General features: G+C 65.6%; 221 protein-coding genes, 6 tRNA genes, 1 other RNA gene, 2 pseudogenes and 1 riboswitch (2 of these 231 only partly in view). Of the genes and pseudogenes, 107 read left to right on the plus strand and 123 right to left on the minus strand.

Going from position 1 to position 228997, the window contains the following annotated elements:
* Positions 1-26: the end of a hypothetical protein gene (locus tag FB460_RS02930; RefSeq protein ID WP_142092602.1), read on the plus strand. 298 nt of this gene lie to the left of the window's left edge; 26 of the gene's 324 nt are visible here — the last part of the coding sequence; the start codon falls outside the window, past its left edge; its stop codon occupies positions 24-26.
* A 158-nt stretch (positions 27-184) separates the two neighbouring features.
* Here FB460_RS02930 and FB460_RS02935 read toward each other — a convergent pair whose 3' ends face one another.
* The 6 genes from FB460_RS02935 to ribD all read right to left on the minus strand — a co-directional run bounded on the left by FB460_RS02935 (position 185) and on the right by ribD (position 5352).
* Entirely contained in the window at positions 185-973 is a 789-nt protein-coding gene (locus FB460_RS02935; protein WP_142092603.1) for a DUF4131 domain-containing protein, read from the minus strand.
* 4 nt (positions 974-977) lie between these two features.
* Positions 978-1892 (minus strand): helix-hairpin-helix domain-containing protein, encoded by a 915-nt coding sequence (locus FB460_RS02940; RefSeq protein ID WP_142092604.1) that lies wholly within the window; start codon positions 1890-1892, stop codon positions 978-980.
* A 111-nt stretch (positions 1893-2003) separates the two neighbouring features.
* Positions 2004-2465, minus strand: coding sequence for a 6,7-dimethyl-8-ribityllumazine synthase (gene ribH / locus FB460_RS02945; RefSeq protein WP_142092605.1), 462 nt, complete (start codon positions 2463-2465; stop codon positions 2004-2006).
* Positions 2462-3700: a 3,4-dihydroxy-2-butanone-4-phosphate synthase gene (ribB, locus tag FB460_RS02950; RefSeq protein WP_142092606.1), complete on the minus strand. Its 1239-nt coding sequence runs from the start codon at positions 3698-3700 to the stop codon at positions 2462-2464. Before ribB ends, ribH begins: the two co-directional genes overlap by 4 nt.
* Entirely contained in the window at positions 3697-4353 is a 657-nt protein-coding gene (locus FB460_RS02955) for a riboflavin synthase (protein ID WP_142092607.1), read from the minus strand. The genes ribB and FB460_RS02955 overlap by 4 nt, the downstream gene beginning before the upstream one ends.
* Positions 4354-5352, minus strand: coding sequence for a bifunctional diaminohydroxyphosphoribosylaminopyrimidine deaminase/5-amino-6-(5-phosphoribosylamino)uracil reductase RibD (ribD, locus tag FB460_RS02960; protein WP_425466971.1), 999 nt, complete (start codon positions 5350-5352; stop codon positions 4354-4356).
* 134 nt (positions 5353-5486) lie between these two features.
* Positions 5487-5626: riboswitch (FMN riboswitch) on the minus strand.
* Between the two features lie 61 nt (positions 5627-5687).
* Between ribD and FB460_RS02965 the strand changes: the two genes are divergently transcribed.
* Together FB460_RS02965 and FB460_RS02970 are read left to right on the plus strand one after the other, a co-directional pair.
* The gene (locus FB460_RS02965; RefSeq protein ID WP_142092609.1) at positions 5688-6635 is read left to right on the plus strand and encodes an FAD-dependent oxidoreductase; all 948 of its coding nucleotides are present in this window, start codon (positions 5688-5690) and stop codon (positions 6633-6635) included.
* Positions 6636-6704: 69 nt separating this feature from the next.
* Positions 6705-8903 (plus strand): HelD family protein, encoded by a 2199-nt coding sequence (locus FB460_RS02970; RefSeq protein WP_246044213.1) that lies wholly within the window; start codon positions 6705-6707, stop codon positions 8901-8903.
* Here the strand turns inward: FB460_RS02970 and FB460_RS02975 are convergent.
* The gene (locus FB460_RS02975) at positions 8845-9741 is read right to left on the minus strand and encodes a methylenetetrahydrofolate reductase (RefSeq protein ID WP_142092611.1); all 897 of its coding nucleotides are present in this window, start codon (positions 9739-9741) and stop codon (positions 8845-8847) included. The genes FB460_RS02970 and FB460_RS02975 overlap by 59 nt on opposite strands.
* 51 nt (positions 9742-9792) lie before the next feature.
* Here FB460_RS02975 and FB460_RS02980 point away from each other — a divergent pair, with 51 nt between their 5' ends.
* Entirely contained in the window at positions 9793-10929 is a 1137-nt protein-coding gene (locus FB460_RS02980; protein WP_142092612.1) for a polyprenyl synthetase family protein, read from the plus strand.
* Positions 10930-11025: 96 nt separating this feature from the next.
* Here FB460_RS02980 and FB460_RS02985 read toward each other — a convergent pair whose 3' ends face one another.
* Together FB460_RS02985 and thiE are read right to left on the minus strand one after the other, a co-directional pair.
* Positions 11026-11511 carry a guanyl-specific ribonuclease gene (locus tag FB460_RS02985; protein ID WP_246044214.1) on the minus strand — a complete coding sequence of 162 codons (486 nt, stop codon included), beginning with the start codon at positions 11509-11511 and terminating at the stop codon, positions 11026-11028.
* Positions 11511-12245, minus strand: a complete 735-nt coding sequence (gene thiE, locus FB460_RS02990; RefSeq protein WP_246044215.1) for a thiamine phosphate synthase — start codon at positions 12243-12245, stop codon at positions 11511-11513. Before thiE ends, FB460_RS02985 begins: the two co-directional genes overlap by 1 nt.
* 659 nt (positions 12246-12904) lie before the next feature.
* Between thiE and thiO the strand changes: the two genes are divergently transcribed.
* The 4 genes from thiO (at position 12905) to pknB (ending at position 17200) form a co-directional block, all read left to right on the plus strand.
* Complete coding sequence (thiO, locus tag FB460_RS02995) at positions 12905-14059, plus strand: glycine oxidase ThiO (RefSeq protein WP_142092614.1); 1155 nt, start codon at positions 12905-12907, stop codon at positions 14057-14059.
* Positions 14056-14265: a sulfur carrier protein ThiS gene (thiS, locus tag FB460_RS03000; protein WP_246044216.1), complete on the plus strand. Its 210-nt coding sequence runs from the start codon at positions 14056-14058 to the stop codon at positions 14263-14265. The genes thiO and thiS overlap by 4 nt, the downstream gene beginning before the upstream one ends.
* A gap of 1 nt (position 14266) precedes the next feature.
* Positions 14267-15070 carry a thiazole synthase gene (locus FB460_RS03005; RefSeq protein WP_142092615.1) on the plus strand — a complete coding sequence of 268 codons (804 nt, stop codon included), beginning with the start codon at positions 14267-14269 and terminating at the stop codon, positions 15068-15070.
* A 159-nt stretch (positions 15071-15229) separates the two neighbouring features.
* Positions 15230-17200, plus strand: coding sequence for a Stk1 family PASTA domain-containing Ser/Thr kinase (gene pknB, locus FB460_RS03010; protein ID WP_211345803.1), 1971 nt, complete (start codon positions 15230-15232; stop codon positions 17198-17200).
* Here pknB and FB460_RS03015 read toward each other — a convergent pair.
* The 4 genes from FB460_RS03015 to FB460_RS03030 are packed head-to-tail and all read right to left on the minus strand — an operon-like array spanning position 17181 to position 19806.
* Positions 17181-18278 carry an LLM class flavin-dependent oxidoreductase gene (locus FB460_RS03015; protein ID WP_246044217.1) on the minus strand — a complete coding sequence of 366 codons (1098 nt, stop codon included), beginning with the start codon at positions 18276-18278 and terminating at the stop codon, positions 17181-17183. The genes pknB and FB460_RS03015 overlap by 20 nt on opposite strands.
* A gap of 55 nt (positions 18279-18333) precedes the next feature.
* Positions 18334-18729 carry a hypothetical protein gene (locus tag FB460_RS03020; protein ID WP_142092617.1) on the minus strand — a complete coding sequence of 132 codons (396 nt, stop codon included), beginning with the start codon at positions 18727-18729 and terminating at the stop codon, positions 18334-18336.
* A complete protein-coding gene (locus FB460_RS03025; RefSeq protein ID WP_142092618.1) occupies positions 18710-19249 on the minus strand; it encodes an Asp23/Gls24 family envelope stress response protein in 540 nt (179 codons plus the stop codon). The genes FB460_RS03020 and FB460_RS03025 overlap by 20 nt, the downstream gene beginning before the upstream one ends.
* Positions 19240-19806, minus strand: coding sequence for an RNA polymerase sigma factor (locus FB460_RS03030; RefSeq protein ID WP_142092619.1), 567 nt, complete (start codon positions 19804-19806; stop codon positions 19240-19242). Before FB460_RS03030 ends, FB460_RS03025 begins: the two co-directional genes overlap by 10 nt.
* Before the next feature lie 254 nt (positions 19807-20060).
* Between FB460_RS03030 and FB460_RS03035 the strand changes: the two genes are divergently transcribed.
* Genes FB460_RS03035 through FB460_RS03055 form a run of 5 tightly spaced genes read left to right on the plus strand, consistent with a single transcriptional unit; the run spans position 20061 to position 22423 of the window.
* Positions 20061-20588, plus strand: coding sequence for an Asp23/Gls24 family envelope stress response protein (locus tag FB460_RS03035; RefSeq protein WP_142092620.1), 528 nt, complete (start codon positions 20061-20063; stop codon positions 20586-20588).
* Positions 20589-20617: 29 nt separating this feature from the next.
* Positions 20618-20797, plus strand: a complete 180-nt coding sequence (locus FB460_RS03040; protein ID WP_142092621.1) for a DUF2273 domain-containing protein — start codon at positions 20618-20620, stop codon at positions 20795-20797.
* Complete coding sequence (locus FB460_RS03045; protein ID WP_142092622.1) at positions 20794-21177, plus strand: Asp23/Gls24 family envelope stress response protein; 384 nt, start codon at positions 20794-20796, stop codon at positions 21175-21177. Before FB460_RS03040 ends, FB460_RS03045 begins: the two co-directional genes overlap by 4 nt.
* Positions 21178-21222: 45 nt before the next feature.
* Positions 21223-21795, plus strand: a complete 573-nt coding sequence (locus FB460_RS03050) for a DUF6286 domain-containing protein (protein WP_142092623.1) — start codon at positions 21223-21225, stop codon at positions 21793-21795.
* A 13-nt stretch (positions 21796-21808) separates the two neighbouring features.
* Positions 21809-22423 carry a hypothetical protein gene (locus FB460_RS03055; protein WP_142092624.1) on the plus strand — a complete coding sequence of 205 codons (615 nt, stop codon included), beginning with the start codon at positions 21809-21811 and terminating at the stop codon, positions 22421-22423.
* A 31-nt stretch (positions 22424-22454) separates the two neighbouring features.
* Here the strand turns inward: FB460_RS03055 and FB460_RS03060 are convergent, their stop codons facing one another.
* A complete protein-coding gene (locus FB460_RS03060) occupies positions 22455-23867 on the minus strand; it encodes a class II 3-deoxy-7-phosphoheptulonate synthase (RefSeq protein ID WP_142092625.1) in 1413 nt (470 codons plus the stop codon).
* An 80-nt stretch (positions 23868-23947) separates the two neighbouring features.
* Positions 23948-24820, minus strand: coding sequence for a lysophospholipid acyltransferase family protein (locus FB460_RS03065; RefSeq protein WP_211345804.1), 873 nt, complete (start codon positions 24818-24820; stop codon positions 23948-23950).
* 130 nt (positions 24821-24950) lie between these two features.
* Between FB460_RS03065 and FB460_RS03070 the strand changes: the two genes are divergently transcribed.
* Together FB460_RS03070 and FB460_RS03075 are read left to right on the plus strand one after the other, a co-directional pair.
* A complete protein-coding gene (locus FB460_RS03070; RefSeq protein WP_142092627.1) occupies positions 24951-26036 on the plus strand; it encodes an S-(hydroxymethyl)mycothiol dehydrogenase in 1086 nt (361 codons plus the stop codon).
* Positions 26037-26047: 11 nt separating this feature from the next.
* Positions 26048-26659, plus strand: a complete 612-nt coding sequence (locus tag FB460_RS03075; protein WP_142092628.1) for an MBL fold metallo-hydrolase — start codon at positions 26048-26050, stop codon at positions 26657-26659.
* A 5-nt stretch (positions 26660-26664) separates the two neighbouring features.
* On the opposite strand, the gene FB460_RS03080 is transcribed toward FB460_RS03075, so the two are convergent.
* The 3 genes from FB460_RS03080 to FB460_RS03090 are packed head-to-tail and all read right to left on the minus strand — an operon-like array spanning position 26665 to position 29296.
* Entirely contained in the window at positions 26665-27009 is a 345-nt protein-coding gene (locus FB460_RS03080; RefSeq protein WP_142092629.1) for a hypothetical protein, read from the minus strand.
* 54 nt (positions 27010-27063) lie between these two features.
* Positions 27064-28176 carry a glycosyltransferase family 4 protein gene (locus FB460_RS03085; RefSeq protein WP_142092630.1) on the minus strand — a complete coding sequence of 371 codons (1113 nt, stop codon included), beginning with the start codon at positions 28174-28176 and terminating at the stop codon, positions 27064-27066.
* Positions 28151-29296 carry a C40 family peptidase gene (locus FB460_RS03090; protein ID WP_142092631.1) on the minus strand — a complete coding sequence of 382 codons (1146 nt, stop codon included), beginning with the start codon at positions 29294-29296 and terminating at the stop codon, positions 28151-28153. Before FB460_RS03090 ends, FB460_RS03085 begins: the two co-directional genes overlap by 26 nt.
* Positions 29297-29507: 211 nt before the next feature.
* On the opposite strand from FB460_RS03090, the gene FB460_RS03095 reads away from it, so the two are divergent.
* The gene (locus FB460_RS03095; RefSeq protein WP_142092632.1) at positions 29508-31220 is read left to right on the plus strand and encodes a DEDD exonuclease domain-containing protein; all 1713 of its coding nucleotides are present in this window, start codon (positions 29508-29510) and stop codon (positions 31218-31220) included.
* A 5-nt stretch (positions 31221-31225) separates the two neighbouring features.
* Positions 31226-31462: a hypothetical protein gene (locus FB460_RS03100; RefSeq protein WP_142092633.1), complete on the plus strand. Its 237-nt coding sequence runs from the start codon at positions 31226-31228 to the stop codon at positions 31460-31462.
* A gap of 6 nt (positions 31463-31468) precedes the next feature.
* Here FB460_RS03100 and FB460_RS03105 read toward each other — a convergent pair whose 3' ends face one another.
* Together FB460_RS03105 and FB460_RS03110 are read right to left on the minus strand one after the other, a co-directional pair.
* Positions 31469-32368 carry a rhomboid family intramembrane serine protease gene (locus FB460_RS03105; protein ID WP_142092634.1) on the minus strand — a complete coding sequence of 300 codons (900 nt, stop codon included), beginning with the start codon at positions 32366-32368 and terminating at the stop codon, positions 31469-31471.
* A gap of 2 nt (positions 32369-32370) precedes the next feature.
* Positions 32371-32883 carry a peptidylprolyl isomerase gene (locus FB460_RS03110; RefSeq protein ID WP_142092635.1) on the minus strand — a complete coding sequence of 171 codons (513 nt, stop codon included), beginning with the start codon at positions 32881-32883 and terminating at the stop codon, positions 32371-32373.
* 783 nt (positions 32884-33666) lie between these two features.
* On the opposite strand from FB460_RS03110, the pseudogene FB460_RS13480 reads away from it, so the two are divergent.
* The 3 genes and pseudogenes from FB460_RS13480 to FB460_RS03120 form a co-directional block, all read left to right on the plus strand.
* A pseudogene (locus FB460_RS13480) lies at positions 33667-33840 on the plus strand (sunset domain-containing protein); the annotation flags it as partial.
* 138 nt (positions 33841-33978) lie between these two features.
* Complete coding sequence (locus tag FB460_RS13000) at positions 33979-34278, plus strand: hypothetical protein (RefSeq protein ID WP_170209926.1); 300 nt, start codon at positions 33979-33981, stop codon at positions 34276-34278.
* Positions 34275-34889 (plus strand): prepilin peptidase, encoded by a 615-nt coding sequence (locus tag FB460_RS03120; protein ID WP_170209927.1) that lies wholly within the window; start codon positions 34275-34277, stop codon positions 34887-34889. Before FB460_RS13000 ends, FB460_RS03120 begins: the two co-directional genes overlap by 4 nt.
* A 10-nt stretch (positions 34890-34899) precedes the next feature.
* On the opposite strand, the gene trpD is transcribed toward FB460_RS03120, so the two are convergent.
* Both trpD and FB460_RS03130 read right to left on the minus strand, forming a co-directional pair.
* Positions 34900-36015 carry an anthranilate phosphoribosyltransferase gene (gene trpD / locus FB460_RS03125; protein WP_142092638.1) on the minus strand — a complete coding sequence of 372 codons (1116 nt, stop codon included), beginning with the start codon at positions 36013-36015 and terminating at the stop codon, positions 34900-34902.
* Positions 36012-36446 (minus strand): hypothetical protein, encoded by a 435-nt coding sequence (locus FB460_RS03130; RefSeq protein WP_142092639.1) that lies wholly within the window; start codon positions 36444-36446, stop codon positions 36012-36014. The genes trpD and FB460_RS03130 overlap by 4 nt, the downstream gene beginning before the upstream one ends.
* A gap of 121 nt (positions 36447-36567) precedes the next feature.
* Between FB460_RS03130 and ctaE the strand changes: the two genes are divergently transcribed.
* From ctaE to FB460_RS03155, 5 genes are all read left to right on the plus strand, one after another.
* Positions 36568-37260 carry an aa3-type cytochrome oxidase subunit III gene (ctaE, locus tag FB460_RS03135; protein ID WP_170209983.1) on the plus strand — a complete coding sequence of 231 codons (693 nt, stop codon included), beginning with the start codon at positions 36568-36570 and terminating at the stop codon, positions 37258-37260.
* 34 nt (positions 37261-37294) lie between these two features.
* A complete protein-coding gene (qcrC, locus tag FB460_RS03140) occupies positions 37295-38098 on the plus strand; it encodes a cytochrome bc1 complex diheme cytochrome c subunit (protein ID WP_142092640.1) in 804 nt (267 codons plus the stop codon).
* Positions 38099-38112: 14 nt separating this feature from the next.
* Positions 38113-39306: a cytochrome bc1 complex Rieske iron-sulfur subunit gene (gene qcrA, locus FB460_RS03145; protein ID WP_246044218.1), complete on the plus strand. Its 1194-nt coding sequence runs from the start codon at positions 38113-38115 to the stop codon at positions 39304-39306.
* 2 nt (positions 39307-39308) lie between these two features.
* Entirely contained in the window at positions 39309-41069 is a 1761-nt protein-coding gene (qcrB, locus tag FB460_RS03150) for a cytochrome bc1 complex cytochrome b subunit (RefSeq protein WP_142092641.1), read from the plus strand.
* Between the two features lie 94 nt (positions 41070-41163).
* Positions 41164-42624: a GuaB1 family IMP dehydrogenase-related protein gene (locus FB460_RS03155; protein ID WP_246044219.1), complete on the plus strand. Its 1461-nt coding sequence runs from the start codon at positions 41164-41166 to the stop codon at positions 42622-42624.
* Positions 42625-42660: 36 nt separating this feature from the next.
* Here the strand turns inward: FB460_RS03155 and FB460_RS03160 are convergent, their stop codons facing one another.
* The 5 genes from FB460_RS03160 to FB460_RS03180 all read right to left on the minus strand — a co-directional run bounded on the left by FB460_RS03160 (position 42661) and on the right by FB460_RS03180 (position 47338).
* The gene (locus FB460_RS03160) at positions 42661-43083 is read right to left on the minus strand and encodes a cytochrome c oxidase subunit 4 (RefSeq protein WP_246044220.1); all 423 of its coding nucleotides are present in this window, start codon (positions 43081-43083) and stop codon (positions 42661-42663) included.
* Positions 43080-44798: an aa3-type cytochrome oxidase subunit I gene (ctaD, locus tag FB460_RS03165; RefSeq protein WP_142092642.1), complete on the minus strand. Its 1719-nt coding sequence runs from the start codon at positions 44796-44798 to the stop codon at positions 43080-43082. The genes FB460_RS03160 and ctaD overlap by 4 nt, the downstream gene beginning before the upstream one ends.
* Positions 44798-45628 carry an aa3-type cytochrome oxidase subunit II gene (ctaC, locus tag FB460_RS03170; RefSeq protein ID WP_246044221.1) on the minus strand — a complete coding sequence of 277 codons (831 nt, stop codon included), beginning with the start codon at positions 45626-45628 and terminating at the stop codon, positions 44798-44800. The genes ctaD and ctaC overlap by 1 nt, the downstream gene beginning before the upstream one ends.
* Positions 45629-45785: 157 nt before the next feature.
* Positions 45786-46133 carry a HesB/IscA family protein gene (locus FB460_RS03175; protein ID WP_142092643.1) on the minus strand — a complete coding sequence of 116 codons (348 nt, stop codon included), beginning with the start codon at positions 46131-46133 and terminating at the stop codon, positions 45786-45788.
* A 125-nt stretch (positions 46134-46258) separates the two neighbouring features.
* Positions 46259-47338, minus strand: coding sequence for a glycerate kinase (locus tag FB460_RS03180; protein ID WP_170209928.1), 1080 nt, complete (start codon positions 47336-47338; stop codon positions 46259-46261).
* A 34-nt stretch (positions 47339-47372) separates the two neighbouring features.
* Between FB460_RS03180 and FB460_RS03185 the strand changes: the two genes are divergently transcribed.
* Complete coding sequence (locus FB460_RS03185; RefSeq protein WP_142092645.1) at positions 47373-47921, plus strand: hypothetical protein; 549 nt, start codon at positions 47373-47375, stop codon at positions 47919-47921.
* On the opposite strand, the gene pspAA is transcribed toward FB460_RS03185, so the two are convergent.
* Both pspAA and FB460_RS03195 read right to left on the minus strand, forming a co-directional pair.
* Positions 47922-48206 carry a PspA-associated protein PspAA gene (pspAA, locus tag FB460_RS03190; protein ID WP_142092646.1) on the minus strand — a complete coding sequence of 95 codons (285 nt, stop codon included), beginning with the start codon at positions 48204-48206 and terminating at the stop codon, positions 47922-47924. It lies immediately after the preceding gene.
* Positions 48203-49009, minus strand: a complete 807-nt coding sequence (locus tag FB460_RS03195) for a PspA/IM30 family protein (protein WP_142092647.1) — start codon at positions 49007-49009, stop codon at positions 48203-48205. The genes pspAA and FB460_RS03195 overlap by 4 nt, the downstream gene beginning before the upstream one ends.
* A gap of 121 nt (positions 49010-49130) precedes the next feature.
* Between FB460_RS03195 and FB460_RS03200 the strand changes: the two genes are divergently transcribed.
* A complete protein-coding gene (locus FB460_RS03200) occupies positions 49131-49703 on the plus strand; it encodes a DUF3043 domain-containing protein (protein ID WP_142092648.1) in 573 nt (190 codons plus the stop codon).
* 18 nt (positions 49704-49721) lie between these two features.
* Here FB460_RS03200 and FB460_RS03205 read toward each other — a convergent pair whose 3' ends face one another.
* Positions 49722-50228: a DUF4870 domain-containing protein gene (locus FB460_RS03205; RefSeq protein ID WP_142092649.1), complete on the minus strand. Its 507-nt coding sequence runs from the start codon at positions 50226-50228 to the stop codon at positions 49722-49724.
* A gap of 92 nt (positions 50229-50320) precedes the next feature.
* Here FB460_RS03205 and FB460_RS03210 point away from each other — a divergent pair, with 92 nt between their 5' ends.
* Together FB460_RS03210 and FB460_RS03215 are read left to right on the plus strand one after the other, a co-directional pair.
* On the plus strand, positions 50321-51328 hold the full coding sequence (locus tag FB460_RS03210; RefSeq protein WP_142092650.1) for an aldo/keto reductase family protein: 1008 nt from the start codon (positions 50321-50323) through the stop codon (positions 51326-51328).
* Positions 51328-51504, plus strand: coding sequence for a hypothetical protein (locus FB460_RS03215; protein WP_211345805.1), 177 nt, complete (start codon positions 51328-51330; stop codon positions 51502-51504). Before FB460_RS03210 ends, FB460_RS03215 begins: the two co-directional genes overlap by 1 nt.
* Here FB460_RS03215 and FB460_RS03220 read toward each other — a convergent pair.
* Both FB460_RS03220 and gcvT read right to left on the minus strand, forming a co-directional pair.
* Positions 51474-52274, minus strand: a complete 801-nt coding sequence (locus FB460_RS03220; protein WP_142092652.1) for a hypothetical protein — start codon at positions 52272-52274, stop codon at positions 51474-51476. The two genes, FB460_RS03215 and FB460_RS03220, sit on opposite strands and share 31 nt — an antisense overlap.
* A gap of 26 nt (positions 52275-52300) precedes the next feature.
* On the minus strand, positions 52301-53401 hold the full coding sequence (gcvT, locus tag FB460_RS03225; protein ID WP_142092653.1) for a glycine cleavage system aminomethyltransferase GcvT: 1101 nt from the start codon (positions 53399-53401) through the stop codon (positions 52301-52303).
* A gap of 123 nt (positions 53402-53524) precedes the next feature.
* Between gcvT and FB460_RS03230 the strand changes: the two genes are divergently transcribed.
* Positions 53525-55015, plus strand: a complete 1491-nt coding sequence (locus tag FB460_RS03230; RefSeq protein WP_246044222.1) for a leucyl aminopeptidase — start codon at positions 53525-53527, stop codon at positions 55013-55015.
* Positions 55016-55027: 12 nt separating this feature from the next.
* Here FB460_RS03230 and FB460_RS03235 read toward each other — a convergent pair whose 3' ends face one another.
* Positions 55028-55366, minus strand: a complete 339-nt coding sequence (locus FB460_RS03235) for a hypothetical protein (RefSeq protein WP_142092654.1) — start codon at positions 55364-55366, stop codon at positions 55028-55030.
* 70 nt (positions 55367-55436) lie between these two features.
* Here FB460_RS03235 and lpdA point away from each other — a divergent pair, with 70 nt between their 5' ends.
* Positions 55437-56831 carry a dihydrolipoyl dehydrogenase gene (lpdA, locus tag FB460_RS03240; protein WP_211345806.1) on the plus strand — a complete coding sequence of 465 codons (1395 nt, stop codon included), beginning with the start codon at positions 55437-55439 and terminating at the stop codon, positions 56829-56831.
* Between the two features lie 51 nt (positions 56832-56882).
* Positions 56883-58649, plus strand: coding sequence for a 2-oxoglutarate dehydrogenase, E2 component, dihydrolipoamide succinyltransferase (sucB, locus tag FB460_RS03245; RefSeq protein ID WP_142092656.1), 1767 nt, complete (start codon positions 56883-56885; stop codon positions 58647-58649).
* A gap of 45 nt (positions 58650-58694) precedes the next feature.
* Here the strand turns inward: sucB and FB460_RS03250 are convergent, their stop codons facing one another.
* Positions 58695-59606, minus strand: coding sequence for a hypothetical protein (locus FB460_RS03250; protein WP_142092657.1), 912 nt, complete (start codon positions 59604-59606; stop codon positions 58695-58697).
* A gap of 375 nt (positions 59607-59981) precedes the next feature.
* Here FB460_RS03250 and lipB point away from each other — a divergent pair, with 375 nt between their 5' ends.
* The 9 genes from lipB (at position 59982) to FB460_RS03295 (ending at position 68532) form a co-directional block, all read left to right on the plus strand.
* Positions 59982-60617, plus strand: a complete 636-nt coding sequence (lipB, locus tag FB460_RS03255; protein ID WP_142092658.1) for a lipoyl(octanoyl) transferase LipB — start codon at positions 59982-59984, stop codon at positions 60615-60617.
* Between the two features lie 83 nt (positions 60618-60700).
* Complete coding sequence (locus FB460_RS03260) at positions 60701-61690, plus strand: ABC transporter ATP-binding protein (RefSeq protein ID WP_142092659.1); 990 nt, start codon at positions 60701-60703, stop codon at positions 61688-61690.
* Complete coding sequence (locus FB460_RS03265; protein WP_142092660.1) at positions 61687-62439, plus strand: hypothetical protein; 753 nt, start codon at positions 61687-61689, stop codon at positions 62437-62439. The genes FB460_RS03260 and FB460_RS03265 overlap by 4 nt, the downstream gene beginning before the upstream one ends.
* A gap of 42 nt (positions 62440-62481) precedes the next feature.
* A complete protein-coding gene (lipA, locus tag FB460_RS03270; protein ID WP_142092661.1) occupies positions 62482-63411 on the plus strand; it encodes a lipoyl synthase in 930 nt (309 codons plus the stop codon).
* Positions 63408-64211, plus strand: coding sequence for a DUF4191 domain-containing protein (locus FB460_RS03275; protein WP_246044223.1), 804 nt, complete (start codon positions 63408-63410; stop codon positions 64209-64211). Before lipA ends, FB460_RS03275 begins: the two co-directional genes overlap by 4 nt.
* 1 nt (position 64212) lies before the next feature.
* Positions 64213-66003 (plus strand): ABC-F family ATP-binding cassette domain-containing protein, encoded by a 1791-nt coding sequence (locus tag FB460_RS03280; protein ID WP_142092662.1) that lies wholly within the window; start codon positions 64213-64215, stop codon positions 66001-66003.
* A 48-nt stretch (positions 66004-66051) separates the two neighbouring features.
* The gene (locus FB460_RS03285) at positions 66052-66597 is read left to right on the plus strand and encodes a CPBP family intramembrane glutamic endopeptidase (RefSeq protein WP_142092663.1); all 546 of its coding nucleotides are present in this window, start codon (positions 66052-66054) and stop codon (positions 66595-66597) included.
* A 41-nt stretch (positions 66598-66638) separates the two neighbouring features.
* The gene (locus FB460_RS03290; protein WP_142092664.1) at positions 66639-67865 is read left to right on the plus strand and encodes an alpha-amylase family protein; all 1227 of its coding nucleotides are present in this window, start codon (positions 66639-66641) and stop codon (positions 67863-67865) included.
* A 130-nt stretch (positions 67866-67995) separates the two neighbouring features.
* Positions 67996-68532, plus strand: coding sequence for a hypothetical protein (locus FB460_RS03295; RefSeq protein WP_142092665.1), 537 nt, complete (start codon positions 67996-67998; stop codon positions 68530-68532).
* Here FB460_RS03295 and FB460_RS03300 read toward each other — a convergent pair.
* A complete protein-coding gene (locus FB460_RS03300; RefSeq protein WP_142092666.1) occupies positions 68529-68969 on the minus strand; it encodes an RDD family protein in 441 nt (146 codons plus the stop codon). The genes FB460_RS03295 and FB460_RS03300 overlap by 4 nt on opposite strands.
* 54 nt (positions 68970-69023) lie before the next feature.
* Between FB460_RS03300 and glnA (FB460_RS03305) the strand changes: the two genes are divergently transcribed.
* Entirely contained in the window at positions 69024-70445 is a 1422-nt protein-coding gene (gene glnA / locus FB460_RS03305; protein WP_142092667.1) for a type I glutamate--ammonia ligase, read from the plus strand.
* Here glnA (FB460_RS03305) and FB460_RS03310 read toward each other — a convergent pair.
* Genes FB460_RS03310 through FB460_RS03330 form a run of 5 tightly spaced genes read right to left on the minus strand, consistent with a single transcriptional unit; the run spans position 70433 to position 81045 of the window.
* Entirely contained in the window at positions 70433-71275 is an 843-nt protein-coding gene (locus FB460_RS03310) for a class C sortase (RefSeq protein WP_211345807.1), read from the minus strand. The two genes, glnA (FB460_RS03305) and FB460_RS03310, sit on opposite strands and share 13 nt — an antisense overlap.
* Positions 71272-77517: a DUF5979 domain-containing protein gene (locus tag FB460_RS03315; protein WP_142092668.1), complete on the minus strand. Its 6246-nt coding sequence runs from the start codon at positions 77515-77517 to the stop codon at positions 71272-71274. The genes FB460_RS03310 and FB460_RS03315 overlap by 4 nt, the downstream gene beginning before the upstream one ends.
* Positions 77514-78635, minus strand: coding sequence for a pilin N-terminal domain-containing protein (locus tag FB460_RS03320; RefSeq protein WP_211345808.1), 1122 nt, complete (start codon positions 78633-78635; stop codon positions 77514-77516). The genes FB460_RS03315 and FB460_RS03320 overlap by 4 nt, the downstream gene beginning before the upstream one ends.
* On the minus strand, positions 78632-79525 hold the full coding sequence (locus tag FB460_RS03325; protein ID WP_142092670.1) for a class C sortase: 894 nt from the start codon (positions 79523-79525) through the stop codon (positions 78632-78634). The genes FB460_RS03320 and FB460_RS03325 overlap by 4 nt, the downstream gene beginning before the upstream one ends.
* The gene (locus FB460_RS03330; RefSeq protein WP_170209929.1) at positions 79525-81045 is read right to left on the minus strand and encodes a SpaH/EbpB family LPXTG-anchored major pilin; all 1521 of its coding nucleotides are present in this window, start codon (positions 81043-81045) and stop codon (positions 79525-79527) included. The genes FB460_RS03325 and FB460_RS03330 overlap by 1 nt, the downstream gene beginning before the upstream one ends.
* Positions 81046-81247: 202 nt before the next feature.
* Between FB460_RS03330 and FB460_RS03335 the strand changes: the two genes are divergently transcribed.
* Genes FB460_RS03335 through FB460_RS03345 form a run of 3 tightly spaced genes read left to right on the plus strand, consistent with a single transcriptional unit; the run spans position 81248 to position 85890 of the window.
* Positions 81248-82123 (plus strand): peptidoglycan-binding protein, encoded by an 876-nt coding sequence (locus tag FB460_RS03335; RefSeq protein ID WP_142092672.1) that lies wholly within the window; start codon positions 81248-81250, stop codon positions 82121-82123.
* A 54-nt stretch (positions 82124-82177) separates the two neighbouring features.
* On the plus strand, positions 82178-83248 hold the full coding sequence (locus tag FB460_RS03340) for a hypothetical protein (RefSeq protein WP_246044224.1): 1071 nt from the start codon (positions 82178-82180) through the stop codon (positions 83246-83248).
* The gene (locus FB460_RS03345) at positions 83245-85890 is read left to right on the plus strand and encodes a multicopper oxidase domain-containing protein (protein WP_142092673.1); all 2646 of its coding nucleotides are present in this window, start codon (positions 83245-83247) and stop codon (positions 85888-85890) included. Before FB460_RS03340 ends, FB460_RS03345 begins: the two co-directional genes overlap by 4 nt.
* On the opposite strand, the gene FB460_RS03350 is transcribed toward FB460_RS03345, so the two are convergent.
* The 5 genes from FB460_RS03350 to FB460_RS03370 form a co-directional block, all read right to left on the minus strand.
* Positions 85880-87064, minus strand: a complete 1185-nt coding sequence (locus FB460_RS03350; protein ID WP_211345809.1) for an MFS transporter — start codon at positions 87062-87064, stop codon at positions 85880-85882. The two genes, FB460_RS03345 and FB460_RS03350, sit on opposite strands and share 11 nt — an antisense overlap.
* Positions 87065-87107: 43 nt before the next feature.
* Positions 87108-87704, minus strand: coding sequence for an energy-coupling factor transporter transmembrane component T family protein (locus FB460_RS03355; protein ID WP_142092674.1), 597 nt, complete (start codon positions 87702-87704; stop codon positions 87108-87110).
* A complete protein-coding gene (locus tag FB460_RS03360; RefSeq protein ID WP_142092675.1) occupies positions 87701-88393 on the minus strand; it encodes an energy-coupling factor ABC transporter ATP-binding protein in 693 nt (230 codons plus the stop codon). The genes FB460_RS03355 and FB460_RS03360 overlap by 4 nt, the downstream gene beginning before the upstream one ends.
* A complete protein-coding gene (locus FB460_RS03365) occupies positions 88390-88953 on the minus strand; it encodes a biotin transporter BioY (RefSeq protein ID WP_142092676.1) in 564 nt (187 codons plus the stop codon). The genes FB460_RS03360 and FB460_RS03365 overlap by 4 nt, the downstream gene beginning before the upstream one ends.
* A gap of 103 nt (positions 88954-89056) precedes the next feature.
* Positions 89057-91981 carry a bifunctional [glutamine synthetase] adenylyltransferase/[glutamine synthetase]-adenylyl-L-tyrosine phosphorylase gene (locus FB460_RS03370; RefSeq protein ID WP_142092677.1) on the minus strand — a complete coding sequence of 975 codons (2925 nt, stop codon included), beginning with the start codon at positions 91979-91981 and terminating at the stop codon, positions 89057-89059.
* Between the two features lie 95 nt (positions 91982-92076).
* Here FB460_RS03370 and FB460_RS03375 point away from each other — a divergent pair, with 95 nt between their 5' ends.
* Positions 92077-92871: a sterol carrier family protein gene (locus tag FB460_RS03375; protein WP_142092678.1), complete on the plus strand. Its 795-nt coding sequence runs from the start codon at positions 92077-92079 to the stop codon at positions 92869-92871.
* A gap of 9 nt (positions 92872-92880) precedes the next feature.
* Here the strand turns inward: FB460_RS03375 and glnA (FB460_RS03380) are convergent, their stop codons facing one another.
* Together glnA (FB460_RS03380) and map are read right to left on the minus strand one after the other, a co-directional pair.
* A complete protein-coding gene (gene glnA, locus FB460_RS03380; protein WP_142092679.1) occupies positions 92881-94224 on the minus strand; it encodes a type I glutamate--ammonia ligase in 1344 nt (447 codons plus the stop codon).
* 123 nt (positions 94225-94347) lie between these two features.
* Positions 94348-95199: a type I methionyl aminopeptidase gene (gene map / locus FB460_RS03385; RefSeq protein ID WP_142092680.1), complete on the minus strand. Its 852-nt coding sequence runs from the start codon at positions 95197-95199 to the stop codon at positions 94348-94350.
* A 22-nt stretch (positions 95200-95221) separates the two neighbouring features.
* Between map and FB460_RS03390 the strand changes: the two genes are divergently transcribed.
* The 5 genes from FB460_RS03390 to rnpB all read left to right on the plus strand — a co-directional run bounded on the left by FB460_RS03390 (position 95222) and on the right by rnpB (position 99803).
* A complete protein-coding gene (locus FB460_RS03390) occupies positions 95222-95452 on the plus strand; it encodes a hypothetical protein (RefSeq protein ID WP_142092681.1) in 231 nt (76 codons plus the stop codon).
* A gap of 72 nt (positions 95453-95524) precedes the next feature.
* Complete coding sequence (locus FB460_RS03395; RefSeq protein ID WP_142092682.1) at positions 95525-96214, plus strand: zinc ribbon domain-containing protein; 690 nt, start codon at positions 95525-95527, stop codon at positions 96212-96214.
* Complete coding sequence (locus tag FB460_RS03400; protein WP_142092683.1) at positions 96214-97644, plus strand: RNB domain-containing ribonuclease; 1431 nt, start codon at positions 96214-96216, stop codon at positions 97642-97644. The genes FB460_RS03395 and FB460_RS03400 overlap by 1 nt, the downstream gene beginning before the upstream one ends.
* 231 nt (positions 97645-97875) lie before the next feature.
* The gene (locus FB460_RS03405; RefSeq protein ID WP_142092684.1) at positions 97876-99423 is read left to right on the plus strand and encodes a DUF222 domain-containing protein; all 1548 of its coding nucleotides are present in this window, start codon (positions 97876-97878) and stop codon (positions 99421-99423) included.
* 18 nt (positions 99424-99441) lie between these two features.
* Positions 99442-99803, plus strand: an RNA gene (gene rnpB, locus FB460_RS03410) — RNase P RNA component class A.
* On the opposite strand, the gene FB460_RS03415 is transcribed toward rnpB, so the two are convergent.
* Entirely contained in the window at positions 99800-101227 is a 1428-nt protein-coding gene (locus FB460_RS03415) for a DHA2 family efflux MFS transporter permease subunit (RefSeq protein ID WP_211345810.1), read from the minus strand. The two genes, rnpB and FB460_RS03415, sit on opposite strands and share 4 nt — an antisense overlap.
* Positions 101228-101309: 82 nt before the next feature.
* On the opposite strand from FB460_RS03415, the gene FB460_RS03420 reads away from it, so the two are divergent.
* The 3 genes from FB460_RS03420 to FB460_RS03430 are packed head-to-tail and all read left to right on the plus strand — an operon-like array spanning position 101310 to position 104033.
* A complete protein-coding gene (locus FB460_RS03420) occupies positions 101310-102758 on the plus strand; it encodes an aminopeptidase P family protein (protein WP_142092685.1) in 1449 nt (482 codons plus the stop codon).
* Positions 102737-103774, plus strand: coding sequence for a magnesium/cobalt transporter CorA (gene corA, locus FB460_RS03425; RefSeq protein ID WP_142092686.1), 1038 nt, complete (start codon positions 102737-102739; stop codon positions 103772-103774). Before FB460_RS03420 ends, corA begins: the two co-directional genes overlap by 22 nt.
* A 16-nt stretch (positions 103775-103790) precedes the next feature.
* Positions 103791-104033 carry a hypothetical protein gene (locus FB460_RS03430; protein ID WP_142092687.1) on the plus strand — a complete coding sequence of 81 codons (243 nt, stop codon included), beginning with the start codon at positions 103791-103793 and terminating at the stop codon, positions 104031-104033.
* A 3-nt stretch (positions 104034-104036) separates the two neighbouring features.
* Here the strand turns inward: FB460_RS03430 and FB460_RS03435 are convergent, their stop codons facing one another.
* Together FB460_RS03435 and FB460_RS03440 are read right to left on the minus strand one after the other, a co-directional pair.
* A complete protein-coding gene (locus FB460_RS03435; RefSeq protein WP_425466955.1) occupies positions 104037-104564 on the minus strand; it encodes a general stress protein in 528 nt (175 codons plus the stop codon).
* Positions 104564-105493: an HpcH/HpaI aldolase/citrate lyase family protein gene (locus tag FB460_RS03440; RefSeq protein ID WP_170209930.1), complete on the minus strand. Its 930-nt coding sequence runs from the start codon at positions 105491-105493 to the stop codon at positions 104564-104566. Before FB460_RS03440 ends, FB460_RS03435 begins: the two co-directional genes overlap by 1 nt.
* Positions 105494-105531: 38 nt before the next feature.
* On the opposite strand from FB460_RS03440, the gene FB460_RS03445 reads away from it, so the two are divergent.
* Positions 105532-106782: a magnesium transporter MgtE N-terminal domain-containing protein gene (locus tag FB460_RS03445; RefSeq protein ID WP_142092688.1), complete on the plus strand. Its 1251-nt coding sequence runs from the start codon at positions 105532-105534 to the stop codon at positions 106780-106782.
* Between the two features lie 3 nt (positions 106783-106785).
* Positions 106786-107364 carry a DUF1003 domain-containing protein gene (locus FB460_RS03450; RefSeq protein WP_142092689.1) on the plus strand — a complete coding sequence of 193 codons (579 nt, stop codon included), beginning with the start codon at positions 106786-106788 and terminating at the stop codon, positions 107362-107364.
* A 2-nt stretch (positions 107365-107366) separates the two neighbouring features.
* Here FB460_RS03450 and FB460_RS03455 read toward each other — a convergent pair whose 3' ends face one another.
* A complete protein-coding gene (locus FB460_RS03455; RefSeq protein WP_142092690.1) occupies positions 107367-108629 on the minus strand; it encodes a globin domain-containing protein in 1263 nt (420 codons plus the stop codon).
* A 160-nt stretch (positions 108630-108789) separates the two neighbouring features.
* On the opposite strand from FB460_RS03455, the gene FB460_RS03460 reads away from it, so the two are divergent.
* Positions 108790-109962 carry an Mrp/NBP35 family ATP-binding protein gene (locus FB460_RS03460; RefSeq protein WP_142092691.1) on the plus strand — a complete coding sequence of 391 codons (1173 nt, stop codon included), beginning with the start codon at positions 108790-108792 and terminating at the stop codon, positions 109960-109962.
* 24 nt (positions 109963-109986) lie between these two features.
* Here FB460_RS03460 and FB460_RS03465 read toward each other — a convergent pair whose 3' ends face one another.
* Genes FB460_RS03465 through FB460_RS03485 form a run of 5 tightly spaced genes read right to left on the minus strand, consistent with a single transcriptional unit; the run spans position 109987 to position 113907 of the window.
* The gene (locus tag FB460_RS03465) at positions 109987-110385 is read right to left on the minus strand and encodes a sec-independent translocase (RefSeq protein WP_142092692.1); all 399 of its coding nucleotides are present in this window, start codon (positions 110383-110385) and stop codon (positions 109987-109989) included.
* Positions 110386-110408: 23 nt separating this feature from the next.
* Positions 110409-111665, minus strand: coding sequence for a S1C family serine protease (locus FB460_RS03470; RefSeq protein ID WP_142092693.1), 1257 nt, complete (start codon positions 111663-111665; stop codon positions 110409-110411).
* Positions 111662-112369: a hypothetical protein gene (locus tag FB460_RS03475; protein ID WP_142092694.1), complete on the minus strand. Its 708-nt coding sequence runs from the start codon at positions 112367-112369 to the stop codon at positions 111662-111664. Before FB460_RS03475 ends, FB460_RS03470 begins: the two co-directional genes overlap by 4 nt.
* A 10-nt stretch (positions 112370-112379) precedes the next feature.
* Positions 112380-113264 (minus strand): 4-hydroxy-tetrahydrodipicolinate synthase, encoded by an 885-nt coding sequence (gene dapA / locus FB460_RS03480; protein WP_142092695.1) that lies wholly within the window; start codon positions 113262-113264, stop codon positions 112380-112382.
* 19 nt (positions 113265-113283) lie between these two features.
* Positions 113284-113907, minus strand: coding sequence for an O-methyltransferase (locus tag FB460_RS03485; protein ID WP_246044225.1), 624 nt, complete (start codon positions 113905-113907; stop codon positions 113284-113286).
* 33 nt (positions 113908-113940) lie between these two features.
* Here FB460_RS03485 and FB460_RS03490 point away from each other — a divergent pair, with 33 nt between their 5' ends.
* Complete coding sequence (locus tag FB460_RS03490) at positions 113941-114183, plus strand: biotin/lipoyl-binding carrier protein (protein ID WP_142092697.1); 243 nt, start codon at positions 113941-113943, stop codon at positions 114181-114183.
* Between the two features lie 5 nt (positions 114184-114188).
* On the opposite strand, the gene glgC is transcribed toward FB460_RS03490, so the two are convergent.
* Complete coding sequence (gene glgC, locus FB460_RS03495) at positions 114189-115412, minus strand: glucose-1-phosphate adenylyltransferase (RefSeq protein ID WP_142092698.1); 1224 nt, start codon at positions 115410-115412, stop codon at positions 114189-114191.
* A gap of 134 nt (positions 115413-115546) precedes the next feature.
* Here glgC and glgA point away from each other — a divergent pair, with 134 nt between their 5' ends.
* From glgA to FB460_RS03510, 4 genes are all read left to right on the plus strand, one after another.
* Positions 115547-116737: a glycogen synthase gene (gene glgA / locus FB460_RS03500; RefSeq protein ID WP_142092699.1), complete on the plus strand. Its 1191-nt coding sequence runs from the start codon at positions 115547-115549 to the stop codon at positions 116735-116737.
* Between the two features lie 307 nt (positions 116738-117044).
* Positions 117045-117782: a hypothetical protein gene (locus tag FB460_RS13280; protein WP_246044226.1), complete on the plus strand. Its 738-nt coding sequence runs from the start codon at positions 117045-117047 to the stop codon at positions 117780-117782.
* Positions 117779-118087 carry a NucA/NucB deoxyribonuclease domain-containing protein gene (locus FB460_RS13485; RefSeq protein ID WP_425466972.1) on the plus strand — a complete coding sequence of 103 codons (309 nt, stop codon included), beginning with the start codon at positions 117779-117781 and terminating at the stop codon, positions 118085-118087. The genes FB460_RS13280 and FB460_RS13485 overlap by 4 nt, the downstream gene beginning before the upstream one ends.
* On the plus strand, positions 118074-118520 hold the full coding sequence (locus FB460_RS03510; protein ID WP_142092701.1) for a hypothetical protein: 447 nt from the start codon (positions 118074-118076) through the stop codon (positions 118518-118520). Before FB460_RS13485 ends, FB460_RS03510 begins: the two co-directional genes overlap by 14 nt.
* Positions 118521-118594: 74 nt before the next feature.
* On the opposite strand, the gene FB460_RS03515 is transcribed toward FB460_RS03510, so the two are convergent.
* Genes FB460_RS03515 through dapE form a run of 4 tightly spaced genes read right to left on the minus strand, consistent with a single transcriptional unit; the run spans position 118595 to position 120981 of the window.
* The gene (locus FB460_RS03515; RefSeq protein ID WP_142092702.1) at positions 118595-118765 is read right to left on the minus strand and encodes a DUF3117 domain-containing protein; all 171 of its coding nucleotides are present in this window, start codon (positions 118763-118765) and stop codon (positions 118595-118597) included.
* A 53-nt stretch (positions 118766-118818) separates the two neighbouring features.
* Positions 118819-119076 (minus strand): DivIVA domain-containing protein, encoded by a 258-nt coding sequence (locus FB460_RS03520; RefSeq protein WP_142092703.1) that lies wholly within the window; start codon positions 119074-119076, stop codon positions 118819-118821.
* Between the two features lie 28 nt (positions 119077-119104).
* Complete coding sequence (locus tag FB460_RS03525) at positions 119105-119839, minus strand: LOG family protein (RefSeq protein ID WP_142092704.1); 735 nt, start codon at positions 119837-119839, stop codon at positions 119105-119107.
* Positions 119836-120981 (minus strand): succinyl-diaminopimelate desuccinylase, encoded by a 1146-nt coding sequence (gene dapE / locus FB460_RS03530; protein ID WP_246044227.1) that lies wholly within the window; start codon positions 120979-120981, stop codon positions 119836-119838. Before dapE ends, FB460_RS03525 begins: the two co-directional genes overlap by 4 nt.
* A 61-nt stretch (positions 120982-121042) precedes the next feature.
* Here dapE and dapD point away from each other — a divergent pair, with 61 nt between their 5' ends.
* The gene (dapD, locus tag FB460_RS03535) at positions 121043-121957 is read left to right on the plus strand and encodes a 2,3,4,5-tetrahydropyridine-2,6-dicarboxylate N-succinyltransferase (protein WP_142092706.1); all 915 of its coding nucleotides are present in this window, start codon (positions 121043-121045) and stop codon (positions 121955-121957) included.
* 43 nt (positions 121958-122000) lie between these two features.
* Complete coding sequence (locus FB460_RS03540; protein WP_142092707.1) at positions 122001-122813, plus strand: hypothetical protein; 813 nt, start codon at positions 122001-122003, stop codon at positions 122811-122813.
* Here the strand turns inward: FB460_RS03540 and dapC are convergent.
* Together dapC and fdxA are read right to left on the minus strand one after the other, a co-directional pair.
* Positions 122800-123909, minus strand: a complete 1110-nt coding sequence (gene dapC, locus FB460_RS03545; protein ID WP_142092708.1) for a succinyldiaminopimelate transaminase — start codon at positions 123907-123909, stop codon at positions 122800-122802. The genes FB460_RS03540 and dapC overlap by 14 nt on opposite strands.
* A 9-nt stretch (positions 123910-123918) precedes the next feature.
* Positions 123919-124245, minus strand: coding sequence for a ferredoxin (fdxA, locus tag FB460_RS03550; protein WP_142092709.1), 327 nt, complete (start codon positions 124243-124245; stop codon positions 123919-123921).
* A gap of 21 nt (positions 124246-124266) precedes the next feature.
* Here fdxA and FB460_RS03555 point away from each other — a divergent pair, with 21 nt between their 5' ends.
* Positions 124267-124767, plus strand: a complete 501-nt coding sequence (locus FB460_RS03555) for a hypothetical protein (protein ID WP_211345812.1) — start codon at positions 124267-124269, stop codon at positions 124765-124767.
* A 12-nt stretch (positions 124768-124779) separates the two neighbouring features.
* Here FB460_RS03555 and FB460_RS03560 read toward each other — a convergent pair whose 3' ends face one another.
* From FB460_RS03560 to dprE2, 7 genes and pseudogenes are all read right to left on the minus strand, one after another.
* On the minus strand, positions 124780-126525 hold the full coding sequence (locus FB460_RS03560) for a VanW family protein (RefSeq protein WP_142092711.1): 1746 nt from the start codon (positions 126523-126525) through the stop codon (positions 124780-124782).
* 111 nt (positions 126526-126636) lie between these two features.
* A complete protein-coding gene (mshB, locus tag FB460_RS03565; protein WP_142092712.1) occupies positions 126637-127533 on the minus strand; it encodes an N-acetyl-1-D-myo-inositol-2-amino-2-deoxy-alpha-D-glucopyranoside deacetylase in 897 nt (298 codons plus the stop codon).
* 43 nt (positions 127534-127576) lie between these two features.
* Entirely contained in the window at positions 127577-129238 is a 1662-nt protein-coding gene (locus tag FB460_RS03570) for a peptide ABC transporter substrate-binding protein (RefSeq protein WP_142092713.1), read from the minus strand.
* Positions 129235-129462: pseudogene (locus FB460_RS03575) on the minus strand (oligopeptide/dipeptide ABC transporter ATP-binding protein); the annotation flags it as partial. The pseudogene FB460_RS03575 and the gene FB460_RS03570, both read right to left, overlap by 4 nt.
* 159 nt (positions 129463-129621) lie before the next feature.
* Entirely contained in the window at positions 129622-132096 is a 2475-nt protein-coding gene (pepN, locus tag FB460_RS03580; protein ID WP_142092715.1) for an aminopeptidase N, read from the minus strand.
* Complete coding sequence (locus FB460_RS03585; RefSeq protein ID WP_142092716.1) at positions 132096-133004, minus strand: alpha/beta fold hydrolase; 909 nt, start codon at positions 133002-133004, stop codon at positions 132096-132098. Before FB460_RS03585 ends, pepN (FB460_RS03580) begins: the two co-directional genes overlap by 1 nt.
* 30 nt (positions 133005-133034) lie before the next feature.
* Positions 133035-133811: a decaprenylphospho-beta-D-erythro-pentofuranosid-2-ulose 2-reductase gene (gene dprE2, locus FB460_RS03590; protein ID WP_246044228.1), complete on the minus strand. Its 777-nt coding sequence runs from the start codon at positions 133809-133811 to the stop codon at positions 133035-133037.
* 60 nt (positions 133812-133871) lie between these two features.
* Between dprE2 and mobA the strand changes: the two genes are divergently transcribed.
* A complete protein-coding gene (mobA, locus tag FB460_RS03595) occupies positions 133872-134441 on the plus strand; it encodes a molybdenum cofactor guanylyltransferase (protein ID WP_142092717.1) in 570 nt (189 codons plus the stop codon).
* Positions 134442-134492: 51 nt separating this feature from the next.
* Here mobA and FB460_RS03600 read toward each other — a convergent pair whose 3' ends face one another.
* The 7 genes from FB460_RS03600 to FB460_RS03630 form a co-directional block, all read right to left on the minus strand.
* Positions 134493-135776 carry an MFS transporter gene (locus tag FB460_RS03600; RefSeq protein WP_425466973.1) on the minus strand — a complete coding sequence of 428 codons (1284 nt, stop codon included), beginning with the start codon at positions 135774-135776 and terminating at the stop codon, positions 134493-134495.
* Positions 135777-135892: 116 nt separating this feature from the next.
* Positions 135893-137272 (minus strand): MFS transporter, encoded by a 1380-nt coding sequence (locus FB460_RS03605; protein WP_142092718.1) that lies wholly within the window; start codon positions 137270-137272, stop codon positions 135893-135895.
* A 3-nt stretch (positions 137273-137275) separates the two neighbouring features.
* Positions 137276-138061, minus strand: a complete 786-nt coding sequence (gene narI / locus FB460_RS03610; protein WP_142092719.1) for a respiratory nitrate reductase subunit gamma — start codon at positions 138059-138061, stop codon at positions 137276-137278.
* A 10-nt stretch (positions 138062-138071) separates the two neighbouring features.
* Complete coding sequence (gene narJ, locus FB460_RS03615; RefSeq protein ID WP_211345813.1) at positions 138072-138767, minus strand: nitrate reductase molybdenum cofactor assembly chaperone; 696 nt, start codon at positions 138765-138767, stop codon at positions 138072-138074.
* Positions 138764-140422, minus strand: coding sequence for a nitrate reductase subunit beta (gene narH, locus FB460_RS03620; protein WP_142092720.1), 1659 nt, complete (start codon positions 140420-140422; stop codon positions 138764-138766). The genes narJ and narH overlap by 4 nt, the downstream gene beginning before the upstream one ends.
* Complete coding sequence (locus FB460_RS03625; protein WP_425466974.1) at positions 140422-144132, minus strand: nitrate reductase subunit alpha; 3711 nt, start codon at positions 144130-144132, stop codon at positions 140422-140424. The genes narH and FB460_RS03625 overlap by 1 nt, the downstream gene beginning before the upstream one ends.
* A gap of 150 nt (positions 144133-144282) precedes the next feature.
* Positions 144283-144558 (minus strand): DUF6457 domain-containing protein, encoded by a 276-nt coding sequence (locus tag FB460_RS03630; RefSeq protein WP_211345814.1) that lies wholly within the window; start codon positions 144556-144558, stop codon positions 144283-144285.
* Between the two features lie 119 nt (positions 144559-144677).
* Between FB460_RS03630 and FB460_RS03635 the strand changes: the two genes are divergently transcribed.
* Positions 144678-146528, plus strand: a complete 1851-nt coding sequence (locus FB460_RS03635) for an AMP-dependent synthetase/ligase (RefSeq protein WP_246044229.1) — start codon at positions 144678-144680, stop codon at positions 146526-146528.
* A 38-nt stretch (positions 146529-146566) separates the two neighbouring features.
* On the opposite strand, the gene FB460_RS03640 is transcribed toward FB460_RS03635, so the two are convergent.
* Positions 146567-147568: a hypothetical protein gene (locus FB460_RS03640; protein WP_142092722.1), complete on the minus strand. Its 1002-nt coding sequence runs from the start codon at positions 147566-147568 to the stop codon at positions 146567-146569.
* Positions 147569-147615: 47 nt separating this feature from the next.
* Here FB460_RS03640 and FB460_RS03645 point away from each other — a divergent pair, with 47 nt between their 5' ends.
* A complete protein-coding gene (locus FB460_RS03645) occupies positions 147616-149973 on the plus strand; it encodes an ATP-binding cassette domain-containing protein (protein ID WP_142092723.1) in 2358 nt (785 codons plus the stop codon).
* A gap of 26 nt (positions 149974-149999) precedes the next feature.
* Here the strand turns inward: FB460_RS03645 and betT are convergent, their stop codons facing one another.
* The 9 genes from betT to FB460_RS03690 all read right to left on the minus strand — a co-directional run bounded on the left by betT (position 150000) and on the right by FB460_RS03690 (position 159890).
* On the minus strand, positions 150000-152039 hold the full coding sequence (gene betT, locus FB460_RS03650; RefSeq protein WP_142092724.1) for a choline BCCT transporter BetT: 2040 nt from the start codon (positions 152037-152039) through the stop codon (positions 150000-150002).
* Positions 152036-153769 (minus strand): choline dehydrogenase, encoded by a 1734-nt coding sequence (gene betA, locus FB460_RS03655; protein WP_211345815.1) that lies wholly within the window; start codon positions 153767-153769, stop codon positions 152036-152038. Before betA ends, betT begins: the two co-directional genes overlap by 4 nt.
* A gap of 52 nt (positions 153770-153821) precedes the next feature.
* Positions 153822-155315 (minus strand): aldehyde dehydrogenase family protein, encoded by a 1494-nt coding sequence (locus tag FB460_RS03660; RefSeq protein WP_246044230.1) that lies wholly within the window; start codon positions 155313-155315, stop codon positions 153822-153824.
* Positions 155316-155451: 136 nt separating this feature from the next.
* A complete protein-coding gene (locus FB460_RS03665) occupies positions 155452-156111 on the minus strand; it encodes a DUF1707 SHOCT-like domain-containing protein (RefSeq protein ID WP_142092727.1) in 660 nt (219 codons plus the stop codon).
* Between the two features lie 29 nt (positions 156112-156140).
* The gene (locus FB460_RS03670) at positions 156141-156932 is read right to left on the minus strand and encodes an ABC transporter ATP-binding protein (protein WP_142092728.1); all 792 of its coding nucleotides are present in this window, start codon (positions 156930-156932) and stop codon (positions 156141-156143) included.
* Between the two features lies 1 nt (position 156933).
* Positions 156934-157872: an ABC transporter permease gene (locus FB460_RS03675; RefSeq protein ID WP_142092729.1), complete on the minus strand. Its 939-nt coding sequence runs from the start codon at positions 157870-157872 to the stop codon at positions 156934-156936.
* A gap of 10 nt (positions 157873-157882) precedes the next feature.
* Positions 157883-158890, minus strand: a complete 1008-nt coding sequence (locus tag FB460_RS03680) for an ABC transporter substrate-binding protein (RefSeq protein ID WP_142092730.1) — start codon at positions 158888-158890, stop codon at positions 157883-157885.
* Between the two features lie 108 nt (positions 158891-158998).
* Positions 158999-159074 (minus strand) — tRNA-Pro (locus FB460_RS03685).
* 63 nt (positions 159075-159137) lie between these two features.
* Complete coding sequence (locus tag FB460_RS03690; protein ID WP_142092731.1) at positions 159138-159890, minus strand: class F sortase; 753 nt, start codon at positions 159888-159890, stop codon at positions 159138-159140.
* Between the two features lie 201 nt (positions 159891-160091).
* Here FB460_RS03690 and FB460_RS03695 point away from each other — a divergent pair.
* The 3 genes from FB460_RS03695 to FB460_RS03705 all read left to right on the plus strand — a co-directional run bounded on the left by FB460_RS03695 (position 160092) and on the right by FB460_RS03705 (position 161967).
* Positions 160092-160165: transfer RNA gene (locus FB460_RS03695), tRNA-Gly, on the plus strand.
* Between the two features lie 91 nt (positions 160166-160256).
* Positions 160257-161171: an aldo/keto reductase gene (locus tag FB460_RS03700; protein ID WP_246044231.1), complete on the plus strand. Its 915-nt coding sequence runs from the start codon at positions 160257-160259 to the stop codon at positions 161169-161171.
* Positions 161164-161967: a hypothetical protein gene (locus tag FB460_RS03705; protein ID WP_142092732.1), complete on the plus strand. Its 804-nt coding sequence runs from the start codon at positions 161164-161166 to the stop codon at positions 161965-161967. Before FB460_RS03700 ends, FB460_RS03705 begins: the two co-directional genes overlap by 8 nt.
* Here the strand turns inward: FB460_RS03705 and FB460_RS03710 are convergent.
* Positions 161960-163273, minus strand: a complete 1314-nt coding sequence (locus FB460_RS03710) for a hypothetical protein (RefSeq protein ID WP_142092733.1) — start codon at positions 163271-163273, stop codon at positions 161960-161962. The two genes, FB460_RS03705 and FB460_RS03710, sit on opposite strands and share 8 nt — an antisense overlap.
* A gap of 38 nt (positions 163274-163311) precedes the next feature.
* Between FB460_RS03710 and FB460_RS03715 the strand changes: the two genes are divergently transcribed.
* The 5 genes from FB460_RS03715 (at position 163312) to FB460_RS03735 (ending at position 169718) form a co-directional block, all read left to right on the plus strand.
* Positions 163312-164079: a hypothetical protein gene (locus FB460_RS03715; RefSeq protein WP_142092734.1), complete on the plus strand. Its 768-nt coding sequence runs from the start codon at positions 163312-163314 to the stop codon at positions 164077-164079.
* Between the two features lie 30 nt (positions 164080-164109).
* Positions 164110-165114: a glycosyltransferase family 4 protein gene (locus FB460_RS03720; protein ID WP_142092735.1), complete on the plus strand. Its 1005-nt coding sequence runs from the start codon at positions 164110-164112 to the stop codon at positions 165112-165114.
* 5 nt (positions 165115-165119) lie between these two features.
* Positions 165120-165764, plus strand: coding sequence for a mycothiol-dependent nitroreductase Rv2466c family protein (locus tag FB460_RS03725; protein ID WP_142092736.1), 645 nt, complete (start codon positions 165120-165122; stop codon positions 165762-165764).
* Between the two features lie 186 nt (positions 165765-165950).
* Positions 165951-168581: an aminopeptidase N gene (pepN, locus tag FB460_RS03730; RefSeq protein ID WP_142092737.1), complete on the plus strand. Its 2631-nt coding sequence runs from the start codon at positions 165951-165953 to the stop codon at positions 168579-168581.
* 3 nt (positions 168582-168584) lie between these two features.
* On the plus strand, positions 168585-169718 hold the full coding sequence (locus FB460_RS03735; protein ID WP_142092738.1) for a Nif3-like dinuclear metal center hexameric protein: 1134 nt from the start codon (positions 168585-168587) through the stop codon (positions 169716-169718).
* A 16-nt stretch (positions 169719-169734) separates the two neighbouring features.
* Here FB460_RS03735 and FB460_RS03740 read toward each other — a convergent pair whose 3' ends face one another.
* Together FB460_RS03740 and FB460_RS03745 are read right to left on the minus strand one after the other, a co-directional pair.
* Positions 169735-170124 carry a DUF5130 family protein gene (locus FB460_RS03740; protein WP_170209931.1) on the minus strand — a complete coding sequence of 130 codons (390 nt, stop codon included), beginning with the start codon at positions 170122-170124 and terminating at the stop codon, positions 169735-169737.
* Entirely contained in the window at positions 170111-170440 is a 330-nt protein-coding gene (locus FB460_RS03745) for a hypothetical protein (protein WP_142092740.1), read from the minus strand. The genes FB460_RS03740 and FB460_RS03745 overlap by 14 nt, the downstream gene beginning before the upstream one ends.
* Positions 170441-170621: 181 nt before the next feature.
* On the opposite strand from FB460_RS03745, the gene pyrR reads away from it, so the two are divergent.
* From pyrR to FB460_RS03775, 6 genes are all read left to right on the plus strand, one after another.
* Entirely contained in the window at positions 170622-171170 is a 549-nt protein-coding gene (gene pyrR, locus FB460_RS03750; protein ID WP_142092741.1) for a bifunctional pyr operon transcriptional regulator/uracil phosphoribosyltransferase PyrR, read from the plus strand.
* The gene (locus FB460_RS03755; protein WP_142092742.1) at positions 171167-172111 is read left to right on the plus strand and encodes an aspartate carbamoyltransferase catalytic subunit; all 945 of its coding nucleotides are present in this window, start codon (positions 171167-171169) and stop codon (positions 172109-172111) included. Before pyrR ends, FB460_RS03755 begins: the two co-directional genes overlap by 4 nt.
* Positions 172108-173382 (plus strand): dihydroorotase, encoded by a 1275-nt coding sequence (locus FB460_RS03760; protein ID WP_142092743.1) that lies wholly within the window; start codon positions 172108-172110, stop codon positions 173380-173382. Before FB460_RS03755 ends, FB460_RS03760 begins: the two co-directional genes overlap by 4 nt.
* Positions 173382-173798, plus strand: a complete 417-nt coding sequence (locus tag FB460_RS03765) for a globin (RefSeq protein WP_142092744.1) — start codon at positions 173382-173384, stop codon at positions 173796-173798. Before FB460_RS03760 ends, FB460_RS03765 begins: the two co-directional genes overlap by 1 nt.
* On the plus strand, positions 173795-175501 hold the full coding sequence (locus FB460_RS03770; RefSeq protein ID WP_142092745.1) for a glycoside hydrolase family 13 protein: 1707 nt from the start codon (positions 173795-173797) through the stop codon (positions 175499-175501). Before FB460_RS03765 ends, FB460_RS03770 begins: the two co-directional genes overlap by 4 nt.
* 86 nt (positions 175502-175587) lie before the next feature.
* On the plus strand, positions 175588-176763 hold the full coding sequence (locus FB460_RS03775; RefSeq protein ID WP_142092746.1) for a neutral zinc metallopeptidase: 1176 nt from the start codon (positions 175588-175590) through the stop codon (positions 176761-176763).
* Positions 176764-176777: 14 nt separating this feature from the next.
* Here the strand turns inward: FB460_RS03775 and FB460_RS03780 are convergent, their stop codons facing one another.
* Both FB460_RS03780 and FB460_RS03785 read right to left on the minus strand, forming a co-directional pair.
* Positions 176778-177650 (minus strand): acyl-CoA thioesterase, encoded by an 873-nt coding sequence (locus tag FB460_RS03780; protein WP_142092747.1) that lies wholly within the window; start codon positions 177648-177650, stop codon positions 176778-176780.
* Positions 177650-179509, minus strand: coding sequence for an AMP-dependent synthetase/ligase (locus FB460_RS03785; RefSeq protein ID WP_142092748.1), 1860 nt, complete (start codon positions 179507-179509; stop codon positions 177650-177652). The genes FB460_RS03780 and FB460_RS03785 overlap by 1 nt, the downstream gene beginning before the upstream one ends.
* A gap of 190 nt (positions 179510-179699) precedes the next feature.
* Between FB460_RS03785 and FB460_RS03790 the strand changes: the two genes are divergently transcribed.
* A complete protein-coding gene (locus tag FB460_RS03790; RefSeq protein WP_142092749.1) occupies positions 179700-180158 on the plus strand; it encodes a MarR family winged helix-turn-helix transcriptional regulator in 459 nt (152 codons plus the stop codon).
* Positions 180155-182950: an FAD-binding and (Fe-S)-binding domain-containing protein gene (locus tag FB460_RS03795; RefSeq protein WP_142092750.1), complete on the plus strand. Its 2796-nt coding sequence runs from the start codon at positions 180155-180157 to the stop codon at positions 182948-182950. Before FB460_RS03790 ends, FB460_RS03795 begins: the two co-directional genes overlap by 4 nt.
* Before the next feature lie 44 nt (positions 182951-182994).
* Here FB460_RS03795 and ettA read toward each other — a convergent pair whose 3' ends face one another.
* The gene (gene ettA, locus FB460_RS03800; protein WP_142092751.1) at positions 182995-184677 is read right to left on the minus strand and encodes an energy-dependent translational throttle protein EttA; all 1683 of its coding nucleotides are present in this window, start codon (positions 184675-184677) and stop codon (positions 182995-182997) included.
* 199 nt (positions 184678-184876) lie between these two features.
* On the opposite strand from ettA, the gene ectA reads away from it, so the two are divergent.
* The 6 genes from ectA (at position 184877) to FB460_RS03830 (ending at position 189914) form a co-directional block, all read left to right on the plus strand.
* Entirely contained in the window at positions 184877-185371 is a 495-nt protein-coding gene (gene ectA, locus FB460_RS03805) for a diaminobutyrate acetyltransferase (protein WP_142092752.1), read from the plus strand.
* An 86-nt stretch (positions 185372-185457) separates the two neighbouring features.
* A complete protein-coding gene (gene ectB, locus FB460_RS03810) occupies positions 185458-186726 on the plus strand; it encodes a diaminobutyrate--2-oxoglutarate transaminase (RefSeq protein WP_142092753.1) in 1269 nt (422 codons plus the stop codon).
* A gap of 36 nt (positions 186727-186762) precedes the next feature.
* The gene (locus FB460_RS03815; RefSeq protein ID WP_142092754.1) at positions 186763-187155 is read left to right on the plus strand and encodes an ectoine synthase; all 393 of its coding nucleotides are present in this window, start codon (positions 186763-186765) and stop codon (positions 187153-187155) included.
* A gap of 155 nt (positions 187156-187310) precedes the next feature.
* Positions 187311-188261 (plus strand): ectoine hydroxylase, encoded by a 951-nt coding sequence (thpD, locus tag FB460_RS03820; RefSeq protein ID WP_142092755.1) that lies wholly within the window; start codon positions 187311-187313, stop codon positions 188259-188261.
* A 33-nt stretch (positions 188262-188294) separates the two neighbouring features.
* Positions 188295-189638, plus strand: coding sequence for an NRAMP family divalent metal transporter (locus FB460_RS03825; protein WP_211345816.1), 1344 nt, complete (start codon positions 188295-188297; stop codon positions 189636-189638).
* A 90-nt stretch (positions 189639-189728) separates the two neighbouring features.
* On the plus strand, positions 189729-189914 hold the full coding sequence (locus FB460_RS03830; protein ID WP_142092756.1) for a tautomerase family protein: 186 nt from the start codon (positions 189729-189731) through the stop codon (positions 189912-189914).
* On the opposite strand, the gene FB460_RS03835 is transcribed toward FB460_RS03830, so the two are convergent.
* The 5 genes from FB460_RS03835 to orn form a co-directional block, all read right to left on the minus strand.
* Positions 189898-190410, minus strand: coding sequence for a single-stranded DNA-binding protein (locus FB460_RS03835; protein ID WP_170209932.1), 513 nt, complete (start codon positions 190408-190410; stop codon positions 189898-189900). The two genes, FB460_RS03830 and FB460_RS03835, sit on opposite strands and share 17 nt — an antisense overlap.
* Before the next feature lie 177 nt (positions 190411-190587).
* The gene (uriT, locus tag FB460_RS03840; RefSeq protein WP_142092758.1) at positions 190588-191925 is read right to left on the minus strand and encodes a uridine transporter UriT; all 1338 of its coding nucleotides are present in this window, start codon (positions 191923-191925) and stop codon (positions 190588-190590) included.
* A gap of 8 nt (positions 191926-191933) precedes the next feature.
* Positions 191934-192263 carry a PfkB family carbohydrate kinase gene (locus FB460_RS13005; protein WP_170209933.1) on the minus strand — a complete coding sequence of 110 codons (330 nt, stop codon included), beginning with the start codon at positions 192261-192263 and terminating at the stop codon, positions 191934-191936.
* A gap of 31 nt (positions 192264-192294) precedes the next feature.
* Positions 192295-193695: a PrsW family intramembrane metalloprotease gene (locus tag FB460_RS03850; RefSeq protein WP_142092760.1), complete on the minus strand. Its 1401-nt coding sequence runs from the start codon at positions 193693-193695 to the stop codon at positions 192295-192297.
* 12 nt (positions 193696-193707) lie between these two features.
* Positions 193708-194325: an oligoribonuclease gene (gene orn, locus FB460_RS03855; RefSeq protein ID WP_142092761.1), complete on the minus strand. Its 618-nt coding sequence runs from the start codon at positions 194323-194325 to the stop codon at positions 193708-193710.
* A 37-nt stretch (positions 194326-194362) separates the two neighbouring features.
* Between orn and FB460_RS03860 the strand changes: the two genes are divergently transcribed.
* Positions 194363-194439: transfer RNA gene (locus tag FB460_RS03860), tRNA-Arg, on the plus strand.
* Between the two features lie 21 nt (positions 194440-194460).
* Here FB460_RS03860 and FB460_RS03865 read toward each other — a convergent pair.
* A complete protein-coding gene (locus FB460_RS03865; protein ID WP_142092762.1) occupies positions 194461-196260 on the minus strand; it encodes a BCCT family transporter in 1800 nt (599 codons plus the stop codon).
* Positions 196261-196437: 177 nt separating this feature from the next.
* Here FB460_RS03865 and FB460_RS03870 point away from each other — a divergent pair.
* The 5 genes from FB460_RS03870 to FB460_RS03890 all read left to right on the plus strand — a co-directional run bounded on the left by FB460_RS03870 (position 196438) and on the right by FB460_RS03890 (position 199030).
* A tRNA-His gene (locus FB460_RS03870) sits at positions 196438-196513 on the plus strand.
* A gap of 145 nt (positions 196514-196658) precedes the next feature.
* Positions 196659-197117: a MarR family winged helix-turn-helix transcriptional regulator gene (locus FB460_RS03875; RefSeq protein WP_142092763.1), complete on the plus strand. Its 459-nt coding sequence runs from the start codon at positions 196659-196661 to the stop codon at positions 197115-197117.
* 281 nt (positions 197118-197398) lie between these two features.
* Positions 197399-197581 (plus strand): hypothetical protein, encoded by a 183-nt coding sequence (locus FB460_RS03880; protein ID WP_142092764.1) that lies wholly within the window; start codon positions 197399-197401, stop codon positions 197579-197581.
* A 31-nt stretch (positions 197582-197612) separates the two neighbouring features.
* The gene (locus FB460_RS03885; RefSeq protein WP_142092765.1) at positions 197613-198128 is read left to right on the plus strand and encodes a macro domain-containing protein; all 516 of its coding nucleotides are present in this window, start codon (positions 197613-197615) and stop codon (positions 198126-198128) included.
* Positions 198129-198190: 62 nt separating this feature from the next.
* Positions 198191-199030, plus strand: coding sequence for an HpcH/HpaI aldolase family protein (locus FB460_RS03890; protein WP_142092766.1), 840 nt, complete (start codon positions 198191-198193; stop codon positions 199028-199030).
* A gap of 24 nt (positions 199031-199054) precedes the next feature.
* Here the strand turns inward: FB460_RS03890 and FB460_RS03895 are convergent, their stop codons facing one another.
* The 5 genes from FB460_RS03895 to FB460_RS03915 all read right to left on the minus strand — a co-directional run bounded on the left by FB460_RS03895 (position 199055) and on the right by FB460_RS03915 (position 206276).
* Complete coding sequence (locus tag FB460_RS03895) at positions 199055-199804, minus strand: succinate dehydrogenase/fumarate reductase iron-sulfur subunit (RefSeq protein ID WP_142093347.1); 750 nt, start codon at positions 199802-199804, stop codon at positions 199055-199057.
* Positions 199805-199809: 5 nt separating this feature from the next.
* Entirely contained in the window at positions 199810-201756 is a 1947-nt protein-coding gene (locus tag FB460_RS03900) for a fumarate reductase/succinate dehydrogenase flavoprotein subunit (RefSeq protein ID WP_142093348.1), read from the minus strand.
* A gap of 98 nt (positions 201757-201854) precedes the next feature.
* On the minus strand, positions 201855-202604 hold the full coding sequence (locus FB460_RS03905; RefSeq protein WP_142092767.1) for a succinate dehydrogenase cytochrome b subunit: 750 nt from the start codon (positions 202602-202604) through the stop codon (positions 201855-201857).
* Positions 202605-202807: 203 nt separating this feature from the next.
* Positions 202808-204298, minus strand: a complete 1491-nt coding sequence (locus FB460_RS03910) for a metallophosphoesterase (protein WP_211345817.1) — start codon at positions 204296-204298, stop codon at positions 202808-202810.
* Positions 204299-204386: 88 nt separating this feature from the next.
* Complete coding sequence (locus tag FB460_RS03915; RefSeq protein WP_142092768.1) at positions 204387-206276, minus strand: propionyl-CoA synthetase; 1890 nt, start codon at positions 206274-206276, stop codon at positions 204387-204389.
* A 268-nt stretch (positions 206277-206544) separates the two neighbouring features.
* Between FB460_RS03915 and FB460_RS03920 the strand changes: the two genes are divergently transcribed.
* The gene (locus FB460_RS03920; protein ID WP_246044289.1) at positions 206545-207702 is read left to right on the plus strand and encodes a Mur ligase family protein; all 1158 of its coding nucleotides are present in this window, start codon (positions 206545-206547) and stop codon (positions 207700-207702) included.
* Entirely contained in the window at positions 207699-208412 is a 714-nt protein-coding gene (locus FB460_RS03925) for a type 1 glutamine amidotransferase (protein WP_142092770.1), read from the plus strand. Before FB460_RS03920 ends, FB460_RS03925 begins: the two co-directional genes overlap by 4 nt.
* A 4-nt stretch (positions 208413-208416) precedes the next feature.
* Here FB460_RS03925 and FB460_RS03930 read toward each other — a convergent pair whose 3' ends face one another.
* Positions 208417-208644, minus strand: a complete 228-nt coding sequence (locus FB460_RS03930; protein WP_142092771.1) for a hypothetical protein — start codon at positions 208642-208644, stop codon at positions 208417-208419.
* 141 nt (positions 208645-208785) lie between these two features.
* On the minus strand, positions 208786-209496 hold the full coding sequence (locus tag FB460_RS03935) for a maleylpyruvate isomerase family mycothiol-dependent enzyme (RefSeq protein WP_142092772.1): 711 nt from the start codon (positions 209494-209496) through the stop codon (positions 208786-208788).
* A gap of 131 nt (positions 209497-209627) precedes the next feature.
* Between FB460_RS03935 and FB460_RS03940 the strand changes: the two genes are divergently transcribed.
* Together FB460_RS03940 and FB460_RS03945 are read left to right on the plus strand one after the other, a co-directional pair.
* Positions 209628-210320 carry a hypothetical protein gene (locus tag FB460_RS03940; protein WP_142092773.1) on the plus strand — a complete coding sequence of 231 codons (693 nt, stop codon included), beginning with the start codon at positions 209628-209630 and terminating at the stop codon, positions 210318-210320.
* 140 nt (positions 210321-210460) lie between these two features.
* Positions 210461-210532: transfer RNA gene (locus FB460_RS03945), tRNA-Lys, on the plus strand.
* 68 nt (positions 210533-210600) lie between these two features.
* On the opposite strand, the gene FB460_RS03950 is transcribed toward FB460_RS03945, so the two are convergent.
* Positions 210601-211293 carry an MFS transporter gene (locus tag FB460_RS03950; RefSeq protein WP_170209934.1) on the minus strand — a complete coding sequence of 231 codons (693 nt, stop codon included), beginning with the start codon at positions 211291-211293 and terminating at the stop codon, positions 210601-210603.
* A 95-nt stretch (positions 211294-211388) separates the two neighbouring features.
* Here FB460_RS03950 and FB460_RS03955 point away from each other — a divergent pair, with 95 nt between their 5' ends.
* Entirely contained in the window at positions 211389-212015 is a 627-nt protein-coding gene (locus tag FB460_RS03955) for a TetR/AcrR family transcriptional regulator (protein WP_142092775.1), read from the plus strand.
* A 66-nt stretch (positions 212016-212081) separates the two neighbouring features.
* Here FB460_RS03955 and FB460_RS03960 read toward each other — a convergent pair whose 3' ends face one another.
* Together FB460_RS03960 and FB460_RS03965 are read right to left on the minus strand one after the other, a co-directional pair.
* Entirely contained in the window at positions 212082-212600 is a 519-nt protein-coding gene (locus FB460_RS03960) for a class I SAM-dependent methyltransferase (protein WP_142092776.1), read from the minus strand.
* Positions 212601-212679: 79 nt separating this feature from the next.
* Positions 212680-213048 carry a winged helix-turn-helix transcriptional regulator gene (locus FB460_RS03965; RefSeq protein ID WP_142092777.1) on the minus strand — a complete coding sequence of 123 codons (369 nt, stop codon included), beginning with the start codon at positions 213046-213048 and terminating at the stop codon, positions 212680-212682.
* A 56-nt stretch (positions 213049-213104) separates the two neighbouring features.
* On the opposite strand from FB460_RS03965, the gene FB460_RS03970 reads away from it, so the two are divergent.
* A complete protein-coding gene (locus tag FB460_RS03970; RefSeq protein ID WP_142092778.1) occupies positions 213105-213965 on the plus strand; it encodes an NmrA family NAD(P)-binding protein in 861 nt (286 codons plus the stop codon).
* Positions 213966-214242: 277 nt separating this feature from the next.
* On the opposite strand, the gene FB460_RS03975 is transcribed toward FB460_RS03970, so the two are convergent.
* The 3 genes from FB460_RS03975 to FB460_RS13145 all read right to left on the minus strand — a co-directional run bounded on the left by FB460_RS03975 (position 214243) and on the right by FB460_RS13145 (position 216460).
* Positions 214243-214950 carry a CPBP family glutamic-type intramembrane protease gene (locus FB460_RS03975; RefSeq protein WP_142092779.1) on the minus strand — a complete coding sequence of 236 codons (708 nt, stop codon included), beginning with the start codon at positions 214948-214950 and terminating at the stop codon, positions 214243-214245.
* 850 nt (positions 214951-215800) lie between these two features.
* Positions 215801-216133 carry a GroES family chaperonin gene (locus tag FB460_RS13140; RefSeq protein ID WP_211345818.1) on the minus strand — a complete coding sequence of 111 codons (333 nt, stop codon included), beginning with the start codon at positions 216131-216133 and terminating at the stop codon, positions 215801-215803.
* Positions 216134-216460 (minus strand): DUF3618 domain-containing protein, encoded by a 327-nt coding sequence (locus FB460_RS13145; RefSeq protein ID WP_211345819.1) that lies wholly within the window; start codon positions 216458-216460, stop codon positions 216134-216136.
* A 157-nt stretch (positions 216461-216617) separates the two neighbouring features.
* Between FB460_RS13145 and bcp the strand changes: the two genes are divergently transcribed.
* From bcp to FB460_RS03995, 3 genes are all read left to right on the plus strand, one after another.
* Complete coding sequence (gene bcp / locus FB460_RS03985) at positions 216618-217115, plus strand: thioredoxin-dependent thiol peroxidase (RefSeq protein ID WP_142092780.1); 498 nt, start codon at positions 216618-216620, stop codon at positions 217113-217115.
* A gap of 90 nt (positions 217116-217205) precedes the next feature.
* Positions 217206-217288, plus strand: a tRNA-Leu gene (locus FB460_RS03990).
* 24 nt (positions 217289-217312) lie between these two features.
* A complete protein-coding gene (locus FB460_RS03995) occupies positions 217313-217798 on the plus strand; it encodes a GNAT family N-acetyltransferase (RefSeq protein WP_246044290.1) in 486 nt (161 codons plus the stop codon).
* On the opposite strand, the gene FB460_RS04000 is transcribed toward FB460_RS03995, so the two are convergent.
* From FB460_RS04000 to FB460_RS04020, 5 genes are all read right to left on the minus strand, one after another.
* Complete coding sequence (locus FB460_RS04000; RefSeq protein ID WP_142092782.1) at positions 217785-218279, minus strand: dihydrofolate reductase; 495 nt, start codon at positions 218277-218279, stop codon at positions 217785-217787. The two genes, FB460_RS03995 and FB460_RS04000, sit on opposite strands and share 14 nt — an antisense overlap.
* Positions 218276-219070: a thymidylate synthase gene (locus tag FB460_RS04005; protein WP_142092783.1), complete on the minus strand. Its 795-nt coding sequence runs from the start codon at positions 219068-219070 to the stop codon at positions 218276-218278. The genes FB460_RS04000 and FB460_RS04005 overlap by 4 nt, the downstream gene beginning before the upstream one ends.
* Entirely contained in the window at positions 219067-219714 is a 648-nt protein-coding gene (gene rdgB / locus FB460_RS04010) for an RdgB/HAM1 family non-canonical purine NTP pyrophosphatase (RefSeq protein WP_142092784.1), read from the minus strand. Before rdgB ends, FB460_RS04005 begins: the two co-directional genes overlap by 4 nt.
* Positions 219660-220391 carry a ribonuclease PH gene (gene rph, locus FB460_RS04015; protein WP_142092785.1) on the minus strand — a complete coding sequence of 244 codons (732 nt, stop codon included), beginning with the start codon at positions 220389-220391 and terminating at the stop codon, positions 219660-219662. Before rph ends, rdgB begins: the two co-directional genes overlap by 55 nt.
* A gap of 61 nt (positions 220392-220452) precedes the next feature.
* Positions 220453-221052, minus strand: coding sequence for a short chain dehydrogenase (locus FB460_RS04020; RefSeq protein WP_142092786.1), 600 nt, complete (start codon positions 221050-221052; stop codon positions 220453-220455).
* A gap of 62 nt (positions 221053-221114) precedes the next feature.
* On the opposite strand from FB460_RS04020, the gene FB460_RS04025 reads away from it, so the two are divergent.
* Complete coding sequence (locus tag FB460_RS04025; RefSeq protein WP_142092787.1) at positions 221115-222008, plus strand: LysR family transcriptional regulator; 894 nt, start codon at positions 221115-221117, stop codon at positions 222006-222008.
* Here the strand turns inward: FB460_RS04025 and FB460_RS04030 are convergent.
* From FB460_RS04030 to clpS, 4 genes are read right to left on the minus strand one after another with little or no spacing between them, the layout of a single operon-like run.
* Entirely contained in the window at positions 221996-222829 is an 834-nt protein-coding gene (locus FB460_RS04030) for an MBL fold metallo-hydrolase (protein ID WP_246044232.1), read from the minus strand. The genes FB460_RS04025 and FB460_RS04030 overlap by 13 nt on opposite strands.
* Complete coding sequence (murI, locus tag FB460_RS04035) at positions 222826-223653, minus strand: glutamate racemase (protein WP_142092788.1); 828 nt, start codon at positions 223651-223653, stop codon at positions 222826-222828. The genes FB460_RS04030 and murI overlap by 4 nt, the downstream gene beginning before the upstream one ends.
* 34 nt (positions 223654-223687) lie before the next feature.
* On the minus strand, positions 223688-224284 hold the full coding sequence (locus FB460_RS04040) for a DUF2017 family protein (RefSeq protein WP_142092789.1): 597 nt from the start codon (positions 224282-224284) through the stop codon (positions 223688-223690).
* A 20-nt stretch (positions 224285-224304) separates the two neighbouring features.
* Complete coding sequence (gene clpS / locus FB460_RS04045; protein ID WP_142092790.1) at positions 224305-224658, minus strand: ATP-dependent Clp protease adapter ClpS; 354 nt, start codon at positions 224656-224658, stop codon at positions 224305-224307.
* Between the two features lie 81 nt (positions 224659-224739).
* Here clpS and FB460_RS04050 point away from each other — a divergent pair, with 81 nt between their 5' ends.
* Positions 224740-226065: a nicotinate phosphoribosyltransferase gene (locus FB460_RS04050; RefSeq protein ID WP_142092791.1), complete on the plus strand. Its 1326-nt coding sequence runs from the start codon at positions 224740-224742 to the stop codon at positions 226063-226065.
* Positions 226066-226075: 10 nt separating this feature from the next.
* On the opposite strand, the gene FB460_RS04055 is transcribed toward FB460_RS04050, so the two are convergent.
* Positions 226076-227065 carry a DUF368 domain-containing protein gene (locus tag FB460_RS04055; protein WP_211345820.1) on the minus strand — a complete coding sequence of 330 codons (990 nt, stop codon included), beginning with the start codon at positions 227063-227065 and terminating at the stop codon, positions 226076-226078.
* Between the two features lie 49 nt (positions 227066-227114).
* Positions 227115-228997, minus strand: the 3' portion of a protein-coding gene (gene malQ, locus FB460_RS04060; protein WP_211345821.1) for a 4-alpha-glucanotransferase. 265 nt of this gene lie beyond the right edge of the window; the window shows 1883 of its 2148 coding nt (coding positions 266-2148); the start codon falls outside the window, past its right edge; the stop codon is at positions 227115-227117.

The following is a 228997-nucleotide window of genomic DNA, read 5'->3' on the forward strand; positions in this document are numbered from 1 at the left end:
CGGGTGAGCGCGTGCGGTACCTGTGATCGGGTGTCGGCCAGCACGGGAAGCCGAAGGGTTGCGCATGACTGTGCTACCCCGGCACCCCGGGCTCTGGGGAGTTGTCGGGCGGCCCATGGGCGGAGGGCCACACCACCAGAGATGACAACGTCCCTTGTCAGCTGCCCTTCAGGTGCCCATCTGTCTAGTTGTTGTTCGCCCCCGACACCGCGGTGAGGTGGGTCAGACCAGTGACGATGAAATCCTCGCGCAGTTCCTCGGTCATGTGGCGCAGATCGCCCACGACCAACGACGGAACCAGGGCACGGCGTTCCGTCGGCAGGTCGGCCACGGCGTCCCGCAACCCACCGCGCACATGCTCCACGGCGCGTCCGGGCCAGCCCGGCGGAGCCACCACGTCCATGGAGCGCAGGGTGATGACCGCGAGATGGGGCTCGCCCGGATCCGGCGCTCGCAGCGTCGCCCGGGCCCGCACCCGTGAGCCCACCGGAGTCTCCAACAACTCTGCGGCGTCGTCCCCGCTGACGCGCACCACCACGGTTCCGGTGACCCTGCCGAACCCACCGTCACGGGTCTCCACCCGGTGCAGCGCGGCCGTGGCCGTGGTGAGTCCGGGTCTGGTGGCGGACGCCGCGTAATGCCGTGGGTCGGTGCGCAGAGTGAACTCCACCGTTGCGCGGGCGTCCTGGTGGGCCAGCGCCCGCACGGGGTGATGCATCAGCGTCGCGGTGCGTGCTCCCCCGACGGCGAGTGAGGCGAGCACCACCACCGCCATGACCCCCACCATCGCCCATCGTCGCCACACCGCGATCAGCGCGGTCAGGAGCGCGAGGCTCAGGGCGACCGCCACCGGGGCCCACCGTTCGCCGGTCGCGGCCCAGGTGCCGCACCAGATCGCAATGGCGATGGCGGGCATACGCACGTCGAACCGCCTGAGTGCGTCGAGTGTGAGTGCGTCGAGTGGCCGGGGCATGGCGTCACACCGTCACCAGCGGTGCCAGTTCGGCGAACGTCTTCTCGCCGATCCCACGGATCTCCATGAGGTCCTCGACGCTCCGGAATCCGCCGTTCTCCTCCCGCCAGGTGATGATCTTCTGAGCCGTCGCCGGGCCGACGCCGGGCAGTTCCTCCAACTCGGCCTGCGAGGCGCTGTTGAGGTTCACCAGCCCTTGCCCATCTCCCGACGAGGCCCCTTCCGACCCAGACTGACCGGGCGGCCCAGACTGACCGGGCTGACCCGGTTGTTGGGATGCTTCGGCCGGGGAACGCACCTCGCCACCGGGTTCGGCATGTGTGCCGATCCAGACCTGCTGCCCATCGGCCACGGGTTGGGCGAAGTTGAGCTGGCCGGGCGCGGCGTCCCTGGTGAGTCCGCCGGCGCTGTCCACCGCATCGATCACCCGCGCACCGGGACCCAACTCGTGCACACCGGGGTGATGCACCGCCCCCACCACGTGCACCCGAAACACCTCGGGAGCGGTGGGCGATGCGGCGCCGGACGGAGCGCCCTCCACCGGCGCGTCCGGAACAACCGGCGTCGCCTCCGGCACCGGTTCGGCGACCGGCACGGGATCTGCCGGCTGCGCCCGGAGCATCGAATACGCCGCGAGCAGTGCCGCCAGCAACAGCGCGACGGCCATCACCATCACGTGCTTGCGGGTGAACCGCGAGACTGCCCCTGCGGTATCCGGCGGCTCCGGGTCCGATGCTGGAAGGGGCTCGGTCCACTGCGGGGCTCCGGTCCACCACGCTTCCGCGCCCTGCCCGCCACCAGCACGATCAGCACGGGGCCGAGTCGCGTCCGGGTCCGTGGTGCGAGCGGGCGTGCTGGCGAGTCGCGTCAGCCCGTTGGCACGGGGCGCGGCGCGTCGCGGAACATCGATCTGGGGCACGCCCTCAGCTATGGACGCCCTGCCTCCGGATCGAACCGCTTTCCCCGAATCTGTGGATGGAGCATCGACGCGCCACTCACCTGTGGACAACCATCACGAATCCCGAGTCGTCTAATCCTTCAGCGTGACTGCGGTGACCAGTGCCGCAGTGGCGGCTTCGAAGCCCTTGTCCTCGCGGGAGCCCTCCAGCCCCGCGCGATCCAGCGCCTGCTGCTCGTCATCACAGGTGAGGACGCCGAACCCGACCGGCGTGCCGGTCTCCACCGACACCTTCGTCAGCCCGATCGTGGCGGCCTCACAGACGTACTCGAAGTGCGGCGTCCCACCACGGATCACCACGCCCAGCGCGATCACCACGTCATACCGCGACGCCAGGCGTGACGCCGCCACCGGAAGCTCGAACGTCCCCGGAACCCGCACCACCGGCACGTCCTGGAGCCCACAGGCCCGGACTCCTCGCTGGGCGCCGTCGATCAGGCCGTCCATGACGGTGTCGTGCCACGAGGCGGCGACGATCACCGCCGTCAGTCCCGTCGCATCGGCGATGGTCGTGGGTGCTCCTGCTCCGCTCATGCGGGCCTCCTGTCCAGGTTCGTGATCGTCGGGCTTGTGATCGTCGGGCTTGGGGCGCTGTGCCCCATGCGGCTGCGTTTGGTCGCCAGGTATGCGGCGTTGTCGGGCGTCTCCCCCACGTGCAGCGGGATCTGCTGGGTGACGGTGATGCCGTGCTGCTGCAGTTCGGCGGGTTTTTCGGGGTTGTTGGTCAGCAGCTGTACCTCGGTGATCCCGAGATGCAGCAGGATCGCCGCGGCCGCGGCATATTCACGGTCGTCCACGGGGAGCCCCAGGTTGGTCTGTGCATCGACGGTGTCGGCGCCGGCGTCCTGTTCGGCGTAGGCGCGGAGCTTGTCGAGCAGTCCGACGCCCCGGCCCTCGTGTCCACGCAGGTACACCACGACGCCGCCGTTGCGGCCCACATCGTCCAGTGCGGCATCCAGTTGGGGCCCGCAGTCGCATCGTGTCGAACCGAACGCATCGCCGGTCAGACACTCCGAATGCACCCGCACGCGTGCGCCACCGGGCCTTACGAGGGCCACATGTTCAGCACCGGTGCGTCGATCACGGAAGCCGTGCACGGTGAAGCGTCCATGCCGCGTCGGCAACTGCGAGGTGGCCACCGGCTCCACGCGGTCATGACGCTCCCGCCAGGCCACCAGGGCCTCGATCGTGATGACCGGCAGGTCGTGCTCGGCGCCCAACGCCAGCACATCGGTGGTCCGCATCATCTCGCCGGTGTCGTGGACGAGTTCACCGATCGCGCCCACCGGCTCCAGCCCGGCCAGCCGACACAGGTCGACCGTCGCCTCGGTGTGCCCGCGCCTGGTGAAGACACCACCCTCACGGGCTCGCAGCGGCACCACGTGGCCGGGACGGATGAGGTCATCGGCGGTGGCGTCGGGGTCGGCGAGGACGCCGATGGTGCGGGTGCGGTCAGCGGCCGAGATACCGGTGGTGACGCCGGCGGCCGCGTCGACGGTCACGGTGTAGGCGGTGCGCAGGGAATCCTGGTTGCGCGGCACCATGAGCGGCAGGTCGAGCCGGTCGGCGATGGCGTCGGTCATCGGCGCACAGATGTAGCCGGACGAATGCCGGATGGTCCACGCCATCCACTCCGCTGTGGTGGTCTGGGCGGCCAGGACCACATCTCCTTCGTTCTCACGGTCCTCGTCATCGAGGACGAGCACCGGACGCCCCGCACGCAGGGCCTCCAATGCGGCGTCGATGGACGCGAACGCGGGGGAAGTCATCGGTTCTCCTCGGTGGTCTGGTGAGCAGTGCTCTGAGTGGTGGCTTCGAGATGACGGGCGACGTATTTGGCAAGCACATCGGTCTCGAGATTGACGCGGGCTCCGGGCCGGAGACACCCCAGCGTCGTGGCTTCGAGCGTCGTGGGGATCAACGAGACCTCGAAGCCGTCATCGGTGAGCGCACTGATCGTCAGCGACACCCCGTCGATCGCGATGGACCCCTTGTGGACGCAGAACGTTCGGGCATCGGCGGGCGCGGTGAAACGCAGCACCTCCCAGCGCTCATCGGGGCGACGCTCGACCAGTTCCCCCACCGCATCCACGTGCCCCTGGACGATGTGTCCATCGAGGCGTCCGTCGGCACGCATGGCCCGTTCGAGGTTGACCGCGGACCCGACCTCGAGATCCCCCAGCGCGGTGACGGCGAGTGATTCGCCCATCACATCGGCGGTGAACCATGATGCGGTGTGCTCCACCACGGTCAGACACACGCCGTTGACGGCGATCGAGCACCCCGGCTCGGCGTCATCGAGGACGCCATGTGTGGCGTCATCGAGGACGCCATGTGTGGCGATGCGGAACGTCACGATGCCGCCCCCACCGTCGTCGACCGCCTCCACGGTGCCGATCTCGCTGATGATTCCGGTGAACATTCAGGCCTCCTCGCCCGGTCGGTGGACGCGGAGGTGCCAGCGCACATCCGGGCCCATGGTGCGGACGTCCATGGTCCGCAGGTCGATGGCATCGACGATGGTGCCGACGCCCAGATCGGTGACCGCCACGAGGCCATCACCCAACAACTTGGGGCCGAGCCAGGCGATCACGTCATCGATACAGTCGGCCCGCCAGAACGCGGCGGCCAGCGTCGGCCCGCCCTCGAGCCAGACCGAACGGATACCCCGTTCCTGCAACGTGGACAACGCCTCACGGGCGTCCCTGGTGCGCAACGAGATGGTCTCGGCGGCATCGTCGAACACCCGCGCCTCCGGCGCCGTCTCACGCAGACCCATGACCACCCGCAGTGGCTGCCGATCCAGCAGGGTGCCGTCGGCATCACGCGCGGTGAGATGGGGATCGTCGGCGAGGACTGTTCCCGTGCCGACGAGCACCGCGCCATGCCGAGCCCGCTCACGTCCCACATCGGCTCGTGCCTGCGGACCGGTGATCCACTGGCTCGTCCCATCGGCGGCCGCCACGCGCCCGTCAAGCGTCGCGGCGTATTTCCACGTGACGCGTGGGCGACCGTGGCGGAGCGAGAACGCCCAGTCCGGGTTGAGGAGGTCAGCGTCCTCGGCGAGCACTCCGCCGACAACCTCGACACCGGCGGCCCGCAGGGTCTCGGCGCCCCCACCGGATGTGACGCCCGGATCAGCGGATGCGAACACGACGCGGCGGATCCCGGCCTCGATGATCGCCTCGGCGCAGGGGCCGGTGCGGCCGGTGTGGTTGCAGGGTTCGAGGGTGATGTGGATGGTGGCGCCGCGGGCCGCGTCGGCGGCTTCGCGCAGCGCGACGACCTCGGCATGTGGTGTGCCCGCGCCCGCATGCCACCCGGTGCCCACAACCACACCGTCGGCCACCACCACAGCACCGACCCGTGGATTGGGATCGACGGCAGGCCCCTTGACGGCAAGCGCCAGCGCCTGCCGCATGAAGCGTTCATCCTCGGATGCGTGGTGCACATCCCCTCCTGCTCGTCGACGGTCGTCGTCACGAACTCCGGGGATCACCAGAACGCGCGCAGCGTGAATGGGTACGTCAAAACCCATGCACGGTGCACACACCGATACGTGCTGCCTCCCATCCGGACTTTCACCGTCGGTTGGGGAGTTCCACCCCATCAACCAGAAGCGGATCTGCCGATCCACCGCTGGGTCGCGGACTGTCACCGCCGGCTCGGATTTTCACCGACCCCGGAGCACGTTGCCGCCACTATAGTCCTTCCGACACCTGAGGGAAGGCCTGCGGCCCAGCGGAAGGGGGAACCATGGCGCGCATCACCGTGATCGGCGGCACCCTTGCGGGCATGGCCACCGCCGCCCGGCTCGCCAAACAGCGTCATGAGGTGACCCTCGTCGCCCCGGCCGAGACCTTGGTCGAGGATGCGTCCGCGAAGATCAGCGACCATCCGGTGGCCGACGCCACTTCCTTCGCCTTCCCCGCCCCGTGGCGTGATCTGTTCCGCAAGAGCGGACGCACGCTCGACGCCGAACTCGCCCGTCACTCCCTGACGCTCGCGCCCGCCCCCGGCCGGACGGTCGGCGTCGACCGATGGCATCTGCCACCGGAGCGGGGTGCCCAGTTCACCGTGCTGAGCGAACGTTTCGGAGAACCCGTCGCCGAACGGTGGCGCGACCTCCTCGACGGTCTCGACACCGTGTGGCAGCACCGTCGCCGCCTCGGCATGGAGTTCACCTTCAGCCCCAAAGCGCACCGCGCCGCTCGAGGTGAACTGTGGTCCGACCGCACCGTCGCCGACTTGGCCGAAGGTCTGCCGGGCGAACTCGCCGACCTCGTACATTCCACCGCCACGGGGGATCCGGGCCGTTCCCCAGCCGTCGACGCGGTGTGGCTCGCTGTCGAGCGCACCTTCGGCCGTTGGCGGCTCCTCGACGCGAACGGCCGAACCATGCCGACCACCACCATGATCGAGGTCCTCGCAGGCCGCCTGCGTCAGCGTCGCGTGGACGTCATCCCCGAGCCCCCGGCACACGCCGACGCGGTCATCGACGCCCACATCCACACCCCGAGGGGCGCATGGTTTCGTCGGCCCGGACCACGTCGGCGTCTGCGCCGGAACCACTACGTGTGCGGCGAGCACACCAAGGCCGGTTCCGGCCCGGTGGGACAACTGCTCTCGGCCGCACTGGCGACCTATGCTGCGCATCTGGATCTCACGGGAACGGACATTCACCCCTCGGTGAAAGACACGTAGAATCGTGGGTCTGATTGAAGCTGAGGTCTGATCCAAACAGGGATCCGATCCAGGAAAGTGGAGGCAGGTTTGACGTCACAGCCCGATTCCCTCGCTCGTGAGCTTGCTGCCGAGCAGGCCCACGTCGACGCCGTGTATGCCCGCCTCGATGCCGCGACACGCTCGGCCGAACAGGTGGCGCAGCAGGGCAGGGACCTCTTCCGTACCGAGCGCACCAATTTCGTGCGGGAGGAGGATGGGACAGGCATGTTCGAACGCGACGTGTTCGCGTTCCAGGCCGCCAAGCGTCTGGCGACCCTCGAATCCGAACACGAGGGGTTGGTCTTCGGTCGGCTCGACCGCACCGATGGCGAGGCATTGCACATCGGCCGCATCGGCGTGCGTGACGACGAGTACGAGCCCTTGGTGATCGATTGGCGTGCCCGCGCCGCCGAACCCTTCTACCGCGCCACCCCCAATGAGCCGATGCAGGTGGTGCGTCGACGCGTCCTGCGTTGCCGTGGGCAGAAGGTCATCGGGATCGAGGACGATCTGCTCGACGGAGATTCCAACGCCGACCTCGTCGTCATCGGCGAGGGTGCGCTGATGGCCGCCCTCAAACGTGCTCGCGGGCCCCAGATGCGAGACATCGTCGCCACCATCCAGAGCGAGCAGGACGAGGCGATCCGCGCTCCCCACCAGGGTTTCACGATCATCTCGGGTGGTCCGGGCACGGGGAAGACCGTCGTCGCACTGCATCGTGCCGCATTCCTGCTGTACACCCATCGCCGACGCTTCGAGAACGGCGGCGTTCTGGTGGTGGGGCCATCCCGTGTGTTCCTCACCTACATCGAACGCGTCCTGCCGTCCCTCGGTGAGGACTCGGTGACGCTGCACGACCTCGGTTCGGTGGCCTCCGACGTTCTCGGGCGCAGCGCCGAACGTGTCGATGACTCCCGCACCCACGGCATCAAGGGATCGTCCCGCATGGTCGGCATCCTGCGTCGTCTCGTGGATCTCCCGCTCGACCCCACCGCTCCCACCGGCGTTCTCGGCGAGACCGGGCCCGGCGTTCTGCGCGTCTCGGTGAAGGGTGAGGTGCTCACCGCCGGGCTCGAGACCACCCACCGGATCCGCAGCCGCGTCCTGAAACAGACCAAGCTCAACCTTGGACGCCAGCCCGCGGCGTCAGCCATGCTCGATCATCTGTGGTCGATCTTCTCCAACGACGCCGGTATCACTCGGGACGAGTTCGAGGATTTCGTGACGAGTTCGGCGTCCTGGCGCATGTTCCTCCAGGCTTGGTGGCCGACGCTCAGCCCCGAGCAGGTGCTCCGTCGACTGGCCGATCCCGATGTGGTGGCCCAGGTGGCCACCGGCATGCACCCCGACGACCGTGACGCGCTGGCCGCGTCATACCGCGACCACACCGATTTCACCGTCGATGACATGGCACTGCTCGATGAGCTGGCACAGATCATCGGCCCCGTCCCCGAAGATCCCGAAGAGGACCCGTCGTTGTTCCTCGAGGAGGGTGCCGGCGTGGACGAATTGGTGACGATCACCGACCGGCTCCGCGATGAACGGGCCGAGGACCCTGCCGAGGATCGACACCGCCGATTCGCGCATGTGCTGGTGGATGAGGCCCAGGACCTCTCACCCATGCAGTGGCGCATGTTGCGTCGGCGCGGCGGGCAGGCGTCGTGGACGATCGTGGGTGACCCCGCCCAGAGTTCATGGCCCGACGCCACAGAGACCCAGCGTGTGCTCGACGACCTGATGGGCACCGCGCCACGGCGTCAGCACCGCATGAGCACGAACTACCGGTCGCCGGCCGAGGTGTTCGAACTCGCCGCACAGGTGGTCACCAAGGTGGCACCCGATGCCGACCTTCCCGATGCAGTGCGACGCACCGGGCACGCACCGCGCCTGACCACCACGACACCCAAGGATCTGGCCCGCCATGTGGAGGGGCTCATCGCCGACATGCTCGCCGCGGTGGAGGGCACGATCGGCGTCATCACACCGACGGCCCACCTCGATTTGCGAGACCGCGTCACCATGACCGATCCACGCGTGATCTGGGTGACGCCGTTGCAGTCCAAGGGCTTGGAGTACGACGCGGTCGTGGTGGTGGACCCCGACGCGATCGTCGAGGAGTCACCCGGGCGCGAGCGCGTCCTCTACGTGGCTCTCACCCGACCCACGCAGTTGCTCGCGACCGTGGATCTCACGACCAATCCAGCCTGGCGTGAATCTCTCGAGTGGCGCGCGACCGATTCTGCGTGAAGAAGTGCAGCCCAGGTGCTCCTCCGTCGAGGAGCGCTTGGGAGACCTCGGTGCCGATCTCGACGCCTACAGCACGCACGGCTTCGGGATCATCGGCGACAGCGTGGATGCGTGAGACGACCGGCTCGGGGAGCTCGGCTCCGGAGAGTTCGGCGAACACCTCGATCTGACGCACGTTCGTCACCGGCATGATCCCCGGGATGATCGGGAGGTCACAGCCATGGGCACGCACCCGATCCACGAGTTCGAAGTAGCGCTCAGGGGTGAAGAACAACTGCGTGATGGCGAAGCTCGCCCCCGCCTCTGCCTTCTCCACCAGCAGCTGTGCGTCGAGATCGGGATCACCGCCGGGGTGGATGTCGGGGAACGCTGCCACTCCGATGCAGAAGTCACCCAACGAGGCGACGAGGCGCACCAGTTCGGTGGCGTTCGGCAGACCTTCGGGATGAGGTTCCCACGGCGCAGACGGGCCGCCCGGCGGATCTCCACGAACAGCGAGGATGTGCCGCACTCCCACATCGGCATACGAGCCGACGACGTGACGCAGCTGCGCGACGCTCTGCTCGACGCACGTGAGATGCCCCATCGTCTCGAGCGTGGTGTTCGCCGCGATGTGGCGCGTTGCGTCGATGGTCCGTTCCCGGGTGGAGCCGGATGCTCCGTACGTGACCGAGCAGAAATCGGGCTGAAGCGACTCCAGCTCCCGGACAGCCCGCCACAGTTGCTGCTGACCCGCTTCACTCTTGGGCGGGAAGAATTCGAAGGACGCCAAGGGGCCGCCGCCTGCGTGCAGTCGGTCGGCGATGGTGGGGCCACGGTCTGGTGCTAGTGAAGACATCGCGATGCACCCTAGGCGCATGACACCGGCATGGGCGCATAGGCTCGGATCGTGGTCACATTGCAGCCTGATACTCCCCTCGCCCCCGCGCTACGTGAACGGATCGGCGGTGCCATCGACGCGTTCATCGACGCCCAGCTCCCCATGCTCGCCCCCATGGGCCAGAACGTGGAGCCTCTGGTGCATCTGGCACGCGAGTTCTGCGCCGGAGGCAAGCGCCTGCGTCCGGCCTTCTGTCTGTGGGGTGCCGTGGCGGCAGGTGCCCAGGTGGACGAGGTGGAGGTGACAACCCCGCTCGTGCGTCTGGCGGCGAGCCTCGATCTGCTGCACGTCAGCGCGCTCATGCATGACGACGTGATGGATGGATCCGACACCCGACGCGGCCGGCCCGCCGCGCATGTGCAGTACACCGCCGCACACCGGGAGCGTGATTGGCTCGGTGACGCCGAGGGTTTTGGAGTCGCGGGGTCGATCCTCCTGGGTGACCTGCTGCTGGTCTGGTCGACACAGCTCGCCGACGAGTCCGGGCTCGAGCGGGCCGCACTCGACGCCGCGCTCCCCCTGCTGCACGCCATGCGGGCCGAGGTCGCGTGCGGACAATTCTTGGACGTGACAGCGCAGGTCCAGCCCTTCGGCGACCCGGCGAACATGGTGTCCGACACCGAACGCGTCGTCGAGTACAAGTCCGCGCGTTACTCGGTGCAGCGTCCGGTCATGGTCGGGGCCGCTGCGGGAGCCTCCCTCGCCGGACGAGACGCCGACTCGACCACGAAACTGCTGGAAGCGCTAGGGACGTTCGGCTCCTTGGTGGGACGCGCTTTCCAATACCGCGACGACGTGCTCGGGATCTTCGGCGACACTGATGTGACCGGCAAACCTGCCGGCGACGATTTGCGCGAGGGCAAGCGCACCGTCCTGATCGCCGAGACGCTTCGCCGCGTCGACGACGCCACCGCCACGCGCTTCCAGGGTCTGCTCGCGCGGGAGCTGAGCGTCGAGGAGGTCGAGACCGCTCGCAGCATCATCCGGGAGGCCGGTGCCCTGGACCGCGTCGAGGATCACATCTCCACCGCCGTCGCCGACGCCACCTCCGCCCTCGAGGCGGCCCACACCGCCGGACTCGTGACCGATGCCGGGCGCCAAGGATTGCTCGGTCTCATGCACGCTGCAGTGGACAGGGAGCACTGAGGCCCGATGCCGTCGCCCACCTCCACGTCCTGTCTCCGCGTCCTGCCTCTACGTCCTGCCGGGCAGACACGGCACAACGTAGGGGTGGGGCGGCACTCAACGCCTGATGCGTTCGAAGCTTTCGTAGTGGTCGGAGGTCCAGTAATAGGCGACGCCCTGCCCGGTGTCCTCACCCCCGGTGACGATCCGCAATGGGCCGCGATGGTCCAGCCCCGGGGATTCGACGGTGTACTCCCGGTAGTGACCCCGCGGCTCCTCGGGCAGGTATCCCTCGAAGTTCCCGAACGTCGAGCCGTCCTTGTCGTACGGGAACGGGCCACCGTGGTCGATGAGCTCGAGGGTCTCGTGGGCCTCTTGTGGTAGCTCCTCCACCTCGATCCATGGAAGACCGGATTCGGGGTCGACACCACCGCTCTCAGCATCACCGCTCTCAGCAGGGGCGGTGGCGGCAGGGGCGGTGGCAGCAGGGTCCTGACCGGATCCGCTACCTCCCGGGCCCTCTGTCAGGACGAGCGAGCAGCCGCTCACCATCAGTGCCAGCGCGGCCAGCAGCCCCAGCAGCGAGCCGACCACCCTCCGCATCAGTCGCGTCCTTCCGTGCCGGGGGTCCATGCGTCGCGCATCTGTTCGGCCTCGGTGCGCCCTTCGGCCCACGCCTCGTCCAGGCGGGTGCGGAGCTCTCGGGCTGCTGTTTCGGGGTCGGACGCCTGGGTGAGTGCTCGCACCACGACGATTCGTCGCGCTCCGGCGTCGAGGATAGGCTCGAGGGTACCGGCATTGATGCCGCCGATCGCGAACCATGGCTTCGCGTCCCGAGCAAATGGCGGAGCGATGCGGGCCGCATGACGGACCAGATCCAACCCGACGGGAACATACGTCGGCTTGGTGGGTGTGGCGTGAACCGGTCCGACGCAGAAGTAGTCGACGTCCCCATCGGCGTTGGCCGCATCGGCCTGCTCCACCGAGTGCGTGGAGCGCCCGATCAGCGCGTGGTCATGCAGGTACCCACGTGCCTCGCCCGGCGGCATATCGTCCTGCCCGATGTGCAGCACATCGGCCTGACACCCGCCAGCAATCTGCGGGGAGTCGTTCACCACCACCAGGCTGCGCATGGGCGCCATGCGACGCACCTCGGAGATCGCCTCCGCGACTGCCTCGGGGGCAGCTTTCTTGTCCCGCACCTGCAGCAGGTCGACGCCGCCCGCGAACACAGCACGCACGAAGTCGAAGAAATCGCCCTTCTCCGTACGCAGGTCGGTGCACAGATACAGGCGCGAGAGATTGAGGCGCTGACGAATACCCATAGTCGTGGTCACGGGCCCAGCCTACGGCGTATCGCCATTGCTCTCCCCGAGCACGAAAAGTCGCAAAGTACGGAGGGACCGGCCGAGGCACCCACCCTGAGCAGGCGCACCCACGCAACCACAGGCCCCCACACAAGGACCGGCCGAGGCACCCACCCTGAGCAGGCGCACCCACGCAACCACAGGCCCCCACACACATCGAAAATCGTTTAGGCCACATGCTGTCCGCAATTCATCCGAATCGCGTTCCGACCACCCCATTCGCGGACAGGATCTGTCCTTGATTCTTTTCGATGTGTATGGGGGGGGGCATCGTTGGTTGAGTCCAGCGCGACCTTTCGGCGCTGTTTCTTTTCGAGGTGCAAGGGGCGCATCTGAAGTGTTTGGGGTGAAGGCACCAAGTGATGAGCCTCAGAAAGTAACGGGCCTCAGAAGGTAACGGGGCATCGAAGGTGACAGACCACAGAAGCCAAGGCATCGGAGCAGACACATCAGGGAGTAAACACATCAGGGACTCAGGGACTCAGGGACGCAGGGACTCAGGGACGAACTGGAAGCCCGGTATGCACGGCGTGGCACCACACGGATGGCTGAGCGCACAAAGGACAAGCATCCGTTCAACGCAAGAGCCCGCTGTGTTGGCCCTCGTGTGACCGTGATACACCGAACCCATGGAGAACGTGGTGGTGATCGGCGGTGGCCTCATGGGAGCGGCGATCGCGTGGCGTCTGGCTCAGCGGGGCCGTGAGGTGACTGTCGTGACGGGCCCGGGGCCGATCGAGGCGCCGGGTGCGACGGCGGCGTGGGCGTCGGCTGGGATGTTGGCGCCGGTCACGGAGACGAACTTCACCGAGACCGGTCTCCTCGATCTCAATCTCGACTCCCTTCGACGCTGGCCCCGGTTCGTCGACGAACTGGCCGACACCGGTGCCGATCCCGGGTATCGCACCGACTCCACACTCTCGGTGGCACAGTCCCCCGACGATGCGGCGCGGCTGAGCGATTTCGCCGACTTCTGCGATGACCACGATCTGACGACGAAGCGGCTCACCAGCCGCGAGGCTCGACGGTTGGAGCCCCTCCTGTCACCTCGTGTCCGCTCGGCGCTGCTCGTCGAGGCCGACGTCAGCTGCGACAACCGCATGCTCTGGAGCGCTCTGATCCACGCAGCCACCACTGCCGGCGTCCGATTCACCCCCGGCGAGGTCGAGGCCGTCACAACCGATGATGACCGGGCCACCGGCGTCCGGCTGCGCACCGCCGAACAGGTCACGGCCGATCACATCGTGCTCGCGGCAGGCGCCTGGTCCGGTTCCATAGACCTTCCGGTGGAGGTTCCGGTCCGCCCGGTCAAGGGCCAGATCCTTCGTCTGCACGCCGGGACACTCCCCCGGCTCACCCATACGGTCCGCGCGTTCAGTCACGGTCAGGAGGTCTATCTGGTGCCTCGTCATCACGGCGAGGTCGTGGTGGGCGCGAGCGTCGAGGAGATGGGCTTCGACACCCGCGTGACCGGCGAAGGTGCTTGGTCACTCCTTCGTGATGCACGTCAGGTGATGCCACTGACCGCCGAGTACACACTCAACGAGTTCAGCGTCGGTTTCCGCCCGGGTACCCCCGACAACTCACCGTTCCTGGGCCCCAGCGGTGTCCCGGGGCTGACGCTGGCGTGTGGTCATCACCGCAACGGCGTGTTACTCGTGCCGCTCACCGCAGACGCCGTCGTCGAGCACATCACCGACGGTAGACTCCCTGATTGCGCCGCGCCCTTCACCTTGGCCCGGCCCATGACCGCGAGGAAGCCCAGGCGCGAGGAGGAACCGTGACCAACCCACCGGTGACCATCCGGTTCAACGGCGAGGCCCGCGAGGTCTTTGCCGGTGCGATGCTGTCCGACCTACTGGGCGAACGTCCTCGCCGCGGCGTCGCCGTCGCGGTCAACAAGCGAGTCATCCCCCGCAGCGAACACAACACCACTCCGGTCAACGACGGCGACGCCATCGATGTCGTGACCGCCATGCAGGGAGGCTGACATGATCACCCCCGACGCCCCGCCGCCCGAGATCCCCGCAGCCACGCCGTTCACCATCGCCGGGCGCACATTCGATTCGCGTCTGATCATGGGAACCGGCGGAGCACCGAGCATGGATGTGCTCGAGGAAGCCCTCATCGCATCCGGCACCGAACTGACCACCGTGGCCATGCGCCGCGTCGATGCGAAGGCCAAGGGCTCGGTCATCGAACTGTTGGACCGGCTCGGGATCGATGTACTGCCCAACACCGCAGGCTGTTTCACCAGCACCGAGACCGTCATGTACGCAGAACTCGCCCGCGAGGCCCTCGAGACCGACTGGATCAAGCTCGAGGCCATCGGCGACGAGGCGACGCTGCTGCCCGACCCGATCGAGACGCTCGAGGCCGCCGAGCAGCTCGTGGCCAAGGGCTTCACCGTGCTTGTCTACACCAATGACGATCCGGTGCTCGCGCGTCATCTCGCCGACACCGGTTGCGCGGCCATCATGCCCTTGGGCGCCCCCATCGGTTCGGGCCTGGGTATCCGCAACCCGCACAACATCGAGCTGATCGTCGAAAACGCGACCGTCCCGATCATCCTCGACGCCGGTATCGGCACCGCATCCGATGCCGCTCTGGCCATGGAGCTCGGTTGTGACGGCGTCCTGCTCGCATCGGCGGTGACCCGGTGCCACGCCCCCGGTCTCATGGCCCGCGCCATGCGTGACGCCGTTCACGCCGGCCACGCCGCCCGCCACGCCGGACGCATCCCACAACGTCGTTACGCCGAAGCCTCCTCGGCCATGGAAGGGCGCATCGACTGACGTCGCCCCCTCCACCCGACCCCCTCCAGCAGGTGTGGCCCATTCCACATCGGGCGCGTCGTGGAAGGTGTTTGGGAGCGGTGCCCTAGACTCGGGACCGTTCCGGTCAGCCGGAGCATGACACGGCCGTATCTTCCCCTACCCGTGTTTGGAGCTGCAGTGACCACCACGAGCGTGAGCGACCCCCTGCTCGAAACCGTGCTCGGCGGTCGCTATGCCATCACGCGACGCATCGCTCGCGGGGGCATGGCCACCGTCTACGAGGCGACCGATCGCCGCCTCAGCCGCACCGTCGCGGTCAAGGTGATGCACGAAGGGCTCGGCGATGACGATGACTTCGCCGGTCGCTTCGACCGTGAGGCACGTTCGGCAGCCCGGCTGAATCACCCCAACATCGTCTCGGTGTTCGACCGCGGCAACGATGACGGTCGTCCCTACATCGTCATGGAATACGTCCCCGGGATCACGATGCGTCGGGTGATCTCACGTCAGGCCCCGATCGTGCCGATCCGTGCCCTGTCGATGATCGAGGACGTCCTGCTCGCCCTGATCGCCGCACACGACAGCAATCTGGTGCATCGCGACATCAAGCCCGAGAACGTCCTGATCGACGAACGTGGCGAGGTCAAGGTCGCCGATTTCGGTCTGGCCCGTGCCATCACGACCCAGAGCGCCACAGCCACACAGGGCCTGCTGATCGGCACGGTCTCCTACCTGCCTCCCGAACTCGTCACCGAGGGCCGCGCCACCACGCGCTCGGACGTCTACTCCACCGGCGTGGTGCTCTACGAGCTGCTCACCGGCGTCAAGCCCCACACTGGAGATTCACCGATCCAGGTGGCCTACGCCCATGTCCACAACGACATTCCAGCGCCGTCGGAGAAGTCCTCCCTGTCATGGCGCGTGTCGCGCGATGCGATCCCTCCATACGTGGATGCACTGGTCCGCGCCGCAACGCGTCGTGATCCTCAAGAACGTCCCGCCGACGCCCGCGAGTTGCTGCGGATGGTACGGCGAGCCAAGCGGTCCCTTGCCGCCGGGGTGATGAACGACCCGGGTCTCACCGCAGATTTCCAGCGCCGCTTCTCCACGACGCCGCCCCTGCCGGCCACTCCGGTCAGCCCGCTCTCCCCCGAGGAGCGCACGCAGTTCCTCGACGACGAGGCCACCCACGACGGCAGCACCCGGATCGAACCCCCGGTCACACCCGACGTCGTCGAACCCGCTGACCTCGCCGAACCGGAACGGCCGAAACGGTGGCGTGGCGTGCTGGCGACGCTGCTGATGTTGGCTCTGCTGGCCGGCTTGGGAGCCGGCTGGTGGGTCACCGAGGGGCGGTGGCACGACGTGCCCGACATGGTTTCGCTGACCCAGCCCGACGCCACCGAGGCGGCCGAGGACGCGGGGCTCACCATCACCTTCTCCGAGGCACACCACGAAGATGTCCCCGCCGGTACGATCATCTCCACCGAACCGACCGCGGGCGAGCGTCTGTTGGCCGACCAGGAGGTCCATGCGGTCGTCTCGATCGGCCCGGAGATGTTTGGGGTACCCGAGGTCGTGGGGGGCAACGTCGATGACGCCCGAACCGCCATCGAGGACGCCAACCTGCGCGTCGGCAATATCACCGAGCAGTGGGACGAGACCTCCCCGATGGGCACGGTGCTGGAGAGTTCGATATCCCCGGGGCAGGAGGTCCGTCGCAACACCGCGATCGATCTCACCGTGTCGAAGGGACCCGAGCCGATCCAGGTTCCCACGACCGTCGGTGGTGTCGGCACCGATGCGCAGACGCAGCTGGAGAATCTCGGTTTCCATGTCGCGGTCTCCCAGGAACACTCCACCGACGTGCCCGAGGGTCAGGTGATCCGTCAGTCCCCGACCGACACGACTCTGCACCGCGGCGACACCGTCGAGATCGTCACTTCGCTCGGCCCCGAGATGGTCACGATGCCGAATGTCACCGCCAAGAAGGTCGAGGAAGCCGAGAAGACCCTGACTGAGGCCGGCTTCACCATCAAGAAGGAGAAGTCGGAGTCCTACCTGGATCTCGGTTTCGTGGCCCGCACCGATCCGGTCGCCGGCACCAAGGTTCCGAAGGGCTCCGAGATCACGATCTGGTTGGTGTGAGGCTCTCGGCCAGCAACTCGAGTGTCCGCAGCCGTCCCGGCGCGGTCCCAGGGGCGTCGTCGGGACGCTGACCCGCCACCGGGTGGATCATCACCTCGTCCACCCCGAACGTCCCGGCCAGTTCACGCATCCGTGCAGCGGCCGATTCGGCATCACCGATCACCCATTTCTGCGCGATGTTCTCCGCGACGTGCCGGTGGCCATCGGTCATCATGCCGCGCACCTCATCGCCCACGAGCGGCACCGGACGCAGGGGCTGCCCCGAGCGCAGGTTCGCCATGGTGAACAGGTACGGCTCGGCCAGTTCCTGTGCTTCCTCAGCGGTGTCCGCCACCACGGCGTTGACGCTGAGGAATGTACGCGGCTCCGACCCGAACCGGGTGGGCTGGAAATTGTCCCGGTAAAGCTTCAGCGCCTCCGCGGTCCCGTGCCCGGCGAAGTGGTGCGCGAACACGTAGGGCAGCCCCAGCGCCGCCGAGAGCTGCGCGGAGTAGCCGCTGGAGCCCAGCAGCCACACCTGCGGCGAGGTCTCGATCCTGGGTGTGGCGTGCAGGACCTTCTTCTCACCGCCGAACAGAGGCACCGTGACCCCGTCCGGACCGAGGAGGTCCATGACATCCACCACATGCTGGGGAAAATCCTCCACCGGGTCGACGCGTTTGCCGTCGCGATCCACCACGAAGCCTTCACCGACGTGACCCCGCATGGCGTGCGAGGTCACCGGGTCGGTGCCCGGTGCACGGCCGATCCCCAGATCGATGCGGTCACCGTAGATGGCCGAGAGCAGCGCGAACTGCTCGGCGATGGCCAACGGAGCATGATTGGGCAACATGACGCCGCCCGACCCCAGACGGATCTGCTCGGTGTCCTGCCCCAGATACATCAGTTCGACACTGGGTGTGGTCGACGCCACGCTCGGCATGTTGTGATGCTCGGCCACCCAGTACCGGGTGTAGCCCAAACGGTCGGCGAGCGTGACGAGTTCCCGCGACGCCCGCAGGGCGTCTCCGGTGGTGGCACCACCGGAGACCGGGATCAGATCGAGCACCGACAGACGCAAGGAATCCGCAGAAGTCATACCGTGTCAACACTGCCCAGGGCACGTAGATTCCCACGCCGCATCGACGGGATGCTCACCCGTCCAGGCCGAGAACCGCGACGTCCACCTTGACCACATCAAAGCCCGCTTCACGCAGCAGGTTCCAGACGCCGGCACGCGCCTCATCGCCCACCCGGATGATCGACTCATCCGGCCGGATCACGAGGTCGATCTTGATGTGCGCGGTCGTCCCGTCAAGGGTCACATGGACACCACCATCGCTGTCGGGGCGTTGACGTCCGGTCAACAGTCCTGACGCGCGCCCGGCGATCTTCGACAGTGACTGCTGCAGCGACGGTTCCAGTCTCGCCACTCCCGGGGTGGACCGCACCCGTTCGGCCACGAGTCGACGCACCTGATCGCGGTCGGGCAGGTCATCACCGAGCACGGTTCCCTGCAGGTACATGCCGTCACCACTCACGGATGTCACCGACCCTCACATCGACTCGTTCGACAGCCTGACGAAGTTGACGTCGAAGTTCATGTTCGGCCACGGCCCGGACCTCATCGGCGACCTTTGGCACCCGCTGCCCGAAGGAGATGATGATCAAGATGGTCAGCGCAAGGCCACCGCTCGATGTCTGGCTGATTCGCACACGCTGCACACGAATCTCCTCGATGGGGTCGAGCGCCCGGCGCACCGTCTGAACCACGGCCCATTCACTCGTGGTGAGTTCACCGGCGTCATCGCGCACGACAGAGAAGGTGCGGTCACGACGCACCTGAACGCGGGCGAGGCTCTTGATCGACGAGGCCAGGTTCACCGGTGGCGCCAGCTCCGGGGCATCGTTGCGCTCTCTCATCGTCAAGGTGGCGTCGCGCACCTTGATCATCGACTCACGTGCGGCACGGCATGTCGGGCACTCGCGCTCGTGTTCGTCGGGGCCGCGGTCGAGCCCCTCCCACACATCATCGGGGTCTCGGCCGCAGGCAAGTCTCTCTACTGCCATTCAGCCATTCCTTTCGCGAGCTGAGCTCGCGCTCGTGCGATACGTCCCCGCACGGTCGACCTCGTGGTTCCCACGATCTCAGCAATCTCCTGATACGTCATCTCCTCGAGTTCCGCAAGCACCCAACACGCTCTCAGGTCGTCGCTGAGCCCTTGGATCAGCTGCTCCAGCTCGGCGAGAGCCTCACCGGTCTCCACCTGCGACTGTGGATTGGGGCGGTGGTCGCTGGCCTCGGGCATCTCGGTGGGATCCCACGGGTCAGTGGCACGACGTGCTGCGACCCGCTGGATCTCCGAGCAGCGATTCCGCGTGATGCGGTAGATCCAGGCCGAGAAGGCGTCAGGGTCCTCCAGATCGGGAAGCTTGCGCCAAGCCTGCAGGGCCGCGTCCTGCACGGCGTCCTCCGCATCGGCCCGGTTGAAGAGCAGACGCATGGCGAAACGGAACAGCTTGGGGCTGTAATGATCCACCAGCGCGCCGAAGGCTTCGAGGTCACCGTCTTGAGCACGCGTGACCAGAGTCCACTCGTCCTGCCCAGAGGATCCGACGCCATTCACCCTTCAAACATAGCCGGAATCCTCACCACTCCGAGAACTCCCGACACGCCCACCCTCTCGAGCCGCCGGATCACAACGGCATACTGGGAACCGCCGCTGCGGTTCCTGCGGCCACTCCAGCATCGTCGAAATCCTCGACGTGACACAGCACCGAGTCGCGGCGTCACAACCCATGAGCCCGTACAACCCATGAGCCCGTACACCCCATGACCCGTGAGCTTCGACCCGCGAGCTCCAGATCCCTAGGAGGCACCATGAGCACGAACTCCGAAACCACCCACGAGAACGTCAAGACCGACTCAGCCGTCGCCCAGACCGAGACGACGCATGATGAGCTGGTCAAGGATTCTCCCCTGCACACCGATCACGGCATCACCACGATCGCCGAGCAGGTTGTACAGAAGGTCGCCGGCATGGCCTGCCGGGAGGTCATGGGTGTTCACGCCATGGGGTCGGCCGGGCGGCGGATGCTGAGTTCGCTCACCGAACGCATCCCGGGATCGTCGACGAATGTCTCCGGTGGCGTCAGCGTGGAGAAGGGCGAGCGTCAGACCGCGATCGATGTCAGCATCATCGTCGAGTACGGCTTCTCGGTGGTCGAAGTCGCCAACGAGATCCGCAAGAACATCATCGAAGCCGTCGAGTACGCCACCGGACTCGAGGTCGTCGAAGTCAACGTCGCGATCAGCGATGTGCATCTTCCCGGCGACGCCCACGACGACGAAGATGTCGAAGCCGAGGCTCCGTCGGTGAAGCCTCGCAGGGAGACGACGCTCGCCTGATCTACCCCCCCCGATTCGCAGGAGCTTTCATGTCCCCATCCCAGATCGGACTGCTCACCGGCGCCATCCTCGGCCTGGTCATCGTGTTCGGTGGCCCGTTGCAGGCTCTGCTGGTGGTCGTTTTGGCCCTTGCCGGCCTCATCATCGGCCGGATCATCGAGGGAAACCTCGATGTCCGTGACATCTTCGGCGGCAAGGATCGTTCGTGACGATCCTGCTGCAGACGCTGTCCCACCCGAAGGTGGGCGGCGGTATCCACGTCTCGGCACGTGTCGTGGAACGCACCGCCGCTCAACTCGCCATGTCGGTCCCCGGCGTCGGCGCACCCGGGACCCAGGTGATGGGGGTGGGACGTGAGGCCGACTTCGACAAGAGGCCACGGCTGCAGACCCACATCGACGGAGGCCGGGCCTTCCTCACCATCGACTGTGCCGTCGAATACCCACGTCCCATCGGCGTGACAGCCGAGAAGGTGCGTCAGGTGCTCACCGATCGCCTCACCGAACTGACCGGCGTTCCAGTGGCACGCGTTGACGTGCGGGTACGCCGTGTGGTGGCCCACCTCGATGGCACACGCTCGGTCGTCTGAGCCTCTTCCCACAAGCCCCCAGAAGCCTCACAGGACAGGAGAAGCATGAGCGCCCCGAGACACGCCGCCCCCGGTCTGCTGCAACGCCCCAATCGGGCCGTTGCCGTGGCACTGGTGGGGTTGTCGGCCGTTCTGGTCGGCGGGTTCGCGGTGTACATGGCGATCGAGCGCATCCGAGTGGGCGAATACCCGCTGGGCACAGGCCCGGATGGCTGGCTCGGTGGGCTCACCTGGAACACCGCGGCCGGATGGGGCCTTGCAGCCGGGCTGATCTGTTTGGGGGTCGCTTTGTTGGTTGCGGCGTGGAAGCCCGGGCGGCGCAACGCACTGGTGGTGAATCACGAACGTGTCCCCGCAGCCGGGCGCACCGCAGCAGGCTCCCGTGAGCTGGTCATCGGCAACGAGGACCTCGAGCGGTGGCTGCGGCGTGTCGCCGAGAATCTCGACGGTGTCTCCCGCGCGACGGTGCGTGCTTCGGCACGACGTATCAACGTGGTCATCACCACCTCCGTCTCCGACCCCGAGGTCGTGCGTGGTGCCATAGAATCCCATCTGCGTCAGCGCGTGGACGGCCTCGAGCTCAAGCCCAACCCGTCGCTGCGCATCCGGATCGGCTGAACGGGGGTCCACCTTGCACCACGTCACCGGCGGTCTCAACCGCTTCATCCTGACCGTTCTCGGCCTGCTTCTGTTCGTGGGCGGGCTCGGGTGGTTGGCGGTCCTCACCGAATCGCGACTGGGGCTGCTCTCCCTCCTCGGGTTGGTGGCCCCGGAGGGGCGCATCATCGTCCCCCCGCTCACCGGAACAGCCGGAGCCTGCCTGCTGGGCGGGATCGGCTTGCTCATCATGCTGCTGGGCACGTGGTTCGGGCTGCGGCAGATGCCACGCCGTGGCAGCGTCTCAGGCTACTCGTGGCAGCCCCCGGTCGACGCGGACACGTCGGGCACCACGGTTGTGGATGCCTCGGCTCTCGGCCACGCCATCGCCCAGGACGCCACCGGGCTCACCGGTGTCGCCCACGCCAAGGTGCTCCTGTTCGGTGCCGCAGCCGCACCCGAACTCCTCATCCAGGTCTCGGTGGATGACCGCGCCGACATCACCGCGGTTCTGACCTCTCTGGAGGACGTCGTCCTGCCCAATGCCGAGGATGCGATCGGCACTCCCCTGCATCATGTGGGCGTCCGTGTCCGCACCGGCGGACGTTCGGACTCCGTCAACACGGTGTCAATCACCGCCCCCGAGTGAGGCCTCAGCGCCAACGAGGCTGCATCCGAGATCAGAGCTCGCGCGCGAAGAACTGCTGCACGGGATTGTTCCGGCCCTGCAGCCCGGTGCGTAGCCGTTCGGCCACCATGAAGGCCAACTCCAGCGACTGATTGCGGTTGAGCCGCGGGTCGCAGGCAGTCTCGTAACGGTGTGCCAGATCAGCCTCGGCCAGATCATGAGTCCCGCCGACGCACTCGGTCACATCCTCACCTGTCAGCTCCACGTGGATACCACCGGGCCAGGTGCCCAGCCGGTCGTGCACATCGAACCATCCATTGACCTCGTCGACGACATCGGCGAAGGAGCGCGTCTTGTAGCCGGTGCTGCTGGTGTAGGTGTTGCCGTGCATCGGATCGGTCACCCAGACCACCTCGCGCCCGGTTGCTCGGACTCCCTCGACCACATCGGGCAGGACGTCCCGAATGCGACCGGCCCCCATGCGGGTGATGAACGTGATGCGGCCGGGGGTGCCGTCTGGGTCGAGCCGATCGGCGAGACCGATGGCGTCCTCAGCCGTGGCGGTGGGACCAAGCTTGATACCCAGCGGGTTCTGCACATGGCGCAACAGCTCCACGTGGGCACCATCGAGTTCACGGGTCCGCTCACCGATCCACAGGAAGTGACCCGAGGTGCCGTACGGCAGCTGCGAGCGGGAGTCGATCCGAGTGAGAGCGTGCTCGTAGTCCAGCAGCAGCGCCTCATGGGACGAGTAGAAGTCGACGGTGTGCATCTGCTCGTCATCGATCCCGCAGGCCACCATGAAGGCGAGCGCCGCCTCGATCTCCTCCACGAGCGCCTGGTAGCGCTCCCCTGCGCCATTGGCATTGCGCACGAAGTCTGAGTTCCACGTGTTGACGGTGCGCAGGTCGGCGAAACCGCCGCTGACGAACGCACGCGTCAGGTTGAGTGTGGCCGAGGAGGCGTTGTAGACGTCGAGCAGGCGCTGCGGATCGTTGCGGCGTGCCTCGGCGGTGAACTCGAAACCGTTCACCGCGTCGCCACGGAACGACGGCAGGGTGACCTCCTGACCATCGATCACTCGGGTCTCGGTGTCCTTCGAACGGGGCTTGGCGTACTGCCCGGCGATGCGCCCCACCTTCAGCACAGGAACCTGCGCGGCATAGGTGAGCACGAGCGACATGGCGAGCAACACCCGAAGTTTGTTCTTGAGGTTCGCAGCGGTGACGCCGGCGAAGGTCTCGGCGCAATCACCGCCCTGCAGGAGGAATCCCTCACCACGCGCGACTCGGGCCAACCCGTCACGAAGATCGTCGACCTCCCCGGCGAACACCAGGGGAGGACGACTGCTCAGAGCCGCGAGAGCACGTTCCAATTCGGCGGCATCCTCATAGCGAGGCTGCTGCTTGGGCTGGCGGGCACGCAGGTCGGCAAGGCTGGGGATGTCATACACGGGCGCAAGCATAGATGCCCCGGCGCAACCCGGCACATCACTCCGAGTGTTGGTACAAGCGACCACTCAGTGCCCTTGACACAAGCGACCACTCAGTGATCGACGCCGGATTCCTTGGCCGCTGTCTGCACGGCGAGGCGTTCTGCGTCGGTGAGTGGACGCTCACGGTTCCACCCGGGCGCGGGAGCGATGCGGGCCTCCACCTCCTCGGGTGTGAGGATGCCGCTCTTCACCGAACTGGCGTAGGCATCCACGTAACGCTGCCCGGAGAGCTTCTGGATCTCGGCCATCGTGGTGTCGGTCACCCAACGCAGCACTTCACGGTCACCGGCGTTGTCGGCCCAGGGCGTGAAATCCAGCATCCTGCCGTAGCGGATACGCGGGCTGCGGACATGCGGAATGCCCAGCGGGCCGCGCACGATCTCGGTTCCCACCGAGGCGACGGGAACCACCGGGACACGATTCTGCAGCACCAGTCGGGCCATTCCGGTGCGCCCCTTGTACATACGGCCATCGGGCGAACGAGTGCCCTCGGGGAAGATGCCCAGGACGCCACCGGTGGTGAGCACATGGTTGGCCTCATCCATCGACGCTGCGCTGGCCCGCCCGCCGGAACGGTCCATGGGCACCTGGCCGATGGCTCGCAGGAACCATCCGAGGAGGCGTCCCCCCACACCGGGCATGTTGAACGCCTCCGCCTTGGCCGGGAAGGTCACTCGACGACGCAGGTTCGCGGGGATCAACACGGTCTCGGCGTAGGAGATGTGATTGCCGGCCAAAACGACGGGCCCCTTGTCGGGAACGTTCTCGGCGCCGGAGACCTTCGTCGGGGCAAGGATCTGGATGGGGATCCACAACAACGCCTTGAAGAACCAGTACCAGCCGTTCAATGTCATCTCCTCGCTCGGTGCCCACACAATCTGCCCACCTCGGACCGACCCTGCCGACTCGGGCAATGATGCCACGTGGGCGCCGACACACGGCAAACGTGGCCCGCCATCACCCCACCTGCCGGTTCACCACCTTCCAATGAGCTGGCTAGAGTCGCAGGTGAAGCCGCCCGACCATTCACACCGGTCGATACGAGGAGGAGTAATGTCCCAGACCGTCAAGGGCGTCATCGCCCGTTCCAAGCAACAGCCCGTCGAGGTGACCGACATCGTCATCCCCGACCCCGGGCCCGGCGAGGCCGTGGTGAAGATCCAGGCATGTGGCGTCTGCCACACCGACCTCCACTACCGCGAGGGCGGGATCAACGACGAGTTCCCGTTCCTGCTCGGCCACGAAGCGGCAGGCGTGGTGGAGTCCGTGGGTGAAGGCGTCACCGATGTCGCCCCCGGCGACTACGTGGTACTGAACTGGCGTGCCGTCTGCGGCCAGTGCCGTGCCTGCAAGAAGGGCCGCCCCTGGTACTGCTTCGACACCCACAATGCGACGCAGCCGATGACGCTCACCGATGGCACTCCCCTGTCCCCGGCCCTGGGCATCGGCGCCTTCTGTGAGAAGACGCTGGTCGCTGCCGGGCAGTGCACGCGAGTCGACGAACGGGCCGAGCCCGCCGTCGCCGGGCTGCTCGGCTGCGGCGTCATGGCGGGCATCGGTTCGGCCATCAACACCGGCGATGTCCAGCGTGGTGATTCAGTGGCAGTCATCGGACTGGGTGGCGTCGGCATGGCCGCCCTCATGGGTGCCCAACTCGCGGGTGCCACGACGCTCATCGGCGTCGACATCGACGACCGCAAACTCGCCCGCGCGAAGAGTTTCGGCGCCACGCACACCGTCGACAGCAGCGTGGCCGATCCGGTCGAGGCCATTCGGGAACTCACCGATGGGAACGGCGCCGACGTCGTCATCGACGCCGTCGGCCGCCCCGAGACATTCCTCCAAGCCTTCAAGGCCCGTGATCTCGCGGGCACCGCGGTGCTCGTCGGCGTCCCGACACCGGAGATGACCGTGGAGCTGCCCCTGTTGGATGTCTTCGGCCACGGAGGCGCCACCAAGTCCTCGTGGTACGGCGACTGCCTGCCCGAACGGGACTTCCCCATGCTCATCGACCTCCACCTGCAGGGTCGTCTTGATCTCGGCGCCTTCGTCACCGAACGGATCACTCTCGACCAGGTGGAGGACGCCTTCGCCACGATGAACGGCGGCGACGTTCTCCGCTCGGTCGTCACTTTCTGAAGGGAATCATCATGACCGCACGCATCGACCACACCATCACCTCCGGCACGTTCTCCTTGGACGGCGAGACTTTCGATGTCGACAACAACGTCTGGATCCTCGGCGACGACCAGGAGTGCATCATCATCGACGCCCCGCACGACATCGCCCCCATCGCTGAGCTCGTCGGTGACCGACGTGTCCTGGCGATCGTGTGCACCCACGCCCACGACGACCACGTCCGCATCGCGCCAGAACTGGCCGAACGCTACGAGGCCCCGATCCTGCTGCACCGCGACGATGCCCCGCTGTGGGAACTCACCCACCCCGGCGTCGAATGGGATGATGATCTGGCCGATGGCGAGACGCTCCACGTCGCCGGCACACAGGTGCAGGTGCTCCACACCCCCGGTCACGCACCGGGCGCGGTGTGCCTGTACGTGCCCGAGCTGGGAGCCGTGTTCAGCGGCGACACCCTGTTCCAGGGCGGTCCTGGCGCCACGGGACGCAGTTTCAGCGACGCCGACGTGATCGTGAAATCGATCCGGGCCAAGCTGTTCACCCTTCCCGAGGAGACCGTCGTACACACCGGCCACGGCGACAGCACCACGATCGGCGCGGAGATCACCACGATCGGACGCTGAAAGCCTCAAAGGATCCCGGTCTGATCCTCGCCGTCATCCTCGACGAAACTCCCGACCATCGCCAGATCCTCATCACCGGCACGGCTCTCGTCATCGGTCTCGCCGCGTGCCATCACCACGAGGCCGACGATGACTCCGATCACGCCAATCGTGGCAAGGATGCCTCCCAGAGCGGCAACCATGACTCCCATGGCCAGGTTGCGGTCCACCAGCACCAGCAGGCCGAGGGCCACGAGTATCAGCCCGACCACACCCGATCCCCCGGAGAACAGGGCCATGGCGGACCCGCGTCCGAGGCTGCGGGATTCAGGCAGGGGGCCGGCGGCGCGGCGGGGAGTGCTCGAGCTCATGGTTCTGTTCTTCTCCTGGACCAGACGGGATGCGCCCAGCATGTGGACCTTGGGTCAGCCTGCCTTGTCCGAGGCCGCATCGGCAACCGTGGGGCCGGCATGCTGGACCATCTCGACCACCTTTCGGGCGAATCCCTGGTGTGAAAAGCGGGCGGCATGTCGTCGCGCGAACGTGCCCATGGCGCGTCGCCCATCGGCGTCCTCGACGAGTTCGGCGAGTCGTTCGGCCCACTGTTGTACGTCGGTGGAGTCGAGGACATACCCGGTCCGGCCGTTCTGAACCACATCGCGCACTCCTCCGGAGTCGCCGGCCAGTACCGGAACCCCCGAGGCCTGTGCCTCGGCGAACACCAGTCCGAACCCCTCGGCGTACCAACCGCCGAGCCGGGAACGCACCGGAAGGGCGAACACGTCAGCGTCCCGCATGATCTCGGGCATCAGCCGATGCGGACGCTCACCCCAGAACTCCACCCCGGAAGGGGCCATGCGTTCCAGGCGACGCCGTTGTGGCCCGTCCCCGACGATGCGCAGGATCGGTCGTCCCGCTCCGGTGCCGTGATCGAGCAGCGACCATGCCCGCAGGAGCACGTCGATGCCCTTCTGCGCGACGAGTCGCGCGGCTGCGAGCACGACGGGGGGCCCGGTCCGCGGAATGGGGGCGGGGTGGAACCGGTCGAGGTCGACAGGGGGGCTCAACCGTGTCATCCGTCGTCGTGCCACAGGTGACAGCGCGGGAGCGATCATGCCGTCGGTGTGACTGGAGATCGTGGTCCACACATCGACGTCATCACCGATGCGACGCAGCAGGCGACGTGCGCCGGGGGCACTGGCCCACCAACATTCGTGGCCGTGGGACAACGCGATGATGCGGTCCACATGCGGACGCAGGTCACGAGCCAACAGGCCCAAGGGCGCAGCAGCCCCGAACACCACCGTGCGGGCTCGGGTGCTGCGGGCCAGCCAGGAAGCGATTTCAGCGGTCCGCCCCGTCGGCAGCAGTGTCGCTCCGGGAGCCGAGGTCAGTACGGTCACTCGATGCCCGGCCGCGGTGAGGGCGTCACACACCGCCTGGACCATCACCTCGATCCCCCCGACCCCCGGAGGGAAATCGTTGGTGATGATCAGGACATCACCGCAGGTGTCAGCCGACGCGGCGCGCTCCGGCATACGGCATCGAGTCGAGCGGGGCGTAGCCGATCGGCTTGCCAGGACGCGACGCGTGAACGATCTGGCCACCGCCGGCGTAGATGCCCACGTGCGAGATGCCGCCGTAATAGAAGACGAGATCACCGGGCTGCAGGTCGCCCTTGCTCACCGAGCTACCGGCGCCGAACTGCGCCTGCGAGGTACGCGGGATGCTGACGCCGACCGACGACCACGCCGCACCGGTCAGACCCGAGCAGTCATATCCGCTGGGGCCGGTGCCGCCGAAGATGTAGGGCTTGCCGATCTGAGCCTTGGCGAACGCCAGAGCGGCCTGACCCTTGCTGGACCCGGGCGGCACATCGACGCCGGACCCGCCATCGGAACTGCTGGAACCAGAGCCGCCATTGCCAGAGCTTCCCGCGTCGGAACCACGATCCGAGCCGGTACCGCCATCAGGGGACTCATCGGCGGAGTCCTCCTCCTGCTCGGCGGCCTCCTGGGCAGCACGCTCGGCCTCTTCGCGCTCCTTCCGCTCGATCTCCTCGAGGCGCTGACGTTCCTCCTCGGTCAGACGGTCAAGCTCCTTCTGCGCCTCATCGAGCTTCTCCTGCGAGGCGTCGCGAGCTTCCTTGACCTTCTGCGTCTGCTCGTCGATGGTCTTGACATCGGTCTCGGCGCTGCGCCGCATGTCATTGAGATTCGCCTGCTCGATCTGGTAGGTCTGCAGCACGTCGTTCTGGTTGCTGTTGACCTGCTGGACGGTGGCGTATCGGCTCAGGAACTCATCGTCCTGGCTGTCGAGGAAGACCTGCGTCGTCGGATCGATGTGACGGCCTTGATACTGCGTGACGGCGACCTTGCCGACCTGCCGTTTCATCTCCTTGACCTTCTCGGCCTGTTCGGCGACATCTTCCTTCTGGGTGCTCAGCCGTTCCTTGGCCTCATCGAGTTTCTCCTGGGCACCGACAGCCTCCTGATCGAGGGCGGCGGCCTCCATTTCAAGTTCCTCGACGCGTTCCTTGGCCTCCTGGACCGCATCGGGATCGGCGCTGGCGTCCAGCGGAAAACCTGTCACGAACACTGCGGCCGCACAGGCACCGACGGCCCCGTACCGGATGGCCGACCTGAGATCTCGAGCCACGCTCAGTCCTTCCCCAGCCGCACAGCGGCGCAACAAAGCAAGATGGTGTTGTCAGATACGGCCCCGTTCGACCGTTACGGCGGCCGGCAGACGCTTCCCGACGCCCGCGTGACAGCGTTGATAACAGTAGGTCACGGTCTGGTCACGCGCAAACCGATTCGCCCCGGCGTGCCGCTCGATTTTGTCGGACCCCGTGTCTACGGTCAGCGGCATGAACCCGGCCCAGGAGCATCTCCCGATAGGTGTCGGCGATGCCCATGGCAGTGCAGATTCCCGTGGCGCTCTCCTCCAGGACGCGACCTTCTGTGTTGTCGATCTGGAGACGACCGGGCGCGGTGCCGCCGCCATCACCGAGATCGGTGCGGTGAAGGTTCGTGGCGGTTCCGTGCTCGGCGAGTTCCAGACGCTGGTCGACCCCGGCGTCCGCATCGACCCGGCCGTGGTGCGGCTCACCGGCATCACCAACGAGATGGTCTCGTCGGCTCCACCGCTCGCCGCAGTGTTCGGTTCGTTCCTGGAGTTCAGCAGTGGCTGCGTGATGGTGGCGCACAATGCAGCCTTCGACATGGGTTTCCTGCGCCGCGCCTGCATCGACCTGCAGTACCGATGGCCTCAGCCCCCGGTGCTCGACACCCTCAAGCTGGCACGACAGGTCCTCGCCCCGGGCGAGGTGCGCAATCATCGGCTCGGGACGCTCGCCGCCCTCGTCGGTTCACCCACCCGCCCCACACACCGCGCGCTCGACGATGCCCGCGCCACGGTGGACGTCCTGCACCACCTGATCGAGCGGCTCGGAAATCGTGGGGTGTATTCGGTGACCGAACTGGCCGAGCATCAGCGTCGAGTCCCCGAGCAGCGTCGACGCAAGGCCGGTTTGGCCAAAGACGTGCCATCGGCTCCGGGGGTCTACCGGTTCGAACGTGGCGCGGGCGACGATCGTGAAGTCCTGTACGTGGGAAGATCGGTCGATCTGCGTCGGAGGGTCTCGTCGTACTTCACCGCGTCGGAGAATCGTCGCCGTATCGACGAGATGATCCGGGCGGCCGAACGCGTCGAGACCACCGTGTGCTCCACCCCGCTGGAGGCCGAGGTGACCGAACTACGGCTCATCGACGCCCATCAGCCCCGCTACAACCGACGGTCCAAACAGCCACGCCGCGGACATTGGGTCAAACTGACCGATGAACCGTTCCCCCGGCTGTCGATCGTCCGACAGGTCCGCGACGACGCGACCTACCTCGGGCCCTTCTCCCGCGCCATGGCCGATACCGTTGCCGAGGCACTCCACGACGCATTCCCGGTACGCCAGTGCACGCAGCGGCTCTCCCCGAGGACCCCATCCAGCCCTTGTGCGCTCAAAGAGCTGGGACGCTGCGTCGCGCCCTGCGACGGCACCGTGGATGCCGCCTCCTACTCCGGGGTCGTGGAGCGTGTGCGCACGGCGATGAACGGCGATGGCCGCGCACTCGAAGCGGCTCTTCACTCCCACATGGTCGAGCACAGCGAAGCCGAACGGTTCGAGGCGGCCGCAACCGACCGCGACCGGATCCAGCAGTGGCGTGAGGCGCTCATCCGGCATCACCGTGTGGCGACGGTGGCGGCCTGCCCCGAGATCCGGGCGTGCGCGCCGGTCAGCCATGGATGGGCACCCGACGGATGGGAGGTGCATGTGATCCGACACGGCCGACTCGTGGGGGCAACGGTCGCGCGCCGCGGCGAGTACCCGCCGGAGGTCGCCGAGCACACCGCTGCCCTGTCCACCGATGTCGCTCCCCCGGTCGGCCCCCTGCCCGCGGGCACCGTGGAAGAGGCCCGACAGGTGGCCGGTTGGTTGGAGCGACCGGGTGTCCGGCTGCTGTATGTGGAGGGCGATCTGCAATGGCCGCTCCATCTGCAGGGAGCGGACCTGCACAGGGCACAATGAACCGCATGGACCGTGCCCGCAGGGAACAAGCCCTCACGGAACAAGATCGCCAGGACGCGCCGCCCACGACGGGCGCCTCGGCCTACATGCCTCGGGCGCACCGCTCGCTGCGTCGCTGGTGGATCGCTCTCGCGCTCCTGATCGCGGTGTGCGTGGGCGGGCTCGCGTTGGAGTTCTGGCTCCTGCGCCCACCGAATCTCGAGCCGCTCCCCCTGCCCACTGTCACCGAAGTACCGGGCTGACCCACCTCAGAGGAGCACGGCGGCGGCGACGCCACCGGCGAAGGTCGCGGCGGCGGCGACGCCGAGCCAGGTCCATTGGGCACGGGACTCGCGGACATATCCGACGATGTAACCGCCAAGGGCACCAAGGGCGATGGCGCCGATGTGTGCAGCCGCACCGCCGCCCCGGAATCCGATCACGACGTTGAGCGCCACCATGAGGCCCAACAGAATGAGATCACCGCGGATGTCCTGGCCGACGCGGTGCTTGAGCACCGCCATGGCGGCGAGAAGTCCCAGGACTGCGGAGAACGATGCGTACCACATCGGTACGGGCTGCATGACGGACAGGGCGAGCGATGACCCGAGCGTCGACAGTCCGAAGAGCGCGAGGAACCGGCCGGCGCCCATCTGGGCCTCCGCGGTCCGTCCGACCCAGAAGATGAACAGCGTGGTGATGATGGTGTTGAAGAGGCCGGCGGTCACGAGCCCGCTGGTGAGCAGGCGCCACACCTGCCCGGAGGCGATCGGATCCGCGGCCCACCCCAGCAGGGCGAAGGGGAGCCCCTGAAGGATCAGGTCCAGCAGCCCCACGATGCCGATGGTGAGAGCGAGGTAGGGCGTCGCCCCCTGCCAGATGCCGGTTCCGGCGAAGGGAACCGTCACAGGTGGGCCGCTCCGCGAGGTGCCGTGGTGGGAACGCTTGGCGTCCCCACCACGGCACTCGGGGCAGTGAAAGCCGACCGATGCCGGAACCATGCAGGCGCCACAGATGTGACGGCCACAGCGCTGGCAGGTGATTCCCGTGCTCGCATCCGGGTGGCGATAACAGGGCTGGAAGCGATTCTCCTCACGCGGAGCCTCGCTTTCGGCGGCCCGGTTGAATTCCTCCCAGGTGAAGTCGGGTCGATCGGCGGGGTCGGACACGGTCAGTTGACCTCGACCGAATTGATGACGACATCCTCGACCGGGCGGTCCATGGGGCCGGTCTGGACCTTGCCGATGGCGTCGACGACGGCCTTGCTCTCGTCATCGGCGACTTCACCGAAGATCGTGTGCCGATTGTTCAGGTGCGGCGTCGGGGCCACGGTGATGAAGAACTGCGAGCCGTTGGTGCCCGGGCCGGCGTTGGCCATGGCGAGCAGGTAGGGGCGGTCGAACTGCAGTTCGGGGTGGAACTCGTCACCGAACTGGTAGCCCGGGCCGCCGGTGCCGCGTCCGAGCGGGCAGCCGCCCTGGATCATGAAGCCGTCGATGATGCGGTGGAAGATGAGGCCGTCGTAGAACTTGCCCGTCGTCGCATCGCCCGTCGTGGGGTCGGCGTATTCCTTGGTGCCGGTCGCAAGGCCGGCGAAGTTCTCGACGGTCTTGGGGGCATGGTTCTCGAACAGGTTGATGGTGATGTCCCCATGATTGGTATGCAGGACCGCGGTCTTTGCCACGTTGTACTCCTTACGAGCGAGTGCAGTGAGGTTCCATCCTTGCATGCCCGACAAGACACCGCTCCGGTCGGCCCGGTAGCGTTGCAGTCATTCCTGCCGCACTCACCGAGTGCATGACCGGCGGGAACACTCAATTGTCTGGAGGACAACGTGAAGAAAGCCGCCGCAGAGAACACTCATCCGGCCGCTCTGCTCGCCGAGGCCAACGCAGCGCTTGGCCCCCTGTTCGATCAGGGCGCCAAGAAGATCGCTCCGTTCGCCGACGCCGCCCGGGAACAGGGCCAGAAGGCCGCCGATCAGGCTCGCGAAGCTCTGACCCCCGTGATGGACGCTGCCCGCGCCCGATACACCGACATGCTCCCCCGACTCGGGGATGCCCTCGCTGAAGCGAGCGACAACCCCAAGACCAAGGAGACCCAGTTCCGTCTCCTCGCTGCCAAGGCTGCTCTTTCCGGCGAGCTCGAGCTCCCCAAGAAGTCGCGCAAGAAGATCGAGAAGCTCCAGAAGCAGCAGATCAAGAAGCTCCAGCAGGCCAACAAGCCCGTCAAGAAGGGCCTGCCGAAGGCGCTGATCCCGGTTCTCGTCCTCTCGGTGGTCGGCATCGTCGGCTACGTGGTGTGGAAGAAGTTCCTGGGTTCGAACGACGCCGAGTGGCAGACCTACGAGCCGGCCCACGCCACTGCAGACAAGTCGTCCTCACAGACCTTCGGCGAACCGGTGACCGTGCCGTCGGCCGCCGAGACCGCCGACACCACCGCATCGGACGAGACCTCCAAGTACGGTGCCGGTTCCTACGTGGGCGCTGAGCCCCCGGCCGGTTACACCATCAAGGGCAACGACCGGTCGAAGAAGTACCACACCCCGGAGACCGGTGGCTACGAGCGCACCATCGCCGATGTGTGGTTCGTCGACGAGGCCTCGGCCGAGGCCGCTGGCTTCTCCAAGGCCCAGCGCTGACCCACGCACAGCGCCCAGCACAGGAGCGGGACGTGACCACAGAGGCCACGTCCCGTTTCCGTGTCCGGATCGTTACCGAATGCGGTCACAGTCGGGGTTCTGAACCGGCCTGTACGGGGTGACGAAGGGAGAACGTCCATGAATCGCACCTCAGCGGCCCACATCATCCACGAGAACTGGGATCCCGGCCCAGATCCGCTCGACACCTCCGCGGTCGCATGGGTCGACGCCGTCCCCGTCCGCGACCATCTGTTCCATCTCAGCACCCACAGCGGTGTGCCGTGGTGGGTCATCCTCGACCACGCCGGTTGGCCCCGTCGTCTCGCTCGACGCATGGGGATCGGGCCCGTGCCGCGGCGCGTCCCACAGGCTCTGGCCGATGCCCTGTCCGCCATCGATGTCATCGATCTCGGCCGCCCGACCCCGGTTGCAGCATGATCTGGGCTTTGACGCTGGTGAGCGCGGCACTCGCCACCGGCTGTGCTTCGGGGACGATCCTGCGTCATCTTCCACGCAGCAGCGGCGCACCCGACTACGGTGCGCTCGCGACGCCGGGGTTCGCCACACTCACCGCACTGATCGGAGCCGTGGCCGGCGTACTGGTCGGTTGGCAGGCCGCCCACCCCGCCCTGTGGCTTGCGCTCGTGGTGCCCGGCGCACTCCAGGTCTGCATAGATGCGCGCACCACATGGCTGCCGCTTCGGTTGAGTCAGCCGATGTGGCTGGCTTCGGCCGTCATGATCCCCATGGTGTGGGCAGTGGACGCCGGAGCCGGCCTCCGGGCATTGGTCGGGGCAGTGCTCACCAGCGTCGGGTTCTGGCTCGTGTGGCGACTCGGCGGCATCGGATTCGGCGATGTCCGGCTGATGGGGCCGGTCGGGGCAGCGGCTGCCAGTGAGTCCTGGCAGTTCCTCACCGCGGCACTCATGGTCGGAACCGCTCTGGGTGCATGCCACGGGATCATGTATCGCCTCGCAGGGAATCGGGGCGTGTTCCCCTACGGGCCGAGCCTGTGGGCGGGCCCGTTCGTGGCGCTTCTGTGGCCCTGAACCGGCCGGGTCAGGCCTCTGCGTCCAGGCGTCGGGTCAGGGCGACCCAGTCATCGAGCCGACGCAGCGCCGAACCATCGTCGATCACGGCGGCGGCACGCGCCAGGAGCGGTTCAAGCTGTTCGGTCACGTCACGATCCACATCCGGCCCTTCGAAGGACAGCAGCGCTGCGGCTGCGTTGAGCAGCACGATGTCACGCACCGGGCCGGTCTTGCCTCCGAGCGTCTCGCGCAAGACCCGCGCATTCACTTCGGGTTCGCCACCGACGAGATCTTCGAGGTCGCAGCGTGGGATGCCCAGATCCAGTGGGTCCAGAAGGTACTCCCGTTCCCGCCCATGGTTGATGAGGAAGACCCTTGATGTGTCGGCGGTGGTGAGTTCATCCAGACCGCCATGCCCGTAGAAGACCATGCCGCGGGTGCCACGCTCCGCCATCACCTCGGCGATCAGACGCGCGATCGGCTCGTGCGCCACTCCCATGGCCTGGGCCTGGGGCTTTGCCGGGTTGGACAAGGGCCCCAGGAGGTTGAAGACCGTGGGGATCCCGAGTTCCTTGCGCGGACCTGCCGCGAAGCGCATCGACGCGTGGTACATCGGCGCGAACAGGAAGGCCAATCCGACTGTGTCGAGCACTTCCTGTTGCTTCGCCGGATCCAGCTCCAGCACCACCCCGAGGGCTTCGAGCACATCGGCGGTGCCGCATTTCGAGGACGCCGCACGGTTTCCGTGCTTGATGACTCGGGCTCCACTCGCGGCAGCGACGATGCCCGACATCGTCGAGATGTTGACGGTGTTCTTCCGATCGCCGCCGGTCCCCACCACGTCGACGGCATCATTGCTCAACTGGATCGGGGTCGCCTGCTCCATCATGACGTCGACGAAGGCCGCGATGTCACGGACATCCTCGCCCTTGGCGCGCAGGGCAACCATCAGCGCGGCTGACTGAGCCGGAGTCGCCGAACCACTGAGGATCTCGGTCATGGCCCAGCGCAGGCCCTCGTCGGACAGTCCCCACCCCTCCACGAGGGAGGTCAGGATGTCGGGCCAGTTCAGCCCGCCGGGCTTCGGGGCTTGGTACGGGCGTACGCGGTTGGTCGCCTCGCTCTCGGGGCCGTGCACGCTCATGCAGTCGCAGGGGTTCCTGCGAGTCGGCCACGCAGCAACCTGGCCACTTCCTGCGGCATCCGTACCGGATCCACCGGGTGGCTCACGATGCCCTCGGCACGCGACCACGAGGCGAGCCAGGCGTCATCCCGGCGAGCGACCATCAGGAGCACGGGGGCGCAGTCGACGACCTCGTCCTTCAGCGTGCGGCAGAGCCCCATCCCGCCGTGGGGGGTCGATTCACCGTCGAGGATGAACAGGTCGATCTCGCCGGTGTCGGCGTTCGCGACCACGGCATTGGCCGTCGCGCACTCGATGATCTCGATCTCGGGGAGGTCCGACGCCACTCGCCGCCCCATGGCCGAACGCGCCTGAGCGCGCACATTGCGGTCATCGGAGTAGACGAGCACCTTCACAGCCTCACCTTGTTCAGCACTACCGGCGCCACTCATCGCATTTCCTCACCTGACGACTTCCCTGGACCGGTTCACCATAGCGCGAACGAGACGGTGACGACGCCGGTGACCGGCAGCCTGCGTGGACAACGTGACCGAATCGCTCTTGTTGTACATAATGGCCCCTGTGGCTAACTCAGAGACTTCAGCGCTTCCCTCGGGCGCGCTGCACAAGATCGCTCCCGCACGGCTGCACGGTGTCAAGGGCCGTCCCGACATGCTCGCCGTGGGCGTCGTCGTGTGGTTGGCGTCCGAGCTCATGTTCTTCGCGGCACTGTTCGCCGCATACTTCACGGTGCGGCAGGTGATCAACGCGTCCACCGGCGGTGAGCTCTGGGCGAGTGGTCACGCGCTGCTCAACGTGCCTTTCGCCGTCGCGAACACCACCATCCTTGTGCTGTCGTCGGTGACATGCCAGATGGGCGTGTTCGCGGCCGAACGCGGCCAGGCCGGACGCACCGGCGGACTGCTCAACCTCAGCAAGTGGGGCCTGCGCGAGTGGTACATCCTGACCTTCGTGATGGGCTCGGTCTTCATCTGTGGCCAGACCTTCGAGTACGCGGAGCTGTACTCGCACGGCCTGACCATGTCGTCGGATGTGTACGGATCGCTGTTCTACCTCGCCACGGGGTTCCACGGCATCCACGTGCTCGGTGGACTCATCGCCTTCCTGTTCATCCTCGGCCGCACCTATCTCGCCAAGAGGTTCACGCACGAACAGGCCGTCTCGGCCGTCGTGACCTCGTACTACTGGCACTTCGTGGATGTTGTGTGGATCGTGCTGTTCGCAGTGATCTACTTCCTGAAATGATGCGTCCGCGCACCGCTCTGACGAAGGGACAATCGTGAACTTCCTGACTTCCCGCCGGCGACATCCGCTGGCGCGCCCCCTGATGCTGGTCCTTGCTCTGTTCTTGGTGGGCGTCGGCTACATGGCTGTGGCCCCCGCCGGAAAGTCCTCGGCCGAGACCGAGGTCGCTCGCCAGGTGACCCATGGCGAGGAGCTGTTCACGGTGAACTGTGCCTCCTGCCACGGGCTCAATGCCGAGGGAACCAGCCAGGGACCGTCGTTGGTCGGTGTCGGTTCGGCATCGGTCGATTTCCAGGTCTCCACCGGCCGCATGCCCATGGCCAAGCCGGCCCAGCAGGCGCCGCGCAAGCCGACGAAGTTCAGCGATGAGGAGATCGCCGCGCTGGCCGCCTATGTCGGGAGCCTCGGCCCCGGCGTCGCGGTTCCCGAGCCGGAGCAGTACGACACCGCGGGTCTCACCGAGGAGGAGGTCGCCGAAGGTGGCGAGATCTTCCGCACGAACTGCTCGGCCTGCCACAACTACGCAGGTCTTGGTGGCGCACTGCCCGATGGGCGTTACGCTCCTCCGCTGACCGATGTGGAGCCGCGTCACATCTATGAGGCTCTCCGCGTCGGCCCGCAGCAGATGCCGGTGTTCTCGCAGGAGAACCTCAGCGATAAAGAAGTCCGCATGATCATCGCCTACCTCAAGGACATCGACGCCCAGCCCAACCGTGGCGGCATGGACCTGGGTGGCAACGGCCCCGTGGGTGAGGGCCTCTGGGCCTGGATCCTCGGTGTGGGTGGCCTCATGGTCATCGCCGGATGGATCGCCTCGAAGGGAGCCCGAGCCAAGTGAGCCAGAACAACGACATGAGCGGTGACAAGATGACCGGCGGCGAGAACCGCTCGACCCCCGTCGACGCCAACGACCGCACCGCCGCCGAGCTGGTGGCCGAGCGGGAGTCCAATGGGACCCTGTACGAGCATCCTGTCCCCGATCCGGGGCTCGAGGAGCACATCGAGCGTTATTCCGACGCCGAACCGAAGGTCGGCGATGACATCGCCAAGCAGATCACGGGCATGTTCATTGCCGCCCCGGTGCTGGCCATCGCCTTCATCGTCATCTACTTCGCCGTCCCCGACGTCACCGAAGGCGGCCCGATGGTCGACTTCGGGCCAATCCAGACGCCCGCCGCACATCTGGGCATGGGCTTGACGCTCGGCGCGGCCGTCCTCCTCATCGGTCTCGGCGCCGTCCAGTGGGCACGCATGCTCATGAACGACGAAGAGCTCATCGAGGAGCGTCACCCGGCTCGTTCCTCCGAGGAAGACCGCAAGGCCACCATGGCCGAGGTCGACAAGGGCATCGCGGACAGCGGTATCTCGCGTCGTGGTCTCATGGGTCGCGCCCTGGGTGGAGCCATCGGCGTCGTCGCGGTCGCTCCCCTCGTCACCCTGGCCGACCTCGGCCCTTGGCCGACGCCCTCGCGCCGCGCCGAGACCATCGAACGGACGCTGTTCCACCTGGCCACTCCCGAGAAGCCGGTGCGTCTGGTCAATGACGTGACCTACACGCCCATCAAGGCCTCGGACATGGAGATCGGCCAGCTGATCAATGCCCAGCCCGAGAATCTTGCCGAACTGAAGGGCACCGAGCCGGCAGAGCGCCCCGAGGAGCTCAAGAAGTTCAGCTACATGAACGAGAAGTCCAAGTCGGCGATCATCATCGTGCGCATGGACCCCAACTCCATCCGCGTACCCGAGCGTCGTTCCTCGTGGCACGTGGGCGGCATCATGTGTTACTCGAAGATCTGCACGCACGTCGGTTGCCCGATCTCGCTGTGGGAGCAGCAGACCCATCACCTGCTGTGCCCCTGCCATCAGTCGACGTTCGACCTCGGCGACAGCGGCAAGGTCGTCTTCGGCCCCGCCGCCCGCGCGCTGCCCCAGCTCCCCATCACCGTCGACGACGAGGGCTACCTCATCGCGACATCCGATTTCGAGATCCCGGTGGGCCCGAGCTACCCCGAACGTAAACAGCACATCCACGACAAGGGTGAGTGAGCATGGCGAAACCGACAACCCGTGATGCGTCGACGCGAGGCGTCGACACCGCGCCCGAGCAGGAGGCGTCGACCGCGGCCAAGGGGCCTCGCCCCTTCGCCAAGCTCGAATCCCCCGTGACGGCTCTGGACGACCGTGTGGGCCTGGCTGCCCTCGGTCGCAAGAACCTGCGCAAGGTCTTCCCCGACCACTGGTCCTTCCTGCTGGGCGAGGTCGCGCTCTACTCGTTCATCATCTGCCTGATCACCGGCGTCTTCCTGACCATCTGGTTCCGCCCGTCGATGGCCGAGATCACCTACGACGGCTCCTACCAGCTGTTGAAGGGGCTCCACATGTCCGAGGCCTTCGCCTCGACCCTGGAGATCTCGTTCGACATCAAGGGCGGTCTGCTGATCCGTCAGCTCCACCACTGGGGTGCCCTGCTGTTCGTCGCCGCGATGTTCGCGCACATGATGCGTGTGTTCTTCACCGGCGCGTTCCGCAAGCCGCGTGAGCTGAACTGGCTCCTCGGCGTCGGCCTCATCTCGATGGGTGCCGTCGAGGGCTTCGCCGGCTACTCCCTGCCGGATGACCTTCTCTCGGGCACCGGTCTGCGCTTCGCGGACGGCATGATCCGTTCGTTCCCGCTGATCGGCACGTGGGCCGAGTTCTTCGTCTTCGGTGGCGAGTACCCCGGCGAGTTGATCATCTCGCGCCTGTACATGGTGCACATCCTCCTGCTCCCCGGGCTGCTTCTCGGCCTGGTGGCCGCGCACATGGCGCTGGTTGTGTACCACAAGCACACGCAGTTCCCCGGGCCCGGGCGCACCGAGAAGAACGTCGTGGGCTACCCGATGTTCCCGGTGTACATGGCCAAGGCCGGTGGCTTCTTCTTCATCGTCTCCGGCGTGCTGGTTCTGATGGCCACCTTCATGCAGATCAACCCGCTGTGGCAGTACGGTCCCTACAACCCGGCACAGGTCACCGCCGGTTCGCAACCGGACTTCTACATGGGTGCGGCCGAGGGCGGTGTGCGAATCATGCCTCCGTGGGAGACCTATTGGTTCGGCCTGACCTGGTCGTGGAACATCTTCATCCCCGGTGTCGGCATCCTCGGTGCCCTGTTCACCGGCATGGCCCTCTACCCGTTCATCGAACGGTGGGTCACCGGAGACAAGGAGGAACACCACCTCCTGCAGCTTCCGCACCAGGCGCCGACGCGCACCGCGATCGGTGTGGCTGCGATCGCCGCGTACTTCTGCGCACAGCTCGGTGGTGCCAACGACCTCATGGCCACCCACTTCGAACTGTCGCTCAACGCGATCACGTGGTTCCTGCGCATCATGATCTTCGTGAGCCCGATCGTGGCCTTCCTGGTCACCAAGCGCATCTGCGTCTCACTGCAGCGTCGTGACAACGAGCTGCTGACGCATGGTTCGCCCAGTGGTGACATGGAGCGTCTGCCCGACGGTGGCTACTTCGAGCACCACGTCAACCTCAGCGACGACGAGGCCTTCACACTCAGCCAGCATCGGGAGCACGTCCCGGTCGAGGCCTCCCCCAGCACTGACGCCCATGGCGTCCGCACCAAGGGTGGGGTCTCGAAGAATCGGGCTCGCTGGAGCCGATTCTTCTACGAGACAGACGCGCTCAAGCCATCGGCCGAGGAGATCGCCGAGGGCCGTGCCCACACCGATCACGAGAACGCCGAGCATGGTCACGGTGAACTCACCAACGATGATGGCGGTGAACACGGCGACAACAGGGAACTCAGCAACCGCTGACCCCGATCCTCCCGATCACGCGACCGACGAGACCCCGCGCGCACCGAGTGCACGTGGGGTCTCGTCGTCTCCGAGGTGCGGTTACGCTACGAGCGTGCACTTTCTCAACGATCAGCAGCCCCAGCACGACCTCACCTACAACGACGTCTTCATGGTGCCGCGACGCTCCGGCGTCTCGTCCCGACTCGAGGTGGACCTGTCGAGCACCGACGGGCTCGCCACTCCCCTCCCCCTCGTGGTCGCCAACATGACGGCGGTCTCGGGGCGGCGGATGGCCGAGACCGTCGCGCGTCGTGGCGGTCTCGCGATCATTCCGCAGGACATCCCCACCGAGAAGGTCGCCGAGACCATCGCCCGGGTCAAGCAGGCACACCTGGCCTTCGACACGCCGGTGATGGTCTCGGCGGACACCACGATCGGCGTGGCCATCAGCCTCATGGCCAAGCGTTCTCACGGTATGGCCGTCGTCGTCGACGGGGACCGTCACGGCTCCCCTCGACCGCTCGGCGTGATCGCTCCGGCCGACTGCCAGGAAGTGGATCGTTTTGCTCAAGCGCACAGCGTCATGAACACCGATCTGGTGACCGTCGATCCCTCGGCGTCTCCCAAGGAGATCTTCGACGAACTCTCCGCAACCCACCAGGAGGTCGCCCTCGCCGTGCAGGACACCGCCCTGTTGGGCGTCATGACCCGCAGGGGCGCCCTGCGCAGTGCTCTGTACTCCCCGGCAGTGGACGCCGACGACCGGCTCCGCATCGGCACTGCGGTGGGAATCAATGGTGACGTGGCCGGCCGCGCAGAGCGCCTTCTGGACGCTGGCTCCGATGTCCTGGTGGTCGACACCGCGCATGGTCACCAGGAGAAGATGCTGGAGGCACTCCGTTCGGTCCGACGTGTCGTCGACGCTCACGAGCGTCGGGTTCCGATCGTGGCCGGCAATGTCGTGACAGCCGATGGTGTGCACGATCTGGTGGACGCCGGAGCGGAGATCCTGAAGGTCGGTGTCGGCCCCGGAGCCATGTGCACAACGCGCATGCAGACCGGTGTGGGACGGCCCCAGTTCAGTGCCGTCCTCGAATGCGCCGAGGCGGCTCGCGCGGACTCGGCATCGGTGTGGGCCGACGGCGGTGTCCGCCACCCCCGCGACGTGGCCCTCGCCCTGGCCGCGGGTGCGGGCTCGGTGATGGTGGGCTCGTGGTTCGCCGGAACCTACGAATCGCCCGGAGATCTCATGTCCGACGCCGGGGGACGCCAGTACAAGGAGTCCTTCGGAATGGCCTCCGCACGCGCCGTGCGCAACCGCACCAAGAACCAGTCGGCCTTCGACCGAGCGCGGGCCGCGCTCTTCGAGGAAGGCATCTCCAGTTCACAGATGTATCTGGATCCACAGCGCCCGGGCGTCGAGGACCTCATCGACTTCATCGTGTCGGGAGTGAGATCCTCCTGCACCTACGCCGGCGCGGCTGATCTGGAGACCTTCGCCGAATGCGCAACGATCGGCATACAGTCGGCCTCTGGCTATGAAGAGGGGCGCCCCATCCACACCAGCTGGTGAGATCGGGCGCCCCTCTTCGAGGTCACACGGGATGAATCAGTGGCGGTACACGCCGCGATAGTACTGGTAGCACCAGCCCGAAACGGCCCAGATGCCGACGCCGACGCCGATGAGCGAGATCCACCATCCGAGGATGATCCCGAGAAAGATCAAGCTCGCGGTGACCGCGCACCAGAACGGCCAGATGGAGCTCGGCGGAAAGAACGCCAACTCTCCGGCACCGTCTGCCACCTCAGCGTCCAGATCATCCTCGGGCCGCGGATCGAGCGTCCGCCCATGGACCCAGAACGCACCCCAGAGCATGATCGCCATGAGAAAACTCAGAGTGAGGGCCGTGGTCCCCGCCATCTCGACCCTGCCGTCAACCTTGCCGAAGAAGATGTACAGCACTGTCGCGATACCGAAGAAGATGACGATGGGAAGATAGATCTTCCCCTCGGTCTGCATGCTGCGCTTCACAGGTTCTTCTCCTCTTCGTGCACGGGGGCATCCGCGCCAACCTGGACGAGTTCCTCGGCATGGCCGCCGCCCAACCCCATCTCGGGGTAATGCAGGTCGAAGGCCGGCGAGTACGAGCGGACGCGAGGCAGACGCGTGAAGTTCTTCGGCGGAGGCGGGCACGAGGTGGCCCACTCCATCGAACGTCCCCAGCCCCACGGATCATCGACCGTGATCGCCGGGCTCTTGCGGCTGATCCAGATGTTGATGAAGAACGGGATGAACGACACACCCAGCATGAAGGCACCCACGGTCGAGACCTGGTTCAAGATCGTGAAGCCCTCGTTGGAGAGGTAGTCACCGTAACGACGCGGCATGCCCTCGGTGCCCAGCCAGTGCTGGACGAGGAAGGTGATGTGGAACGCGAAGAACAGGATCCAGAAATGGACCTTCCCCAGCGTCTCGTTCAACTTGTGGCCGAAGGCCTTGGGCCACCAGAAATAGAACCCGGCGAACATCGCGAACACCACGGTGCCGAAGAGCACGTAGTGGAAGTGCGCCACCACGAAGTAGGTGTCGGAGACCTGGAAGTCCAGCGGCGGGCTGGCGAGGATCACACCGGTCAGGCCACCGAAGAGGAAGGTCGTCAGGAAGCCGGCGGACCAGAGCATCGGGGTGTCGAACGAGACCGAACCGCGCCACATGGTGCCGATCCAGTTGAAGAACTTCACACCTGTCGGAATCGCGATGAGGAAGGTCATGAACGAGAAGAACGGCAGGGACACCGCACCGGTCACGAACATGTGGTGTGCCCACACAGCGGCCGACAGCGCAGCGATCGACAGCGTGGCGGCGACAAGGCCGACATACCCGAAGACGGGCTTGCGGGAGAACACCGGAATGATCTCGGTGATGATGCCGAAGAACGGCAACGCCAGCACGTACACCTCGGGGTGTCCGAAGAACCAGAAGAGGTGCTGCCACAGGATCGGGCCGCCGTTGGCGGCGTCGAACACGTGGGTGCCGAAGTTGCGGTCGGAGAACAGCACCAGCAGTCCGGCGGCGAGCACGGGGAACACCAGCAGCACCAGCAGCGAGGTGACCAGCACGTTCCACGTGAAGATCGGCATACGGAACATGGTCATGCCGGGCGCACGCAGCGTCGCGATGGTGGTGATGAAGTTCACCGCGCCGAGAATGGACGACAGACCCAGCAAGTACAGACCCATGAGCCACAGGTCACCACCGACGCCCGGGCTGTGCTCGGCGTTGGCCAGCGGCACGTAAGCGGTCCAGCCGAAGCTCGCGGCACCCTGCGGCGTCAGAAAACCGCCGAGTGCGATGAGCGAACCGAAGATGAACAGCCAGAAGGCGAATGAGTTCAGACGCGGGAACGCCACGTCGGGCGCACCGATCTGCAGCGGCACGAGGTAGTTCGCGAAGCCGGAGAACATCGGGGTGCCGAACATCAGCAGCATCACGGTGCCGTGCATCGTGAAGAGCTGGTTGTAGAACTCGAGGTTCATGAACTGCATACCGGGCAGGGCGAGCTCGGCACGGATGCCGAGGGCCATGACGCCACCCACCAGGAAGAACGCGAAAGCGCTCACGCTGTACATGATCCCGAGCAACTTGTGGTCGGTCGTCGTCAGGATCTCCAAGGCCATGGCACCCAAGCGACGCTTCGGCAGCGTGGTGCTCGTGGCGGTCGTCGATGCCCTGTCAAGGCTGGCCATCAGTGTCCTCCCTCTCGCTGAGCGAGCTCGTTGGCTCCCTCAGTACCCATGACCTGGCCGGTCTGGCCCTTCTCCTCCAGTTCGGCCATCTTCGCGTCGTACTCCGCGCGGGAGACGATCTCCACGTTGAACAGCATCGCCGAGTGGTAGGTGCCGCACAGCTCGGCGCACTTGCCCGCATAGACGCCCTCAGCGTTGGGGGTCACCTGAAATGTGTTCGTGCGTCCGGGGACGGCATCCATCTTCATGTAGAACGACGGAACCCAGAACGAATGGATGACGTCGCTGGCATGCAGATTGAACTGCACACGCTCGTCGACGGGCAGATAGAGGGTGGGGATCGTCTCGACGGTGCCGGCGTCCCACACCTCCTCCTCGCTGTAGTTGAAGGTCCAGGACCACTTCTGTGCCACCACATCGATGGTCACATCAGGCTCCTCGCGCATCTCCAGCGCCGCGTCCTGCGTCTTGACGGTGTAAGCGAACAGCACGCCGACGATCAGGAACGGGACGATGGTGTACATGATCTCCAGCGGGAGGTTGTACGTCGTCTGCTTCGGACGGTCGTTCGCGGAGCGGCGGCGGTACCGGATGAACGCCCAGCCCATGAGGCCCCACACGAGGGTGCCGATCACCGCGATGGCGATCCAGGCGCCCACCCAGAGCTGCCCGATCTGTTCAGCCGACTCGGTGGACGGAGAGGGGTAACCCAGATGCTGCCAGCGACCCGGACCCCCGGTGCCGGAGCACCCACTCAACAGGGCCACGGCCATGGCCGCGCCCGCACCACCGACGATGCGACGCGACTTCGTTGCCTTGGTCAGACTCACATCTCACCTTTCTGAAATCCCGCCCGCTTTCCACGGGCTGCCGAACCACCTCGGGCAGGCCCGAAGCGGTCCCACCCTAACCCATCCGACCCCCCGAACGCTGCCCTTGGAACGGGCAGGTCGACCGGAGGGTCGGATTGGCGCCGAAAGGCCTGGATCAGTGGAAGCTGTCCCCACATGCACAGGATCCCTGCGCATTCGGGTTGTCGATGGTGAAGCCCTGCTTCTCGATCGAGTCGACGAAATCGATGGTGGCGCCGTTCAGGTACGGGGCGCTCATGCGGTCGGTGACGACCTTCAGCCCGTCGTAGTCCTTGACTACGTCACCGTCCATCTCGCGCTCGTCGAAGTACAGCTCATAGCGCAGCCCAGAGCATCCGCCGGGCTGCACCGCCAACCGGAGCGAGAGGTCGTCGCGACCTTCGCGGTCCAGCAGGGCCTTGGCCTTGGCGGCGGCTTCGTCGGTCAAGGTGATGCCGTCGGCAACGGCCGTGGTCTCAGTCATGTGATGCCTCCTGTGAGTGGACGGGCCCAGTGTAGGTAAGTCTCGCGAGGAGTTGAAGGGTCGAGCCCTTGAAGTCCCGGATGTGGAGCGGAACACCGCGTCGTGACGCCGCATTCCCCGATGGGTCAACGATCCCAGGTCCGGGCGATCCGGGCACCCAGCTCCACCAGATCGTCAGCCCCGACCATGGGTTGACGCTCCCCCGCGAGCTCGTCGACGGCATAGGCCGATTCGATCCCCATCGAACGCATCTCCCTGGCGCCGATGACCACGGCGCCGGCCGCGGCGATGCAGGGGCGCAGTGCGACCTCCGACAGGTGTGCCATGTGCTGGACGACGCCCCCGCCACGCGAGGCGAAGTCGAACAGATCGGTGCCGGTGAGAACGACATCGGCGTGGGCCAGCGTCCGCTCGATCCCCGCGCGATCCCCACACCAACGCGGGCCACCGCCCACATCGGCACCGAGGGCCAGGAGCGCGAAGGCCACACCACAGGCGCCGGCTCCCGGGCGCCCGGCGGCCTCTGGATCCACGGCGGCGGCGAAGGCCTCCAGGGCGGCATCGGCGTCGAGCATGTCCTGGTTCTCCAGAACGCTTCCCGGCTCCTGACGTGCGGCCGAGCCACGCAGGGAGGTGGTGCCGCGCAGCCCCAGCAGAGGAATCTCGGCCTCGGCATCGGGAACGATCACGGTGATGTCATCCACCTCTGCAAGGAGGTGATGCACCGGCGACAGGTCCACGTCGGTGATCCCGCGCAGGCCGGTGACCCCTTCATCGAGTGGGGCGTCAGCACGTGCACCGAGTCCGTGCAGGAAACCGGCACCACCATCTTGGGCCGCCACACCTCCCACATCGATCACGAGGTGCCGGGGTCGATGTTCCCGAATCTGTTCGGCCACCATGCGGCCGAGTTCCACCGACGACCCGAGCGGCACCCACGCCCGGTGATCCACCTGCTGTTCGACCGAGATCACCAGCGTCGCCCGATCGGCGGCCACCACCGCGCCCCCCTCGGCCGCCAGCAGCATCGCCTCGACACCGAGGAGAGCAGCCGCAGCACCACCGAAGCCCCGGGCCGACTCGCCCATCGGCACCACAGCCAGCTCAGCCCAAGGAGCCGTGCGTTGCCATCCGGCGGCCAACGCCGAGCCCACTCCGGCTGAATCCAGGTCACCGATCCGATCGGTTGCCACCACCACTCGCATGACGCACATTGTCCCACCCTGCACACTGGACTCTGTGCAAGCCCGAAGAGTTCTCGTCCGTCACGTCGTCCCGGCCCTGTTCGCCGCTGCGGGCGCATGGGGTTTCTACCTGCTGCTCTTCCAGTGGTTCCTGGGACTCGTCGCCCCGGGCATGATCGGCGGTGATGTCCCCTTCGCCGTGGCCGCCGCCTTCGCACTGTTGGCCTGCGTCGGCCTCGCGGTGTTCCTGCCCCTGCTGCGCCGGTGGCAGACGTCGGCACCGGTCGCGATCGGTCTCGCCGCCATCCTGGGCCTCAGTGGGTGGGTGGCTTCGGCCGGGACTGCCATCGCCGGCAGCGTCGTGGTCTGCCCCGACCTGTGTTCACCGGGCAAGACATGGTCGATGCTCCCGACCATGCTGGTGGCCGCGCTGTTGGCGGCCATCGGGCCGATGTTCTACGCGGTTGCCAGAACACCCCGAGATCTCGGCGGTTTTCCCGACACCCGCGGACAGGTGTTCTGGGGTCTCGCCGTGATCTTCGGGGTGCTCGGCTTCGCCTTCGCAATGGGCTGGTGGGTCGAGATGTGGCTCTACCCGGGCTGATCAGCCGGGAATGAGTCCTTCCTCGGAGTCTCCGAGCATCTCGTGCATGTCGGCCAGGGTCGCATCCGGCCCCGGCAGGATGAGCTCGGATTCGGCCAACTCATCGTCGGCCACGGGGCGCCCATGTTCACGAACCTGCATCATCAGAGCCGTCAATGCGGTGGTGAGCGCCGCCTGGTCATTCGCTTCGACGGCCTGCTCAAGCTGGTCGTCGATCTCGTTGAGGGCATCGACCTTGGCGTCGTCCAGGTCGAACTGCCCCTGCCCCAGTACTCGCACGATCATTGCTGACCCCCGTTCTGCCACTGCTGGTTCTGATCGAAACGTGCCGGGCCGAGATCTCCGGTTCCCTGGTCTCCCTGATCGAGCATCGGCCGTTGCGCCCCACCGCCGATCTGGGCTTTGAGCTGTGCGAGTTCGTTCTCGACGTCACTGCCGGACGACAGTTCCTCCAACTCGCGGGTCAGGGAGTCCTTGCTGGAGCCGGTCATGTCGTCGAGAGCGCCGGAGGCCATCAGCTCGTCGGTCGCCGATGCCCGCGCCTGCAGCTCCATCGTCTTGTCCTCGGCACGCTGGATGGCCATGCCGACATCGCCCATCTCCTCGCCGATGCCGGTGAAGGCCTCGTTCACCTGCGTCTGCGCCTGCGCAGCCGAGTAGGTGGCCTTCAGCGTCTCCTTCTTGGTGCGGAAGGCCTCCACCTTCGCCTGAAGGCGACGCTGCGCCGAGATGAGCTTCTCCTCCTCGGCCTGGAGCTGATTGTGCTGGACCTGCAGGTCACTCAGCTCGGTCTGGAGACCCGACTTGCGGGTCAGCGCCTCCCGAGCCAGATCCTCACGCCCCACCTGGAGAGCCTGTTGTGCCTGACCAGTGAGCTTGTCGATCTGTTGCTGAAGCTGCTGGGCCTGCAGCTCCAGACGCTTACGGCTCGTCGCGACGTCGGCGACGCCGCGGCGAACCTTCTGCAGCAACTCCTGCTGCTGCTTGTACGAGTAGTCGAGGGTCTCTCGCGGATCCTCCATCTTGTCGAGGGCCTTGTCGGCCTTCGCCTGGAAAACGGAGGACATACGCTTGAACAGTCCGGCCATGGGGCGGGCGTCCTTCCAGCTAGCGGCTTGGTGGGGTCCAGCCTAGAATGTCCTCACCGCTCCCGCACCTCGGGTGTGACCGGGCTCCCTCGACCAACGACCCTGACCTTCGGAGGCACACGTGAAGCTGTTCGGACGATCTGACGAGAAGTCAGCGCAGCAGACGTCCGAAGCGGGGCCGACCGAGACGACCAGGAGGGAACGCCGCCCCGGAGAGGCGAAGGGTCGCCCGACCCCCACCCGCAGGCAGGCCGAGGCCGAGCGCCGTCGTCGGCTGCAGCTCTCTCCGAAGGAACGCAAGAAGCAGGCCCGTGAGGCCGAGCGCCGTGCACGCATGGAAGCCTACGAGGCACGTGACCGGACACCGGAGAAGGAGCTGCTGCGCGATGTGGTGGACTCCCGTTGGAGCTTGGCGGAGTTCGTCCTCCCGATCCTCCTGCTCAACCTGGCCGCCAGCATCATGTGGCCGAACCACACCAATCCGATCGCATATGTGATGTACGGCTACATCCTGCTGTCGATCATCGATGGCGTGCTGTGCTGGCGCCGGTACCGCACGCTGCTGCGCGAGCGCATGCCGCGGTTGACCGACATCTCCGGCCTGGGGCTGCGCTTCTACCTGTTCAACCGCGTGATCTCGCTGCGCCCGATGCGCAACCCCAAGCCGCGCGTCCGGCGTGGCGAGAAGATCTGACGGTCCGCTCTCCGCCGGTCAGTTCAGAACGCGGAACGGCAGCCAGTAGGTGGGCATCTCCCCACGTTCGGCCGCTCCGGACGCTTTGATGCGCATGTAGATGTCGAAGCCGAACTGTATGAGGCCCGTCAGAAAACCGATGAGCATGAACGTGAGCATGTAGTTGATCGCATAGCCGATCAACATGATGATCGAGAAGTTCAACGACTCCTTGGCATGGATCTCTTGGTACCGGCCTCCCTGCGCAGGCTTGGCGAGCAGACCGATGAGGCCCGCGAGCCAGCTGAGGAAGATCGCACCCCAGTGCGAGAACGACGCCATGCTCTTCTCTGCTTGGTGTTCCTGCGGCGAGACCGGGATCATCGATCCAGGTGGGATCTGCCCAGCGTTGAGCGGTTGCTGAAAGCCGTACTGCGGGGCCTGCGGATGAGGAGCCGGGTTGAACCCGGGGTCGTGGGCGTTCCCGTGGGGCTCGGGGCCGCCGGCTCGCCACTGCCCCTCAGGCTGCCAGTTCGCATCACTCATCGTGTCTTCTCCTTGCTCCTCGATTCACCGACCGGTCGGGTACAAGATAACCACGCCACCTGGTCAAGGCACCTTCGTGCCAGACTGACCACATGGAGTTCCGACATCTGGGCAACAGTGGCCTCAAGGTCTCCGAGATCGCGTACGGCAATTGGCTGACGCACGGTTCGCAGATCGAGGCTGAACAGGCAACGGCCTGTGTCCACGCAGCATTGGATGCAGGCATCACGACGTTCGACACCGCCGATGTGTATGCCAACACCGTCGCCGAGGAGGTTCTCGGGCAGGCTCTGGCCGGGCAGCGGCGGGAGAGTCTGGAGATCTTCACGAAGGTCTATTTCCCCACCGGCCCGAAGGGCCCGAACGACACCGGGCTGTCGCGCAAGCACATCATGGAATCGATCCATGGCTCATTGCGGCGTCTGGGAACCGACTACGTGGATCTCTATCAGGCACACCGTTTCGACCACGCCACGCCGCTGGAGGAGACGATGTCGGCGTTCGCCGACATCGTGCATCAGGGCAAGGCACATTACATCGGCGTCAGCGAGTGGACCGTGGAGCAGATCCGCAGGGCGCACGGATTGGCCCGTGAGCTGCACATCCCGCTCGTATCGAACCAACCGCAGTACAACATGTTGTGGCGCATCATCGAAGACGAGGTCATGCCCGCCTGCGCCGATCTCGGAATGGGGCAGGTCGTGTTCTCCCCCATCGCCCAGGGCGTCCTCACCGGCAAGTACCTCCCGGGTCAGGCCCCGCCCCAGGGTTCACGCGCCACCAGCGAAGGAGGTTCACAGTTCATCGAGAACCTCCTCACCGATGATCTGCTCACCCGCGTGCAACGGCTGGCTCCGCTGGCCGAGGAACATGGACTGACGTTGGCTCAGTTCGCGCTCGCATGGGTGCTCAGCCACGAGCAGGTGTCCTGTGCCATCACCGGCGCGTCGCGCCCCGAACAGGTACATGGCAATGCCGAGGCCGCAGGCCACCGGCTGGAGGCCGACGTCATGGCCCAGGTCGATGAGATCCTCGGCGATCATGTGACGCGTGACCCCTCGATCGTCGGCAACGCCTCACCACAGGAGCGTCTGACCTGATGTTCACCTGGCGACCCGACATCGGGACCATCGAAGAGACATTCTCCGACCAGGCCGACGCCGAGGAGTGGCTCACGCTGAACTTCACCGAGCTCAGCGCCGAAGGTGTGTCCGAGGTGACGCTGTTGGAGGACGGCGAGGTGGTCTACGGTCCGATGGGACTTGACCCGCTCTGATCACCCACCATCTCGATCCGGCCCCCGATGATCCGCGACGCCGGACGCAGCTCCGGGCCGATCGGGCCGCTGCCGGTCATGAGGAAGGTGCCTGCGCAGAGCGCACCGCCTGTCTCCTCGGCGTGGCGCCCCACTCGAGCACTCACCGCCCAGGCCGCCTCCCGCCAATCCGTGGCCGGCGGCACGGCGAGCGTCCATATCTCGGTGTGCGCAGGTACCGCCAGCACAACGGGCCCGTGGGTGAGTCCGAGCGCCTCCACCATCGCTGGGAGATCGAGCAGTCTCGAGGCGGTGTAGACATCACCCCGCAGGGCCTGGCCGTCGAACCGTTCGATGCGCAGGGGCCGCCGTTGGGCGGGCTCGGCGAGCGTTGTCCTCAGCGTCCGCGCGAACAACTCGTCGAGCCCACCCAGGTCGTCGATCTGGGCCCCTGTCAGACGTTCGGTGCGATCGAGTTCGTCGCGCACCGGATATGCGGCCAGCCCGGCGGGAGCAGGAACCGCCCACGGCACCGGGAAACGTCGCGGATCGGTCAGCTTCCACCGGACGCTCGCGGCCGGCACCGCATCACGGCGATGCCGATGTGCCGCCAGGAGCCCATCGACGAGCCATTCGATCGAGGCATCACCGTCCCACCCGCGTGACAGGAGACGGGCGTGGGTGCGCTCGAGATCCTCGATGCGCTCCCCCACGCCGTCGACCACCACGGCGCCGTCTCGGACCTTGGCACGGAGACCTCGACGCCGCACCGAGGCCAGGACGGCGTCCACCAGTGCACTCGCCTCTGCGGTCTTCTTCAGGAGGAGACCCCCGGTTCCACGAACGGCGGCTTCACCACCTCGAAAGGTTCGGTACGACGCCGCACCTGCACCTGCACCGTGTCGCCCAGCTGGACACCGGGCGAGACGAGCGCCAGGGCGATTCCCTGCTTGAGCGTCGGGCTGAACGTACCGGAGGTCACCACCCCGATCTCGTTCCCGTCGGCGTCCAGCACCGCCATCCCCGGACGCGGGATCGCGCGCCCCACCGCGCGCAGCGCACGGGAGATGCGTTCGGGCCCCTTCTCCTTGAGTGCGCGCAGCGCCTCGTGTCCCCGAAACTCGGGCTTCCTCCAGCCGAGGGCGAAGCCCAGTCGTGCCTCCACCGGGGTGATGTCGGTGGAGATCTCGTTGCCGTGCAGCGAGTACCCCATCTCGGTGCGGAGGGTGTCCCGGGCGCCCAGCCCGGCGGGAACGGCCTCGGGGTCGGCTGCGAACACCGCGTCCCACAGTTTCCTGGCGTGTTCGGCGGGAGCAACGAGCTCATAGCCCTTCTCACCGGTGTAGCCGGTTCGGCAGACCGTCAGCGGAACGCCGTCGAGTTCGGCCCGGGCGAAGCTCATGTACTCGTGGTCGGTCGGGAGCCCCATCTTCTCCAGCAGGGCCGGGCTGTTGGGGCCCTGAACCGCGATGATCGTGTGTTTCCCATGCTCGTTGACGACCTCGACGCCCTCCGGGGCCTCGTCCGCGAGCAGACGCACGACCTCGGCGTTGTTGGCGGCATTGGGGATGACGAAAAGCTCCTCATCGCCGAATCGGTAGATGAGCATGTCGTCCACGACGCCGCCCTCGGGCGTGCACAACATCGTGTACTGGGCCTTGCCGTCGACGATCTTGGCGAGGTCATTGGAAAGGACCCGATTCGCGTGCTCCAGCGCGCCGGCGCCCACGATTCGCGCTGCACCCAGATGGGAGACGTCGAACACTCCCACATGGTCACGCACGGCGTGGTGTTCGGCCACCACACCTCCGCCGTCATACTCCAGCGGCATCTCCCATCCTCCGAACGGGGCGAACTTCGCGCCGGATTCCACGTGTGCGTCGTGGAGCGGGGACCTACGCAATGCGGCGTCACTCATTGGCTTCCTCCTGATACAGGGGTCGGTTCGGTCAAGTTACCGCACTCGTTAGAGTGGCGATGAGGCGCACGTCTCGGCTCGACGCCACCTTGACGTCGAGCGACACACGTCGGAAGGACACCCGTGACCACTCCCGCAATGCCCGCGCTTTCGGCTGCCAAGTCCCTGCCGCGCAACGCCGATGTCGTCGTTGTCGGTCTCCAGGGTGATGAGATTGTCGGCGTTCCCTCGTCATGGACCAAGCAGTACGCGAAGTCGATGGGTGTGGACGCCACCGAGATGGCCCGACAGCTCGGCGCCAAGAGCAAACTCAACTCCACCACCGTGCTGCCCGCCCCGAACCACCGCGTCGTGGTCGTGGGCCTCGGCGATGTGGAGCCCACTCCCGAACAGCTCCGCGAGGCGGCCGGCTCGGCCGCCCGAGCTGCGGGGAGCCTGGCCAACGGCGATGAGGGCCCGGCGCTGAACATCGCGGTCCTGCTGCCCACCGAGGAACCCGAACAGTTCCGCGCGGTCGCCGAAGGTGCCCTGCTCGGCCAGTACGAGTACGCGGGTGTGCGCAGCGAAGCGGTGCGCCCCAAGGTCGCTCGCATCACCGTCGTCGCCGAGGCTGACAAGGCCCAGGTCGCCGAGGCCGAGGCCATCGCTTCGGCGGTCATCACCGCACGCGAGTGGGTCAACACCCCCGCCAACCTGCTGTACCCCGAGACCTTCGCCGATTCGGCCAAGTCTCTCGCAGCGGCGTCCCGTAACAAGATCAACGTGGAGGTGCTCGACCACGAGGCTCTTCGCCGCGGCGGCTACGGCGGCATCGTGACCGTCGGTGGCGGTTCCAGCCGCGAACCACGCCTCGCCCGCCTGTCGTACGCCCCGCGTGGCGCGTCGGCCCACCTGGTGTTGGTCGGCAAGGGCATCACATTCGACTCCGGTGGTCTCAACCTCAAGCCCAGCACCTCGATGTACACGATGCGCTCCGACATGGGCGGAGCCGCTGCGGTGCTTGCCGCCACTCGCGCCATCGCCGATCTCGGGCTGAAGGTGAAGGTCACCACGTACGCGCCGATGGCCGAGAACATGCCGTCACACACCGCCTACCGCCCCTCGGACGTTCTCACCATGTACGGCGGAACCACCGTGGAGAACGCCAACACCGACGCCGAGGGACGCTTGGTGCTGGCCGACGCTCTGGCCCGCGCCAATGCCGATGACCCCGACCTGGTGGTCGACGTCGCCACCCTCACCGGTGCGTGCATGGTGGCCCTGGGTCAGCGCACGTTCGGCATCTTCTCCGATGACGCCGGTGTCGGCGAGCTGCTGCTCGACGCCGCCGAGGTCGCCGGCGAGGACGTGTGGCCGATGCCGGTGCCGGAATGGGCCCGTGAAGCACTCGAGTCGAAGGTCGCCGACATCAAGTCCTCCGGTGACCGTGCCGGCGGCGCCCAGCAGGCCGCCGCGTTCCTCCGCCACTTCGTCGACACCGACACCAACTGGGCGCACCTGGACATCGCCGGGCCCGGCTTCAACGACAAGGGCCCCCGCGGTTACACGCCGTCCGGCGGCACCGGTGTCGCCGTGCGCACCCTCGTGGAGGTCGCTCGCTCCCTCGAGGGCTGACCGAATCCCCCGTCACTGACGCCGGCGTCGAGCCTTCTCCCGCGCGATGTGATCCCGCATCCGTTGGGGGTAGGGCACGACGCCGGCGCGGTGTGCGGGGATACCCCGTGCATCCGCCCACCGGTAGGCCCAGGTCTCGCTGGGCACCTGCCTACGGGTGAATTCTCCGTCGAAGGCGACGAGCAGAATCGATGGGCGCGCGAACTTCTGCGCCTCCTCCACCCACGCCTCCACTCCCCACCGCGTGTCGACGAAATTCTGCAGGTGGTCGGCGAATGCCTCATTCGTCAGGGGACGGGCGGCGTCGGTGCGTTCACGACGGCCCTTCCGCAATCGGTCCCAGATTCCCACCCCGACATCTTAAACGCCTCATCCTGCCGATGGGCTGCGAAAGTGCACGTGCCGTGCCAAGATGGCGGCCATGGCTGATGACTACGACGTTGTGGTTCTTGGTGCCGGCAGTGGCGGCTATGCCGCCGCCCTTCGCTCGGCACAGTTGGGAAGGCGCGTTGCGCTGGTCGAGCAGAGCAAGGTGGGCGGCACCTGTCTGCATCGCGGCTGCATCCCCACGAAGGCATGGCTGCACGCAGCCGAGGTGGCTGACACCGTGCGGGACGCCTCAGCCGTCGGAGTGACCGCTTCTCTGGATTCGGTCGACGCCTCCGCCGTGGGGGCGTATGCCGAGCGCATCATCGACCGTCTGTACAAGGGACTCACCGGCATGGTGTCGGGGCGCGGCATAGAGACGGTGGAAGGTGCCGGACGCCTCGTCGAGGACCGGGGTCGCCCCGCCGTTGCCGTGGGTGACCGCATCCTGCATGCTCCCGACATCGTCCTGGCGACCGGTTCGTATTCGCGCACGCTGGGGCTGCCCATCGACAACGAGCGCATCCTCACCAGCGAGCATGCATTGCAGCTTGCGTCCCTGCCGGAATCGGCGATCGTGCTCGGCGGTGGCGTCATCGGCGTCGAGTTCGCGTCGGCGTGGGCATCACTGGGTGTGGATGTGCAGATCGTCGAGGCTGCAGACCGTCTCGTCCCCAACGAAGAGCCCGAGATCTCCAAGACGCTGGCCCGCGCCTTCCGTAAACGTGGCATCACCGCGCACACCGGTTCGCCGATGTCATCGGTGGATTCAGGTGAGCACAACGTCGAACTGACCCTGAAGGACGGTAAGACGCTCACCGCCGATGTCCTGCTCGTCGCCGTGGGGCGCGGCCCCTCCACGCAGGGGCTCGGGTTCGCCGAGGTCGGCGTCGAGATGGCTGAAGACTTCGTGGTGGTCGATGAGCGTCTGCGCACCTCGGCTCCCGGCGTCTGGGCTGTCGGTGACATCGTGCCGGGCCTGCAGCTGGCCCATCGGGGGTTCGCCCACGGCATCTTCGTTGCCGAGGAGATCGCACATCGCGAAGGACTGATCGAGCGCGCTCCCGCGCCGGTCCTGGATCGCGAGATCCCGAAGGTCACCTACTGCGACCCGGAGATCGCTTCGGTGGGGTTGACGCAGGCCCAGGCCGAGCAGGAATACGGCGAGGCCAGCACCTACTCCTACAACCTCGGCGGCAATGGGCGCTCGCAGATCCTGCAGACCGCCGGGCTGGTCAAGCTCGTGTCGAATCCGGCCGGAGAGATCGTCGGTGTGCACATGGTCGGTGGACGTATGGGCGAGCAGGTCGGCGAGGCGCAACTCATCACGGCGTGGGGCGCCCATGCCGATGAGGTGGCCCAGTTGGTGCATGCGCACCCCACCCAAAACGAAGCGCTGGGCGAAGCGGCCATGGCTCTGGCGGGCAAGCCCCTCCACGCCCCTGACTGATTACGGCTAGGGTGGGCAACGCACAGAAATCTCACGTTGAGGAGCTCGTACATGTCGACTTCCGTAACTCTTCCGGCGCTCGGCGAGAGCGTCACCGAGGGCACCGTCTCACAGTGGCTCAAGAGCGTCGGCGACCGCGTCGAAGTCGACGAGGCGCTCGTGGAGATCTCGACCGACAAGGTCGACACCGAAGTCCCATCCCCCGTCGCCGGAACCCTGCTGGAGATCCGGGCCAACGAGGACGACACCATCGAGGTCGGCGAGGTCCTCGCCATCATCGGTGATGAGGGCGAGGCCCCGGCTGAAGAGGCTCCCGCCGCAGAAGCTCCGCAGGCAGAACCCGAGCAGCCGAAGGATGAGCCCGCGCAGGAGAAGCCGGCCGAGGACCAGCCGTCCTCCGGTGGCGGCACCGCTTCCGGCACCGAGGTGACGCTCCCCGCTCTCGGTGAGTCCGTGACCGAGGGCACCGTCTCGCAGTGGCTCAAGAGCGTCGGCGACAGCGTCGAGGTGGACGAGGCGCTCGTGGAGATCTCGACCGACAAGGTCGACACCGAAGTCCCCTCCCCCGTCGCAGGAACCCTGCTGGAGATCCGGGCCAACGAGGACGACACCATCGAGGTCGGCGAGGTCCTCGCCATCGTCGGCGATGGTTCTGCGGCTCCTGCCAAGCAGGAAGCACCCAAGCAGGAGGCTCCCAAGGAAGAGGCCCCCAAGGAAGAGCCCAAGCAGGAGGCTCCTGCTCAGGAGGAGCAGGACGAGCAGGGCGTCGACGAGCCCGGTTCGAAGGCCCAGGCCGCTGCCGGCGATGAAGGTGGGCAGGCCCCGATCCCGACCCCTGAGCCGGTGGCGAAGAACGTCGTGGCTCCGCGTGCGAGCAACAGCGATGAGGGGCAGTATGTGACGCCGCTCGTCCGCAAGCTCGCCGAGCAGAAGGGTGTCGATCTCTCCTCGATCAAGGGCACCGGCGTTGGTGGCCGCATCCGCAAGCAGGATGTTCTCGACGCTGCCGCTGCTCCGGCTGCTTCACAGGCTCCCGCCGCGAAGGAGACTCCCACCGGGGCCTCGGCTCCCAAGCCGAGCCCGGAGGCCGCTGCGAAGCGTGGCACCACGGAGAAGTTGAGCCGTCTGCGCAAGACCATCGCCAAGCGTATGACCGAGTCGCTGCAGGTTTCGGCCCAGCTGACCGCCACGGTTGAGGTGGATCTGACCCTGATCTCGCGGATCCGCAAGGTCGCGAAGGAGGACTTCAAGAAGCGCAACGGCGTATCGCTGTCCTACCTGCCGTTCATCACGAAGGCAGCCGTCGAGGCCCTGCAGCAGTTCCCGAAGGTCAACGCGACCATCGACACCGACGCCGGTACCGCCACCTACAGCGATGCCGAGCACATCGGCATCGCCGTGGACACCGAGCGTGGCCTGCTGGTCCCTGTGATCAAGAACGCCGGCGATCTCAACGTCGGTGGTCTGGCTCGCCAGATCGGTGATGTGGCTGCACGTACCCGCAAGGGTGACCTCTCACCGGACGACCTGACCGGCGGCACGTTCACCATCACCAACTACGGTTCGGGTGGCACGCTGTTCGACACACCGATCATCAACCAGCCCCAGGTGGCGATCCTGGGGACCGGCGCGCTGGTGAAGCGTCCGATGGTGATGACCGATACCAACCTCGGCGAAACCATCGCGGTGCGCGACATGATGTACCTGTCGCTCACCTACGACCACCGTTTGGTCGATGGCGCCGACGCTGCTCGATTCCTCAGCGCCGTCAAGGAGCGCCTGGAGGAGGGAGACTTCGGAGCCGAGTTCGGTCTCTGAGTCCCCGGCTGCGCTGAACCCCGGCTGACAGTCAACGGCCGCACATCACCTCTGGTGGTGTGCGGCCGTTGTCGTCTTCTGCGGTCTCACTGGAAGTCTGTGCACCGACAACGGTGCGTGCGTTTCCACTGTGTTCAATCTGGCGGGGCACACACCACAGTGACGCATCGAGCCGGCCCATCCCCGTTGCTGGAGCATGGCGGCGACGATGGACGCCGTGCCGCAGGGGTCGCCCACCACGTCCATCCAGCTGAAGTGCAGGGTCTCGACGCCCATCGCCGCCCGCAGGTTGTCTATGCGTGTGTCGAGGTGGACACGGTCCCGGTGATACCCCCAGCCATCGAACTCGATCGCAAGAGCCTGATCGCTGTACCAACCATCCGCCGCACGCGGCCCGACGATCACCTGCCGTTGAGGAGTGGGCAATCGATGCGGCCGCTCCACCCGACTCACGTACCGGTGTTCGAGCGCCGAATGGACTCCCTGCGCCGCGTCCGAGACGAGCGCCCGTAGAAGTTTCCGGCGCCCGTGACGAGCACGCCCCTCCAACAGTGCGAGAAGCCGCGCTGGGTCAATCTGCCGCTCTTGGAGCAGCCGCGTCATCAGGCCGATGACATCCAACTCGGGCAGGCCGTCACACACATCGAGAGCCGCATCGTGTCGGTCGACCAACCGTCGAACCTGCGTACTGCGCGTAAGCCGATTCGCGCAGTCGCGCCGGAACCACCATCGCATCGTCGGATCGTTCGGAGGAGCGCTGCGACGTACATGCGCCGGGGTCCACACGGTGATCACTCTGTCGGCACCGCTGGGCATCGATGGCACGATGCTGTCGATGCCATGCAGGATCAGCGCGTGCCAGCCCCCGACCGCTGAGCCTGATCCGCCGATGACTGCACCGGCCCGGGCCCATGTCCCAAGCGTCGGTGCGTGAACGGCGTAGAGCCCTCTCCCCACGTGCCGCAGGGTGCCATCGGCAACCATCCGTGAACGCACGCGTCTGGTGAGACCTTCCGCATCAAGTTCATCGTGGGTCACCAGACCGTGGCGGGCCATCGCTCGGTGTCTCAAGGCTGGTGAAAGCATCCGTCGCATCTGCATGCCCCGCATGATGGATGGGTCCTGCACTTTTCGAACCGCTGCATGAGGCCCCTGTGGACGCAGCTCGAGGACGGCTCCAAGCTGTGGACGTTCTTCCCGAAGCCGCCCCCACCACACAGTGGAAGCGCAGGCACCAACATCGGTGCTCAGGTTTCCACAGCAAAGCTGTCGTCCACGTCAAGGCGAACAGCCCTCCATCGCCATCTGAGCGGCAGGAGTACAGTGCGCTCCATGGCCCTGGAGTGCATGCGACGCGAGAACGAACAGATCGATTATGTGGAGGCATGGGAGCTGCAACGTTCGATCCATGCCGACGTGGTCGCTCAGAGGCGTCCGGCCACCGCGATCTTCCTGCAGCATCCGGCCACCTACACCGCTGGCAAGCGCACCGAGCCCCACGAACGCCCCACTGACGGAACCCCGGTGGTGGATGTCGACCGTGGCGGAAAGATCACCTGGCACGGTCCCGGGCAGCTCGTTGTGTACCCCATCGTGACGCTGCCCAACAAGGTCGGCGTCGTCGATTACGTCCGTCACATGGAGCAGGCGATGATCGACACCCTCGCCGAGTACGGCGTCGAGGCCGACCGCGTCGAGGGACGATCCGGCGCATGGCTCCCGGCCGACGGCGCCAAACCAGAGCGCAAGATCGGCGCGATCGGCATCCGCGTTTCGCACAACACGACCCTGCATGGAATCTCGCTCAACCTGGACAGCGATCTCACTGGTTTTGGCGGCATCGTCCCCTGTGGCATCGCCGACGCCGGTGTCGGGCGGTTGTGTGACGAGATCGACCAATGCCCCTCGATGACCGAGTTCGCCGACGTGTTCGAACGCCACCTGCGCAGCCAGCTCTCCTACGCCTGAGCACCGAATCACCGACTCACGGCCGACCCCCGATGGCCTGCGGGCCGATGGGTCGATGACCCCTGTGGTGTCATGCTCGATGCATGCTTCCGGAGATGGCCGTCGAGGTGGACCAACTCAACAAGTCCTTCACCACCTGGTGGGGGCGCACCACCCCCTCCCTCATCAGCATCGACCTCCACGTGCGACGCGGCACCGTTCATGGCTTCCTCGGCCCGAACGGGGCCGGCAAGTCCACGACGATCCGGGCTCTCATGGGCCTGACTCGGTGCAACGGGCGCATGCGTGTGTTCGGCCACGAGGTGCCAGAACATCTCCCGCGTGTCATCCATCGTGTGGGGGCCATCGTCGAACGCCCTCGGTTCCCGACCGAGTTCTCCGGGTACCGCAACCTCCGCCATCTGGCCGGTTCGCTGGGGCTGCCTAACCGTGAGATCGGCCGTGTACTGGACATCTGTGACCTCAACAGCGCCGCCCACATCCGCTACGGGGCGTATTCGTTGGGTATGAAGCAGCGTCTCGCCATCGCTGCGGCCCTGCTCACCGAGCCGGATCTGATCATCCTCGACGAACCGACCAACGGCCTGGACCCCCAGGGCATCCGCCACATGCGCCAGCTCACCCGTCGTTTGGCCGATGAGGGTCGCACGGTGTTGATCTCGACGCACCTGCTGGCAGAGGTGGAGCAGATCGCCGACGACATCACCATCGTCAATGGTGGACGCACGGTCGCCGCCGGAAGCCTCGACGCATTCGCCGGTGGCCGTCAACGGTGGCGGCTGACGCTCGCCGCCCACGAGGCGTCAGCATCGGTGGCGCAGCAGACCCTCCAGCAACGCGGATGGCAGGTGGTCCCTGAAGGCGGCGCGCTCATCGTGTTGGGCGACGAACCCGGGTACGCCATCACCCAGACCCTCACCGCCGCCGGGCTGTGGGTCGAGTCGCTCACCCCTGTCAGCACCGGCCTGGAGGAGACGTTCCTGCAACTCACCGCACCGGGTGTCCGCCCCGGTGAACTTCCTCCGACACCGATCACCAGCAGCACCAACCCACATCACGGGAGCCTTCGATGACCACCGCGTCGCCCCATCCGTCGTTCCTTCGCCTGTTTCGCGCCGAGCTCGACAGACACGCACGTCGCCGCAGTACATGGGTCGGCGCCCTCATCATGTTGGCGCTCTGCATGGTCGCTCGCTTCGACGGCTACACCGATGCGTTCGACCACCTGCTGATCTGCACCACCTTCGGCGCGATGTGGGGGTACCTGACCGCCGTCGCCAACGTCGGGGGCGACATCCGCTCCGGTGCCCTGGGGACGTGGCTGACCTTCCACCCACGGCGTCAGCGTGTGTGGTGGGCCCGCCTGCTGGCCATCATCGTCACCACGGCCATCGGTGTCCTGGCGACCATCCTCCTGATCACGTCCACCCATCTCCCCGCTGTCGTGACATCGACGGGGCACGGCCTGGGGTGGCTGTTCCTGGTGGCGCTGCTGACTCCGGTGTGCGCGGCCGTCATGGGCGCCGCCACGGCCGCGCTGTGTGGTTCGACGCTCTCCGCGCTCGGTGTCGCAGCCGGCTACCTGACGCTGCTGTTCGTCTCCAACATCCTGATTCCGGGCCTGTCGAGCACGTGGGGGCCCATCGCGCCGATCGGGGACCTGTTCGACGGGATCAACAACTACAACAGCTACTCGAGGGGACACCCAGACAGCGGCACCAGCTATGACCTGCCGTTCTGGGCCATGATCCGGCTGCTGATCTGGACCCTCGCCATCGGCACGGTCGGCACTCTGCGCTGGTCCCGTCGCGACGTCGACTGACCCGCTCGAAAACCCCAGCTCCGCGCGCTAGAATCGCGCGATATGACGTTGACTCCCGAAGGCCGCAAGCTCCTGCGCGTCGAGGCACGCAATCAGGAGACCCCGATCGAGAAGAAGCCCTCGTGGATCCGTACGAAGGCGAAGATGGGCCCGGAGTACCGCGAGCTCTCGAATCTTGTGAAGGACGAGGGCCTGCACACGGTGTGTCAGGAGGCCGGCTGCCCCAATATCTTCGAATGTTGGGAGGATCGGGAGGCCACCTTCCTCATCGGCGGCGAGTTCTGCACCCGGCGTTGTGATTTCTGCCAGATCGAGTCGATGAAGCCCACCGAGTACGACACCGGTGAGCCCCAGCGTGTTGCCGAGTCGGTCCAGACGATGGGGTTGAAGTACGCCACGATCACCGGCGTCTGCCGCGACGATCAGCCCGACCTCGGCGCGTGGCTGTATGCCGAGACCATCCGCAAGGTCCATGAGGTCAACCCCGGCGTCGGCGTCGAGATGCTCGCCCCCGACTTCAACGGTCGCCCCGAGCTGCTCGGTCAGCTGTTCGAGGCGCGCCCGGAGGTGTTCGCCCATAACGTCGAGACCGTGCCGCGCATCTTCAAGCGCATCCGTCCCGGTTTCCGTTACGAGCGTTCGCTCGATGTTCTGACGCAGTCCCGCGACGCCGGCCTGGTCACCAAGAGCAACCTGATCCTCGGCATGGGTGAGACCCGCGAGGAGATCTCCCAGGCGTTGCAGGACCTGTATGACGCCGGGTGCGAGATCATCACGATCACGCAGTACCTTCGTCCGACCAAGCTGCACCACCCCATCGAACGATGGGTGAAGCCCGACGAGTTCGTCGAGTTGGGCAAGGAGGCAGAGGAGATCGGTTACGTGGGTGTCATGAGCGGGCCGCTGGTCCGTTCCTCGTACCGCGCCGGGCGATTGTACCGCCAGGCCATGGAGGCCAGGGAGTCGAAGTGACCGAACAACTCTCCGAGAAGGAGAAGGCGGCCCGCCGCCGCGCCGACGGCAAGGCCCGCGTCAAGCGTCTCCAGGAGGAAGCCAAGGCGAAGCGCAGGGCGGAGAAGGAACGCAAGCGCAATTCCACCGACCCCAAGGACATGGGTCGGCTGAAGCAGATCCGCGAGGTCTACCGCCTCACCAAGGAACACGACCCGAATCTGCCGTGGCTGCTGCTCGTGGCCTTCCTCGTTCCAATCGTCGTACTCGTGACCATCGGCTTCCTCGTCGGACGCCCCATCATGGTGGGGCTGCTGGGGCTTCCTGTCGGCCTGCTGCTGACAACCATCGTCCTCACGCGACGCGCCAAGAAGGCCACCTTCCTGCGCTATCAGGGCCAGGCCGGATCGGCCGAAGTGGCTTTGAACATGCTTCCGAAGGGCTGGACCTCGACGCCCGCCCTGACGTTCAACAAGCACAAGGACATGGTCCATCGTGCGGTCGGCCGTAGCGGGGTCGTGCTGATCGGCGAGGGTGACTCCAACCGTGTCCGCGCCATGCTCAACAGTGAGCAGCGCAAGCACGAGAAGTTCACCGACGCACCCGTCACCACCATCATCATGGGAGAGCGGAAGAACGAGGTTCCCCTCGGGCAGCTGACCTCCCACATCCAGAAGATGCCGAAGGTGCTGCAGAAGTACGAGCTCACCGAGGTGATCAGCCGGCTGCGCGCCATCGACGCCACTCGTCCGCGGATGCCGATGCCGAAGGGCCCGATGCCTTCGATGAAGGGCTCGCGGCGGGAGATGCGCGGCCGCTGACGTGGCCATCCTCCTCGGTGCGGAAGGCCTGCATCTCGAATATCCGACGAAGGTCGTCTTCGAGTCGGTGACGCTCGGCCTCCAAGAGGGCCAGCGCGTCGGCATCGTCGGTCGCAATGGTGACGGCAAATCAAGCCTCATGGGCATGCTCACCGGACGGATCGAGCCGGTCGAGGGCCGCGTCACCGTGCGCAACGGTGTGCGCATCGGCGTCCTCTCCCAAAGCGATGACCTCTCCCCCGATGCCACGGTCGGCCACTCCATCGTGGGCGACGCCGCCGAGCATGAGTGGGCCGGTGATCCACGCATCCGCGATGTGATCGGCGGATTGGTCTTTGACCTGGATTGGGACGCAACCATCACCGAACTCAGCGGCGGGCAGCGGCGCAGGGTCGCCCTCGCCGCGCTGCTGGTGGGCGAGTGGGACGTGTTGGCGCTCGATGAGCCCACCAACCACCTCGACATCGAGGGCATCGCATGGCTCGCCGACCATCTGCATCGTCGTTGGGCGCACAACGCCGGCGGATTGTTGGTGATCACCCACGACCGATGGTTCCTCGACGAGGTCTGCACCGACACATGGGAGGTCCACTCGGGCATCGTCGAGCCCTTCGAGGGCGGCTATGCCGCGTATGTGCTGCAACGCGTCGAACGTGACCGCATCGCCGCCGCCACCGAGGCCAAGCGTCAGAATCTGATGCGCAAGGAACTCGCCTGGCTGCGGCGTGGCGCCCCGGCACGCACGTCGAAGCCGAAGTTCCGGGTCGAGGCGGCCAACCAACTCATCGAGGACGAGCCACCGCCGCGTGATTCGATCTCGCTGCAACGCCTCGCCGTGGCCCGTCTTGGCAAGGATGTGGTCGACCTCGAAAACGCGGGCGTGCGTTTCGGCGACACCGATGTGCTGCGCGGCGTCACCTGGCGGATCGGCCCCGGTGAACGCACTGGGATCGTGGGAGCCAACGGGGCGGGCAAGTCGACACTGCTCAGCCTGATCTGCGGGACGCTCTCCCCCACGTCAGGGCGCGTCAAGCACGGTAAGACCGTGCGGATCGGCCTGTTGGACCAGCAGTTCTCCCAACTCTCCGAGATCGCCGGCGATCGGGTCCGGGAGGTGCTGGCGCGCACTCAGGCGTCCTTCACGATCGGTGGCCGGGAGTACACCCCCGCGCAACTCCTGGAACGCCTCGGTTTCTCCCGCGCCCACCTCTCGGCGCGTGTCGGGGAGCTCTCCGGCGGGCAGAAACGTCGACTGCAACTGCTGATGATCCTGCTCGACGAACCCAATGTGTTCGTCCTGGACGAGCCGACCAATGATGTCGACGCCGACATGCTCGCCGCTCTCGAGGACCTCCTCGACTCGTGGCCGGGCACCCTCATCGTCGTCTCCCATGACCGCTATCTGCTCGAACGCGTCACCGATCAGCAGTACGCGATCCTCGATGGGACGCTGCGGCATCTCCCCGGCGGGGTCGACGAGTATCTGCGCCTGGCGAAGGAGCGCGACGCCACCCCTGCCCCGGAGCCCACTGTCCATGCCTCCGATGACGCCGCCGAGCCCACGTTGAGCGGTGCTGAGCGTCACGCCCTGACCAAGGAGGTCGCCTCGGTCGAACGGCGCATCCAGAAGTTGACCGTGCAGATGGAGAAGATCCACTCCGACATGGCCGAGCACGACCCCACCGATTACCCCGCGCTCCAGCGGTTCACCGAGGATGCTCAGGCCCTTCAAACCGAGATCGACGAGCTCGAGGAGCAGTGGCTGGAGCTGTCTGAACGACTCGACGGCTGACGCACAGGCACCTCACGGCCAAAAATTACCGAGAGGTAACGTGGTGGTGTGGTCGAGTTCATCCTGTTCTGTGTCCCCACCGTCATCTATGTCGCCGTGGGATCACGCAGGAAGGGGCCCGGTTTCCTCCCGATGCTGCGCCGGGCAGGCGTGGCGTGGGGAAAGCCCGCCCATTACGGCTGGGCCCTGCTGATGATGGTGCCACTGCTTGTGGTGGCATGGCTCACCACGCAGCTGATCCCCACCGACGCGATCCAGGCCCAGGGCGTCGTCGTCGGCCAGCTGACGTCCGTGGGTGCCGTGCTCGGCGTCATCGCGCGGGCCACGGGTGAGGAGGTCTTCTTCCGCGGCTTCCTCGGGGGTCTCCTGATGCGTCGGCTCGGGTTCTGGTGGGGCAACCTCGTCCAGTCCCTGGTGTTCCTGGTCCCCCATCTGATGCTTCTCCTGATCGACACCCGGATGTGGCCGATCCTGCCGCTGCAGTTCGCCATCGGCTGGTTGCTGGGTTGGTTGCGTCACCGCGCCGATTCCTTCGTCCCCGGCGCCGTGGTCCATTCCCTCACCAACCTTCTGGCAGGCTTCCTCCTCGCCTGACGCCCCATCATGCGTCCGCGCCCGCGTGGGACAATCCAGACATGTCCTCAGTACCTTCGTCCACCCTGGTGGAGCACAGCATCTGGTGGCACGTGTACCCGCTCGGGGCCTGTGGAGCACCGATTCGTCCCGGTGATGACCAGGCGCCGGGTGACTGGCCGCTGGAACACCGTCTCCCACGCCTCGAGGCGTGGCTGGACCACGTGATCGAACTGGGCTGTTCAGGCCTGTTGCTGGGGCCGGTGTTCGCGTCGGTCGCCCACGGCTATGACACGCTCGATCACTTCAGGATCGATCCGCGTCTCGGCGATGATTCCGATTGGGACCACTTCGTGGAGGCATGTCATTCCCGTGGCCTGACGATCCTGCTCGACGGGGTGTTCAACCACGTCTCGACGCACCATGCGTGGGTGAGCGGCGACGGGCCGATCAAGCGCATCGATGGAGCGCCGGTGCCTTGGGAGGGCCACGGGGAGCTCAGCGAGCTCGATCACCGTGACGAACGCACCGCCGGGTTCGTCGTCGACGTCATGCGGCACTGGCTCGACCGCGGCGCTGCGGGCTGGCGTCTGGACGTGGCCTACGCGGTGCCTGCCGAGTTCTGGCGGACGGTGCTGGAACGGGTCCGCGAGACCCACCCCGATGCGCTCTTCCTGGGCGAAGTCATCCATGGTGACTACCCGCAGATCGCCCACGATGCAACGCTCGACTCGGTGACACAGTACGAACTGTGGAAGGCCATCTGGAGTTCCCTTGCCGACCACAACTTCTTCGAGCTCGCCCATGCCCTCGAACGACATGACGAGTTCTCACAGCGCATGGCGACGCAGACCTTCGTGGGCAACCACGATGTCACGCGTATCGCGACCAAGGTGGGCGACGCCGGTGCCGCCCTCGCTGCGGTGGTCCTGTTCACCGTCCCCGGCATGCCCAGCATCTACTACGGCGACGAACAGGCGTTCCGGGGTGAGAAGACCGACACGATCTCCGGTGACGACGCAGTCCGCCCACCGCTCCCGGCCACTCCAGCGGAGATGCTGCCCACCGGCGACTGGCTCGAGGACATCCACAAGGCTCTCATCGGCCTGCGCCGTCGACACCCATGGCTGACGCGTGGGCGCCTCCAAGTGGACAACATCACCAACACCTCCCTCGATTACCACGTGCACACCGGCGGGCATCGGCTCGACGTCCATCTCGACCTCGAGTCCACTCCCCATGCGATGCTGCGTTTCAACGACGGTGAGACATGGCAGGGGGTGGGGTGACGTCGTGCTGGAGGTTCTCGGCACGACTCCCCTGCCGTGGCCCATCACCGAGATGTGATCGTGTTCAACAAGGATTCTTCCGGCGCGACGCACCTGCATCTGGCGGCCCATCGGTCGGAGAATGTTCTGCATGCAGCGCGCCCTCTCCCTCGTGATCGGTTTGGCGCTCGTGCTCGGCGCGAGCGCCGCCGGAGTTGTTCTGTGGCGTACCGACGAGGGTCGTTCCTCCGTCGGTGTTGCCCGCCGCACGGACGGCTCGGTGACGCTGGTGACTGCTTGGTGTGCAGGTGAACGCCTGGATGAGCCCCGGATCGATGCCTGGGTGGACGGACGCTCCGGGCACCGGTTGATGGCGGCCTCGGGGTCCTCGACACAGGACGTCACCGCATATGTGGTGGGACGTCCGAATGCAGGCATGGAGGAGACTGTCAATGAGCCACTCCCGGAGTCCGATCCCCTTGTGGCGTACAACGCCGGTCAGCCCGATTCCTGGTGGCCTCGCCAGGGATATCCGTCATCGGCGACGGTGTTCCGGGTCAATCAGCTTCCGGTGAGCGACACCGATATACCGCGCGAAGTGATGGTCGGCGACGGCGAAATCATCCCATCGTCCGAGTTGTTCACCCAGCGATGCACCCCACATGGCGAGCAGCTCGCCGCGAACTAGCGTCGGTTCACCACGACGGTCCCCATGGTGAGGTCGTGCAGCCCCCTTCGGTGGACGCCGATCACCAGAGCCGGCAGCACCAGACAGATCAGGGCGGTGCGCAAAGCCGCGCGCCACAGCCTCACGGGTTCCGGGGTCAGGCGTACCACCATGATGCGGGCGCAGATCTGACCGAACGACCCTCCAGCGAAGGCAGTGCCGAGTGTGGCCTCGATGAAGAACAGCGCCATGGTGATCATGCCGAGGTACGGAACATCACCGAGCACACCGGCGCGGACCAGGCCCCAGGTCACGATCGTGCAGGCCGCCCAATCCACCACGAGGGCAGTGAAGCGTGCCCCCCAGGTGGCGAGTGATCCACGCCCCGTCTCGGGCAGACCCAGCTCCTCGCCGGGCCATGCCTCCTCGTGTCGAAGCTCAGATCCGGTACTCGCCATGCTGATAGTGTATGGGGACAGCCCATTCGCTGATCCCAAGTGGAAGAAGAGTCCATGTTCACAGGCGCCGATGACCTTCTCTCTTATCTGCGGGACGAGAACGTCGAGACAGTAGACGTCCGGTTCTGCGATCTTCCGGGGGTGATGCAGCACTTCACGATCCCCGCCCGCGAGTTCGGTGAGGACGTGTTCGAGGAGGGGCTCTCGTTCGACGGTGCCTCGGTGCGCGGATTCCAGAAGATCCACGAGTCCGACATGTCTCTCCTGCCCGATCCGTCGACCGCATACATCGACCCCTTCCGCAGGTCGAAGACGCTGTGTCTGAACTTCTTCGTGCACGATCCCATCACCAAGGAGGCCTACAGCCGTGATCCGCGCAATATCGCGCGCAAGGCCGAGGCCTACATGGAGTCCACCGGGATCGGTGACACGGTCTTCTTCGCCCCCGAGGCCGAGTTCTATGTCTTCGACTCTGTTCGGTTCGAGACCAAGCCCGAAGCCGGGTACTACATGATCGATTCCGAGGCTGGCGCCTGGAACACCGGTCGTGAAGAAGAGGGCGGCAACCGCGGCTACAAGGTCAAGTACAAGGGCGGTTACTTCCCCGTCGCCCCCACCGATCACTTCGGTGACCTCCGCGATGACATCGTGCGGCACATGGAGAACCTCGACATGAAGGTCGAGCGTGCTCATCATGAGGTCGGCACCGCTGGTCAGGCGGAGATCAACTGGCGGTTCGACGAGCTCCTGCGCAGCGCCGACAGCGTCATGCTGTTCAAGTACTTGGTGAAGAACACCGCGTGGGAGGCGGGCAAGACGGCCACCTTCATGCCCAAGCCGATCTTCGGCGACAATGGATCGGGCATGCACTGCCACCAGTCCATCTGGAACGAGGGCAAGCCCCTGTTCTACGACGAGAACGGGTACGCCGGGCTCTCGGACATGGCGCGGTACTACATCGGCGGTCTCCTCAAGCATGCGCCCTCACTGCTGGCGTTCACCAACCCGACCGCCAACTCGTACCACCGTCTGGTGCCCGGCTTCGAAGCCCCGGTGAACCTGGTCTACTCGCAGCGCAACCGTTCGGCCTGTATCCGTATCCCGCTGACGGGTTCGAACCCCAAGGCCAAGCGGATCGAGTTCCGCTGCCCCGACCCCAGCGCGAATCCGTACTTGGCTTTCTCGGCCATGTTGCTGGCGGGCCTCGATGGCATCCAGAATCGCATCGAGCCGCCCGAGCCCATCGACAAGGACCTCTACGAGCTGCCGCCCGAGGAGCACGCCGACATCGCCACGGTGCCGCCGACCCTCGACGCCGTGCTCGATGAGCTCGAGGACGACCACGAATACCTTCTCGCCGGCGATGTGTTCACCAGTGACCTCATCGAGACGTGGATCGACATGAAGCGTGAGGACATCCAAGCGTTGCGCCTGCGTCCGCACCCCCATGAGTTTGAGATGTACTACGACATGTGATTCATCTGTTTGCGGCGTCTTTGTCTGCGAACGATGAGCAGCAGCGCCACGCCCAGCAGGAGCAGAAGATCCAGGATCATCCACCAGGACAGTGGCAGACGCCACGATGACCCGTCCTCTGCGACTGGTGGATCGACCCGCACCGCTTCCACGAGCAACCGGTCGGTGTTGATGCCATACGGGGTGCAGGTGACGAGGGTGATCTTGTCCTTGTCGGGTTCGTAGTTGATCTTGTCCCAGTCATCGGGTTGGACCACTCGGCGCCCGGTCACGCGGTAGTACATGATCTCATCGAGCACTTCCACCTCGACCAGAGCACCATCTTCGATGGTGGGTAGGTGGTCGAACATCGTGGCATCGACCATTCCGGCGTGTGCAGTGATGACCGCGTTGGTCCCGACCCCGCCCACTGGCAGATCAGAGCCGAACATGTGACCAGCACCCTTGTAGAGGACATGTGGGTTCGAGGTGTGGCTGATGGGCAGGTCGACGCCGATCGAATCAATGCGGATCCGGCCCATGGTCTCCCCTGCACCGGGAACGCGTAGCGTGTCCATGTAGCGGTCGAATCCCGGCGACGCAGGCACCGGCGGCATCGCGTGGTGCCCCTGCTCGTTCAACCACCGGTTGTACTGCCGTGCTTCCTCACGCAGACGCACGATCTCCTCGCGTGGCTCCACCTGCTGCACGCTCTGGCTGTATTGCTCGGCGTGCTGCTCGATCAGATGGTTGTTCCACAGCGTCGCCACCAGGGGGTACAGGAGCACCAGAACCCCCACCATGATCCACAGCCACGAGCGGCCGCCGCGTTTGGTGCGCTTGGAAATCACGACCGCGTTTCGCGCAGATGTTTCCACAGTCCGATCCCGAGGATGATCAGACCGATGAGGAGCACCCACAGCAACGTCTGCACGCCGGTCTCAGGGAGGAGCCATGCCACTGACTCCTTCGGACGCAGCGCCCCGTACTGGTCGCTTTCGGTGAGGGTGCCGGACGGAGTCGTCGCGGTCACCGTGAGCACGCCGTCCGATGCCGCCGGATAGGCGAAGTTCTCGGTTGTGGGCTCGGTTATCAGCACATCGAACTCACAGCCAGATGAGCCACCGACGGCCAAATCGCTCCCGGAGGTTTCGCAAACAGTCTTCGGGATGGCGCCATCGGCTCCGATGGTCACATGACTGCCATCAGCAGCCACCACGGTTCGTCCTGCAAGCCCGGGTTCGGTGAGGGCGATATTCGACATCGCCACCGCTCCGGTGTTCTCGATGGTGTACCGAAAATGCATCCGGTCAGCGGTGTGCGGCAGCAAAGCGGTGTCGGCGACCGCACCAGTCACCGAGCTGATCGGCGTGCCGTCGATGACTTTGTCCACCTTCATCGAGGGATACCGGTTGACTGCTGTGAGGGACCACAAAGACGGATCGGAGGAGTTCGTGCTCGCGTCGGCCACGGGCAACACATCACCGCGGACGTAGTGCTGCCCAGGTTCGTCGGGTGTGCCGAAGACGTTGGTGCTGGCAACATTCTCCCAGCCCTTTCCATGGGACTGAACGTCCAGCAGCGGCTCTGCCTGAGCAGTCTCGTTGAACTGACAGGTACCGGTGACTGGAACGTCGCCCATCGTGAACGTCTCACCCGCATCCACAGTGAACTGTTGGGCCACTGACGTATCCCCTGCGGTGCAGGTGGCGTTGAAGGTGAAGCTTCCTGCCTCCGGCGGCGCGCCTTCGACGTTCTTCGTGAACGTCACCGGGACACGATCGAGCATGTAGGTGGCTTCACCCGCGATCGTGACTGCCTCGCCGGTGCTGGACGGTGCGAGTCCGGTTGGAACCTTGAAGGTGTGCTGGTAGTCCTTCATATCGGCGGTGACGTCGGCGGCCTTCAGATCCTCGCCGGCCACGGTCGGGTTGGTGCTGACGGCCGTGGCTCCGTTCCACTGGCCGAACTGCATGAACGGCCGTCGATCGCCCTGAGTCACCTCGAACGCTGAGTTCGGCGCGAGAGCCGATGACCCGTCACCCTCGACATCGCCATCCACGGTGCAGTTCGCGTCAGCGGGCAGATATATGATCTCTCCACCCGAAGGCGGCATCGCTCCTGTGACACTCGCGTCCGCAGATGCACCGTCCAGAGTGCTCACCACCCGAGCAGTTGTCTGAGCGCCATCGTCGCACGAGACGTTGTACACGAATGTGGCGGCCGGATCGATCGCCGATACCGCATCGCCTCCCTTCACCGCAACGAGCCGCACCGGAACCATCATGCGGCTGAAGGTATTGGTGAAGTCCCATGGCTGCACTGTTCCCTCTTCAACCCGCTGGGTGAGGGCACTGCTTTCCTCTCCATTGAGGCTCGTGCTCATGGTCATCACCGGGGGCACGTCGCGAGCCTCCGATTCGGTCCCCGTGCACAATGACCCGGAAGGTACATGGATCTTGTCGGTCTTGTAGGTCCGGCTCACGGTTCCATCTGGATTGGTGGTCTCGTCGCCGAGCATGTCCCATGTCACAGTGTCGGGGATCGTCTCCCACATGCTCTGCTCACCGGCTGTTGAACCGGCCGAATAACCGACTCCCTCGCAGTGATAGTCGAAGTCGAAGCTCGGACGCGTGGCATCCAAACGGTCCCATTCGGATGCGTGCGCGGTGACTGTCTTGCTGAACGTCAGTGGAGCGGTGACCCAGTCGTAGTTGTTCGTGAGATTGACGATATTTCCTTCACCGTCTGGCGCGTCCTCTTCCACGATGAACCCCATCGACGTGGTCGTTTCATCTGTCAGGGTCGTGTCGTGCTCAGTGGTGCCATCGTTGCGTGCCACTGTCCAATCGACGCTCGTCGGCCGCAGATGCGTCTCGAGCTTCTTGCCGTCATCATCTGTCTCGGTGAGGTCCAGCCGTCCGAACTGATCACCGGTGATCGAGCATTCGGCTCCCACCGGCACGTCTTCGAATGTGTACTGACCAGGCCCCTGAATGGTTCCGGTGAATGTACCCAGCACTGGACGCCCGTCTGCCTGAGAATCCACGCAGGTCATGGTGAAGGTGTGGTTGTGGAACTGGTCCCGGTACGCCGACAGGTCGATGGGAGTGTTCGCGATCTTGTTCAACTCCACCGACGCCAGTCGCCGTGTGTACGCATTGATGAACTCAACCGAGTGATTCCCATTGAATTCAAAACTCGTCCCGTTCGCGTCTCGGGGAGCACCATCGACAGACACGGTCTGGACCAGATCGATTCCCACCGCGCTGGTGCTTGCCTCCTCGGTCGCCGTGCAGATGGAACCGATGGGAATGTCATTGGCTTGCAAGGTCTTCGCATCCACTGTCTGGCTTCCCGCGATGACCGTCGCAGTGAAGGTTCTCTCACCACCGTACGGCGCAGTACAGGTCAGGTTCACCGTGAATTCGCGGCTCCGCTTGACCTCCTTGCGCGCATCTGAGATATAGCTGTTCGGATCGCCGGGAAATTCCACGGTTTTCGACGCGGTGGCGTCACCGTAGGTGTAGTCGTAGTCATTGGTGATCGTAACCACCGATTTGCTTCCCACGACGATGTCCGCCGAGAGCGGATCACCATCGCTGCTCCCGGTGTTGCTGCTCTGAGTACCGTCAGCATCACTCGGGTACGTGACCCGGTACTTCCACGCCACGGGGAAACTGACATCGCCGACGGTACGCGTCTTCATTGCGTCGGTGTAGGGACGCGCGTCCAGATCGCAGGTGGCACCTTCGGGCACGGCCGACGCTGGGAGCCTCAACTCCTCGTTCGCATCCAGGGTGAACCCGTTGGTGATGTCGATCGTGCTGACACTGCCATCTGCCGCGGTCAATTCCGCTGAAGTCAGCGGAAGCCGCTCACCCCCGTTGGTGCAGGTGAGCGTGTAGTTCAGTGGACCACTCATCTGCGGGTTGGCCGCGATCTGACGGCGGATCGTGAGTCCATCGCCGGTCGGCCGGAACAGGTTCACCGCTTCGATGTCTGTGGTCGTGTCGTTGACCTGCCCATCCTCGGCGTTGGTTTCCGACTCACCGATCGTCACATCGGGTAGCTTGGCCGACCACAGGACGCCGGAGGAAGTGATGTCGGGGCGGTCTTCACTGAGAGTGCACACATTTCCGTAGGGAACCTCCATGGTTCCGCCCGGCCCGGTGTTCGCACGGGCATCGTCTGCAACGAGCAGCGTCGCCCCTTTCCAACCGTTGGAGGAATCCGACGTCACGGTGGCGGTTCCCCTCAGGGGCACCGCCTCGAGACCATTCGCCGTTTCAAGGGTGCGGACGCCACAGTCGAACTGGAGCGAGTACTGCGTTGGCAGGGAAACTCCCAGCCCGCCGTGGTCGACCAGCTTGGTCAGATTGACAGTGCTCAGCCGGTTGCCGAAGTGGTTGGTGACGACGACCTTGTTCTGGTTCGCATCGTTCGAATCGATGACGGTGATGACAGGTCGAGTCTTGGCTTCCTCGTTGTCGAGGGTGACTGCCTGGTCGTTCGCGTCGGACCCGGTCACGGTTGTCTTGTCCAGCACCGAGCTCGACCCCGCAGCCTCCCTGTCACGGATCGCAGCGGTGTCTTCGAAGATCGTGCATTGGGCCCCGACGCGAACGTCATCGATGGCTGCCGACGCAGTGTCGCCGGAAGCAACGTCGATCACACCGGCCTTGGAATATGACGGGTCGTTCGGCAACGAACAGGAGTAACGCATCGGATACGAGGCATGCTCCTTCTTGGCCATGGACGCGCCCGGGCCGCTGATCTGCTTGCTGACCTTGACCGAGCGGGTCTTCCACGAGTAGGCCGCCCGGATGTCGATCGCGCTCGTGGTGGGCGTTCCTCCTGCCGGGTAGTCCGGGAGCTTGAAGGGGTAGGCACCGAATCCGTCGGGGGTCGTGGGTTGCCCGTCGAAGGTGACGGTACGGTCGTCGAATTTGACGGTCTGCTGCTCCTCGGGAGACAGACCGGTGAGTGGTGTGACAGTGCAGTCTCGGCCGGTCGGCACTCCGGTGACCGAGGTGGTGCCCGTGAGGCTGTTCGACCCATCCGTTCCGGTCAAGGTCAGAGCAACGGTCTTACGGAAGCCGGAGGTCGGGCAATTCACATCGAATTGGTAGGTTTTGGACGTCCCGAACGTCACGTCCACCGGGTCACCAGTCACCGTCTTGGTCAATGTCAGCGTGCCGGTGTGAGCAGTGTAGGTGTTGGTGGCATCGACACGGTTGAGCGGTGTGTTGTCGTCGGCCGGTTTGAGCGTCAGGGTGACCGGGGCGAATGTGTCGGTGTTGTTCGGATCCTCCGACGCTCCTTGCCACGTGAGGTCGTGATCCATACCGGAATCGGCCCTCGGCGAAGCAGATCTTGCTTCGCTCACGCTGCAGGTCGATCCCGCAGGGAGGCCTTCGACCTTGGCCTGCTCTCCAGACTGCACACGCCTCGTCCCCGTCAGCGGCACAAGGGGGTAAGCCGCTTTGAACTCATCGATGGCCTGTTGGTCGGTCTTCGAATCGTCATGCGGGGGGACGCACGTGTAGGAGAGATCGAAAGTCCTGTCGGTCACCTCGGCGTATCTGCTGGCGGTACCGGACACGACCTTGCTGAGAGCCAGACTGGCTGCGACGAACTTCGGCGTCCACTGCACATTGCACGTTATGGGCTCGTTCTCGCTGTTGTCCACCAAAAGTGTGGACGTCTTGGTGGCGGGATCATCGGTCAATCTGTAGCCCGCAGGCACGCTTCCCTGTCGGATGGTCTGGGTACCACCCCGTGGAGTCGTACACGTCCACACCGGGTCGTAACGATCGAACACGCGATCCGACTGCGTCCCGCTCGCGGTCGATGAGAACATCTGCTTGTCGGTCGAAGTGCTACCGGTTCCCGACCGCATGACCTGCGTGTACAGGTCCGATCCCTGCCACGGGGCGGGCGTCGTCGTTCCGTCAGCGTTGCGCACCCCCATCTTGAAGTCGAAGTCGGTCGTCTGTCCGGTGGCCAACTTCTCCTGATCGGTATCGGCGGTGACGTTGCCGCGCATACGTCCCATGTCCAAGGCCAACGCGAAGCCCTGGAACGACCAAGAACCGAGCCGAATCGACAGGTCCGAGGGATTGTTCAGGCTGACCATGAACGTTCCGGCGTTCACCGTGCCGCGGACCAAACCGGAATACTCGTAGCACATGAAGTCACCGGCCGGAAACATGAAGTTGTTGTAGCGCTTCTCGGTTGTCGTCGGCCCGAAAATGTCGTTGTTGTCCGCTGCCCACCTCGGGTCATCTGCGCAGGCAGCCTTGTAATCGGCTGTCTGGGGCGTCAATCGGGTGTATTGCGCTGTTGTGCTCGTGCGCCCATCCACCTGAAACACCTCGGAGCCAGCACCGAAGGTCGTCTGCTGGGCATCGGCAACCACGAAACGAGGGTCGGCAACGGCCTGCCCGGTGAACTTGTCTGTGACTTTGATGTTGCGAAGCGTGAACTCCGATGTGTTTCGGCTCGGGTCACCGTGGTCCACCTTCACCACCGGTTGGTTCGGGTCACCCGATTCAGGCAGAAAGTAGTTGACCCCATTCACGGTGTTGCCGAACACGGACCGATCATCCAGTCCGAAAGCGTCATTGCCCACCGTCGCCGAGGTCGCATTGCGCGCGTTGGTTCCCACCGCGATACGTTTCCAGTTCGGAACGTACGGGAGCGGACCGGCCTCGAAGTGCGTCGTGTCCACCGCATTGATCGTCCGGTCCCGGAAGACGACATCAAGGGTGTACGTCATCGTGTACCGGCCCAAGTCCTTGGTAACGGTCTTGGGCCCGCTGAGGCTGGTCGCCTCCTTCATGTCGATCCAGCACAGCTCATCGCCGTACTTGGTCACCTCCGGAGCGTTCCCCCCACGGTTACGGATGGAACAGTCACCGAATTGCCAGGTCGAGCCGTTCGTGTTCCAGCCCTTGTCAGCCGGCGGCGTGGCCGGGGTGGCCGCTGCGGCCGGGGTCGGCGGAGCGATGAATCCCGGGATCAGGCTGAAGGTGGCTGCCAGGGCCACCACCATGGTCACGGCCAGAAATTGCTTGATGCAGGTACTCATCCGCACGACTCCTGATCGTTGGGGTTGTGGCGCTGCCTGGCGAGGCCGAGGAGCATCGCGCCCATGATCGACGCCAGCACGGCTCCCCCGATGACCCATGGCGAAGTTTCGGCACCCGTGCTGGCCAGACCTCGACCCTCACCTCGACCCTCATCGGGGGGCGCCGGCAACGGGGTCGTGGGGCAGGCATACGTGGCCGAATCGGACATCGTCGCAGCCGACGATGAGGCGTATTCGGCGCGGTCGCGGGGGACCGCGCGCCCGTCGGTGAACAGGTGGCCGTCGAACCCCATGCGGGTTCCTTCGGGGGTCTCCGGATCGATCCGACCGGTGTATGTCATGTGGACACGTGTCTCGGGGTGTCCGGAGCGGATGCGAGCGAGCGCCGCCAACCCCTTGTCCGTCAGCTCCATGATGATGGAGCCATGCCTCCACCTGTAGTGCACACCCTCCACAAGGTCGACGCGACCGTCGAGTGATTCGACCCAGACATCGGCGGCAGCAGCATCCAACATCGCGGGATCGTGCTCGGTGACGAGGGCATAGTTGTGCAGTCGCCCCTTGCGGTCGGGTGCGGGCACCGAGCCGGCAAGGCTCACCGTGAAGTCATCGTCGGCGCACACCTGCTTGGACCCCACCGCGATCTCGATGGCCTCCGGCTGATTCTTCACCTGAACCTGTACGTCCCGTGCCCCGTCGGCAGCAGGCAGAGCCACCAGAAATGGCGTGGCGACGCTCCATCCGATGTTCCCCTCCCGCGACGGCAGTTCCTGCACCAAGTAGACGCCGTCGGGCAACACGTCGGACGAGGCATGACCTGCAGCGTCGGTGGTGACGATCACATCCGGCCCCTTCGCGTAGTGCGAATCGCTGGTGAGCACCTCCGGATCGGCAGCCACGAGCTCGGCCACCTGCTCCGGCGAAGTGGCGTCGACATCCTCCAGCCGGTTGAGCTGGAACCGGATGCCCTCGAGGGGTTGGCCGGGCGTGTCCCCCTCACCTTCAGATTTGATGAGCGTCAACGTCGACCCAGCCGCATGGGCCGGAGCAGCCAGGCCGAAACCGAGCATGGACCAGAACAGCGCTGACAGCACTGCGATCATCCGCAGCCTTCTCATCGTGTCCTTCCTCCCTCGGGCTCGGTCTCGTTGTCGCGGCGATTGCGCCGCAGCCACCACAGCAGATACAGCAGGGCGGCCAAGGAGATGACGATGGCGGCGAGCATCCACGGTTGCCAGATCGTGTGGAACTCCTGGGTGATCTCCCTCGACGGCAGCTCGGTGCGTTCACCACGCACCAGCAGCCGATGGGTGTTGATGCCGTATGGCGTGCACGTGACCAACGTCAACCGGTCATGGCCGGCTTCAGGACGCACCCCGTCGATCTCGTCGGGCAGTACCACGGTGATCTCGTCGACCCGGTAGGCCAGCTCCTCCCCCATCACCTCGACGATCATGATGTCGCCATGCTTGATGTGGTGGACGCTGTCGAACATCGTCATCGTGGCCAACCCCGTGTGTCCGGTGAGCACCGCATGGCTCCCGTCTCCTCCGACTGGAAGAGCAGTTCCATAAAGGTGCCCGACGCCGGCGGCCAGTGTCTTCTGCGATGTGCCGTGATGGACCGGCATGTCGATCCCCACCGATGGCACCCGAATGCGCGCCATCGTCGAATCCATGTTCAGTTGTGTCAGATAGTCACGGTAGGCCTCTGAGGTCACGTCAGGACCGGTGACCCACGGGTCACGCGCTCCCACCTCGGGCAGGCGGCCGTTGTACTCATGGGCCCGGCGCAGGATCTCCTGCTTCTCCCCCGCGTCGATCTGAGCGACGCTCCGTGAGTACTGCTCGGCGAACTCATACTGCTCTTGGTTCTTCACCTGTGTGAGTACAACCGGGGCGAGGAGCACCAGCACCCCCAGCACGAAGTAGACGACAGGGGCCTTGCGTCGCCGAGCCGCCCGCCTCGTCGCACGGGACGACGAGGCGGGGCGGTCGACGGAGACCATCAGGCAGCCTGTGCCTTGTCGTCACGGCGGCTCACGATCAGACCGCGGATCAGCAAGGCCAGGCCGAGCACGAACACGGCGACGAGGCCCCACGCACCGGTGGCGGGAAGCTGACCGAGGAAGGAATCCTTCTGGTTGTCGACCGTGACGGTGAGCTCATTGGCGGCTGCGTCATAGCTGACCGGCTGCGGCTGCGGATTCTGCACGAACCCAGTGGGAGCCTTGGTCTCGAGGACGCAGTACTTGTTCGGCGCGGCCTGCCCACCGGACACCGACGTGGCCGGCACGCCATAGGCATTGGCCGTGGACTGTGCTCCACCGTCCACACCACCGGCGGTGGTGAGTCCGGTACCGGTGGCCGAGCCGTCAGCAGCGGTCGCCACCGTCAGCGGGTCGCCGAGGAGCTTGTTGTCCACATCGCAGAGGTACAGCGCGAACTCGGCGCCGTTCAGCGAGGCGTTGGTGACGCCCTCACCCGAACCGGTCTTGGTGATGGTCAGCGGGGCGAAGGTCGTCTGTGCACCGTTACTGCCCGGATCGTTGGGATCAGCCGGCGTGGCGTCGGTGCTCACCTGACCACCGGGGATGTCGATGGTGGCGTTGTTGGTGATCTTGCCGTCTGCAGGCAACGAGGTGACCCTGGCCTGGAACGCGACATGTACCTCGAGCGCGGGCTGCGTTTTGCGCGCGTTTTCGAGCTTGTCCAAGCCCGACTGGTTGAACGTCACGGTCAGGGTGTTGTTGTCGGTGTTCACCGTGTAGTCGGCAGCGTCCAACGCCACCGGCTCGGTGCCGTCGGCGTTCGACGCGGTCACCTCAACGGTGTCGCCCTGCAGCGCGAGATCGGCCTGCAACGGGTCGGTCACGACGAACTTCGTGAGGTCACCAGCCGGGACTGGGCCATTGATCTGATACTTGAGGTTCGTCCCCACGGTCGCATTGGTGTCATCGACCTGCTTGTCGGGCGTGATCTCCTGGTTCTTGGGGTACACGTCCTGCTCGTAGGTCCACACGCCGTCCTGCGTATATGGCAGAGTCATGATGAACGGCGGCGCAACGGTATAGCCGCCCTTCTGCACCTCGGTCACGAGGTAGGCGCCAACAGTGAAGTCGGCGTTCGTTCCGGTGCTGATCGTGGCGTCACCATTCGCATCGGTGGTGACGGTCATCGCAGCCCCGAGCGCCCCGGGCGCCTCGGGCGTGCGACCAGCCAGCGCCGACCAGCCCGCGGCGGTGGTGAGATCGATGTCAGTGATCTTCTGAACGTTGAAGGTCACGCCCTCCACGCCGGGCAAGCCGGCATGCGAACCGTCGGTGACGGGGTCGCCCTCTTTCTTGTGGATGTTCAGTGTGACCGAAGCGTTGGGATCGATCTGATCTGTGGGTGCAGGAGCGGCCGGAGCCGGGGTGGGCTCGATACCGGCAGTGGGCTCGGCATGAGCCGGCACCACGGGTGCCTGCACCACGAGTCCAAGAAAAGCCACGGCCACCACAGCCCGGGGCCAGATTCGATTCAGCACGCTGATTCCCTCCCTGAAGCCATGCTCGTAGGAGAGAAATATACGACGCCCATAGCACCCTCCCCTAATCCGCGCTCCACGGCCCGACTGAGCCCTGCCGACAGGGCAGCTCGATACGGAAGATTCCCCAGTCCACAGACCCCGAAGAAAGGATCCACGCCCTAGTGTGAAGGTCACCCATGACCCCACCCCGGAGGCTTTCATGTTCAAGAAGATCGCTGCTGGATTCGCGGCACTCGCGACCAGCGCCACGCTCACCATCGGCGGCATCTCCATGGCGGACGCCAGCACCCATTATTCGCGCGACGATTACGGCCCCAACCCGCACGCCTCGAACACGACGCATTCGAGCTGGGGCTCGGCCGAGTGGCCGAACTGCCCGACCGACATCAGCAACGTGAACTACTCGGATCTGTCGTACGTGACCGTCCGCACCGATCTGGTCCCCCTCGTCCACGCCCTGCTGGAGAAGACCGAGCAGATGGGCTACGACCTCAAGGGCAACGCCTCGTGGGGCTTCAACTGCCGCGCGATCCGCGGCTCGGACTCGATCCCCTCCAACCACTCCCGCGGCCTGGCCGTGGACATCAACTCCGATGAGAACCCGATGGGCTCGGAGTTCGTCTCGACCATCCCGCCCGAGGTCGTCCACATGTGGGAGTCGGCCGGGTTCTACTGGGGCGGTCGCTACACCGGACGCCCCGATGCCATGCACTTCGAGTACATCGGCTCGGTCGATCAGGTTCCCGTCTTCACCGAGCAGGTGACCGGCGGGGATTCCGAGCCCGCTCCCGAGCCGGAGCCGACGAACCCGACCAAGGGCGGCGGCCCCGTCCCGGCCGACACCTCCTGGTGCTATGTCGGGCCAGCCGAGACCATCTGGAAGGGCGCGCAGAACGGCAGCGTCAAGGACGCACAGTGCCTGCTCAACATCGCCGGCTACAACGCCGGAAGCATCGATGGAGTCTTCGGCGCCCAGACCAAACAGGCCGTCGAGCAGTTCCAGGCCGATCAGGGCCTCGAAGTCGATGGCGTGGTGGGCACCAACACCTGGAAGGCGCTCGGCCACCAGGGGTGACACCACACCACACCGATTCGCTTTTAGAACTGAATATGTGTTAAAAATATGGGCATGAGTGCGCCATCCGCAGTACCCGACAGGGCTCCGCTGCGGATGGCGCTCATCATGTCTGCGGCCGCCTCCATGCTCATCGGCCTCAACGCCGGGCTGACTCGCCTGGCTGTCCCCGCACCCGTCGACAGCGTCGAGCTCGGCACCAGGCACGGGCCGATCATGGTGTTCGGCTTCATGGGTTCACTCATCGCTCTCGAGCGCGCGCAGGCCCTGCGCAATCCACTGGCCTACCTCGCCCCCGCTCTGATGTCCTTGGGCGCTCTGGCGCTCGCCATCGGTCCCTCGCCTCGGCTGGGGCACATCCTCCTCATCGATGGCACGCTCGCCTTCACCGTCGTGGTGTTCCTCCTGTGGCGACGCGCCCCGGTCACCCTCGTGGCGGTCCAGGTGCTCGCCGCCGTGCTGGCGGCTCTCGCCGCAGCTTTCCTTTTCAATCACGAGGTCCCGGCCGTCATCGGCCTGCTGACCGCATTTCTTGTCATCACCATCACCGCCGAACGCGCCGAGCTGGCCCAGCTATCGATGGGCCCATCGGCGACGCGTGTTCCCGTGGTGGTCGCGGCGGGTATGAGCCTCGGCGCGGTGGGCTCACTGGCTGATTCCGAGATCGGCGCGCGCATCCTCGGCGCCACATTGCTCCTGACCTGCGGTTGGTTGCTGCGCGATGACATCTCACGTCGTTTCATCCGACTCGACGGCCAACGTCGTTTCCTTGGCGCCGCCCTCCTGATGGGCACCCTGTGGCTGGCGGTGGCGGGCTGCGTCTGGCTGGCACGAGGAACCGGCGATGCCGCCTACGACACCGGAATCCATGCGGTCTTCCTGGGCTTCGGGATGTCGATGATCATGGCCCACGCCCCGATCATCTTCCCCACGGTCCTGAGCCGCCCCCTGCCCTACCGCCCCGTGATGTGGGCGCCGCTGGGCATGCTGCACGTGGGCATGGTCGCCCGCGTGGTCGGCGACCTGCTCCACCTGACCCCTCTCCATCAAACAGGAGGCATCATGACGGTCCTGTCGATGCTGCTCTTCGGAGCCACGGCCGCATACTCGGCGGCGCGAGGATGAACGCCCGGCGGCGTCGCGCACGCGACTTCACCCTCATCGTCTGGTTCGTGGCGGCCATCATCGTCGCCGTAGCTCATCGGTGGGTTCCCGAGGCCACGTGGCTGATGATCCATCTGGTGACGCTGGGTGCCCTCACCCACTCCATCCTCGTGTGGAGTGAGCACTTCTCGCGTTCGCTGTTGAAGACCCGCACCACCCAGGCCTCCGAACGCGCGCAGCGTATCCGTCTGGGCCTGCTCACCGCCGGGTCGGCGATGGTGCTGGGCGGAGTCCCCAGCTCGTTGTGGCTGCTCACTCTCACCGGAGCCACGATCGTGAGCGCTGCGGTGCTCTGGCACGGACTCGCACTGTGGTCGGATCTGCGTCGTGCACTGCCCGGGCGTTTCCACATCACCGTTCGCTACTACGTGACCGCCGCGGCCTGCCTACCGGTCGGCGCCACTTTCGGCGTGTTGCTGGCGCGTGGCCTCCCCGAGCAGTGGCATGCCCGCCTCCTGGTGGCACACACCATGGTGATGCTGCTGGGCTGGGTGGGCCTCACCGTCATCGGCACCCTCGTCACGTTCTGGCCCACGGTGCTGCGCACCCGGATGGACGAGCGTGCGGAACTGACGACGAAACGTCTCTGGCGCCCACTTGTGGCGTCCATCGGCGTGGTGCTGGTCGGTGCCCTGTGGGGTGTGAACGCCGTGGCCGTGATCGGCCTGGTGGTCTATGTGGCGCTCGTGTGCTGGTGGGGACGAACGCTCCTCACGCCACTGCGCAAGAAGCCGCTCGAGGAGTTCGCCCCGGCCTCAATCGGTGCCGCGATGGTGTGGTTCCTGATCTCGATGGGCCTGACCGGATGGACGGTGCTCACCTCCGACGACGGCTCCCTGGCTCGCGCCTTCCCCGGACTCGCCGCCTACTGGGTGGGCGGGTTCATCCTGCAGCTTCTTCTGGGGGCATTGAGTTACCTGCTGCCGTCGATGTTCGGTGGTGGTCCACGCATCGTCCGCGCCGGGGGACGCTGGTTCAACCGCTGGGCTGGCGTCCGGCTGACCGTCGTGAACGCAGGTCTGGTGGTGTGGATGATGCAACCACCGAGCTGGGTGCGCGTCACGGTCTCGTTGGCCGTCCTGCTCGCCTACACAGCATTCCTTCCCCTGCTCATCGGCGGGGTCAGAGCCTGCATCATCGAGCGACGCCGCCGCGAGGCCGGCGAGCCCGCGAAGGAGCCCGAGAACACCCCTGCGCTCAGCGGCTCCGGCGTGGTCGCGGGATTGGCCATCGTTGCGCTGGTGGCATCTCTCGGGTTCGCCATCACCCCCGATGGCCGTGGTGAAGAAGTGGCGGCGGCCTCTGACGTGACTCCCACCGGGCGCACGCTCGAGGTGACCGTCGAGGCCCGTGACATGCGGTTCGAGCCCAGCCGGATCGAGGCCGAAGTCGGCGACCAGGTGGTCATCACCGTGATCAACACCGATGAGGCCATGGTCCACGACCTGTACATCGCGGGTCAGCAGACCCCTCGCCTGGAGTCCGGTGATTCCGCCGTGCTTGATCTGGGCGTGGTCGGTGAATCCGCCGAGGGCTGGTGCACCATCGTCGGACACCGCCAGCAGGGCATGACGCTGGACCTCGTCGTGACCGGCAGCGAAGCTCCCGGTGGCCAGTCGGAGAACGCCCACGAAGGGCATGGCGATCACGGGGCCTCCACCCCCGGGGACCGCATGACGTTCGATCCGGACGCACCGTTGTCGGCCTCCATCGACGCGAATGCGCCAAAGCCCACCGACGAGGTCGACCACCGTTTCACGATCGAATCGGTGAACGAGAACCTCGAGGTGGCACCGGGCGTCTGGCAGACCCGCTGGGTGTTCCGCGGCGGCCCCGAAGGCATCCCGAACCCGGGCGGAAGCGTCGGGCCGACGATCCGAGGCAGGGTCGGGGACACCTTCGAGGTCACCTTCGTCAACAACGGCGACATGGGTCACTCCATCGACTTCCACGCCAGCAACGTGGCCCCCGATCGTCCGATGCGCACCATCGCCCCCGGGGAGAGGCTCGTCTACCGCTTCACCGCCCATCGTGCAGGGGCATGGCTGTATCACTGCGGGACCATGCCGATGACCGCACACATCGCCGGGGCCATGCACGGGGCGGTGATCATCGACCCCGAGGACCTCGCCCCGGCCGACAAGGAATACATCCTTGTGCAATCGGAGATCTACATGGAACCGGGCACCGGTGATTCACCGGAGTCCGCCACCCCTGTCGACGCCGCACGCGCGGCCGCCGACACACCAGATTTCGTGACCTTCAACGGCATCGCCGATCAGTACCTCCAAAAGCCACTGCCGGCGCAAGTGGGCGAACGCGTCCGGTTCTGGGTGGTGGCCGCCGGGCCGAACCGCGGCTCGGCATTCCACATCGTCGGCGCTCAGTTCGACACCACCTACCACGAGGGCGCCTACCAGTTGAAGCAGGGACGCGATGCCTTCGGCTCCCGTGATGGTGGCAGCCAGGTGCTCGACGTGGCCGTGGCATCGGGTGGATTCGTCGAGACGGTCTTCCCCGAACCCGGGCATTACACGATGGTCGATCACGCCATGGCGAATGCCGAACGCGGCGCCCGCGGGATCGTGGAGGTCACGCCCTGACGCCGGGCTCATCCTTGGCCCGTGCGACCAGGAGCGCGACGATGGCGATGACGATACCGGCCAACGAGAGGGCCACCGAGGTCCAGGTCGGTGCGACCCAACCCCAGCCCCACGACAGCACGAGGCCGCCGGCTGCAGCGCCAAGAGCGTTGGCGAAGTTCAGGGCCGCATGGTTCAAGGATGCGCCGAGATTCTGTGCCGAACCGGCCACGTTCATCAAGTGCATCTGCAGACCGATGACGAGCATCGCCGCCGACGCCGCCCCCATGCCCACTAGGAACGTGACCAATGGCAGGGGCCCGGCGGCGTTCAGCGCGAGCAGGCTGAAGAACGTCACCATCGCTCCGAGCCCACCGAACATGGCGCCCCACACCGAGCGTCCGGCCACGAGGCCACCCAGCCAGGTGCCGACGAGCCCACCGAACCCGAAGACCAGCAGCACCAACGGGACGTGCTGCATGCTCGCTCCGGTCACGTGGAGCAGCAGGGGCTTGATGTAGGAGAACATCGAGAACTGTCCGCCGAAGCCGATCGCACCGATCGCCATCGCCAGCCAGAGCTGGGGGCGCATCAGCGCGCCGAGTTCAGACCGGATGCTCTGATCGGTCGGACCGCTGTAGGGAACCATCGCGCGCAGCATGACGAGCGTCAGGGCCGCGATGGCGGCGACCATCCAGAACGCGGCGCGCCAGCCGAAGGCCTGCCCCAGTGCGGTGGCCAGTGGCACTCCGGCGAGGTTGGCCACCGGAATCCCCAGCATGACCCGGCTCACCGCCTGGGGGCCGCGTCCGGCCCGGGCGAGTGACACGGCCACGATTGCGGCCAGCCCGAAGTAGGCACCGTGCGGCAGCCCGGCGAGGAACCGGGCCACCAGCACCAGCCCCAGGTTCGGGGCCAACGCCGTGCCGATGTTGCCCACCAGGAACGCGGCCATCAACGCGATGAGAACCCCTCGACGCGGCCGCCCGGCCGCCACCGCCGAGAGCAGGGGTGCCCCGACGACGACGCCGATCGCATAGGCCGAGATCGCCTGTCCCGCGGTCGGGATGTCGACACCGATGCCATGGGCCAGTTCGGGCAACAGCCCCATGACGACGAACTCGGAGGTACCGATGGCGATGCCACCGGTGACGAGGGCGACCGTGGCGAGAGCGAGGGAGGGTGTGCGTGACACGTCTCGCCACCGTACTCCTGATGCCGATTTCTGTCCGGCACCGTCACTCGAGCATGTCGGACTCCCCCAGCCCTCGGGCCACGAGCGCTTCCCCGGTCACCTGCGCCAGCGCGATGGCATGCACGATGACCGGCGCGAGATTCGCGATGGGGTTCCGGCCCAGTCCCCGGGCGCGGGCCGCATCGCGCACGGTGCCCATGGCGTCGAGGATCTGCGGGATGCTCCGCAGCATCAGCGCCACGGCCAGGGCGACGCGCTCGGGGAGGACGCGGCTCATGGCGTCGAGGAGGTCGGGCCCCGATGTGGTCAGCACCAGCGCTCGCGCCAGATAGAGAGCGGCGAGAACATTTCCCGGCACCACGACCATCAGATCCACACGCCCATGGATCCCCTGATAGATCACCACCACCACGAGAATGAACACCACCGGCCACGCCAGCGGCAACCACCGACGCACCGGCACACGCGAGGTGAACAGCACGATCAGGGCGATCGCCAGGCCGCCGAGCGTCACCCATGGGGAACGGACGACAAGGGGTATCAGCGACAGCAACAGCACCGCCAGGATCTTGACCCCGGGCGGGGTCCGATGCACCAAGGAATCGCCCGGGGTGTGGATTCCGAAGATTTCGGTCCTCACGCCATCCGCTCCCGATACCGCGGCAGGACGGTGGCCGCCATGCCGTCGTCGACGATGCGTCCATCTTCGACCACGAGGACACGCTCACAGGTGGCTGCGAGTTCGAGGTCGTGCGTCGAGATGATCATCTGCTGCGGCAGGGACGCGAAGGTGCGACGCAGGAGATTCCGATTGCGCAGATCGAGAAGGGTCGTGGGCTCGTCGGCGACGATGATCTCCGGATCGACGGCGAGCACCGACGTGAGGCTCACGAGCTGACGTTCGCCACCGGAGAGGTCATGGATCGACTGGTCCAGCACATGCGTCAGGCCGCGCTCGGCCAACAGTGCAGCGGCGCGTTCGCGTCGCTCGGCGCGATTCTTGATCGTTCGACGCAGACTCAGCCCCACATCGTCCACGGGCGTCGACATCACCAACTGCGCCGCAGGATCGGTGAAGATGAACCCCACCGTGCGTCTCACCCGGCGCGGCGCCGACGCCACGTCGATGCCCTGAACCAGGACACTGCCCCGAGTCGGCGTCATCAACCCGTTGATGAGCTTGAGCAGCGTCGATTTTCCCGATCCATTGGGCCCCACGACGGCGATGCGGTGTTCGGTGAGCTCTGCGGTGACGTCTGCCAGAAGAACCCGCGTCGTTCCATCGGGGCGCTGGGCCTCGACGGTGACGCCGTTGAAGGTGATACTCACGACAGACCGTGACGGATCCGCGGGAACGCCTTGAACACCGCCAGCGCGATGACGACGGCCAACACATTCTTGGCAAGGTCACCGGGCCAGAACATCAGGTCGCCCAGGAAGGCGTCCTTGAACGGCGTCTGTTGAGACCACATGAGCCCGATGATGCCGAGTGCATGCGAGAGCGCCAACCCCACCAACCCGGCGAGGAAGACTGCGGCGGCCAAGGCCCGCCGGGCAAAGGCCCGGTGTAGAACCGAGACCAACCCGCCCGCCACCAGCGCGGCGAAGGGGAATGACAGGAGGTACCCCGCGGTCGGACCGGCGAGGGTCGACAGTCCTCCGGTTCCTCCTGCGAACACCGGGGCTCCGATCAGACCGACGACCACCCACAGGGCCACCGACAAGAACCCGCGAACCGGGCCGAGAATGATCCCGGCGAGGATCACCGCCAGCGTCTGCAACGTGATCGGCACCGGACCGACGGGGATGACCACGAACGACATCACTGCGGCGAGCGCGGCGAAGACCGCGATCAGGGCCAGATCACGGGGTGCATCGGTGTCGGTCATGGTGGTCTCCTTGTGCTCACGAATGGGGCGGCTCACGAACAGCCTGAACAGTGTTCAATTATCCCATGGGAGCGTTGCCCGACGCCACCGGCCATGCCGGGATCTACTCCTCGTCCTCCCAGAACAGCAACTCGACCACGCGTCTGGCCTGGAATGCACGGCGATGGTAATGATCGATCAGGTGCGACGCTCCCGTCTCACCGGTGAGCAACATGCTGACCGCGGCCAGATCACGGTGCCCCTGCGGCAGCACGTCGGCGTCCTTGCCGCGCACCATCATCACGCGATCACGGACACGGCTCGCCAGACGCCAGGCCGCTTCGAGCGCCTCGGCGTCGTCGGCCTCCACCAGCCCTGCCTCGAGCGCTGCCGCCAGAGCCGGGAGGGTACGCGTCGTCCGGAGCCCTTCAATGGCGTGCGCGTGACGCAACTGGATCAGCTGCACGGTCCACTCGACGTCAGCCAGTCCGCCCGGCCCCAGCTTGAGGTGACGTTTGCGGTCGATTCCACGCGGCAGACGCTCGGATTCCATACGGGCCTTGAGCCGCCGGATCTGCTGCACGGCCGAATCCGTCAGATCCGCAGGCCAGCGCAATGGCCGGATCTGCTCCAGGAACCGTTCGGACAGCTCTTCGTCACCGGCCCCGTGGGCTGCACGGAGCAATGCCTGCTGCTCCCACGTCTCACCCCACCTCGCGTAGTACGCGCGGTAGGAGCCGAGCGTCCGCACCAACGGGCCATCACGCCCCTCGGGCCGGAGGTCGAGATCGAGCGTCAGGGGCGGCACCCCGGGAACACTCTTGCGGAGCTCCCGGCGCACCGCCTCGATCACCTTGGCCGCCCGATCGCTCGGAGCGTCATCCCCGAGCACGATCAGCGCATCGGCGTCGGAGGCATAGGACATCTCCCCGCCACCCCACCGGCCCAGAGCGATGACGGCCATCTGGATCGGGTCATCACCCATGACGATCTCCAGAGCCACGTCGAGCACCGCCGACGCCACATCGGTGAGCCCGGCACCGACCTGCTCCAGATCGATGTACCCCAGCAGATCGCCCGCACCGATCCGCAACAGTTCCCGTCTTCGCAGGGCACGCACCGCCGAGATCTTGGCGCTCACCTCATCGTGGAGTGCGGCTGCAGCCCGCATCTCCGAACGCAACTGCACCAAGGAAAGGGGACGGAGATTCTCCGGCTTGCTGAGGATCTGCACCGACTGCGGTGCCCGCTGGATGAGATCCACCAAATAGCGTCCCGCGGTGAGCATCCGAGCGAGCCGCTCGGCCATGGCACCCTCATCGCGCAGCCCCCGCAGATACCAGGGCGAGGTGCCGAGCGCCTCGGAGACCTGCCGGAATGCCAGCAACGCATGGTCGGGATTCGCACCCTCGGCGAACCACCCGAGCATCGCCGGCAGAAGCTGCCGTTGAATCTCGGCCTGGCGCGACACTCCACGGGTGAGCGCTTCGATGTGTCCGAGCGCCGAACGCGGATCGTCATAGCCCAACGCCGCGAGCCGTTCGCGGGCGGCCTCGGTGGTGAGCCGCACCTCTGCGCTGGGGATGCGCGCAACCGCTTCGAGCAGCGGTGAATAGTAGATGCGCTTGTGCAGCGACAACACGCGTCGGGAGCAGGACCGCCACACCTCTGTGACCTGCTTGGGCTCCATGCGCAGACCGCGGGCGATCCGGTCGAGGTCTCGCCCGGGTTCGGGCAGCAGATGCGTCCGACGCAGGTGCGTCAACTGCACCCGGTGCTCCAGGAGCCGCTCCCAGCGGTAGGCATCAGCGAATTCAGCCCCGTCCGCACGGTTCACATACCCATGACTGATGAGGTTCTCCAGCGACGTCAGCGTCGCCCGCGAACGGAGCCGTTCGTCGGCACGCCCGTGCACCAGCTGCAGGAGCTGCACGGTGAACTCGACGTCACGGAGTCCACCGGCACCCAGTTTTATCTCTCGGCCAGCATGTTTGGCGGGAATGTTGTCGATCACGCGTCGACGCATCGCCTGGGATTCGGAGACGAAGTTCTCCTTCGATGCCGCCTTCCACACCATCGGCGCGATCATGTCGCAGAACTCTCCCGCAAGATCGAGGTCGCCGGCCATGGGACGTGCCTTGAGCATCGCCTGGAACTCCCAGTTCTTGGCCCACCGGAGGTAGTAGGTCTCATGCGAGGTGACGGTGCGCACCAACGGACCGGCTTTCCCCTCCGGGCGCAGGCCGGCATCGAGCGGCCAGATGGTTCCCGCCCCGGTATGGGCCGAGCAGATGGTGGCCAGGGCCCCGGCGACCTTGGTGCCCACGGCCATGGCCTGATCGGGGTCGACGCCTTCGGCGGGTTCGGCCACGTACAACACATCGACGTCTGAGGCGTAGTTCAGCTCCTGAGCCCCGCACTTTCCGAGGGCGACGACGCCGAGCCGACAGGCTTCCCATTCCTTGACGCTCCCCCGCGCCAGACAGAGCGCAGCGTGCACGGTGGCATCGGCGAGATCGGCGATCTCGGCGGTGATCTCTTCCAGGATCTCGGTCGGCTCGGGATGGGTCAGGTCACGGGCGGCGATCTGCATGAGCCCGGTGTGATAAGCCCGGCGCAGATCGTCCGAGCGTTGGGGGTCGGCGGCCTCCAGGCTCCCCTTCTCGGCTGCCTCAGGGGCGCCGATGGCCTCCACCAGGACACGGCGCCACTCATCGGCCGAGCGTCGCCGCGGCTCTTCGCTGAGTGACTCGATGGCTTCTGGAACCCGGATCAGATGCTGGTGGAAACCTGTTCCCGCCCCCACGACGGCCGCCAGCCGCCCCAGCAGGCCCTCCTGACCGGTGAGGTGTTCCAACAGTCCGTCGTGTTCGTGAAGCAGACGGTCGATGATGGTCAGCGCATCGTCGGGATCGGCACATCTGGCGACAGCGTCGATGACCGGAGCCATGGCCTTTTCGCCCCATGCGTCAACGATCGCCGCAGCGGCCCCGGCGTCGCGGAATCCGCGCTGAACCATGAGCCCCCGGGTCGAACGTTCGCGTGCCATGACGCGATTGTTTCATGTGCCTACTGTTCAATTTGTTCAATCTACGGTTCCCGGGATGCAACCTGCTGTCCATCGTCACGGCGTAAGTTGTAGGAGTGCCATCACTGAAATCTGCCTCCACCCAACGTGGCGTCGCCCGCAGCGCCGCGGGCGTCGCCGCGCAGGCACGCCACGTGGGCGCTTTTCTCTCGACCCTTCCCGCCCCGGCTTTCACACGCCCCACCAGGCTCCCCGGCTGGGACCTGCGTCTGTTGACCGCACACCTGGTGCATCTGCAACAGCAGATGATCGAAGATGTCCGGGAGGGCACCACGGCGCGCCCGGCCAGTACCGGCGAATTCATGCGTGCGGCCCAGGCTTACGGCCGTCGCATCACCGAGCATGCCGAAGCCATCGCCGCCGAGGACGACGGCCCGACACTCGCCCGTCAGCTCCGTCGCAATGTCGGGGAGTTGGCGTCCCTGGTGGACAAGGCGACGCCCGATGTGGTGGCGTCGGTCCCTCCCCTGCGGATGCGCGACCACCTGCGCCTGACAGCCATCGAGTGGGTCATCCACAGCGACGACATCAACGCGGTGTTCGGTGCCCAACCGATACCGATCGATGCTCAAGCACAGGCCGATGCCGTGCGCTGTCTGGCCGAAGTCCTTGCCCATTCGAACCCCGGGCACTCGATCGAAGTACGTGTACCACCACTCAGCGCCGTGCAGTGCGGATTCCCCGGAGACCCCACCCACACCCGCGGCACCCCACCCAACGTGGTGGAAGCCGAACCGATGGTCTTCGCCCGGCTGGCGTCCGGCCGCGTCTCGTTCGCAGACGCCGTCGGCAACGGGCTGACAGCCAGCGGCACACGTGCGGACATCTCCGACATGCTGCCGCTGCTGTAACTCGACAGCTCAGAGAACCGGCAGGTAACGCTCCAGTTCGAATGGGGTCACTTGGGCACGGTATTGCGCGAACTCCGCCTTCTTGTTGCGCAGGAAGAACTCGAAGACATGCTCCCCGAGGGCTTCGAGGGCCAGATCGGAGGTCTCCATGAACCGAATGGCTTCGTCGAGGTTGCGTGGCAGGGGGCGGATTCCCATGGCCGTGCGCTCGCGGTCGGTCAGACGCCACACGTCGTCCTCGGCCTCATCGAGCAGGTCGTACTCGTTCTCGATGCCGGCCAGGCCGGCGTGGAGAATCATCGCGTAGGCGAGGTAGGGGTTCGCCGCAGTGTCGATCGAGCGCAACTCGATACGCGCCGAGGATCCCTTCCCCGGCTTGTAGATGGGGATCCGCACCAGCGCTGACGCATTGGTACGCCCCCAGCAGATGAAGCTGGGTGCCTCGGCACCGGTCACCAGGCGCTTGTAGGAGTTGACCCACTGGTTGGTGACGGCGCTGATCTCCTCGGCATGGTGCATGATGCCGGCGATGAAGCGTCGGGCTGTCTTGGAGAGCTGGTGCTCGGCGGTGGCGTCGTAGAAGGCGTTGTCGTCGCCCGAGAACAGCGACATGTGTGTGTGCATGCCCGAGCCGGGCGCCTCGGAGAGGGGTTTGGGCATGAAGGAGGCCCGGATACCGCGAAGTTCGGCCACTTCCTTGACCACGACTCGGAAGGTCATGATGTTGTCCGCCATCGAGAGTGCATCGGCGTAGCGCAGATCGATCTCCTGCTGCCCCGGCCCGACCTCGTGGTGGGAGAACTCCACCGAGATCCCCATCGCCTCGAGCATCTCGATCGCCGTGCGGCGGAAGTCACTGCCAGTGCTGGAGACGGTGTGGTCGAAGTATCCGGAGTTGTCGATCGGCACCGGCGGCTCCCCCGGAACCACATCCTTGTTGAACAGGAAGAACTCGATCTCGGGGTGGATGTAGAAGTCGAAGCCCATCTCGGCGGCCTTGTCCATGGCCCGCTTCAGCACATAGCGGGGATCGGCGTAGGACGGTGAACCGTCGGGAAGGCGCAGATCACAGAACATGCGCGCGGTGTTGCCGCCCCCGGGCCATTTGCGCCACGGCAGGATCTGGAACGTCGAGGCATCCGGGTGCGCCACCATGTCCGATTCCATGCCGCGCTCGAATCCCTCGATGGATGAGCCGTCGAAACCCAACCCCTCGGTGAATGCGCCCTCCAACTCTGCAGGGGCAATGGCCACCGACTTCAGGAAGCCCAACACATCGGTGAACCACAGGCGGACGAACTGGACGTTCCGTTCCTCGAGGGAGCGCAACACGAAATCGGTCTGCTTGTCCATGGGGTCAGTGTGTCATCCGTCATCGCTCCCCGAACATGCCCTCGCATTTGGTGGCTCTCAGCGAGCTCGAAAGGGAAATCTTCCCTCCTGTGTCGATGAGAGCCCATCAAATGCGAGCACCGGTCAGGGCAGCGTCAGGATCTCCGCACCATCGGGGTTGATGACGACGGTGTGTTCGAACTGGGCGACGCGTGAGCGGTCCTTGGTGACAACGGTCCAGCCGTCGTCCCACTGGTCCCAGTCGATACCGCCGAGGGTGATCATCGGTTCGACGGTGAACGTCATGCCCGGCTGGATCACGTCGTTGAACTGGGGTGCGTCGTAGTGCGGGATCACCAGGCCGGAGTGGAACTCGGTGTGCACCCCGTGGCCGGTGTAGTCACGCACGACGCCGTAGCCGAAGCGCTTGCCGTAGGACTCGATGACCTTGCCGATCACGTTCACCCGGCGCCCGGGCTTGGCTGCCTTGATGCCGCGCATCATGGCCTCATGAGTCCGTTCGGCGAGCAGTTTGTCCTCTTCGCGGGGTTCACCGGCGAAGAAGGTGGCGCAGTTGTCGCCGTGCACTCCATCGATGTAGGCGGTGAGGTCGATCTTGACCACATCGCCCTCCTCGAACGGGCGGGCGTCGGGGATGCCGTGGCAGATCACCTCGTTCACCGAGGTGCACAGACTCTTGGGGAACCCGCGGTAACCGAGCGTCGAGGGATAGGCCTTGTGGTCCATGAGGAACTCGTGGCCGATGCGGTCGATCTCATCCGAGGTGACCCCGGGCGCCACGGCCTTGCCCGCCTCTGCAAGCGCTTGCGCGGCGATGCGCCCGGCGTGGCGCATCTTCTCGATGGTCTCCTCCGACTGCACGTGGCTGCCACGGTACGTCTCCGGAGCGGTACGGCCCACATAGGGCGGGCGCTCGATGCTGGCTGGTACGGAGCGGACGGGGGACACGGCATAGGGTTTGATCGGAGAGTTCACCCGGCCATCCTAGGAGGCGATCATGGAAGACGTCATCCAGTACTGGTTCTGCACCAAACATCATCGCGTCGAGTGGGAGAAGCCCTGTCGGGCCATGCACCGGCTCGGCCCCTACGGCTCACGTGCGGAGGCCGAGCACGCCCTGGACAAATTCGCCGACAGGGCCGAACAGTGGCAGTCCGATCCGCGCTGGAACGACGAGCCCGAGGATGACGAATCCGAGAACGACGAATCCGATGATGCCAAGGCCTGACGCGGCTGGTTAGACTCGTCGGTGCCCTGAGGAGGAATCATCAAAGCCGAACCTGCTGCGCAACGCACCCTGTTGGATCTCGCCCGCATCGACACCGAGGTGGCGCGTCTCGAGCATCGCCGCACGGCCCTGCCCGAGCTTGCACAGATCAAGGAGTTGATGACCAAGCGCGCCGCCCTCATGGAGCGCTACACCGCCGCCGAGACGCAGGTGACGGATCTGACCGCCGACCAGGAGAAGGCCGAGCAGGATCTCGAACCGGTCCGTGCCCGCCGGGCCCGGGATCAGCAGCAGCTCGATGACGGCAGCGTCACCGACGCCAAGGCCCTGCGCGGTCTGCAATCGGAGATCGCCAGTCTGGACAAGCGGATCTCAGATCTGGAGGACGCCGAGCTCGAGGTCATGCAGGCTCTCGAGGAAGCCCGCGAAACCTACGAGTCGGTGAAGTCCGAACGCATCGAGGTCGAGAACACCATCCGCGGTCTCATGAAAGAACGGGACGCCGCCTTCACCGAGATCGACACAGACCTCGAACAGCAGCGACGAGCCCGCACGACGCTGATCGAGGGGCTCCCCGCCGATCTGCGGAGTCTCTACGCGCGGATAGCGGAACGAAACGTATCCGGCGCGGCCGAGATCGCCGAGGGCCGCTGCACGGGATGTCGACTCGACTTGGACCCTGCCGAGATCACCAGCATCGAGCAGGCAGCACCCGACGCCGTCATCCGCTGCGATGAGTGCGGACGAATCCTGGTGCGCTGATGCCCACCCGGCCCATCGTCGTCCGTGAAGTACCACCGGCTCTGGCCGAGGGGTTCGAGCAGCTGCGTCAGCGTGTCGAGGTGCCTGATGCCTTCCCTCCCGAGGTGCTCGCCGAGGCCGAGCAGGCAGTGGCGTCGGCCCCCGAGTCCTTTCCGACGCTGGACCGCACCGACATCGACTTCTGCGCCATCGACCCGCCCGGAGCCCTTGATGTGGATCAGGTGCTCCACATCGAACGACGCGATGCCGGCTTTCGCGTGCACTACGGCATCGCCGATCTGAGCCTGTTCGTGCAGCCCGGTGGCCTCATCGACGCCGAGGCGCACCGCCGCGGCCAGACGTTCTACGCCCCGCACCGCCGCGTCGGCCTCCACCCCCCGTTGATCGCCGAGGATCACGCAAGTCTCCGAGAGGGACAGGTGCGCCCCTGCGTGTTGTGGACGCTGGATCTCGACGCATCCGGGGCACTCACCCAGACGCACGTCGAGCGGGCCATGGTCCGCAGTCGGCGCCAGATGACGTACGCCGAGGCCCAGCGGGAACTGGACCGTGGTGAGGCCTCGGAGACCATCGAGCTGCTCGCCGAGGTGGGTCCGCTTCGGCAACGGATCGAGGCCGAGCGGGGTGGTGTCAGCCTCAACATCCCCGATCAGGAGGTTCGGGCGCACGGCTCGAAGTGGCGGCTGGAGTTCCGCGAGGGCATGCCCATCGAGGGATGGAACGCACAGATCTCGTTGCTGACCGGGATCGCCGCGGCGGAGATGATGCTCGCGGCCCGCATCGGCATCGTGCGGACGCTGCCGCCCGCCGAGGAGTCCGCGCTGAGCAAACTGCGGGCGACGGCGTCGGCCCTGTCGATCCCGTGGCCTCAGGACATGGATTACCCCGAATTCGTGCGCAGCCTCGACATCACCTCCTCCACGCATGTGGCCATGATGTATTCGTGCACGACGCTGTTCCGCGGCGCGGGTTATTCGGGGTTCACGGGCGATCTTCCCGAGAACACGCAACACGCGGCTCTGGCCACTCCCTACGCACACACCACCGCTCCCCTGCGTCGGCTGGTGGACCGCTACGTCAACGAGACCTGCCTCGCCCTGTGCGCGGGCGTCCCTGTCCCGGAGTGGGTCGTCTCCGAGCTGGAGACGCTGCCCGAGGTCATGCGGGCCTCGGATCAGCGCGCCAAGAAGTACGAGCGCGGCATCGTGGACCTCACCGAGTCCCTCATTCTCAGCGGACGTGTGGGGCAGGAGTTCGACGGCACCGTGGTGGGTGTCGACGAGAAGGGCACGCGCGGGACGGTGCTGATCCCCGACCCGGCCGTCGAGGTGAAGGTCAGCGACGCCGAGCTGCCGCTCGGTGAGCAGGTGCGCGTGCGTCTGGAGGGCGTGGACCTCGTCGAGGGCCGGGCCGATTTCGTGCTGGCGTGAAGGCCGGCCCTGTGACCGGGCCCGCCGACGCTCAGTCAACCGGTGAGACCCGGAGCAGGTTTCCGTCCGGGTCGACCATCGCCCATGGTTCGCAGCTGACGGTCATGACCCCCTTGCGCTGTCGAACACTTGTTCTATATACTGGCTTCAGCTTCGGTTCTCTCGACTCACCCCACCCCCTGAGCCCACCCGCCCCTTCCGCTCTTCCGTCTCATATGAGGAGGTGTCCCGATGTCCGTGATCGATCTCCCTTCCCGTGCCGAGGTCATGGCCGCGCTGGGTGAGGCACGCCTGCGCCAGCGGCGCGCGGAGATCGATCAGGTCGCGCTCATCGCGACGGCTGCAGACGCCTACGGATGGGTCGATGTGGACCCCGCGACGGCCGCCGAGGCCCCATCGGTCCTGCACGGCGAACGGCTTCTCCGAATGGGCGCGGAGGGGACGCCGGAGGTCGCCGAGTTCATCTGTCTCGAGGTCGGCCCGGCCCTGCGCATGTCCCCCGATGCGGCACGCTGCCTGATCCGCGATGTCCTCAACCTGCGTCATCGTCTCCCGCTGCTGTGGGCAGCGGTGCTGGACGACGGCATCGAGGTGAAGATCGCCCGGGCAGTGGCCCGCAAGACCGGCGAACTCGGCGTGGAGCCATGCCGCTGGCTCGATTCGATGCTCGCCCCACTCGTGGCTCAGCGCGCCTCGAGCTGGAAGATCATCACCACGGTGGAAGACCTCGTGCTGCGCGCCGACGCCGAACTGGCCGAGCAGAAGCGCCAGGAGAAACTGCGCTCGCGACATGTGCATCTCGCCCCGGTGGACGATGCCGACGGGGTCAGCAGTGGCGTCACCGACCTGTTCGCCCGCCTCGAGACATGTGACGCCGTGCGCCTCGACGGCACGCTCGATGCTCTGGCCGACCGTTTGGATCCGGAGACCGGCCGCGATGAACGCCGCGCCCGGGCACTGGGGCTGCTCGCCGACCCTCACTCCGCCTCACGATTGCTGTCGGACGCTCCCCCGGACGAGCCTGAACAGGTTGCGCCCGCAACGCAGGTCGTCCCGGTGACCACGGTGAATCTCGTGGTGCATCTGCGCCCCACCGACCTCACCGGAACAGGGAATCATCCCTCAGGTGGCGTCTGGGAGAAGCACGGGCCACAGACCCGGGCGGCCCTCACCGAGCTATTGGGAAACCCGGCCACCACGATGGTGCGAGTCCAGCCGGTGATCGACCTGAACGAACCGATCGCCGTGACCACCTACCGGCCCACGGAGCGGCTCGGTCACGCGGTCCGGCTTCGTGACGGTGGCGAGGTCTTCCCCTGGTCCAGTCGGCGGGCCGCCACCGCTGCACCAGATGGCCTCGATCTCGACCATTCGACGCCCTGGCCGCACGGCACAACGAGTCTGGACAATCTGGGACTGTTGTCGCGCCGGAGTCACAGAGCGGTGACGCACGGGGGTTTCAGCGTCGAGCAGGTCCGCTCGGGTGTGTTCCGCTGGCGCACGCCGGCGGGGCAGACATGGTGGACAACCCCACACGGCACCAGTGACCGGCCTCCGCCAGAACCCGGCCAGCTCTATGCAGCCGCACCCGACCAGGGTCGCGTGTCCACTGCGACTTCCCTGCGGGTCGCTGGCCTGTTGGGCGTCGATCCACCCGAAACCGTCGCTCGCATCACCCGAGCAGCGCACGAACACGCCTGGTCAACCACAGCCGAGCCCGGTGGCCGCCTCCGAACGCCACCGGCCCCGCCGACCGATGCCACCCCACCGCCGTTCTGACGTACACTGGTGGGTCGACGAGGCGCCTAGGCGGTCGCGTCCATGCCGCAAGGCGTGGTCGAGGAAAGTCCGGGCTCCACAGAGCAGGGTGGTGGGTAACGCCCACCCGGGGTGACCCGCGGGCCAGTGCCACAGAGAACAGACCGCCCCGATGCGCCGGTTCGCCGACGTGCCGGGGTAAGGGTGAAACGGCGGTGTAAGAGACCACCGGCACCGTGAGCGATCACGGTGGCCAGGTAAACCCCACCCGGAGCAAGACCAGACAGCAGGCGGGTTGCTCGCCCTTGCCTGCGGGTAGGTCGCTGGAGGCCGTCAGCAATGACGGTCCGAGATGGATGACCGTCCCACGACAGAACCCGGCTTATCAGGCGCCTCGTCACACCCCTGCTCGGGCCACGGCACGGCGCTGCAACATGACCGCCACGACGACGCCCAACGACACCACCGCACCGGCCAGATACGCGGCCCGGGCACCTGCCATGAGGGATGTCACCTGATCGGCGGCACCGGACCACCCCGCCCCCAGACTCAGCGCGGTCACGGCCAGAGCCGTGCCGGCTGCACCTGCGAGCTGCTGCAGCGTGTTGAGGATCGCGCTGCCGTGCGAGGTCAGACGCTGCTCGAGCGCACCGAGGGCATCGGAGAACAACGGCGTGAACAGCAGGCCGAGCGAGACCATCAATGCCGTCTGCGTCACCACGATCATCCACAGGGCGGTCTGCGGGGTGTACAGCGTCATGGTCCAGGCGGCCGATGTCAGGCCCAGGGCGCCCGGCAGCACGAGCCACCGCGAGCCGAAGGCGTCGTACAGGCGCCCCACCACCTGCGACATCACAGCCATCGCCAGACCACCGGGAAGCATGACCAGCCCAGCCACGAGCGTCCCGTAGCCGTGCACATTCTGCAGGTAGATTGGCAGAACGATCATGGAACCGAACATGGCGAACATCGCCAACAGCATCGTCAACAGCGAGAAAGTGAAACGCGCCTCCAGGAACGGACGCAGATCAAGCAGCGGGGCACCGGAACGCTGCAGCACCAGCTGACGGCGCGTGAACACTCCGAGCGTGACCACGCCCACGGCCAATGCGACGAGCGCCTGGGCCAACGCATCGGGCTGTCCGGCGGCCTCCCCCAGCGTCGACAACCCCAGGACGGTGCTGCCGAACCCGACCGCGGAGAGCAACACCGAGGGAACGTCGAGCCGATCCCGCACCACTTCTCCGACATTTCTGACCATGACCAGCCCGACCACCAGGGACGCCACGCCCAGCGGCACCATCAGCGAGAACACCCAGCGCCATCCGAGCGTCTGCAGGATGAGTCCGGAGACGGTGGGCCCCAGTGCGGGGGCAGCCGCGATGACGACGCCTATCAGCCCCATCACCGCTCCCCTGCGCTGCACCGGCACCAGTGACATCACCGAGGTCATCAGCAACGGCAGCATCAACCCGGTGCCGCTCGCCTGGACGACGCGCCCGGCCAGAAGCGCCCAGAAGGTCGGCGCCGAAGCGGCCAGGACCGAGCCGCCGAGGAAGAGCGACAAGGAGGTGATGAAGACCTGCCGTGTCGTCAACCGTTGGAGGAGGTAACCGGTGGTGGGGATGACGACGGCGAGGGTCAGCATGAAACCTGTGGTGAGCCATTGTCCCGCGGCCGCAGTGACCTCGAAGCGTTCCATGATGACGGGCAACGCAACGACCAGCGTGGTCTCGTTGAGGATGAAGATGAAGGCGGACGCGATCATGAGGCTGAGGGCGATGACGACATCGCGGGGTATGACCACATCTGGTTGCTCGTTCACCCATTCATGGTGACACCCCGACCCAACTCACGCTGCTCGATCGCATTACTGCGGGCCATGGGGCGGTATTAGGATCCCTTCCATGAGTGAGGAACAGCCGTCCAAGCGTCAGCACACCTTCTCCGATGCCTTCGTGGAATTCATCCCCACTGGATGGGAGGACGCCGACCTCTCGACGCCAGACCCCCTGCCGGCGAGCCATCACACCGCCGCGCGTCGGGAGAAGTTGAGCGCGATGTTCCCCGAGGACCGGCTCGTGATCCCGGCCGGCGGCTTCAAGGTACGCAGCAACGACACCGACTATCGCTTCCGTCCACACTCGGCCTTCGCCCATCTCACCGGGCTCGGCAGTGACCGTGAGCCCGACGCCGTGCTGGTTCTGGAGCCCACCGACAAGGGGCATGACACCACGCTGTATTTCAAGCCCCGCGCTCCACGCACCGACCGAGAGTTCTATGCCGACTCCCGCTATGGCGAGATGTGGGTCGGACAGCGCGAGACCCTCGAGCAGATGGGCGCCATGACGCAGATGTCGGTGGCCCATATCGATGAGCTGGACGACGCACTGTCCAAGAATGCTTCGGCCACCACCTTCCGAGTCCTACGCGATGCCGACGCCGCCCTCACCGCACGCGTCGACGAACTGCGTGGGGAACAGACCACCGAGGCGGACGCCGAGCTCGCCACCGCACTCTCGGAGCTCCGTCTGGTGAAGGACGACTTCGAGGCCGAGGAGCTGCGGGAGGCATGCCGCCGCACCGCCGAGGCGTTCGAAGCCGTCGTGGAGAACCTCCCCGAAGCCGTGCGGCGTGGCCGCGGTGAGCGCTGGGTCGAGGGGATCTTCGGGCTTCACGCCCGCCACGCCGGGAACGCCGTGGGCTACGACACCATCGCCGCGGCCGGCGACCATGCCTGCACCCTGCACTGGATCCGCAATGACGGTGATCTCACCGGCGACGAACTCATCCTCATCGACGCCGGCATCGAGCTGGATTCGCTCTACACCGCCGACATCACCCGCACCCTGCCGGTCAGTGGCGAGTTCACCGCCGAGCAGCGCCAGGTCTACGAGCTGGTGCTGGCCGCACAACAGGCCGGCATCGAGGCGGCCAAGCCCGGTGCGCATTTCCTGGACCCGCACCGTGCAGCGATCCGCGTCATCTGTGAGGGGCTGGCGCTGTGGGGCATCCTACCGGTCTCGGTCGAGGAAGCGCTGTCCGAAGAGGGCGGCCAGTGGCGTCGTTGGATGGTGCACGGCACCTCGCATCACCTCGGTCTGGACGTGCACGACTGCGCCCGTGCGCGCCGCGAGTATCACCGAGATGGCACGTTGGAGCCCGGCATGGTCATCACGGTGGAGCCCGGCGTCTACTTCAAGCAGAACGACCTGCTCGTCCCCGAGCCGCTGCGCGGGATCGGCGTCCGCATCGAGGACGACATCCTCATCACCGCCGACGGCAACGAAAACCTTTCAGCGATGCTGCCCCGTGATCCGGACGAGGTAGAGGCATGGATGGCGAAGCTCCTGTGACGAGCCCCGGAAGCCTCGAATCTCCAGAGAGCGTCGTCGCCTGGAGCCACTACCGCGACGGCGTCGCAACCGACTGCACCGACCTCACCGAAGCGGCCCGACTCGCCGCTGCCGATGACGGGTTCGTGTGGCTCGGCCTGGCCGATCCGACGAACAAGGACATGGTCCGGTTGGGGAAGGAGTTCAATCTCCACCCGCTGGCGATCGAGGACGCCGTCGAGGGCCACACGCGGTCCAAGCTCGAGTCCTTCTCCGGAACGCTGTTCCTCGTGATCTCCACGATCGCCTACATCGACCATGACCGGGATCAGATCGAATCCGAGATCGTCTCGACCGGTCAGGTCATGGTGTTCGTCGGCAAGAACTTCGTGATGACGGTCCGACGCGGACGCCACTCCCAGCTCTCGGCCATGCGAGCACAGTTGGAGGCCAAACCCAAGCGTCTCTCCAAAGGCCCTCACGAGGTGCTGTATGCCGTCCTCGACAAGCTGATCGACGACTACCTGCTTGTGGTGCAGGCGTTCGAGGACGATGTGGAGGAGGTCGAGAGTGCGGTGTTCGGGCGTCCGTCGACGCACGACATCGACCGCGTGTACAACATCAAACGCGAGCTGATCGAGTTCAAGAAGGCCGTCTTCCCGCTGTCGATGCCGCTGCAATCATTGGCGACGCGGGACTACGACGTGGTTCCCACCGAGGCAAAGGCGTACTTTCGCGAACTGTCGGATCACCACACCATCGCCAAGGAATCCATCCAGTCATTCGATGAAGTGCTGACGTCGCTGTTGTCGGCGTCTCTGGCCCGAGCGAGTTTCGCTGACGGCCGTGACATGCGCAAGATCTCCGCGCTGGTCTCCCTCGTCGCAGTCCCGACCATGATCGCCGGTATCTATGGGATGAACTTCGATCACATGCCCGAGCTGCACTTTCGCTACGGCTACCACGCATCACTGGTGCTGATGGGGCTCAGCATGATCGGGCTGGTCATCTATTTCCGACGCAAGGGCTGGCTGTGATGGGAGTGTGGCTGCGATGAAGCGCATCATGATCCCGTTCGTGATGTTTCTCTCGACCGTGCTGGTCGGCACCGTGGCCATCGCGATCGCGCAGGACGCCATCGGGTGGGGCTGGTGGTGGGTCGTGCCGATGTCGGGCGGAATCATCCTCACGATCTTGATGTTCCGACTCTTGGTGCAGCGCGCTCTGGAACGGCAGAACGCCGAGGATCGACGCCTGGACGAGCTGGAACGGCAGAACCGCAAGCCCGGCGCCTGACCTCTACTCGAAGAGCTTGGCCCGCGCCCCGGGCATCTCCATCAGCAGTTCCCTGGCACGTGCGGCGTGCTTGTGTTCGCAAAGGATCTCGAACCTCGTCGGCACGGTCTGGGTGATGGAGTTGAAATCGCGTCGCCCACCGGTGGCAGCGTAGGAGATCGCGCTCATGATGATGTTGAACACCACCGCGAGCCCGATCCCGAGGGCGAACACCGGCCCGAGCATGCCCGGCTCGGCGAAGAACGAGAACAGCAGGCCGATCAGCAGGCCGGTGAAGACACCGTTCAACGCACCTCCTGCAATCACCGACCCCCAGCTACGGCGCCCGGTGACGCGCTCGATCAGCTTCAGGTCGGTGCCACAGATCATGAGGTTCTCGACCGGGAATCCCTTGTCGGAGAGGAAATCCACGGCCTTCTGGGCCTCGGCGTAGTCGTCATGCGTCGCGACCGACTGCGGGAATTCGAGCTCCAATGACAGCGAGCCCATGCCCTGCCCGACGTTCCCACGTCCCATACCCGGCACGGCCATCACTCCCCCATTCCGGCGGCTCGGCCCCGTGCGACCACCACGCGTGAAACCTTGATCGACGCCTCATCCACCATGTCGTCGTCGACGGTGATCGCACCCACCGCCCCTTGCACGCGTTCGGTGGCCGCAGCATAGGCATCCATGATGCGTCGAGCACGTTCGAACTCCTCGACGCTGGGGGTGAACGCCTCGTTGCCCAGGGCGATCTGGTCGGGGTGCAGCACCCATTTGCCGTCATAGCCGAGGGCGGACGCGCGTCCGGCGGAGACTCGAAAGCCCTCGCGGTCGCGGATCGCCACGTAGGGGCCATCGATGGCAGCGATCCCCGCAGCACGCGCGGCCACGATGATGCGCGTGTGCACATGATGAAAGGCGTCGGCGATGTCGTAACCGGCCGGTTGCCCGCCGATCGACAGACTCGGCATCCCCATCGATGCGGCGAAATCCCCCGGTCCATACACAAGCGAAACCATCCGTGGACTCGCCTGGGCGATCTCATCCACGTGCACCAGCCCCTTGGCGTCCTCGATCTGCGCCTCGATACCGATACCGCCGACGGGCAGGTCGTGGTTGCGTTCCACCTGGGTGAGGAGGAGGTCGAGGGCACGCACATGATCGGCGCCGGTCACCTTGGGCAGCACGAGTGCGTCGATGTGGGCCCCGGCCCCGCCGACGACCTCGAGCACATCGGTGTACGTCCAGGCGGTGGACCAGTCGTTGACGCGGACGCTGACCCAGCCGGGCCGCCACTCCCCCGGCAATGCAGAGATGATCTTGATGCGGGCGTCCTGCTTCGCCGATGGGGCGACGGCGTCCTCCAGATCGAGGAACACACCATCGGCATCGGCGTCACGGGCCTTGGCGAGGAAACGGTCACTCGATCCGGGTACGGCGAGGATCGTGCGGCGGGCGATATCAGCGTCGATCACGCTTCCAAGAGTATTAGCTCCACAAGTAAGCTTCCCGAGTGACCTCCAACAGCGCCATCTTCATCTCCCGCCTCCGCGGGCTCCGCGTGGTGGACGCCGATGGTGACACCATCGGCAAGGTCCGGGACGTCGTGATCCAGGTCCGTACCGGCGGACGTCCGCCCCGCGCCAAGGGCCTCGTCGTCGAGCTGTTCGCCCGGCAACGCATCTTCGTGAACATGGCCCGCGTGCATTCGATCGACGGCGTCCAGGTGGCCATCGAAGGCGTCATCAACACACGTCGGTTCCGACGCCATGAGGCCGAGACCCTCATCATCGACGATCTCTTCGACCGTGTCGTGCGCTGGCACCGCGACGGCAAGGACATGGTGGTGTTCGACATCGCCATGACCCAGGTGCATCGCGGCGAGTGGGAACTGCAGGAGGTGGCTCTGCGCGACCGCACCACGCGCCGACTGGGGCGGCGTCCGCACGTGACCATCGTCGACTGGTCCGAGGTCGATGTGCTCAGCCCGAATTCGCCGGAGCGTGAGACCGATCAGAAAGTAGCCGAGATCGAAGACATGCACGCCGCGGACGTGGCTCGCGAGCTGCACGACATGACCCCGCAGCGACGCATCGAGGTTGTCGCCGTGCTCGACGATGAAACCCTCGCCGATGCGATCGGCGAGATGCCCGATGACGACCAGGTGGCGCTCATCGCGGCCCTGGAGGTGGAGCGGGCCGCCGATCTGCTCGAGGAGATGGATCCCGACGATGCCGTCGACCTCATCAACGAGCTCGACGACAGCACCGCAGAACTCCTGCTGGGCCGCATGGAACCCGACGAGGCCCAGGACGTCCGGCGCCTCATGGTCTACGACGACTACACCGCCGGTGGCCTGATGACCCCCGAACCGGTGATCCTGGCTCCCGACGCCACCGTGGCCGATGCCCTGGCGAAGGTCCGTGAGGCCGAGGTCCCCCAAGCGCTGGCCTGCATGGTGCACGTCACCCGTCCCCCACTGGAGACGCCGACGGGCCGCTACCTGGGCAGCGTCCACATCCAGCGGTTACTGCGCGAGCCACCTTCGACGTTGATCTCCCGCCTGGTCGACTCCGAGCTCGAGGCGCTCGAACCCCAGGCCGAACTCCAACAGATCTCCCGTTTCTTCGCCACCTACAACCTTGTGTGCGCACCGGTGGTGGATGAACGTCGCCATCTCGTGGGAGCGGTCACCGTCGATGATGTGCTCGACCACATGCTTCCCGACGACTGGCGCGGCAAGCAGCTCGAGGAAGGTCAGTGATCCATGGCCGATACACGCAACACCAGCAGCGGCAGAAGCAAGAAGACCGGCGTCCGGCTCGACACCCCCGGCCGCAAGACCCGGCTCCTCCCCCCGCTGCGTATCGACGGTGATGAGTTCGGACGCTTCGCCGAGATGTTCGCGCGGTTCATGGGCACCGCACAGTTCCTGTTCTGGATGTCGGTGTTCATCGCGGTGTGGATCGGCTGGAACATCATCGGTCCTGCCGAATTCCAGTTCGACGAATATCCGTTCATCTTCCTGACGCTCATGCTCTCGCTGCAGGCGTCCTATGCCGCTCCCCTGATCCTTCTGGCGCAGAACCGCCAGGAGGCCCGTGACCGCATCGCGATCGAGACCGATCGCAAGGTGGCCGCCCAGTCACGGGCCGACATGGAGTTCCTGGCCCGAGAGCTTGCGTCGGCCCGTATGAACCTGGGCGAGATGGCCACGCGCGAGTTCATCCGTTCCGAGCTGAAGGAACTCGCCGAAGAAATGCGCCAGCAGGCGGAGAGCGAGCTCCGCGAGAAGATCGAGGCGGAGATCCGGGCGGAGCAGGAGCCCCGCCCGGACCGGACCTGAGCTCACGCGCTCGGCAACAGCCAATCGTTCGGAGTGAACAGCTCCACGTGGACGCGGGATTCCCCCACGCCGAGGGCGCTCAACCGTTCGGTGACCGCCTGCAGGAATCCCGCCGGCCCACACAGATAGATCTCGGCATCACCAGCCACGTCCTCGGCGGTGAGTTCGACGCGCCCGGTCGAGACGCTGACACGCTCACCGACGAGCCCCTGCTTGGCGTCCGCGCCCTGCTCGAACCACAAGGACAAGGTGCTCCCACCGGCGATTCGCCCGACGAGCCCTGCCATCTCATCGACCAACGCGGCATCGGCACCGTCGATGTCGGCGTGGATCACCCGGGCCCGACGCTCCGGCTGGCGGTCCGCCAGATGATGCAGCATGCCGAGCATCGGCGTCGCACCGATTCCCGCGGAGACCAGGACGACAGGGGCGTCACTGCCGGTGTCCAACGTCAGATCCCCGTAGGGCAGGGTCACCTCCAGCTGGTCCCCGACCTTCAGGTTCTGATGCAGCCACGTGCTGACCTCGCCCTCGGGGGAGGCGTCGGACGCTTCGACACGCTTCACAGAGAAACGCCAGCGCCCGGTTCCCGGCGCCTCGGTGAGCGAATACTGACGCAGCTGCCGAGCACCATCGGCCATCGGGGCGCCCACGGAGATGTACTGACCGGGGAGGAACCCCGGCAGATCGCCATCGAGCCCTGAGAGAGTGAACGTGGTCACACTGGTGGATTCCTCGACGCGGTCCACGACCCTGGCCGTCCGGAACACATCACCTGGCTCGACGCCCGCCGCCTCGTAGAGCTCGGTCTCGAAATCGATGAGCACCTTGGCCATGTTCCAGTAGACAGCGCTCCAGGCATCGGCAACCGGCGGGGTCACCGCATCCCCCAGCACCTCGCCGATCGCAGCCATGAGGTTCTCGTGGACGATCCCGTACTGATCCTCACAGATCCCGAGGGAAACATGCTTGTGCCCGATTCGCCCCAGCAGGTCCTTCGGCTCCGGGGCGTCGGGCGTCACCAACAGCGTGGCATAGGTGGCCACCGACGCCGCCAACGCCTTCTGCTGCGCGCCCTGAGCCTGGTTTCCGCGGTTGAAGGTGTCGCGCAACAGCTCGGGGTGCTGCGCGAACATCTTCGAGTAGAACAGGGGCGCGATCTGGTCGATGTGCTCCCCCACCACAGGGAGGGTGTCACGGATGATCTGCTCCTGCTCAGGCGTCAACGGGGCGCCGAGGCCGGGGGCGGGTGGCATGGTCGTCATGGTCACTCCTGATACTCGGAAACATAAACCACCACAAAGGCTAATATAAAACTTGGAATCGATCACTTAACAGAGGTGTGACCCGCAAGCTGACACGTGGGATAAGGTGGCCTGCCGGGAATCGCACCCCGCACCGCAACCCGCACCGCAAGTAGGAGCCATGGCCGACATCAAGACGAACCAGCCCGACCATCCCAAGTTCGAGGCCGTCAGCGCCGCCCTCGCCACGGTGCAGGATCCGGAGATCAAGCGGCCGATCACCGAACTCGGCATGGTCGGCAGCGTGGAGTTCACCGGTGACGACGTGCTCGTCAACATCCTGCTGACCACCCAGGGCTGCCCTCTCAAGGGCCCCATCCGCGAGGACGTCACCAAGGCGGTCAGCGCTGTCGAAGGCATCGGCACGGTCTCGGTCGATCTCGGCGTCATGTCCGACGAACAGCGCGCCGAACTCCGCAAGAACCTCAACGGTGGCCGAGCCGCCCGCGACATCCCGTTCTCCCGCCCCGGAAACCTGACGCGGATCATCGCGGTCTCCTCCGGCAAGGGTGGCGTCGGCAAGTCATCGGTCACGGTCAATCTGGCCATGGCCCTCGCCCAGCGCGGACGCAGCGTCGGCATCCTCGACGCCGACATCTACGGCCACTCGGTCCCGGTGATGCTCGGTGTCGCCGATGCCCGCCCCACCTCGATCGGTGACGATGAGGAGTCGATGATCCTCCCGGTGCCGACCCTGGGGTTGAAGGTGATGTCGATCGGCATGCTGAAGCCGCAGCGCGACCAGGTCGTCGCGTGGCGCGGGCCGATCCTCGACCGCGCCATCCAGCAGATGCTCGCCGATGTGCATTGGGGCGATCTGGATTACCTCGTCCTCGACCTTCCGCCGGGTACCGGCGATGTCGCGATCTCCATCGGTCAGAAGCTTCCGAACGCCGAGGTCGTGGTGGTCACCACACCGCAGGCCGCAGCGGCCGAGGTCGCCGAGCGCGCAGGCACCATGGCGTCGATGATGAAGCAGAAGGTCATCGGCGTGGTGGAGAACATGGCATGGCTGGAGACCCCCGATGGCGAGCGGATGGAGATCTTCGGTTCCGGTGGCGGCCAGCACACCGCTGATGCCCTCACCCGGCGCCTCGGCTACGACGTGCCCTTGATGAGCCAGGTGCCCCTGGATCCGAAGGTACGCGAATCCGGCGACGAAGGCGTGCCCATCGTGGCCGCCGATGACGCCGCCGAGAACACCAGCGCCCAGGAGTTCGCCAAGATCGCAGAGACGCTCGACAAGAAGGGCCGGTCGTTGGCCGGCCTGCAGCTGGGCGTCACGCCCACCTGATACAGGTTCGGATCTGACCGACGCTCAGGTCGCTTCCCGGTCGAACGGGGCGGGCCCTTCGCTTTCGGCGGCGGGAACGTCCTTGTTCATGCCCGCGAGGGTCTTCTTCATGTCCTCGACGTCTTCACGCATACCCCGGTCGGCGTCCTTGAAGTCCTGACGCACGTCGTCGATGACGGGCTGGACCTCCTCGAGCAGGTGCTTCTTCACGAAGGTCTTGGGGTTGAGGTCACGGATGTCGAGATCGGCATACTCGGGGCCGAGCTCACGTCGCAGCGTCGACTGTGCATCGTTGGCGATGTGGCGCAGGTAATTGACCACACGGGCGACCTTGCGAGCGATCTCCGGAAGCTTCTCCGGGCCGAAGATGATGATGGCGAGGACGATGAGAACGCCGATCTCGCCCGGCCCGATGTCAAACATGGCGCCAGACTAGTCGATCCACGTCAGCCGACCTTGCCCTCCAATGTGACTTCCACATCACCGTCACCAACCAGGCTCAGTCGGGTCACATCGCCGGGTCGGTGCGTCCGGATCCGCACGATGAAATCGGTGACGCTCATGACACGATGCCCGTCAACGCTCTCAACGGTGTCGCCCGATGAAATACCAGCCCGGTCGGCGGGGCTGCCGGGAGTCACCTCGACGATGCGGACGCCAGCACCATCTGCTGCGACCGTTGCGCCGATCACCGGGTAGGTGGCCGAGCCGGTGTTCAGGATCTCGTCCATGACATCGCGTGCCTGGTTGATCGGGATGGCGAAACCGACGCCGATGCTGCCACTTTGCGAGCCCTGCCCACCCGCACCCATGGTGAGGATCGCCGAGTTGATGCCGATCACCTGGCCAGCCCCGTTGACCAGGGGACCCCCGGAGTTTCCGGGGTTGATCGCCGCGTCAGTCTGGATGCCGTTGATGTATGCCGTCGGCGAGTCCGCATCCGAGCCTCCGCCCACGTCCAGGGGACGCTCGGTGGCCGACACGATGCCGGAGGTGACGGTGCCTCCCAGACCGAGGGGCGAACCGATCGCGACGGTGGGCTCACCAATCTGGACCGCGCCAGAATCCCCCATTTCGACAGGTGGAGCCTCGATGGGGTCATCCGACTTCACCACGGCCACGTCATAGGACGGGCTGCGCCCCACCACCGTGGCGGAGTGAATCGTGCCGTCGGGGAACATGAGATCGACCTGGCCGTCGCTGGCCGCCTCGACCACATGGTTGTTGGTCGCCACGTGACCCTGATCATCCAGCACAAAACCCGAACCCGTACCGCCACGGCCTCCATCGACCACGATGGTCACTGTGCTGGGCAGCACATCGGTGGCGATCTGGGGAATCCCCTCGGCGGAAACAGGCTCTCCCCTTCCACCTGGCCCCGATTCGATCGGCGCCGATGAGGTGGGGGGCTGGATGCTGCGTGACCCGAGCCAGACACCCCCTGCTCCGGCTGCGCCTCCCACGACGAGGGCCGTCACGGCCACCGCTGCCACGATGCCCGCGATACCCCGACGCTTGGGCTCGGTCGGCTGGTGCTGCAGCGGCACGGGGTGCTGATGCTGTGGCGCAGACGGTTGTTGCGGCTGCGCGAACTGCGGTGGCCCCCCGAAGAAGTACTGCGGCGGCTGCGACCCCCATGAATCGGCATCGCTGGCCTCGGTCCAACCGCTGGCCCCACTGCTGGACCAGCCTCCGTGGGTCACGCGATGCTCCGATATCCGGCGCTGACGAGAATGTCACCCGATGGCGTGTAGGACTCCTGCCAGAGCACCTGATGCGTCGACGCGTCGAGCCAGTAACGGTTGGCGACAGGACCGGCCGGGTCCCCGACCCGCGATGCCAGCTGCACCGTCGGGCGGCCGAGGATCTCATCTGATTCAGCGATGGTCCACACCACACGACCGGGCTGACCCAGCTCATCGGTGGACATGGGTGTGGGGACGAAACTGGTGGTGCCGTCGGGAAACCGCACCGAAGTGCCCTCTGGACGGGTGCTCGTTCGAGCAGTGATCGTCCGGAACGGTTCCCCGACAGATTCACGGACGTGAACGGTCTGGCTTCCGTCGAGCAGGCCAAGAGCGGTCGACACCGCCGCTTCGTGCACGGCATCGGCCTCACGGCCCGCCTTCTCGTCCGAACGCTTCACGGGCCTCACCGGGGCAAGCTGACCGGCATCGGCTCCAGCGACCTTCTCAGCCGGGTGTCCCTGCACGAGCATCGCGGTGACAACGGGGTTGGTCAGGGGGGTGACCGCCATGTCCCGCGTGAGCTGCGGATGGAATGCGGCCGGTCGGCCCATCGACGAAGCAGGCGAGGCGACGGCCGCCCCGGCCAGGCCTGTGGTTGCCAGCATGACTCCCGCAGCACATCCTGCTGCCAGCATCACGCCCACACGTCGTGCTCGCATCGATCCTCCTTCAGGCCAACCCGGCTTCCTCGAGTGCTTCGATGAATCCCTTGAGCTGGTCTTCGGTGGCGGCAACCTGCGGCGGACGTAGAACGCCCACCCGGTGCCCCTGCCATGTCAGACCGGCCTTCACCATGGTGCATCCCTGGGCAGCGAAAACACCAGTGTAGACCGGCAACAAAGTGCGGTGGAGTTCCAGAGCACGCTCGACGTCCCCGGCCAGATAGGCCTCGATCATCTGTTTGGTCTGAACCCCGCAGAAGTGGGTCGAGGTTCCCACCACGCCCGAACCACCGATCGCCAGCAGCGGCAGGGTCATGGCGTCGTCACCGGAGTACACGGCAAGGTCTGTTCGTCGAAGAACCTCGGCGGTCCCGGCCATGTCATGCTTCGCGTCCTTCAACGCCACGATGTTCGGGTGCTGACCGAGCGTCACGAGGGTGTCGGTGGTCATGGGCACGCCGGTGCGATGCGGGATGTCGTACATGAAGACGCCCAGATCGGTGGCGTCGGCCACCGTCTCGAAGTGCGCGATGATGCCCGACTGCGGAGGACGTGCATAGTACGGCGCCACCAGCAGAACAGCGTCGGCACCATTGTCGCTGGCCCGCTTGGCGAGCTCGACTGACTGGGACGTGCTCGCGGCCCCCGCTCCGGCGATCAACTTGACGTCATCCCCCACGGCCTCGCGCACGGTGCGCACCAGCTGGGATTTCTCATCCCACGTGGTGGTCGGTGACTCGCCTGTGGTGCCCGAGATCACCAACGCATCGTTGTGCATCTCCTCGACGAGATACACCGCGAGTTCGGCGGCGGCGGGCAGGTCGAGTGCCAGGTCGTCGTCGAACGGAGTGACCATCGCGGTCACCAAGGTGCCAAAGGGGTACGAACGCATGGGGGGAATAGTACGGGGTTCAGCGAACCGCGACGAGCAGTCCGTCTCCGACGGGCAGGAGTGTCGTGGCGAGATCCTCACGCTCCTGCAGTGCATACAGAGCTTCACGGATGACGATCGTCTCGTCCTCCTCGTTGGTGTCGTCGGCGACCTTGCCCTGCCACAAGGCGTCGTTGAGCACCAAGACTCCACCGGGCCGCAGCAGACGCAGAGCCTCCTCGACACATTCACCGTATTCCAGCTTGTCGCCGTCGATGAACACGATGTCGTAGGCCTCATCGGTGAGTTTGGGCAGGACCTCGAGCGCCGCACCGGCGATCAGCCGGAACCGGCGCCCGGGGACGCCGAACTTGGTGAACGCCGTGCGCGCCAAGGCCTGGTGCTCGTGTTCGATATCCACCGAGGTGAGGACGCCCTCTGGGTCCATGCCGGCCAGAAGGGCCAGCCCGGAGACACCGGTTCCGGTACCGACCTCCACGACCGCCTTCGCGCCGACCGCGCGTGCAAGCACCGTCAGCGTCGACGCGGCTGCGGGGGCCAGCGCCGGGATGTCGCCCTGCTCGGCACGCTCACGTGCCTGTCGTGCGGCGTCCGGCTCCACGGCGAAACCGGAGATGAACTGCTCAGTGTTCTGGTTGGTCACGATTTCGGAGTCTACCGCCCTACGATGTGAGGCATGAACAGAGCCGCCAGACATGATCACGTGGTCGCAGCAGAACTCGTCGCCTCGGTGTTGAGCCTCGAGGTGTCAGCGGGCGACCGCGTCGATGCCACCGATGTGGTGTGCGTCCTCGAATCCATGAAGATGGAGATCCCGGTCATGGCGGACACCGGCGGAACCGTCACCGAACTCGTTGTGAAGGTCGGCGACACCGTGCGGGAGGGCGACCCACTCGTGGTGGTGCGGCCCGGCGCCTGAGCGGCTCACATGTCGCGGGTGATGTGCATGCCCTTCTTGACCACGGTGATGCCCCCCTTGGAGACATGGAAACCACGCGCGATGTCGTGCTCGTGGTTGACGCCGATCTCCACGCCATCATCGACCTTCACGTTCTTGTCGAGGATCGCGCGACGCACGACGCTGTTCCGCCCCAGCTGAACGTTCTGCATCAGCACCGACCCCTCGACGTTGGCCCATTTCTCGACCCGCACATCGGGCGAGAGCACCGAATTGTCCACGTCTCCGCCGGAGATGATGCAGCCCGGCGAGACGATGGATTCCTCCGCGTTGCCGCGCAGCACGAACTTCGCCCCCGGGCGCTGGGGTGAATGGGTGTAGATGGGCCATTCGTTGTTGTAGACGCTGAAGTTGGGGACCACCGAGGTGAGGTCCATGTTCGCCTCGTGATACGCGTCGATGGTGCCGACGTCCCGCCAGTAGTTCGCGTCCTTCTCGGTGTTGCCGGGAACGGTGTTGGTCGTGAAATCGTGCACCTGGGCCTGACCCCGCTCCACGAACCACGGGATGATGTCGCCGCCCATGTCGTGACGCGCGTTCTGGTCGGCCGCATCGGCCTCGAGCGCCTCCACGAAGGCCTCGCGAGTGAAGATGTAGTTACCCATCGACGCAAAGGACTCATCCGGGTTGTCCGGCAGGCCGGGCGGATCGCTCGGCTTCTCGAGGAACTCGCGAATCCTGTAGTCGGCGTCGGCATCGATGATCCCGAAGGCGCTCGCCCCTTCGCGCGGGACGCGGATACCGGCGACCGTGCAGGCAAGCCCCGAATCGATGTGCTGTTGCAGCATCTGGGAGACGTCCATGCGGTAGATGTTGTCGGCACCGAAGACCACCACGTAGTCAGGGTTCTCATCGTTGATGAGATTCATCGACTGATGGATGGCATCGGCCGAGCCCTGATACCAGCGCGGCCCGAGCCGCTGCTGGGCCGGGACCGGGGTCACATAGAAACCGAGCAGGGTGGACATGCGCCACGTCATCGAGATGTGTCGGTCCAACGAGTGCGACTTGTACTGCGTCAGCACCGCGATCTTCATCAGCTCGGAGTTGACGAGGTTCGACAACACGAAATCGATGAGACGGTAGGTGCCGGCGAAGGGCACGGCGGGCTTGGCACGCGCCTCGGTGAGCGGCATGAGCCTCTTCCCCTCACCACCGGCCAGAACGATGGACAGAACATTCGGCGACATATTTCAGGCCCCTCTTCCCCGTCACTGGAGCTCCCCCGGATTTCCAGCAGCAACACTAGCCTGCTCCCGATGATGGACCGCAGGTGGTTGGCACCCGGTCAACCACCACCGAGTTGGCCTGACAGAATCATCTCATGGCTCCACATGTGTCGCTGTTGACCCGGGAATACCCACCGCATATCTATGGAGGCGCCGGTGTGCATGTCGCACAGCTGGTGCGTCAACTCACTGATCTGTGCACCGTCGATGTCCACTGCATGGGCGAACCCCGGCCCGGAGCCACGGCTCACGCCGAGGATCATCCCGCCGACGCCAATGCCGCGCTGCGAGTGTTCGGCGCCGACCTGTCGATGGTCTCCGCACTCGACCCCGCGACGCAGGTGCTGCATTCCCACACCTGGTACGCGAACCTCGCCGGGCATCTCGGCGGGCTGTTCCTCGACGTGCCCCACGTGGTGACCTCACATTCACTCGAACCGCACCGCCCATGGAAGGCAGAGCAACTCGGTGGTGGCTACCGTCTCTCCTCATGGGCCGAGCGCACCGCCTACGCGGCCGCGGACGCTGTCATCGCCGTCTCCAGCAAGATGCGCGAGGGCATCCTCGAGGCCTACCCCGAGATCGACCCCGACAGGGTGCATGTGGTCCGCAACGGCGTCGACCCCGAAGAGTTCCACCCGGTTCCCGAGACCGAACTCGTGAGCGACCTGGGCGTCGACCTCGACAAGCCGTACGTGGCGTTCGTCGGACGCATCACGCGGCAGAAGGGCTTGGTGCATCTGGTGCGCGCCGCGGCCGAGTTCACCCCCGAGACCCAGGTCGTGCTGCTCGCCGGCGCCCCCGACACCCCCGAGATCGCCGCAGAGTTCAACCAGGCCTTCGCCGATCTCCGTGCCCAGCGTGAGGCCCCGGTGATCTGGGTGGAGGACATGCTGCCGCGCGCCAGCGTCCGTCAGGTGTTGACGCATGCCACCGTCTTCGCCTGCCCCTCGATCTATGAACCACTCGGCATCGTCAACCTGGAGGCCATGGCCTGCGAGACCGCTGTGGTGGCCTCCGCCGTCGGTGGCATCCCCGAGGTCGTCGCCGACGGCGAGACCGGCCTGCTCGTCCCCTACGACCCGGCCCGCGCCGACGATCCAGAAGCCATCAAGGCCTTCGAGAGCGAATTCGCCGCCCGCGTCAACGAACTGGTCGCCGACCGCGACCGAGCCGACGCCATGGGCCGCGCCGGACGCACACGCAGCCTCGAACAGTTCTCGTGGGAAGCCATCGCCAAACAGACCGTCGAGGTGTACGAAACGGCCATCGCGCGGCACGGCTGATCTTTTGGCAAACTCCTAGTGAACTCTGCGTCACTCGGCCAACGGGGATTCTGATCCTAGGTAAATCTGTCGGCATGAAGAACACCCTTCGCTTCATCATCGCCCTGCTGATCAGCGCGATTCCCCCCCCCTGACCGTTTCAACGCTTGCCATACCCGCGCATGCTGACACTCCGCCCACTCCAGCACCATCGTCTGCTCCCACGACGAGCCCACGCGAGGCACCGTCTGCAACCGGATCATCCTTCGAGTCATGCACAACGATCTCCAAAACCGACCAACTGTGCTTCTCCTTCGACGACCCGAAAGTGGACCCGCGTCAGGCTCCGGAAAGCACTGAACCGTCCGTCGGCACTCGGGACGCGCCAGAAACCGGTGATGAATGGTTCGGCCACCTGCCCAGCGACTGGAATCCACCGACATGTGACAACCCGCAGAACTTCCTCGCCGACCACTGGAACACTTATGTCAGCAGGTTCAATGTCTGCAGCGGAATGGACTACTTCCTAATCCTCCGAAAAAAGGGGATCCCGGTCGGAATCACCAGATATGTGTCGGTTTTTTCCGTGGACACACGACAGACGCCCGGCTCCCCGGTCCGATTCACCCACAAGATCATGAAGGTAAAGTCGGCCGGGAGCATAGGAACTGCAACTTTCCGCTCCAGCATCGGCGTCGAAAAGAAAGCCTTCGGTGTCCCAGACGAGTGGGAGCGGGAGACCAAGTACCCAGAGAAGTCAGGCTTGAAATCCACCTTCAACCACACGCCGAAGATGCTCGACAAGACAGCGTGGCTCTATGGGCCAACCGGCTACGTGCGAGCCACAACGACGCTCGCCAAGGGAAAATGGACAAAACCATTTCCTTTGCCCATCGGGCCGATGTATCGATGCGACACGATCATCACCTCCAAACCGGGATGCGTCGCCGGAGCGACCCGTCCTACAGGCCATCGCCGAAGAATCGCGGTTACCACGCACACATCAAACAGGCCATCGCGTCCGGACTCCCCAATGAGCTGCGACGAACCACGGATCCCACACTGAAAAAGAAAAACCGTGAGGCGGCTTGCCCCAAGCGAATCACCTCGAAACGCCCTAAAGGGTATTCGTGTGATGAGTACCCATTCGCATCCACTGACAATGGCGCTGCCGGGCTTGGTGCGGGACGAGCTCGCTCATCGTATCCTAGCCTCAACTGTCGAATGCCGGACCCATACCGACGGGGGCCCAGCGGATTCAGCCGCTGTTTCATCCCAGAGGACGAAAACTCAGCCGGCGGCGGAGAGATCCGCACATTCTACAATCAGCACCGAGTTCTGAACGGAGACACCTTCTATGTCAAACCATGATCGCCGCCACATTGCCCATCTGGATTTGGAGAACAGCGCATTCCTCATCTGGGGAGAAAATGACGACATCATTCCGGAGATCGACCTCGGGGCCGGCCGGATTCACTGCAAGACAGACTTTGCCTACTTCCTGCCGAATGTTGCCATCGGCGAGGTGCTCTTCCATGTTTCGGTGGGAACCGAGCCGGCAGACTGGGCGCATATGGAATGGCTCCGAGAGGCCACCTTCACCACGCGTATGTGGGGGCTGCTCAGGCTGAGGACAGCCTCCACGACCGGCACGCTCGATGAGACCGACGAGGATCTCTGGACCATCGACGATGGCATCTACACCCTGACGATGCGGCATTACTTCAATCCCGATGACGGCGACTGCGTCGCGCGCGAACGCCCAGAACGCATGTGGACGCATCTGACCCCGGCGGAAGGCTGAACCTCCGGCACCGAAACGGCGATGCCCTCCCCGCGTGGGGAGGGCATCGCCGTTTCACTTCTTCTGGTGGAGGGTCACTCCCCCACGACGCCGGTCAGGGCCTCGCGCAACGCGGTGGCTTCCTCGGCGTTCATCTCGACAACCAGTCGGCCACCACCCTCGAGTGGAACACGCATGACGATGCCGCGCCCCTCCTTGGTGACCTCGATATCGCCGTCTCCCGTGCGAGGCTTCATATGTGCCATCGTGTGTTTTCCTCAATCTCGTTCGTGGTGGTTGTGAAAGTCCGTGGTGCCCATTATTCCGTATCGCGCTCCACATGTGACGCAGCGCACGCAGCGAGGAGGGCGTCGACCTCCTGCATGTCGTAGCCCCGGAGCCGGACGCTGAACCGGGCCTGGGTCCAGGTCCGCGGATCGCTGATGTCCACGGCATCGTCCAGCACCGGCTCGACGTGATCGCGGACCACGGGCTGCATGCGGTCGAGTGACCCGGTGGCGACAACGGCTGCCACGCCCAGTACTGCCACTGCGATCATCGCGATCAGGAACATCATGGGAACGATCCTATCGGTCCGACGTGGTTCAGGAGTTGTCGGCCACCAGGACCCGCACGGCGTCGTCGATGTCGTCGGTCACGTGGAACAGATCGAAGTCCTTGGCCGAGATGTTCCCGGCCTCCAGCACCGAGTCGCGGAGCCAGTCCACCAGCGGCGTCCAGTAGTCACTGCCGAACAGGACGAAGCGATGGTCGAGCTTGCCGGTCTGAGCCAGCGTCAGCCCCTCGAACATCTCATCGAGGGTGCCGAAGCCACCGGGCATCACCACGAAACCCTGGCTGTACTTCATGAACATCATCTTGCGCACGAAGAAGTAGCGGAAGTTGATACCGAGCGTCACGTACTCGTTCATCCCGGTCTCGAAGGGCAGCTCGATGCCGAGCCCCACCGAGACGCCGTCGGCTTCGTAAGCGCCCTTGTTGGCGGCCTCCATCACCCCGGGGCCGCCCCCGGTGATGACGCCGAACCGGGCCTGGACGAATTTGCGGGCCAGTTCCTCGGCCGTGGCGTAGATCGGATCGTCCGGTGGCGTCCGGGCCGAACCGAAGATCGAGACCGCCGGGCCGAGTTCGGCGAGCTCGCCGAAGCCCTCGACGAACTCGGACTGGATCCGCATGACGCGCCACGGGTCCTCGTGAACCCATGCCACATCTCCGCGGGACGCGAGCAGGCGTTGATCGGTGGTGGTGGGCAAAACCATGTCCCCGGCGCGCAGCACCGGACCCTGACGATGACGATGACGACGTGATTCGGCGCTCATGCAACATTCCCTTCAACAAGTCCCAGCCAGGTGAGCAGAACACGACGACACTCGTGCACATCCGCGGTGGGGCACCATTCCTCGTCGGTGTGGGCGAGGCTCGGGTCCCCTGGCCCGAAGTTCACCGCAGGAATGCCGAGGGTCGCGAACCGCGCCACATCGGTCCAGCCGTATTTGGCCGACGCCCGTCCCCCTGCGGCCTTCAGGAACTCGGCGGCGATGCCCGATTCAAGGCCGGGGCGGGCCGCGTGCGCGTGGTCGGTGATCTCCCACGAATACCCCTCGACCGGCTTGCCCTCCTCGTCCATGACACCGGCCGACCGCAGAAGATGCGGCACTGCTTCGGCATCGTCACGGTCGGGCGCGTAGCGAAGATTCACCTCGACGGTCGCGGCGTCGGGAATGACGTTGGTGGCGATCCCGCCGGTGATGTTCACCGCGTTGAGCCCCTCGTGATACTCAAGCCCGTCGACGGTCACGACACGGGGCTCGTACGCCGCCAGTCTCGTCAGGACCGGTGCCAGACCGTGGATGGCGTTGACGCCCTTCCACGCGCGCGCCGAATGGGAGGCGCGGCCATGGGCGGTGATGCGAATGCGCAGGGTTCCCTGGCAGCCACCCTCGATGCCCGCGTTGCTGGGCTCCCCCAACAATGCGAAATCACCGGCGAGGAGCTCGGGGGTCTCCCGGACGAGACGGCCCAGTCCATTCTTGGCGTCCTCGACCTCCTCGTGGTCGTAGAAGACCCACGTCACGTCCACGTCCGGAGCGTCGCCCCGACCGATGGCCGCGTCGATCGCAGGCGCCATATTGGCGAACACCGCGACGCCCGCCTTCATGTCACAGGAGCCACGCCCGATGACCCGCTCGGAGTCGCCAACCCCTTCCAGCCGGCTCGGCAGGCTTCCGGCGACGAGCGGCACGGTGTCGAGGTGCCCGGCCAGGATCACGCGGCGTTCGCGTCCAAGATCGGTACGAGCCACCACGGCATCCCCGTTGCGCGTGACCTCCAATGCCGGGAGCGCACGCAGCGCGGTCTCCATCGCATCCGCGAGGGGGCCTTCGTTCCCACTGACCGATTCAATGTCGATGAGCTGCTGCAGCAACGCGACCACGTCGCCGTCAAGATTCAAACTGTGCACCCGACAGACTCTACTTCCACGATGGGCATCTCCCTTCGTCCGGGCAGGTAGGGTCGCGTCCATGACTTCGCGTACTGCACATGGCTGGGCCCTGATCACCGAGCACATCTCGGGCGACATCCTCGACGCCTGGTTCCCCACACCAGAACTCGGCGAACCGACACAGGAGGGCGAGCCGACCGCGCTCAGCCCACTGGCCGGCCCCGATGAGGCACGTCAGGTGACCAAGCGCGTCCAACAGGTCTCGATCGACCTCGACGCCGCACCCGCGGACGCCATCGACGGTTACCTGCGTCTGCACCTGCTCTCGCACCGCATCGTGCAGCCCAACACCATCAACCTCGATGGCCTCTTCGGCGTCCTCACCAACGTCGTGTGGACCTCCGCCGGCCCCTGCGCCATCGAGGGCTTCGAACTGACGCGCGCACGACTGCGTGAGGAACACGGGCACGTGACCGTCTTCGGCGTCGACAAGTTCCCCCGCATGATCGACTACGTCCTCCCCAGCGGCGTTCGCATCGGCGACGCCGACCGCGTCCGTCTGGGCGCGCATCTGGCCGAGGGAACCGTCGTGATGCACGAGGGCTTTGTGAACTTCAACGCCGGCACGCTCGGCAAGTCGATGGTCGAAGGACGCATCTCGCAGGGTGTCGTCGTCGGTGACGGCTCCGACATCGGCGGCGGGGCGTCGATCATGGGCACGCTCTCCGGCGGCGGCAAGGAGGTCATCAAGCTCGGCGAGAAATGCCTGCTCGGCGCCAACGCGGGCGTGGGCATCTCCCTCGGCGACGGATGCACCGTGGAGGCCGGCCTGTACGTGACCGCGGGCACCAAGGTGACAGTCGGTGAGCAGACCGTGCGCGCCTCGGAGCTCTCGGGCCGCGACAACCTGCTGTTCATCCGCAACTCGGTGACCGGTGCCGTCGAGGCACGCCCCAACGGCGCCGGTGTGAAACTGAACTCCGACCTGCACTGACGTGGCTGCGCGAAGGCGTGGGCGCGGCATCGGGTGTGTCCTGGTGCTGTTCCTCCTGCTGACCGTCGCAGGCGTCGGCGGGCTGTATTTCCTCAGCAACCGGCAGCACATCCCACCACCGGCGATCTTCGAACGCTGCGTGGCCACAGCCAACGGTGAGAGCGTCGCTGTCACACCGGAGCAGGCTCACTACGCGGCATTGATCAGCGCGATCGCGGTCCAGCGGGGCATGCCACCCCGCGCGGCCACGATCGCGCTGGCCACCGCCTACCAGGAGAGCGGCATCCGCAACCTCGATCACGGCGACCGTGACTCCCTGGGCCTGTTCCAGCAACGCCCTTCCCAGGGCTGGGGAACCGAGGAGCAGATCATGGATCCGGTGTTTTCGACCCACGCGTTCTACGACGCCCTCGCGCGTATCCCCGACTGGGAGAACGGCGACATCAACGACACAGCACAGGCTGTGCAACGCTCCGGCTACCCGGAGGCGTACCGACAGCACGAGCCCAACGCACGCATCCTCGCCTCTGCCCTGACCGGTCACTCCCCCGGCGGGCTCACATGTTCGGTGGACTCACCCGGTGGGGGTTCTCCGCAGGAGACTGTGGCCTCCCTCGACGAGGCCTTCGGCCACATCGGCGTCACCACGGCACGAACACCCGAAGGTGCGACGGAGGTGGCTTTCGCCCATCACGACGAAGCCCTGCGCTGGGCAGTCGCCCATCACGCGGTGGCAAATGCCAAGGATCTGGGCGTGCGTGAGGTTCAAGTGGGTGACCAGCAATGGGTCGCCGATGGGAAGACCGCACCGTGGAACGCCGTCGAACCGATCGACGGCGTCGTCATACGTTTCTGACGATCCGCCCGGCAGCACCCGCGATGTCGTCATCGGTCGCAGTCAGCGTGATCCGCACGTGCGTGGCGTCCCCGTAGAAATCTCCGGGCGTCACGAGAATCCCCAAAGCCGCGAAGTGGTCGACGATCGCACGGCCGTCGGTGAAGTCACCACGGGTGGCCCAGAGATACAGGCCGCCCTCGGAATGGTCGATCCGCCAGCCGTCGGCCAGCAGAGCCTGACGTAGCGTGTCGCGTCGATCGCGGTAGCGCGCCTTCTGCTCGACCACATGGCGATGCTCGACGAGCGTGGCGGCCATGGCTGCCTGAACCGGCGTCGGCATCATCATGCCGCCATGCTTGCGGATCTCGGTCAACTGCGAGATCAGGCCGACGTCACCGGCGCAGAAACCGGCTCGATAGCCAGCGAGATTGGAACGCTTCGACTCCGAGAAGATGGCGAGGACACCCGTGGGGTCATCGGTGATGCTCGGATCCAGCACCGAGACCGGCTCATCCTCCCATCCGAACTCGCCGTAGCACTCGTCCGACGCCAACACCGCGCCGTGCTCACGGCACCACGCGACCCAAGCACGCAGCTCGTCCGCCGAGAGGATCGCACCGTGAGGATTGGCCGGGGAGTTGATCCACACCAGGCCCGCCCGGCGGCCGGCGAGTCTGTCATCCAGAACCGCAGGGTCGTCACAGGCCACCGGATCGATCCCCGCGAGCTGCGCCCCCACCGCATAGGTGGGGTACGCCGTCTCAGGATGCACCACGACGGTGTCCGCAGCGCCCGCAAGGCCGAGATGGGTCGGCAGCCAGGCAACGAATTCCTTCGTGCCGATGACCGGCAGCGTCCCCACCTCGGTGGTGACCCGCCAACGATCCCGCAGATACGCACCCATGGCGTCCTGCAGGTCCGAGATCCCGACCACCCGGGGGTAGCCATGCGCGTCGGAGGAACGAGTCAACGCCTCGATCGCCACCTGAGGCGCGGGGTCCACAGGTGAACCGACCGTGAGGTCGATGAAGCCCTCCGGATGACTCTGGGCTCGCTCGCGGGCAGCAGCGAGTGTGTCCCAGGGAAAAGTCGGGAGCCGGTCAGCGATGGTCACGCTGATCGATCACGCATCGTGCTCTTGCTTGGGCATGGCCTCGACCTCAGGGTGGTCGAAGTCGACAGGCCCCAGCTTGGCAGCGCCGCCGGGCGAACCCAGCTTGTCGAAGAACTGCACGTTGATGTCGTAGTAGTTCGCCCACTCCTCGGGAGTGTCGTCCTCATAGTAGATGGCCTCGACGGGGCACACCGGCTCGCACGCGCCACAGTCGACGCACTCATCCGGATGGATGTACAGCATTCGGTTGCCCTCGTAGATGCAGTCCACCGGGCATTCCTCAACGCACGCCAGGTCCTTCAGATCCACACATGGCTGCGCGATGATGTATGTCACCAGATGCTCCTGTCGTCGAAAGTGAGTGCCCCCATTTCTACCACGCGTCACCTCGTCCGCGGCCAACGTGTCAGCCTGCGTCGCCAACTCGCCGATGGTCAGGGAGATCTGATCGGTTGGGTCCTCACCGCCGACGCCGACGGCCTGGAACTGCTCGACCGTCAGGCCCACCGACATCGCGTCGACAGCGCCCAGATCCTCGCTCTGCGTCTCATCCCGCTGATCCCACCGGGGCGCAACCCCGAGAACGGTGACCGCAGCATCCTCGCCCGCATGCTCACCGACCTCACTGGAGCGGAGGTCACCGCCGAAGCCATCGCAGTCGGCCGCATCCGTGATCTGGTCGACGATGTGACGCCTGCCCTCGACATGATCGACGCCGGCCGAGCCCCCTCCCCCGGCACCGTGCTGATCTCCGGCGAATGGGCAGTCCTTGCTTCCCCACCACAGAAGGCACACATCTGGGCCGCATGGGCCGCCCTGCACAATGCCCGAAATCTGGCATGGGTCGCCAAGATGTGAGGGCTCAGAGCGTCAAACGCACTCGACCTTGTCAGTGGCGCTGTACTTCCACGACTTGTCCTCACGGCGGATCTCGGTGCCGTTCTGCTTGAAGATCCGGTAGTACGACGCGGTGAAACCCGGTGACGGCGACTGTGGCTCGCACTCGTCACTGGTCTCCTTGATCGTCGTCCCGTCGTAGAAACCACTCTTGGTCGGTTCGGGAGACACGATCTCCCACTGCTTCACACCCCAGATCTGGAATGTGATCGACCCCTTGCCCCCCGATGCGGACTTGTTGACCGAACCGGTGATCATCACCGCGTTGTCAGTGGTGTTCTTGAACTTCAGGTCGATCGACCCGTAGTACAACGTGGCCTCACGTCCGGCCGGGTAACGGCTGAAGTACATGGTGTGCGGCTGGTGTTCGACATCCTCGAGACCGGCGAACCAAGCTGCGTTGTACAAGGTGGTGGCGCCCTGGGAGATACCGCCGGCGGACTGCTTACGCAGCTGACCGCCCGAGATCACATAGCCGTCGACGTAACCGGCCGACGCGTCACGTGGCCCGATGTGTTCATCCACCGAGAACGTCTCCCCCGGACGCAACACCGCGCCACTGATGTGTTGGGCGAACAGAGTCAGGTTCGTGTTGCGGTAGTCGGCGTGGGGGAAGGAGGTGGTGAACTCCCCGATCACCTCGCGAGGCTTGCGCTTCTCGGCCTCCTCTGTGGTGAACTTCGCCTTCTCACCGCTCAGCTCCACCTCGACCTCGCGTTCGTCACTGGTGGCGGCGGGCACGATCACCTCATGGAAGGACTCCTTGGAGACCTCCGAGCCGTCCTCGGACGGGATCACGCTGATCTTGCCGCCCTCGAACTTGTACGAAGCCTCTTTGGCGTCCTTGAGGCCGAGCTCATCCATCGCAGGCTGTGCGGCCTCGTACAGCTTGTCTCCGTCGATCGAACCGGAGAACTCCTTGCCCTCCGCCTTGATGGAGGCCGCGCCCGCGATCATCTCGGGGGTCACTTCGAAGGTTCCCTTGCCGGTGTCCACCACGACCGGGCCCTGTACGGCCTTCTTCGCCCACGAATCGACGAACCGGTCGGCGGCCCCTGTGGTGAGGGCCGGATCCTCGACCGCGACAGTGGCTTCGATCCGGTCATTGACCAGATACCCGTCCTTGATCTGCGCCGCGGACTTCTTCTGATCCAGCGTGCGACCGGTGACGCCCTCGTCGCGCTTCACCTCAGTGCCCTCGAACCGTACCGCCGCATTCTTGGGCTCACGGTCGACTTTCTCCGACGCGATGCGCTTGACCTCGGCTTCAAGCTTCTTCTCGTCGACAGCGGCGATCGGTTTGACCTCCGAGCCCCCGGTGAGCACCCGCCAGATCTGGCGGGGATCCCAGCTGCGTCCGACACCGGAGCTCTCAACGGTGTCCCTGTAATTCACCGCGAGGCCCGCAGCCTCCGGTTCAACCTCCACGTCCACGCCATCGGCCACGAGAGTGAACGTCGCATTCTCCTGCTGTGCATAATCCTTGGCCAGTTTCGCCTCGGCCTCGGCCGCGCTGAGACCACCGATCTCGATTCCGGCCATGGTGGTGTCACGAGGCACCTTGTCGCCGGTCATGAAGTACCCGGCGACATACGCTCCGCCGAGCAGGACCAACAGCCCTCCGATGACCGACAGTGTGATGATCCGAACACGGCGAGGGTTCGACGGCTTCTCCTCCGAGATCTCGGTCTCGGCCGCAGCCAGCTTGTCGTCCGCCACAGGCACTTCCTCGCTCTTGGATTTGAATGGCTCTTGGATTTGAAAGGTCGCTGCGCCACTTTACGATAAGGAGCCTGCTGGGCACAGCCCCGAGCAGCAGCACCGGCTCACTCAGTCAAGGCCGGCGAAGACGTCGGTGGCCCCTTCGGGGAAAGGCACTCCTCCGGCGAGCCGGAAGGCCTCCCCCGCCATTCCATGGGCCGATTCGTGCTCGAACATCTGCACAAAACCGCTGTCAGGCTGGATCTGCGAGGCATGCGCACGGAAGGCCGCGATCTTGCGATGCATCAATTCGGGCGCATGAACTGTTACAGAGATGTCATCGTCGGGGACGACCATCGGCGGCAGAGGACCATCGGGATCCATCCCTCCGAACGTCTCGGCATCTCCGATCTCCTGGAGCCGCCGAAGACCCGCCCGCATCGCGGACTCCCCCAGAGCGGTCCACAGGATCCGGGGAACCTGCCATGCCTCACCCAGATCTCGCCGATGACTCGGGACGGCGGCCAGCATGGCCCCATACATGGCGACGCGGTGCGCCTTGATGTGATCGGGGTGCCCGTAATGCCCGTTCTCGTCGTAGGTGATCAGCACCTCGGGGCGACGGTCACGAATCAACGCGACCATGTGATTCGCCGCCTCGAGAAGATCCGCCAGCCAGAAACATCCCGGGTGGAGTTCATCTCGGGCCACCGCATTGCCGTTCTCGTCGGTCCCCATACCCGAATCCCGATAACAGTGGTCTCCGCCAAGACGCACGGCGTCAGTGATTCCAAGGGCCTCCATCGAAGCTTCCAGCTCGGTGATCCGGTGCTCGGCCAGCGAGTCCTCCCGATCGGCGGCCAGATGCACCAGATCGGGATCGACAACCTCACCCTCCTCGCCCAGAGTGCAGGTCACCAGCGTCACCGCATCACCTCGGGACGCATGAAGGGCCATGGTCAGACCGGTTGAGGTCACTTCATCATCGGGATGGGCGTGCACGAGCATCAGGCGTCGGGAGGTCATGGTCATGAGACTACCCATTCCCACGAAAATCAGGCGGCAAAAATCAGGCCCTGCGGAGTCGTAGGACATCGGGGGTTCCCGCGAAATTCGTGGGAAGATCCTCAGGCGCCACATCGACACGGGGCGACCAGATGGCGGTCGACCGCATCCACCACAGCGGCAACGAGGGCAGCTCCTCGGCCAGCATCCTCTGTGCGGACTCCCACTCGTCCCCCGGGTTCTCGGTGGCCTCCGCCCTGCGCATCACTGCGTCGAAGTCCATGCTGGCATGACGCCCACGGTTCAACGGCGATTCACTCTGGAAGGGCTCAAGGTACTCCTGCATCGAATCCCGTCCCGGTTCCCGAACCATCAGCGCGACGCCCTCGGTGAACACACCCGTCTTCCCCGATCCGAGCTCCGATTGACTCACCTCACGACGTTGACACGTCAAATCCAGCGTGTAGCGCCAGGTGTTGCAGAGTTCATCGACCCAATAGGAGTCGCCCAGCTCACTGGCGGTGGTGACCGTGATCGACGTCGGGGTGCTCCCCAGCGAGTCGTTGGCGTCATCCCACAGTCTGCGTGCCCGTTCACGGTCATAGACGCAGTCATCGGCACAGGTCTCGACCGCGCCGGTCATGGTCGGCGGCACCCAGCCACGCGCGGGATCATGCACTCCGCCCAGCAGGTCCCGGGTGATGACCTCACGATCGATGGCCATCGACAGGGCTCGGCGTCGACGCGGGTCGGCAAACGTCTCATCCGCATCACTGAACACCAGCTCGGCCAGGACCATCGGCGGCGCTCCGTCCGGCGCGGCGGCACGCTCACCGAAGTCCGAACGCCACGTCTGTTCTCCGAACGACTCGGGTGGGACACGATCACTGACGTCGAGTTCACCGTCACGCACATCCTCGTAGGCCAGCGACAGGTCGTTCCAATTCTCGAAACTGATGGTGTGCGAGGCCGGTTCCTTCGGCCCGGTGTAGCCATCCCATCGCTGCACCACGTGACGCAGCCGGTTGTTCTCGACGAGTCGATACGGCCCCGCACCCACCGGTACCTGTGCATGGCGAGCCGGGTCCACCCAGAACGAATCCGGAAGTGGTGCATAGGCGAGCTCTACGAGTTGTTCGTCGAAGTTCACGATCGGCCGGTCCAGACGAACCCGGAATGTCAGGTCGGAAGTGACCTCGAGCCCCGACATCTGCAGCCGCTGACCAGACCGATCCGCCGACGGCACGGGTGAGGACGAAGGGCTCGCGCTCGGAGTGGCCTGAGGGCAGGTCCCGGACGGGTTCACCTCGGTGTACCCCTCGATGTCGGCGAACCAATCGGCACCCGGATAGCCCTGCCGACACGACGCCGACCAGTTCCATGCGTCCACGAAGTTGTGCGCCAGCACCGGGGTGCCGTCGGAGAATCGACGCCCCTCGACCAGGGTCACCGTCCACGTCTCACCACCATCGGTGCTGGTGATCTCCTCAGCCAGATCCGGCTCCACACGGCCATCCGGCCCGGCCGTCATCAAAGTCGCCGTGACCGGTTCGAGCACGTTGCGGGCGCACTCATCGAGTGCGGCGGCAGGAATGAGCGGCGACTGCGTCTCGCAGGAACGCACACGCAGAGCGTCCGCGTCATCGCCCGGGGCCGCGGTGCAGCCCGCTGTGAGCACCATCGCAGCCACCACCGATGCGGCACCCGCCCGTGCCAACACCGTCATGCCTGGCGGACCTCCGCGAAATGGCAGGCCGAGAGATGCCCCGAGGCCCTGTCCGGATGCGTCTCCAGCACCGGCATCTCCTCCTTGCACCGTTCCCGGGCCTTCCAACAACGGGTGTGGAACCGGCACCCCTTCGGTGGGTTGGCCGGGCTGGGCACATCACCGGTCAGCATGATCTGATCACGTGTCCCGCGCAGGCGGGGGTCAGGTACGGGAACAGCCGACGCCGCCCCGATGGCTACGGTGACTCGTGGCCTACGTGTCATGTTGCCTCCTCATACGCGCATCGTGCGCGTGTGTACCGCGTCAGTGCGGATCGGTGATCGATACATAGTGGTACCGATTGCCGTAGTCTCCCACAAATCCCATTGTCACCGGGGATTTTACAACGAATTCGTAATCTGAAGATCGATCTGACGCACAGCCTTTCCCATCAGGTGGACCCCATCGTTCACAGTGCGGCGAAGGGCTGCGGGCAACTCCGCCCCGTCCAACAACGCCCGACAGGAACCGAGCAGCTCGGGCGTGACATTGGCCAGTGGGAACGACCTGGATGCGACGATGCTCAGGGCCCAGCCCTGCCGAAACTCGGAGGTTCTCGTGATCTCCTCGACCCAGCGGGACGCCAACTCGTCGGTCAGTTCCTCCTGCTCTGCCAGGAACAGCCCTCCGGACAGTGCGATCACCCGACTGACGGGCAGGTCTCCAGGCGCCACGATCGCACGGAAAGCCCTCTCCTTGGCTTCTGCCACCGGCCGAGAGGCCCACGCCCGGTCGTACTCCAACACTCCGGCGCTGGAACTGTCCCGGTGGAGTTCGGCATCGAGAAGGCCGACGACCGGTTGCCCCGACGAGGCCTCGAGCCGAGCAAGTCGACGCAGGATGCGCCATCGGAGCGTCTGATCCACCTGCGCACCGACGGGCACATCGGTTCCCTCGAGCAGGCCTTCGAGCCACGCGACATCTCCGGTGAGTTCGATCACTGCTCGCAGCAACTGCAGCTGACGGTCCGATCCCTCGGTGGCACCCTGCAGGGATTCGGTCAGGACAGCAGCAAGCCGTCGACGCCGCAGGGCCCGCTCACCACGCGGCGCGAAGACCCCACACAGTTCGCTGGTGGCCCACGTGGTCAAGGTGTCGAGAATCAGCGCATCGGGTTCGTGCGGTGTCTCCCTCAGCACCACGTCGAACGCCGTCTGTGCCGAGGTCTCCGACTCCCGTACCTGGGCTCGCAGGCTGTTCCACAGCACCACCTGGCTCCGGACATCCTCCACCGATGTGATCGACGGCCACTGCTCTGGTGGCCGGTTCGGGCGCACCTGTGCCCAAGCGTCATCGCAGGAGTCCGGCAGGTGCAGCCCGGGAGGTAGGTCGATTGCGGTCGTGGCGGAATCAATTTGCACGTCCTGTTCCCCCAGAACCTCGCCGTCCTGCCCCAGGGAGACCGCAGTGAGCCGGTGCGGCCGCACCGACCCATCCGCGCTGGGCTCGCGCCGGATCGCATCATCGGTGGCGGTGAGCCGGTCCAGGCCCCTTGTCGTCAGCCACACGGCGGCCCAGCGGTCGATCCCCTCGACGCCCGCTTCACGCCAAGCGTCCAGCAGGTCGGCCAGCTCCGCGTTTCCATACGCGTGGGCGTCGAAGTACTGGCGCAATCCGGTGAGGAACCGCTCCTCCCCCATGTGTTCGACGAGTTCCCGGAGCACCGCCGCACCCTTGGCGTAGGAGATGCCGTCAAAGTTCTGCAGGGCCGCAACGGTGTCCGGTGTGACATTGGCGGCCACCGGATGCGATGTGGGCCCCGCATCAGCGGTGATCCCCCACTGCTTGCGGGTGATGCCGAAGTCGACCCACGGGTCTCGTGCAGTGTGCTGCATCCGCACGTGATGCGCGAGGAACTCGGCGAACGACTCGTTCAGCCACAGATCCTCCCACCACCGCATCGTGACCAGATCACCGAACCACTGATGCGCGAGTTCGTGAGCGATGGTTCCCGCACGGTTCTCGAGCTCGGCGGCCGTGACCACCCCCCGATACAGGAAATCCTCATCGAATGTGACACATCCCGCGTTCTCCATCGCAGCAGCGGTGTGATCAGGCACGAAGACCTGGTCGTAGTCACCGAACGGCATCCGGATACCGAACATGTCGTGATACGTGTCCAGGCACCGGGAGGTCACCTCGAAGACATCGTCGACGGCGCGCTCGAGCACATCGGCGAGGGAACGTCGGGCGTACAGACCGAGCCGGATGCCGTCGTGGTCACGATGATGTGACACGTAGTCGCCGGCCACGACCGTGACGAGGTAGGTGGACAGCAGTGGGGTCTGCTCACTCTCCCAGACCGCGGAACCATCGGGCCGGGTTTCGACGGCGCGGCATCGGGCATTGCCCAGAACGATCCATTCCCCCGGACAGATCACCCGCAGGGCGAGGCGCGTCTTCAGATCCGGTTGGTCGAAGCAGGCGAACCAGCGAGGGGCCGCGTCCAAGAAGGAGGTGGCGTACAGGTAACGCGCCCCGTCGGCTGCATCGATGTGCTCGTGCAGCCCCTCCCCGTCATGCGAGTACTCCATGGCGGCGCGCACCACGAGTTCGTTGTGTTCCTGCAGGTTTCGCAATGGGAGACGCCGTCCATCGTGTTCGGCGATGTCGAGGTCGACGCCATTGAGCCGGGCGTCGAGAAGCCTGCCCTGACATTCGATGAAGGTCGCAGATCCGGCGTGGGCGTCGAAAGTGAGGGTCGTCGTCGATATGAACGCATCGGTCGCGGTGAGATCGAGTTCGATGGAGGTGTCGATCGCGGTCACGACCCGTGCACGCGTCTCGGCCTCCGCCTGAGTGAGGGGGCCGGTCATCAGAGCACCGCGTCACACCAGCGAAGCACATCGGAGAAGATCTCCTCGCGGTTCAGCTCGTGAAAGAGCTCATGCCGCGCCTGCGCGTACAGTCGAACATCCACATGATCGAGGCGGCGGCGCATCGCCCGGGCCGCCGCGGCCACCCCGCCTCCGAAACGTCCACCCACGGGGTCGGCGTCACCGGAGATGAACAGCACCGGCAGATCACGCGCGATGAGCCGAATGCGCGCCGGATCGTTGACGCGGCCGAGCCCGACGAACAGGTCACGGTAGAAGCCTGCCGTCGCAATCCACCCACAGGCCTCGTCGGCCACGTAGGCGTCGACGCTCGCGTGATCCCGGCTCAACCAGTCGAAGGCGGTCCGCGGATGCTCGACCGCCTTGTTGTAGCCGCCGAACGACAAGCGGTGCAGCGTCATACTGCGATGCCGAGGGCCCTTGAGCCTGATCTGTGCATGGGCCATCGCCAGGCCCGCACGACGCGCGGGACCGGGGTCGGCAACCGCGCCGCTGCAGATGAGCGCAGCGAAATGATCCTGTTCCTGGACCGCCGCCCGGGCGACCACCGTCCCCATGGAATGGCCCAGCAGAATGATCGGGGCGTCAGGGTATTCACGCGAAATGGCGCGGGCCACGAGGTCGACGTCATCGACGAGCAGGGGCCACCCCTCCCTTTCGGCGATGAATCCCCGTTCAGCCGCCGAGCCCGCAGTGGCACCATGCCCGCGCTGATCGTGCCCCACCACGGCGAAGCCCTCGGCATTCATGGCCTGGGCGAACTCGTCATAACGGCCCACGTGCTCGGCCATACCGTGCACCACCTGGATCACCGCGCGCGGTTCGGCGACCGGCCACTGCCGCACGTCAAGCGTCACACCATCTGGGGTTCCGAGCTGATCGATCATGGCATCAGCCTAGTGAGTCCGCCCGCACGCTCAGCGCGGCATCCGTCGCCAGAGCGCTCTGGGGATGAACGGTGCCACGGAGAACATGACACGCAGCTGCCACGGGATCCACAGTTCGACGCGGGTGCCGCCCCCGGTGATCTCCTTGACCACGGCGTCGGCCACCTGTTCCGGCGTCGATGAGAATGGGGCGGGTTCCATCCCGGCGGTCATGCGTCCGATGACGAATCCGGGTCGAGCGATGAGGAGTCGCACCCCCGTCCCATGGAGCGCATCAGCGAGCCCTGACGCGAAGCCGTCGAGACCCGCCTTGGCCGCCCCATAGACATAGTTCGCACGGCGCACTCGGACTCCGGCGACCGATGAGAAGGCAACGATCGTGCCGCGTCCCCGCTGCCGCATGGTGTCGGCGAGCACCGTCAGCAGGCTGGCCTGTGCAGTGAAGTCGGTATGCAGTACCTGCGTCATGTGCCGATGGTCGCGTTCGGCCAGCTCCTGATCACCGAGGATCCCGAAGGCGGCCACAGCCACGTCAACCGGCCCGAACTCAACCTCCACGTCATCGACGAATTGGCGGTGGGAGTCGGTGTCGTCTGCATCGAACTCAATCGTGTGCACGGCTGCGGCCCCGGCGTTCTCCACCGACGCGACCGCATCTGCGATGGGGCCGGGACGGGCCGCGAGGAGGACACGGTTGCCGGAGGCCAAGCGTTGAGCGATCGCGACGCCGATCTCACTGCGGCCACCGAGAATGAGGATGTTCTCCATGTCAGCCGACGCACCTGAAGACAGGGGTGAGGTAGCCATGGTCGACAACCATAGTCGGCGGGTTCTTGAACCGACAGACGACTCACGTACGGTTCCCTCATGGGAGCCATCTGCACCGGAGTGATCCTGACCGGCGGCCAGTCTCGACGCATGGGCCGCGACAAAGCGTCCCTCAGCCGAGACGGGCGAGCCCTGGTGGAGATCGCCGTATCCGCCCTGACCATCCACGGATGTGATGCCATCGTGGTGGGACCTCACCGAGTGCCTGGTGCTCGCACCACACGTGAGGATCCCCCCGGAGGCGGGCCGGTGGCAGGGATCGATGCTGCGGTGCAGCTGCTGAAGGATGCCTCCCCACCTTCCCACGCACTGATCCTGGCAACCGATCTGCCCCACATCGACAGGCTGGTGGCTCGGCTCGTTCAGGATCTGGACGTGAACGAGAAGTTCGCACGGGTCCCGATCGATGCCACCGGTCATCCGCAGCCCTTGGCCGCGTGTTATCCGTTCGCGGCCCTCACCACGGCCCTCGAGGCGCTTCCCCGCCGACGTGACATCGCCGCACGCAGGCTGCTGGATGAAGTGCCGTGGCGGCAGCACAGCATTTCCGATGACCTGCTGCAGGATGCAGACACACCCGAAGACGCCGACCGCCATCGGCTTTCCTGAAGCCGATGGCGGCCGGGGGGTCGGGTCGGGGGCCGGGAAGGACGCGTGAGGTCAGCTCTTGCGCGGAGCACCCGGCCGCGCGTAACGGACCCAGGTGATCCCCACGCACAGCACGGCGAAGATCATTCCCAGCAGGAAGAAGGTCCATGGCGTCATCATGGTCAGACCGACGCCGAACAAGAACGGACCGAAGGCGGCGATGGCCGCGGTCCAGCCGATGACGCCACCGGCCTGCCTGCGCTCGAAGATCATCGGCATCTGCTTGAACGTGGAGGCGTTTCCGATACCCGAGAACAGGAAGATCAGCAGCATGCCCCAGAGGAAGCGGGTGAAATCCGCTTGAAGGGCCTCAGCCCCCGCTGCGGGATCCGGTGAGAGCGCGGTCATCGTGAACAAGATGGAGGCGATCAATCCGATCCCGGAGATCAGGGTCCAGATCGCTCCTCCCATCCGGTCGGTCAACGGGCTGAACACCACACGGGCACCGGCTCCGACGAGCGCGCCGAGGAACACATAGTTCACCGGATCGGGCAGCTGGTAGCCCTCCACCAGGAGCTGGGCCTGTGCCCCCGCACCGGAGACGATCTCAGGATTCCCGGCGCCGTACAGGTTCTTCATGAGCAGCCCGAACTGCGCCGACAGACCTGCGAAGGTGCCGAACGTCATGATGTACAGCAGCGTCATCAACCAGGTGTCGACGTTCTTGAAGATGTCGAACTGCTGCTTGATGTTGGCGGTGACCGGCACCGACTTCAGCATGGTCCAGGCCAGGATGACCCCGACGATGGTGAAGGGCACGTAGAAGAAGGCCGCGTTCTGGTACCAGATCTCCCGCTCGGGCATCCCGGGCTCACCGCCCATGAGCTGCGAGGTTCCGAGGAAGCCGACCATGGCGAAGCCGATCAGCCACGGAGTGAGGAGCTGGACCAGGGACACACCGAAGTTTCCGATGCCGGCCTGGAGCCCAAGTGCGGTGCCCTGCTTACGGCGCGGGAAGAAGTACGACGTCGATGGCATGAAACCCGAGAACGCGCCTCCGCCGATGCCCGACATCAGGGCCAGCAGGAGCAGCTGCCAGTAGGGCGTCGAGGGATTCTGCACCGCAACGCCCCACCCCAGCATGGGGATCAGCAGCAGAGCCGTGGTCAGTGTGACCAGTTTGCGCGTCCCCAGGATGGGCGGCAGCACCATCCACACAAGACGCAGGATGCCACCGGCCAGGCCCGGCATGGAGGTCAGCCAGTAGAGCTGGTTCTTGGTGAGGTCGAAGCCGAGGTTGGTCAGCTTGGGGGCGATGGCGCTCGGCAGGAACCATGCCACGAAGCACATGGTCAGGGTGAAGGTGGTGATCCACAGCGTTGTCCAGGCCAAGCGGGAGTCCCACCCGTCTCCCTCGGGATCCCACTGTGTGAGCCATTCCTTGCCCTTGCGATCAGTCGTCTCGGTCACGATCACACCTGCGTTTCTGAGGTCACGGCTCCGGTATCACCCGGAGGCCTTTCGAAATGGTCGGCCAGTTCCGGCGATTCGGCGTGCAGCATGCGCACCACGGTCAGATGCATCCAGGCCATGGAGATCGCGGTGAGCACGAACAGTACGAAGAAGGTGCTGGTCGGAAAACCGCTCCACTGCTTGGTGTAGGCGAACAGGGGCGGCAGGATGAAACCGCCGAGCCCGCCGAGCATACCGACGAGGCCACCGACCGCACCGACGTTCTGGGGGAAGTACTCCGGAATGTGCTTGTAGACTGCGGCCTTGCCGATGCCCATGGCGCAGGCCATGAGGAAGACCAGGAGCACGAACGGCACCAATCCGATCTCGTAGGCCAGGTGCTCGGTGGCCGAACCATCGGCGTGGTTGATCACGATGTGCCCGTTCGGCATCATCAGCACACCACTGGCCACCAGCATCAGCGCAAAGGTCAGGTACATGGCACGACGGGCGCCCCATGCGTCGGAGATCCATCCACCGAGCGGACGCAACAACGAGGCCGGGAAGATGAACGTCGCGGTGAGCAGACCCGCGGTCCCCAGGGACACCCCGAAGTTGTCCATGTAGTACTTCGGCAGCCAGGCCGAAAGTGCCACGTAGGCACCGAAGACGACCACGTAATACAGGCTGAACCGCCACACGCGGACCTCCCGCAGAGGCGCCATCATCTCGCCGAGCGGCCTTCCCTGCCCAGCCATGCGGTCCTGACGTGGAGTCACGAACACCATGAGCACCACGAGCACGAGCAGCACCACGGTGTAGATCACCGGGATGATGCGCCATCCACCGGGGATCACACCGAAGTAGGTGGCACCCGCCGTCGAGGCGATCAGCACCGGACCGATGAACTTCGTGGCCGACGCGCCCACGTTTCCGGCGCCGAACAGTCCCAGGGCGAACCCCTGTCGGTGCTTGGGGAACCACGCGGAGTTCCACGCCGTGCCCGAGGTGAACGAGTTCCCGGCGAATCCCACGAGAAAGGCGAGCACCAGGATCATCGCGTAGTTCTGCGCGAAGGACACCGCCAAGGAGGCCACCGCCGAGAACACCATGATGACGAGCATCACGCGTCGACCACCGAAGCGGTCCGTGAGGATTCCTGCTGGCAGACGCCACATCGAGCCATTGAGGATCGCCACGGCACTGATCCAGGACAGCTCGGAGTCGGTCAGCCCGAACTCCTCCTGGATCGGTTTGCCCAGGATGCCGAACATCAGCCAGACCGCGAACATCACGGTGAACGAGATGGTCGACATCGTCAGTACGGCATTGGCGCCGTGCGGAGTCTCCTGCATCGCTCCAGCAGGTTGCGTTCCTGCCGGTTGCGAGGAATCGGTCATATCTCAACGCTCCTTGGAGAGAGTGCGGCGGCTGTGGGTTGCGGAGTCATTGTCCCGGGTTCCGATGGGGTCCCAACCTCGACGATGCACCGGCGCACTGTTGAGCGGACGCGAGTCACGAGAGCGGTAGACGACATAGGGGCGGAAGAGGTAACCGACCGGCGCCGAGAAGGCATGCACCAAGCGGGTGAACGGCCAGACCGCGAAGAGCGTCATCGCGACCAGCACGTGGATCTGGAACGGCACGGTCGCCGACGCCATGGCATCGATCTGTGGCTGCAGCACCCACAGAGAACGCCACCAGACAGACACGGTCTCGCGATAGTTGTGCTCGGAGCCGTCGGCCGCCTGCGCGCCGAAGAAGGTGGCGAACAGCCCCATCACGATGGCTCCCACCAAGAACAGGTACATGACCTTGTCATTGACCGTCGTGGCCTTGAACACCGGTCCGGTCAATCGCCGGCGGGCCACCAGCAGGATGATTCCGACCAAGGTGCACACCCCGGCCAGACCACCGACGAAGAAGGCCACCAGATGGTAGGCGTGTTGGCTGAATCCGATCGCATCGGTCCAGGCCTTGGGGACCAGCAGGCCCATCGCATGCCCACCCACCACGACGAGGATGCCGAAATGGAACAGCGGCGAGGCGATGCGCAGAAGGCGCCCCTCGTACAGCTGCGACGATCGGGTCGTCCACCCGAACTGGTCATGGCGCCAGCGCCACACGAGCCCCACCACCAGAATCGCGAACGTCACATAGGGGTAGATGCCCCACAACAGGAAATCCATCTCCGTCTTCCTAACGCCGACCGGTCGGTTCAATGGGCAGGGTTTCGGTCCCCGCGGGGGCGAGGCCGACGAGTTCGGTCGGGGGTTCCCCCGAGTTCATGCCGGAAACGTCCCGACGCACCAGCTTCTGAGCTTCCTCACGTGTCGCTGGCAGGTCTCCGGGCAGAGTGCGGCAGACGGCCAGCACGGCTCCTGCATGCGGCAGATCATCCCGCATCAAGGCGAAACGCATCAGCTCCACGGCACCACGGTGATCGGTGAGCAGCTGTCGCCCTCGCTCCAGATCATGAGCCGCGAACTCCAATACCATCGGCAGGAAGTCGGGCAGTTCACCGTGCAGATCGACCCACAGGCCGGAATCCCGGTACACCTGCTTGAAACGGACCAAGGACTCACCACGACGTCGCGTGTCCCCGTCGAGCCAGAAGGTGAGATGCAATGCGTGTCGCCGGGAATGATCGAACTCCGCCACGTGGTACGTCTGTGCATCGGTCAGCCCCCGCTCACGCAGATGGGTCATCAGGGGTGCCAGATCATGAGCCGCACCGGCTGTATCGGCGACCTGCTCGAGCACATCCAGATGGTCGAACAGGTCCGGCGTCGGATACATGAGCAGCTGCGACACCACGCGGTACAACGCCGAATGATCCGGCGTGGGATCGTCCGGCGTCGGGGTCAAGCGAGAAAGGAACGACCGAACGCTCATGACCGCCCCTCGGTTCCACGCACCGGAGACTCGTTGCCATCCCAGTTGAGCAGGTTGACGCGACCATCACGCAGCGAATCACCCGAGGCACCGGTCTCGGCGGTCTGACGATTCTTCAACGCCTGATAGGTCTCCATCGCCACCGGCATGGGGCGCCCCGAGCCCTCCCCGAACACCTCGTTCTCGTACATGCCCGGGCCACCGTCGAAGTCCAGCGAACATCCCATCTCCTCGAGGTCATGCGCCTGTTCGGTATGGGCCTTCGGGATGACGTAACGCTCGTTGTACTTGGCGATGGCCAGCAGCCGGTACATCTCCTGAACCTCAGCACCGGTCATCCCCACCTGCTGTGCGATCGACTCATCACGCTCCTGCCCGAGCGTCACATTGCGCATGTAGGAGCGCATGGCGGCCAGACGGAACAGCACCCGGTCGACCTCATCGGTGTCACCTGCTGTGAACAGCTCGGCCAGATACTCCACGGGGATACGCAGGGCATCGATCGCGCCGAACAGCACGCCGGGATCCTCGGCGTCATGCCCCTCCTCGGCGAGCAGATCCACCACCGGTGAGAGCGGCGGGATGTACCACACCATCGGCATCGTCCGATACTCCGGATGCAGTGGGAGAGCCACCCGGAACTTCTTCGCCAGCTTGTAGACCGGAGAACGCTTCGCCGCTTCCAGCCAGTCCTCGGGGATTCCCTGTTCCCGCGCCAATCGCTGGATCTCGGGGTCGTCCGGGTCGAGCATCAGATCCAGCTGCGCCTGATGCAGATCCTTCTCGTCGGGCACCGAGGCCGCCTCGGTGACCTTGTCGGCGTCATAGAGGAAGACGCCGATGTAACGGAGACGGCCCACGCAGGTCTCTGCACACACAGTGGGCAGCCCCACCTCGATACGCGGATAGCAGAACGTGCACTTCTCGGCCTTACCGGTCCGATGGTTGAAGTAGATCTTCTTGTACGGACATCCGGTGATGCACTGACGCCACCCCCGGCACTTGTCCTGATCGACCAACACGATCCCATCCTCGCTGCGCTTGTAGATCGCGCCCGAGGGGCACGACGCCATGCAGGAGGGGTTCAGGCAGTGCTCGCAGATGCGCGGCAGGTGGAACATGAAGGTCTTCTCGTAGGTGAACTTGAGCTTCATGCCGTTCTCCTCGCGGAGCTTCTGCACCACGGGATCCTGCTGGCCGTGCTCGGTGAGCCCACCCAGGTCGTCATCCCAGTTGGATGACCACTCGATCTTCATGTCGTCACCGGTGATGAGGCTCTTGGGGCGAGCCACCGGGAAGTCGTCGCCGAGCGGCGCATCGATCAGGTTCTGGTAGTCATACGTCCACGGCTCGTAGTAGTCGTCCAGCTCGGGTTGGACGGGAGAGGCGAAGATCCCGAACAGCTTCTGCAGCCGATTTCCCGACTTCAGCTGCAGCCGTCCGCGTCGATTCAGCTTCCAGCCGCCCTGCCACTTCTCCTGGTCCTCATAACGCCGTGGGTACCCCTGACCAGGGCGCGTCTCGACGTTGTTGAACCACACGTACTCGGTTCCGGCACGGTTCGTCCACGCCTGCTTGCAGGTGACCGAACAGGTGTGGCATCCGATGCATTTGTCGAGATTCATCACCATCCCGACCTGACACATGATCCGCATCAGTACTGAACCTCCTGGCTGCGCTTGCGGACGACCGCCACGATGTCGCGCTGAACACCGGTCGGGCCGAGATAGTTGAACGCGTACGCCAGCTGGGCATACCCGCCGATGAGATGGGTGGGTTTGAGCAGGATGCGAGTGACGGAGTTGTGAATGCCGCCTCGGCGTCCGGTCGCTTCCGACTTGGGAGTGTCCACGGTGCGTTCCTGCGCGTGAGGCACGTAAGCCACTCCCGCAGGAAGTCGTGGTGTCACGACGGCACGGGCCACGAACACGCCGTTGGTGTTGACGCACTCGACCCAGTCGTTGTCCTTGACGTCGATGGCTTCGGCGTCCTCGACGCTCATCCAGCACTGCGGACCGCCGCGGCTCAAGGACAGCATGAACAGGTTGTCCTGGTACTCCGAGTGGATGGCCCACTTGTTGTGCACCGTCAGATACCGCAGGGCCACCTCGCGTTCGCCCCGACTGTTGATCTCCGGCTCACCGTACATCCGTGTCATGTTCAACGGTGGCCGGTAGGTCGGCATCTGCTCACCGACATCGATGAGCCAGTCGTGGTCGAGGAAGAAGTGCATCCGTCCGGTCAACGTGTGCCATGGCTTCTTGCGCTCCACGTTGATGCTGAATCCGGTGTAGCGACGACCACCGGTCTCCGACCCGGACCACTCCGGCGAGGTGATGACCGGCTGGGGCGAGGCCTGGGTGTCGGCGAAGGTGATGCGGCGTTCCTCCGACCCCTCCGAGAGGTCGGCGAGCTCGACACCGGTCTTCGTCTCCAGATCCTTGAACGCCTGCGTCGCGACAGCACCGTTCGTCGTCCCCGAGAACATGAGGATCGCCTCGGCCATGCGTTCATCGGTGTTCATCGCCGGACGCCCCTCGGCCGGGCCGCTGTCATAGACGCCGAACATCGAGCCGAGTCGTTCGACGTTCTCGGTCATGTCGAACTTGATGTTCTTGACCGTGAACCCGAGCTTCTCCGCCAACGGGCCGACCGACGCGAACTTGTCCACCAAGGCGGTGTAGTCACGCTCGACGACAGCCAGGACCGGCATGTCCTTGCCCGGGACCGGTTTGCGCCCCTCGGCCTTCCAATCACGTGAGACGCCACCGGGCTGAGCGATCTGGCCGGGGGTGTCATGCTGCAGCGGAACAGCGACGATGTCCTTGCGCGTGCCAAGATGTTTACGCGCGAACACCGAGATGCGCTCGAGCAGAAGCCGGAACAACTGGTAGTCCGTCTTCGCCTCCCACGGCGGATCGATGGCCGGGGTGAACGCATGCACATAGGGGTGCATGTCCGTTGCGGAGAGGTCGTACTTCTCGTACCACGTCGCGGCGGGGAACACGATGTCCGACAACAACGTGGTGGAGGTCATCCGAAAATCGGCGCTGACCAGCAGATCCAGCTTGCCCTCGGGAGCGTCCTCATGCCACGTGACGTCCTTGGGGCGCTGATCGGCACCGTGGTCGTTCGGCAGAGTGTTGTGGTGGGTCCCCAGCAGATGGCGGAGGAAATACTCGTTGCCCTTCGCGCTGGACCCGAACAGGTTGGACCGCCACAGGATGAGGTTCCGCGGCCAGTTCTCGGGCGCATCCACATCCTCGACCGCCCCTTTGAGGCGTCCCTCGTGCAGCTGTGCCGCAATCCAGTCCTGCACCGATTCGGCCTCTCCGGCCTCCACAGCGGCCTCGGCCTCCTCCGCCAGCTCCAGCGGGTTGCGGTCGAACTGTGGATAGAACGGCATCCAGCCCTGCCGCCACGACCGAACCAGCGCATCGGCCGAGTGGGTCCCGTCCAACGATCCGGTCGAGAGCGGCGAGGTCAGCGCGTCGGCGGAGAGCCCGTCGGTGCGCCACTGATCGGTGTGCATGTACCAGTACCCCGTGCCGATCACGGTGCGCGGTGGCCGCTGCCAGTCCATCGCATTGGCGATGTTGAACCAGCCGACCATCGGGCGGCACTTCTCCTGGCCGACGTAATGGGCCCATCCGCCGCCATTGCGCCCGATACAACCGGTGAGCATCAACAAGGCCATGACCGCGCGGTACATCGTGTCCGCGTGGTACCAGTGGCAGAGACCGGCCCCCATGATGACCATCGAGCGGCCTTCCGACTCCTCCGAGTTCGAGGCGAATTCGCGGGCGATGCGCGTCACGGTGTCGGCGGGGACCGAGGTGATCTCCTCCTGCCAGGCAGGCGTGTAGGGCCGGGTCGCATCGTCGTACCCCGTCGGCCAGTCCCCCGGCAGCCCATCGCGCCCGACGCCGTACTGCGCCAGCATCAGGTCCAGCACGGTGCAGACCATGTGCTCACCCACACGACGGGTCGGCACCCCGCGTCGCAGGACGCTGCCCTCACCGCGGGGGTCTTCGAAGCAGGCCACCGACAACTCCACGTTCTCGGTGCTGTGGTCGTACATGCTCAGAGCCGGATCCACGTCCCCCAGCTCGAGGTTCCACTTGCCCTTGTCATCCTCGTTGTAGCGGAAGCCGAGCGACCCGTTCGGCACTGCAACATCACCGGCGGCTTCGTCCCAGACCACAGTCTTGAACGCCGGGTCACTGCCCTCGATACCGAGGTCAGCGGCGGTGAGGAACTTGGCCGGCACATACCCTTGGCCATCCGGGGAGGGCTGCAGCCGCACCAGATGCGGCAGGTCGGTGTACTGCTTGGTGTAGTCGACGAAATAGGGAACCTGCCGGTCGACGAAGAACTCCTTGAGCACCACGTGCCCCATGGCCATGGCCAGTGCCGCATCGCTGCCCGCCTGTGCGGGGAGCCACTCGTCGGCGAACTTCGTGTTGTCCGCGTAGTCGGGGCTGACCGTGACCACCTTGGTCCCCCGGTATCGCACCTCGGTCATCCAGTGCGCGTCGGGGGTACGGGTCAGGGGCACGTTCGATCCCCACATCATCAGGTAGGTGGCGTCCCACCAGTCCCCGGATTCAGGCACATCGGTCTGGTCTCCGAAGACCTGCGGGCTGGCGACGGGAAGATCCGCGTACCAGTCGTAGAACGATGCCATCGCACCACCCAGGAGGTGGTTGAAGCGCGTGCCCGCCGCATGTGAGACCGGACTCATCGCCGGAATGGGAGAGAAGGAGACGATGCGGTCCGGGCCCCACGTGCGGATCGTGTGCACATACGACGCCGCGGTGATCTCCAGCGCCTCGTCCCACGAGAGCCGGACGAGCCCACCCTTACCGCGCGCCTGCTGGTAACGGCGACGCTTCTCCGGATCGGCCTGGATCTCGGCCCATGCCTCCACCGGGTCCCCGAGTCGACGTCGAGCCTCCCGATACATCTCGATCAGCACCTGACGCCCGTACGGGTACTTCACTCGCGTGGGCGAGTACGTGTACCAGGAGAACGCCGCACCGCGAGGGCAACCCCGCGGCTCGTACTCGGGGCTGTCCGGCCCGACGCTCGGGTAGTCGGTCTGCTGCGACTCCCACGTGATGATGCCGTCCTTGACATACACCTTCCAGGAGCAGGAGCCCGTGCAGTTCACGCCGTGGGTGGAGCGCACCACCTTGTCATGACTCCAACGATCCCGGTAGAAGACGTCCCCCTGACGCCCGCCCTCCACGAAGACTGCGCGCCCGTCATCAGTGCGCGGCGCGCGACTGAAGAACGTCCCCAGCTTCAATAGAGCATCCACCCCGGGGCCGTCGGGCCTGGTCACCGAATCCGCCATGGTCAACCGCCTCACATCCAGCTCACCGTCGAGAGAGGAACATATATGTCCCAGAGAGCCACTGTAAAACTACCAGTAGCGGGAGACGTGTCAAGGGGCGACGCAGGCCCGGATCGAACCATTTTCAGCGGGCCGACGAGCACCTGCCACACCGGGTCACACCCCGATCCGCTGAAGCCTTCCCGCCACCTCATGCGCATCCTCACCCCGCGCCACGCACAGCCCGAGGATGAATGCGCTCACCGGCACCATCGGGCGCATACCCGAATGTGCGATCTCGCGGGAGAGATCATGGATCAACTCGACGTCGACCAGATCCGGATCGACCCCCACCTCCGCACAGCCAGCATGCAGCCATCGATCCCATTCATGCAGATCGTCACGAGTCGTCCGGTCGGCCATGGCCACCCCCAAGGTTGAATATCCGCCCACGAGCCCTCCCGGAGCGCTTCACACGCGAGAGACGGGCAGCTCCCCTGAATTTACCACATATTGATCGTTAATTTGCTGTCGGTTCGGTCCCTCCGGTCACTGGGTCTAAAGTGGGGAGGGTGCCTACGCCTATCGATACGACTGGACTGAACCAGGAGAAGATCGCGGTCATCAATGGTCGCCACCGTTCCATCGGTGCGGCGATCGACGAGATGCCCGACCTCCACCCCGATCGCGTCGGGTGGCAGTACCCCGACGAGAACGATGAGTGGCGCGATCTGACGTGGAAGGGCTTCCGTACGTGGATCCACACGACCGCCGCCGGACTGCTCGAGATCGGTGTCGTCGAGTTCGACAAGGTCGCGATCGTGTCCAACACGCGGATCGAATGGGTGATCGCCGATTTCGCGCTCAACTGCCTGCGCGGCATCACGGTGACCATCTACCCGAACTCACGGCCCGATGATTACCGATACATCCTCGAGCACAGTGGATCACGCTTCGTGGTGGCTGAGAATGAGGCCGTCCTCGCCACCGTCCTGGAGCAGATGGACACCTCCCAGGACGTCCGGGTCGAGCAGGTCATCCTGCTCGAGGGCACCAGCGAGGATCCCCGCGTCATCAGCTGGAGTGACGTGCAGGCTGCCGGTGAGCGACGCTTGGCCCAGGATCCGGGGTGCGTCCGCACCCGCATCGACGCCACCGAACCCGAAGATCTGGCGACGATCATCTACACCTCCGGCACCACCGGTCGCCCCAAGGGCGCAGAGATCACGCACGACAACTGGCTCTACCAGGCAGCCGCCTGGCACACGATCGGATTGCTCGGCCCCGATGACGTCCACTTCGTGTGGCTGCCCCTCTCCCATGCCTTCGGCAAGTGCTTGAACCTCATCGCGATGAGCCACGGCACCGTCACCGCCATCGACGGGCGCATCGACAAGATCGTGGACAACCTCGGCACGGTGCGTCCCACCGCAATGTGCGGCGTCCCACGGATCTTCGAGAAGGTACGTGCAGCCGCCATCACCAAGTTCCCCGCCAACTCCCCGAAGGGACGCCTCTCGCGCTGGGCGTTCACCGTCGGCCAGCGGGCCAGCGACCTCGAGATTGCAGGCAAGCCCCTCCCCCGGAGTCTTGCCGTGCAGCGCAGGATCGCCGATCGACTCGTGTTCTCGACGCTGCGGGAGCTGTTCGGTGGCCGCCTGCGCTTCTTCATCTCCGGCTCGGCGAAGCTCTCCCCCGCGATCCAACGCTGGTACCACGGCATCGGGGTGCTGCTCGTCGAGGGCTACGGGGTGACCGAATCCTGCGCCGTCACGTTCTTCTCCAAACCGTGGGAACCCCAGTTCGGGACCGTCGGCAGGATCGTGCCCGGTTCGACAGTTCGCATCGCCGAGGACGGTGAAGTGCTCGTGCGGGGCGGCGGCGTGATGCGTGGCTACCACAAGGATCCGGAGAAGACCGCCGAGACCATCGTCGACGGTTGGCTCCACACCGGCGACATCGGAACGATCGCCGCGGACGGCACCTTGACGATCACTGACCGCAAGAAGGACCTCATCAAGACCTCCGGCGGCAAATACGCCTCCCCGGCGGAGATCGAGTCGACGCTCAAGGCGACCTGCCCTTACCTCGCCGACGCGGTACTGGTCGGCGAGGGGCGCAAGTACCTGACGGCGCTGCTCATCCTCGACCCCGAGAAGCTGAAGAAATGGGGCGCCAAACACGATCTGGGCGACGACTACGCCACGCTCAGCCAACGGCCGGAGATCCGCAGATCGATCGAAGGGTACGTCGAGCAGTCGAATGCCAAGCTCGGCAAATGGGAGACGATCAAGAAGTTCGCGATCCTGGACCGTGAGCTGACGGTCGAATCCGGCGAGATGACACCGACCTCCAAGGTCCGACGCAATATCGTGCTCGAAGAGTTCGCCGACGTCGTGGAGTCCCTATACCCGGCTGAATGAGGTCGTACCCGGCTGAATGACGTCGCCTCCGCTCCTGCTCACTTTTCACGAAGCCCGCAGGATGGTCGGTCCCCGCTGCACAGCACCGAGGCCTTGAGCGGACGCCCGTCGTAGGCCCGTCCATCGGCGAACCCGACGAGTTCCCCTCGCAGCGAGGGTTCCTCCCCCGCCTCGGGGTCGAACCACTCCGACAGCGTGGCCCGGTTTCCCGCTCGTGTGCTGCTGCCCCCGACAACCCGGAACCGGTGGGACCCATCCCGTACACGGAAAGGATCCCCACTCACTTTGACGACCTCCGGGTCGGTGACCGTCACGTCTCGGGTGCCATGTGCGGCGTAGACCGCGTGGATGAGTTCACGCTCGTCCGACTCGTTGACCAGATCGATGAACCGTGCGTCGTTGACGGCGATGTCGGAGGCCCCCACGAGGCTGAGCGCCGCATAACCTGTGCTTCCCGGCGAATGAGCACTGCCGATGCGCCGGAATTCCACATCGTCCAGCGTCACCCCGGAGAGCCTGCTGATGCTCAAGCCGTTGGTCGCATCGGCGAAACCCAGCCCGGACAGGCGAACCTCGACGCCCTCGGGTTCCTCCATGCGCAGGCTGAGCAGATAGTCATGATGTCGCCCCGCACCGGAGAAGGTCGCGCGACCGGATGGGGCGACCAGCTGGATCCTCCGTGCCCCGGAATAGGTCCAGAGGCCTCCGGCGGCCACGTATCTGCCGGGGGCCAGCTGCACACGCACCGATACCGACGGTGCCTGCTCATGGGCGATCGCATCGGCCCGTTCGATGGAGGCCACCGGATCACGTGGGGTGCCTGTGTTGGCGTCATCTCCCTGCGGCGGAGGCGCCATGTGAACCACCAGCTCGCCGGGAGCCGGGGTGTCCGGGATCGGGGTCGATACGGGCGGCGGATCATCATCAACGCCATCGAATGCAACATCCCTCAACCCGAAAGCCACCGCGGTCACGGTGACGAGCAGGACCGACAGAACAACGAGCCGACGTCGCCACGATGATGCCGGTGCCTCGTTCACGCTGCGCACCCTACCTTCAGGCACGAGAACCGGCTTACGCTTGAGAAATGCACCCTGCTGATGGCCATGACATGATCCGTGTGATCGGAGCCCGCACCAACAACCTCCACGAGGTGTCGGTGGATATCCCCAAGCGGCGTCTCACCGTGTTCACCGGCGTCTCCGGTTCGGGCAAGAGCTCTTTGGTGTTCGGCACGATCGCGGCGGAGTCACAGCGTCTGATAAACGAGACCTACAGCGCGTTCGTCCAAGGGTTCATGCCGACGCTGGCGCGCCCCGACGTCGACCTCCTCGAGGGTTTCACCACCGCCATCGTGGTGGATCAGGAACGTCTCGTCGCCAATCCCCGTTCCACGGTCGGCACCATCACCGACGCCAGCACGATGCTGCGGATCCTGTTCAGCCGCCTCGGTCAACCCCACATCGGCACTCAGCAGGCATTTTCGTTCAACGTGGCCTCGGTCTCGGGTACCGGCGCGGTGAAATACGAGAAGGATGGCCGCACCGTCAAGGAGCGTCGGGAATTCAGCGTCACCGGCGGTATGTGCCCTCGCTGCGAGGGTATGGGCCGGGTACAGGACATCGATCTGGACGAGCTCTACGACGCCTCGCTCTCCCTCAACGACGGTGCGCTGAAGGTCCCCGGCTATTCCATGGAGGGGTGGCACGGCCGCATCTTTCGGGGCTGTGGCTTCTTCGACGCCGACAAGCCCATCGCGAAGTTCACCACGCGCGAGCTCGAGGCCCTCCTGCACGCCGAGCCCACCAAGATCAAGATCGACGGCATCAATCTCACCTACCAGGGGTTGATCCCGCAGATCGAGAAGTCGATGCTCAACAAGGATGTCGAGGCCATGCAGCCCCACATCCGACGTTTTGTGGAGCGAGCAGTGCGATTCGGCACCTGCCCCGAGTGTGAAGGAACCCGGCTCAACGAGCTGGCTCGCTCCAGCCGGATCGATGGGCTCAACATCGCCGAGGTCTCCGCGCTCCAGATCGATGAGGCCGCTCAGTGGCTCCGCGGCGTCGACGCCAGCGCGGTGGGCCCACTGGCCCAGGGATTGCAGGACACGCTGGACTCCTTCGTCCAGATCGGGTTGGGCTATCTGAGCCTCGACCGTCCCACCGGGACGCTCTCCGGAGGCGAAGCGCAACGCACCAAGATGATCCGGCATCTGGGGTCGTCGCTCACCGACGTCACCTACGTGTTCGACGAGCCCTCGATCGGGCTGCATCCCCATGACATCGCCCGCATGAACGAGCTACTGCTCCAGCTGCGAGACAAGGGCAACACCGTGCTGGTGGTGGAGCACAAACCCGAGACCATCGGCATCGCCGATCACGTGATCGATATCGGCCCCGGGGCCGGCTCCGACGGCGGGAGGGTCGTGTTCACCGGAGACGTCGCAGATCTGCATCGGGCCGACACGACCACCGGACGACATCTCACGCACCGCGCACGCCTCAAGGACAGCGTCCGCCCGTGGTCAGATTCCCTTCAGATCCGCAGCGCGAACCAGCACAATCTGAAGGACATCGATGTGGACATCCCGATGGGTGTCCTGGTCGTCATCACCGGTGTGGCCGGCTCGGGCAAGAGCACCCTGATCCACGGATCGCTGTCATCACGCGATGACGTGGTGGCCATCGACCAGAGCGCCATCAAGGGATCGCGACGCTCCAACCCGGCCACCTACACCGGGCTGCTCGACCCCATCCGCAAGGCGTTCGCGAAGGCCAACGGCGTCAAGCCCGGAATGTTCTCCCCCAATTCCGACGGTGCCTGCCCCACCTGCAAGGGGGCCGGTGTGATCTACACCGATCTGGCCACGATGGCCGGCGTCGAAACGATCTGTGAGGACTGCGAGGGCCAACGGTTCGGAGCCGAGGTGCTCGGGTACGAGCTCGGCGGCAGGAACATCAGCGAGGTTCTCTCCATGTCCGTCACCGAAGCACTCGAGTTCCACTCCGAGGGTCCAGGACGTGTCCCGGCTGCCCAGAAGATCCTGACCCGACTCTTCGATGTCGGTCTCGGGTATCTGAAGATCGGCCAGCCACTCACCACCTTGTCAGGTGGCGAACGCCAACGGTTGAAGCTGGCGGCGCAGATGGGCGACAAGAGTGACGTCTATGTTCTGGACGAGCCGACCAATGGACTACATCTGGCCGATATCGATCAGATGCTCACCATGCTCGACGGGCTCGTGGAACAGGGGAAGTCGGTGATCGTCATCGAGCATCATCAGGCCGTCATGGCCCACGCCGACTGGATCATCGACCTCGGGCCGGGCGCCGGCCACGATGGTGGCCAGGTGGTGTTCACCGGAACCCCGACCGACCTCGTTGCCGACGCCTCGACCCTGACGGGTCAACACCTCGCCGCCTACGTGGCGGCGAGGTGTTGAGGCCCTGAACGGTCTCACACGACCGGTTATTCGCTGTACTCGCTCACCGTGCGCTGGGTCGCCTGGTAACGCTCGTAGGCGTCGAGAACGTCATTGCAGATCTGGTCCCCGGTATACGGAATCACGTCATACGGTTCCAGACCGGCCAGATCCACCTCGACCCGCGTCACCATGTCGTCGGCCTCGATGACGCCCGCACCGTAGGACGGCGCCGGGACACGACGCAATCGCACCTGGTACCGGAACGGCGTTTCCTCGCCGACCAGCAACGTCACCGTGCGGGCGACCCGCGTCTCCTCCGGGTCGTCGTCGCGCTCGAGCACCACGTGCACCCCGGCCTGGTCGAACTCGCTGCGTACCGCCTCGAGGGCCGGAACCACGACCTCGTCCAGATGCTTGGTGGCCTGCTTGGTGGTGACGACGCCGAACATCATGCCGAGGCGGTTGCGCCACGAATCAGTGCCGACGCCGCTGCGCGCCACCAGCCCGGAGGTCAGCGACGCACTACGCGCATAGCTGAGGACCCGTTCGGCCTCCAGGGACTTGGCCAGACCGATCATCACCAGGATCATGACGAACGCGAACGGCAACCCCATCACGATGGTGGCGTTCTGCAGCGCGGCGATCCCGTCGACGGCCAGCATCGCCACCGTCAACAGTCCGGTGACCACGGCCCAGAGCACACGCAGATACCAGCGGGCGTCCACATCACTGCCCGGCAGGGAGCTGGACAGGTTGGCCATCACCAAGGCACCGGAGTCGGCGCTGGTCACGTAGAACAACAGGCCCACGAACGTGGCCAGCCCCACGAGGAAGAACGCACCCGGGTACTGCTGCAGCAGTCCATAGAATCCCAGTTCGGGGGTGTTGACCGCCGTTTCGGCGAACTCCTGGTCACCTCTGTTGCGAATGAGGTCGAGCGCAGCATTGCCGAAGATCGAGATCCACATGACGATGTAGATGAACGGGATCGTCAGTGTCCCCAGCACGAACTGACCGATGGTGCGTCCCTTCGAGATGCGGGCCAGGAACATGCCGACGAACGATGCCCAGGCGATCCACCAGGCCCAGAAGAACAGCGTCCAGGCGTTCATCCAATCAGCCGGATGGTCGAAGGCCATCGTGTCGAGGGTCATCCCTGGGAACATGGCCACGAAATCACCGATGTTCATGGTGATGGCCCGCATGAGGAACGCGGTCTCCCCAGTCACCAGGATCCAGCCCGAGAGCAGGACGCCGAGCAGCACGTTCATCTGCGAGAGGATGCGGATCCCCCGGTCGACGCCCGACAGGGCAGAAACCGTCGCCATACCCACCGCGAGCACGACCAGACCGATCTGTGCCGGCTGACCCTGCTCGATCCCGAAGAGGATGTCGAGACCGACGTTGAGCATGACCACACCGATACCCAGCGAGGTCGCCACACCGAAGATGGTGCCGATCACCGTGGCGATGTCGACCGCGTCGCCGATCGCGCCTTTGACGCGCTTGCCGAACAGCGGGTACAACGCCGACCGCACGGCCAGGGGCAGGCCCTTGCGATGCGCGTAATAACCCAGGGCGATCCCCATGAGGGTGTACATGCCCCACCCGGTGATGCCGTAGTGGAACAGTGTCCACACCGTGGCCTGCTCGGCCGCGATCAACGATTCGGGCTCCACCTGAGGCGGTGCCATGTAGTTGGCCACTGGCTCGCTGACGGCGAAGAACATCACATCGGTGCCGATGCCGGCAGCAAAGAGCATGGCCGCCCACGAGAACGTCGAGAACTCCGGCCGGTCGGAGGGCTTGCCCAATCGCACCGTCTTGTAGCGGATCCCGATGATGATGGAGAACAACAGCACCACCGTGGCGAGGGCGATGTAGAACCACCCGAACCACTCGGAGAAGAACCCCACGACGGCCCCCAACGTGTCGTAGGCATGTTCGGAGGCCACAAGGCCCCAGATCGCCACGATCAGGGTGACGCTCAGTGAGACCAGCAGAACCGCCCACTTGGTGCGCGGGATCCCGGGCTTGTCGGTGGTTTCGTCGACAGCGACCTCCTGGGTCGCGCCGACGCTCACGCCCGTGCCTCGTTGGCGCTGGGGATATCAGTGGTGGCGTCCCACGCATTGTTGCGCGGATCGCCCTCGGGATACAGGGGCATGCCCTGCTTGGCCCGGTACACCGGGGGGTTCTCCGGAGCGAGCGGGGTGTCTCCTGCGATGAGGTCGGCGGCCTTCTCGGCCACCATCATCACAGGGGCGTAGATGTTGCCGTTGGAGATGCTCGGGAACACCGATGCGTCCACCACACGGAGCCCTTCGGTGCCGTGCACCCGCATGTTCGACGGGTCGACCACCGACATCTCACCGGTGCCCATGGCCGCGGTGCACGAGGGGTGCAGCGCGGTCTCGGCGTCACGCGCGACCCAATCGAGGATCTCCTCGTCGGTCTGCACCGCCGGCCCGGGCGACAGTTCACCGCCATCGAACGGCGCGAACGCGGGCTGGGAGAGGATGTGGCGGGCAGCGCGCACGACCTCAACCCATTCCTTGCGGTCGTTCTCGGTGGAGAGGTAGTTGAACCGGATGGCGGGATGCTCGAACGGATCGTTGCTGCGGATGGTCACATCACCGCGCACATCGGTGTTCATCGGGCCGATATGCACCTGGTACCCGTGCTTGATCTTGTCCCCCGAGCCGTCATAGCGCACGGCGATCGGCAGGAAGTGGAACATGAGGTTGGGGTACTCCACCTCGTCGTTGGTGCGAATGAATCCGCCTGCCTCGAAGTGGTTGGAGGCACCCACGCCCTTGCCGCGGAACAACCAATCGGCACCGATCACAGGCGCAAGCCAGTAGTTGAGCCACGGGCCGATCGAGACGGGCTGCGCGGCCTCATGCTGCAGGTACACCTCCAAGTGGTCCTGCAGGTTCTGACCGACACCGGGCAGCTCGATGGTCGGCTTCACACCGGCTGCACGGAGGGTCTCGGGGTCTCCGATGCCGGCGAGCTGCAGCAGCTGCGGAGAGTTGAAGGCGCCGCCACACAGGATGACTTCGCCTGCTTCGACACCGCGCACGCCACGTCCGGGCTGCTTGTAGTTCACGCCCACGACGCGATTGCCGCGCATCTCCAGGCCGGTGACCATCGCGAGCGTGCGCACATGCAGGTTCTTACGGCCGCGGATCGGCTTCAGATAGGCGCGCGAAGCACTCCAGCGTCGCGACTGCTTGACGTTCCGGTCGAACGGCGCGAAACCCTCCTGCCGGTATCCATTCACATCATCGGTCCGGGGGTAACCGGCCTGACCCGTGGCCTCGAGGAAAGCTTGGAACAGCGGCGTCGACGCTGGGCCGCGCTCGAGCCACAACGGACCTGCACCACCACGCCAGGCGTCGGCACCCTCGGTGCAGGTCTCCATGCGCTTGAAATACGGGAGGCAGTGGGCGTAGTCCCACTGCTCCATGCCCTCGTTCTCGCGAGCCCACTTGTCATAGTCACCCGCGTTGCCACGCTGAAAGATCATGCCGTTGATCGAGCTGGAACCTCCCAGCACCTTGCCGCGGGCATGCGCGATGCGGCGTCCACCCATATGGGGCTCCGGCTCGGACTCGTAAGCCCAGTCGTACAGCGGATTTCCGCTGGGGAACATGAGTGCGGCAGGCATGTGGACGAGAGGGTCGAAGGCCCAGTCCGAGCGACCGGCCTCGAGCACCAGGACGCTGGTTCCCGGATCCGTGGACAGTCGGTTGGCCAGGACCGAACCGGCCGAGCCTCCTCCGACGATGACATAGTCGTAGCGTTCCATTGTTCTCCTCATTTCGGGCGCGAGTCGGCTCGCGCTGCGATCCGGCGTGTGGTCAGTTGTCGGCGAACCATCCGGCGCGGGCTGGACGGGTGTTGTGCCAGATGTGCTTGGTCTCCTGATATTCGTGCAGACCGGCGAGGCCGAGCTCACGTCCGATGCCCGACTGCTTCATGCCGCCCCACTCGGCTCCGGCGACATAGGGATGGAAGTCGTTGATCCACACGGTTCCGTGGCGCAGGCGCCCGGCCATGCGTTCGGCACGCCCGGCGTTCTCGGTCCACACCGCTCCGGCCAGGCCATAGATGGTGTCGTTGGCGATGGCGATGGCGGCGTCCTCGGCCTCGTCCCGATCGGCACCCGAGAAGGTCTCCACGGTCAGGACCGGGCCGAAGGACTCGTCCTGCACACACCCCATCGAGCTGGTACAGCCATCGAGGATCGTGGGCAGGTAGTAGTGTCCGGCGGCCAGGGCCTCATCATCGGGACGCGCGCCGCCGACACGGAGCTGCGCCCCTTCGGCCACGGCATCGGCCACATACTTCTCGATCTTCTCGCGGTGCTGGGCGCTGATGAGCGGTCCGGTCTCGGCATCATCGTCGAAGGGGCCACCAAGACGGATCTTTCCGGCCCGACGCACGAGTTCGTCGACGACCTGGTCGTGGATCGACTCCTCCACGATCAGGCGTGAACCTGCCGAGCAGACCTGCCCCGAATCGAGGAAGATCGCGGTGAGGGCGTTGTCGATGGCCGCGTCCAGGTCGGCGTCGGCGAAGATGATGTTCGGGTTCTTTCCACCAAGCTCCAGCGCCACACGCTTCACCGTGGGGGCGGCTGCGGCCATGATGCGGCGGCCGGTCTGCAGCCCACCGGTGAACGAGACCAGGTCGACATCCGCATGCGTGGTGAGGGTCTCCCCCACTCCGGCGCCGGTGCCCAACACGAGGTTGGCCACACCCGCGGGAAGGCCGACGCGCTCGAGGGCGTCCATGAGCCAGATCGCCGTCGACGGGGTGAGTTCGCTCGGCTTGAGCACGAAGGTGTTCCCGGCGGCCAGGGCCGGTGCGATCTTCCAAGAGGTCTGCAGCAGCGGGAAGTTCCACGGGGTGATGAGCGAGCAGACGCCCACCGGCTCGGTCACCACACGGGAGGACACGTCGGCGACACCCGGGTCGATGATGCGTCCACCCTCGGCTGCGGCGAGGTTTGCGAAGTGGCGGATGACGCTGAGCACGTCACCCATGTCGATCCGTGCCTCGACGAGGCGCTTTCCGGTGTCCTTGGCCTCGAGGATCGCGACATCCTCGTGCTCCTTGGCCAGGAGGTCACCCAACCGGTGCAGGAGGGCTCCCCGTTCCGGGCCGGGCACCGAGGACCAGCGGTGATCATCGAATGCGCGACGTGCTGCGGCGATGGCCGCGGTGGCGTCCGCCTCACCGCCTTCGGGAACGGTGACGACGAGTTCGCCATCGGCGGGGCACAGGATGTCCCTGGTGTTGCCCGACTGCGCGTCGGCCCAACTTCCGTCGATGTACATACGAGGGTTCACGGGCGCTCCTGATTCTTCACCGGTGCCCATCGGCAGCGGCGTCGGCTTCTAGACGGCCCAACGACATTAACGCACATGCTGTCGACGGTGACGGGCACCGGTGCCCCTCCCCCTCGCAAGGGTTTCCGGCGCAGGATCAGCGCAGGTCGAAGGCGCGTCCGGCGCCTGTGGCCGGTGGTGTCCGACGCGAGAGGCGGACATCGTGGCCCGCCATCAGGCTGAAGCCCTTCAGCACGACCGTGCCGTTGGAGCCGTCTCCACGGGCGGCCTTCTTGACGTCATTGCCGGCCATGATGTTGGTGGTCTTGTCGATCACCCGGACCCCCTCGGGGACCCAGATGTCGTGACCGCCCCACATGCTGTAAAGATCGAGCGTGATCTCGACTCCGGGCCCCATCACGTCGGTGAGGTCGATGTCGTCACCGCCCATCAGACAGAACGTGCGCACCTCGGGAGTCCCGGGCGGAACGATGACATCACGCCCCGACATGAGCGCCAGCCCCATCTGCGGCTCACCCATTCCCGGCGACGTGGTCGCCGGAGCCCCCGAAGGAATGTAGGGCTGGATCTCCTTGCCGCTGCGCACCTCGAGATCGGTGTGCAGGGCCTGCCCCTCGGGCAGATCGCCCACCAGAAGCGGAAGTTCATCGACATACGTGGCCCGCCGGGCGGCTGTGCGTCGGTTCTCGAACTCGTGGGCGTCGAGCCGACCGCAGTCGTGGGCCGCCGACAGGACATCGACCACCGAGTCCCGGTCGCCATTGGAGGCCCGCAGTCGCGAGGGCTGTGCGTTCATGCGGCGAAGTCTAACCGGCTGACACCGCGTCACTGCAGGAGTGTGCGGTCATCGAGCTGTGCCCCCTTGATACGGCTGAACTCGGCCAACAGGTCGTCCACGGACATCGCCTGCTTCTCCTCGTGCCCGATGTCGAGAATGACCTCGCCCTCGTGCATCATTATCAACCGCGTGCCCACCTGCAGTGCCTGGGCCATGTTGTGGGTGACCATCAGCGTGGTCAGGTTCTGCTCGGCGACGACCTTCTCGGTCAGCCGCGTGACCAGATCGGCACGCTGTGGGTCCAGGGCAGCGGTGTGCTCATCCAGCAGCAGGATCTTGGGATGCGAGAAAGTGGCCATCAACAGGGACAACGCCTGACGCTGGCCGCCCGACAACAATCCCGCCTTCGCGGTGAGCCGATCCTCCAGCCCCAGCTCAAGCTTGGTGAGCTCCTCGGCGAAGAACTCCTTCTTGTCCTTGGTCACTCCCCTGCCGAGCCCACGGGTGTGGCCACGCTTGTACGCGAGCGCCATGTTCTGCTCGATGGTCAGATCCGGGCTCGTCCCCGCCATTGGGTTCTGGAACACCCGGCCGACGACCTTGGCCCGCACATGGTCACGCTGCTTGGTCACCTCGGCGTCATCGATCCAGATACGCCCCTCGTCCGGTGCCACCTTTCCCGCAATGGCGTTGAGCATCGTCGACTTGCCCGCACCATTGGAGCCGATGACCGTGACGAACTCGCCATGGTCGAGGTACAGATCGATGCCCCGAAGCGCTCGGCGTTCATTGACAGTGTTGGGGAAAAAGGTCTTGTGGACCCCGTCTACGTGGAGCATGTCACCGTCCTGACGCCGAGTCGCCGGCAGCTGATCGGGTGGTGGGGTTGGCCGCGGGTGTCGATGAGGCCCGGACCCGGCGTCGACGCGACCTGCGGAACACACCCCACTGCGGAACCAACAGGGCGATGACCACCAGAATCGCCGAAATCAGTTTCATGTCGTTCGGCGTCAGCCCCACCTGGAGCGCGATCTGGATGGCGGCACGGTAGATGACCGCGCCGATGACGACCGCTCCGGTGGCGACGAAGGTGGTGCGCGTGCCGAAGATCGCCTGACCGACGATGACCGAGGCGAGACCGACAAGGATGAGGCCCACGCCCATGCCGATATCGGCGAACCCCTGATACTGCGCGACCAAGGAACCGCACAGCGCCACGAGTCCGTTGGAAAGAACCAGCCCCACCATCTTCATCCGGTCGGTGGAGACGCCGAAGCTGCGGATCATCTCCTCGTTGTCGCCGGTCGCCTGGAGAGCGAGACCGACGTCGGTGGCGAGAAACCAATCGATGATCACCTTGATCACGACCACCATGATCACAAGCACCCCGATCAGCAGAGGGCCTCGACTGATGCCCATGACCCGCAGTGCCTGGAACATCGTGTCCTCACCCAGGAGGGAGACATTCGCCTGCCCCAGGATCCGCAGGTTGATGGAATAGAGGCCGATCATCGTCAGGATGCCGGCGAGGAGCCCGTTGATGTTGCCCTTGGTGTGAAGCAACCCGGTGACCAGCCCGGCGACGCTTCCAGCCAGGAAAGCCGCAACCATCGCCAACGGCGCCGGCGTCCCTCCGACGATGAGGACCGCCGCGGTGGCGGCCCCCGTGGTGAAGGAGCCGTCGACCGTCAGATCGGGAAGGTCGAGGACGCGGAAGGTGAGATAGACGCCGAGCGCCATCACCGCATAGATGAGTCCGAGTTCTACCGCAATGAGCATGATGCGGGGATCAGTTCCCGGATTCCTCGGCGTCTTCGGCCGTCACCTTCTCGGCCTCGTCGAGGAGGTCCTTCGGGATCTCCACGCCCAGGCTCTTTGCTGCGTCCTCGTTGACGATCAGCTCGAGGCCATCATCAGAGGCCTTCTCGACCGGAACGCTGGCGGGATCCAGATCCTCCTGGAGGATGCGCAGCGCCATTTCGCCGGCCTGTTTGCCATGTCCGTAGTAATCGATGCCCTTCGTGATGACGGTACCTCGCTCAACGGAGTCACGGTCGGCGGAGATGACCGGGATCTGCTTCTCCTGGGCGAACCCGATGACCGATTCCAGGCCCGAGACCACAGTGTTGTCGGTGGGCACGTAGATGGCATCGACGCCGTCGAGAGCGGTCACGCCCTGCTGAACCTCGGCGGTGTTGGTGATCGTCGATTCCTTGATCTCCAGGCCGAGACCCGGGGCCGCTGCCTTCGCGGCCTCCACCTGGACCACCGAGTTGGCCTCACCGGAGGAGTAGACGATGCCCACGGTCCTGGCGTCGGGAGCAACCTCCTTGACCAGTGCCAACTGATCCTCGACCGGGTTCAGGTCCGAGACACCGGTGACGTTCATACCGGAGGTCTCCCATGACTCGACCAGACCGGCATCCACCGGGTCGGTCACCGCCATGAACACCACGGGACGGTCCTGGACGGCCTGAGCAACGGCCTGAGCGCTCGGGGTGGCGATCCCCGCGACCATGTCATGACCACTGGAGGCGAAGCCACCTGCGATGCCGGTGTTCGTTCCGCTGTCCGCCTCGGCGTTCTGCTCATCCCATTCCACCTGGACACCGGCCTCCTCGAAGGCGTCCTTGAACCCCTCACGGGTGCGATCCAAGGAGGGGTGGGTCACGTACTGTGCAATGCCGATGCTGTAACCCTCTTCGCCACCACTGCCTCCGGCGTCACCACCGCACCCGGACAGGAACAGTGCTGCAGCCGAAACGGCGGCGAGGGTCGACAAGGAACGAATGTTCATGGAGGCGCCTTTCACGCTGCGATCACACCCTTGTGGCCACGTCTCCCGGCGATTCCGGAAGACGTGGGCCGCACGCTAGCACGCACCCACCCGGTCGCGGGAGGGTTGTGGTCGGGGCGACAGGACTCGAACCTGCGATCTTCTGCTCCCAAAGCAGACGCGCTAGCCACTACGCTACGCCCCGGTGACTTCGTGGAGTCTAGCCGAAGAATGCACGGTGCCGTAACTCGTGGGACACCAAGAATGATCAGACCATCTTGGCGTACCAGATGACGCGGCTGTCCCAGTCCTCCCGATCCCAATTGAAGTCGTCACACACGACGATCGCGACGTTGGGCTCGCCGTCCTTGGCGTGCAGACGCACCGCTTCGGGGTCCTCCTCGTCGAATTCGTCCATCCAGACCTTCACTTCGTCGTAGACGTCGTAACAGGCGACCTTCCCGTCACCGTCGGTGACCTTGAGCGTGGCGCCGTTCTCGAGGTCATCGAGGAGCCGGTTCCCCAAGGCTCCGCCGTGGCGGTAGGTGTGGATGGAGAGCATGGTGACGCCCTCCTTCGAGCCGGGCGCAGGACTTCCGTTGAACCATGCCGTGCCCTGCAGGTCATCCAGAGGTGGGGATCCGGGATTACCGTCCTCGTCATAGGAGACCGACATCATGTGTGAGGTGACGCCCAGATCCTCGATCTGGAGCTCGGTGGGCTTGAAGCCCTCGGTGGCGGTGGTGCACCTGTTCGGATCCGCCTCCGGAGTGGGTGTCGACGGCGGTGAAGGACTGCCCGGTGCCGCAGGGGCGGACGGCGTCAACTCCACCGGGGTGTGCGTCGAGGTCGTCGGCTGGGCGACGGTGTTCTTTCGCTGGGTGAACCAGAATGCGCCGCCGCCGATCAGGGCCAGCGCGATCAGGCTGGCGATGACGATGATCAGGCTCTTCTTCGGCCCCGCGGGCTTCGGCCCCCCAGCCACTCGGCGGCCGACCCCGCCGCCTTGATCTTCACTCATGCTGTCCCCTCACCAGACGTGAACATCTCCAGACGCGACATCTCCAGACGCGACATCTCGGACAGAATAGATGCCAGCGGCGCACCAGACCAGAAAAAGCTGCGGCCGCACATGAACATCCGGTGAACCCGCCAAGTTCTGCGTACTGGCGGCAAGATTTGCGTGCTGGTGGGAGGGGTCGGGTAGTGTGTCTCACCACATGCGGATGTAGCTCAATGGTAGAGCCTCAGTCTTCCAAACTGATTACGCGGGTTCGATTCCCGTCATCCGCTCCAGTACGTCGCCCCGGCGACCCCTCCGTTGGTTCAGCGGTGCCCCTCTGCTGGTAGCGGTAACCCATCTGCTGATAGCGGTAACGTTGACGCCATGTGTGCCACCGAACCGATGCCCACCCGCCGTTTGGGACCGTTCGAGGTTTCCGCGATCGGGTTGGGGGCGATGCCCCTGTCGATGGGCCGAGACCCCCAGCCCACACAAGAGCAGGCGATCGCGACGATCAATGCGGCACTCGATGCGGGGGTCACCTTCATCGACACCGCCGACATCTATGCCCCTTCCCACACCGAGATGGGCCACAACGAACGTCTCGTCGCCGCCGCGCTGGCGCAGCGTCAGAAGTCCGGCCCACCCGTGGTCGTGGGCACCAAGGGTGGCATCACTCGCTCGACAGCCCGCGGTTGGGGCCGCAACGGCAGCATCGAGTATCTGCGACGCGCCTGCGAGGCCTCGTGCGAAGCATTGGGCGTCGACCACATCGACCTGTATCAATGGCATCGTCCCGATCATCACCGCGCCTGGGTCGAGGGCATCGAGGCTCTGGCGACGCTGCACCAGGAGGGGCTGATCACCGCAGTCGGCATCTCGAATGCCAGCTCCGAGCAGATCGAGCTCGCCATCGACATGCTCGGAACCAGATCCTCGGGTGGCCTCGCCAGCGTCCAGAACGAGTTCTCCCCGGCCCACCCCTGGTCGCGACATGAGCTGGAGCTGTGCGCCGAACATCAGGTGGCCTTCCTTCCTTGGTCGCCGCTGGGCGGGATCCGACGCGCGGGAGGTGTGGATCAACATGCACCTGTACTGACGGAGATCGCTGCGGCTCACCGCGTCTCACCGCAGCAGGTGACGTTGGCCTGGGAGCTCGCCCTGGGTGATCACGTGATCCCCATCCCCGGAGCAGGACGTCCAGCTTCGATCATCGACTCTGCCGCAGCCGCCACTCTCCGCCTCACCAAGGCCGAGGTCGACGCCCTTGACGAGGCCATCGGAGGCCACCGTGCGTGAGTCTCCCGCCGCCCCGGTCACCCTCGCCGGGGTGCTCCTGGCTGTCGCCGTCCTCGCCAGCACCGGAATCTTCGGCGGCACTCCGATCTGGTCGCCCGACAGCTACCGGGCGATCGAGGCGTTGCTCTCCACCGCGGCGATCGCATCGGCGATCTGGGTGGTCATCCTGGCCGGGATCGCCGGTCTGATCGTCTGGTTGTGGACCTCCCGCGGACGATCCAGCAATCGGGCCCGCTCGGTGGAGTGGACGCTGACCGCCGCCATCGGGCTCGATGCACTGTGGTTCGTTTTCAGCGTCGCGGGGTGGGTCTGGCCGGCCGCCATCACCCTGGCCACGTTGTTCGTGGTCCTGATCGTGGTCAACCGTCAACTCGATGCCGCCCCGCCCCGCGACATCGTGGAGAAGATCGTCCTCGATGGAACATGCGGGCTGCATCTGGGGTGGATCGCGATGGCGTTCACAGCGGCCATCGCACAGGCGATCGTCCACAGTGGCACGCGTGCTGGTGGTCTCGGCAACACCATCGTCGCCGTGGTGCTCCTGGCCGGTGTGGTCGGTCTCGCCCGGCTCGCCATCCCACGCGTCCGTTTCTTCGAGAGCGTTCTCATCGGCATTCTGTGGGGACTGGTCTGGCTCGCCGTCGCACGGCTCTCCGGTGAGCTGATCTCGGTCCCGGTGGCGATCTCTGCATTCATCGCGGCGGCCGCGATCATCGTGCTGTGGATGGTCCGTGACCGCGATGTCCCACGCCGCTCCCGCCGACCAGGCACCAGTCGCGCGCAGCGGCTCAGCTGATCGAGAGCCACACCAGCGCCGCAACCCGTGTCGGCGGTGGTTCGTCATGGCACCGCGCGAGCACGAGTCGCCGCAACGGCTCGGGGTCCGGCACGCCCGGGCGCCCGAGGTGACGCGCCAGGGACGCCACTGCCACCCAGCGCGCGATCTCGGCCAGTCCCCAGCCCCACGGCTGCATGGGCCACGCGCCCATCACCGGGCCGAGTCCTGCCATGAGCTCCAACCATGGCATGTCCGGTGCGCTGAGCAGCATGCGGTCGGCGAGCTCCACGTCCGATGCATTGTCGGTCACCGGTGGCAGCGTCGGCACCCGCCTGCCCATCGCAAGCTCGTGGAGCGTCGCGATCCCGTGACCGAAACCGGGTGCCAGGCAGGCCTCTTCTCCGGGGCCACCGAGAAGTCGTCGCAGTCCCGGTTCGTCGTCGCCGATGCGCAGTCTGGGGCGGATGTCCCCCACCGGTCGCCCCGCCTGCACCAGCAGCATGGCTTCGGCCGGGGCGAGGTCCGCACGCTCGTCCAGACCGGGACACAGATCCTGGGCGAGTGACTCCGCCCTCGGCGCTCCGAAGATCTCGACGATGCCAATACGCGTCGCCTCCACCACCTCGACGCGCCGCACTCCCGGTGCTGCAGGAAGCTCCCAACCCTGCTCCGAACTCGTCGCGTTCACCACAACGAGGTCGGCGTCACAGATCACCACCGGATCGTCGGCGTCGAGGTCGGTCCGCGGCCACCACGTCGGCAGTGGAGGTGGTGACGTGGGGTCGGCCCAATCGAATTTCCAGGTGGTCACCGAGGTGCCGCCGGGCTCGACCCGCATTCGCGTCGCGGCACCGGGCCCCACGGCGCCCGCCACCAGCATCCCCTGCAGGATCTCGGCCCCGGGCGTCGAACCGGCCACCCGACAGGATGCGTGCCCCCCGGCGGCGTGGATCCCGAGTTGGGCGTCCGGCCCCCGTCCGGCCTCCCACCGGAGTCGCGCTTCGGTCGGTTCGGAACCGCTGTTGCGCACCATCACCCGCATCTGCCATGTGCGATCGAAGGTGTGCCGCACCCGGACTCGAAGATCTGTTCCGGGCACATCCCACCGCTGCTCGACCTCATCGGCGTCGACCTCACAACGCACATCGGCGCGGAGCCTGGTCGCATTTCCGGTGGCGCCGGTGACCAGTGGGGCGAACCGTGTCAGCCATGTCTGCCCGCTCCCGGCCGGACTCAGCCGCACCAGATCACCGGTCGCATCGAATTCGAGGTGCATCGCCGACGCGCCGGATGCGTCCCAGGTGATCACATGATGGCGATTCATTCCCGTGAGGGTACGCCGCCGGACCTTAGGCTTTGAGCATGGCCCCTCACGAGTTCTCCACGTGCACCCGACGGACTCTTCTGACAGCCGCGCTGGCAGCGCCCATCATGGGTCTCGCGGCATGTTCGAAGGAGCCGCCGGAGCCGGAGTGTGGCGACCTCACGGCTCTTCCGGCCGTCGAACAGGTGGGTGGGGCATTGCTCGTCTCCGAGGCGAGCGGCCGCCCGGGCCCGGTCCCCATGGCACAGGGATTCGCCGACCAGCTGGGCGCATGGGTCGATCACTGGGCCGAGATCGTCACAGGTGTCAACCAACTGTGGTTGTGGCCGCCAGCCCCCAGCAGCGACGGCTCCTGCACGTGGAGCGCCGCCGGACGCGGCGTCGAACTGACGCGGCTCCGGGCCGGACGCGAGCTGGTGGCGGACCTGCGTATCCCCCTCCATGAACTCGAAGGTGACGACGCGACCGCACGATGGCGTCTGGTGGCGGGCCTCAACCGCTATTTCGCGAATGTGGACACCCGGGCACCCCGCGGTCTCGCGGTCAACGACCAATGGCCGTTGGATCCCCCGGACGAACAGACCACCGGCCCCTTCACCACCTTCCGCAGGAACAACATCCACCAGGTCCGATGCGCGCAGGCTCTCGCCGCCGTGATGTGGCAGCGCCCCGTGTCCATCGACGGATCATGGGGTGATGAGACCGCAGGAGCGTTGAAGGAGATCCTCACAGAACTCGATCTCCCCACCGATCTGACCAGACCCGAAGCGTGGCAGGGGCTTCTCCAACACGCTGAGCAGCCCTGATCGGAGCCCAAGGACGTACGCTGTCTCAGGATGAGGATTGATCTGGCCGCCGACCACGACGCCATGGGTGGATCGGAGATGATGATGCTGCTCGCTGCGCAGGCGTGCGTGGAGCTCGGGCACGACGCAACGGTGTGGGTGCCCACCGAGACTGGCGAGGTGGCCCGCGAGGCCGATCGTCGTGGTCTGACGGTGCGCGGCGTCGGAGCCCGCGGAAATGCCTCGTACATGCGGCGGCTCCGCGCCGGAACAGCCCGCAGTGACGCGGATGTGCTGTGGTGTCACGGTCTGCGTCCGAGCTTTGCGACGGCGGGGCTCCCCCGCCGCATCGCGCATGTGTATCAACGGCCGCGCCCCCTGCAACGGCCGGCGCTCAAGCGTGCACTCCGCGGCGCCGACGCCGTGGTGGTGCCATCCCACAGCATGGCCGATATCGCCCCGAACACCCATGTGCTGTGGAACTGGTGCGAGCCGATCGACGCTCCCGAGACCGTCCACGAGGGGCCGTTGAGCGTCGGATATCTGGGACGGTTGTCGATGGAGAAGGGGCTCGGGGTCCTCACCGACGCCCTTGCCGAGCTTCCCGACACCGAACTGGTGCTCGCCGGAACCCCTCGGTTCGTGATCTCCTCCGAGCGACGCATCATCGAACAAGCTCTGGACCGTGTGGCCGACCGCACCGACCGACTCGGTTGGGTGACCGCGAGTGAATTGTTCGATCGCATCGACGTCCTCGCAGTACCGCCGGTGTGGCAGGAGCCGTTCGGCCAATCGGTGATCGAGGCGATGTCGGCCGGTGTGCCGCTGATCGTCAGCGATGCTGGTGCTCTCGGAGAGGTGACCGGGGACGACTATCCCCTGTGTGTGGCAGCTGGCGACGCCCGGTCCCTCGCCGCCGCGATCCAAGCGGTGGCCGCCCTGACACATGAACAGCTACAAGGGTTGACGCGACGCCTTCACCACCGCTGGGAGAAGCATTTCTCGCCCGACGCCGGACGCCGTCGTGTCGCAGCACTGCTGGACCAACTAACCTGACCGGTATGACTGAAACGAACGTGACCGAAGCCACGGACGACAGCCCCCGCACAGTCGATTTCTGGTTCGACCCCCTGTGTCCGTGGGCGTGGATGACCTCTCGTTGGATGCTCGAGGTCGAGAAGGTCCGTCCCGTCACGACGGTGTTCCACGTCATGAGCCTCGCGGTGCTCAACGAAGGACGTGAGGATCTCCCCGAGGACTACAAGAAGCGCGTGGACTCCGCCTTCGGCCCGGTTCGTGTCGCCATCGCCGTCGAACAGCATCACGGCCCGCAGGCCCTGCGGGAGTTCTACACAGCGATCGGCACGCGCGTCCACCCCGGTGGCGAGGAGGTCACCGACCCCACCACGATCTCGGCTGCCCTCGCCGATGCAGGTCTTCCCGCCGAACTCGTCGAGGCCGCAGACGACACCTCGCTCGATGATGCGGTACGTGCGTCCCACCATGAGGGCATGGATCCTGTCGGGCAGGACGTGGGCACCCCGGTGATCCGCATCAACGGCAAGTCGCTGTTCGGCCCCGTGCTCTCCCCCGCGCCGAAGGGTGAACAGGCCGGTCGCCTGTTCGATGGTTTCGCGCTGGTCACCGAGTACGACGGATTCTTCGAGCTCAAGCGATCACGCACCGTGGGCCCGGACTTCGACTGATCCACCCTGGGCGTCGTTTGCGGGCAGGACGACACCGCCACTAACCTCAGAGGACTGGCGCCACGCCCGTAAAGCCGACACGCCGCGTGGTTCCGACCTCATGCGTGACACCCGTGCTCGACGCGTCGTCCACCCAGAGTCGTCGAACGAGAGCCGTCGAACCGGACACCGAACGAAGGGAATGCCGTGCCCGCTGCGAACCTGACCCGTGCCGAGGCCTCGGCACGTGCCGAGCTGATCTCCACCACCTCGTACGACATCGTGGTGGACCTCACCGGCCGCGACTCCACCCGGTCTCCCTTGGCCACCCCGGATGAGAACTTCGTCACCACCAGCACGGTGCGTTTCACCTCGCGGGCCGGCGTCACGCACATCGATGCGATCGCCGACGAGATCCTGGATGCGTCCCTCGACGGTGAGCCTCTCGACATCACGACCTTCGCCGAATCACGGCTTCCGCTGCAGCTCAGTGAGGGCGAACACGAACTCGTCGTGACCGGTCTTTTCCGGTTCTCCCGCAGCGGTCAGGGCCTGCACCGATTCGTGGATCCCGCCGACGGACGCATCTACACCTACACCCAGTTCGAGCATGCCGACGCTCGTCGCGTCTTTGCGAACTTCGAGCAGCCCGACCTCAAGGCGACCTTCCAGTTCACGGTGCTGGCCCCAGCCGACTGGTCGGTCACTTCCAATGCCGCCGGCGTCGATCCCACACCGTTGGCGGACCTCGAGGGGTACGCCCGATGGGAGTTCGCCCCCACCAAACCGATCTCCACGTACATCACAGCGATCGTCGCCGGCCACTATGTGCGGGTCCCCGGCGAGCTCACCAGCAGTGCGGGCAAGATTCCGGCATCGCTGCTCGCTCGCGAATCACTCATCGAGCACCTCGACACCGACCGCGTCTTCGCCACCACACAGGCTGGCTTCGACGTGTTCGAGGAGGCCTTCGGCGTCCCCTACCCGTTCGAGACCTACGATCAGGCCTTCGTGCCCGAATACAACATGGGCGCGATGGAGAACGCCGGTTGCGTCACCTTTCGCGATGACCTCGTGTTCCGCTCGCGTGCGACACGGGCACAGTACGAATCCCGGGACAACACGATCCTCCACGAGCTCGCCCACATGTGGTTCGGCGATCTGGTGACGATGCGCTGGTGGGACGACCTGTGGCTGAAGGAGTCCTTCGCCGAGTGGGCCTCCCATCATGCGCAGTCGGAGACCGACGAGGACCCCGCTCACGCGTGGGCCGCGTTCGGCAATGCCCGCAAGACCTGGGCCTATCGGGCCGACCAGTTGCCCTCGACCCATCCGATCGCCGCCGATATGAACGACCTCGAGGCCGTCGGCCTCAACTACGACGGCATCACCTACGCCAAGGGTGCCTCCGTGCTGCGTCAACTCGTGGCGTTCGTCGGACAGGATGCATTCCTCGCCGGAGCCAAGGAGTATTTCTCCCGTCATGCGTGGGGCAACACCGAGCTGTCCGATCTGCTCGACGTGCTCACCGAAGCATCCGGACGTGAACTCACAACCTGGGCCCAGCAGTGGATCCAGACCGCGGGGGTCAACCAGCTCCGGGCGGTCTTCGAGACCGATGACGAGGGCACATTCACCTCCTTCACCATCCAGCAGGGAGCCCTCGCTGCGTATCCGACGCTGCGGCAGCACCGCCTCGGTATCGGCCTGTGGGACCGCACCGAGGTCGACGGACGCGAGGTGCTGCGTCGTCGTGACCTCATCGAGGTGGACATCGCCGGGCCGGAGACGCCGATCGAGGTGCTGGTTGGCGAGCGTCGCCCCGATCTGCTCATTCTCAACGACGGCGACCTCACCTACGCCAAGATCCGGCTCGACCCCGTCTCACTCGAGACCGCGCTGCGGGGCATCACCGACATCGACAACGAGCTGACCCGCACCATCGTGTGGGGCGCAGCATGGGACATGTGCCGTGACGGTGAGCTTCCGGTGTCCGACTACGTTGACATGGTGCTGCGTGGCGCGGGGTCGGAATCCGATATCACCGGCGTATCGCGCGTGCTCGGGCAGGCCGCCGTAGCGATCGATCGCTTCACCGAAGGTGACCTGCAGACGCAACTGCTGGACCGGTGGACCGCCGGCCTCGCACGACTGCTCCGTGGCGCGTTGGCCAGCGGTGACCATCAGTTGGCGTTCGCCAAGGCCCTGGCCGACAGTGTCCACGGCGATCAGAGTGCCGAACTGGTGCGCGGCTGGCTCGACGACGAGGAGGTCCCTCTCGGGCTCGAGGTGGACACCGAACTTCGGTGGCACCTGGTGATCGCGCTGGCCCGTCGCGGCTATGCCGACCGAGCCCTGATCGACGCCGAACTTCAGCGTGACAACACGATCACCGGGGCTGAGCGCGCCACGGCAGCGATCTCGGCCCTGCCACAGAGCGACACGAAATCCGAGACCTGGCAGCTGGTCTCGAACACTCCCGATGTGGCCAACGCGACCCACCGCAGCGCCTGCATCGAGTTCTGGCAGCCGGGGCAGGAAGATCTCCTCGCGCCGTTCGAAGACAAATACTTGACGCTGGTCGAACAGATCTCCGAAGGGGCCGGGGCATGGGAGCACATGGGGCGCTTCCTCGCCCAGGCCGCTGTCACACATCTGTTCCCGACCACGAAGAGTTTCGTGGCGAAGCTCGACGCATGGCGCAAGGATTTCACCCCGGTCGAGTTCGTGGACCGGATCCTGCTCGAATGCCGCGATGACGCCCAGCGTGCCGCCCATGTGCGCGCCCGAAACGCCGAGTTCGCGAGCCAGGCCGAAGCGAACCTTCAGGAGGGCTGATCCATGGCACGATTCGGTGACCTGACCACGTGGATGGACGAGCGCTACCCGCCACGACTCGCCGAATCATGGGACCGCGTCGGTGTGGTCTGCGGTGCGCCCGAAGACCCTGTCGACCGGGTGCTCCTGACCGTCGATGTGACGCCCGCGGTGGTGGATGAGGCCATCGCCACCGGGGCGCAGGCCATCATCGCCCACCACCCGCTGCTGCTGCGAGGGGTGCACGGTGTGGACCCACGCACACCCAAGGGGCTCATGGTGCACCGGTTGATCCGTGCCGGCATCGGACTGATCTGTGCACACACCAACGGTGATTCAGCCCTCGGTGGCGTCGCAGAAGCGATGGCCCGCGTCATCGGTCTGGAACGGACCACTCCCCTGGTTCCCGGTGCCGGAGCCGACCTGGATCAACTCGTGGCCTTCGTCCCCACCGATCACGTGACTCCGGTCGTCGATGCCCTGGCTGCCGCCGGCGCTGGCGCGATCGGTGATTACGACCGTTGCCACTTCCGCCATGGCGGCACGGGAAGCTTCCGTCCGCTGGACGGCGCCGATCCGTACATCGGCTCGGTCGGTGCGGTGGAAGAGGTCGCGGAGGAACGCGTCGAGATGGTGCTTCCCCGTGCCCGTCGCGCAGCCGTGCTCGCAGCCCTCAAGCAGGCGCACCCCTATGAGGAGCCCGCATATCACGTTCTGGAGTTGGCACCCGAGCCTGCGGAGACCGGGCTGGGCCGCGTGGGGCGTCTGGTGGAGTCGATCAGCGCTGCGGAATTCTGCGACCACCTGTCCCGCGTCCTGCCGAAGACCGTGACCGGCATCCGGCTCGCCGGGGATCCGGAGCGTCGGATCCGCGTCGTGGCCCTGCTGCCGGGCGCTGGTGATTCCCTACTGGACACCACACGTCGCACCCGCCACGAAGGAGAACCCGTCGACGCCTACGTGACCAGCGACCTGCGTCATCATCCGGCCGACGAATTCACCCAGCAGGAGAACGCCCCCGTCCTCATCGACGTGGCCCACTGGGCCGCGGAGAGCACGTGGCTGCCGGAGCTGGCCGAGCAGTTGAATGACAACGGTCCGGACCTCGAGACCATCGTCTCGAATGTCCGGACCGATCCGTGGACAGCGCGGTTCTGAACCGCACGTCAGACAATCACTGCTCGCTGTAGGCGTGCAGCTTGGGAGGCTTTCTGGCGCTCTCACCGAGCTGGCGGATGCCCTTCTCCAGACCACCGAGGATGTTCCCGGCGGCGAAATCGCCGGACATCGAGACTGCCGCGAGGTTTGCCTGATCGTCGCTGACGCTCCGCCCGGCGATGCGCCCAGTCACGATCTCGAGAGCTCGCGAGGTGGGATCGCAGAGGATCAGAACCGACTCCTCCGGGCTCTCAAGACGGCTGTGCAAGGCGCGGGCGTGAAGATGCGGGTCTCCCTCGGCCGGCCCGAGGAACAGCGAGAAGGTGACCTCCGAGGACTCCTCGGCGTCACGGATGGCCCGCTTGAGGTTCTCGATCTGACCAGGGCTCAGCTCACCAGCGGACACTGGTACCTCCTGTGGATTCAGCGGCGGCGTCGGCGGTTGCCTTGACCTCGTCACGGATCTCCTCGCCCGACGCCTCGGCTGCGAGTTCCTTGGGGTCCTCATCGGCGGCCGAGCCCAACCACAGGGCCTCGGTGCCCTCCAGGGAGCTCTGCCCACGTGAGCGTCGCACGAGCCACGGACCGAGGGTCAACATGGCAAGGACGGCTCCGAGCACCACGGGGACGCCCACCAACAGGGCAAAGAGCAGGAACCAGTCGGTCTCGGGCGTCGCCGGCCACCCGGGCATGCTCAAGGGAGTCAGCAATGTCTCAGTCACGTGCCCTACCGTAGTGCAGAAGCCCGGTGCGCGGCACCTTTGGACTCGCGGGAGAATATTTCCGACAGGCTGAACAGGGCCACTGGACCGGCCCACACAGGCCAGAAGACGACAGGCCAGAAGACGACAGGCCAGAAGACACAGGCCAGAAGACGACACAGGCGAGAAGTGGTGATGCGGGATGACTGCGCGTGTGGTGATGGACGCCGCCGAAGCGGATCGGGCGTTGCAACGTATGGCTCACGAGGTCCTCGAGGCCAACGGTGGCGTGGATGGCTTGGTGATTCTCGGCATCCCCACCAGGGGCGTACCACTGGCCGAGCGTCTGGCCGCCGCGATCGAGCGGGTGGAGGGCGTACCTGTCCCGGTCGGGCAGATCGACATCACGATGTACCGTGACGACCTGCGTCGCCACCCCACCAAGGCGTTGGGGCCGACGCGCATCCCTGTGGAGCTCGAGCGCCATGTGGTGGTGCTGGTGGATGACGTGCTCTTCTCCGGCCGGACGGTGGCGGCTGCGCTGGATGCGCTCAAGGACATCGGGCGGCCGCGCGCGGTACAGCTGGCGGTGCTCGTCGATCGGGGCCATCGCCAGCTCCCGATCCGTGCGGACTGGGTCGGCAAGGACCTTCCCACGGCCGCGGACGAACATGTGGCCGTGGCCCTCGCCGAGGTCGACGGTGAAACGGCTGTGACCATCAGCCGACCGGGAACGGAAGGGATTTCGTGAAGCACCTGCTCTCCATCAACGACCTGGACCTCACCGGCGCCACGACGATCCTCGATGACGCCGAGGAGTTCAGCGAGGTCCAGCAGCGGGACATCAAGAAATTGCCCACGCTGCGCGGGCGCACCGTCGTCAACCTGTTCTTCGAGGATTCGACCCGGACACGTTCCTCCTTCGAGATCGCCGGAAAGTGGCTCTCGGCTGATGTCATCAACATGTCCGCCAAAGGCTCTTCGACCTCCAAGGGCGAATCCCTGCGCGATACCGCGATGACGGTGGCGGCGATGGGCGTCGACGCCCTGGTCATCCGGCACTCGGCCTCCGGCGCTCCGTCACAGGTCGCCGGTTGGGTGGACTGTGGCGTGGTCAACGCCGGTGACGGCATGCATGAGCATCCAACCCAGGCCCTGCTCGACGCCTTCACCCTGCGGCGCCACCTGCGACGTGTCCACGGCCCCGACGCCTCGTTCGCCGGATGCCGCGTCGCGATCATCGGTGACCTGACGCATTCACGCGTCGTGCGCAGCAATGTGCTCCTGCTGAACCTGTTGGGCGCAGAGGTGACGCTGGTGGCACCACGCACGTTGATGCCGTCCGGGGTTGACGCCTGGCCGGTGACGATCGCCGATGATGTCGATGACGTACTCCCCGAGATGGATGCGGTGATGCTGCTACGGGTGCAGCGCGAGCGCATGAGCGGCGGTTTCTTCCCCACTCCCCGGGAGTACACCATCGGCTACGGCATGACGAGGGATCGTCTGCAGATGCTGCGACCCGAGGCGGCGATCATGCACCCGGGTCCGATGAACCGCGGGCTGGAGATCTCATCCGACGCCGCCGATGGAGCAGCGTCCCGAATCCTCGAACAGGTCGCCGCCGGTGTGGCGGTCCGCATGAGCGTCCTGTACCAGGTGCTCGGCGGGAATCAGGAAGGTGAACGATGACCCGCGATCTGCTGCTGACCCAGGTCGGCCTACCCGACGGCACCACCGCCGATCTCGCGATCAGCGCCGGTCGGCTCGTGGAGCCAGGTGATGTGAACGATCCACAGCGCGTCGACGCCGCCGGTCTCACGGCACTGCCCGGGCTGGTGGACCCGCACACGCATCTCCGCGAACCCGGCCGTGAGGACGCCGAGACGATCGACACCGGCACCCGGGCGGCGGCCCGTGGAGGATTCACCGCCGTGTGCGCCATGGCCAACACCAACCCCGTCACCGACACCGGCGAGCAGGTGGCATGGCTGCATCAGGCGGCACGTGGCGCATCGGCCCAAGTGGTGCCGATCGGCGCCGTCACCAAGGGGCTGAAGGGCGAGGAACTGGCGGAGCTTGCTCTCATGGCGCGCGCCGGCGTTCGTATGTTCTCCGACGACGGGAAGTGCGTCCATGACGCACGGCTCATGCGTCGAGCGCTGGAATACCTCGGCGATGTGGGGGGCGTGATCGCACAGCATGCGCAAGATCCCCGTCTCGCGGGCCCCGGCGCCTGCTGCCACGAGGGCGAGGTGTCAGGACGCCTGGGGCTGGCAGGTTGGCCGGCGGTGGCCGAATCGGTGATCGTGGCTCGGGACGTGCAGCTCGCCCAGCTCACCGGGACCCCCGTGCACGTGTGCCACGTCTCCACTGCTGAAACCGTCGAGGTACTGCGGTGGGCGAAGGCCAAGGGCATGCCCGTGACAGCCGAGGTGACCCCCCATCATCTGATGCTCACGGTGGCCGAGGTGGAGGGATACGACCCCACCTACAAGGTGAATCCACCGTTGCGCACCGAACCGGATCTGTCGGCGCTGGCCGACGCTCTGGTGGATGGCACCATCGACATGATCGGCACCGACCATGCTCCCCACGCCGACCATGACAAGGCCCATGCCTTCAGCGACGCCGCCTTCGGCATGCTCGGCCTCGAACAGGCCCTGGCCGTGGTGGTGGAGCTGTTCGTCAACACCGGGCGGCTCGACTGGGCCGGGGTGGCCGAACGCATGTCGCATGCCCCCGCCCGGCTGGCCCGCATCACCGAGCAGGGCCGGCCACTTCGGATCGGTGAACCTGCCAATCTCTGCCTCGTCGACCCCACGGCGCGGGCCACGGTGGATCGCGCGGCGTCGGCGTCGTTGTCCCGAAACAACCCGTGGCACGGCCGGGATCTGCCCGACCCCGTCGTCGGCACGTTGTGGCGCGGGGAATGGACGTACGCACAGGAGGGGCTGCTCTGATGGCCGGGCCTGCACAGCAGCGCACCTACTACGAGGCGATGGGCGGTCACGAGACCTTCGCGGCCATCACGAAGCGCTTCTACGAGCAGGTGGCCGCCGACCCCGAGTTCCGCGCCATGTACCCCGAGGAGGACCTGGGGCCCGCAGAGGAGCGTCTGCGCATGTTTCTGGAACAGTACTGGGGCGGCCCGACGACGTACCAGGACCGGCGCGGCCATCCGCGTCTGCGCATGCGGCACATCCCTTTCAAGGTGACCCCGACCGCCCGCGACACGTGGGTGCATTACATGACCACGGCCGTCAACGAAGTGGAGATGCAACCCGATATGCGGGCGACCCTGCTCGACTATCTCTCGCGAGCGGCCACTGCCATGATCAACTCTCCCGAAGACGACGCACCAGAGGAGACCGAATGACAACACACCGCGCATTGACCGAAGGACCCTGGTGGCGCGATGCGGTGGTCTACCAGATCTATCCGCGTTCCTTCGCCGATGGAAACGGTGATGGCACCGGTGATGTCACCGGCATCATCTCCCGACTCGATCATCTGGCCGACCTCGGCGTCGACGCGATCTGGATCAGCCCGTGGTATCCGTCGCCACTGGCCGACGGTGGTTATGACGTGGCGGATTACCGTGACATCGATCCACGCTTCGGAACGCTCGACCAGGCCGACGAACTGATCGCAGCAACTCATGAACGCGGCCTTCGCATCATCATCGATCTGGTCCCGAATCACTCCTCCGACGAGCACGTGTGGTTCCAGCAGGCGTTGGCCGCCGGCCCCGGATCACCCGAACGGGACCGCTACATCTTCCGCGACGGACGCGGTGACTCCGGCGAGATTCCGCCGAACAACTGGCGGGCGATGTTCGGTGGGCCTGCGTGGGAACGCGTCGTGGACGCCGACGGCAACCCCGAACAGTGGTACCTGCACATGTTCGACATCAAGCAACCCGACTGGAACTGGGAGAATCCCGAGGTCGTCGCCGAGTTCGACGATGTGCTGCGCTTCTGGTTCGACCGGGGCGTCGACGGTTTCCGTGTCGACGTGGCCGATTCGATGGGCAAAGCCACGGGACTTCCCGATGTGGACCTCGACGCTGAAGGACTGCCGAGCCTCGCCAAATACCCCGGAAGCCCGATGTGGGATCAGCCGATCCTGGAAAGCATCCAGCGCCGCTGGCGCGCCATCGCCGACGAATACGCCGAATCCGAGCTGGGGCCACGTGTCTTCGTTTCCGAGGCCTACCTCTCCCCTGCACCCCGGTTGGCCTCCTACGTCGCACCCGGGCGTCTGCACACCACCTTCAACTTCGACGCACTCCTGTGCGAGTGGACCGCCGCATCCCAGCGCAATGTGATCACCAACGCCCTGGCCGCCCATGAGGAGGTCGGGGCCGCCTGCACCTGGGTGCTCGGCAACCACGACAACGTGCGTGTCGCATCCCGCTTCGGCAAGCCGGTGACCGGCGTCCCCTTCGACGCCGAGGGCGCTGCGGTGCCCGTCCCCGGTTTCAACAAGGACGACACCGGCCACCTGCCGACCGATCTGGTGGTGGGACGCCGCCGAGCCAGGGCTGCCGCCCTGCTCGAACTCGCGCTGCCGGGAGGGGCGTACATCTACCAGGGTGAGGAACTGGGCCTCGACGAGGTGGAGGATCTTCCGGAGTCGGTGCTGCAGGACCCCACGTGGGAGCGTTCAGGGCACACGATCCGGGGCCGTGACGGTTGCCGCGTGCCGATCCCGTGGTCGGGTGACCGCCCGCCCTTCGGTTTCAGTTCCGAACCGGTCACCGCGGAACCCTGGTTGCCGATGCCGGACTGGTCGGCCCACAGCGTCGAGACGCAGGAGGCCGACGACAGCAGTTTCCTGTGGCTGTACCGCCGAGCCCTCGCCGCGCGGCGTCATGACCCCGCGCTGGGGGACGGAACCCTGACGTGGAACGACAGCGGTGCCGATGTGCTGGACTTCAGTCGCGAACCCGGCTTCCGGTGCGTGGTCAACTTCGGTGACCCGATCGACCTTCCCGAAGGTGAGGTCATCCTTGCTTCCGGCCCCTTGGCCGATGGACGTCTGGGCAGTGATCAAGCGGTGTGGCTTCGTACCGACTGACCTTCCCGGAACAATTCCGAGCGTCCTTCCGGTAACCATGCCCATCACCGGCTATCGTCCGCTCAGGAGATTCTCAGGGGGATGACATGTCATTCGGTTCAGGGCCCTTCGGTCAGGGCCACGTTCCGTCGGACCATCCGTTCGGGACAGGAAACAACCCTCCGCAGAATCCCTTCATCCCGTCTGGACAGCAGTACGGGCCGTCTGGACGGCAATACGGACAGCAGTACGGCCAGCAATACGGACAGCCGTTCTCGCAGCAACAGATGCCGGTACCACCTCAGATGCCGGTGCCACCTCGTCGGCGACGCATGGCTCCTGTGCTCATCATCGCGAGCATCGCGGTCGCACTGATCGTCATGGGCGTGGGTGCCATCGTGTTCCTCGGCCACCGGACCAGCACCCAGGCCGCACAACCGGGCGAGCCGGTTCCCCCAGTGCCGAGTGTCGACGATCCCGCTGCCCCGCGAGCAAGCGCACCACCATCGTCCACACCGACGCCGACACCGACACCGACACCGGAGAACCCGAACTTCCGACGTGACCTGCTGGAGCCCATCCCGACCGGAGACGTCCTGCCCGGTCGCGAGGTTCTCACCGACAACCCGCTGTACGAGCTCCCGGTGGACGACCACCCCTGTGATGTGGAGCTGAAGCCGTTCAGCAACGATCATGACTCCGAGCTGGAAAGACTCACACCGGTGTTCGACTGTGCCGAGACGATCCATGCCTCGGCGCTGGAGCAGGTCGGCGAACCAGAACCGCACGGGCCGGTGTTCGACTTGTACGCCGACCCCCACTCCACCGAATGCGGCGAGACGCAGGAGGTCTGGACCGGCGTCTACTGTTCATCGGAGCGTTCGGTGCGTCTGGACATCGCGTGGGCTGCGAGTCTTGGAGATGACTATCTCCCCGCCTACGGATACGGCTACATGATCATCTTCCACGAGTACGCCCACCACGTGCAGAACCGCGTCGGGATCTTCATGGCGTACAACACCGAACCATACGGTTCCACCGAGGAGAACATCCGGCGCGGCGAACTGCAGACCGAATGCATCGCCGCGATCGGAATGGCCCGTGCCGGGTATGTGGACGACGAATGGCGTGACGCCTACCGGCGTGCCGGGGAGAACTCCGAGAACGACTCCACCACCCACGGCTCGGCCCAGAACAAGGCCTACTGGACACATCGCGGCTGGAACGCCGAGACCTACGGCGACTGCAACACGTGGATCGCGCCGTCAGAGTTGGTGGCCTGACCCGATCTTCTGGTTCATGCCCCCATCAACGCGGCGGATTCATCGACGCTGAGAGGCTTCGGCCGCCCCTCGGCGTCGATACGCACCAGCGTCACCCACTGTTCGGCCAGGACGCTGGCCTGGTCGTCCTTGTCGCGCAGGAGAATCGCCCGCATGTCGAAGGACGAGGAGCCGACCCGCGTGACCGCACTGCAGATGGTGTAGGGCTCACTGCGGAACGGTGCCTGCTCGCGGTAGCGCAGATCGCTCCGGGCCACCACGACCACCATGTCGCGCAAGGCATCCACCTCATCGATGAACCCGATCCGGGCCTCCTGGAACAGCTCGAAGTACTGGGCATTGTTGATGTGCCCGTACGCATCGACATCGGACCAACGGCTCTCGACCTCGAACCGATGCATCCGTTCAGGGTCATCGGGTTCAGGGCCATCGGCACGTGCCAGAGGCCGCAGGGCATCGGGTTCCCCCGAGACCGAACGCAGGTAGTCACCGACGCCGGCAGGAATCCGCAGGATGCGTCCGGTCCGCAACGCCACCACCGCCATGAGACTGCGGGCCAGACACGCCACCTCTTTGTCGGCGATGATCTCGTACCAGATCGTGAAGCGTGCAGCACCGACCTGCGTCGTCCCCAGACGCACCTCCACCTGCTGTCCCAGGAAGATGGGCCGTTTCCACTCCACCTGAAGCTCCGCCACCACGGTGCCGACCGGGCCATCGGGTCCGTCGGTCGGCCCGAGCAGGTCCGTTGCCGCAGGGGTGCTCTGCCACCACAGGGCACGTGCCTGTTGGAGCAGGTCGATGAACACGACATTGTTCATATGACCCAGCTGATCGATGTCCCCCCATCGAATCTGCGCATGGTGGGTGAAAGCGGCAGTGGCCATCAGGCTTCCTCGTCGTAGAGTGAATCGATCAGCGCGCGATGCGCGGCCTCCACCGTACGACGCTTGATCTTCAGACTCGGGGTGACGTGGCCGTCCTCCAACGACAATTCCTTCTCCAATATCGCGAACCGTTTGATGGTCTCCCAGCGCTCCAGTTCCTCATTGGCCCTGTCGATGTGTTCCTGCACCATGGCGATCACCGCAGGGTGTGTGGCCAGCTCTGCCGGGGTGAGAGACGCAAGGGCGGTGTCCGGCTGTTCTGCGGCCCATGCGCTGATCGCTTCGGGATCCAGCGTCAACAGAGCCGTCACATACTTGCGCTGTTCGCCGTGGATGATGACCTGCGAGATGTAGGGGCAGGCCGCCACCACAGCGCCCTCCACTTTCTGTGGTGCGACGTACTTTCCACCCGAGGTCTTGATGAGATCCTTCTTGCGGTCGGTGATCATCAGACGCCCCGCCTCGTCAAGACGACCGATGTCACCGGTGTGGAACCAGCCATCACTGAACACCTCGGCGTCGAGATCGGTCCGATTGTGGTACCCACGCATGACGGCAGGCCCCTTCACCAGCACCTCGCCATCGTCGGCTATACGCACCTGCGAGCCGGGCACGACGGCACCGACCGTTCCCGGATTCGGTGATTCCGGGGTGTCCACGAACGACACCGCGGCGGTCTCGGTCATGCCGTAGCCCTCGATCACCTTCAACCCCGCAGCAAGGAACCACCGCTGCACATCGGCATTCAGCTTGGCCGACCCCGAGACCATGAACCGCATGCGTCCACCCAGTCGTTCCTGAAGCTTGGAGAACACCAGTTTCTGGGCCACGGCGTACTGAGCCTTCAACAGAGGCGGGAGAGGCCTGCCCGCCAGTCGGTGGGGAATGGTTTTCTCCCCGACGCCGAATGCCCAGCCCGCAATGTGTTTCTTCACTCCGCTGTTGGACGTCATCATGACCTTGTTGCGGACCTTCTCGAAGATCCGCGGCGCACCACACATCACCGTGGGACGCACCTCACCCAAACCGTCGACGATACGTTCGATGCGCCCATCGACCGCCGTGACACAGCCTGTCTCCACGTGGATGGCGATGAGGGCCTTGCCGAACACGTGCGAGAGCGGAAGCCACAGATAGTGCACGTCGTCGCGCACCATGAGTTCTCGGCGCCGCACCGCGGCGGCCAGATATGTCCACGCGTCATGGGTGAGTTCGACGCCCTTCGGCTGGCCCGTGGTACCGGAGGTGTAGATCAACGTCGACAGATCTTCGGGACGCGATCCGGCGATGGTATCCCCGACGCAGGAAGGATCCTCCTCGCGATGGCGTCGGCCCATGTCACGGAACTCGTTCCACGTGTACACGCGCTCATCCGGGTCGCTGCCGTCGAACAACACCACCGCACGGAGATTCTGATACAGCGCGTCGTGCTCACGAAGCTTGGTGAGCTGTTCGGCATCCTCCAAAAAAGCGCAGCGCGTTCCGGAGTCATCGATGATGAAAGCGACATCGGAGTGGCTGGTGGTCGGATAGACCGTCGTGGTGGCACCCCCGGCGCACATGATGGCCAGATCGGCGAGGATCCATTCCAATCGCGTGTTGGACGCGATACCCACGCGCTCTTCACGTTCGATGCCCAATCGCAGGAGCGCGGCGGCAACGTCGTACACGATCTCACCCGCCTCACCCCACGTCATGGACAGCCAGGTGTCGTCAGCCGACGGATGGAGAAAGGCATCAGCGTGCGGGGTCTGCGTGATCCGACTTTGGAACAACGCTCCGAGCGATGACTCTCGCGCTTCGATGTGGTCGTGTTCTTCAGAGGTCAGGCGTTCGGTGCCCGTGCCTGTGGGTGTCATTCATGCCTCCTTTGGCGAATGGCTGGCCACGTAACGGGCATCCTAGGGCAATCGAAGCACTCCGGGAACATGAAGAGGACGCGCCGACTCGGGGGGATGCGGCGCGTCCTCGGGATACAACTCTACTCCCTTCACGATTGACCGGTCAAACACCCTGCGCGAGAAAAATCAAAGCCGATAGGATCGTCGGGTGGAGCAAGACGTGCAGTGGTTGAGCGATGACGAGCAGGCGATCTGGCGTGCCTACCTCCAAGGCGTGGCACGCGTCGACCAGTACCTCGACGATGACCTGCGCAAATTCGGCATCGATCTGGGCGAATACGAGATCTTGGTGTGCCTCAGTGAGGCTCCACAAGCCCAACTGCGAATGTCCGATCTCGCACAGCAGGCCAACCAGTCCCGCTCGCGTCTGACCCACACCGTGACGCGCATGGAGAATGACGGCCTGGTGACCCGCTCCGCCTGCCCCGACGACCGCCGTGGCGTCTGGGCCACACTCACCGATCAGGGTCGAGAACTGCTCCTGCGTGCCGCACCGAGCCATGTCGCCGCAGTCCGCCATATCCTCATCGACGCCGCTGGTGACGACCTCGACGCACTCGGCCGCGTCTTCTCCACCGTGCTCGCGGTCAAGGACGATCCGGCATGACCATCCAGGCCCTCATCGATGCGTTGAACGGTCAGGGTCACCGGGACGTCATCGACACCTCCACACTGACTCGTGCCCTCCACACCAGCGACGCCTCGCTCTACCGGGTCGAGCCGCAGGCCGTGGCCACGCCCCGCTCCACCGACGAGCTCATCGCCGTGGCCACCACCGCCATCGAACTCGGGATCCCCATCACGCCGCGCGGCGCCGGCACCTCATGTGCAGGGAACGCCGTGGGGCCGGGGTTGATCATCGACACCCGCCGGCATCTCCAACGCATCCACCACATCGACCCCGAGGCACGGACCGCCATCATCGACCCCGGCGTCATCCAGGCCACACTCACCGCAGCCGGGCAGGAACACGGCCTCCGTTTCGGGCCCGACCCATCGACATTCACCCGCTGCACAGTCGGCGGCATGATCGGCAACAACGCCTGCGGACCGCGCGCCCTCGGTTACGGCCGCAGCGCCGACAACGTCGTACGACTCAAGGTGGTCACCGGCACCGGCGAGCTTGTCGACACCGCAGCACCGCCGACCTCGCTCACCGAGCCGCTGCATGAACTCGTGAACAGCAATCTGGGGCTGATCCGCACCGAGTTCGGACGCTTCACCCGGCAGGTCTCCGGCTATTCGATGGAGCATCTGCTGCCGGAGAACGGCTTCGCGCTGGGCCGCTTCCTCTCCGGCACCGAGGGAACGCTGGGCGTCATCACAGAGGCCGAGGTGCGGCTCGTGGCCGACGCCCCCATCCGCAACGTGCTGGCCCTGGGCTACGCGACGATGCCCGAGGCCGCCGATGCGATCACCCGCATCCTGCCCTTCCGTCCGACCGCCGCCGAAGGGCTGGACCGACGCATCGTCGATGTCGTGATTCGGGCCAAGGGCGCCTCGGCGGTCCCCGACCTCCCACGTGGTGACGGCTGGATGTTCGTGGAACTCGTCGGCGAGGACGCCGAGGAGGTGGCGGAGCGCTCCCGTGCCCTACTGGAGGCAGCGACTCCCTTGGACGGGTGGATCGTCGAAGACGCCGCCGAGGCGGCCCGCCTGTGGCAGATCCGGGCCGATGGCGCAGGGCTGGCGGGAGTCAGCCTCGCGCGTCCGGCCCATGGTGGTTGGGAGGACGCCGCCGTGCCGCCGGAACGACTGGGCGAGTACCTGCGGGCTTTCGACGCTCTCCTCACCGAACACGGGCTCGAGGGCCTGCCCTACGGGCACTTCGGAGACGGCTGCGTGCACTGCCGCATCGACTTCCCGCTCGATCTGCCCGACGGCCCGGCGGCCTACCGCCGTTTCGTGACCGAAGCGGCCGAGTTGGTGGCCGGCTTCGGCGGTTCCATGTCGGGTGAGCACGGTGACGGTCGGGCGCGCTCGGAGCTGTTGGAGACGATGTACTCGCCCGAAGCACTGGCGCTCATGCGTGGCGTCAAGCACATCTTCGATCCGCACGGCGTCATGAACCCCGGTGTGCTCGTCGACCCCAACCCACTCGATGCGTCCATGCGCGTTCCCCAGACCCGAGGGTCGCTGCTGGCTCGGACCAACCCCGAGTTCGTCGAAGCGGTGCACCAGTGCACCGGGGTTGGCAAATGCATCGCCGACAACAGCTCCAGCGGTGGCGTCATGTGCCCGAGTTATCGGGCCACGGGGGAAGAGAAGGACAGCACCCGCGGCCGAGCCCGTGTACTGCAGGAGATGGTCAACGGTTCCCTGCTCACGGGACGCCGTGCCGGCGGCTGGGACTCCCCCGAGGTGCATGAGGCCCTCGATCTGTGCCTGTCATGCAAAGGCTGCTACAGCGATTGCCCGACCGGGATCGATATCGCCTCGTACAAGTCGATCGTGCTCGACGAGTCCTATCGGGGACGCCTGCGTCCCCGCTCCCACTACGCGATGGGCTGGCTGCCACGCTGGGGCCGAACACTCGCCAAGCTGAAGCTCGGCGGGCTCGTGAATCGCATCGCCGATGCTCCGGGGCTCGGCGCCCTGGTCAAGTGGTCTGCCGAGGTGGACCAACGTCGCACCCTGCCGAAGTTCGCCGTGGGTTCCAACAAGACGCGAGCCCAGGTGCCCGCGACGAGCGGAACCCCCGTGGCGATCTGGGTGGATTCATTCTCCGACTGCTTCGAGTTCTCCGGGCTCGAACCGATGGTCAAGGTCCTCATCGCCGCAGGTTTCGCCCCGAGGATCATCGACAAGAAGGCCTGCTGCGGTCTGACGTGGATCTCCACCGGCCAGCGCGACGGTGCCCGCAACCAGTTGCGTCAGGCCCTCGATGTGCTCCACCCATATGTGGAGGCCGGAATCCCCGTGGTGGGGGTCGAACCCTCATGCACCGCCGTGTGGCGCACTGACGCACTGGAGCTGCTTCCCGACGATCCGCGGGTACCGGAGGTGGCCGAGAACGTCCTGACGCTGGCCGAGATCCTGACCCGATCGGAGGATTACCGCGTCCCGGATCTGACCGGGCTGAAGGTCGTCGCGCAGCCACACTGCCACCATGCATCAGTGCTGGGTTGGGCGACCGACCGGCGTCTGCTGGAGAAGGCCGGCGTCGAGTTGACGACCGTGGCCGGATGCTGCGGACTGGCCGGGAACTTCGGCGTCGAGAAGGGCCACCACGAGGTGTCGGTGGCCGTCGCGGAAAACGATCTGCTACCCGCGGTACGTGCTGCCGGACCCGACGCGGTGGTCCTGGCCGATGGGTTCTCGTGCCGTTTCCAGCTCGAGCAACTGGAGGGACGCCGCGCCGTCACCCTGGCTGAGTTGCTGACCGGATCGAACTGCTGACCGGGTGGGCGACCGACTGATCGCCCACCCGGCCTCAAGGCCCGTCAGCCGCGCGTGAGGCGGCGGTGCGTGCTCGCGTGCGGACGCGCTGCCTCGGCACCCAGGCGATCGATCTTGTTGGCCTCGTAGTCGGCGAAGTTGCCCTCGAACCAGAACCACTTGCTCTCGTCCTCGGGTGTGCCCTCCCACGCGAGGATGTGGGTGGCGACGCGGTCCAGGAACCAACGGTCGTGGGAGATGACCACGGCGCAGCCCGGGAACTCCAGGAGCGCATCCTCCAAGGACTGCAGGGTCTCGACGTCCAAGTCGTTCGTCGGCTCATCGAGCAGCAGCAGGTTGCCGCCCATCTTCAGCGTGAGCGCAAGGTTCAAACGGTTGCGTTCACCGCCGGAGAGCACCCGGCTGGGCTTCTGCTGATCGGGCCCCTTGAAACCGAACGACGCGACGTAGGCACGCGAGGGCATCTCGAAGTTCGCGACCTTGATGTAGTCGAGCCCATCGGAGACGACCTCCCAGACGTTCTTGTCGGGATCCAGACCACCCCGGCCCTGATCGACATAGGAGATCGATACCGTCTTGCCCACGCTCAGCTCACCGTCATCGGGCTGCTCCTCGCCGACGATCATCTTGAACAGCGTCGACTTGCCGACACCGTTCGGACCGATGATGCCGACGATGCCCGAGCGCGGCAGGGTGAACGACAGATCCTTGATGAGGGTCCTGTCCCCAAAACCCTTGGTCAGGTTCTTGGCCTCGAGCACATCGGTGCCCAAGCGGGGGCCCGGCGGGATGTTGATCTCGGAGGTGTCGATCTTGCGGTTGCGCTCGGCCTCGGCCGCCATCTCCTCGTAGCGGGCCAGACGCGCCCGGTTCTTGGCCTGGCGGGCCTTGGGGCTGGAGCGAACCCATTCGAGTTCCTTCTCCAGGATCTTGGCGCGTTTGGCATCCTTCTGACCCTCCACCTTGAGGCGCTCACGCTTGGTGTCGAGGTAGGTGGAGTAGTTGCCCTCGTACGGGTGGAGACGCCCACGGTCGATCTCGCAGATCCACTCGGCCACGTTGTCCAGGAAGTAACGGTCGTGCGTCACGGCCAGAACCGCACCGGGGTAGGTCTTGAGGTGACCCTCGAGCCAGTGCACCGACTCGGCGTCAAGATGGTTGGTGGGCTCATCGAGCAACAGCAGATCGGGCTGCTCCAGAAGCAGTTTGCACAGCGCCACGCGTCGACGCTCACCACCGGAGAGCACATCGACCGACGCGTCCTTCGGCGGGCAGCGCAGCGCATCCATGGCCTGCTCGAGCTGCGAATCGATGTCCCAGGCATTGCGGTGATCGAGTTCGGTCTGCAGCTCACCCATCTCTGCCATCAGGGCGTCGAAGTCGGCGTCGGGCTCCCCCATAGCCATCGAGATCTCTTCGAAACGGGCGAGCTTGCCCTTGACCTCGGCCACGGCCTCCTCGATGTTCTCCCAGACCGTCTTGCCTTCGGTGAGGGGCGGCTCCTGCAGCAGGATGCCGACGCTCTTGCCCTTGCCGAGCATGGCCTCACCATTGTTGGCCTTCTCCAGACCCGCCATGATCTTGAGCATCGTGGACTTACCGGCACCATTGGGGCCCACCACCCCGATCTTGGCGCCCTCGAAGAACGACAGCGTCACGTTGTCGAGGATCACCTTGTCACCGACCGTCTTGCGGACGTTGTGCATGGTGTAGATGAACTCGGGCATTCGAACATCCTTCCCTACGGGGTGAGGTGATGCGACGGGGTTACCGCGCCGATGCTAGCGCGTCGACACTCATGCGCCAGCCGCCCCACACGACTTCACTCGCCGCGAGCGGTCTCGCGCGGAACTATCACAGCCGGGAACAGGCCTCGCAGGTGGGTTGTACAGACTTCCGGCTCCGACCGGGTAATCTGCATGAGCGATGACTGTCGAACTGCGACACCCGACCATTGACGATGGCGCCGCTGTGTGGCGCCTGGCGAGAGACTCCAAACGTCTCGACCTGAACACGCCCTACGCGTACCTGATGTGGACGCGCGACTTCCACTCCACCACCCTCGTGGCCGAGATCGACGGTGAACTCGGCGGCTTCGTCACCGGCTACATGCGCCCGGACGAACCCGAAACCGTCATGGTGTGGCAGATTGCGGTCGACGCCAAGTACCGCGGGCGAGGCATCGCCGGGCGGCTCCTCGATGAGCTGGCCGCGCGCACCGGAGCCACGGCGCTGGAGACCACGATCACCGATGACAATCCACAAAGTCAGGCGTCGTTCGACAAATTCGCCCAACGGCACGGTGCCGAACGCACGGTCACACCGTTGTTCGAAACCGAACACTTCCCCCACGAGGACGAGTTCAAGCCGGAGCTGCTGCACCGTATCGCTCCACTGCACCCCACCGATGCCACTGGCTGAGCCCACTCAACCGGTGGTGTCACGCCCAACTTTCCGTCAATCAATTCACACCAGACGGGCGAGACACGCCCAGTCCGAGGAGGAACATGTCCACGCAGCCCAACGACAGCCAGGCCGAGATCTTCGAGCGCCTTGAATCCGAGGTCCGGAGCTACTGCCGCAACTGGCCGGTGGTCTTCGACCGGGCATCCGGCTGTGAACAGACCACCGAGGACGGCGTCACCTATCTCGACTTCTTCTCCGGAGCGGGCGCGCTCAACTACGGGCACAACAACCCTGTGCTGAAGCAGGCCATGCTCGACTACTTCTCCGAGGATCGCGTGATCCATTCGATGGACATGTTCTCGGTGGCCAAGCGCACCTTCCTCCACCAGTTCGAGGACATCATCCTCAAGCCCCGCAACATGAACTACCGCGTCATGTTCACCGGCCCCACCGGCACCAACGCCGTCGAGAGCGCGCTGAAGCTGGCACGCAAGGTCACCGACCGCACCCAAGTGGTCTCGTTCGTCAACGCCTTCCACGGCATGACGCTCGGTTCGCTGGCCGTCACCGGCAATGAGATGAAGCGTCAGGGCGCAGGTATCGCACTGCACCACACCACCGTGGCCCCCTACGACGATTACCTCGACCATGACGGGCACGACTTCGACTGGCTGCGCCGCGTTTGGTCGGACGCCGGATCCGGCATCGACCTCCCTGCCGCCGTCATCGTCGAAGCGGTCCAGGGTGAGGGTGGGCTCAACGCCGCCCGCATGGAGTGGCTGCGCCAGCTCGGTCAGCTCTGCAAGGAGTTCGACGTGAAGCTGATCCTCGACGACATCCAGGCGGGCTGCGGCCGAACCGGCACGTTCTTCTCCTGGGAGGAAGCCGGTATCGAGCCGGACATGATCACGTTGTCGAAGTCGCTCTCCGGCCTCGGTCTTCCCATGGCCATCGTGCTGCTCAAGCCCGAACTGGATGCCTGGCAGCCCGGCGAACACAACGGCACGTTCCGTGGTTTCAACCCCGCCTTCATCACCGCGACCGCCGCGCTCGAGGAGTACTGGCGCGATGACTCGTTCGCCGCCACGGTGCGCGAACGCAGCGCGCAGTTGAAGGCCGGGCTCGAGAAGATCGCCGAGGAGCACGGTGCGGCGTCCTACCGCGGACGTGGCCTGCTGGCCGGCATCGGCTTCGAAACACCGGAATTGGGCAAGGCCGTCGCCACCGAGGCCTTCGAGCGCAAGCTGCTGGTGGAGACCTGCGGCGCACAGGACGAGGTCGTCAAGACCATGCCGCCGCTGACGATCTCGTCGGAGGACCTTCAGCGTGGCATCGACATCCTGGCCGACGCGGTCAAGGCCGTCGCCTGACCACTTCCCCATCACCCCTGACGAAAGGACCTGACCATGAAGGTGATCCACCTCGACGAACTCAACGGCACCGACGCGGACGTGGAGCACGGCAACTGGCGCAGCCGTCGTCTGGTGCTCGCGAAGGACGGCGTCGGATTCTCGTTCCACGACACCCACCTCAAGGCGGGCACCACCAACGACTTCTGGTACGCCAACCACATCGAGTGCGTGTACGTGTACGCCGGCAAGGGCACCCTGGTGAACCGCGAGAACGGTGACCGCTTCGAGCTCAAGCCCGGAACGATGTACCTGCTCGACGAGCACGACAAGCACACCGTGATCGTGGAGGAGGACATCCACTGCGCCTGCACCTTCAACCCGCCGGTCACCGGCCGTGAGGTGCACGACGAGAACGGCGTCTACCCGCTGCTCACCGAGGACGACTGACCGACGACACCACCGTTCCCCGACCTCATAAGCGGTCGGCGCCGACCCAAGGGCTCCTCGCGAACGTGAGGAGCCCTTGATCGTCGCCCGAGACGATCCTTCCGACACGACAACGATCCCTGAGAGGAGAATCCATCAGTACGCAGCAGGACCAGATGCAGCCTCAGCCCGACCTTGGCCATCCCGCGGACCTCTACCCGACTCGCGTGGACGCCGCCCGAGTGATCCCGCGTCGCGAAGCGGTCGTGTGGGGGTCCTCGTCGAACGGACCGCTCACAAACGATGAGCTGGCCCACTACGACAGGACCGGATACCTGCAGATCCCCGAGCTCGTCACAGCCGACGAGGTGGAGGCGATGCGCGCCGAATTGCACCGGCTCTCCTGTGACCCGAAGGTCTTGGCCGATGAACGCACCATCGCCGAGGGCGGTCGGGCACCGACCGATTCGGGCGAGATCACCGTGCGGTCGATCTTCCAGATCCACGAGAGCAACGACCTTTTCGCAGCGATCGCACATGACTCGCGCGTCGTCGAGCGAGCGCGCCAGGTTCTGGGCTCGGATGTGTACATCCACCAAAGCCGTGTGAACTTCAAACCGGGCTTCAAGGGGAAAGATTTCTTCTGGCATTCGGACTTCGAGACCTGGCACGCCGAGGACGGCATGCCGCTCCCTCGCGCTGTGAGCATCTCGATCTCCCTGACCGACAATCACACCTTCAACGGTCCGCTGATGATCATGCCGGGGTCACACCGCGAGTTCGTCTCCTGCGTTGGCGCCACGCCTGTGAACCATCACCGCGAGTCGCTGGTGATGCAGGGTGTGGGAACCCCCGCCCCGGAGACACTGCGCACCTTCGCGGACCGTTACGGCATCGCTGTCCTCACCGGGGCCTCCGGCGGCGCGACGATGTTCGACTCCAACTGCATGCATGCCTCCAACGGAAATGTGACGCCGTTCTCCCGGTCAAACCTGTTCCTGGTGTTCAACTCGATGGAAAACGTCTGCGGTGAGCCCTTCGCGGCCCCGGCCCGACGCCCCGAGCACCTGGCCACGAGGAATCCGCACCCGGTGATCCCACGGCCGTCCGAGGAGCAGACACGCTGAGGCCATGGCGCATCTGCTGTTACTTTGTGCGCCATGATCGACGATGCTCCGGTGGCCGACACCCCTGAGGGCCACGCCACGCGCGCTGTCGCCGAGCCTCCGCTCAGCGGCAGCGCGCCCAGTAAGCCACCTGTGCAGCACGCCAGCACCTGGCGCACCAAGGCCGCCGCGCTCGGTCCGGGGATCATGGCCGCATCGGCGGCCATCGGCGGTTCCCATCTGGTCTCGTCGACGCAGGCCGGCGCCATCTACGGATGGCAGCTGGTCGGTGTGATCGTGCTGGCCCTGGTGTTGAAATACCCCTTCTTCCGATTCGCTCCCCAATACACAGCCGAAACCGGCACCACCGTCGTCGAAGGTTACGCCCGCAAGGGCAAGGCCTACCTGTGGATCTTCTTCATCCTCTGCACGGTGTCATCGGTGATCTCCGCCGCTGGCGTGGGTCTGTTATGCACGGTGATCCTCGGGTTCCTGCTGCCCGCAAGTCTCTCCGGCGCCGGAGCGCTCCTCACCGGAATCGTCATGGTGGTCGTGTGGCTCCTGCTCGTGGCAGGCCGTTTCCACGCCCTCGACGTGGTCTCCAAGGTCATCGTCGCCTCTCTGGCCGTCACCACAGTGATCGCCGCCACCTTGGCCGCGGCAAAGGGTCCGGCCATGGCCGCGGACTTCGTGGGCCCTTCCCCCTGGAACGTCGCCAGCCTCGCGTTCATCGTGGCACTGGTGGGCTGGATGCCCGCACCGATCGAGATCGCCGCGATCAACTCGTTGTGGGTCACCGCCAAGCAGCGCACCACGAGCAGTTCGACCCGCGATGTGATCTTCGATTTCAACGTCGGCTTCATCACCTCCGGCGTTCTCGCGCTGGTATTCGTCGGGCTGGGTTTCTTCGTGCAGTTCGGCACCGGGGTCGAGGTCGCCCAACAGGGCGGCAAGTACATCCCTCAGCTGATGTCGATGTACGGCCAGGCCATCGGACAGTGGGCGATCCCCATGATGGCTTTCATCGCCTTCGCAACGATGTTCGGGACGACCATTTCGGTGGTGGACGGCTACGCGCGTGCCTGCGCCGAATCGATCCGTCTGATCCGCGGTCAGGCCCAGCTCAGTCAGCGTTCGGTGCTGTGGTGGATCACCGGCATCACGGCGGTGTCCCTCGCCATCATGCTCTGGATGAATGCCGAGATGGCCGCCATGCTCCGGTTCTCGATGATCAGTGCCTTCGTCACCGCACCCGTCTTCGCATGGCTCAACTACTCGCTGGTGCGCAAGAACAAGTCGGTGACCCCGATGCTCCACGTGTTGGCGATCCTCGGCATCATCTTCTTGACCGCATTCACGCTCCTGTTCCTCGCCTCCCTCATGGGGCTGCTGGGCTGAGGCATGGCCCTGACAGACTGCCTGCACGCAGCCTGTCAGCAACAGGACCCGTCAGAAGACGGGACAAGAAACGACGACAAGGAGGGCATCATGCCGATCATCAATGTGACCTTGATCGAAGGTCGCTCGGACGAGGCCATCGAGGGCTTCATGAAGGACGTCGCCCGCACCGCAAGCGAGTCGCTCAATGCGCCACTCGACTCGGTCCGGGTGATCGTTCAGCAGGTTCCGCCGAGCCGCTTCGCCGTGGGAGACAAGCTCAAGAGCGAGACGTGAGCAACTCCCCCACGTTCTGATCAACCACTGGTTGATCAGATTCCTGCTGCTCGTCCTCCCGCTGGTCAGCATGGCCTTCATGGTCGGTGGCTCCCCCCGCGTCCTGTGCTGCCTCGGCCGCCCCGTGCGCGGTTGATAGCTCGTCCTTGACGGGCGGGAGCACGCTGACCAAGCAGCGCGTCAGGTTGGGGCCCACGGCATCGGCCATGATGACCTGGGTCGATCGGGCGACGCCGTTCCTGTCCGCCCATTCCTCAAAGCGCCACTGGCCGGTCACCAGCACCGGGTCTCCGCTGCGGAGGCTCCCAACGTTACGAGCGAGTTTTCCGTAGCAGCGGACGGTGAGCCAGATCGTCTCGCCATCGACCCATTCGCCATCACGGCGAAGACGCGGTGTGTGGGCCATGCGGAATCGGGCGTACTCGACACCGGTATGGGTACGAAAGCGTTCAGGGTCTGTGCCGAGATGTCCGGTCACGGTGACGGTGGCGACCATGGTCGTGTTCTCCTTCGCTCGAGGGGCTGTGCCCTCCACCATGGAAGGCCCTGCCCCGGATCGAACCGCTCGGCCCCGCGCCTGTGGACGGTACTTCGATCTACGGCGCACCTGTGGAGAACTCATGACAAGGGCCTCCGCCGTCGGGGGAACGGCAGAGGCCCGGCTCGCGTGGGATCAGGCCACGATCTGCTCCTCGGCGCTCTCATCGGCCGATTCTGGCGGCTTCGGAATGAGGAATGACACGGCAAGGGCCAGCAGCATGAGGACAGCACCGGACAGAATGCCTGCCCGGTATCCCGCAGCCGCCCCGCTGGACTGCGCGACAACGGTGTTGATCGCGAACAGGATGGCAAAACTGAGCCCGGCACCGAGGTTGAATGCACCGGAGTTCATACCCGGCAGGTACCCCTGGTTGTCCTTGGGGCTCAGCACCACACCGAGTCCGTTGAGCATGATGTTGCAGACGCCCGCATAGGTGATGCCGATGACGATCGAGATGACGAGTAGAGCAACAGGCGTGAGGCTCTCGGTGAGCAGTGCGGTCACGACCAAGCCGACGAACGACAGCACCAGACCGCCCTGGAGCACCCGGATGAACCCGAACTTCGCTGCGAGCTGCCCGGCGACGGGGCCCATCACAAGCCCTGCGATCGCATAGGGCGTCAGCGTCCAGAACGAGACCACATCGGCCCCCAACCTCACGCCGAGTTCGGCATCCTGCGCAAGGTTCGGAACGAGTCCGTTCATCACCGCGAACACACCGGTCATGGTCAGCAAGGTGGTGCTCAACAGCCCCCACGTACGACGCTGCCGCATATAGGTGGTCGACACCAGAGGATGCTCAGCACGCTCCTCGACCTTCCAGAACACCACGAAGGCGACGATGGCGACCAGGATGAGAACCCCCACCAACGGCCAGTTGGCATCGGCCAGCTTGCCCGCCTCGTTGAACGAGAAGTAGAGCCCGGCCAGCACCAGCACCAAGAAGAACACGCCCACCCAGTCCATGGGCATGCGCTCCTCCGAGCGTGATTCGAGGGCACCGCCCAGCACCGCAAGGATGGCGATCACACAAACGATGGCCATGGCCCAGAACACCGAGCGGAAACCCCAGTTTCCGGCCAGCCAACCACCGGCCAGGGCGTCGACGCCGGCGATACCACCGTTGACCGCCGTCAGCACGGCCATCAGCTTGGCGTAGCGTTTGGGGTCGGGCACTTGGACGTGCAGCATGATCAGGGCCATCGGCACAATCGGTCCAGCGATGCCCTGGATGACGCGTCCCACACCGAGGATGGCCACGTTGGGGGCAAGAGCCGCGACCACACAGCCGATGGTGGTGCCGCCCAGAGCGAGCAGCAGGATCTTCTTCCGTCCGACGAGATCGCCCCATCGCGGGAGGAACAGCGAAAACAATGCGGCCGAGGCGAAGAACGCCGTCTGGGTGACTCCGATCTGCGCATCAGTGGTGTCGAGCTGTTCACGCATCGTCGCCAGTGCCGGCGACAGCATCGAAGCATTCAGCTGGAACGCGAAGATGGCGGCGAGCAGCCCTCCGAGGCTCCGGGGTGGGCCAGCACCTTCCTGGCCAGCGCATGGCCGGCCTCACACGAAGCCACCAGGTCACGTGTGCGAAGCCATGATGTCAGGAACCCACCGTTGAAGGCGTCCCCCGCTCCTGTCATGTCACGCACATCGGTGCTCGGCACGACCGGCACGGTGGCCACCGCCTCGGCGCCGCGGAAGATCCGGGTCGCCTCCTTGCCCGCCCTGGCGAGCAGAACCACCTCCGGCAGGTCGTTCAAGAACTCCCCCGGGCCGGCGCCTGCTGCATCGATGAGATCGAGCATCCGGGATTCGTCGGCGTTCGCCGAGATGAAATCAGGCCGACGGCGGCTTCCACGACGGGTCGACCGGCGTGTACTGCGGCCCGCCGAGTGGAGCGGGGCCACTCCATGCCGCCGTCGCAGGTGTGGAGTGGACCGGGCGGCCCTGTGCCTTGCGCGCTCGACGCCGATCACTCCAACGTTTCCATGGATAGCTCGTGTGCGGCCATGGGGCGACGATCGCCCGCGCCCGGAGATCGACCGCACGCGCCAGAAGCGCCCGTTCGCGCAGATGACCAGCGTCATCCACGAGCCCCCGGAGCATGGAATCGCGCAGATACGCGAGCTCGATGAGCGTGTGCTGCATGCGCACCGTGGCGATCAGTCGTCCACCCCAGAACGCCTGCCAGAAGGCATACATGCGGGAGAACACCTCGGAGCTGGCCTTCACTTCGGAGGCCGGCAGCCAGCCGGCCTTTTCGAAGTCACCGAGTCGAGCAGCGATGATGCGCTTCTGGAACCAGATCTGCTTGCAGGTCAGCAGCACCACGAGAGCCACCAATGGGTAGGCGACGAACACCAGAAGCGCAGAGAGACTGGCCCCATGCGCCACCACCGTGGCCATGCCATTGAAGAGCATGTGGAGCAGAGCCGCCGACAGAAAACCAGCCACCGGCGCGATGACACGCACCGTCTTGGAGCGTGTCCGCAGAGCTATGGCGAGCCCGATACCCATCATGGCGGTGAAGAGCGGGTGCGCGAACCACGACATCAGCCCACGCATCTTGAAGATCTCCCAAAGCGCCTTGTCCGGCGTGATCCCGGGATTCTGTGCCGCGAACAGCAACGCCCTGGCGTAGTACAGGATGTTCTCGACGAAGGCGAATCCGGCACCGGAGAGACCAGCGAGACTGACACCGGAGAACAGGCCGATCCAGCGGTTGCGCATCGCCATGGCGACCCAGAACAACACCGTTCCCTTGGTGGCCTCCTCGACGAACGGGGCAACGAAGATCGCCGGACGAGCCTGCGCAGCGGGGTTCAACTGCCCTGTGACGTTGAGGTGGCCAGCCATCCACGTGTTGATCTCATAGGACAGTGGGGTTGCCACGAAGGCCCCCCAACCAAGAGCCAGCACCCACACCCAAACACGGTGGGGACGCCAACGATCGGCCCAGATGCAGAGCAGCGCGGTCGGAACCGCACTGATTGCGGCCCATTTCGCAGCGCGACGGATGATCTCGGTGTCGAGATCCATCGCGACCTCCGCCCGCAGAGGGAAGTCCGTGGCCATCAACGCCCACATGTACAAGGCGCCCACGATGACGATGAGCGTCACCGCGGCGAGGAACCAGAACTCGAACGAGCCCACCACACGATTCAGCGGGGTCTGCCTTCGCAGCCCCGGAAGGCCATTGGCCGCGAGTCTGCGGTCAGTCGTCGCGTCAGACGTCATGAGGGCCTCGGCTCACTCTCCCAGCCCGGTCAGCGCACCACGATGCTTCGCGGCGATCTCCCGGCAGGCGTCGGTGCTGGGTCCAGGTTCGGGAACGAGAAGGATCTCACGGTAATAGCGGAGCTCCTCGATGGATTCCTGGATATCGGCCAGCGCCCGATGATTTCCGCCCTTCTCCGGCGAGTTGAAGTAGACACGCGGGAACCAGCGTCGAGCCAGCTCCTTGACGCTGGAGACATCGACATTCCGGTAGTGCACGTGCCCCTCCAACGTGGGCATGTACTTGGCCAGGAAGGCACGGTCGGTTCCGATCGTATTGCCGGCCAAGGGTGCCTTGCGCTCATCGGGAACGTACTCACGGACATACTCCAGAACGCGACTCTCCGCGTCCTCCATGGACATCCCGTCGGCGAGTTCCTCCAACAGGCCCGACTTGGTGTGCATATCCCGAACGAAGTCCCCCATACGCTCGAGCGCCTCATCACTGGGCTTGATGAGAACGTCAACGCCCTCGCCCAGCACGTTGAGTTGGCCGTCGGTCACGAGAGCGGCCACCTCGATGAGGGCATCCCCACCGTCCAGGTCGAGGCCGGTCATCTCACAGTCGATCCACACGAGCTCGTCAGTCACCCGGCCAGCCTAGACGATCGCTAGACTATGCCTCTCAGCCTCCATAGCTCAGCTGGATAGAGCAGCGGCCTTCTAATCCGCAGGTCCCGGGTTCGAATCCTGGTGGGGGCGCCACGCCACGACAGCATCCAGGCGTCAGTCCTGACGCGGCCCCTGCTGGAGGCGTCGACGCCACGTCGGATCCGAGCGCTGAAGGCGGTAATCGATACGGTCGTCGACCTTGGGGCCGAGCGTGTCATCGAAGTCCTCGGTGAGGTGCTCTGTGACCTCTTCACGCACCTGACGGCCACGTTCACGCTCTGCCTCGCGTTCGTTCTCCTGAACGATCCCACGCAGGACCTTTATCACCGCGACAGCCATGGCTGCCAACACGAGGCTGAACGGCAACGCCGTGGCGATCGCCCCGGCCTGGAGCGCCCCAAGGCCACCGGCCAGCAGCAATGCGATGGCCACCGCGCCTTCCATCACGGCCCACAGCACCCGGCTCCACGTGGGTGGATTCGGATGCCCGCCCGAGGCGAGCATGTCGACCACCAGCGAACCCGAGTCGGACGAGGTGATGAAGAACACCGCCACCAAGATGATCGCGATCACTGCGAAGAGACTGCCGAGAGGCAGCTCCGAAAGGGTCTCGAACAAAGCCGCCGGAGCATCAACCTTCCCTTCACTGACGAGCCCCTTCTCACCGAAGAATTCGCGATGGATCGCCGTACCGCCCAGCGCCGAGAACCACACCACGGCCACGGCCATGGGCACCAGAAGTGAGCCGATGATGAATTCGCGCACGGTACGCCCGCGCGAGATGCGGGCGATGAACACACCAACGAAGGGCGCCCACGACATCCACCAGCCCCAGTAGAAGATCGACCACGAGCCCTGCCACTCCATCGCGGCGCCAGTGGCGAACATCGAGGTGTCGAAGGTCAGCCCGAACCAGTTGCCGAGGTAGACGCCCAGGCCCTCAACGGCGAGCCGCACGATGAACAGCGTCGGACCGAACACGATGACACACAGCAGCAGGAAACCGGCAAGGCCGATGTTCACATCCGACAGAATCTTGATGCCCTTGCCGACACCCGACACCACCGAGATCGTGGCCAGCGCGGTGATCACCACGATGAGCCCGATCATCAGCGGCGTTCCCGGATCGTCCACCACGCCCAGATACGCCAGCCCTGACGTGATCTGCTCGACGCCCAGACCCAACGAGGTGGCCACACCGAACACGGTTCCGATCACGGCCAGAACGTCGATCGCATCCCCGATCACGCCCTTCACCCGGTCACCGAGCAGCGGTTCGAGTGCCCAACGAATGGAGACCGGCCGGTTGCGCCGGTGGATGGCCAGAGCCAGCGAGAGGCCGATCACCGCATAGATCGCCCAGGGGTGGACACCCCAGTGCACGAAGGTCTGCGCCATGGCCGTGTGGATCATCGACCTCTCATCCGAAGCGGTACCGGGCTTCGGATCGACCGTGGCGAACGTGAGCGGCTCGGCCACACCATAGAAGACGAGGCCGATCCCCATGCCGGCGGCGAAGAGCATCGCGAACCACGAGATGAGACTGAACTCCGCCTCATCGCCCGGTCTGCCGATGAAAACCCGACCCAGCGGGCTGAATCCCACAATCAGCGCGACGATCACGAACGCGCCCACCAGCAGGATGTACAGCCACGAGAAGTGCGTGACGATGAAGGTCTGGACTCCCGTCAACACATCACCGGTCCCACTGGGGAAGATCATGGCCAGCAGCGTCACGGTAACGACGATGGCCAGTGCGGGCCAGAACACGAAGGTGGCCACACCTCCCATGCCCAAACGCACACCATGGGCACGGAGCTGTTCGGTGGCACGCTCATCCTCGCTCTGCCCAGGGGTGCCACCTTCGCCGATCGGCTGGTCCAGCAGATCGTCCCGCGAAGCGCCCCCACTCATCCTTTCGTCCTCAGTGAACTGACTCGACACGATGTCCTCCGGGTCGGTTTCTGATTACCTTGTGACCCTAAGGCACATCGCGTGACATGGGTAACACTCCCCGATTCGGACGACTCGTCTCACGATTCGCCCCACGCGCAAAGAGGCGCTAGTATTACGTGGTCGCTCAGCGACATGGTGGGTGTAGCTCAGCTGGTAGAGCACCTGGTTGTGGTCCAGGTGGCCGCGGGTTCGAGTCCCGTCACTCACCCCAACATCCGGGGTTGTGCATTCACACGAATGACACAACCCCGGATTTTTTCACCCCCGCCCCGAATCCCTCCACGCCATCAGCGCTAGAATATATACAACTAGTTACATATAGCCGGGTATCGGCACACGCGAGAGGGCAGCGTCGGATGCAAGACATCACCACCGAACAGGCAACATTCGCCGGCGTCCTCCTTCTCGCCAACCGCATGCAGACGCACTTCGACGCCCAGATCGAGGAGCTGACCCTGAAGCAGTGGTTGGCGCTCACCATCATGGCCCACCTGCCGCAACCGATCAGCTCCACAGCACTGGTCGCCAAGGCCCTGGACACCAGCCACCAGAACGCCACCAAGCTCGTCACAGCCCTCGCCCAGAAAGGGTTCATCGAGCTGGCCCCCTCCCCCGCCGACGGCCGCGCCAAACAGGCCTCCCTCACCCCGCGGGCCGACGACTACTTCACCACCCATTCCGACTTCGGCGAGCAGACCTTGGCTCACCTCTTCGCCGATGTCACGCCCGACGATCTCGAAGCCTGCCTGCGCACCCTCCGGGCCATGTCCGCCGCGATCACCGATGAGCCACTGACACCGGAGTCAACAACATGAGAAACCGCATCGCCGCCACCACATCCATCGTCTTCTCTCTGCTGGCCCCCCGACCTCGCTCATGGACCGCTGGGCCGCAACCGGCCTGCTGGCTGTGGCTGCCACCGGAGGCGTCGTCGCACTCAGGGGACGACATCCTTCCCAGTGTTCGTCCTCCACGACTTCGAGTTCGTCCGCATGCGCGGCACCGCGTTCGACATCACCATCGATGGACGCCAGCTGGCCCCGGCCACTTTCCCGGTGCCCTTCCCCATGCAGGGCCAGAATCGCAGCTTCGTCAAGTGCGGACCGAGCCGGGAACCGACCGCTTCACTGAAGATGGCATCCAGTACCTCTTCGACGGTGACGCTCTCGAACGCATCCTCGTCGAGCAGACCGAGATCGTGTTCGCCCCCGCGCTGGATCTCACCACCCACGATGAGCGGCCCCTACCGGGTGACAGTCGACGGGCCCCGCTCGACTGACGCCCTCGTCCGCGGCGTTAGCGTGGCGTCCATGACCATCATCGACGCCATCTGTGGCGACATCACCGAGAGCACCTTCGACGCCATCGTCAACGCCGCCAACTCGGGGCTGCTCGGAGGTGGCGGTGTCGACGGAGCGATCCACAGGGCTGCCGGCCCCGAATTCCTCGCTCACTGCAAGGAACTCAAGAAGCACTATCCCGAAGGCTTCCCCGTGGGCGCCGCCGCTGCACTGCCGGGCTGTGACCTGCCCGCCACGTGGGTGATCCAGACCGTGGGCCCCAACCGGCACGCCGGCCAGACCGATCCAGCCGACCTCGCCGCATGCTTCTCCCGGTCTCTCACCGAGGCGGCCCGCGTCGGCGCGAAGACCATCGCCTTCCCCGCCATCAGCGCAGGCGTCTACGGCTGGGCCCCCGCCGAGGTGGCGTCGGTGGCCGTCGCCGCAGTGCGTTCCTCACCCGACCTCGAGGCTTTCACCCATGTGCGCTTCGTGCTGTTCTCCGACGAACTGGCCCAGATCTTCACCGAAGCCCTGACCGACTGATGCGCCGATAGCCTGAGAGCAGCGCTCACAACGACGCGAGGACCGAGCTCCAGGAGATGACCATGGCACTGCGCATCACGACGACACCGAATCGGTTCAAGCAGCGTCTGGCGGCCGGCGAACAGCTCATCGGCCTGTGGTCCGTACTGGGCGACGGGTATGCCGCCGAACTGTTGGCCGGGTGCGGCTACGACTGGCTCCTCATCGACGGTGAACACGGCCCCAACGACCTGCGCACCGTGCTGGCCCAGATGCAGGGCATCGCGGCGGCGACGCTCTCGATCGACCCCGCACTCCGTGACGAGGTCTCCCAGCCGGTGGTCCGCATCTCACACGGCAGCCCCGCGCTCATCAAGCAGGTGCTCGAGCTCGGCGTCCGCAACCTGATGGTGCCGATGGTCGAATCGGCCGCCGAAGCCCGCGAACTGGTCCGTGCCGTGCGCTACCCACCCGAGGGCATCCGCGGCATGGGGGCGGGTCTGGCTCGCTCCGCGAACTGGGGCCGTGCCACCGACTACTTGACGCACGCCAACGAGAACATCTGCCTGATCGTGCAGGTGGAGTCACGCGCCGGTATCAAGGAAGCCACAGCCATCGCAGAGGTCGACGGCGTCGACTCGGTGTTCTTCGGCCTCGCCGATCTTGCCGGAGACATGGGGCTTGACGGCGACATGAACCACCCCGAGGTGGTGTCAGTGGTGAAGAGGACCGCCGCCGAGGTCCGTGCCCTGGGCAAGCCCACCGGCATGCTGACGCTCGACCCCTCACAGGCCGAGATGTGGATGGCCGAGGGCATGACCTTCTGCGGCGTCGGCGTCGACACCAGTCTGCTCATCCAGGGCGCGGACGCCCTGCTCCAGCGGCTGCGCCCAGACACCCTGCCCGGGCACGTCTCCTACTGAGGCCGCCCCACTGAGGCCGCCGTATCAGTCGGCCCGACCGCGGAACAGCCCCCGCAGACCCTCGCGGTGAACGGCGGCCACGGCTTCGAGTGGAATCCCCGCCGGACACACCGTGACGCACTCGCCGTAGGTGCTGCACGGCCCGAATTCGGCATCGAGCTCGTTCAACACGGCGTGTCCTCGCTCACCGCGCTGCATCTTCCCATGAGGGATGAGCGCGAGGTGGGCGAGCTTGGCGCCGGCGAACAGATGGGCCGCACCGTTGGGGCAGGCCGCGACGCAGGCCCCACAACCGATGCACGCGGCGAAGTCCAGGGCGACCTCAGCATCGTCATGCCCGACGAGCAGATCATCGGCGTCGGGCGCAGTGCCCGCTGCCACGTCGACGGTGCCGCCGGCCTCGATGACCCGGTCCATCGCCGACCGGTCGACGACCAGATCCCGAATCACCGGGAACGCCGCGCTGCGCAAGGGTTCGATCCGCAACCGGGAGATGTTTCCGAAGGCACGCAGGTGCTGTCGGCACGACGGAGTGTTGGGCACCGGGCCATGCGGCCTGTCATCGACGGTGACGCCGCACGCCCCACAGACCCCCTCACGGCAATCGGACTCGAAGGCGATCGGTTCGATCCCCTGCTCGGCCAACTGGTCGTTGAGACGGTCAAGAAGCTCCAAAAGACTCATCTCGGGAGTCGCATCCTCCACGACATGCGTTTCGAACGCCCCCCGATCCTCGGGGCCCTCCTGCCGCCAGATCTCGATCTCAACCCGCATGGTGCTCATCGGTAATCCCTCGTCTGCAACGGAACGGTCTCGAACGTCAACGGCTCCACGTGGCGGATGTGCCTGCCCTCTGCGGTGGTCTCCCAGGCCGACACGAAACACCATTCATCGTCGTTGCGCTGTGCTTCACCCTCGGGCGTCGCGAACTCCTCCCGGAAGTGCGCGCCACACGATTCAGTGCGATCCAACGCATCGGTCACCATGAGCTCTGCCAGCTCGATGAAATCGGCCACCCGCCCGGCGCGCTCCAACTCCTGGTTGAGCCGATCGCCGCTTCCTGCCACGTGAACGTCTTGCCAGAACTCCTCCTTCAGCTCCGCCAACTCGGTGAGGGCCGTGCGCAACGTGGCGTCCGAACGGGAGACTCCACAGCCGCGGTAGAGGATCTCACCCAAGCGTCGGTGGAAGGTGGCCGGGCGCGTTCCCGTCTCGTTCTGCATCAGGCGGTCGATGCGGCCTCGCACGGCGTCGAGCGCTTCGACGGCCTCGGGGGCATCATGCGCCAGAGGGGCCTCACGCGAAACACCTGCCAGATAGTTCGGCACCGACAGCGGGAGGGTGAACCAGCCGTCCACGCAGGCGCTGAGCAGGGAGTTGGCTCCCAGCCTGTTGGCTCCGTGGTAATTGTTCCCGGCCTCACCGCCCACGAACAGACCATCGACGGAAGTCATCTGGTCGTAGTCGGACCACAGGCCACCCATGGTGAAGTGGGCCCCCGGCGCAATACGCATCGGCACCGTGTAAGGGTCCTCCCCCGTGGCGTCGTGGTACATCTCGAACAGGTTTCCGTAACGCTCTGCGATGACATCGCGGCCGAGCCGTTCGATCGCGTCACGGAAATCCAGGTACACCGAATTCTTCAGGGGGCCGACACCGCGGCCGGCCTCGATCTCGGTGCGCGCGGCCCGCGAGGCGATGTCGCGTGGAGTGAGGTTCCCGTAGGCCGGGTAGCGGCGTTCCAGGTAGTAGTCACGCTCGGCCTCGGGGATGTCACCGGGTGGACGCTTCTCGTCAGGATCCTTCGGCACCCAGATCCGCCCGTCATTGCGCAACGATTCACTCATCAGCGTCGTCTTCGACTGCCAGTGCGACGAGACGGGCAGCGCCGTGGGGTGGAACTGCACATAGGAGGGAGTCGCGAAATAGGCGCCCCGCCGATGTGCACGCCACGTGGCCGTGGCGTTGGAGTTCATGGCGAGCGTCGAATGGAAGTACACCGAACCGTAACCGCCGGTGGCCAGAACCACCGCATGCCCGGTGTGGACACCGAGTTCCCCGGTCCGAAGATCGCGTGTGACGATGCCCTGAGCTCGCCCGTCGGCGACGATCAGGTCAAGCATCTCCGTGCGGGTGTGCAGTGTGACAGAGCCGCGATGCACCTGCCGCAGCAGTGCCTGGGCAGCCGCGACCTGCAGCTGCTGCCCGGTCTGGCCGCGCGTGTAATAGGTACGCGACACCTGCACGCCGCCGAAGGACCGTGTCGCCAACTGCCCACCGTATTCGCGCGCGAACGGCGCACCGATGGCCTGCATGTGATCGATGACCCGCACCGATTCCTCCGCCAGACGCGCCACATCGGCCTCCCGCCCACGGAAGTCGCCGCCCTTGACGGTGTCGGTGATGAACCGGCGCAGGGAATCACCATCGATCTTGCGGGCCCTGGCGGCGTTGATGCCGCCCTGCGCAGCCACACTGTGCGCACGCCGTGGGGCGTCATGGAAGGTGAAGCACTCCACGTGGTAACCGAGCTCGGCCAGCGCTGCGGCAGCCCCCGATCCGGCAAGACCGGTTCCCACCACGATCACCGTGTACTTGCGACGATTCGCCGGGTTGACGAGGCGGTACTCGGCCCGCCTGCGGTCCCAAGCGGTCAGGGCGTCTCCTTCGGGGACTCGGGCATCGAGCTTCGGCACGCGCCGTGCCGAAACCAGCGCCTTCCCCATGCCCGCACTCTCCGGATCAAGAACTGCACGTGCTGCCGCGGCCCCTGTTTTGGTTCCGGACGCTGACGTGATGGCGTCCTTCACGCGCTGACGGAGGCTCATGAGATCACTCCTACGAGAACAAGAACGGGGATGAGGGCGTTGCCCAACACGACGGCCAACGCCAGGGCGCCACCGACAACGGCCCAGATCTTGCGCAGTCGGCGCCCGGTCGCGCCGAAGTCCTGCATCAGCGTCCGCACACCATGCTCGATGTGGAAGGCCACCACGAGCATGATGACCACATAGAAAACAGCCATCCATGGCCGCGAGAAACTTGCGACCAGATTGGCGTACGCGTGGACCGTTCCGTCGGGGTCGGCGTGCTGGTGTCCCGACGCGGCCACCCCGGCGCCCAGCGTGAGGTCGAGGATGTGGACCACCACGAAGACGGCGATCGCCAGACCACCGGGCAGCATCCACGATGCCGTGCGCGCGGAGAACGTCGCGGGACGTCGACGGCGATGTGGGCCGCGGGCGCGGCGTCCGCGCAGCCACAGGGTGATCGCGGCCCACATGTGCGCGAGCAACGAGACCGAAAGGACCACTCGCAGCGCCCACAACACTCCCTGATGCGGGATGAGCGGGTAGCCGACCCTCCGCAACCACGTGGCGTACGAGTCCAGCGACTCGGCACCGAAGTAGACCTTGAGGTTGCCGATCATGTGCACGAACACGAACCCCACGAAGATGACTCCGGTGACGGCCATCACCTGCTTGAGGACGAACGTGGACGGGCGGGGACGCGCAGCCGCCCCTGCCCCGGGCTGATGCGCCCCGGACCGCTTTCCCGCATCAACGACAGCCATGGCACACATCCTACTACGGCACGTCGGAGACCTGTGGGGTGAGTAGCCCGTAGCTCGCATTTGCAGGCCGTTGAGCGACTCAGGAGGGAAATGTTCCCTCCTGAGTCGCCCAGAACGAACCAAATGCGAAGCGCTGATGAAGAGCGTTCACTCCACCGGTCGGTGCAGCATCGCATGCATGGCGTACAGCGCCTGGCGGCCGTTCAGCAGCGGATCACCATGTTCCGCGAATCCACGGTCCCCGAGCCGAGAGCCGGCGACAGACCGAACTGGGTCCACCGCGTTCGCATCGCCCAATCATGGGCCTCCGCCCCCATGTTGTGACGGAAATTCACCATGATTCCATCGTCGAAGAACCTCAGATGTGTGGCCCCCGTCGGCCAGCTCTTCGCGGCGGGGGTCTCCAGGAACACCGCCTCGGTGGCCACATCGGGCCTGTTGTGGCGCGAACGGTGGGTGTGCCCGGCCATCACCAGGGCGACACCGGGGGTCTGTTCCACCAACCGCTGAAACTTCATCGCGTCGCGACGGTTGAGCACGAACGCAGGCGTCCCCGGATTGGTGAACGCCGCCTCGTTGGTGACCGGGTGATGGAGCATGACCACCGTTCGCCTCGTGGGCTCGCTGCGCAAGATGTCACCGAGTTCATCCATCTGGTCGGATGCGATGGCTCCTCCACTGCTGTCGAGCGTGGTCGAATCGACCCCGACGACACGGCCACCACTGTCGAGTTCCTCGACCCATGGTCGCTGCCGCTCTCCGAAATGCTCCCCGAAGCAGTCCCGATAATCACGTCCCTCATCACGTGCGGCACTCGAGAGCGCACCTTCGGGCGGTGTGTAGGTGGAGCATTCGGCGTACCGGGCATCCTGATCGGCCCGGTGCGGACGATCATGATTGCCGCGGGTCACCCGCCAGCGCCCGGGGAACGTGTCGAGCAGTTCCCTGGCTCGACGCACCTCCTCCGGGCGAGCTTCGGAGGTGAGGTCACCGTTGACGAACAGGCGGGAGGCGCCGGCCCGGCGTGCACCCTCGATCACTGCAGCCAACGCCACCTCCGGATACGGCCGGGCCCCTTCGGGCACTCGTGCCGGCGGCGGGAACTCCCCCACCAGCACACCATCGACCGTTTCACCGATGTGCACATCGTTGGCAACGACGATGGTCTCGAGCAGCTCCCCTGGAAGCCTCGGCAAGGTGCGCACCACACGCCGGGACTCCTCGATCAAGTGGTGGGTCGGCTTGGCTCGAGCGCCCTCGGAGTCGGCTTCGAAACAGTAGTCGGTGTCGGGTTCCAGTCCCTCCACGGTGAGCAGGTGGAAGGCCGCCTCACCGAGCGAGTGGACCTCGCGGACCGCTTCGGGCCGAACCGTCCGGAGATCGGAGCCCGCCGACTTCGGCCAGACCCGCAGCCGCCCGTTCGTCGGCACACCGACGGGCCGCCCCTCCTCCAGGCGCAGCGCATCCCACGTGGCCCAGCACACCGTGAGGCTGTCTTCGGTGACAGTCATCACCTGCAGGTCCGCCGCACGGAAGCGTCCATGGTGGTTGTGTCCGATCGAGGATGTCGAGACCGGCGAGGTCGAGCCCGCCGCAGCCGCGGGCCTTCCCGCCACACCGGCCCCGATCCCTCCGAGCGCGATTCCTCCACCGATGATCAGACCGGCGCGCAACACATCCCGTCTCGTACCCATGGGCGACATGATCGGAGGATCCATCAACAGCAGGCCGACTCCACGGTGTCGAGGAGATTGCAAGAAGACGAACAGGCGGTAACCCGCGTCATGACTCCCGCTGGCCGCTCAACACCCCGCGCAGGTTCTCGATGACCTGCGGATCCTCGATCGTGGAGGGCACGCTCCCCTGGCCGCCGTCGGCGATCTCCCGCATGGTCTTGCGCAGGATCTTGCCTGAACGTGTCTTGGGCAGGGCGTCGACCACATCGATGCGCCGCAGGGCCGCCACTGCCCCGATCTCGTCACGCACGGCCTGCACCAGCTCGGCGATCACCTCATCCGCAGAGCTGTCGACACCCGACTTGAGCACGACGAAGCCCCGCGGGATCTGGCCCTTCAAGGCATCCGCGACACCGATGACGGCACTTTCGGCCACCGCCGGATGGGACGCGAGGACCTGCTCCATCGAGCCGGTGGAGAGCCGATGTCCGGCCACGTTGATGACGTCATCGGTCCGCCCCATGACGAACACGTACCCGTCCTCGTCGATGTAGCCACCGTCACCGGTGAGATAGAAGCCCGGGTAGGTGTCGAGGTAGGAGCGCACGTAACGATCCTCATCACCCCAGATCCCGGCGAGCGTTCCCGGTGGCATCGGCAGACGGATCGCGATCGCCCCCTCGGACCCCGCGGGCACATCTGCCCCTTCGGGATCGAGCACCCGTACGTCGTAGCCGGGCACCGGAACCGTGGGTGATCCGGGTTTCACCGGCATGGGTTCCATACCGCGCATATTGGAGGCGATCGGCCAGCCGGTTTCGGTCTGCCACCAGTTGTCGATCACGGGGACAGCGAGCTTGTCGGCGGCCCACTCGTACGTATCGGGGTCCAGTCGCTCCCCGGCCAGGAAGAGCGTCTTCAACGACGAGAGGTCATACTCTCCCACCAGCTCACCTCCGGGATCGACCTTGCGGATCGCGCGCATCGCGGTCGGCGCGGTGAACAGTGCACGGACGCCATGCTCGGAGACGACGCGCCAGAACGCCCCGGCGTCGGGGGTCCCGACGGGTTTGCCTTCGAACAGCACCGTGGTGGCGCCCGCCAGAAGTGGCCCGTAAACGATGAACGAGTGCCCTACCACCCAGCCGACGTCCGATGCGGTGAACAGCACCTGACCGGGGCCGACATCGTAGATCTCCTCCATGGCGAAGCACATCGCCACTGCATGCCCACCGTTGTCGCGGACGACGCCCTTGGGCTTCCCCGTCGTTCCGGAGGTGTAGAGGATGTACAGCGGATCGGTGGCGGCCACGGGCACGGGGTCGACCGGAACGGCCTCATCCATGGCGTGAGCGAAATCAAGGTCCCGTCCCTCGGTGAGGTCGGCCACCGCCTGCTCGCGCTGCACGATCATGCAGGCCTCGGGTTTGTGTTCAGCAAGATCCAGTGCGCGGTCGAGCATCGGTTTGTATTCGATGATGCGCTGGCCCTCGAGCCCACACGATGCCGACAACACCACCTTGGGCCGGGCGTCGTCGATGCGCACAGCCAGCTCGGCCGGCGCGAAGCCACCGAAGACCACCGAATGCACTGCGCCGAGACGTGCGGTGGCGAGCATGGCCATCACCGCTTCGGGGATCATCGGCATGTAGATGACGACGCGATCACCGGCTTCGACCCCCAGGGCTCGCAGCGCTCCGGCGAGTTTGGCGACCCGATCACGCAGCGCGGTGTAGGTGAAGGTCTCGCGGGCGCCGGTGATGGCGGAATGATGGATGAGCGCAGCCTGCTCACCTCGCCCGGCCGCGACGTGGCGGTCCAACGCATTGTGGCAGGTGTTGAGGACCCCGTCGGGGAACCATCGGAAGATCGGATCGCGGCTGCGGTCGAGTACGCGTGTGGGCTTGGTGTCCCATTCCACGCGTTCGGCCTGACGCCCCCAGTAGCCCTCGGGGTCAGACAGGGAGTTGCGGTGCTGCTCGGCGTAGGTGCCCATCGTTGCGCTCCTGAAGATCGTGTCGGATCCTATGTTTCCACGGTATCCCTCGTGCCCGGCACGCGGGAGCATTCCGCCCCGGATTCCCGATGACGGTGCCAGAATGGACGCCATGTCCTCTGCCGAACTCGACCGCCGCGCCACCCCTGCCAGGTTCACCCGCGCCGAAACATTGCGGCTACAGACCGCCCACGCCGCCGGTTCCGCCGCAGCGTTGGCGTCACGTCTCGCCCGGCGCGGCTCAGGGGCCAGCATCCGGGGCAAGGTCATGGAGCGTCTCGACCCACGTTCGCTGGAGAAGCTGTTGCAGGGCCGCCGCATCGCGATGGTGTCCGGCACCAACGGCAAGACCACGACGACCCACCTGCTGGCCGCGGCTCTTCGTGCAGGGCTGGGTGCGGCGGCGGACCGGCTCGTGACCAATGCCGATGGCGCCAACCTGCACTACGGCATCGCCTCGGCCCTCGGCCAGAAGCCGGATGCCGACATCGCCGTGCTCGAGACCGACGAGCGCGTCGTCGCCGACGTGGTGCGCATGGGCCGCCCCGAGGTGATGGTGCTGCTGAACTTCTCCCGCGACCAGCTCGACAGGCACCACGAGATCACCTCGATGGGGCGCGCCTGGCGTGATGCCCTCGAAGCCGCCGGTGCCGATGGCCCGGTCGTGGTGGCCTCCGCCGAGGAACCCCTGATCGTGTGGGCGTGCCGCGGTGCCCGCAAGGTGATCTGGGTGGATACCCAGAGCGTCTGGAACGCCGACTCGGCGCTGTGCCCCGAATGCGGCGCCCGCATCGAGCGCGTTGAAGCCGACACCGACTCCTCGACGCCGGGCCGCTGGTGGTGCACCGGCTGTTCCCTGGCCAAGCCGACACCGACGTGGCGGGTCAGCAATGAGGTGATCGTCGATCCCGAGGGCACGATCTGGCACCCCAAGTTGCAGGTGCCCGGCCAGTTCAACGTGTCGAACGCCGCCTGTGCGCTCGCCGCTGCGGATCTGATGGGCGTGGGCACCTCCGATGCCATCCGCGGCATGCGCACCGTCACCTCACCGGCCGGGCGCTTCGCCACCGCCACCTTCGGCGATACCGAGGCCCGTCTGATGCTGGCCAAAAACCCAGCCGGCTGGGCCGAGGCCCTGCCGATCCTGACCTGTGATGACGTGGTGCTCGCCATCGATTCGGTCGCCGCCGACGGCAAGGACGTCTCGTGGTTGTGGGATGTGCAGTTCGAACAGCTCGTAGGCAAGAACGTGGTGGTCACCGGCCCACGATGCGGTGACCTGTCGGTCCGGCTCCTGTACGCCGGTGTCGAGCACCGCGTCCAGCCTGACCTGTCCCAGGCGATGCGGATGCACAGCGGTCGCATCGACGTGCTCTCCACCTACACCCCGTTCCAGAAGCTCCGGAAGTTGGGAGGGCTCGCATGAGTCTTGAGATCGTACTCGTCTACCAGTCGCTGCTCGGCATCTACGGCGATCAGGGCAACGCGATGGTCCTTGCCAAGCGGGCCGAATGGCGTGACATCGACGTCCGGCTCACCCAGGTGGAACCGGGCGACGAGCTGCCCACCGACGGCGACATCTTTGTGATCGGCGGCGGCGAGGACGGCGCCCAGACCTCCGCGGTGGAAGCCCTGCGCGCCGACGGGAACATCTACCGCGCCGTGGATGCCGGAGCCGTGGTGTTCGGCGTCTGTGCCGGCTACCAGATCTTGGGCAACAGCTTCGGCGTCGGTTCTGATGATGAGCCGCGCCAAGGGCTGGGTTTGCTCGACATCACGTCCGAGCGTGGTCCCGAGCGGGCTGTCGGCGAGATCCTCACGCGGTGGAACGGTCGCACCGGTGACGACGCCTGGCTCACCGGTTTCGAGAACCACAGCGGATACACCCGTCTCGGCGCCGACGCTGAACCCCTGGCGACCGTGGAGGTCGGCGTCGGCAATGGGTTCGATGGCACCGAGGGTGCGGTACAGGGACGCGTCATCGGCACCTATCCGCACGGCCCTGTGCTGGCACGCAACCCCGCGCTTGCGGACCATCTGCTGGAGATGGCGTTGGGAACGGAGCTGGATCGTCTCGAGTCCCCGGAGCACGACATCCTGCGTCAACAGAGATTGGCCGCAGTGCGCACATCATGATGCGTCAGCCGCGCATCTCCTGTTCATGCTCATCGAAGTTGCTCGGCTCCTCTTCTGATTCGTCTCGCTTGACCAGGATGTTGCGGGCGACGTTGTGGTATCCGAAGCCGTCCAACAGCTGAGCGGCTTCCTCATCGCGGAGGTTGTAAGCACGAGCGAGCAGACGCACGTTCTCGGTGTAGTGAGCATGAAGCTGACTCACGCCGTTCAGGAAATTGATTCGTTCAGACATGCTTCCTCCATCCTCCCCGCCCTGTGGTCGGCGGAATATCTGATTCTTCCTCGATCACGTGGTCTCCCATGATGCTAGGCCGACGCCCCAAGCCCCGATCGTCCTGCCATGCGGCCATCACCACTTGGCCAGGGCATGTGGTCAGGCGAAGGCGGGTGGGACCGGCAGCTCACCATCGCTCCGAACACCATCGGTGATGCCACGTGTGAGCCAGGCGAGGATGGCGTCGCGCCCGCCACGGACCTGCGTCGTTCCATCACCGATGACGTGGTGTTCGCCCTCGTCGGTGTCGATGGCCAACCCCGGCCAGTCATCACGGCCCTGCAGGCGCACGACCGCCAGATCGAGAGCGTCCTCCAACGCGTCCATGTCAGCCTCGTCGAGCCCCCACAGGGTGCGCAGGTCGAGGTGGTGCACCAGGACCTCGCTGATGCGGTAGGCGGGAATGGCGTAGGCGCTGATCTCACCGAGCGGGCCGGTGACCATCGGCGCGGCCAGATCCTTGGCGCAGAGCTTCTCGGCCGCGTCGATGAACATGGCGTTCGCTTCGCGCAGGGTCTTCTTGAGCTCTTCGGCCGACAGCGCTGCGAGCTCTTCGATCTCGGTATCGCGTGCCTCTCGCGAGGCGTACATCGGCTGTTCCCGTCCGGTGACGGCCCACTGCGCCAGGCGCGTCAGTGCGCGAGCGTTGCCGATGAGATGCCCCACGACATGGGCACGTGTCCACCCCATGACGAGTGCGGGTTCGGCCAGCTCGTCTTTGTGCAGGCTGTCGACGGCGGCCATGACCATGTCAGTCTCACGGCGGAGCCGGTTCAGGTCACCGGGCATGTGGATGGCTGCCTTGTCCATGTCTTGATTCTGCAGGATCGTCGACGCCGGGTGACGCCGGGGCACCTGGACATGCGTGACAGAAATGTCGACACGTCAGTACGCTGATAACCGGACGGCATCGCCGGCCCTGACCAGAAAGGCCAAGAATCATGCCCAATACCCAGATCGGCATCATCGTTGGCGTCGCCATCGTCGTCATCCTGATCATCATCGGTGTGTCAGTGATGCTGCGCGGCCGCAAGAAGAACGCGAACCGGCAGGAAGCCGCCGCGCTGCGTGAAGACATCCACAGCGACGAAGGCAGCTTGCTCCACAAGGAGGAGGCAGCCGCCGAGGCCGAACGCGAAGCCAAGAAGGCCCGCGCCGAGGCCGATGAGAAGGCTGCTCGTGCCGAAAAACTCGAGATGGAGGCCCGAGGGCGTTCCGAGCACGCGCAGGAAAGCCGCTCGGACCACGACAGGCGAGTCCGTGAAGCCGACCGACTCGACCCGGACATCAAGACCGACAAGCAGGGCAACCGCCTCGAGAATGAGGACGAATCACGCGATTCCGATCGCGCTGGGGTCGACACCGGCGACTTCGGCGCCCAAGGCGACGAGCCTCGCGCCGTCTCCGGCGCCACCGCCTACGAGGAGACCCGGGAGACCCCCGCACAGGAGGCTCCCGCACAGGCCTCCCAGCAACCGGAGCAGGACGCGGGAAGTCAGGAGCAGTACGGACAGCCCGCGTCCTATGGCGACCAGGCCCAGTACGGAGATCAGGCCTCCTACGGGGACCAGACCTCCTACGGGGACCAGACCTCCTACGGGGACCAGCCTCAATACGGCGACCAGCAGCGCTGATCCTCTCCCCCACGCATGACCTGAGCGGCCGGCCTCGATCGAGACCGGCCGCTCAGCTTGTCACGAGGGGCTGAATGCAGAGGAGTCAACGCGGCGATTTGCGCCAGCCTTTCCTTGACCCGTATAGTCATTCCTTGCGCGCACCGCTAGCTCAACGGCAGAGCAGCTGACTCTTAATCAGCGGGTTCAGGGTTCGAATCCCTGGCGGTGTACGAGTTGCCCTCCGGCCCATCGGGCCGGGGGGCTTTTGCTTTCCTGCCACTCGACCAGCACGCGGAGGTCAGCGCCCGAAGCGCTGGCATGCGGCCTGCCGAGTGGTTCCCAGTGCGGCCCCAATGGTGGCCCAGGATTCTCCATCATTTCGCGCCGCAGCCACGGCGTCGCGCAGCTCGACGTTCGCCTGCTCGACAGCTTCACGGGCACGGACGATACGGCGGAAGTTCGTGGCGTCGCGCAGCTCGATGCCAACAGGGACGTGCGCAGGATTCTTGTGCAGGGTCTCGGTTGTCATATGCCATCTCACTCTAGCGTCGGGGAAGGAGTCCCCAACGATCGCGGGCAGGAACACGTGTGCGGCGGTGAAACCTGCCGCGGCGATCGTGTTGAGAATCAGGAGCTGCCAGAAGTCCTGGGAGAACGCGGCGACGACACCCCAGATGCCCCAGATGCCCGCGGCGAAGCCGAGCACTGCCCGGCGGCTGAAGTACCGGGTGAGGAACACCCATACCGGTCCGGAGACGACGCTGATCAGCCGCCCCGCAGCGATCAGGATCCCCAGGGCGCTGGTGGAGAGGCCAAGGGACGCCTGGATGACGGGGAAGAGCCCGCTGACGATGCCGTTCTCCGCGGAATCGGCGACCATCGCGCCTGAGATGAGAGCGACGTTGCGTTTGCGGTGCGGGGCTCCGGCGGCAGAAGGTGCTCCGTCGGTGGACCCGGGCGATGTGGCGGTGGCGGCAGGGGAGCTGCTCATGTTCACTCCTTCGTGAAGACGCGCAGGAGGCGCGCGATACCGGAGCATCGTCATCTAGTAGCTGCTAGATAGTCAAGCTGTGAAAGGATGACGAGATGACTCAGGCCGTCTCCCCACGCACCCGTACCCGGTTGCCGAAGGAAGTCCGCCGGCGCAACATCCTCGAAGCCGCCGTCGACGTCTTTGGGCGCTCGGGGTACCGCGATGGCTCACTCCAGGAGATCGCGGACCAGGCGGGGATGACTGTGCCTGGCCTGCTCCACTACTTCCCCTCCAAGGTGGATCTTCTGCTGGCCACACTCATGGAACGCGAACGAGCACAGCGCGAAGCGTTTGCCGCAGACGGCGGCCGCTCGACCTTCGCGCTGGGTCGAGCCGTCCTGCGCAGGAACCTGGAGCAACCCGGCATCATGCGTCTGCGCATGACCCTCACCGCCGAGGCCACGGCACCCGACCATCCTGCACATCCGCACATGAGTCAGCGCTACCGGGAGACGACGGAGACCTTCACCGCATCCCTGCGCGAGGACGTCACCGCGGGGAGGATCGGGCCCTCCGTGTCCGCCCCAGCAATCGCCCCGGCACTGATCGCCGTGATGGACGGCCTACAGATGCAGTACCTGCTCGATGAACACTTCGATCTGCTCGCCGCATACGAGGCCGGCACCGTTGGCCTCCTGCAGATGACAGCAGCACAGCTGGAGGCCTGCCGAGCTCGGTAGCAGCAGCCCCCAATCCCCGGCTACGCTCTGCGATAGCGCGGCCCGGATCCGTCGGGGAAGTCAGTTTCAGTCCACCTGAGCACCGGCACCTCCCCCGGCCGCGTCCGGAGTGTGTACCGCCCTCAGCAGGTACTGAGCACTATCGCGCGACTCGATGATGTCACGGAATCCGACGGATCTGAACATCCTCGCCAGCCCCCTCGGAGGCCCGCCCGACGGCGGGCTGAACCCGCACACCACTGGAGCCCCGGGACGCAGCACGCGTTGGAGCTCCCGCAGGCCCGCTCGTGGATCTGGCCAGAAGTGGAGGTTATCGGTCATCATCGCCGCATCGATGCTTGCGTCCGACAAAGGCAGGGCAGCGGCCGCGCCCCGGTGCAACACGATGCGCCCTTCAGCGATGGCCGCAGCATTGCGTCGTCCGGCGTGGCGATGCATGAGCAACGAGGGATCGACGCCGATCACCTGACCCTCCGGAACCCGCTCGGCCAGAGCCGCCAGTCCGAGCCCGGGCCCGAATCCGATCTCCAGCACTCGAGAGGACGGGTTCTCGATCGCCAGCAGCTCTACGGCGCTGCGCGCCATCGTCCCCCGGTCGCCGCCATCAGTCGAGCGCCCTGCTCCCCAGCTGGCCCGGAGGGGACCACAAACATGTCGACCATAGTCATCGCCTCGCCGTCTCAGCAGAGCCGGAGGTCACGGTGAACGCCGTCGTCGGCGCCGCGATCCCCCACTCGTACATCGCGTCGAGCACCGGGCGCAGGCTCCAGCCCAAATCGGTGAGTTCGTACACCACGCGCGGCGGGATTTCCGCGTAGGAGGTGCGCGTCACCATGCCCCGCGCCTCGAACATGCGCAGACGATCCGTGAGGGTATGCGCACTGATCCCCGGCAGTGCCGCACGCAGCTCTCCGAAGCGCTGCGGCCCATGCATCAGCTCACGGACGATCAGCGTTCCCCACGGCCCAGGGAAGAGCATCAGGAAGCGCTCCACCCCGCACTCCGGCAGATCAGGCTCGACGAATCCAGTCATACTTCCTCCATTAGTGCAGTTGACGTAACCAGTGCTACGCATGCACTAATCGTCTCATGACCTACATCGTTCATGGCGCCACCGGCGCACAAGGCTCACCTGTCCTCTCATCCCTCGCAGCTCGCGGCGCCTCCCCCATCGCAGCGGTCCGCACCCCCGATACCCTTCCAGCAGGAACCGCATCGGTGGCGGTCGACCTGTCCGACGCCGACGCGCTCACTGGTATCTACCGCGGTGCTAAGGGCGTGTTCATCCACCTGCCGATGGGCGCTCCTGCCGACACCAAGGCACAAGCTGCCGCGATCGCCACGGCCGTAACCACTGCACGCCCAGACCGTGTGGTGATCTCCACGAGCGGCCAGATCATCGACCAGCCCGGCTCCCCGCTGCAGGCCCCCGACAACAGCCCCCTCATGACACTCATCCGAGAGGTGACCGCGGCCGGAGTGTCGACAGCGGTCGTCGCCCCCCGCCTGTACCTGGAGAACCTACTCCTCCCGGTGATCGCGGGCCCCGCCCGGGAGGAGGGTGTGCTCCGTTACCCCCTGCCCGAGACGTTCCCCGTCTCCTGGAGCTCCCACCTCGATGTCGCTGCGACGGTCGCCCACCTCCTCACGGACCCGACCATCACCGGGAACGTTGCCGTGGGGCACCTCCCCGCGCTCACCGGTCCCGATCTCGCGTCGGCCTTCACCTCCCACCTCGGACGGGACGTGCACTTCGAGGCCATCACACCGGACGCCTTCGGTGAACTCATCACCCCCCTGTTCGGCCCGGCCGCCGCGCCTGTGATCGCGCTCTACCAGGCACTCAACACTCAGGACGGGAACGTCATCGCCGAGGCAAACAGCGCGCAGAAGCTCCTGGGACTTTCCCCGCGACCGATCACCCAGTGGCTGAGCGAACTCGGAGTCTGAGTATTCACCAGGGCAGCCGAGCCCATGCCCCATTCCTGCTTGGACAGCGGATTCACCTCCGCAGCGTTTAATGCGAACCGGATGCCCGCCGGGGTGGATCGCATCCAACACCGCCAGGTGCCGCCCTCCATCGCTCACGAGCGATCCGGGATGGGCTACGCGGACATCTCATGGGTCGGGAAGCTGCCACTGATCTGCTCTCGCAGGATTCTCGATGGGAGCACATCGCCATTCGCTCGGGAACGATTCCGCAGGCAGGCGATGCAGAAGGGGCCCGTCACTGGCGGGCCCCTTCGCCTATCTGCCCACGCACCAGGCGCCGGGTGGTGAAGACGATGGCGATCACGATCCCGGTGCCCACCAGGCCCCATCGGACCGCGGTGGCTGCCGCTCCCAGCGCTTCTCCGGCGTCGCCGCCAAGGTAGGTGTAGAGGAGTCCTTCGAGGTTTCCGAAGTCGTTGTAGAGACCATGGGCGACGAGGAGGGCGAGGATCTGCTGGGTCGCGCGGTAGAGCACGACCATCATGGCGGCCCAGATCGCGAGGCCGGCGGCGATCGGGAGGCCATAGTCGACATGGAAGGCCAGGCGCATCACGATGCAGGCGAGGTAGACCATCAGCCAGCGATGGCCCGATGCACGGAGGAGGACGACGGGGACGAGCAGGACGCTTATCTCCTCCATCGTGCCAGCCACGACGCTGTAGACCGCGTACCGGATGCCGAGGCCGAGGGACCCATCCAGCCTCGAGCTGCGGGGCGTGTAGTCGCCCATGACACCGGCTTCCGCGAGGGACATCCCGATCGCGAAGGCCGTGGCGATGATCGCCATGATGACCGGGATCAGCACGACGGTGAGACGCGGCGGACGGCCTGCGATTGCGCGGAGCGGGAGCGGCGAGCCATACACCTCGCGGTGCTTGATCCTGACAACGAAGACTGCGGCGACGCCGAGAATGAGCCCCGCGACCTGCAGCAGCAGGAGCACGGCGATTCAGGCCGTCCGATCGCTCTCGCTCGGCACACCGGTTGAGGGCTCTACGCCCAGCCCGAGTACCGTCGACAAGGATCCCCAAGTCGGCGCCCCGTAGCCGATCACGAAGACGGCCACCACCACGAGCCAGGCGATGACGGGATGAAGCAACCGCGGCCGAACTCGCGTAGAACCATAGAGATTCGCGGCCGTCGGCCCCCCGCTGATCGTTTCCATGCGCCCCTCGACCCCTCCACCGCTTTCCTATAGTTGACCCTATCTATCGGAAAGAGACGGAGACGCCGATGCAGCTCACAGCGTCGACCGCCGCGGCGGCGATGGCGTCCTCCGGGTCGGGGGGGGAGTCCGCGGGCGCTCCACCGCGCCCGATGGGCGAAGGCCTCCCCGAAGGAGCGCGAGGTGCTGGCCGCCATGGCGGAGCTCGGCGGCGCCGAGGTGGCACGCTCCAGCCTCGCCCAGACGCTCGACGTGGAGTCGAGCGCGCTCAGCACCCCCAGGCAGTCCCTCCTGGACAAGGGGATCATCAGAAGCGATCCTGGAATGTGGTGTGGAGATCATCGACGTGAAGAATGTCGGCCTCGACGACTCCCCGCTTGACCGCGCTCCTCGCGATCTCCACGATGCAAACACACTCTTCACATGCAGCGCCGTCAAGTCTTCCTTGACGCCTTGCCTCGTCTCGGAGCGCTCTTCCAAGCACTGCGGGGAGGTGGTCATATGAGACACGAGTCCCGCTGAACAGCGCCCGGGGCACGAAACATCTCGGTGGAACCCCACGCACCGAAGTCGGTGCCCAAGCCTCCACTGAAACGCAGACGCTCCGGAAAGGAGCCACGCCGCAGCGTCACAGGTAGAGGCCAGTGTGCCCTTCGGACAGACGTTCGGCTGCGACGGCGTGGATGTCACGTTCTCGCAGCAATACGTAGCTGCGCGAGTGCAGTTCCACCTCGGCGCGGTCTTCGGGGTCGAAGAGCACACGGTCCCCGACCTTCACCACCCGAACCGATGATCCGATCGACACGACCTCGGCCCATGCGAGCCTGCGCCCCATGGTGACCGTCGCGGGAATGAGGATGCCGCCACCACTGCGGCGTTCACCGGCGTCATTCTCCAGATCGACAAGCACCCGATCATGGAGCATCCGGATGGGCAGCCCGCCCTCGTCGGGGTCGGCCATTCAGCGCTTCCGTACCTTGCCGACCACCACGCGCGTGCCGATCGCCAGTGTTGCGACACCGACCACGACGCCAGCGATCAACGCGATCCGGTCCATGCGCACCGAACCGTCCTCGTGGACGAACTGTGCCTTGGCGTCCTCGGCCGCACCACGGGCGAACTGTTTGGCCTTCTCGACGTCGGTCTTCAGCTCGTCGGTCTTGCGCTTCTTGATCGCCTGAGGGTGGATCTCATCGACCAGGCCCTCCAGGTTGGCCGCGAGCCGCACGCGGGCTGAGTTGATATCGGCCTCAATCTGCGCCTTGCTGCGCGAGTCCTTCTCGGCCACCCTGAGCCTCCTAAGTCGACGCGGTGCCATACATTACGGGAAGTCACCCTATCCAAGCCGAATGCGAGCAACCACACCACACCCCGCGATGTGGACCACCCCGGTTTCGCACCCCAGGCACCCCCGCGTACCTTGGGCGCATAGTCAAGGAGGAACGATGACCGACACCACACGTCTCGCTGTGGGCGATGCCGCCCCCGCATTCACCCTGCCCGATGCCGACGGCAAGGACGTCTCGTTGTCCGATTTCGCCGGTGAACGCGTCGTGGTCTATTTCTACCCCGCCGCGATGACGCCGGGCTGCACCACGCAGGCGATCGACTTCACCGCCGCCTTCAACGCCTTTCGTGAAGCCGGCATCAACGTGGTCGGCATCTCCCCCGACAAGCCCGAGAAACTCGGCCGGTTCCGGGACAAGGAGTCGCTGAGCTTCCCGTTGCTCTCCGACATCGAAAAGTCCACACTCACCGCCTACGCCGCCTACGGCGTCAAAAAGCTCTACGGCAAAGAGGTCGAAGGGGTCATCCGCTCCACCTTCGTGGTGGACGTGGACGCCGACGGAAACGGGACGATCTCGGTCGCTCAGTACAACGTGCGCGCCAAGGGACACGTGGATCGCCTGCGACGCGAGCTCGACATCGCCGATGAGGACTGACCACCCTTTGGGTCGAAAACAATCCAAGAACAATCAGGGTCCGGGCCGAAGCCGGATCCCCTAGACTGACACCACTGGCCGAAGAGCCGGGCCGAAGTGGTGGAACTGGTAGACACGCAGGATTTAGGTTCCTGTGCGCACAGCGTGTGAGGGTTCGACTCCCTTCTTCGGCACACAGCACGAGAAAGTTGAGGATTGTGGAAATCTACGAGACACGCGAGTCTGAAGCAATCAAGACCGCCGCGCGGATCTGGGCGCACGCCACCGCGAAGCGCGACGAGATCGAGCCCACCGACGCCAGCTATGACGACGCCATTCCGCTCATCCATGACGTGCTCGACTTCTCCGACCGGTCTTACCTGCTGGCCCTCCGCGACAATGACGAGATGCTCGTCTTCGCGGCCCTGCAGCCCGTCGGCGACCCCGATGCCACCCTCGCCGAACTCCGCTACCTGGGCGTCGCCCCGGGGCACTGGGGTTCGGGATGGGCACGCCGCCTACTGGTCGCTCTCCCCGACACCCTGCGCGCCCATGGCTTCGACGAGGTCGAACTGTGGGTGTACGCCGACAACATCCGCGCCATCTTCGTCTACGAGGCCATGGGGTGGCAGGCCACCAAGGACACCCGCAAGCACAAGGTCACCGGACGTACCGAGCAGCGGTACCGCCTCAAGCTGACCTGAGCCGGTACGTCACCCAGGAGAAACCGTCACGCGCTTCGCGGGCGGTTTCTTCCCATTCCCGGGGGTCTATCTTCGGGAAATACGTGTCCCCGTCGAACTCGGCATGCACCTCGGTGATCTCGAGCTCCTCGGTACGACTCCACGCCGCCCGATAAATCTGCCCGCCCCCGAAAACCCACACCGGACGCCCCGTCTGCACCGCAGCGTCCAGAGCCGCGTCGACGTCATCGAAGACCTGCACACGCTCACCGAACTCGGCCACGGTGCTCTGCCATCCAGGATTGCGCGTCACCACGAACGACAATCGGCCCGGCAGAGGCTTCCCGATCGCCTCGAAGGTGCGTCGGCCCATCACCAACACCCCATCGGCGGTCAGCCGCTTCAACCGCGCGAAATCCTCACGGTGGCTCCACGGCTGATCACCATCGGCACCGATGACGCCGTTCTCCGCCACCGCCGCGATCGCCCGGATCGGCGTCATACCGCCACCGGAGCCTTGATGGCCGGCTGGGGATCGTAGCCCTCGACGCGGATGTCATCCAGCGTGAACGCGTCGATCTCGGTCACCTCGGGGTTGACCCACAGCGTCGGCAGCGAACCGATCGGACGGGACAGCTGCGTCGCCACCTGCTCAAAATGGTTGCTGTAGATGTGGGCGTCACCGAAGGTGTGCACGAAGTCACCCACCTTCAGACCGGTCACCTGCGCGACCAGATGCGTCAGCAGCGCATACGAGGCGATGTTGAACGGCACGCCCAGGAACAGGTCCGCAGACCGCTGATACAGCTGGCACGACAGCCGCCCCTCGGCCACGTAGAACTGGAACATCGTGTGGCACGGTGGCAGGGCCATCGAGTCCACGTCGGCGACATTCCACGCCGAGACGATGTGCCTACGCGAATCCGGGTTCGTGCGGATCTGTTCGATGACGCGGCTCAGCTGGTCGATGTGGCGGCCATCGGGTGTCGGCCACGAGCGCCACTGCACTCCGTAGATCGGGCCGAGGTCGCCGTTCTCATCGGCCCATTCATCCCAGATCGTCACCTTGTTCTCGTGCAGCCAGGCGATGTTCGAGTCACCGCGGAGGAACCACAACAACTCGGCGAACACCGATCGCGTATGGACCTTCTTGGTGGTCAGCAGAGGGAACCCCTCGGTGAGGTCGAACCGCAACTGATGGCCGAACGAACTCACCGTGCCGGTACCGGTCCGATCCTGTTTCGCGACGCCGTTCTCGCGCACGTGGGCGAGCAGGTCGAGATATTGCTTCATCGTTCCAACTTCTCCAGCAACTCGGGAATGATGGCCCGCAGCGCCTGACCACGGTGGCTGATGGCGTCCTTCTCCTCCGGACTCATCTGCGCCGAGGTGCGACGCTCCCCCTGCGGCACGAAGATCGGATCGTACCCAAACCCATGGTCGCCCTCGGGCTCGAACGCGAGGTGCCCGGGCATGGTGCCACTGCGCACGATCTCGGTGCCATCGGGGAAGACCGCGGCCACGACGCAGGCGAAGTGCGCGCCACGTCGATCCACCCCCACATCAAAGAGCTGGTGCAGCAACAGCTCCAGGTTCGAGCGGTCGGTGGCGTCCGAACCCGCCCACCGTGCCGAACGCACCCCCGGCATCCCGTTGAGGACATCCACCGACAGGCCCGAATCGTCGGCCACGGTCGGCAGCCCCGACGCCCGGCATCCTGCGCGGGCCTTGATCAGGGCATTCCCCTCGAACGTGTCGGCGGTCTCCGGCGGCGCGGTCCATTCCGGCACGTCATGGGTTCCGACCACCTCGACCCCCGGCAGCAGACGCCGCAGCTCGGTGATCTTGCCGCGGTTGCCCGACGCGATGAAGACCTTCGGGCTCACTGCTTCGGCTCCGCGAGCACCTGCTTCTGCATCTCGGTGAGCCTGGAGCATCCCACCTCACCAAGATCGAGCAGATCGTTCAGCAGCGAACGGTCGAACGGCTCCTGCTCGGCAGTTCCCTGCACCTCGATGAAGCGTCCATCACCGCTCATGACGATGTTCATGTCGGTGTCGGCCGAGGAATCCTCGGTGTAGCAGAGGTCCAGCATCGGTGTGCCACCGACCAGCCCGACAGAGACCGCCGACACCGAATCGGTCAGCGGCTCACCATCGAGCAGATTTCGTTCACGCAACCACGACACGGCATCGGCCATGGCGACGTAGGCACCGGTGATCGCCGCGGTACGCGTGCCGCCATCGGCCTGCAGGACATCGCAGTCCACCATGATCGTGTTCTCCCCGAGCGCCTGATGATCGACCACCGCGCGCAGGCTGCGTCCCACCAATCGGCTGATCTCATGGGTGCGCCCACCGAGCTTGCCCTTGACCGATTCACGCTGGCTGCGGTCATGCGTCGCACGCGGAAGCATGGCGTACTCGGCGGTCACCCAGCCGAGTCCCGAGCCCTTGCGCCACCTGGGCACCCCCTCGGTCACCGACGCGGCCACCAGCACGCGGGTGCGGCCGAAACTGACCAGCACCGATCCCTCGGCGTGATCCAACCACCCCCGTGTGATCGTCACGTCTCGGAGTTCATCCAGGGCTCGTCCGTCGCTGCGCGTCGTCATGTGCTCCAACTTAGCCCCTCCACGACGATGATGGTTGGAGCCCGCACTCACCCCGCAGAACTCAAGGGAGTTCGATGACTTTCCCGGTGTTCCCACCCTCGACGCACTTGCGAAAGGCTCTGGCGATGTCGGCAGCATCCACCGGCGGAAAACCGGGGAACGAGGCGTCGAACGCGTGCAGACTTTCCGTCAGGACTGATGGACTGACCACATTGATGCGCTGCGGGGCGATTTCGATGGCGGCCGCTCGGACGAACGCCTCGACAGCCCCGTTGACCGTGGCCGCCGCAGTTCCAGTCATGACAGGATCCCTGGAGGGAATTCCGCTGATGAGGGCAAAAGACCCGTCGGGAGCGACATTGTCAACTCCCATACGCACGAGGTTGATCTGCGCCAACGCCTTACGATTCCACGCATCGGCGAAGTCAGCTGTCGTCAACTTCTCGAAGGGCGCGAACGGTACTTCTCCGGCTGCGCAGACAACAGCATCGGTACGACCGACGGAGCGCCACATGGCTTCCAACTGCACATCGTCTGCCATGTCACACCTGATGTCTCCCCGAGTGCGTCCCACCGTTGTCACCGAGTGCCCGAGAGCTCGGAAGTGCTCGGTGACGGCTGTGCCGATGGTGCCGTGTGCTCCAACAATCAAGATCTCCATATCGACGACGCTAGGCATCGAGTCATCCGAAGAGAAATACTCATCAGTCATACGTTGGATGTATGACTGGGCGCACTGACGTGGAACTTCGCCATCTGCGAGCAATCGTTGCCGTTGCCGATTCCGAAACGTTCACGACAGCTGCGGCACGCCTCAGGACCACTCAACCAACGCTGTCCCGAACCATCGCGCAGCTGGAAGCGATCCTCGGAACCCGATTGGTGGCTCGTACCACCAGATCGGTCACGCTCACCCGCAACGGCCAGCGACTCGTCGATCATGCCCGCACAATGCTGGATGCACTGGATGAGGCCCTGTCCTCTCTTGAGAGCGTGTCCACTCCACCGCTGCGCATCGGAGCGGCTTGGGCCGGGTTCGGCCCCGACACAGTGCCCCTCATCCATGAATGGCGACAGACGCAGGAGCAGGTCATAGACATCGTCCACGTACCGGATCCGGTACGAGAGCTGCATCGTGGTGCGATCGACGCGGCGGTGATTCGTGAAGCGCCTTCCCGCAGGCACAGCGCCGATGGGCTGCAGCGCCGTCGGCTGACTTCGGAGCGGCTTGTCGCGGCCATGTCGGCCCACGATCAACGAGCCACAGAGCCCGAAGTCACGCTCCGGTCCCTCATGTCGACGACGATCGCGTTGTGCACAACATCGTCGACCATCACCGAACGAATGTTGCACGATCACGGCGACACGCCGCGGACCATCACTGTCGGCGGAACCGAGGAATGGCTCACACTGATCGCACTCGGCGACGTGGTCGGTATCACGTCCGAAAGCACCACCCACAACCACCAGAGCCCAGATGTGGCGTTTCGCCCCATCGCGGATGCGCCCCTGGTCGAGGTTTCATTGGTCTCTCCCGTCGAGCGTCCCCACCCGGCGCTCGGCCCCTTCGAGGCTTTCGCGCACACCTACTTCAGCCGGCAGGATCACACGATCTGACCGAGATGGTGGACACGTTCCTGCGCTGCAGCCGTCACCGGCCCGTCGAACTCCGCGCGGGCCTCCAGCACAGCGGCATCCACGTCGCCCCACGGTGGTACATGCGTCACCACCAGGCGTCCGACACCCGCCTCGGCGGCCATGCGTCCGGCCTGGCGTCCGCTCAGATGGAGCCCCGTGGGCAGACCGGGATGATCCGGGAACGACGCCTCGGCCAACAACAGGTCTGCCCCGCGCGCCAGTTCGGTGACCTCGGCGGATTCTCCAGTGTCGGCGGTGTACACCAACGAGCGCCCCGCGTGTTCGATGCGGATCGCGAACGTCTGGGTGGGATGTGCCGTGGGTGCTGTGCGCACGAGGCAGTCCCCCAGCCGCACCGTCTCGCGCCAGGGGTGGAAGTCGAAGGCCCACTCGGGGTCCGCGGGCGGTCCCGGATCAGGATCCTCGGCACGGGCCAGACGCTCGGCAGCATGCGCCGGTGCGTACACCGGGATCCGCGGCCAAGGTGCAGTGGTGGAGTACTTCGCGGCGACATCGGCGGCCAACAGGTCCAGACAGTGGTCGGCGTGCAGGTGCGAGATCAGGAAGGCCGTGATCCGACGCGGATCCACCGCAGCCCACAGGGCCCCGAAAGCACCGGGGCCGAGGTCGAGCACGAGCGTCGACTCCGGGGTGGTGACCAAGTAACAACTCGCCGGTTCATGCGGTCCACTCGCCGAACCCGAGGCGCCGAGCACCTGGAGTCGCATGCCCGTCTCGGGATTGATCGCGGCGTCGGGGCCGATCGCGATGTCGGGTTCGGTCGCGATTTCGGGGCTCATGGCGTCCCGATGCCGGTGAACTGCCCGGCGTCACCGACCCAACCGCCGGAGAGACGGCGGCCGACGCCGGTGAAATGTTCGGTGTTGCCGGTGGTGATGAACTCATGTGTGCCCTCACGGGGCTCACTGCGCAGCATTCCGAGCTGCATGAGCCGGTGGTAGGCCGAGATCGCGCATTCCTCGGAGCTGGAAACCAGATTCACACGGTCCCCGAGCACATACGAGATGACGCCCGTCAGCAGCGGATAGTGCGTGCAACCCAGGATCAGGGTGTCGATATCGGCCCGCTTGAGGGGTTCGAGATACTCCACAGCACAATCCAGCAACTCCGGCCCGGTGGTGACGCCCTCCTCCACGAACGGCACGAAGCGCGGGCAGGCCTGCGTTGTGAGCTGCACATGCGGGGCGGCGATGAAGGCGTCCTGATAGGCCCCTGAGTTCGCGGTCGCGGTGGTGCAGATGACTCCGACGCGGCCGCTGCCGGTGGTGGCGACAGCACGCCGCACCGCGGGAAGCACCACCTCGATCACCGGCACCGAGTAACGCTCCCGGGCATCGTGCAGGGTCGCCGCCGACGCCGAGTTGCACGCGATCACCAGCGCTTTGACGCCCCGCTCCACCAGATGGTCGAGGCACTCCAGGCTGTATTCACGCACCTGCGCGATGGGGCGGTCACCGTAGGGCGTCCGCGCGGTGTCGCCGAAATAGATGATGTCCTCCCCCGGCAACTGGTCCACCACCGAACGGGCCACCGTGAGCCCGCCGAATCCGGAATCGAAGATGCCGATCGGGGCGTCCACATCACCTTCACCCGATGCGGTCATGACCCGATCTCCACACGGTCAGATCTCCACACGATCAATCTCCCAGCACGATCAACTGCGTCTGCAGTTCGGCCAACGCATCCATCACCGCCGCCATCATCCAGCGCGGATCGCCCTCCTCGAGTTCGAAGAGCTGTTCGGCGTCCTCCCCCGTCTCGATCCCCAGCCGCGAGGCCAGCACCAGACGCAGAGCATTGAGCGTGCGCAGCCACAGCTCCACATCGGCGTCGGGGATCACCGTGGCGTCCTCCTCGTACTGCGCGGCTGGATCGGTCAGATGCGCCAGCACACGTTCGGCGTCGGTGATCTTTCGGCGACGCTGGTCGGGTTCGGAGAAGCGGCGATGCTCCGCGGCCGCCTCGGCGTCGTCGGGGTACGGGTTGGGGAACAGACGCCGCAGCGCCGGATCCTCATGCTCGGGCATCGGTTCGGTCGCGTCACCGAACTCGGCCTCCCACGCCTGGAACGGGTCGAAGGGGTTCTCCGTGGGCGGCTCGGCAGCATCAGGCACGCCATCCTCGGAACGCAGCAGATCCACCAGTTGCTGCGTGAGGGATTCCAACAACTCCCACCAGTCCTCGGGCACCTGCAGCAGGAAGCCACCGGGTACACGCACGAAACCGCGTCTCATACGATCCTCACTCGGCTCGGTCACTCGGAACGGTCCAGGGTGGCCCACAGGCCGAACCCGTGCATCGCGTTGACGTCACGTTCCATCTCTTCACGACTCCCCGACGCCACCACGGCCTTGCCCTCGTTGTGCACCTGCAGCATGAGCCTCTCGGCCTTGGCCCGAGGGTATTTGAAGTAGGTGACGAACACGTGCGTCACATACACCTGCGTGTTCACCGGGTCATCCCACACGATCGTGACCCATGGCGTGTTGGCCACGGGGTTGTCGGCCGGCCGTTCCGCCACAGCAGTCCCCCCGGCGGGGTCGGCACCACCGGCGTCGGTGGTGCACAGGATCCGGGCACGGTGCAGTGAATCGGTGACCTCGGGCATGGGTGACATTGTGGCACGAGGGCCAGACTTCAGGCGGACGTGGCGCTGTGCGCCACGGGCCATGGCCAGTAGTGTTCCGGTGTGACCACATCGTTGCTGACCGATCACTACGAGCTCACGATGGTGCAGGCAGCACTCGCCGCCGGCACCGCGAACCGCCGCAGCGTCTTCGAGCTCTTCCCCCGACGCCTGCCCGAAGGGCGCCGATACGGCGTGGTGGCCGGCGTCGGCCGTGCGTTGGAGGCCCTGAAGGACTTCCGTTTCGACGAATCGGACGTGGAGTTCCTCGCCCGCACCGGCGTCGTGGACGATGCCACGGCCACCTGGCTGGCCGACTACCGGTTCACCGGCGACATCCAGGGCTATCCCGAAGGTGAGGTCTATTTCCCCGGAGCACCGCTGATGGTGGTCGAGGGGTCCTTCGCCGAAGCGGTGATCCTCGAGACGCTGCTGTTGTCGATCTACAACCATGATTCGGCGATCGCCTCGGCCGCATCCCGTATGACCCTGATGGCGCAGGGGCGTCCATGTGCGGAGATGGGCTCGCGTCGCACGCAGGAGGAAGCGGCCGTGGCCGCAGCACGCGCCGCCTGGATCGCCGGTTTCGACGCCACCTCCAACCTCGCCGCCGGACAGCGCTGGGGCATCCCGACCATGGGAACGGCCGCGCACTCGTTCACGCTGCTGCATGACTCCGAGGAGGAGGCGTTCGGTGCCCAGCTCGCGTCACTGGGCACCGACACCACACTCCTCGTCGACACCTACGACGTCACCGAAGCGGTGAAGACCGCCGTGGAACTCACCGACGGCAAACTCGGTGGCGTCCGTCTGGATTCGGGCGACCTGCTCACCGTGGCCCGTGAGGTCCGTGACCTGCTGGATGATCTGGGAGCCACCGAAACACGGATCACCGTGACCAACGACCTGGATGAATGGCAGATCGCCGCCCTGTCCGGATCACCGGTGGACTCCTACGGTGTGGGCACCAACCTCGTCACCGGCTCGGGTCACCCCACCTGTGGTTTCGTGTACAAGCTCGTCTCCCGTGAGGACAGCAACGACCCCAGCATCCAGGTTCCGGTGGCCAAGAGGTCACGCAACAAGGTGTCCATCGGTGGACGCAAGTTCGCTCTGCGTCGCCTCGACCAGCGGGGTGTTGCCCAAGCTGAGGTGATCGGCGTCGGCAACCCGCCCCGAGGCGATTGGAACGACCGTCCCCTGATGGTGGATCTGGTCAGGGACGGCGAGATCGTGGGCACCGAACCCATCGCCGACGCCCGCGAACGCCACCTTCGCGCACGCCGCGAGTTGCCGCCCTCGGCCCGCCGGATGTCACGCGGCGAGCCCGCGGTGCCGACGATCTACCTGGAGGCGGACGGGGAGGAATTCGACCCGCTGGCCGAGTGACCTCCAGAGCTCAGGCGGCCTCGGTCTGCTCTGTGTTCTGGGGCTTGGCGGACATCTTGCGGTCCACCAGGACCATCGCCACCACGACGACGGCGCCCAGAAGGGTCAGCCCAAAGACCGGCAGGGCGTCGGCGCCCGGCGCGAGGAGCTCACGGCTGGGGCCCTGCCAGGGCCACAGAGCCCGCAGTGATCCCAACATCAGCCCGGCCATCACGAGCATCACCTTGGTGTGCATGTTGTGCAGCAACCAGTGCAGGGCCTTGACGAACACGGCCAGCCCCGTGAAAGCACCGGCCATGAACACCAGCAGGTAGACGATATTGCGGTCGTCCACCGCCCCGGTGGTCGCGGCATAGATGCCGATGGTCAACAGGAAGAACGAACCGGAGACGCCGGGGAGCACGAGCGCACAGATCGCGACGGCTGCGGCGAAGAACACCAGCACCAATGACGGATCGTTGTTCACCGGCGCGCCACCCAGGCCGGTGAGGAAGAAGAAGACGGCCGCGACCACCAGCAGCAACAGCGCCGCGCCGATCCGCTTGCCGGTGGACGCCAGATCCTTGCGATCGATCAGCAGCAGGGGGACGGCCACCGAGGCGAGCACCATTCCGAGGAACAGCCCCCGTGCCTTGCTCGGATGATTCGTGACGAAGCCCTCCATGACGCCGGCCAGGGTGAACACCAGGCCCACCATGCCGATGAGCAGTGGAATGATCAGGCCCCATTCGGCGCGTTTGACCTCACGCCACCACGTGCCGCGGTCAGGCCCCACCACCAGACGCTTGACGCCGGTCAACACATGGTTGGCCGAATCGATCAGTCGCTCGTAGACGCCGACGATCAGCGCGATCGTGCCGCCGGAGATGCCCGGGACGAGCTCGGCGAGCCCGATGAGCCCGCCTCGGATCACGTTGGCGATCACCGAACCGGGCGTCACCGATTGTTTGGGTGCGTCCTGAATGTTGTCGTCATGTGCATACTGCGAGCTGTCGGTCACAAGAGGTGATCCTACGGTTCAGCACAAGGCGAACCGGCCATCAACGCGCTCAGAGTTCGGCGAACACCTGCATGAGTCGGGCCGCCCGCTCGCTGGTGAACACCGCTTCCAGCGGCAGGGGCGCGCCGTCGGCCCCGGTCAGCGGCACGCGCCAGTTCGGATACTCGTCGGTGGTTCCCGGCTGATTCTGTGCCCGCACATCGCCCACTGCGTCGGTGAGTGCCACGTTCAGCAGACGGGCCGGGGTGCGTTCGAGGAACCGGTGCAGCGCGATGATGATCTGCTCGATCTCCTGCGGTGTCGGGTCGATCTCCGCTGGCACGTCCGCCGCCAGCAGGTCACTTCGGTGGAGGACTTCGATCCACTGCTGACGCTCTGCCCGGGCGGCCTCCATCTCCTGGTCGAGATCGTCGAGAAGGCCCAGACGATGACGCAGACGCACGTGTTCGCCATCCAGATACCCGGCGGTGGGAGGCAGGTCGTGCGTCGTGACCGAGGCCAAACAGTCGGTGCGCCACTGCTCGGGCGACAGCGGAACGTCGGCGTCCCAGTCCTTCTCGAACCACAGGATGGAGGTGCCAAGCAGACCGCGATCGATGAGCACGTCCCGCACCCAGGGCTCGACGGTGCCCAGATCTTCACCGACCACCACGGCACCGGCACGATGCGCCTCCAGACACAGGACGCCGATCATGGCTTCGTGGTCGTAGCGCACGTAGGTGCCCTCGACGGGAGTGTTCCCCTCGGGAACCCACCACAGCCGGAAGAGACCGATGATGTGATCGACGCGCACCCCACCGGAGTGACGCAGCACCGAGCGCACCATGTCGCGGAACGGCGCGTAACCGAGTTCCTCCAGACGATCTGGCCGGAAGGGCGGCTGGCTCCAGTCCTGGCCCAGCCGGGTGTACTGATCCGGCGGCGCTCCCACGGTGACACCCTCGGCGTACACATCGCGCAGAGCCCACGCGTCGGCACCTTGGGGGTTCACTCCGACGGCGAGGTCGTGCATGAGCCCCAGCCGCATGCCGGCGTCCTTCGCAGCGTCCTGTGCGGTGCGCGCCTGTTCGTCGAGACACCACTGCAACCAGCAGTGGAAGTCCACATCAGCGCGGCGTTCCTCGATGAACCGGGTCACGTCGGGACCGGTGGCGTCCTGATACTGCTGTGGCCAAGCGTGCCAGGCCGGGCCGAATTCCTCGGCCAGCACATTCCAGGCGGCGAAGCGCTCCAGCCCCTCCCCCTGCTGGGCACGCCAGGCGTCGAACGCGAACTGACGCCCGGGCGTCCGGCCGTGCTCGAACACCGACCGCAGCGCGGCGCGCTTGACCGGCCAGATCCGATCCCGGGCGATCTCATCGAGCTCATCCAGGGACTGTGCAAGGAGCTGCTGGGCGCTGCGGATGCGCGCCTGCGTCTCGGGTGCGAGTTCGGCGAACTCGATGATGCGTTCGATCCGCAGATAGATGGGGTTCTTGAAGCGACGGCTCGTGGGCAGATAGGGCGAGGGCTCCATGGGAACGGTCGGTTCGGCCGCATGGAGCGGGTTGACGAGCAAATAGTCGGCACCGTGCGTCGCCGACCACACACCCAGGTCGGCGAGATCGGTCAGGTCACCGATCCCCCACGACCCCTGGGACCGCACCGAGTAAAGCTGGGTGGCGTACCCCCAGGCCCGGTCATCGCCCAGCGCCTCGGGCACACCGAGCCGGGCCGGAGTCACGATCAGGTGCCCCATTGCGAGAACCGGATCGCCCGCTGGTTGCGGCGATTCGGCATGGATCAGGTGATAACCGAACGGCATACCTGCGGGGAGCTCGAAGGATGCCTCACCCACGCGGGCACCGTCGATGGTGCGGTCCGCTTCGAAGTTGTCGATCTGGCGGAGCGCGAAGGAACGGCCCTGCTCGGTCTGCACCGAGACGTGCACCG

The sequence above is a fragment of the Propioniferax innocua genome (assembly GCF_006716235.1).
GTDB lineage: Bacteria > Actinomycetota > Actinomycetes > Propionibacteriales > Propionibacteriaceae > Propioniferax > Propioniferax innocua.

What these genes read in the sequence shown, in the direction of transcription:
- FB460_RS03930 (WP_142092771.1), bottom strand. Translation starts at nt 208,644, where the DNA reads ATGTCTGAACGAATCAATTTCCTGAACGGCGTGAGTCAGCTTCATGCT.
- glgC (WP_142092698.1), bottom strand. Translation starts at nt 115,412, where the DNA reads ATGTCGCCGAATGTTCTGTCCATCGTTCTGGCCGGTGGTGAGGGGAAG.
- FB460_RS04020 (WP_142092786.1), bottom strand. Translation starts at nt 221,052, where the DNA reads ATGGAGATCTTGATTGTTGGAGCACACGGCACCATCGGCACAGCCGTC.
- FB460_RS13005 (WP_170209933.1), bottom strand. Translation starts at nt 192,263, where the DNA reads ATGCTCGATCTCATCGATGCAGCAGGCGCCGGCCCGGGGGAGTTCTTG.
- ectB (WP_142092753.1), top strand. Translation starts at nt 185,458, where the DNA reads ATGTCCACGCAGCCCAACGACAGCCAGGCCGAGATCTTCGAGCGCCTT.
- FB460_RS03050 (WP_142092623.1), top strand. Translation starts at nt 21,223, where the DNA reads ATGAGCGCCCCGAGACACGCCGCCCCCGGTCTGCTGCAACGCCCCAAT.
- dapD (WP_142092706.1), top strand. Translation starts at nt 121,043, where the DNA reads ATGACTTCGCGTACTGCACATGGCTGGGCCCTGATCACCGAGCACATC.
- FB460_RS04000 (WP_142092782.1), bottom strand. Translation starts at nt 218,279, where the DNA reads ATGACGCCGATCCGGGCGATCGCGGCGGTGGCGGAGAACGGCGTCATC.
- FB460_RS03720 (WP_142092735.1), top strand. Translation starts at nt 164,110, where the DNA reads ATGAGGATTGATCTGGCCGCCGACCACGACGCCATGGGTGGATCGGAG.
- FB460_RS13000 (WP_170209926.1), top strand. Translation starts at nt 33,979, where the DNA reads ATGAATCGCACCTCAGCGGCCCACATCATCCACGAGAACTGGGATCCC.
- trpD (WP_142092638.1), bottom strand. Translation starts at nt 36,015, where the DNA reads ATGAGCGTGCACGGCCCCGAGAGCGAGGCGACCAACCGCGTACGCCCG.
- FB460_RS03475 (WP_142092694.1), bottom strand. Translation starts at nt 112,369, where the DNA reads ATGCGAGCACGACGTGTGGGCGTGATGCTGGCAGCAGGATGTGCTGCG.
- clpS (WP_142092790.1), bottom strand. Translation starts at nt 224,658, where the DNA reads ATGCCCGAGGTCACCGATTCACTGCACCGTGCCCGGATCCTGTGCACC.
- FB460_RS03130 (WP_142092639.1), bottom strand. Translation starts at nt 36,446, where the DNA reads ATGAGTGGCGCCGGTAGTGCTGAACAAGGTGAGGCTGTGAAGGTGCTC.
- rdgB (WP_142092784.1), bottom strand. Translation starts at nt 219,714, where the DNA reads ATGCTCCAGGCTCACCGAGATGCAGAAGCAGGTGCTCGCGGAGCCGAA.
- glnA (WP_142092679.1), bottom strand. Translation starts at nt 94,224, where the DNA reads ATGGACAAGCAGACCGATTTCGTGTTGCGCTCCCTCGAGGAACGGAAC.
- FB460_RS03120 (WP_170209927.1), top strand. Translation starts at nt 34,275, where the DNA reads ATGATCTGGGCTTTGACGCTGGTGAGCGCGGCACTCGCCACCGGCTGT.
- FB460_RS03430 (WP_142092687.1), top strand. Translation starts at nt 103,791, where the DNA reads ATGAAGCGCATCATGATCCCGTTCGTGATGTTTCTCTCGACCGTGCTG.
- ribH (WP_142092605.1), bottom strand. Translation starts at nt 2,465, where the DNA reads ATGAGCGGAGCAGGAGCACCCACGACCATCGCCGATGCGACGGGACTG.
- murI (WP_142092788.1), bottom strand. Translation starts at nt 223,653, where the DNA reads ATGACCGCATCGGGTGAAGGTGATGTGGACGCCCCGATCGGCATCTTC.
- FB460_RS04030 (WP_246044232.1), bottom strand. Translation starts at nt 222,829, where the DNA reads ATGAGCCCCGAAATCGCGACCGAACCCGACATCGCGATCGGCCCCGAC.
- FB460_RS03460 (WP_142092691.1), top strand. Translation starts at nt 108,790, where the DNA reads ATGGCCGACATCAAGACGAACCAGCCCGACCATCCCAAGTTCGAGGCC.
- FB460_RS03710 (WP_142092733.1), bottom strand. Translation starts at nt 163,273, where the DNA reads ATGAATCGCCATCATGTGATCACCTGGGACGCATCCGGCGCGTCGGCG.
- lipA (WP_142092661.1), top strand. Translation starts at nt 62,482, where the DNA reads ATGACGTTGACTCCCGAAGGCCGCAAGCTCCTGCGCGTCGAGGCACGC.
- ribB (WP_142092606.1), bottom strand. Translation starts at nt 3,700, where the DNA reads ATGACTTCCCCCGCGTTCGCGTCCATCGACGCCGCATTGGAGGCCCTG.
- FB460_RS03920 (WP_246044289.1), top strand. Translation starts at nt 206,545, where the DNA reads ATGGAGCGTCTCGACCCACGTTCGCTGGAGAAGCTGTTGCAGGGCCGC.
- FB460_RS03095 (WP_142092632.1), top strand. Translation starts at nt 29,508, where the DNA reads ATGAACCCGGCCCAGGAGCATCTCCCGATAGGTGTCGGCGATGCCCAT.
- narJ (WP_211345813.1), bottom strand. Translation starts at nt 138,767, where the DNA reads ATGAGCGTTCGGTCGTTCCTTTCTCGCTTGACCCCGACGCCGGACGAT.
- betA (WP_211345815.1), bottom strand. Translation starts at nt 153,769, where the DNA reads ATGGAACGCTACGACTATGTCATCGTCGGAGGAGGCTCGGCCGGTTCG.
- FB460_RS04040 (WP_142092789.1), bottom strand. Translation starts at nt 224,284, where the DNA reads ATGAGACGCGGTTTCGTGCGTGTACCCGGTGGCTTCCTGCTGCAGGTG.
- FB460_RS13140 (WP_211345818.1), bottom strand. Translation starts at nt 216,133, where the DNA reads ATGGCCGACCCCGACGAGGGCGGGCTGCCCATCCGGATGCTCCATGAT.
- FB460_RS02975 (WP_142092611.1), bottom strand. Translation starts at nt 9,741, where the DNA reads ATGTCTTCACTAGCACCAGACCGTGGCCCCACCATCGCCGACCGACTG.
- FB460_RS03605 (WP_142092718.1), bottom strand. Translation starts at nt 137,272, where the DNA reads ATGACCGATTCCTCGCAACCGGCAGGAACGCAACCTGCTGGAGCGATG.
- FB460_RS03775 (WP_142092746.1), top strand. Translation starts at nt 175,588, where the DNA reads ATGTCATTCGGTTCAGGGCCCTTCGGTCAGGGCCACGTTCCGTCGGAC.
- FB460_RS03340 (WP_246044224.1), top strand. Translation starts at nt 82,178, where the DNA reads ATGAGTGCGCCATCCGCAGTACCCGACAGGGCTCCGCTGCGGATGGCG.
- FB460_RS02935 (WP_142092603.1), bottom strand. Translation starts at nt 973, where the DNA reads ATGCCCCGGCCACTCGACGCACTCACACTCGACGCACTCAGGCGGTTC.
- FB460_RS03875 (WP_142092763.1), top strand. Translation starts at nt 196,659, where the DNA reads ATGCAAGACATCACCACCGAACAGGCAACATTCGCCGGCGTCCTCCTT.
- narI (WP_142092719.1), bottom strand. Translation starts at nt 138,061, where the DNA reads ATGGATTTCCTGTTGTGGGGCATCTACCCCTATGTGACGTTCGCGATT.
- FB460_RS03950 (WP_170209934.1), bottom strand. Translation starts at nt 211,293, where the DNA reads ATGAGCAGCTCCCCTGCCGCCACCGCCACATCGCCCGGGTCCACCGAC.
- FB460_RS03940 (WP_142092773.1), top strand. Translation starts at nt 209,628, where the DNA reads ATGCCCAATACCCAGATCGGCATCATCGTTGGCGTCGCCATCGTCGTC.
- FB460_RS03835 (WP_170209932.1), bottom strand. Translation starts at nt 190,410, where the DNA reads ATGGTCGCCACCGTCACCGTGACCGGACATCTCGGCACAGACCCTGAA.
- FB460_RS03075 (WP_142092628.1), top strand. Translation starts at nt 26,048, where the DNA reads ATGACCGCACGCATCGACCACACCATCACCTCCGGCACGTTCTCCTTG.
- FB460_RS03290 (WP_142092664.1), top strand. Translation starts at nt 66,639, where the DNA reads ATGTCCTCAGTACCTTCGTCCACCCTGGTGGAGCACAGCATCTGGTGG.
- gcvT (WP_142092653.1), bottom strand. Translation starts at nt 53,401, where the DNA reads ATGAGTGACGCCGCATTGCGTAGGTCCCCGCTCCACGACGCACACGTG.
- corA (WP_142092686.1), top strand. Translation starts at nt 102,737, where the DNA reads ATGGATGGCGAAGCTCCTGTGACGAGCCCCGGAAGCCTCGAATCTCCA.
- sucB (WP_142092656.1), top strand. Translation starts at nt 56,883, where the DNA reads ATGTCGACTTCCGTAACTCTTCCGGCGCTCGGCGAGAGCGTCACCGAG.
- FB460_RS03175 (WP_142092643.1), bottom strand. Translation starts at nt 46,133, where the DNA reads ATGACTGAGACCACGGCCGTTGCCGACGGCATCACCTTGACCGACGAA.
- FB460_RS04005 (WP_142092783.1), bottom strand. Translation starts at nt 219,070, where the DNA reads ATGAAGCAATATCTCGACCTGCTCGCCCACGTGCGCGAGAACGGCGTC.
- FB460_RS03725 (WP_142092736.1), top strand. Translation starts at nt 165,120, where the DNA reads ATGACTGAAACGAACGTGACCGAAGCCACGGACGACAGCCCCCGCACA.
- FB460_RS03895 (WP_142093347.1), bottom strand. Translation starts at nt 199,804, where the DNA reads ATGCGGGTTGAGATCGAGATCTGGCGGCAGGAGGGCCCCGAGGATCGG.
- FB460_RS03510 (WP_142092701.1), top strand. Translation starts at nt 118,074, where the DNA reads ATGTCAAACCATGATCGCCGCCACATTGCCCATCTGGATTTGGAGAAC.
- bcp (WP_142092780.1), top strand. Translation starts at nt 216,618, where the DNA reads ATGACCGACACCACACGTCTCGCTGTGGGCGATGCCGCCCCCGCATTC.
- FB460_RS03335 (WP_142092672.1), top strand. Translation starts at nt 81,248, where the DNA reads ATGTTCAAGAAGATCGCTGCTGGATTCGCGGCACTCGCGACCAGCGCC.
- ctaE (WP_170209983.1), top strand. Translation starts at nt 36,568, where the DNA reads ATGGCCCCTGTGGCTAACTCAGAGACTTCAGCGCTTCCCTCGGGCGCG.
- FB460_RS03900 (WP_142093348.1), bottom strand. Translation starts at nt 201,756, where the DNA reads ATGGGGAAGGCGCTGGTTTCGGCACGGCGCGTGCCGAAGCTCGATGCC.
- FB460_RS03865 (WP_142092762.1), bottom strand. Translation starts at nt 196,260, where the DNA reads ATGAGTGGGGGCGCTTCGCGGGACGATCTGCTGGACCAGCCGATCGGC.
- qcrB (WP_142092641.1), top strand. Translation starts at nt 39,309, where the DNA reads ATGGCGAAACCGACAACCCGTGATGCGTCGACGCGAGGCGTCGACACC.
- FB460_RS03700 (WP_246044231.1), top strand. Translation starts at nt 160,257, where the DNA reads ATGTGTGCCACCGAACCGATGCCCACCCGCCGTTTGGGACCGTTCGAG.
- FB460_RS03005 (WP_142092615.1), top strand. Translation starts at nt 14,267, where the DNA reads ATGATCACCCCCGACGCCCCGCCGCCCGAGATCCCCGCAGCCACGCCG.
- mshB (WP_142092712.1), bottom strand. Translation starts at nt 127,533, where the DNA reads ATGACCTCCCGACGCCTGATGCTCGTGCACGCCCATCCCGATGATGAA.
- FB460_RS03960 (WP_142092776.1), bottom strand. Translation starts at nt 212,600, where the DNA reads ATGGCGCGCAGCGCCGTAGAGCTGCTGGCGATCGAGAACCCGTCCTCT.
- glnA (WP_142092667.1), top strand. Translation starts at nt 69,024, where the DNA reads ATGTTCACAGGCGCCGATGACCTTCTCTCTTATCTGCGGGACGAGAAC.
- FB460_RS03850 (WP_142092760.1), bottom strand. Translation starts at nt 193,695, where the DNA reads ATGACGTCTGACGCGACGACTGACCGCAGACTCGCGGCCAATGGCCTT.
- FB460_RS03935 (WP_142092772.1), bottom strand. Translation starts at nt 209,496, where the DNA reads ATGGACAAGGCAGCCATCCACATGCCCGGTGACCTGAACCGGCTCCGC.
- FB460_RS03670 (WP_142092728.1), bottom strand. Translation starts at nt 156,932, where the DNA reads ATGCTCCACGTAGACGGGGTCCACAAGACCTTTTTCCCCAACACTGTC.
- FB460_RS03320 (WP_211345808.1), bottom strand. Translation starts at nt 78,635, where the DNA reads ATGAGAAGGCTGCGGATGATCGCAGTGCTGTCAGCGCTGTTCTGGTCC.
- FB460_RS03260 (WP_142092659.1), top strand. Translation starts at nt 60,701, where the DNA reads ATGCTTCCGGAGATGGCCGTCGAGGTGGACCAACTCAACAAGTCCTTC.
- FB460_RS03265 (WP_142092660.1), top strand. Translation starts at nt 61,687, where the DNA reads ATGACCACCGCGTCGCCCCATCCGTCGTTCCTTCGCCTGTTTCGCGCC.
- FB460_RS03060 (WP_142092625.1), bottom strand. Translation starts at nt 23,867, where the DNA reads ATGCTTGCGCCCGTGTATGACATCCCCAGCCTTGCCGACCTGCGTGCC.
- FB460_RS03080 (WP_142092629.1), bottom strand. Translation starts at nt 27,009, where the DNA reads ATGAGCTCGAGCACTCCCCGCCGCGCCGCCGGCCCCCTGCCTGAATCC.
- FB460_RS03365 (WP_142092676.1), bottom strand. Translation starts at nt 88,953, where the DNA reads ATGACCGACACCGATGCACCCCGTGATCTGGCCCTGATCGCGGTCTTC.
- narH (WP_142092720.1), bottom strand. Translation starts at nt 140,422, where the DNA reads ATGCGGATCATGTGTCAGGTCGGGATGGTGATGAATCTCGACAAATGC.
- FB460_RS03885 (WP_142092765.1), top strand. Translation starts at nt 197,613, where the DNA reads ATGACCATCATCGACGCCATCTGTGGCGACATCACCGAGAGCACCTTC.
- FB460_RS03195 (WP_142092647.1), bottom strand. Translation starts at nt 49,009, where the DNA reads ATGGCCGGACTGTTCAAGCGTATGTCCTCCGTTTTCCAGGCGAAGGCC.
- FB460_RS03585 (WP_142092716.1), bottom strand. Translation starts at nt 133,004, where the DNA reads ATGATCGATCAGCTCGGAACCCCAGATGGTGTGACGCTTGACGTGCGG.
- ectA (WP_142092752.1), top strand. Translation starts at nt 184,877, where the DNA reads ATGACTGTCGAACTGCGACACCCGACCATTGACGATGGCGCCGCTGTG.
- FB460_RS03765 (WP_142092744.1), top strand. Translation starts at nt 173,382, where the DNA reads ATGGCCGGGCCTGCACAGCAGCGCACCTACTACGAGGCGATGGGCGGT.
- FB460_RS03795 (WP_142092750.1), top strand. Translation starts at nt 180,155, where the DNA reads ATGACCATCCAGGCCCTCATCGATGCGTTGAACGGTCAGGGTCACCGG.
- FB460_RS03715 (WP_142092734.1), top strand. Translation starts at nt 163,312, where the DNA reads ATGGCCCCTCACGAGTTCTCCACGTGCACCCGACGGACTCTTCTGACA.
- FB460_RS03525 (WP_142092704.1), bottom strand. Translation starts at nt 119,839, where the DNA reads ATGAGCGCCGAATCACGTCGTCATCGTCATCGTCAGGGTCCGGTGCTG.
- FB460_RS03830 (WP_142092756.1), top strand. Translation starts at nt 189,729, where the DNA reads ATGCCGATCATCAATGTGACCTTGATCGAAGGTCGCTCGGACGAGGCC.
- FB460_RS03690 (WP_142092731.1), bottom strand. Translation starts at nt 159,890, where the DNA reads ATGAGTGAAGATCAAGGCGGCGGGGTCGGCCGCCGAGTGGCTGGGGGG.
- FB460_RS03645 (WP_142092723.1), top strand. Translation starts at nt 147,616, where the DNA reads ATGCACCCTGCTGATGGCCATGACATGATCCGTGTGATCGGAGCCCGC.
- thpD (WP_142092755.1), top strand. Translation starts at nt 187,311, where the DNA reads ATGCAGCCTCAGCCCGACCTTGGCCATCCCGCGGACCTCTACCCGACT.
- FB460_RS03435 (WP_425466955.1), bottom strand. Translation starts at nt 104,564, where the DNA reads ATGGCCGTGCCGGGTATGGGACGTGGGAACGTCGGGCAGGGCATGGGC.
- FB460_RS03570 (WP_142092713.1), bottom strand. Translation starts at nt 129,238, where the DNA reads ATGACGGTGTTGGCACGGGCGGGTGCCGCATCGGTGGTGGCTGCGATG.
- FB460_RS03890 (WP_142092766.1), top strand. Translation starts at nt 198,191, where the DNA reads ATGGCACTGCGCATCACGACGACACCGAATCGGTTCAAGCAGCGTCTG.
- lipB (WP_142092658.1), top strand. Translation starts at nt 59,982, where the DNA reads ATGGCCCTGGAGTGCATGCGACGCGAGAACGAACAGATCGATTATGTG.
- pyrR (WP_142092741.1), top strand. Translation starts at nt 170,622, where the DNA reads ATGACTGCGCGTGTGGTGATGGACGCCGCCGAAGCGGATCGGGCGTTG.
- FB460_RS03325 (WP_142092670.1), bottom strand. Translation starts at nt 79,525, where the DNA reads ATGGTCTCCGTCGACCGCCCCGCCTCGTCGTCCCGTGCGACGAGGCGG.
- mobA (WP_142092717.1), top strand. Translation starts at nt 133,872, where the DNA reads ATGGGAGCCATCTGCACCGGAGTGATCCTGACCGGCGGCCAGTCTCGA.
- uriT (WP_142092758.1), bottom strand. Translation starts at nt 191,925, where the DNA reads ATGCTGTCGCCGGCACTGGCGACGATGCGTGAACAGCTCGACACCACT.
- FB460_RS03970 (WP_142092778.1), top strand. Translation starts at nt 213,105, where the DNA reads ATGACCTACATCGTTCATGGCGCCACCGGCGCACAAGGCTCACCTGTC.
- FB460_RS03955 (WP_142092775.1), top strand. Translation starts at nt 211,389, where the DNA reads ATGACTCAGGCCGTCTCCCCACGCACCCGTACCCGGTTGCCGAAGGAA.
- glgA (WP_142092699.1), top strand. Translation starts at nt 115,547, where the DNA reads ATGGCTCCACATGTGTCGCTGTTGACCCGGGAATACCCACCGCATATC.
- FB460_RS03025 (WP_142092618.1), bottom strand. Translation starts at nt 19,249, where the DNA reads ATGGCAGTAGAGAGACTTGCCTGCGGCCGAGACCCCGATGATGTGTGG.
- FB460_RS03210 (WP_142092650.1), top strand. Translation starts at nt 50,321, where the DNA reads ATGGAGTTCCGACATCTGGGCAACAGTGGCCTCAAGGTCTCCGAGATC.
- FB460_RS03760 (WP_142092743.1), top strand. Translation starts at nt 172,108, where the DNA reads ATGACCCGCGATCTGCTGCTGACCCAGGTCGGCCTACCCGACGGCACC.
- FB460_RS03915 (WP_142092768.1), bottom strand. Translation starts at nt 206,276, where the DNA reads ATGGGCACCTACGCCGAGCAGCACCGCAACTCCCTGTCTGACCCCGAG.
- FB460_RS03680 (WP_142092730.1), bottom strand. Translation starts at nt 158,890, where the DNA reads ATGAACATTCGTTCCTTGTCGACCCTCGCCGCCGTTTCGGCTGCAGCA.
- FB460_RS02965 (WP_142092609.1), top strand. Translation starts at nt 5,688, where the DNA reads ATGGCGCGCATCACCGTGATCGGCGGCACCCTTGCGGGCATGGCCACC.
- pspAA (WP_142092646.1), bottom strand. Translation starts at nt 48,206, where the DNA reads ATGATCGTGCGAGTACTGGGGCAGGGGCAGTTCGACCTGGACGACGCC.
- pepN (WP_142092715.1), bottom strand. Translation starts at nt 132,096, where the DNA reads ATGACCGGCCCCCTCACTCAGGCGGAGGCCGAGACGCGTGCACGGGTC.
- FB460_RS03825 (WP_211345816.1), top strand. Translation starts at nt 188,295, where the DNA reads ATGATCGACGATGCTCCGGTGGCCGACACCCCTGAGGGCCACGCCACG.
- FB460_RS03040 (WP_142092621.1), top strand. Translation starts at nt 20,618, where the DNA reads ATGTCCCCATCCCAGATCGGACTGCTCACCGGCGCCATCCTCGGCCTG.
- FB460_RS03035 (WP_142092620.1), top strand. Translation starts at nt 20,061, where the DNA reads ATGAGCACGAACTCCGAAACCACCCACGAGAACGTCAAGACCGACTCA.
- thiO (WP_142092614.1), top strand. Translation starts at nt 12,905, where the DNA reads ATGGAGAACGTGGTGGTGATCGGCGGTGGCCTCATGGGAGCGGCGATC.
- FB460_RS03295 (WP_142092665.1), top strand. Translation starts at nt 67,996, where the DNA reads ATGCAGCGCGCCCTCTCCCTCGTGATCGGTTTGGCGCTCGTGCTCGGC.
- FB460_RS03780 (WP_142092747.1), bottom strand. Translation starts at nt 177,650, where the DNA reads ATGGCCACTGCCGCTTTCACCCACCATGCGCAGATTCGATGGGGGGAC.
- dprE2 (WP_246044228.1), bottom strand. Translation starts at nt 133,811, where the DNA reads ATGGCTACCTCACCCCTGTCTTCAGGTGCGTCGGCTGACATGGAGAAC.
- ribD (WP_425466971.1), bottom strand. Translation starts at nt 5,352, where the DNA reads ATGCGGCAGGCGCTGGCGCTTGCCGTCAAGGGGCCTGCCGTCGATCCC.
- FB460_RS04025 (WP_142092787.1), top strand. Translation starts at nt 221,115, where the DNA reads ATGACTGGGCGCACTGACGTGGAACTTCGCCATCTGCGAGCAATCGTT.
- FB460_RS03215 (WP_211345805.1), top strand. Translation starts at nt 51,328, where the DNA reads ATGTTCACCTGGCGACCCGACATCGGGACCATCGAAGAGACATTCTCC.
- FB460_RS03925 (WP_142092770.1), top strand. Translation starts at nt 207,699, where the DNA reads ATGAGTCTTGAGATCGTACTCGTCTACCAGTCGCTGCTCGGCATCTAC.
- FB460_RS03905 (WP_142092767.1), bottom strand. Translation starts at nt 202,604, where the DNA reads ATGGCTGTCGTTGATGCGGGAAAGCGGTCCGGGGCGCATCAGCCCGGG.
- FB460_RS02985 (WP_246044214.1), bottom strand. Translation starts at nt 11,511, where the DNA reads ATGCGGAGGGTGGTCGGCTCGCTGCTGGGGCTGCTGGCCGCGCTGGCA.
- FB460_RS03490 (WP_142092697.1), top strand. Translation starts at nt 113,941, where the DNA reads ATGAACAGAGCCGCCAGACATGATCACGTGGTCGCAGCAGAACTCGTC.
- FB460_RS03910 (WP_211345817.1), bottom strand. Translation starts at nt 204,298, where the DNA reads ATGGGTACGAGACGGGATGTGTTGCGCGCCGGTCTGATCATCGGTGGA.
- ctaD (WP_142092642.1), bottom strand. Translation starts at nt 44,798, where the DNA reads ATGGCCAGCCTTGACAGGGCATCGACGACCGCCACGAGCACCACGCTG.
- ettA (WP_142092751.1), bottom strand. Translation starts at nt 184,677, where the DNA reads ATGCCCGAGTTCATCTACACCATGCACAACGTCCGCAAGACGGTCGGT.
- FB460_RS03205 (WP_142092649.1), bottom strand. Translation starts at nt 50,228, where the DNA reads ATGAGTGATGCGAACTGGCAGCCTGAGGGGCAGTGGCGAGCCGGCGGC.
- rph (WP_142092785.1), bottom strand. Translation starts at nt 220,391, where the DNA reads ATGACGACGCGCAGCGACGGACGAGCCCTGGATGAACTCCGAGACGTG.
- FB460_RS03370 (WP_142092677.1), bottom strand. Translation starts at nt 91,981, where the DNA reads ATGGCACGCGAACGTTCGACCCGGGGGCTCATGGTTCAGCGCGGATTC.
- FB460_RS03665 (WP_142092727.1), bottom strand. Translation starts at nt 156,111, where the DNA reads ATGAACGCACAGCCCTCGCGACTGCGGGCCTCCAATGGCGACCGGGAC.
- FB460_RS03815 (WP_142092754.1), top strand. Translation starts at nt 186,763, where the DNA reads ATGAAGGTGATCCACCTCGACGAACTCAACGGCACCGACGCGGACGTG.
- FB460_RS03450 (WP_142092689.1), top strand. Translation starts at nt 106,786, where the DNA reads ATGGCCGATACACGCAACACCAGCAGCGGCAGAAGCAAGAAGACCGGC.
- FB460_RS03390 (WP_142092681.1), top strand. Translation starts at nt 95,222, where the DNA reads ATGGAAGACGTCATCCAGTACTGGTTCTGCACCAAACATCATCGCGTC.
- dapA (WP_142092695.1), bottom strand. Translation starts at nt 113,264, where the DNA reads ATGCGTTCGTACCCCTTTGGCACCTTGGTGACCGCGATGGTCACTCCG.
- FB460_RS03770 (WP_142092745.1), top strand. Translation starts at nt 173,795, where the DNA reads ATGACAACACACCGCGCATTGACCGAAGGACCCTGGTGGCGCGATGCG.
- FB460_RS03515 (WP_142092702.1), bottom strand. Translation starts at nt 118,765, where the DNA reads ATGGCACATATGAAGCCTCGCACGGGAGACGGCGATATCGAGGTCACC.
- FB460_RS03015 (WP_246044217.1), bottom strand. Translation starts at nt 18,278, where the DNA reads ATGACTTCTGCGGATTCCTTGCGTCTGTCGGTGCTCGATCTGATCCCG.
- FB460_RS03070 (WP_142092627.1), top strand. Translation starts at nt 24,951, where the DNA reads ATGTCCCAGACCGTCAAGGGCGTCATCGCCCGTTCCAAGCAACAGCCC.
- FB460_RS03100 (WP_142092633.1), top strand. Translation starts at nt 31,226, where the DNA reads ATGGACCGTGCCCGCAGGGAACAAGCCCTCACGGAACAAGATCGCCAG.
- lpdA (WP_211345806.1), top strand. Translation starts at nt 55,437, where the DNA reads ATGGCTGATGACTACGACGTTGTGGTTCTTGGTGCCGGCAGTGGCGGC.
- FB460_RS02955 (WP_142092607.1), bottom strand. Translation starts at nt 4,353, where the DNA reads ATGTTCACCGGAATCATCAGCGAGATCGGCACCGTGGAGGCGGTCGAC.
- qcrA (WP_246044218.1), top strand. Translation starts at nt 38,113, where the DNA reads ATGAGCGGTGACAAGATGACCGGCGGCGAGAACCGCTCGACCCCCGTC.
- FB460_RS03455 (WP_142092690.1), bottom strand. Translation starts at nt 108,629, where the DNA reads ATGACGACCATGCCACCCGCCCCCGGCCTCGGCGCCCCGTTGACGCCT.
- FB460_RS03785 (WP_142092748.1), bottom strand. Translation starts at nt 179,509, where the DNA reads ATGACACCCACAGGCACGGGCACCGAACGCCTGACCTCTGAAGAACAC.
- FB460_RS03965 (WP_142092777.1), bottom strand. Translation starts at nt 213,048, where the DNA reads ATGACTGGATTCGTCGAGCCTGATCTGCCGGAGTGCGGGGTGGAGCGC.
- FB460_RS03180 (WP_170209928.1), bottom strand. Translation starts at nt 47,338, where the DNA reads ATGCGAGTGGTGGTGGCAACCGATCGGATCGGTGACCTGGATTCAGCC.
- FB460_RS03735 (WP_142092738.1), top strand. Translation starts at nt 168,585, where the DNA reads ATGGCACGATTCGGTGACCTGACCACGTGGATGGACGAGCGCTACCCG.
- FB460_RS03315 (WP_142092668.1), bottom strand. Translation starts at nt 77,517, where the DNA reads ATGAGTACCTGCATCAAGCAATTTCTGGCCGTGACCATGGTGGTGGCC.
- FB460_RS03420 (WP_142092685.1), top strand. Translation starts at nt 101,310, where the DNA reads ATGAGTGAGGAACAGCCGTCCAAGCGTCAGCACACCTTCTCCGATGCC.
- FB460_RS03405 (WP_142092684.1), top strand. Translation starts at nt 97,876, where the DNA reads ATGTCCGTGATCGATCTCCCTTCCCGTGCCGAGGTCATGGCCGCGCTG.
- FB460_RS03400 (WP_142092683.1), top strand. Translation starts at nt 96,214, where the DNA reads ATGCCCACCCGGCCCATCGTCGTCCGTGAAGTACCACCGGCTCTGGCC.
- FB460_RS03675 (WP_142092729.1), bottom strand. Translation starts at nt 157,872, where the DNA reads ATGCTCATTGCGGTAGAACTCGGACTCATCTATGCGGTGATGGCGCTC.
- FB460_RS03345 (WP_142092673.1), top strand. Translation starts at nt 83,245, where the DNA reads ATGAACGCCCGGCGGCGTCGCGCACGCGACTTCACCCTCATCGTCTGG.
- FB460_RS03520 (WP_142092703.1), bottom strand. Translation starts at nt 119,076, where the DNA reads ATGATGTTCCTGATCGCGATGATCGCAGTGGCAGTACTGGGCGTGGCA.
- FB460_RS03465 (WP_142092692.1), bottom strand. Translation starts at nt 110,385, where the DNA reads ATGTTTGACATCGGGCCGGGCGAGATCGGCGTTCTCATCGTCCTCGCC.
- FB460_RS03300 (WP_142092666.1), bottom strand. Translation starts at nt 68,969, where the DNA reads ATGGCGAGTACCGGATCTGAGCTTCGACACGAGGAGGCATGGCCCGGC.
- FB460_RS03085 (WP_142092630.1), bottom strand. Translation starts at nt 28,176, where the DNA reads ATGCCGGAGCGCGCCGCGTCGGCTGACACCTGCGGTGATGTCCTGATC.